This is a genomic window from Cellulosimicrobium sp. RS (assembly GCF_046159675.1).
Lineage (GTDB): Bacteria > Actinomycetota > Actinomycetes > Actinomycetales > Cellulomonadaceae > Cellulosimicrobium > Cellulosimicrobium funkei.
Window position 1 is genome coordinate 338,509 of the sequence record NZ_JBJXVU010000002.1, and the last position, 205,456, is coordinate 543,964.

Annotated in this window: 172 protein-coding genes, 4 tRNA genes and 1 riboswitch; of the genes, 102 read left to right on the plus strand and 74 right to left on the minus strand. The window is 74.9% G+C overall.

Going from position 1 to position 205,456, the window contains the following annotated elements:
- Positions 1-16 precede the first annotated feature (16 nt).
- The gene (locus tag ACI769_RS04710) at positions 17-1,885 is read left to right on the plus strand and encodes an FAD-binding protein (protein ID WP_198163116.1); all 1,869 of its coding nucleotides are present in this window, start codon (positions 17-19) and stop codon (positions 1,883-1,885) included.
- Complete coding sequence (locus ACI769_RS04715) at positions 1,882-2,760, plus strand: succinate dehydrogenase/fumarate reductase iron-sulfur subunit (protein WP_198163115.1); 879 nt, start codon at positions 1,882-1,884, stop codon at positions 2,758-2,760. The genes ACI769_RS04710 and ACI769_RS04715 overlap by 4 nt, the downstream gene beginning before the upstream one ends.
- Here ACI769_RS04715 and ACI769_RS04720 read toward each other — a convergent pair.
- The 3 genes from ACI769_RS04720 to ACI769_RS04730 all read right to left on the minus strand — a co-directional run bounded on the left by ACI769_RS04720 (position 2,757) and on the right by ACI769_RS04730 (position 7,290).
- Positions 2,757-4,445 carry an AIPR family protein gene (locus tag ACI769_RS04720; RefSeq protein ID WP_157446514.1) on the minus strand — a complete coding sequence of 563 codons (1,689 nt, stop codon included), beginning with the start codon at positions 4,443-4,445 and terminating at the stop codon, positions 2,757-2,759. The genes ACI769_RS04715 and ACI769_RS04720 overlap by 4 nt on opposite strands.
- Before the next feature lie 100 nt (positions 4,446-4,545).
- Positions 4,546-6,243 carry a phosphoglucomutase (alpha-D-glucose-1,6-bisphosphate-dependent) gene (pgm, locus tag ACI769_RS04725; RefSeq protein ID WP_085386710.1) on the minus strand — a complete coding sequence of 566 codons (1,698 nt, stop codon included), beginning with the start codon at positions 6,241-6,243 and terminating at the stop codon, positions 4,546-4,548.
- 78 nt (positions 6,244-6,321) lie between these two features.
- Entirely contained in the window at positions 6,322-7,290 is a 969-nt protein-coding gene (locus ACI769_RS04730; RefSeq protein WP_051027800.1) for a TetR/AcrR family transcriptional regulator, read from the minus strand.
- Between the two features lie 133 nt (positions 7,291-7,423).
- On the opposite strand from ACI769_RS04730, the gene ACI769_RS04735 reads away from it, so the two are divergent.
- The 3 genes from ACI769_RS04735 (at position 7,424) to ACI769_RS04745 (ending at position 9,716) form a co-directional block, all read left to right on the plus strand.
- Positions 7,424-8,434 (plus strand): ABC transporter ATP-binding protein, encoded by a 1,011-nt coding sequence (locus ACI769_RS04735; protein ID WP_085386708.1) that lies wholly within the window; start codon positions 7,424-7,426, stop codon positions 8,432-8,434.
- Positions 8,431-9,294, plus strand: coding sequence for an ABC transporter permease (locus ACI769_RS04740; protein WP_021483463.1), 864 nt, complete (start codon positions 8,431-8,433; stop codon positions 9,292-9,294). Before ACI769_RS04735 ends, ACI769_RS04740 begins: the two co-directional genes overlap by 4 nt.
- A 119-nt stretch (positions 9,295-9,413) precedes the next feature.
- Positions 9,414-9,716: a hypothetical protein gene (locus tag ACI769_RS04745; RefSeq protein ID WP_043652929.1), complete on the plus strand. Its 303-nt coding sequence runs from the start codon at positions 9,414-9,416 to the stop codon at positions 9,714-9,716.
- Between the two features lie 24 nt (positions 9,717-9,740).
- Here ACI769_RS04745 and nrdG read toward each other — a convergent pair whose 3' ends face one another.
- Both nrdG and nrdD read right to left on the minus strand, forming a co-directional pair.
- Positions 9,741-10,313, minus strand: a complete 573-nt coding sequence (gene nrdG, locus ACI769_RS04750; protein ID WP_085388555.1) for an anaerobic ribonucleoside-triphosphate reductase activating protein — start codon at positions 10,311-10,313, stop codon at positions 9,741-9,743.
- A gap of 2 nt (positions 10,314-10,315) precedes the next feature.
- Positions 10,316-12,514 carry an anaerobic ribonucleoside-triphosphate reductase gene (nrdD, locus tag ACI769_RS04755; protein WP_085386707.1) on the minus strand — a complete coding sequence of 733 codons (2,199 nt, stop codon included), beginning with the start codon at positions 12,512-12,514 and terminating at the stop codon, positions 10,316-10,318.
- 256 nt (positions 12,515-12,770) lie between these two features.
- On the opposite strand from nrdD, the gene ACI769_RS04760 reads away from it, so the two are divergent.
- The 9 genes from ACI769_RS04760 (at position 12,771) to ACI769_RS04800 (ending at position 19,585) form a co-directional block, all read left to right on the plus strand.
- Positions 12,771-13,544 (plus strand): YwiC-like family protein, encoded by a 774-nt coding sequence (locus tag ACI769_RS04760; protein ID WP_157446513.1) that lies wholly within the window; start codon positions 12,771-12,773, stop codon positions 13,542-13,544.
- Between the two features lie 101 nt (positions 13,545-13,645).
- Positions 13,646-13,990: a MazG nucleotide pyrophosphohydrolase domain-containing protein gene (locus tag ACI769_RS04765; protein ID WP_085386705.1), complete on the plus strand. Its 345-nt coding sequence runs from the start codon at positions 13,646-13,648 to the stop codon at positions 13,988-13,990.
- 34 nt (positions 13,991-14,024) lie between these two features.
- Complete coding sequence (locus ACI769_RS04770) at positions 14,025-14,555, plus strand: DinB family protein (protein ID WP_034655021.1); 531 nt, start codon at positions 14,025-14,027, stop codon at positions 14,553-14,555.
- Positions 14,556-14,603: 48 nt separating this feature from the next.
- The gene (locus tag ACI769_RS04775) at positions 14,604-14,753 is read left to right on the plus strand and encodes a hypothetical protein (protein ID WP_157446512.1); all 150 of its coding nucleotides are present in this window, start codon (positions 14,604-14,606) and stop codon (positions 14,751-14,753) included.
- Positions 14,754-14,783: 30 nt separating this feature from the next.
- On the plus strand, positions 14,784-14,981 hold the full coding sequence (locus ACI769_RS04780) for a hypothetical protein (protein ID WP_085386704.1): 198 nt from the start codon (positions 14,784-14,786) through the stop codon (positions 14,979-14,981).
- Between the two features lie 203 nt (positions 14,982-15,184).
- On the plus strand, positions 15,185-15,343 hold the full coding sequence (locus ACI769_RS04785; RefSeq protein ID WP_009861736.1) for a hypothetical protein: 159 nt from the start codon (positions 15,185-15,187) through the stop codon (positions 15,341-15,343).
- Complete coding sequence (locus ACI769_RS04790) at positions 15,340-16,494, plus strand: glycosyltransferase family 2 protein (protein WP_198163113.1); 1,155 nt, start codon at positions 15,340-15,342, stop codon at positions 16,492-16,494. The genes ACI769_RS04785 and ACI769_RS04790 overlap by 4 nt, the downstream gene beginning before the upstream one ends.
- 65 nt (positions 16,495-16,559) lie before the next feature.
- Positions 16,560-17,384, plus strand: a complete 825-nt coding sequence (locus ACI769_RS04795) for a MerR family transcriptional regulator (RefSeq protein WP_085388554.1) — start codon at positions 16,560-16,562, stop codon at positions 17,382-17,384.
- Between the two features lie 104 nt (positions 17,385-17,488).
- A complete protein-coding gene (locus ACI769_RS04800; protein ID WP_085386702.1) occupies positions 17,489-19,585 on the plus strand; it encodes an elongation factor G in 2,097 nt (698 codons plus the stop codon).
- Positions 19,586-19,701: 116 nt separating this feature from the next.
- On the opposite strand, the gene ACI769_RS04805 is transcribed toward ACI769_RS04800, so the two are convergent.
- From ACI769_RS04805 to ACI769_RS04825, 5 genes are all read right to left on the minus strand, one after another.
- Positions 19,702-20,574 (minus strand): heme ABC transporter ATP-binding protein, encoded by an 873-nt coding sequence (locus ACI769_RS04805; RefSeq protein WP_085386701.1) that lies wholly within the window; start codon positions 20,572-20,574, stop codon positions 19,702-19,704.
- Positions 20,571-21,581: an iron ABC transporter permease gene (locus ACI769_RS04810; protein WP_085388553.1), complete on the minus strand. Its 1,011-nt coding sequence runs from the start codon at positions 21,579-21,581 to the stop codon at positions 20,571-20,573. Before ACI769_RS04810 ends, ACI769_RS04805 begins: the two co-directional genes overlap by 4 nt.
- 152 nt (positions 21,582-21,733) lie before the next feature.
- A complete protein-coding gene (locus ACI769_RS04815) occupies positions 21,734-23,002 on the minus strand; it encodes an ABC transporter substrate-binding protein (RefSeq protein WP_409141237.1) in 1,269 nt (422 codons plus the stop codon).
- A 240-nt stretch (positions 23,003-23,242) separates the two neighbouring features.
- Positions 23,243-23,911: a biliverdin-producing heme oxygenase gene (locus tag ACI769_RS04820; protein WP_114553793.1), complete on the minus strand. Its 669-nt coding sequence runs from the start codon at positions 23,909-23,911 to the stop codon at positions 23,243-23,245.
- A gap of 141 nt (positions 23,912-24,052) precedes the next feature.
- Positions 24,053-24,667, minus strand: a complete 615-nt coding sequence (locus ACI769_RS04825) for a TetR/AcrR family transcriptional regulator (protein ID WP_076403748.1) — start codon at positions 24,665-24,667, stop codon at positions 24,053-24,055.
- Positions 24,668-24,757: 90 nt separating this feature from the next.
- Here ACI769_RS04825 and ACI769_RS04830 point away from each other — a divergent pair, with 90 nt between their 5' ends.
- From ACI769_RS04830 to ACI769_RS04850, 5 genes are all read left to right on the plus strand, one after another.
- Entirely contained in the window at positions 24,758-25,330 is a 573-nt protein-coding gene (locus ACI769_RS04830; protein ID WP_114553795.1) for a DinB family protein, read from the plus strand.
- A gap of 83 nt (positions 25,331-25,413) precedes the next feature.
- Positions 25,414-26,481, plus strand: a complete 1,068-nt coding sequence (locus ACI769_RS04835) for a hypothetical protein (RefSeq protein WP_409141238.1) — start codon at positions 25,414-25,416, stop codon at positions 26,479-26,481.
- A gap of 644 nt (positions 26,482-27,125) precedes the next feature.
- The gene (locus ACI769_RS04840; protein WP_409141239.1) at positions 27,126-28,217 is read left to right on the plus strand and encodes a pirin family protein; all 1,092 of its coding nucleotides are present in this window, start codon (positions 27,126-27,128) and stop codon (positions 28,215-28,217) included.
- Between the two features lie 23 nt (positions 28,218-28,240).
- Positions 28,241-29,065 carry a DUF5926 family protein gene (locus tag ACI769_RS04845; RefSeq protein ID WP_409141240.1) on the plus strand — a complete coding sequence of 275 codons (825 nt, stop codon included), beginning with the start codon at positions 28,241-28,243 and terminating at the stop codon, positions 29,063-29,065.
- Between the two features lie 345 nt (positions 29,066-29,410).
- Positions 29,411-30,169, plus strand: coding sequence for a glycosyltransferase family 2 protein (locus ACI769_RS04850; RefSeq protein ID WP_051028312.1), 759 nt, complete (start codon positions 29,411-29,413; stop codon positions 30,167-30,169).
- Between the two features lie 70 nt (positions 30,170-30,239).
- On the opposite strand, the gene ACI769_RS04855 is transcribed toward ACI769_RS04850, so the two are convergent.
- Genes ACI769_RS04855 through ACI769_RS04885 form a run of 7 tightly spaced genes read right to left on the minus strand, consistent with a single transcriptional unit; the run spans position 30,240 to position 35,399 of the window.
- A complete protein-coding gene (locus ACI769_RS04855; RefSeq protein ID WP_085386694.1) occupies positions 30,240-30,806 on the minus strand; it encodes an N-acetyltransferase in 567 nt (188 codons plus the stop codon).
- Positions 30,803-31,144, minus strand: a complete 342-nt coding sequence (locus ACI769_RS04860; protein WP_085388552.1) for a transcriptional regulator — start codon at positions 31,142-31,144, stop codon at positions 30,803-30,805. Before ACI769_RS04860 ends, ACI769_RS04855 begins: the two co-directional genes overlap by 4 nt.
- Positions 31,141-31,566: a hypothetical protein gene (locus ACI769_RS04865; protein WP_085386693.1), complete on the minus strand. Its 426-nt coding sequence runs from the start codon at positions 31,564-31,566 to the stop codon at positions 31,141-31,143. Before ACI769_RS04865 ends, ACI769_RS04860 begins: the two co-directional genes overlap by 4 nt.
- Positions 31,567-31,584: 18 nt before the next feature.
- Positions 31,585-33,027, minus strand: coding sequence for a sugar porter family MFS transporter (locus tag ACI769_RS04870; RefSeq protein WP_085386692.1), 1,443 nt, complete (start codon positions 33,025-33,027; stop codon positions 31,585-31,587).
- Positions 33,028-33,067: 40 nt separating this feature from the next.
- Positions 33,068-33,490, minus strand: a complete 423-nt coding sequence (locus ACI769_RS04875) for a sensory rhodopsin transducer (RefSeq protein WP_021482307.1) — start codon at positions 33,488-33,490, stop codon at positions 33,068-33,070.
- Positions 33,487-34,260 (minus strand): SDR family NAD(P)-dependent oxidoreductase, encoded by a 774-nt coding sequence (locus ACI769_RS04880; protein WP_085386691.1) that lies wholly within the window; start codon positions 34,258-34,260, stop codon positions 33,487-33,489. Before ACI769_RS04880 ends, ACI769_RS04875 begins: the two co-directional genes overlap by 4 nt.
- Positions 34,257-35,399, minus strand: a complete 1,143-nt coding sequence (locus tag ACI769_RS04885; protein WP_085386690.1) for a mandelate racemase/muconate lactonizing enzyme family protein — start codon at positions 35,397-35,399, stop codon at positions 34,257-34,259. Before ACI769_RS04885 ends, ACI769_RS04880 begins: the two co-directional genes overlap by 4 nt.
- 111 nt (positions 35,400-35,510) lie before the next feature.
- On the opposite strand from ACI769_RS04885, the gene ACI769_RS04890 reads away from it, so the two are divergent.
- Together ACI769_RS04890 and bsh are read left to right on the plus strand one after the other, a co-directional pair.
- Complete coding sequence (locus ACI769_RS04890; RefSeq protein ID WP_114553756.1) at positions 35,511-36,152, plus strand: GntR family transcriptional regulator; 642 nt, start codon at positions 35,511-35,513, stop codon at positions 36,150-36,152.
- A 122-nt stretch (positions 36,153-36,274) separates the two neighbouring features.
- Positions 36,275-37,222, plus strand: coding sequence for a choloylglycine hydrolase (bsh, locus tag ACI769_RS04895; RefSeq protein ID WP_409141241.1), 948 nt, complete (start codon positions 36,275-36,277; stop codon positions 37,220-37,222).
- A 4-nt stretch (positions 37,223-37,226) separates the two neighbouring features.
- Here bsh and ACI769_RS04900 read toward each other — a convergent pair whose 3' ends face one another.
- Positions 37,227-41,900, minus strand: coding sequence for a hypothetical protein (locus ACI769_RS04900; protein WP_409141242.1), 4,674 nt, complete (start codon positions 41,898-41,900; stop codon positions 37,227-37,229).
- Between the two features lie 171 nt (positions 41,901-42,071).
- Between ACI769_RS04900 and ACI769_RS04905 the strand changes: the two genes are divergently transcribed.
- Both ACI769_RS04905 and ACI769_RS04910 read left to right on the plus strand, forming a co-directional pair.
- A complete protein-coding gene (locus ACI769_RS04905; RefSeq protein ID WP_085386688.1) occupies positions 42,072-42,596 on the plus strand; it encodes an FBP domain-containing protein in 525 nt (174 codons plus the stop codon).
- Entirely contained in the window at positions 42,596-43,162 is a 567-nt protein-coding gene (locus ACI769_RS04910; RefSeq protein WP_198163111.1) for a TetR/AcrR family transcriptional regulator, read from the plus strand. Before ACI769_RS04905 ends, ACI769_RS04910 begins: the two co-directional genes overlap by 1 nt.
- A 74-nt stretch (positions 43,163-43,236) precedes the next feature.
- Here ACI769_RS04910 and ACI769_RS04915 read toward each other — a convergent pair whose 3' ends face one another.
- Entirely contained in the window at positions 43,237-44,370 is a 1,134-nt protein-coding gene (locus ACI769_RS04915; RefSeq protein ID WP_409141243.1) for a diacylglycerol/lipid kinase family protein, read from the minus strand.
- 137 nt (positions 44,371-44,507) lie between these two features.
- Between ACI769_RS04915 and serS the strand changes: the two genes are divergently transcribed.
- Both serS and ACI769_RS04925 read left to right on the plus strand, forming a co-directional pair.
- Positions 44,508-45,791, plus strand: a complete 1,284-nt coding sequence (gene serS / locus ACI769_RS04920) for a serine--tRNA ligase (protein WP_043655299.1) — start codon at positions 44,508-44,510, stop codon at positions 45,789-45,791.
- Positions 45,788-46,618 carry an HAD family hydrolase gene (locus ACI769_RS04925; protein ID WP_255437965.1) on the plus strand — a complete coding sequence of 277 codons (831 nt, stop codon included), beginning with the start codon at positions 45,788-45,790 and terminating at the stop codon, positions 46,616-46,618. Before serS ends, ACI769_RS04925 begins: the two co-directional genes overlap by 4 nt.
- Positions 46,619-46,662: 44 nt before the next feature.
- Here the strand turns inward: ACI769_RS04925 and ACI769_RS04930 are convergent, their stop codons facing one another.
- Together ACI769_RS04930 and map are read right to left on the minus strand one after the other, a co-directional pair.
- Positions 46,663-47,679, minus strand: a complete 1,017-nt coding sequence (locus ACI769_RS04930) for a hypothetical protein (protein WP_034652566.1) — start codon at positions 47,677-47,679, stop codon at positions 46,663-46,665.
- Between the two features lie 233 nt (positions 47,680-47,912).
- On the minus strand, positions 47,913-48,704 hold the full coding sequence (map, locus tag ACI769_RS04935; protein ID WP_021482979.1) for a type I methionyl aminopeptidase: 792 nt from the start codon (positions 48,702-48,704) through the stop codon (positions 47,913-47,915).
- Positions 48,705-48,893: 189 nt separating this feature from the next.
- Here map and ACI769_RS04940 point away from each other — a divergent pair, with 189 nt between their 5' ends.
- The 5 genes from ACI769_RS04940 (at position 48,894) to ACI769_RS04960 (ending at position 54,723) form a co-directional block, all read left to right on the plus strand.
- Positions 48,894-49,904, plus strand: coding sequence for a LacI family DNA-binding transcriptional regulator (locus ACI769_RS04940; RefSeq protein ID WP_034652570.1), 1,011 nt, complete (start codon positions 48,894-48,896; stop codon positions 49,902-49,904).
- Between the two features lie 272 nt (positions 49,905-50,176).
- Positions 50,177-51,583: an ABC transporter substrate-binding protein gene (locus ACI769_RS04945; protein ID WP_085386685.1), complete on the plus strand. Its 1,407-nt coding sequence runs from the start codon at positions 50,177-50,179 to the stop codon at positions 51,581-51,583.
- 178 nt (positions 51,584-51,761) lie between these two features.
- The gene (locus ACI769_RS04950; protein ID WP_074805176.1) at positions 51,762-52,745 is read left to right on the plus strand and encodes a carbohydrate ABC transporter permease; all 984 of its coding nucleotides are present in this window, start codon (positions 51,762-51,764) and stop codon (positions 52,743-52,745) included.
- Positions 52,742-53,692, plus strand: coding sequence for a carbohydrate ABC transporter permease (locus ACI769_RS04955; RefSeq protein ID WP_021483010.1), 951 nt, complete (start codon positions 52,742-52,744; stop codon positions 53,690-53,692). Before ACI769_RS04950 ends, ACI769_RS04955 begins: the two co-directional genes overlap by 4 nt.
- A gap of 110 nt (positions 53,693-53,802) precedes the next feature.
- Complete coding sequence (locus tag ACI769_RS04960; RefSeq protein ID WP_409141244.1) at positions 53,803-54,723, plus strand: EamA family transporter; 921 nt, start codon at positions 53,803-53,805, stop codon at positions 54,721-54,723.
- 13 nt (positions 54,724-54,736) lie between these two features.
- On the opposite strand, the gene ACI769_RS04965 is transcribed toward ACI769_RS04960, so the two are convergent.
- Together ACI769_RS04965 and ACI769_RS04970 are read right to left on the minus strand one after the other, a co-directional pair.
- Positions 54,737-55,369 carry a bacterial proteasome activator family protein gene (locus ACI769_RS04965; RefSeq protein ID WP_043655284.1) on the minus strand — a complete coding sequence of 211 codons (633 nt, stop codon included), beginning with the start codon at positions 55,367-55,369 and terminating at the stop codon, positions 54,737-54,739.
- A gap of 54 nt (positions 55,370-55,423) precedes the next feature.
- Positions 55,424-56,401, minus strand: coding sequence for an NAD(P)H-quinone oxidoreductase (locus tag ACI769_RS04970; protein WP_255180334.1), 978 nt, complete (start codon positions 56,399-56,401; stop codon positions 55,424-55,426).
- Positions 56,402-56,631: 230 nt separating this feature from the next.
- Between ACI769_RS04970 and ACI769_RS04975 the strand changes: the two genes are divergently transcribed.
- The 5 genes from ACI769_RS04975 (at position 56,632) to ACI769_RS04995 (ending at position 62,791) form a co-directional block, all read left to right on the plus strand.
- On the plus strand, positions 56,632-60,588 hold the full coding sequence (locus ACI769_RS04975) for an ATP-binding protein (RefSeq protein ID WP_396049486.1): 3,957 nt from the start codon (positions 56,632-56,634) through the stop codon (positions 60,586-60,588).
- Between the two features lie 36 nt (positions 60,589-60,624).
- Positions 60,625-61,074: a roadblock/LC7 domain-containing protein gene (locus ACI769_RS04980; protein WP_021483502.1), complete on the plus strand. Its 450-nt coding sequence runs from the start codon at positions 60,625-60,627 to the stop codon at positions 61,072-61,074.
- A 10-nt stretch (positions 61,075-61,084) separates the two neighbouring features.
- On the plus strand, positions 61,085-61,495 hold the full coding sequence (locus ACI769_RS04985; protein WP_021483501.1) for a DUF742 domain-containing protein: 411 nt from the start codon (positions 61,085-61,087) through the stop codon (positions 61,493-61,495).
- 499 nt (positions 61,496-61,994) lie between these two features.
- Positions 61,995-62,603, plus strand: coding sequence for an ATP/GTP-binding protein (locus ACI769_RS04990; protein WP_043657559.1), 609 nt, complete (start codon positions 61,995-61,997; stop codon positions 62,601-62,603).
- 100 nt (positions 62,604-62,703) lie between these two features.
- Positions 62,704-62,791 (plus strand) — tRNA-Ser (locus ACI769_RS04995).
- A 9-nt stretch (positions 62,792-62,800) separates the two neighbouring features.
- Here ACI769_RS04995 and ACI769_RS05000 read toward each other — a convergent pair.
- Entirely contained in the window at positions 62,801-64,615 is a 1,815-nt protein-coding gene (locus ACI769_RS05000) for a GMC oxidoreductase (RefSeq protein ID WP_409141245.1), read from the minus strand.
- 96 nt (positions 64,616-64,711) lie between these two features.
- Here ACI769_RS05000 and ACI769_RS05005 point away from each other — a divergent pair, with 96 nt between their 5' ends.
- The gene (locus ACI769_RS05005; protein ID WP_396049484.1) at positions 64,712-65,989 is read left to right on the plus strand and encodes a threonine/serine exporter ThrE family protein; all 1,278 of its coding nucleotides are present in this window, start codon (positions 64,712-64,714) and stop codon (positions 65,987-65,989) included.
- Positions 65,990-66,075: 86 nt separating this feature from the next.
- Positions 66,076-66,164 (plus strand) — tRNA-Ser (locus tag ACI769_RS05010).
- A gap of 178 nt (positions 66,165-66,342) precedes the next feature.
- Here the strand turns inward: ACI769_RS05010 and ACI769_RS05015 are convergent.
- The gene (locus tag ACI769_RS05015) at positions 66,343-67,716 is read right to left on the minus strand and encodes a hypothetical protein (protein ID WP_085386679.1); all 1,374 of its coding nucleotides are present in this window, start codon (positions 67,714-67,716) and stop codon (positions 66,343-66,345) included.
- Positions 67,713-68,480, minus strand: coding sequence for an ABC transporter ATP-binding protein (locus ACI769_RS05020; protein WP_194226565.1), 768 nt, complete (start codon positions 68,478-68,480; stop codon positions 67,713-67,715). Before ACI769_RS05020 ends, ACI769_RS05015 begins: the two co-directional genes overlap by 4 nt.
- A 230-nt stretch (positions 68,481-68,710) precedes the next feature.
- Here ACI769_RS05020 and ACI769_RS05025 point away from each other — a divergent pair.
- The 3 genes from ACI769_RS05025 (at position 68,711) to ACI769_RS05035 (ending at position 70,566) form a co-directional block, all read left to right on the plus strand.
- A tRNA-Arg gene (locus tag ACI769_RS05025) sits at positions 68,711-68,783 on the plus strand.
- A gap of 117 nt (positions 68,784-68,900) precedes the next feature.
- Positions 68,901-69,503, plus strand: a complete 603-nt coding sequence (locus ACI769_RS05030) for a TetR/AcrR family transcriptional regulator (protein WP_409141246.1) — start codon at positions 68,901-68,903, stop codon at positions 69,501-69,503.
- A gap of 43 nt (positions 69,504-69,546) precedes the next feature.
- Entirely contained in the window at positions 69,547-70,566 is a 1,020-nt protein-coding gene (locus ACI769_RS05035) for an alpha/beta fold hydrolase (RefSeq protein ID WP_409141247.1), read from the plus strand.
- Here ACI769_RS05035 and ACI769_RS05040 read toward each other — a convergent pair.
- Positions 70,541-70,789 carry a hypothetical protein gene (locus ACI769_RS05040; RefSeq protein ID WP_051028388.1) on the minus strand — a complete coding sequence of 83 codons (249 nt, stop codon included), beginning with the start codon at positions 70,787-70,789 and terminating at the stop codon, positions 70,541-70,543. The genes ACI769_RS05035 and ACI769_RS05040 overlap by 26 nt on opposite strands.
- A 324-nt stretch (positions 70,790-71,113) precedes the next feature.
- On the opposite strand from ACI769_RS05040, the gene ACI769_RS05045 reads away from it, so the two are divergent.
- A complete protein-coding gene (locus ACI769_RS05045) occupies positions 71,114-71,737 on the plus strand; it encodes a GyrI-like domain-containing protein (RefSeq protein WP_085386674.1) in 624 nt (207 codons plus the stop codon).
- Positions 71,738-71,815: 78 nt separating this feature from the next.
- Here the strand turns inward: ACI769_RS05045 and ACI769_RS05050 are convergent, their stop codons facing one another.
- From ACI769_RS05050 to ACI769_RS05070, 5 genes are all read right to left on the minus strand, one after another.
- Positions 71,816-72,529 carry an anaerobic ribonucleoside-triphosphate reductase activating protein gene (locus tag ACI769_RS05050; RefSeq protein WP_171467361.1) on the minus strand — a complete coding sequence of 238 codons (714 nt, stop codon included), beginning with the start codon at positions 72,527-72,529 and terminating at the stop codon, positions 71,816-71,818.
- A 237-nt stretch (positions 72,530-72,766) separates the two neighbouring features.
- The gene (locus ACI769_RS05055; protein WP_409141248.1) at positions 72,767-76,744 is read right to left on the minus strand and encodes a discoidin domain-containing protein; all 3,978 of its coding nucleotides are present in this window, start codon (positions 76,742-76,744) and stop codon (positions 72,767-72,769) included.
- A 267-nt stretch (positions 76,745-77,011) separates the two neighbouring features.
- A complete protein-coding gene (locus ACI769_RS05060) occupies positions 77,012-77,914 on the minus strand; it encodes a carbohydrate ABC transporter permease (protein WP_034652728.1) in 903 nt (300 codons plus the stop codon).
- Positions 77,911-78,813, minus strand: coding sequence for a carbohydrate ABC transporter permease (locus tag ACI769_RS05065; protein ID WP_061267180.1), 903 nt, complete (start codon positions 78,811-78,813; stop codon positions 77,911-77,913). The genes ACI769_RS05060 and ACI769_RS05065 overlap by 4 nt, the downstream gene beginning before the upstream one ends.
- Before the next feature lie 140 nt (positions 78,814-78,953).
- The gene (locus tag ACI769_RS05070; protein WP_194217141.1) at positions 78,954-80,255 is read right to left on the minus strand and encodes an ABC transporter substrate-binding protein; all 1,302 of its coding nucleotides are present in this window, start codon (positions 80,253-80,255) and stop codon (positions 78,954-78,956) included.
- Positions 80,256-80,626: 371 nt separating this feature from the next.
- Between ACI769_RS05070 and ACI769_RS05075 the strand changes: the two genes are divergently transcribed.
- The 8 genes from ACI769_RS05075 (at position 80,627) to ACI769_RS05110 (ending at position 93,406) form a co-directional block, all read left to right on the plus strand.
- The gene (locus tag ACI769_RS05075; RefSeq protein ID WP_085386671.1) at positions 80,627-81,745 is read left to right on the plus strand and encodes an ROK family transcriptional regulator; all 1,119 of its coding nucleotides are present in this window, start codon (positions 80,627-80,629) and stop codon (positions 81,743-81,745) included.
- Complete coding sequence (locus ACI769_RS05080; RefSeq protein ID WP_085386670.1) at positions 81,742-82,872, plus strand: substrate-binding domain-containing protein; 1,131 nt, start codon at positions 81,742-81,744, stop codon at positions 82,870-82,872. The genes ACI769_RS05075 and ACI769_RS05080 overlap by 4 nt, the downstream gene beginning before the upstream one ends.
- On the plus strand, positions 82,869-83,669 hold the full coding sequence (locus tag ACI769_RS05085; protein ID WP_409141249.1) for an ATP-binding cassette domain-containing protein: 801 nt from the start codon (positions 82,869-82,871) through the stop codon (positions 83,667-83,669). Before ACI769_RS05080 ends, ACI769_RS05085 begins: the two co-directional genes overlap by 4 nt.
- Positions 83,666-84,880: a sugar ABC transporter permease gene (locus ACI769_RS05090; protein WP_137279807.1), complete on the plus strand. Its 1,215-nt coding sequence runs from the start codon at positions 83,666-83,668 to the stop codon at positions 84,878-84,880. The genes ACI769_RS05085 and ACI769_RS05090 overlap by 4 nt, the downstream gene beginning before the upstream one ends.
- A 1-nt stretch (position 84,881) precedes the next feature.
- On the plus strand, positions 84,882-86,009 hold the full coding sequence (locus ACI769_RS05095; protein ID WP_409141250.1) for a LacI family DNA-binding transcriptional regulator: 1,128 nt from the start codon (positions 84,882-84,884) through the stop codon (positions 86,007-86,009).
- A gap of 285 nt (positions 86,010-86,294) precedes the next feature.
- Positions 86,295-91,730, plus strand: a complete 5,436-nt coding sequence (locus ACI769_RS05100) for a GH92 family glycosyl hydrolase (RefSeq protein ID WP_409141251.1) — start codon at positions 86,295-86,297, stop codon at positions 91,728-91,730.
- Between the two features lie 150 nt (positions 91,731-91,880).
- Positions 91,881-93,161, plus strand: a complete 1,281-nt coding sequence (locus ACI769_RS05105; RefSeq protein WP_409141252.1) for an AGE family epimerase/isomerase — start codon at positions 91,881-91,883, stop codon at positions 93,159-93,161.
- 53 nt (positions 93,162-93,214) lie between these two features.
- Positions 93,215-93,406: a hypothetical protein gene (locus ACI769_RS05110; RefSeq protein WP_114552790.1), complete on the plus strand. Its 192-nt coding sequence runs from the start codon at positions 93,215-93,217 to the stop codon at positions 93,404-93,406.
- Positions 93,407-93,479: 73 nt separating this feature from the next.
- Here ACI769_RS05110 and ACI769_RS05115 read toward each other — a convergent pair.
- A tRNA-Gly gene (locus ACI769_RS05115) sits at positions 93,480-93,550 on the minus strand.
- A 154-nt stretch (positions 93,551-93,704) separates the two neighbouring features.
- Here ACI769_RS05115 and ACI769_RS05120 point away from each other — a divergent pair.
- The 12 genes from ACI769_RS05120 to ACI769_RS05175 all read left to right on the plus strand — a co-directional run bounded on the left by ACI769_RS05120 (position 93,705) and on the right by ACI769_RS05175 (position 105,987).
- The gene (locus tag ACI769_RS05120; RefSeq protein ID WP_409141253.1) at positions 93,705-94,262 is read left to right on the plus strand and encodes an NINE protein; all 558 of its coding nucleotides are present in this window, start codon (positions 93,705-93,707) and stop codon (positions 94,260-94,262) included.
- A gap of 163 nt (positions 94,263-94,425) precedes the next feature.
- A complete protein-coding gene (gene dcd / locus ACI769_RS05125; RefSeq protein WP_034652708.1) occupies positions 94,426-95,001 on the plus strand; it encodes a dCTP deaminase in 576 nt (191 codons plus the stop codon).
- Between the two features lie 65 nt (positions 95,002-95,066).
- Positions 95,067-96,137, plus strand: a complete 1,071-nt coding sequence (locus tag ACI769_RS05130; protein WP_034652706.1) for a hypothetical protein — start codon at positions 95,067-95,069, stop codon at positions 96,135-96,137.
- Between the two features lie 195 nt (positions 96,138-96,332).
- The gene (locus ACI769_RS05135; protein ID WP_396049473.1) at positions 96,333-99,392 is read left to right on the plus strand and encodes a Na+/H+ antiporter subunit A; all 3,060 of its coding nucleotides are present in this window, start codon (positions 96,333-96,335) and stop codon (positions 99,390-99,392) included.
- Positions 99,389-100,009, plus strand: a complete 621-nt coding sequence (locus ACI769_RS05140) for a Na(+)/H(+) antiporter subunit C (RefSeq protein ID WP_409141254.1) — start codon at positions 99,389-99,391, stop codon at positions 100,007-100,009. Before ACI769_RS05135 ends, ACI769_RS05140 begins: the two co-directional genes overlap by 4 nt.
- A complete protein-coding gene (locus ACI769_RS05145) occupies positions 100,006-101,619 on the plus strand; it encodes a Na+/H+ antiporter subunit D (RefSeq protein WP_409141255.1) in 1,614 nt (537 codons plus the stop codon). Before ACI769_RS05140 ends, ACI769_RS05145 begins: the two co-directional genes overlap by 4 nt.
- Positions 101,616-102,215 carry a Na+/H+ antiporter subunit E gene (locus tag ACI769_RS05150; RefSeq protein WP_034652700.1) on the plus strand — a complete coding sequence of 200 codons (600 nt, stop codon included), beginning with the start codon at positions 101,616-101,618 and terminating at the stop codon, positions 102,213-102,215. Before ACI769_RS05145 ends, ACI769_RS05150 begins: the two co-directional genes overlap by 4 nt.
- Entirely contained in the window at positions 102,212-102,619 is a 408-nt protein-coding gene (locus ACI769_RS05155) for a monovalent cation/H+ antiporter complex subunit F (RefSeq protein ID WP_061267170.1), read from the plus strand. The genes ACI769_RS05150 and ACI769_RS05155 overlap by 4 nt, the downstream gene beginning before the upstream one ends.
- Positions 102,619-103,122 (plus strand): monovalent cation/H(+) antiporter subunit G, encoded by a 504-nt coding sequence (gene mnhG / locus ACI769_RS05160; RefSeq protein ID WP_409141256.1) that lies wholly within the window; start codon positions 102,619-102,621, stop codon positions 103,120-103,122. The genes ACI769_RS05155 and mnhG overlap by 1 nt, the downstream gene beginning before the upstream one ends.
- Before the next feature lie 109 nt (positions 103,123-103,231).
- Positions 103,232-104,224, plus strand: a complete 993-nt coding sequence (locus ACI769_RS05165) for a cation diffusion facilitator family transporter (protein WP_409141257.1) — start codon at positions 103,232-103,234, stop codon at positions 104,222-104,224.
- Between the two features lie 84 nt (positions 104,225-104,308).
- Complete coding sequence (locus tag ACI769_RS05170; RefSeq protein ID WP_409141258.1) at positions 104,309-105,325, plus strand: CAP domain-containing protein; 1,017 nt, start codon at positions 104,309-104,311, stop codon at positions 105,323-105,325.
- 134 nt (positions 105,326-105,459) lie between these two features.
- On the plus strand, positions 105,460-105,987 hold the full coding sequence (locus ACI769_RS05175; protein WP_409141259.1) for a DoxX family protein: 528 nt from the start codon (positions 105,460-105,462) through the stop codon (positions 105,985-105,987).
- A gap of 27 nt (positions 105,988-106,014) precedes the next feature.
- On the opposite strand, the gene ACI769_RS05180 is transcribed toward ACI769_RS05175, so the two are convergent.
- The 3 genes from ACI769_RS05180 to ACI769_RS05190 all read right to left on the minus strand — a co-directional run bounded on the left by ACI769_RS05180 (position 106,015) and on the right by ACI769_RS05190 (position 109,238).
- Positions 106,015-106,593: a methylated-DNA--[protein]-cysteine S-methyltransferase gene (locus ACI769_RS05180; protein WP_409141260.1), complete on the minus strand. Its 579-nt coding sequence runs from the start codon at positions 106,591-106,593 to the stop codon at positions 106,015-106,017.
- The gene (locus tag ACI769_RS05185; protein WP_409141261.1) at positions 106,590-108,194 is read right to left on the minus strand and encodes an AlkA N-terminal domain-containing protein; all 1,605 of its coding nucleotides are present in this window, start codon (positions 108,192-108,194) and stop codon (positions 106,590-106,592) included. Before ACI769_RS05185 ends, ACI769_RS05180 begins: the two co-directional genes overlap by 4 nt.
- Positions 108,195-108,260: 66 nt before the next feature.
- The gene (locus ACI769_RS05190; protein ID WP_409141262.1) at positions 108,261-109,238 is read right to left on the minus strand and encodes an alpha/beta hydrolase; all 978 of its coding nucleotides are present in this window, start codon (positions 109,236-109,238) and stop codon (positions 108,261-108,263) included.
- 106 nt (positions 109,239-109,344) lie between these two features.
- Here ACI769_RS05190 and ACI769_RS05195 point away from each other — a divergent pair, with 106 nt between their 5' ends.
- Positions 109,345-110,676 carry an enoyl-CoA hydratase/isomerase family protein gene (locus ACI769_RS05195; RefSeq protein ID WP_409141263.1) on the plus strand — a complete coding sequence of 444 codons (1,332 nt, stop codon included), beginning with the start codon at positions 109,345-109,347 and terminating at the stop codon, positions 110,674-110,676.
- Positions 110,677-110,749: 73 nt separating this feature from the next.
- On the opposite strand, the gene ACI769_RS05200 is transcribed toward ACI769_RS05195, so the two are convergent.
- Complete coding sequence (locus tag ACI769_RS05200) at positions 110,750-112,132, minus strand: LppM family (lipo)protein (RefSeq protein ID WP_409141264.1); 1,383 nt, start codon at positions 112,130-112,132, stop codon at positions 110,750-110,752.
- 294 nt (positions 112,133-112,426) lie between these two features.
- On the opposite strand from ACI769_RS05200, the gene clpB reads away from it, so the two are divergent.
- The 4 genes from clpB to ACI769_RS05220 all read left to right on the plus strand — a co-directional run bounded on the left by clpB (position 112,427) and on the right by ACI769_RS05220 (position 117,782).
- A complete protein-coding gene (gene clpB / locus ACI769_RS05205) occupies positions 112,427-115,048 on the plus strand; it encodes an ATP-dependent chaperone ClpB (protein ID WP_137279793.1) in 2,622 nt (873 codons plus the stop codon).
- 132 nt (positions 115,049-115,180) lie between these two features.
- Positions 115,181-116,164 carry a diacylglycerol/lipid kinase family protein gene (locus ACI769_RS05210; protein ID WP_409141265.1) on the plus strand — a complete coding sequence of 328 codons (984 nt, stop codon included), beginning with the start codon at positions 115,181-115,183 and terminating at the stop codon, positions 116,162-116,164.
- A 62-nt stretch (positions 116,165-116,226) separates the two neighbouring features.
- Entirely contained in the window at positions 116,227-116,982 is a 756-nt protein-coding gene (locus tag ACI769_RS05215; RefSeq protein WP_409141266.1) for a UdgX family uracil-DNA binding protein, read from the plus strand.
- 74 nt (positions 116,983-117,056) lie between these two features.
- A complete protein-coding gene (locus ACI769_RS05220) occupies positions 117,057-117,782 on the plus strand; it encodes a YqjF family protein (RefSeq protein ID WP_409141267.1) in 726 nt (241 codons plus the stop codon).
- 2 nt (positions 117,783-117,784) lie between these two features.
- On the opposite strand, the gene ACI769_RS05225 is transcribed toward ACI769_RS05220, so the two are convergent.
- From ACI769_RS05225 to ACI769_RS05240, 4 genes are all read right to left on the minus strand, one after another.
- On the minus strand, positions 117,785-118,444 hold the full coding sequence (locus ACI769_RS05225) for a response regulator (protein ID WP_409141268.1): 660 nt from the start codon (positions 118,442-118,444) through the stop codon (positions 117,785-117,787).
- Positions 118,441-119,748, minus strand: coding sequence for a sensor histidine kinase (locus ACI769_RS05230; protein WP_409141269.1), 1,308 nt, complete (start codon positions 119,746-119,748; stop codon positions 118,441-118,443). Before ACI769_RS05230 ends, ACI769_RS05225 begins: the two co-directional genes overlap by 4 nt.
- A 145-nt stretch (positions 119,749-119,893) precedes the next feature.
- The gene (locus tag ACI769_RS05235; RefSeq protein WP_409141270.1) at positions 119,894-120,787 is read right to left on the minus strand and encodes a hypothetical protein; all 894 of its coding nucleotides are present in this window, start codon (positions 120,785-120,787) and stop codon (positions 119,894-119,896) included.
- Positions 120,787-121,500 (minus strand): ABC transporter ATP-binding protein, encoded by a 714-nt coding sequence (locus ACI769_RS05240; protein ID WP_085386649.1) that lies wholly within the window; start codon positions 121,498-121,500, stop codon positions 120,787-120,789. The genes ACI769_RS05235 and ACI769_RS05240 overlap by 1 nt, the downstream gene beginning before the upstream one ends.
- 292 nt (positions 121,501-121,792) lie before the next feature.
- Here ACI769_RS05240 and ACI769_RS05245 point away from each other — a divergent pair, with 292 nt between their 5' ends.
- On the plus strand, positions 121,793-122,602 hold the full coding sequence (locus ACI769_RS05245; RefSeq protein WP_137279788.1) for a peptidoglycan-binding protein: 810 nt from the start codon (positions 121,793-121,795) through the stop codon (positions 122,600-122,602).
- Between the two features lie 88 nt (positions 122,603-122,690).
- Entirely contained in the window at positions 122,691-123,362 is a 672-nt protein-coding gene (locus ACI769_RS05250) for a TetR/AcrR family transcriptional regulator (RefSeq protein WP_083711273.1), read from the plus strand.
- Between the two features lie 21 nt (positions 123,363-123,383).
- On the opposite strand, the gene ACI769_RS05255 is transcribed toward ACI769_RS05250, so the two are convergent.
- From ACI769_RS05255 to ACI769_RS05275, 5 genes are all read right to left on the minus strand, one after another.
- Positions 123,384-124,217 (minus strand): DUF4190 domain-containing protein, encoded by an 834-nt coding sequence (locus tag ACI769_RS05255; protein ID WP_409141271.1) that lies wholly within the window; start codon positions 124,215-124,217, stop codon positions 123,384-123,386.
- Positions 124,214-124,864, minus strand: a complete 651-nt coding sequence (locus tag ACI769_RS05260; RefSeq protein ID WP_171467385.1) for a DUF4190 domain-containing protein — start codon at positions 124,862-124,864, stop codon at positions 124,214-124,216. The genes ACI769_RS05255 and ACI769_RS05260 overlap by 4 nt, the downstream gene beginning before the upstream one ends.
- A gap of 90 nt (positions 124,865-124,954) precedes the next feature.
- Complete coding sequence (locus tag ACI769_RS05265) at positions 124,955-125,740, minus strand: exodeoxyribonuclease III (RefSeq protein ID WP_409141272.1); 786 nt, start codon at positions 125,738-125,740, stop codon at positions 124,955-124,957.
- 59 nt (positions 125,741-125,799) lie between these two features.
- Complete coding sequence (locus ACI769_RS05270; RefSeq protein WP_253705756.1) at positions 125,800-126,540, minus strand: response regulator; 741 nt, start codon at positions 126,538-126,540, stop codon at positions 125,800-125,802.
- Positions 126,537-128,228 (minus strand): ATP-binding protein, encoded by a 1,692-nt coding sequence (locus ACI769_RS05275; protein ID WP_409141273.1) that lies wholly within the window; start codon positions 128,226-128,228, stop codon positions 126,537-126,539. Before ACI769_RS05275 ends, ACI769_RS05270 begins: the two co-directional genes overlap by 4 nt.
- Before the next feature lie 183 nt (positions 128,229-128,411).
- Here ACI769_RS05275 and ACI769_RS05280 point away from each other — a divergent pair, with 183 nt between their 5' ends.
- From ACI769_RS05280 to ACI769_RS05310, 7 genes are all read left to right on the plus strand, one after another.
- The gene (locus tag ACI769_RS05280) at positions 128,412-129,482 is read left to right on the plus strand and encodes a Bug family tripartite tricarboxylate transporter substrate binding protein (RefSeq protein WP_409141274.1); all 1,071 of its coding nucleotides are present in this window, start codon (positions 128,412-128,414) and stop codon (positions 129,480-129,482) included.
- Positions 129,479-130,192 (plus strand): tripartite tricarboxylate transporter TctB family protein, encoded by a 714-nt coding sequence (locus tag ACI769_RS05285; protein WP_409141275.1) that lies wholly within the window; start codon positions 129,479-129,481, stop codon positions 130,190-130,192. Before ACI769_RS05280 ends, ACI769_RS05285 begins: the two co-directional genes overlap by 4 nt.
- A complete protein-coding gene (locus ACI769_RS05290) occupies positions 130,185-131,744 on the plus strand; it encodes a tripartite tricarboxylate transporter permease (RefSeq protein ID WP_021482991.1) in 1,560 nt (519 codons plus the stop codon). The genes ACI769_RS05285 and ACI769_RS05290 overlap by 8 nt, the downstream gene beginning before the upstream one ends.
- On the plus strand, positions 131,744-132,142 hold the full coding sequence (locus tag ACI769_RS05295; protein WP_061267146.1) for a universal stress protein: 399 nt from the start codon (positions 131,744-131,746) through the stop codon (positions 132,140-132,142). Before ACI769_RS05290 ends, ACI769_RS05295 begins: the two co-directional genes overlap by 1 nt.
- A gap of 58 nt (positions 132,143-132,200) precedes the next feature.
- Positions 132,201-132,965, plus strand: coding sequence for an SDR family oxidoreductase (locus ACI769_RS05300; protein ID WP_061267145.1), 765 nt, complete (start codon positions 132,201-132,203; stop codon positions 132,963-132,965).
- Between the two features lie 30 nt (positions 132,966-132,995).
- Positions 132,996-133,583, plus strand: a complete 588-nt coding sequence (gene pyrE / locus ACI769_RS05305; protein ID WP_021483023.1) for an orotate phosphoribosyltransferase — start codon at positions 132,996-132,998, stop codon at positions 133,581-133,583.
- 272 nt (positions 133,584-133,855) lie between these two features.
- A complete protein-coding gene (locus ACI769_RS05310; RefSeq protein ID WP_409141276.1) occupies positions 133,856-137,911 on the plus strand; it encodes an HtaA domain-containing protein in 4,056 nt (1,351 codons plus the stop codon).
- A 108-nt stretch (positions 137,912-138,019) separates the two neighbouring features.
- Here ACI769_RS05310 and ACI769_RS05315 read toward each other — a convergent pair whose 3' ends face one another.
- Complete coding sequence (locus ACI769_RS05315; protein ID WP_021482670.1) at positions 138,020-138,793, minus strand: HAD-IIA family hydrolase; 774 nt, start codon at positions 138,791-138,793, stop codon at positions 138,020-138,022.
- Position 138,794: 1 nt separating this feature from the next.
- Positions 138,795-139,502 (minus strand): VTT domain-containing protein, encoded by a 708-nt coding sequence (locus ACI769_RS05320; protein WP_409141300.1) that lies wholly within the window; start codon positions 139,500-139,502, stop codon positions 138,795-138,797.
- 205 nt (positions 139,503-139,707) lie between these two features.
- On the opposite strand from ACI769_RS05320, the gene ACI769_RS05325 reads away from it, so the two are divergent.
- Complete coding sequence (locus ACI769_RS05325; protein WP_409141277.1) at positions 139,708-140,424, plus strand: TrmH family RNA methyltransferase; 717 nt, start codon at positions 139,708-139,710, stop codon at positions 140,422-140,424.
- 109 nt (positions 140,425-140,533) lie between these two features.
- Positions 140,534-141,556, plus strand: coding sequence for a class II fructose-bisphosphate aldolase (fbaA, locus tag ACI769_RS05330; RefSeq protein WP_074805350.1), 1,023 nt, complete (start codon positions 140,534-140,536; stop codon positions 141,554-141,556).
- Between the two features lie 126 nt (positions 141,557-141,682).
- Here fbaA and ACI769_RS05335 read toward each other — a convergent pair whose 3' ends face one another.
- On the minus strand, positions 141,683-142,108 hold the full coding sequence (locus ACI769_RS05335; protein ID WP_021482033.1) for an STAS domain-containing protein: 426 nt from the start codon (positions 142,106-142,108) through the stop codon (positions 141,683-141,685).
- A gap of 139 nt (positions 142,109-142,247) precedes the next feature.
- Here ACI769_RS05335 and ACI769_RS05340 point away from each other — a divergent pair, with 139 nt between their 5' ends.
- Positions 142,248-144,467, plus strand: a complete 2,220-nt coding sequence (locus tag ACI769_RS05340) for a SpoIIE family protein phosphatase (RefSeq protein WP_409141278.1) — start codon at positions 142,248-142,250, stop codon at positions 144,465-144,467.
- 15 nt (positions 144,468-144,482) lie between these two features.
- Here the strand turns inward: ACI769_RS05340 and ACI769_RS05345 are convergent, their stop codons facing one another.
- Together ACI769_RS05345 and ACI769_RS05350 are read right to left on the minus strand one after the other, a co-directional pair.
- The gene (locus ACI769_RS05345) at positions 144,483-144,845 is read right to left on the minus strand and encodes an STAS domain-containing protein (protein WP_043653881.1); all 363 of its coding nucleotides are present in this window, start codon (positions 144,843-144,845) and stop codon (positions 144,483-144,485) included.
- 72 nt (positions 144,846-144,917) lie between these two features.
- Positions 144,918-145,352 (minus strand): DUF3151 domain-containing protein, encoded by a 435-nt coding sequence (locus ACI769_RS05350; protein WP_409141279.1) that lies wholly within the window; start codon positions 145,350-145,352, stop codon positions 144,918-144,920.
- 235 nt (positions 145,353-145,587) lie between these two features.
- Here ACI769_RS05350 and ACI769_RS05355 point away from each other — a divergent pair, with 235 nt between their 5' ends.
- On the plus strand, positions 145,588-146,874 hold the full coding sequence (locus tag ACI769_RS05355; protein WP_021482868.1) for an adenylosuccinate synthase: 1,287 nt from the start codon (positions 145,588-145,590) through the stop codon (positions 146,872-146,874).
- A 73-nt stretch (positions 146,875-146,947) separates the two neighbouring features.
- The gene (purD, locus tag ACI769_RS05360; protein ID WP_409141280.1) at positions 146,948-148,270 is read left to right on the plus strand and encodes a phosphoribosylamine--glycine ligase; all 1,323 of its coding nucleotides are present in this window, start codon (positions 146,948-146,950) and stop codon (positions 148,268-148,270) included.
- Positions 148,271-148,356: 86 nt separating this feature from the next.
- Here purD and ACI769_RS05365 read toward each other — a convergent pair whose 3' ends face one another.
- Complete coding sequence (locus ACI769_RS05365) at positions 148,357-149,910, minus strand: ricin-type beta-trefoil lectin domain protein (protein ID WP_409141281.1); 1,554 nt, start codon at positions 149,908-149,910, stop codon at positions 148,357-148,359.
- 141 nt (positions 149,911-150,051) lie between these two features.
- Between ACI769_RS05365 and ACI769_RS05370 the strand changes: the two genes are divergently transcribed.
- Positions 150,052-151,038 (plus strand): IS481 family transposase, encoded by a 987-nt coding sequence (locus ACI769_RS05370; RefSeq protein ID WP_409141172.1) that lies wholly within the window; start codon positions 150,052-150,054, stop codon positions 151,036-151,038.
- A gap of 256 nt (positions 151,039-151,294) precedes the next feature.
- On the opposite strand, the gene ACI769_RS05375 is transcribed toward ACI769_RS05370, so the two are convergent.
- A complete protein-coding gene (locus tag ACI769_RS05375) occupies positions 151,295-152,803 on the minus strand; it encodes an AAA family ATPase (RefSeq protein ID WP_409141282.1) in 1,509 nt (502 codons plus the stop codon).
- 81 nt (positions 152,804-152,884) lie between these two features.
- On the opposite strand from ACI769_RS05375, the gene ACI769_RS05380 reads away from it, so the two are divergent.
- On the plus strand, positions 152,885-153,814 hold the full coding sequence (locus ACI769_RS05380) for a phosphoribosylaminoimidazolesuccinocarboxamide synthase (RefSeq protein ID WP_409141301.1): 930 nt from the start codon (positions 152,885-152,887) through the stop codon (positions 153,812-153,814).
- Between the two features lie 18 nt (positions 153,815-153,832).
- Here the strand turns inward: ACI769_RS05380 and ACI769_RS05385 are convergent, their stop codons facing one another.
- Positions 153,833-154,204 (minus strand): HNH endonuclease, encoded by a 372-nt coding sequence (locus ACI769_RS05385; protein ID WP_034655283.1) that lies wholly within the window; start codon positions 154,202-154,204, stop codon positions 153,833-153,835.
- A 175-nt stretch (positions 154,205-154,379) separates the two neighbouring features.
- Here ACI769_RS05385 and ACI769_RS05390 point away from each other — a divergent pair, with 175 nt between their 5' ends.
- The 6 genes from ACI769_RS05390 to ACI769_RS05415 all read left to right on the plus strand — a co-directional run bounded on the left by ACI769_RS05390 (position 154,380) and on the right by ACI769_RS05415 (position 158,080).
- A complete protein-coding gene (locus tag ACI769_RS05390) occupies positions 154,380-154,751 on the plus strand; it encodes a PadR family transcriptional regulator (protein ID WP_232322633.1) in 372 nt (123 codons plus the stop codon).
- Positions 154,748-155,368 (plus strand): hypothetical protein, encoded by a 621-nt coding sequence (locus ACI769_RS05395; RefSeq protein WP_085386635.1) that lies wholly within the window; start codon positions 154,748-154,750, stop codon positions 155,366-155,368. The genes ACI769_RS05390 and ACI769_RS05395 overlap by 4 nt, the downstream gene beginning before the upstream one ends.
- A gap of 178 nt (positions 155,369-155,546) precedes the next feature.
- On the plus strand, positions 155,547-155,834 hold the full coding sequence (purS, locus tag ACI769_RS05400; protein WP_021483374.1) for a phosphoribosylformylglycinamidine synthase subunit PurS: 288 nt from the start codon (positions 155,547-155,549) through the stop codon (positions 155,832-155,834).
- Complete coding sequence (gene purQ / locus ACI769_RS05405) at positions 155,834-156,553, plus strand: phosphoribosylformylglycinamidine synthase subunit PurQ (RefSeq protein WP_034654359.1); 720 nt, start codon at positions 155,834-155,836, stop codon at positions 156,551-156,553. Before purS ends, purQ begins: the two co-directional genes overlap by 1 nt.
- Positions 156,550-157,707, plus strand: coding sequence for a GNAT family N-acetyltransferase (locus ACI769_RS05410; RefSeq protein ID WP_051028523.1), 1,158 nt, complete (start codon positions 156,550-156,552; stop codon positions 157,705-157,707). The genes purQ and ACI769_RS05410 overlap by 4 nt, the downstream gene beginning before the upstream one ends.
- A gap of 58 nt (positions 157,708-157,765) precedes the next feature.
- The gene (locus ACI769_RS05415) at positions 157,766-158,080 is read left to right on the plus strand and encodes a hypothetical protein (protein ID WP_043658871.1); all 315 of its coding nucleotides are present in this window, start codon (positions 157,766-157,768) and stop codon (positions 158,078-158,080) included.
- On the opposite strand, the gene ACI769_RS05420 is transcribed toward ACI769_RS05415, so the two are convergent.
- From ACI769_RS05420 to ACI769_RS05430, 3 genes are read right to left on the minus strand one after another with little or no spacing between them, the layout of a single operon-like run.
- Positions 158,067-158,939: an LLM class flavin-dependent oxidoreductase gene (locus ACI769_RS05420; protein ID WP_034654364.1), complete on the minus strand. Its 873-nt coding sequence runs from the start codon at positions 158,937-158,939 to the stop codon at positions 158,067-158,069. The genes ACI769_RS05415 and ACI769_RS05420 overlap by 14 nt on opposite strands.
- A gap of 29 nt (positions 158,940-158,968) precedes the next feature.
- Positions 158,969-159,979, minus strand: coding sequence for an MBL fold metallo-hydrolase (locus ACI769_RS05425; RefSeq protein WP_409141283.1), 1,011 nt, complete (start codon positions 159,977-159,979; stop codon positions 158,969-158,971).
- Position 159,980: 1 nt separating this feature from the next.
- A complete protein-coding gene (locus ACI769_RS05430) occupies positions 159,981-160,469 on the minus strand; it encodes a hypothetical protein (protein ID WP_409141284.1) in 489 nt (162 codons plus the stop codon).
- Positions 160,470-161,089: 620 nt separating this feature from the next.
- Here ACI769_RS05430 and ACI769_RS05435 point away from each other — a divergent pair.
- From ACI769_RS05435 to ACI769_RS05445, 3 genes are all read left to right on the plus strand, one after another.
- The gene (locus ACI769_RS05435; RefSeq protein WP_409141285.1) at positions 161,090-164,641 is read left to right on the plus strand and encodes a GH92 family glycosyl hydrolase; all 3,552 of its coding nucleotides are present in this window, start codon (positions 161,090-161,092) and stop codon (positions 164,639-164,641) included.
- Positions 164,642-164,722: 81 nt separating this feature from the next.
- Positions 164,723-168,208, plus strand: a complete 3,486-nt coding sequence (locus tag ACI769_RS05440) for a GH92 family glycosyl hydrolase (RefSeq protein ID WP_409141286.1) — start codon at positions 164,723-164,725, stop codon at positions 168,206-168,208.
- A gap of 147 nt (positions 168,209-168,355) precedes the next feature.
- Entirely contained in the window at positions 168,356-170,491 is a 2,136-nt protein-coding gene (locus tag ACI769_RS05445) for an acid phosphatase (RefSeq protein WP_409141287.1), read from the plus strand.
- 199 nt (positions 170,492-170,690) lie between these two features.
- Here ACI769_RS05445 and ACI769_RS05450 read toward each other — a convergent pair whose 3' ends face one another.
- On the minus strand, positions 170,691-171,743 hold the full coding sequence (locus ACI769_RS05450) for an LLM class flavin-dependent oxidoreductase (protein ID WP_114553765.1): 1,053 nt from the start codon (positions 171,741-171,743) through the stop codon (positions 170,691-170,693).
- A 71-nt stretch (positions 171,744-171,814) separates the two neighbouring features.
- Here ACI769_RS05450 and ACI769_RS05455 point away from each other — a divergent pair, with 71 nt between their 5' ends.
- Positions 171,815-171,937 carry a hypothetical protein gene (locus ACI769_RS05455; RefSeq protein WP_021483523.1) on the plus strand — a complete coding sequence of 41 codons (123 nt, stop codon included), beginning with the start codon at positions 171,815-171,817 and terminating at the stop codon, positions 171,935-171,937.
- Here the strand turns inward: ACI769_RS05455 and recD are convergent.
- The 3 genes from recD to recC are packed head-to-tail and all read right to left on the minus strand — an operon-like array spanning position 171,913 to position 180,976.
- The gene (recD, locus tag ACI769_RS05460; RefSeq protein ID WP_171467394.1) at positions 171,913-173,976 is read right to left on the minus strand and encodes an exodeoxyribonuclease V subunit alpha; all 2,064 of its coding nucleotides are present in this window, start codon (positions 173,974-173,976) and stop codon (positions 171,913-171,915) included. The genes ACI769_RS05455 and recD overlap by 25 nt on opposite strands.
- Entirely contained in the window at positions 173,973-177,521 is a 3,549-nt protein-coding gene (locus ACI769_RS05465) for a UvrD-helicase domain-containing protein (protein ID WP_409141288.1), read from the minus strand. The genes recD and ACI769_RS05465 overlap by 4 nt, the downstream gene beginning before the upstream one ends.
- Complete coding sequence (recC, locus tag ACI769_RS05470) at positions 177,518-180,976, minus strand: exodeoxyribonuclease V subunit gamma (protein ID WP_409141302.1); 3,459 nt, start codon at positions 180,974-180,976, stop codon at positions 177,518-177,520. The genes ACI769_RS05465 and recC overlap by 4 nt, the downstream gene beginning before the upstream one ends.
- Before the next feature lie 190 nt (positions 180,977-181,166).
- Here recC and ACI769_RS05475 point away from each other — a divergent pair, with 190 nt between their 5' ends.
- Positions 181,167-181,652 (plus strand): hypothetical protein, encoded by a 486-nt coding sequence (locus tag ACI769_RS05475; protein ID WP_144721450.1) that lies wholly within the window; start codon positions 181,167-181,169, stop codon positions 181,650-181,652.
- A gap of 23 nt (positions 181,653-181,675) precedes the next feature.
- Here ACI769_RS05475 and ACI769_RS05480 read toward each other — a convergent pair whose 3' ends face one another.
- From ACI769_RS05480 to ACI769_RS05495, 4 genes are all read right to left on the minus strand, one after another.
- Positions 181,676-182,398, minus strand: coding sequence for a class I SAM-dependent methyltransferase (locus tag ACI769_RS05480; RefSeq protein ID WP_409141289.1), 723 nt, complete (start codon positions 182,396-182,398; stop codon positions 181,676-181,678).
- A 131-nt stretch (positions 182,399-182,529) separates the two neighbouring features.
- The gene (locus ACI769_RS05485) at positions 182,530-183,237 is read right to left on the minus strand and encodes a DUF6226 family protein (RefSeq protein ID WP_144721452.1); all 708 of its coding nucleotides are present in this window, start codon (positions 183,235-183,237) and stop codon (positions 182,530-182,532) included.
- A 122-nt stretch (positions 183,238-183,359) separates the two neighbouring features.
- Positions 183,360-184,610 carry an O-succinylhomoserine sulfhydrylase gene (locus ACI769_RS05490; protein WP_409141290.1) on the minus strand — a complete coding sequence of 417 codons (1,251 nt, stop codon included), beginning with the start codon at positions 184,608-184,610 and terminating at the stop codon, positions 183,360-183,362.
- Complete coding sequence (locus ACI769_RS05495; RefSeq protein ID WP_085386624.1) at positions 184,607-185,098, minus strand: rhodanese-like domain-containing protein; 492 nt, start codon at positions 185,096-185,098, stop codon at positions 184,607-184,609. The genes ACI769_RS05490 and ACI769_RS05495 overlap by 4 nt, the downstream gene beginning before the upstream one ends.
- A gap of 301 nt (positions 185,099-185,399) precedes the next feature.
- A riboswitch (SAM riboswitch) is annotated at positions 185,400-185,515 on the plus strand.
- 33 nt (positions 185,516-185,548) lie between these two features.
- Between ACI769_RS05495 and ACI769_RS05500 the strand changes: the two genes are divergently transcribed.
- The gene (locus ACI769_RS05500; protein WP_409141291.1) at positions 185,549-186,982 is read left to right on the plus strand and encodes an aminotransferase class V-fold PLP-dependent enzyme; all 1,434 of its coding nucleotides are present in this window, start codon (positions 185,549-185,551) and stop codon (positions 186,980-186,982) included.
- A gap of 112 nt (positions 186,983-187,094) precedes the next feature.
- The gene (locus tag ACI769_RS05505) at positions 187,095-187,742 is read left to right on the plus strand and encodes a GNAT family N-acetyltransferase (RefSeq protein ID WP_409141292.1); all 648 of its coding nucleotides are present in this window, start codon (positions 187,095-187,097) and stop codon (positions 187,740-187,742) included.
- A gap of 142 nt (positions 187,743-187,884) precedes the next feature.
- Here ACI769_RS05505 and ACI769_RS05510 read toward each other — a convergent pair whose 3' ends face one another.
- On the minus strand, positions 187,885-188,058 hold the full coding sequence (locus ACI769_RS05510; protein WP_034652831.1) for a CsbD family protein: 174 nt from the start codon (positions 188,056-188,058) through the stop codon (positions 187,885-187,887).
- 92 nt (positions 188,059-188,150) lie between these two features.
- Here ACI769_RS05510 and ACI769_RS05515 point away from each other — a divergent pair, with 92 nt between their 5' ends.
- Complete coding sequence (locus ACI769_RS05515) at positions 188,151-188,750, plus strand: GNAT family N-acetyltransferase (RefSeq protein WP_409141293.1); 600 nt, start codon at positions 188,151-188,153, stop codon at positions 188,748-188,750.
- A gap of 100 nt (positions 188,751-188,850) precedes the next feature.
- Here ACI769_RS05515 and ACI769_RS05520 read toward each other — a convergent pair whose 3' ends face one another.
- The 3 genes from ACI769_RS05520 to ACI769_RS05530 are packed head-to-tail and all read right to left on the minus strand — an operon-like array spanning position 188,851 to position 192,700.
- Entirely contained in the window at positions 188,851-189,918 is a 1,068-nt protein-coding gene (locus tag ACI769_RS05520; RefSeq protein WP_409141294.1) for a MaoC/PaaZ C-terminal domain-containing protein, read from the minus strand.
- Positions 189,915-191,291, minus strand: a complete 1,377-nt coding sequence (locus ACI769_RS05525) for a 3-oxoacyl-ACP reductase (RefSeq protein WP_409141295.1) — start codon at positions 191,289-191,291, stop codon at positions 189,915-189,917. The genes ACI769_RS05520 and ACI769_RS05525 overlap by 4 nt, the downstream gene beginning before the upstream one ends.
- A 26-nt stretch (positions 191,292-191,317) precedes the next feature.
- The gene (locus ACI769_RS05530) at positions 191,318-192,700 is read right to left on the minus strand and encodes an acetyl-CoA C-acetyltransferase (RefSeq protein ID WP_043654485.1); all 1,383 of its coding nucleotides are present in this window, start codon (positions 192,698-192,700) and stop codon (positions 191,318-191,320) included.
- A gap of 228 nt (positions 192,701-192,928) precedes the next feature.
- Here ACI769_RS05530 and ACI769_RS05535 point away from each other — a divergent pair, with 228 nt between their 5' ends.
- Together ACI769_RS05535 and ACI769_RS05540 are read left to right on the plus strand one after the other, a co-directional pair.
- On the plus strand, positions 192,929-193,729 hold the full coding sequence (locus tag ACI769_RS05535) for a TetR/AcrR family transcriptional regulator (RefSeq protein ID WP_232322631.1): 801 nt from the start codon (positions 192,929-192,931) through the stop codon (positions 193,727-193,729).
- On the plus strand, positions 193,726-195,858 hold the full coding sequence (locus ACI769_RS05540) for an acyl-CoA dehydrogenase (RefSeq protein ID WP_085386618.1): 2,133 nt from the start codon (positions 193,726-193,728) through the stop codon (positions 195,856-195,858). Before ACI769_RS05535 ends, ACI769_RS05540 begins: the two co-directional genes overlap by 4 nt.
- Positions 195,859-196,138: 280 nt before the next feature.
- Here the strand turns inward: ACI769_RS05540 and ACI769_RS05545 are convergent, their stop codons facing one another.
- The 4 genes from ACI769_RS05545 to ACI769_RS05560 all read right to left on the minus strand — a co-directional run bounded on the left by ACI769_RS05545 (position 196,139) and on the right by ACI769_RS05560 (position 200,341).
- Entirely contained in the window at positions 196,139-197,185 is a 1,047-nt protein-coding gene (locus tag ACI769_RS05545; protein ID WP_198163104.1) for a DUF2599 domain-containing protein, read from the minus strand.
- A complete protein-coding gene (locus ACI769_RS05550; RefSeq protein ID WP_409141296.1) occupies positions 197,182-197,619 on the minus strand; it encodes an NUDIX hydrolase in 438 nt (145 codons plus the stop codon). Before ACI769_RS05550 ends, ACI769_RS05545 begins: the two co-directional genes overlap by 4 nt.
- 23 nt (positions 197,620-197,642) lie before the next feature.
- Positions 197,643-199,118 (minus strand): APC family permease, encoded by a 1,476-nt coding sequence (locus ACI769_RS05555; RefSeq protein ID WP_085386617.1) that lies wholly within the window; start codon positions 199,116-199,118, stop codon positions 197,643-197,645.
- Positions 199,119-199,180: 62 nt separating this feature from the next.
- On the minus strand, positions 199,181-200,341 hold the full coding sequence (locus ACI769_RS05560; protein ID WP_409141297.1) for an EamA family transporter: 1,161 nt from the start codon (positions 200,339-200,341) through the stop codon (positions 199,181-199,183).
- 91 nt (positions 200,342-200,432) lie between these two features.
- Between ACI769_RS05560 and ACI769_RS05565 the strand changes: the two genes are divergently transcribed.
- The 3 genes from ACI769_RS05565 (at position 200,433) to ACI769_RS05575 (ending at position 202,388) form a co-directional block, all read left to right on the plus strand.
- On the plus strand, positions 200,433-201,383 hold the full coding sequence (locus tag ACI769_RS05565; protein ID WP_186325200.1) for a LysR family transcriptional regulator: 951 nt from the start codon (positions 200,433-200,435) through the stop codon (positions 201,381-201,383).
- Entirely contained in the window at positions 201,383-201,931 is a 549-nt protein-coding gene (locus ACI769_RS05570) for a hypothetical protein (RefSeq protein ID WP_085386615.1), read from the plus strand. The genes ACI769_RS05565 and ACI769_RS05570 overlap by 1 nt, the downstream gene beginning before the upstream one ends.
- A gap of 70 nt (positions 201,932-202,001) precedes the next feature.
- Positions 202,002-202,388: a DUF1304 domain-containing protein gene (locus tag ACI769_RS05575; protein ID WP_021482312.1), complete on the plus strand. Its 387-nt coding sequence runs from the start codon at positions 202,002-202,004 to the stop codon at positions 202,386-202,388.
- Positions 202,389-202,440: 52 nt separating this feature from the next.
- Here the strand turns inward: ACI769_RS05575 and ACI769_RS05580 are convergent, their stop codons facing one another.
- Complete coding sequence (locus tag ACI769_RS05580; protein ID WP_034651373.1) at positions 202,441-202,716, minus strand: hypothetical protein; 276 nt, start codon at positions 202,714-202,716, stop codon at positions 202,441-202,443.
- A gap of 163 nt (positions 202,717-202,879) precedes the next feature.
- On the opposite strand from ACI769_RS05580, the gene purL reads away from it, so the two are divergent.
- The gene (gene purL, locus ACI769_RS05585) at positions 202,880-205,252 is read left to right on the plus strand and encodes a phosphoribosylformylglycinamidine synthase subunit PurL (protein ID WP_085386614.1); all 2,373 of its coding nucleotides are present in this window, start codon (positions 202,880-202,882) and stop codon (positions 205,250-205,252) included.
- The last annotated feature ends 204 nt before the right edge of the window (positions 205,253-205,456 follow it).

The following is a 205,456-nucleotide window of genomic DNA, read 5'->3' on the forward strand; positions in this document are numbered from 1 at the left end:
CGCCCCGAGGACGCCGGTGACCGCGCTGCGCGTCGAGCGCGCCGACGTGGTCGTGGTCGGGGGCGGCGCCGCCGGGCTGAGCGCGGCGCTCGCCGTCGCCGAGGCGGCAGCCCGTGACGACGGTCGCGCCCCCGTGGTCGCGCTCGTGTCGAAGGTGTACCCGATGCGCTCGCACACGGTCGCCGCCGAGGGCGGCGCGGCGGGCGTCGTGGGGGACGACGACTCGCTCGAGCAGCACGTCGCCGACACCCTCGCGGGCGGCGCCGGGCTGTGCGAGGAGGACGCCGTCCGATTCGTCGTGGAGCGCGCGGCCGGCGAGCTCTACCGGCTCGAGCGGTGGGGGCTGCCGTGGTCGCGCACCGACGCCGGCGACGTGGCCGTCCGTCGGTTCGGTGGTATGAGCCGCGCGCGCACCTGGTTCGCCGCCGACAAGACCGGCTTCCACCTCCTGCACACCCTGTTCCAGACGTCGCTGCGGCACTCCGGCCCCGACGGTCCCGTCCGCCGGTACGACGAGCACCACGTGCTCGACCTCCTGGTCGACGACCCGGGCGGGCCGGACGCGCGGGTGCGCGGCGTCGTCGTGCACGACCAGCACCGCGGCGAGCCGCTGCTCCTGGAGGCGCCCGCCGTGGTCCTCGCGACGGGTGGCTCGGCGCGCGCGTGGGGGACCAGCACGAACGCGGGCATCTGCACGGGCGACGGCACCGCGATGGCGCTGCGGGCGGACGTGCCGCTGCGCGACCTGGAGTTCCTCCAGTTCCACCCGACCGGCCTCCCGGGCAGCGGCATCCTCCTCACCGAGGCCGCGCGCGGCGAGGGCGGGGTGCTGCTCGACGCCGACGGCCGCCGCTACCTCGCCGACTACGGCCTCGGCCCCGAGTCGCCCGTCGGGGCGCCCGTGCCGCGCACCATGGAGCTCGGGCCTCGCGACCGCCTGTCGCAGGCGTTCTGGCACGCCGACCGCGACGGCCGCACGATCCCGACTCCCGACGGCGGCGTCGTCCTGCTCGACCTGCGGCACCTCGGCAAGGAGCGGCTCGCCGAGCGGCTGCCGCTCGTGACCGGCCTGGCCAAGCAGTTCGCGGGCGTCGACCCGGCGGCCGAGCCCGTCCCCGTCCGCCCGACGGCGCACTACACGATGGGCGGCATCCGCACCGACGCGCGCGGCACGACCGGCGTCGCCGGGCTGTTCGCCGCGGGGGAGTGCGCCTCCACCGGCCTGCACGGCGCCAACCGGCTCGGGTCCAACTCGCTGGTGGAGACGCTCGTCGTCGGGCGCGCGGCGGGCGAGGCGGCGCTCGCGTGGTCGCGGGAGATGGGCCCGCCCGGGGCCGACGGCGGGCCCCCGGCCGTCCGGACGGGTCCCGCGGTCGTGGACCGGGCTGCCGAGATCGCCGACGGCTACCTCGCGATGCGCGGCCGGGGGACCGAGCCGCCCGCCGCGATCCGGGCCGAGCTCGGGCGCTTGCTCGACGCCGACGCCGGGATCTACCGCGACGCCGACGGCCTGCGGCGGGCGCTCGCGGCCGTCGAGGACCTGCGTGCCCGGTACGACGACGTGCGCGTCGCCGACACGAGCGCAGTGCTCAACACCGACTGGGCGACGACCGTCGAGCTCGGCGCGACGCTGCTCGTCGCGCACGCGACCGTCGCCGCCGCGCTCGCGCGGGAGGAGTCGCGCGGCGCCCACCAGCGGCTGGACTTCCCGGCGCCGGACGCGGTGGCGTGCCACTCCGAGGTCCGCCTCGGCGTGGGCGGCACCATCGAGGTGGCGCACGTCCCGGTGGGCGCCGGGACCCCCGCCGAGCACGGGGTTGCTGTCGGGAAGGGCCCGGAGACGACGACGACGTCGTTCTCGGCGAAGGAGGGAGAGGGCGCGTGAGCGAGCAGACGGTGCGGCTGGAGGTCGCGCGCACGTCGCCCGACGGCGCGGGCACCGGCAGGCGGGACGTGTTCGACGTGCCCTACGACGACCGCACGTCCGTGCTCGACGCGCTCCAGTGGGTCAAGGACCACGCCGACCCCACGCTGACGTTCCGGTGGTCGTGCAAGATGGCGGTCTGCGGGAGCTGCGGCGTCATGGTCAACGGCCGCCCGGTGCTCGGGTGCGAGACGTTCATGCGCGGCTACCGCACGTCCGGCCTCGTCGTCGAGCCGCTCGCGCACGCCGAGGTGCTGCGCGACCTCGTCGTGGACACGGACACGTTCCTCGGCAAGCTCGCCACCGTGCAGCCCTGGCTCGTGCCCGACGGCGCCACGCGCCTCCCGCTCGTCGACCCGCCCTCGGCCGGACTCGGGGCCGAAGCCGGAGCCGGGGCGGGGGCCGGCGCCGGGGTCGAGGTGGGCGAGGACGTCGACGGCTCGCGGACGCCGGCCGGCGACGACGTGCTGCGGGCGGTCGGGCCGGCGTCGGGCCACCGGCAGACGCCGGGCGAGCTCGCCGCGTTCAAGGGCTTCGCCGAGTGCATCGACTGCATGCTCTGCTACGCGGCGTGCCCGCAGCTCGACGTCGCGCCCGACTTCCTCGGCCCGGCCGTCGTCGCGACGGCGCGCCGCTGGGACGAGGACTCGCGCGACGCGGGCGAGCTCGACCGCGCCGACGTCCTCGACACCGAGTTCGGCGCCTGGCCGTGCATCCAGATCGGTGCGTGCACGCAGGTCTGCCCCAAGGGCGTCGACCCGGCCCGCGCGCTCCGCGACGCCCAGCGCGTCGCGACGGACACGTGGGAGCTACGACAAATTCAACCCAGGCCCTAGTGCCGAGGAGCTTGTCGGACAAATGCTCGCCCGCGCTCGACAAGTTTGTTGGTTACGCGGCTATCTTTCGCGATCTGGTCAAATAGTAGCTCGCCGGTCACGCGAGTATGCCGCGCATACTCGTCCCGAATTAGGGTCAAGAGTTCCTCTTGCAGCCCGATTGGCGGACCTTCGGGTGGGATGGCTGCTAGATCTGCAGCGCTCGGCCTCTCGCGACGCGTTAGTGCCATGGCTGTGAGCATCGTGAGGTGGTTCTCAAAGTCCTGCCGATGCGGACGAGTGGAGGGGTCTTCGACCAAGAAGGTTACATTTGCGCGATACAGGCTAATACAAGAAGAGTAGGCGAGAATGGGGTGCTCAGGTGAAAATAGCAAATCGTAGACGTCCGTCTCGAAGATCCGAGAAAGCTCCCCCCGAGCAATATGGGGAATCTGCCCCAATGCCGAAAGAAGCGCGCAGCCCATCTGATCGATCGTTACAATCTTGGCCTCTGGTATTCCATTGTTCGTGTGCTGCCTGCGCCTTCGCTCGTAGTAGAGGCCGAGAGTCGAAAGATGCTCCTCAATCTCGCGCTGGACGCGATCCGTCGCCCGCAGCGCACTCGGACCTAGAGAAGTCTGGCTGTTTGTTGCGCGAATAATCCTATCCCGAACCTCGGAATCTTGCGCCTGAATGACCTTAATTAGCACGCTGCGATCGTCCGAAGAGTCACGTCCTGAGCGCGATCTCTTGTAGATTTCGTTTGAAGTTTGAAGGCCGTTTACAATCTGTGGAGATTCAAGCTCAAGCAGCTTGTTCGCTGGTTGTACCCGAGTCGCGACTATCGTGACACCGTTGTTGAGCCACCAGAAGTCAACCCCTACATCCTCGGATTCAAGAGTCCCTTGGATGCTCCGGTTAACGGCCGTCTCGCCCTCGTAGTCGCGAACGTTGGCGTCAAAGAGACCCGCATCGAGTTCGCCACTCTCTCCGGTTATGAACCGTTCGTACTCGTCCAGTTTCACGACGGCGATGTAGCCGCCAGCTTTGTCGGTAGAAATCGGATTCTCGGCGAGAGCGAGCTTCCGGCTTGTCGCGGGCTTCTCGCGCACCAGGTCCGTGATGCGAGCGGCATCGAGAAACTCCATGGAGACGTCGGCGCCCGCAAAGCACCCCGCAATCGTGCTCCGTAGCACCTCGCCTTTTTCCCCGGTATTGGGGTGCAATTCGGTTGCGCGCAGTGAAGCGTATGCTATAAATATCCGCAGCGACGGCATCTCAAGATTGCGGTACGCGCGGAGGAACCGACGGGAAATTTCAATTACGCCAGCATTCACGGTCTTTGAGAGAGCTGCCTCATCCCGGTTGAAGTCGAACAGGCGCGGCAAATTTACGCAGAGCTTGTCGAGTGCGTCCTCGCGAAACCCCTTGGTGTTCTTTACCTGAACGATAAATAGGTCGAGTTGCGCGTTCTTTCCGATGCCTGCTAGTGGCGAGTCGTCGCGAATGCAATACCCGTTAACAAAGAGGTACATGCCATCGATGCCGGCATCGAGGGAGCCGTCGACGATTCCTGACGCGAGGTCATCGGGTGTGGGCTGGTAGTGCTTTAGATAGTGCTTCGCGAGAAACCGCGCTTCGTGCTCGGCATGGGTAAGTGAAGTTGGAGAAGTCGCTCGATCGCGGCTGATCATGTCTTCGAGCAATACCGCATCATTTGCACTCACAACGGCCCCAAGCGTCCGAGAATCGTGTTCCCCAGAGGATAGTTGAAGCACGAGCGTTGTGGAGGGTGAAGTTCGCGTCTTAGCGGCCAGACAGCGCGGCGGAGACGACGTCCTTCGCCTCGGCCTGGACCTGGGTCAGGTGCTCCGCGGAGACGAACGACTCGGCGTAGATCTTGTAGACGTTCTCCGTGCCCGACGGCCGGGCCGCGAACCACGCGTTCTCGGTCGTCACCTTGAGCCCGCCGATCGGGGCGTCGTTCCCGGGGGCGTTCGTGAGCTTCGCGGTGATCGGCTCGCCGGCGAGCTCGGTCGCGGTGACCTGCTCGGGCGAGAGCTTGCCGAGCGTCGCCTTCTCCTCGAGCGTCGCGGGCGCGTCGACGCGCGCGTACCAGGACTCGCCGTAACGCTCGACGAGGTCGCGGTGGTGCTCGGACGGCGTGCGGCCCGTCGTCGCGATGATCTCCGACGCGAGCAGCGCGAGGAGCAGGCCGTCCTTGTCCGTGGACCAGACGCGGCCGTCCTTGCGCAGGAACGACGCCCCGGCGGACTCCTCGCCGCCGAACCCGACCGAGCCGTCGAGCAGGCCGGGCACGAACCACTTGAACCCGACGGGGACCTCGACGAGCCGACGGCCGAGCCCGCCCGCGACGCGGTCGATGAGCGCGGACGACACGAGCGTCTTGCCGATCGCGGCGTCGTCGCGCCAGCCCTCGCGCGCGCCGCCGTAGAGGTACTGGATCGCGACGGCGAGGTAGTGGTTGGGGTTCATGAGCCCGGCGTCGGGCGTGACGATCCCGTGGCGGTCGGAGTCGGCGTCGTTCCCGGTGGCGACGTCGAACGGCGCGCCGCCCTCGACGTTCCCGGACTCCCCGGTCATGCCCGCGACGAGGGACGCCATCGCGTACGGCGAGGAGCAGTCCATGCGGATCTTGCCGTCCCAGTCGAGGGTCATGAACGCCCAGCGGGGGTCGACCTGCGGGTTGACGACCGTGAGGTCGAGCCCGTACCGCTCGCCGATCTCGCCCCAGTACTCGACCGACGCGCCACCCAGCGGGTCGGCGCCGATCCGCACGCCGGAGTCGCGGATCGCGTCGAGGTCGAGGACGTTCGCCAGGTCGTCGACGTACGTGGTGAGGAAGTCGTGCTTGTGCACGTGCTCGGACGTGAGCGCCTGGGTCAGCGGCACGCGCGGCACGCTGCCGACGCCGGTGCGCAGGATCTCGTTCGCGCGGTCCGCGATCCAGCCGGTCGCCTCGGACCCGGCGGGGCCACCGTGCGGCGGGTTGTACTTGAAGCCGCCGTCGCGCGGGGGGTTGTGCGACGGCGTGACGACGATCCCGTCCGCGAGGCCGGGGCCGGTGGTGCGGACGCCGTCGACCGTCGTCGCCTCGTTGTGCAGGAGGATCGACTGCGAGACGGCGGGGGTCGGGGTGAACGAGTCGCGCGCGTCGACGTACGTCTGGACGCCCGCCGCGACGAGGACCTCGAGCGCGGTCTGCCACGCCGGGAGCGACAGCGCGTGCGTGTCGCGCCCGATGAACAGCGGCCCGTCGGTGCCCTGCGAGCGCCGGTACTCGACGATCGCGGCCGTGATCGCGATGATGTGCGCCTCGTTGAACGCGTGGTCCAGGCTCGACCCCCGGTGGCCCGACGTGCCGAACACGACCTTCTGGGCCGGGTCGTCGACGTCGGGCGCGAGGTCGTAGTAGGCGCCGACCACGGCGTCGACGTCGATGAGGTCGCTGGGCTGGGCGGGCGTGCCGGCGCGGGGATCCATGGGTCGATCCTGCCAGGGGTGGCGCCCGCACGTCAGCCGGGACGGACGTCGTGCCGCGGGACCTTCGGCACGACCTCCCTAGCCCGCGGGGTCGGGGTCCTCCGGCGCGGCGGCGGGGTCGTCGGACCGGTCGGCGCTCGCGCTGTCGATGGCCAGCTCGACGGCGTCGAGCAGACGGTCGAGGCTCGCGTCGAAGGGCCCCTGCGGCGCGTCGAAGCCGCCCGCGACGTAGACGCGCGTCATGACGGGGTAGCGCTCGACGTCGAACCAGTCCTCCCAGAAGCTGCCGAGCGTCGTCCAGTACTCGTCGTTGCCCACGCCGGTCGCGTCGCGCTCGGTCCGTTCGGCGATCGTGGCGCGCGCGAGGCCCTGGACGTAGTTGTCGACGAGGCCGAGGGTGTCGACGACCTGCAGCTCGGAGAGGCCCGTGTCGACGATGGTCCGCAGCCCGGCCTCCTGGGCGTCGAGCACGTGCGGCGCGAGCGGGGCGCGCCACATGTTGGTCTGGAGGATCCACGGGTGGCGCAGGTAGAGGTTCCACAGCTCGTGCGCGTACTGCGCGAGCGCGGGACGCCACGGGGCTCCCGCAGCGGGCAGGTCGAGCTCGGCGTACGCGCGGTCGATCATGAGGTCGACGAGCTCGGTGCGGCCGGGCACGTAGGTGTAGAGCGACATCGCCCCGACGCCGAGCTCGGTCGCGACGCGGCGCATGGACAGCGCGTCGAGCCCGCCCTCCTGCGCGACGGCGATCCCCGCCCGCACGACGTCGTCGAGCGTGAGGCGCGGCTTGCGGCCGCGCGTCGCGGGGGCCGGCGGGTCCCACAGGAGCGCGAGGCGGCGCGTGATCTCGGGGGTGCGGACGATCTCGGTGAACTGCGCGCGCGCGTGCTCGGCCGCCTGCACCGCGGAGGCGACCCCGGCGTCCGCGGCGGCCGCGACGCCGCGCGGACGCTCGGAACCCTCGGGGTCCGGGGTCGCGGGCGGGGTCGGCGCGGTGGCCGACGGCGCACGGTCGGCCGCGCGGGCGTCGGTCGGGTCGGTCGTCACGTGCGTATCCTCCCCGACTTCCCGCGGGATCTCGCCTCCGGTGCGAGCGTGCGACGAAGGCTTGCCTTTTCCCGTACACCGTATGCTAGCGTGGTCGCTCCATTTCGGTACGGCGTACGAGAGGGTGGCTCCGGTGATCCGAGCCCGCGGCCTGACCAAGACCTTCCACCGCAAGAAAGAGACCGTCGAGGCCGTCAAGGGCATCGACGTCGACGTCCGGGAGGGCGAGCTCGTCGCCTTCCTCGGCCCGAACGGGGCCGGCAAGTCCACGACCTTGAGAATGCTGACGAGCCTCCTCGCACCGACCGCCGGGACCGCGGAGGTCGCCGGGTACGACGTCGCGCGCGACCCGGCGCGGGTCCGCTCGCGCATCGGCTTCATCGGCCAGGGCAACGGCGGCGGGTTCTCCTACCGCGTGCTCGACGAGCTCCACAACCAGGGCCGCTTCTACGGGCTGCCGCCCTCCGAGTACACGCGGCGCGCCGCCGAGCTCCTCGACGCCCTCGACCTCGGTGGGCTCGAGAAGCGGACCGTGCAGTCGCTGTCCGGCGGCCAGCGCCGTCGCCTCGACGTGGCGCTCGGGCTGATGAACCACCCGCCGCTGCTCTTCCTCGACGAGCCGACTACGGGCCTCGACCCCCACGCCCGCGCGAACCTCTGGGAGCACATCGCGGCGATGCGCGAGCGCTACGGCATGACGATCGTGCTCACGACCCACTACCTCGACGAGGCCGACAGCATGGCGGAGCGCGTCGTCGTCATCGACCACGGCGAGATCATCGCCGACGCCACGCCGGACTCCCTCAAGCACGACCACGCGGACGACGTCATCACGCTCGCCGTGGTCCCGGCGCCCGGCGGCGGTGCCCCGGGGGAGGCGTCACCGGGAGCGGTGCCCGACGTCGTCGGCCGCGTCCGCGCGTCCCTCGCCGAGGACGCGGGCCGGGTCGCGACCACGACCGGCGCGGACGGCGTCGTGACGGTCCGCATCTCGACGACGCACGGCGCCGACCGTCTCCCGGAGGCCATCGAGGCGCTGCGCGTCGCGGGGCTGGCCGTGCGCTCGGCGGAGCTCAAGCAGGCGAGCCTCGACGACGTCTTCCTCAACCTCACCGGCCGCAGCCTGCGAGAGGAGGCCGCATGAGCACGCGGACCGACCTGGCGGGCGCACGCGTCGGGGCACCGGCCGCCGGTGCCGACACGGCGATGCGGACCGGCGTCGCGAAGTTCCTCGGCGACACGTGGGCCGTGTTCACGCGCGAGATCCTGCTCGTGCTGCGCGACCCGTTCACGCTGATCTTCTCGCTGCTGCAGCCGCTGATCTTCCTCGGCCTGTTCGGCCCGCTCCTCACGGGCGCGGTCGGCGGGTTCGGTGGCGGCGCACCCGGGGGCGGCGGGTCGACGGCCGAGACGCTGCAGTGGTTCGTCCCGGGCGTGATCGTCATGATCTCGCTGTTCGGCACGTCCATGAGCGGGTCGAACCTGCTCTACGAGATGATGACCGGCTCCTACGAGCGCGTGCTCGCGACGCCGCTCGACCGTTCCGCGATCCTCGTCGGGCGCTCGCTCAAGGAGTTCGCGCCGCTCGTCGTGCAGGGGCTGCTCATCGCGCTCGTGTGCGTCCCGTTCGGCTTCACGCTCTACCCGCTGCACCTGCTCGTCGGGCTGCTGCTGCTCGGGCTGTTCGGCATCGGGGTGGGCGCGCTGTCGATCGCGCTCGCGCTCGCCGCGAAGAACCGCGAGTGGCTGTTCTGGGGAGTGCAGCAGTCGCTGCTGTTCCCGCTGCTCATCCTCTCCGGCATGATGCTGCCGCTCGAGGCCGGGCCGGCGTGGATGCGCACCGCGGCGCTCTTCAACCCGCTGACCTACATCGTCGACGCGGAGCGCGCGCTGCTCGCCGGGTCGTTCGCCGACCCCGACGTGCTGTGGGGCTTCGTCGCCGCGGCGGTGACGTGCGCCGTCGGGCTGTGGGTCGGCATCCGCCGCACCCGCAAGACCGTCTGACGGCTCACCAGGCGCGGCTGCGCGGGGTGAAGGTGCTTCCGGCGGGCGTGGTCGCCGTCCGTGGTGGGTCGGGGGCGTCCATGAGATCGTCGAGCGCAACCGACCACCAGGAGGACGACATGTCGTGGACCACGCCGGCGAAGAAGGCGGTCTCCGGGCTCGTGCTCGCGGTGATCGCCTGCGTGATCTTCTTCGGTGCCGCCGCCGTGGGTTCCTTCCTCACCGCCGTCGTCGTCGCCCCGGACGCTCCCGACGTCACCACACCTGTCCCGCGCGGTGCGCTCAACGCCCTCTACGTCTGCGGGTTCGTCCTCTTCCTCTGGGGAACCTTCCGGATGACGACGGCGACGTGGGAGATGATCGGGAGCATCCGCCGCCCCGCGGAACCCGACGCCGCTCCCAGGCGCCGCGCGTCCCGGTGATCCGGCGGCCCGGGGCTGCTGTCGTCAGGCGCTCGTCGTCGCGCGGTCCGACGCCCACGGGACGACGCGCCCCGTCGCGAGCGAGGCCCGCGCGTCGAGCACGCGCTGGTTGGTGCTGCCGCGGAACGCGAGCGTGAGGTCGCGGCGCGCGAGCTCGAACCGGCCGTCGACCAGCACGTCGACCTCGGCGAGCAGCGCGCGCTGGTCCGCGGTCCCCGCGCGCAGCTCCTCCAGGGTGTAGCCCGTCCAGCACCACACGTCCCGGCGGTCGTCGTGCTCGGCGCGCAGGCGGCGCACGAGCCGCAGGCACACGCCCGTGTTGAGGAACGGCTCCCCGCCGAGCAGGGACAGGCCCTGCACGGCGGGGTGCGCGAGGTCGGCGAGGACGCGGTCCTCCAGGGCGTCGTCGTACGGGCGGCCGTAGCGGAAGCTCCACGCGGCCTCGTTGAAGCAGCCCTCGCACGCGAACAGGCACCCGCTCACGTAGAGGGAGCAGCGCACTCCCTCGCCGTCGACCATGACGAACGGCTTGTAGTCCGCGACGTACCCCTGGCTGACGCGGTCCGAGCGCCAGCCGGGGCCGGGGGTGCGCGCCACGGTCACGCCGACGCCGAGTCCGGCAGGTGCTTCACGCGCGCGGAGATCTCCGCGTGGCGGCCGTGCACCATGGGGCGCTGCTGCGGGTTGCCGAGGTACCCGCACGTGCGCTTCACGACGTCGCACGTGCGCGGGTCGGCGTTGCCGCACGACGGGCACGCGAAGCCGCGCGCGGTCGGGTCGAAGTCACCCGTGAACCCGCACGCGTAGCAGCGGTCGATGGGCGTGTTGGTGCCGAGGTAGCCCACGCGGTCGTACGCGTAGTCCCAGACGGCCTCCAGCGCCCGCGGGTTCTGCTGGAGCACGGGGTACTCGCAGTAGTGGATGAACCCGCCCGACGTGTACCGCGCGTACTCGGCCTCGAAGTCGAGCTTCTCGAACGGCGTCGGGCTCTTGCGGACGTCGTAGTGGAAGCTGTTCGTGTAGTAGTCCTTGTCGGTGATGTCGGGCACCGCGCCGAACCGCTCCCGGTCGAGGCGGCAGAACCGGTCGGTCAGGCTCTCGCTCGGCGTCGCGTAGACGCTGATCCGGTAGCCGAGCCGCGCCGTCCACCCGGCGGCGTGCGCGTGCAGGGACCGCAGCACGTCGAGCGTGAGCTCCTTGGCCCGCGGGTCGTGCTCCCAGGCGCCGCCGAAGAACGCGGCGGCGACCTCGTACAGCCCGATGTACCCGAGCGACACCGTGGCGCGGCCGTCGCGGAAGAGCCGGTCGACGTCGTCGCCGGGAGCGAGGCGCTCCCCGAACGCCCCGTGCACGTAGAGGATCGGCGCGTTGCCCGGCGTCGCCTCCTTGCAGCGCTCGATGCGGAAGACGAGCGCGTCGTGCACGGTCTCCAGGCGCTCGTCGAGCAGGCGCCAGAACGCGTCGAGGTCGCCGTCCGCCTCGAGCGCGATGCGCGGCAGGTTGAGCGTCACGACGCCGAGGTTCATGCGCCCCTCCGAGACGTCCCGGCCGTGCTCGTCCTGCCAGCCCTGGAGGAACGACCGGCAGCCCATGGGCACCTTGAACGACCCGGTGAGCTCGACGATCTTGTCGTACGACAGCACGTCCGGGTACATGCGCTTCGTCGCGCACTCGACCGCGAGCTGCTTGAGGTCGTGGTTGGGGTCGCCGGGGTCGAGGTTCAGCCCGCGGCGCAGCGTGAAGATGAGCTTGGGGAAGATCGCGGTGCGGCCCTCGCTGCCGAGGCCGCGGATGCGGATCTGGAGGATCGCGCGCTGGATCTCGCGCTCCAGCCACCCCGTGCCGAGCCCGAACCCGACCGACGTGAACGGCGTCTGCCCGTTCGACGTGAACAGGGTGTTGATCTCGTACTCCAGCGACTGCATCGCGTCGTAGATGTCCTTGCGCGTCTTCTCGCGCGCGTACTCCTCGTGCGCAGAGGCGTCGGCGATCCAGCGGCGCGCGTCCGCGAGGTGCTTCTCCAGGTTGCGCTCGGCGTACGGGGCGAGGAGCTCGTCGATGCGGTTGACCGAGCACCCGCCGTACTGGCTGGAGGACACGTTCGCGATGATCTGGCTGATCTGCGCCGTCGCGGTCTGGATCGAACGGGGCGGCTCGACCTGCGCGTTCCCGATCCGGAAGCCGCTCGACAGCATCGACCGGAAGTCGATGAGGCAGCAGTTCGTCATGGGCGCGTAGGGGTGGTAGTCGAGGTCGTGGTAGTGCAGGTCGCCCTTCTGGTGCGCGTTCGCGACGTGCGGCGGCAGCATCCGCAGCCCGATCGCCTTGCCCACCGTCCCGGCCGTGAGGTCGCGCTGGGTGTTGAAGACCTCGCTGTCCTTGTTCGCGTTCTCGTTGACGACCGTCGAGTCCTTGTCGAGCAGCCGCACGATCGAGTGGTTGAGGTCCGTCGCCCGGCTGCGCGCGAAGTCGCGCTGCACGCGGTAGTCGATGTAGGCGCGCGCGACGTCGTACTCGTGCGACTCGAGGAGCACGTGCTCGACGACGCCCTGGATCTCGTAGATCTTCACGGTCGCGTCGAACCGCGCGGCGATCTCCGCGTCGACCTGGTCGACGACCTCCGCCACGCGGCGGCGGTGCGTCGCCGTGAGGTCGCCGTGCACCTCCGCGAACGCCTTCGTCACGGCGGCGCGGATGCGGGCGTCGTCGAACGGCCGTCGCCGGCCGTCGCGCTTGAGGACCTCCAGCGTGGCGGTCGTGCGGTGCGGTGCTGCCTGGTCGAGCTCGATGGCGGTCATCGCTCGTCCCCTCTGCCCACCGGGTTCTCGCCGGCACGCAGAGGTTGCGCGACGGACCGTACCCCAACATGTGGGGTGTGAATCACGGCTGCGCCACCATATCTAGTCCGACGACCGCGCGTGACGACGGACGACGGCGCGCCGCGGGACGCCGTCGAAGGTCAGGACGAAGGTCCCGCGCGGCCGGGACGTGCGGCCGCGCGCACGGGGGACTCCGCGCGGCCGGAGCCGGCCCCTGCGGCGCTAGCCTCGGGACGTGGCCCGACGTCCGCCCGGCTGGGTGCCGAACCAGCACGGCGCGTGGCCCATGCTCCTGCTGCCGTTCGTGGTCGGCACGGTGCGCGGCGTGCAGGACGCCGGGTTCCGTCCGGTGACCCTCGCGCTCGGCGCGCTCTGGCTCATCGGGTACCTCGCCTACTCCGCGGCCGGGCTGTGGCTGAAGTCCCGCCGCCGGCCCCGCTACCGGCGCCCGATGCTCACGTACGGCGCGGCTGCGACCGTTCTCGGGACGGTCGTGCTCCTGCTCGACCCGGCGCTCGCGGCCTGGGCGCCCGCGTTCGTGCCGTTCCTCGCGCTCGGGCTGTGGGCGTCGGCGCGGCGCACCGAGCGGTCGGTCGCCGCGGGCGGCGCCCTCACGGTCGCCGCGTCGCTCATGACGGTCGTCGCCTACGCGGCGTGCCGGCCCGCGGGTGCGTCCGCCCTCGCCGTCCCGGCCGTCGTCTGGCTGGTCGCCGCGCTGCTCCTCGCGTACCTGTTCGGCACGGTGCTCTACGTCAAGACGATGATCCGCGAGCGCGGCGTGCGGTCGTACGTCGTCGCCTCGGTCGCCTACCACGCGGCGGTCACCGTCGCGGCGGGCGTCGTCGCCGTCGTGCACGACCCCACATGGTGGTGGGCGACGGCGTTCCTCGCCGCCGCGACCGCCCGGGCGGCGGTGCTGCCGGGCCGACGGCTGAGCCCGCGGGCCGTCGGGACCGGGGAGATCGTCGCGACGGTGCTGCTGCTCGTCGTCGCGCTCGTCGTGCGTTAGGTCCGCTGTTCGGCAGGTCGTGCGGGGTTCGGCACCTCGTGCTGCTGAACGCGGACCGTGGGTGCCGAACGGTCGGAGGTGCCAGGTGGTTCACTGGCGCGATGGACGACGACGCGCCCCTCACCCTGCCCGCGCTCGGCGAGCGCGTCGAGGCGGTGTCGGCGCTGTACGCGCGCAAGTTCGGCGTCGACCGCGACCCGGACTGGTTCATGCTCAAGCTCACCGAGGAGGTCGGCGAGCTGACCCAGGCGTTCCTCGCCGCGACGGGGCGCACCCGCCCGCGCGGAGGCGCAGGGACGCCCGGGCCCGACGGCGCAGCCTCGCCGCTCGCGGACGAGGTCGCCGACGTCCTGGCGCACCTGCTGCTGCTCGCGCGCTCCCAGGGCGTCGACGTCGAGGCGGCGGTACGGCGGAAGTGGCTCGCGTGGGAGGCCGACCTGCCCTGAGCGGGCGCACCGGCGCGGTCGCTAGGGTGGCGCCGTGACCGACCACCGCACCGACCCGCCCGTCGCCGCCGACGAGGTGACCACGCTGCGCGGCTTCCTCGACTTCCACCGCGACACGCTCCGCTGGAAGACGTCCGGGCTCGACGCCGCGGAGCTCGCGCACCGGCTGCGGCCGTCGTCGATGACGCTGGGCGGGCTGCTCAAGCACCTCGCGTTCGTCGAGTCGCAGTGGTTCTCGCAGGTGTTCCGCGGCGAGGAGCTCATGCCCCCGTTCGACACGGCGGACTGGGCCGACGACCGCGACTGGGACTGGACCTCCGCGGCGGGCGACTCGCCGGAGGAGCTGCGCATGCTGTTCGACCGGGCGGTCGCGGCGTCGGACGCGGTGCTCGACGCGGCGCTCGCGGACGGCGGGCTCGACCGGCTGAGCGCCCGCGCCGACCGGCACACGGGCGAGCGCTGGACGCTGCGCTGGATCCTCGTGCACCTGGTCGAGGAGTACGCGCGGCACAACGGTCACGCCGACCTGCTGCGCGAGGCGATCGACGGGACCGTGGGGGAGTAGCGCCGCGGTCGGTTGCCGCGGGCGCCGTCGCCCGGGACGATGGCGGACGTGACCGCCCCCGAGCAGCCCGCGCCCCGTCCGGTCCGTCCGCGCGTCGCCGCCGTCGTCCTGGTGGCGCTCGTCGTGCTGGGGGTCGGCCTGCTGCTCGCCGCGCTCTTGGTCGCGAGCCGCCCGACGTCGTTCGGCTGGTTCGCGTAAGCGCCGGTCTCCGGGACGACGTTCGTCCCCGTGGGCGCGTACCCGCCGGGTGCCGCGGCGCTCCTCGCGGGAGCCGGAGCCCTGCTGGTGGGAGGTGCGGTCGGGTTCGTCCTCGGACGGCGCCGCGCCGCCCCGGCGCAGCAGAGCTCCGCGCCCTCACCGGCACCGTCCGACGGCCCCGGCCCCGGCTCCGCCCCGTCCGACGGCGGGGCGGCACCGACCGCCTGACGCGCCACCTCCGACGCCCGGTCCCCGCACGCCGCGGAGGCCGGGCGTCGTCGTGTACCCACCGCCCGACGGCAGGGCACTCCTCCGCGGCCCCCGCGTGCTCACCCGACGTCCCGGGCGGTGCTCCACCGCCGCCCGGGCCCGGATGGGTACCGGCCTCCGCGACGGACGGTGGAACCACCGACGACGACAGGAGGTGGATCGTGTACCAGCTCGGTACGACTCAGGCAGGGACCGTGCTCGCGACGACGGGAGCGATCGCGGGCTTCTACGTGGTGGGAGCCTGGACGCTCGTCGTGGCGGGGCTCGCGCTCGTCATGACGGCGCGCGTCCTGCGCAAGCGGCTCGCGGAGCACCGATGAGCGCGGCGACGCTCCCACGGGTGGTGGTCGTGGTCCCGGCGCACGACGAGGCCGCGGCCCTGCCGACGACGCTCGCGTCGGTCCGGGCGCAGACGCGCCCGGTCGACCGGGTCGTCGTCGTGTCCGACCGCAGCACCGACGCGACGGTCGAGACCGCGCGCCGCCTGGGCGCCGACGTCGTCGAGACGGTCGGCAACACCGGCCGCAAGGCCGGGGCGCTGAACCAGGCGCTGCGCGGGGTGGAGGCGGAGAACGTCCTCGTGCTCGACGCGGACACGACCATCGCCCCGACGTTCGTCGAGGACGGCCTCGCCCTGCTCGACGCGCGCCCGGAGCTCGGCGCGGTCGGTGGTGTCTTCCGCGGCACCCCGCCGCGCTCGGTGCTCGAGCAGCTCCAGTCCGACGAGTACGAGCGGTACGGCGTGCAGATCGACGTGACCGGGCGGACGTCCGTCCTCACGGGCACGGCCGCGCTCGTGCGGACCGAGGCGCTGCGGGCGGTCGCCGCCGCGCGCGGGGACCGGCTCCCGGGGCGGCGCGGCGACGTGTACGACGTCGGCGCCATCACCGAGGACTCCGAGCTCACCCTCGCGCTGCGCACGCTCGGCTACGAGCTCGCGTCGCCGGTGCGGATGTCCTGCACGACGGAGCTCATGCCGACGTGCCGCGACCTGCACCGCCAGCGCGTCCGCTGGTACAAGGGGATGCTCGACAACCTGCACGCGTACGGGTTCACGCGCGTCACTGCCCGGTACGTCGGGCAGCAGGCGATGCTCGTGCTGAGCACGCTCATGCTCGCGAGCCTCCTCGTCCTCACGGCGCTGACGGTCGTCGCGGGCACGTTCCGGGTGGTCCCGGCGTGGCTCGCCGTGGGCGGGGTCCTCGTGCTCGAACGGGTCGTGACGGTGTGGCGGAACGGGCCGAAGGGCCGGCTGCTCGCCGTCCTCGTGCTGCCTGAGCTGCTCTACGACCTGTTCCTCCAGGTGGCGTTCGTCCGGGCATGCTTCCTCGCCGCGACGTCGCGCGACGCCGGGTGGCACCACGTGGCGCACGCGACCGCGTCCGGGAGCGCGACCGAGGACGCGCCCGAGACCGCTCCCGCGAGCAGCATCGAGAACTCCGAGAGCTCGAAGCAGTTGACCTTGACGTGACGTCAACTTCTACCGTGGTCCCGGTGCCGCACGAGAGCACCACCGACGCACGGGAGGAGCGGGAGATGAGCACGACGGGCGCCCGCACGGCCGACTGGTCCATCCAGGAGGTCGCGCGCCTGGCCGGGACGACGAGCCGCACGCTGCGTCACTACGACGCGGTCGGGCTCCTCCCCCCGAGCCGGGTCGCGGCGAACGGCTACCGCCACTACGACGCCGACGCGCTCGTCCGGCTCCAGCGGATCCTGCTCCTGCGCGACCTCGGTCTCGGCCTCCCCGCGATCCGCGAGGCGCTCGACGGCCCGCCCGCCCGGCAGGGTGACGGGCCGCCGTCGGCCAGCGCCCGGCGGGAGGCCCAGGTGCGGGCGCTGCGCGGCCACCTCGGGTGGCTGCGGGCGGAGCGGCAGCGGCTGGCGCGGCAGATCGCGTCGGTCGAACGGACGATCACCACGATGGAAGGAGGTGGCGAGCTCATGGCGGACGACATGTTCGACGGGTTCGACCACACGCAGCACCGCGACGAGGTCGAGGCCCGCTGGGGGAAGGACGCGTACGCGCGGAGCGACACCTGGTGGCGGGGGATGTCCGACGACGACCGCGCCGTCTGGCAGGACCGCACGCGCGCGCTCGGAGAGGACTGGGCCGCGGCGGCCGCCCGGGGCGTCGACCCGGCGTCCGACGAGGCGCAACAGCTCGCGCGCCGCCACGTCGAGTGGCTCGGCGGCATCCCCGGAACCCCGGGTGCCGGCGCGGCACCGGTCAAGGAGTACGTCGTCGGCCTCGGCGAGATGTACGTCGCAGACGAGCGGTTCGCGAAGAGCTACGGCGGCGTCGAGGGTGCGACGCTCGTGCGCGACGCCCTGCGCGTGTACGCGGACGCCCACCTGTAGCCCCGGGCCCGGGCCGGGACCTCCGGCCCGGGCACGATCCGTTCGACGTCACTAGCCTGGAACCCCGGCGGGACACGGCGCCCCGCCGCCGCCAGGAGGCAGCCATGGCCACGACGTCGACGTCCACCGGCCCGGCCACGACCCGCAACGTCGCCCTCGTCGGGCACAGCGGCTCGGGCAAGACCACGCTCGCCGAGGCGTTCCTCCACCGTGCGGGCGCCGTCCCGCGCCCGGGTTCCGTCGCGGAGGGCACGACCGTGTGCGACCACGAGCCCGAGGAGGTCGCGCGCGGCATCTCCGTGAGCCTCGGCGTCGCGCACCTCGACTGGCGCGCGCCCGACGGCACGACCTACCAAGTCACGCTGCTCGACACCCCCGGCTCGCCCGACTTCGCGGGGTCCGTGGACGCGGCGCTCGCGGTGGCGGACCTCGCGGTCGTGGTGGTGAGCGCCGTCGACGGGGTGCAGTCGGGCACGGAGGAGGTCTGGCGACGGTGCGACGAGGCGGGGATCCCCCGCCTCGTCGTCGTCTCCCAGGAGGACCGCGCGCGGGCGAGCTTTCGCACCGTCCTCGCCGCGCTCCGGGCCGCGTTCGATGCGCCGTTCGCGCCGCTCGAGCTCCCGCTCGGGGAGGAGCAGACGCTGCACGGCGTGGCCGACGTCCTCACCGAGCGCGCCCGCGAGTACGGGGGCGGCGGTCAGGGGGTCTGGCAGGGCCACGACGAGGAGGTCCCCGCCGACGTCCGCGACGAGGAGCACGCGCTGCACGACGAGGTCGTCGAGGAGATCGTCACGCACGACGACGACCAGCTCGAGGCCTATCTCGGGGGCGACGAGCCGGGCCCGGCCGACCTGGAGCGCACGCTCGCGCACGAGGTGCTGACGGGCGAGGCCGTGCCGGTGCTGCTCGCGTCCGCCGTCACCGGCGTCGGGGTGGACCGCGTCCTCGACCTCGTGTGCGAGCTCGGGCCGTCGCCCGCGGACCGCCCGGCCGTCGTCGCGCTGCCCGACGCCGCCGGGTCGGGCGAGGCCGTGACGTCCGAGGTCGCGGCCGACCCCGCGGGCGACGCGCTCGTCCACGTCTTCCGGACCGTCGTCGACCCGTTCGTCGGGCAGGTGTCGGTGTTCAAGGTGCTGTCCGGGACCGTCGCGACGGGCGACCGGCTCGTGAGCACCGCGACCGGCGCAGACGACCGCGTCCACGGGCTCTTCCGGCTGCGCGGCCGCGAGCACCTGGCCGTCGACCGGGTCGTCGCGGGCGACGTCGCCGCCGTCGCGAAGCTCTCCGCCGCGTCGACCGGCACGCTCCTCGCGGGCCGCCGGATGCCCGTCGCGGCGCGAGACCTGCCACCCCGGCCACCGGTGTACACGCTCGCGTTGCGGCCCGTGTCGCAGTCCGACGACGACAAGCTGTCCGCCGCGCTCACCCGGCTGCGCGCCGAGGACGCGACGCTGCACGTCGACCTCACCGGCTCCCAGGCGGTCCTCGGCGGCCTCGGGGACACGCACCTCGCCGTCGCCGTCGAGCGGCTCGAACGGTCCTTCGGCGTCCGCGTCACGACCGAGCCCGTCGAGGTCGCCTACCGGGAGACGATCACGCGCGCCGTCGAGGTCGAGGGACGCGTGAAGAAGCAGTCCGGCGGGCACGGGCAGTTCGCCGTCGTGCAGCTGCGCGTCTCCCCGCTCCCGCGCGGCGAGGGGTTCGCGTTCGTCAGCTCCGTCGTCGGCGGGTCGGTGCCGCGCCAGTACCTGCCCGCGGTCGAGCGCGGCGCCCGCGAGGCCATGGAGAGCGGCGGACCGCACGGCTACCCCGTCGTGGACCTGCGCGTCGAGGTCCTCGACGGCAAGGCGCACTCCGTCGACTCATCCGACATGGCGTTCCGCACCGCGGGCGGCGTGGGGGTGCGGGAGGCGCTCGCCACGGCCGGGACGGTCGTGCTCGAGCCCGTCTCCGCGGTGACCGTGACCGTCCCGCCCGACGCGCAGGGCGACGTCATGGGCGACCTCTCCGCGCGGCGCGGCCACATCACCGCGACCGACTCCCTGCCCGACGGCCGCGTGCGCGTCGACGCGCTCGTGCCCGAGGCCGAGCTGACCCGCTACGTCCTCGACCTGCGCTCGATCACCGGCGGGCGAGGGTCGTTCACGGCCGCGCCCGACCGCAACGAGGTGCTCCCCGGCGGCGTCGGGGCGAGTCGCTAGGCCGGGCCCTCTCGACGGGCGGTGCTCCACGGTCTTCGACCCCGCGCAGAGAAGATCCCCCGGGTTGCGCATCGTGGAGAGGCGTGGGGGATGTCGTGCTCCCGAGCCTATCGTCCTCAGCGGCGCGGCACGACGATCGGCGCGCCGCCGCCGGGGTGGTCGACGACCTCGACGGGGTAGTCGTAGACGCCGCTCAGCAGCTCGGCGGTGAGGACGTCGCGCGGACCGCCGTCGGCGACGACGCGCCCGCCCGCGAGGACGGTGACCTGGTCGGCGTACGCGGCCGCGAGCGAGAGGTCGTGCACGACGACGACCACCGCACCGCCAGCGGCGGCGTGCGCCCGGGCGAGCTGGAGCACGAGCTCCTGGTGCTTGAGGTCGAGCGCGGCGGTCGGCTCGTCGAGCATGAGGAGCGCGGTGCGCTGGGCGAGCACGCGCGCGAGCGCGACGCGGGCCTTCTCCCCGCCGGACAGCGACGTGAAGTGCCGGTCGGTGAGGTGCTCCACGTCGGTCGCGGCGAGCGCCTCGGCGACCGCGGCGTCGTCGTCGTCCTCGAACGGGGTGCCGCGCCACGGCGAGCGGCCCATGCGCACGACGTCCACGGCGGTGAACGGGAAGCTCAGCGAGACCTGCTGGAGCATGACCGACCGGCGCAGGGCGAGCTCGGTCGGGGTCCACGCGGCGAGCGGGCGGCCGGCTACGGTGACGTCTCCGGCCTCGGGGCGCAGGTCGCCGGTGAGGACGCCCAGCAGCGACGACTTCCCGGCCCCGTTCGGGCCGAGCAGCGCGCGGACCTCGCCCGCGCGCACGTCGACCGACACGTCGCGCAGGATCGGCGCCTCGCCCAGGGTGAGGGACACGCCGTGCGCGGCGGTGACCACGTCGCCGGGCGCGGCCGGGCGGGGGAGGCGGGGCCGCCGTCGGGCACCGGTGACGGCGGTGCGCAGCGCGCCGAGGAACGACGACCCCTCGTGGCGCAGGTCGCTCATGCCCAGCCTCCCTGGCGCGAGCGCGTGCGGCGCAGCAGGTAGAAGAAGAACGGCCCGCCGACGAGCGACGTGATCATGCCGAGCGGCAGCTCGACGTTCGCGACGGCGCTGCGTGCGAGGAGGTCGGCGGCGAGCAGCACGACGGCGCCGCCCAGCACGGACGCGGGGACGAGCGTGCGGTGGCTCGGCCCGCACACCATGCGCACGAGGTGCGGCACGACGAGCCCGACGAACGCGATGATCCCCGTGAACGCGACCCCGGCGGAGACGAGGAGCGCGACGAGGACGATGACGAGCTGGCGCAGCCGCTCGACGTCGACCCCGAGGTGCTGCGCGGCGCGCTCGCCGAGCGCGAGCAGGTCCATCTTGCGGCGCACGAGCATCGCGCCGGTGACGCCGACGACGGCGATCGGCAGGACGACCGCGACGGACTGCCACGTCGCGCCGCCGAGCGAGCCGAGCTGCCAGAAGACGATCTGCTCGCGCGCGGCCGGGTCGGCGACGAACGTGAAGAACGCGAGCATCCCGCCCGCGAACGCGTTGACCGCGATGCCCGTGAGCACGAGCGTCACGACCTCGGTGCGACCGCCGGCGCGCGCGAGCGCGTAGACGACGAACGTCGTGACGAGCCCGCCGACGAACGCCGCCGCGGCGACCCACGTGCCGGGCACGAGCGCGCCCGCGGTGACGATGACCGCGCACGCGCCCACGGCCGCGCCCGAGGAGACCCCGATGACGCCGGGCTCGGCGAGCGGGTTGCCGAACACGCCCTGCATGAGCGCGCCCGAGCACGCGAGCGCCGCGCCGACGACGATCGCCAGGACGACGCGCGGGAACCGCACGACCCACAGCGCGTTCTCGCCCTGCGGGTGCGACGGCATGGGCCCCCAGTCGAGCCCGACGTGGTGCGCGAGCGAGCCGAGCACCTCCGCGGGCGACACCGGCACCTGACCCGTCATGCCGGACACGACGGTGAGCACCGCGAGCGCCACGCCCAGCCCGACCATCAGCCACCGGGCGGCGTGGCGGCGCTGCTGCCCGACGGCGGGCCCCACCCGGGCGGGCCGACCACCCGGGCGCGGGGCGCCGTCGGGCACGGCGACGCCCTCGGGACCGGGCGCGCCCTCCGGCGTGCCGAGGGGGCGGGTGGCGGGCGCGCTCACGACGCCGGGAGCTCCGGCGCGGGCACGCCGTAGAAGGCCTCGACGAGCGCCGCGATCGTGGAGCCGGTGCGGGGGCCGAACGTGAGGAGGCGGGAGCCGTCCATGTCGACGACGCGGCGCGCCTCGCCCGCGGGCGTCTGCGCGAGGCCGGGGATCGCCATCATGGCGTCGAGGCCGCCCATCGACTCGAGCCCGTCGGTCATGACGAGGTAGGCGTCGGGCGCGGCGCTGATGATCGCCTCGCTCGTGACCGGCGCGTACTGCTGCGTGAGGCCGATCGCCGTTCCGGCGTCCTCGCCGCCGATCTCGCGGATCAGGTCGTCGGCGCCGGAGCCGGGCCCGAACAGCATCTTGATGTTCGCCCCGCGCAGGTAGAGGAACGCGACGCGCGGCGTCCCGGTGTCCTGCGGCACCGCGGCGAGGGCCGCGCAGATCTGCCGGTCCGTGCGCTCGACGAGCGCCTCGCCCTGCTCGGGCACGCCCAGCGCTGTCGCGACGGCGCGGATCCGGTCGTCGACGCCGTCGAGCGTGCGGGCCTCGTCGAAGTACACGACGGGGATGCCCGAGCTCTCGAGCTGGCCGCGCACGTCGTCGGTGAGGATCGTCGCGTCGGTGAGGATCACGGAGGGGTTCAGCCCGAGGATCGCCTCGACGTCGAGCGCGTGGCCGGCACCCGTGACGACGGGGACGTCCGCGGCCTCGGGGAAGCCGGTCGGCAGGTCGCGGCCCACGACGTTCGCGCCCAGCCCCAGGCTGTAGACGATCTCGCCGAGCGTCCCGTACAGGTCGACGGGGATGATGCGGCTCACGTCGGTGATCTCGACCTGGCGCCCGTCGACCGACTCGACCGTCACCGGGAGCTGCGGGGCGGGCGCCTCGGCGACCGGGTGGATCGCGTCGTCGGCGAACGTCGCGCTCGTGGGCCCGGTGGGGAACGACGCGGGGTCGACGTCGGAGCCGCCGCCCGCGGCCCGGGACTCCTCGAGCGTCGTGCAGGCGGGCGCCGTGGTCGTCGGGGTGTCGGTCGGGGTCGCCTCGACGGGCTCCGCGTCCTGGCTCGCCGCGGCCGACGGCGTCGCGGGGGGCTCGTAGGGGAGCGGCGCGCACGCGGCGACCAGGCCCAGCAGGACGACGGCGCCCGCCCCGGCCAGCGCGGTCACGGTCCGGCGTGCGCGGCGGGGCGCGGCACCCGACGTGCCTGCGGGCGACGTCGGGCGGCGCGGCGACGAGCCGGGGTGCGGCGCAGGGCGGGCAGCGTGAGGCATGGGGAGTTCTCCAGGAAGCGGTCCGAGGGCGCGGCCGCCACGGCCGCCGCCACCAGGTAAGACGAGCCTAACCTGACCCGCGGACGTTTCTCGACCGTCGTGGAGGTAACTCACCTCACGAACGACCCCCCGGCGCGCGGCCGAGCATGGCGACGTGGCCCGTCGGCTGGGTGGGACGGACCGCGACCGCATGGTCGGCGGCGGGGAGCCGGATGGGGGCGTGGTGGGGGGTGGGGCAGGTCAGGGGTGGGCGGCGCCGAGGTCGGCGAAGAGGTCGCTGTTGAGGCGGAAGGCGTGCTTGGCCTCGGCGACGGTCTCGTCGAGCTGCCCGGGGGTGAGGACCAGGGCGTCGAGGCGCTCGCGGTAGACGTCCTTGAACGGCTTGGACTTGGGGATCTCGACGAACGTGTAGAAGGCGAGGCCGTCGCCCGAGAGCCCGTAGTGGCGCTCGAGCATGCGCTTGATGATCTGGCCGCCCGAGAGGTCTCCGAGGTAGCGCGTGTAGGCGTGCGCGGCGTACGCGGGCAGGGACCCGCCGACCGTGCGCAGGCGGGCGACGTAGCGCTCGGTCGCGGGGTGGATCGTCACGCGCTCGGCCCAGTCGGCGCCCACGAGGAACGTGAGGTCCTTCTCGATCTCGGGGGTGCGCGTCAGCTCGTCGAACACGAGGCTCGCGCCCTGGGCGTCGTCGCGCATCGCGGCGCTCGCGTCCTCGAGCGCGCCGTAGATGGCCCACTGCTGGGCGGCGAGGTCGGCGTACGCGGCGACGTCGAGGCGCCCGGTCATGAGCCGCTCGACGAACCCGGAGCCCTCGGCCTGCTCGTGCTCGGGGCGCGTGCCCTCGCGCAGCCGCTGCGACAGCGGGACGGACTCGTCGGCGCGGTGGAGGTCGTGGGTGAGGGCAGTCACGGGGTGGCTCCTGCGGGTGCGTCGGGGCGGGACAGCACGTCCTGACGCCGTGTCATGACGATGCGTCAGGAACTGTAACGCACGGAGGTGAGGCTTGCCTATCCTCTGTCCGTCATCCGGCCCCGCCGAGCGGGCAGGGCGTCAGCCCGCGAGCGCGGGCGAGGTCGCGTCGGCCCCCACGGCGCGCAGCACGAACGCCTCCGTCGCCTCGATCGCCTGCTCGCGCGCGGCCGGGTCGTCGGGCACGAGCCGCCCGGACAGGCACGCGTTGACGAGCTGGACGGTCGTGTCGATGTCCTGCGCGGGGAACTCGCCCGCCTCGATCCCCGACCGGACGATGCGGCGCAGGATCGCCTCGACGAGCTCGGCGTGCTCGCGCAGCCGCTGGCGCGTGGTGCGCGAGAGCACGGTGCGCAGGTCCGGCCCCGGCGCGAGGTGGAAGATGCGCTTGAGCTGGGCCTGCTGGCGGATGTACGTGCGCAGCTGCTCGACCGGGTCGTCCACGTGCTCCAGCGCGCGCTCCAGCGTCCCCACGTACTGCTCCGTCTCGTGGGTGATGAATCCGAGGAGCAGGGCCTCCTTGTCGGGGAAGTGGTTGTACACCGCGGTGCGGCCGACCCCGGCGGCGGCGGCGATGTCCGCGAGCGAGATGGCGTCGAAGCCCCGGTCCATCATGAGGGTCGAGAGCGCCGCGAAGAGCTTCTGCCGGGTCTGGGCGCGGTGCTCGTGGAGGGACCCTCCGATGATCTTGGGCATGCTGACATCATAGGCAGGTCGTGTCAGAACGCTAATCCCCGACGATCCGGGCCTCGGGGAGGGCGCTGCGCCGTCTGGCACACTGCCGCCATGGACACGACCGCGTCGCCCGAGGGCGTCCCCGCCGCCCCGGACCCGGAGTTCCCGCCCGTCCCCGCGGACACCAAGGACTGGACGTGGGTCATGGAGCGGCCGTGCCCCGAGTGCGGGTTCGTCGCCGCCGAGGTCACGCCCGACCGCGTGGGCGCCGCGGTCCGCGACGCCGTCCCGCGCTACGTCGCGGCCCTGGGCCGCGCGGACGCGCGGACCCGCCCCGACCCGACGACCTGGTCGGTGCTCGAGTACGCCGCGCACGTCCGCGACGTCTTCACGGTGTTCGACGTGCGCGTGCAGTCCATGGTCGAGGGCGACGACCCGCGGTTCGCCAACTGGGACCAGGACGCGACCGCGGTCGCGGAGGACTACGCGCACCAGGACCCGGCCGTGGTCGCGCGCGAGCTCCGGATCGCGGGCGACCGCGTCGCGGGCCGCTTCGACGCGCTCGTCCCCGACCAGTGGGAGCGTCCCGGTCGGCGCTCGAACGGGTCGGTCTTCACCGTCCGGACGCTGGGGCAGTACTTCGTGCACGACGTCGTCCACCACCTCCACGACGTCGGCGCCTGACGCCCGCGGGGTCCCGGTGAGCGGACCCACGCTCGTGACACCGCCGTAACACCGTCGCCTCCGGGGCGCTCTACGTTCCGGTCATGGACGCCCCCGTCGCCGGCCTGGTGCCGGACGCGCACGCCGGTGCGCACCTGCTCGCGACGCCCCGCTCGCGCGGCGCGGCCCGCACGCCCGTGGACGCGCTCGCGCGCGCCTGGTTCGTCGGCGCGGCCTGGACGACCCCGCCGGGCGGCGGGGGAGCGGCGCGCCCCATGGCCGGTGCGCGGTTCCGTGGCGTGGTGCCCGACGGCGTCGTCGCACCGGGCGAGCTGCGCCTCGCCGAGGGGGCGCGCGTCGTCGGGCCCTTCGCGCTCACGCCGCCGCAGACGCAGGCGCTCGGCCTCGCGGGCGGGGGCGCCGAGGCGTTCGCGCTGCACGTCGACCACCCCGACGCGCGGCTCGCGCCCGTCGCGCGGACCGGCGCCTGGGCCGACACGTCGACCGGCACGTCGACCGGCACGTCGACCGGCTCGGTGACCGACGACCGCGACGGGCTGGTGCGCGCGTTCCCGGCAGGGCTGCCGCAGGGGCTCGAGCTCCGCGTGCTGGGCTGGGCCGTCGCCGCGGCCCGGCGCGTCGGCGGCGCGGTCGTCGCGGACGGCCGGACCGTGCTCACGCCCGACCCGGCATCGGGCGTCGACCTCACGCTCTACAGCGCCCACGTGCTCGGGCCCGACGACGCGCTCGGCGTCCTGCGCACGACGGTCCCCGGCGCGGGGGTCGTCGTGGTGCGGCCGGGCGCGGACGGCCTCGCGGAGTACGTGCTGTCGGGCGAGACCCCGTACGACGGCGCGGTGCGGCTCGAGGCCCGACGCGTCGCGCGGGTCCCGCTCGCGCTCGACGGCCTCGACTGGCGCGAGCACGGGCCGCACGCCTACCGCCTCACGTGGGTGCCGACCGAGCCGGACGAGCTCGCGGTCGAGCGGCCCTCGGGGCTGCACGTCATCGCGCGCTCGCGCGCCCGGGTGCTGCTCGCCCGGCTCGCGGCGATGCTCCAGGGCCGGCTCGCGGGGACGCTCGTCGACGACGGCGGGTTTGTCGTGCGCGACCTCGACCTCGACGAGCGGCTCTCCCCGGCGGCGGCACCCACGGCGCGGTTCTGGGTCTGAGCCCGTGCGCACGGGCCGCGTCGCGGGGTCGGACGGGCCCGGTCCGCGCCGAGGTCTGTCCACAGAATTCATCCACAGGCCTGTGGGCGGCGTGGGAACGGCGCGGGACGTCCTGTGGACGAACCTGTGGTCATCCGGGCGACCCAAATGACAACGGTGGGAACTCTTGCAGACCCCCGGACCGAGGACTACAAACGTCCGTAACGGCCCGGACGGGCGCACACGGACGACGGGGTTCCGGCACGCAGCACGCAGGGGTCTGAGGGCCTCGCCAGGACCGCACGACGTCTCGCCGCGCGCGCGAGGGCACGGCCGACCGGAGAACGGTGGACGACCCGCCACCCCCTGCTGCGGGGCTGCGCGCGACGGCGCAGGTTCCTACCGGACCCGGAAGGCCGACCGCGATCGGCGTCACCGCACCTGCCCGGGCACCCGGGCGGACGCGAGGGCGCCGGGCCGCCACGTCGCGAGCGGCGCCCCGACGGGCCACCCGGCCCGACCGCCCCGGGGTCGCGCGGACACGGCGAGGCCCCTCGGAATCCTGCTCCGAGGGGCCTCGTCCCCATTCTCCCGCGGGCACGGCCCGACGCGAAGACCGCCCCCAGACGCAGGACGGCGCCGCCCCGCGCGCCTACGCTCGAGCCATGAGCAACCTCGAGACCCGGCCCGAGGAGCGCGTCTGCTCGGCGGGCGCGCCCCACGACGACGGCGGAGGCGCCGCGGTCGAGATCCTCGAGCATCGGGACGTCCCGCTCGGGGGCACCCGGGCGATGCGCGTGCGGCGCACGATCCCGCAGCGCGCGCGGTCGCTCGTCGGCGCGTGGTGCTTCCTCGACCACTACGGGCCCGACCCGCTGCCCGCGATCGGCGACGGCACCGACGGCATGCAGGTGCCGCCGCACCCCCACACCGGGCTCCAGACCGTCACGTGGCTGTTCGCCGGCGAGATCCTGCACCGCGACGCCGTCGGGTCGCTCCAGACGGTGCGGCCCGGCGAGCTCAACCTCATGACCGCGGGCCGCGGCATCTCCCACTCGGAGGAGTCGCCGCGCGGCGAGCGGCCCCCGGTCCTGCACGGCGTCCAGCTCTGGGTCGCGCTCCCGGGCGACCGCCTCACGGACCCGCCCGCGTTCGAGCACCACGCCGACCTCCCCGTCGCCACGGTCGACGGCGCGCGCGTGCAGGTCTTCCTCGGCGCGCTCCGCGTGGGCGGCGCCGCCCTGCGCTCGCCCGCCACGACGTACACGCCAATCGTCGGGGCGCAGCTCGACCTCGCGCCCGGCGCGCGCGTCACGCTCGACGTGGACCCGACGTTCGAGCACGGCCTGCTCGTCGACGAGGGCGTCGTGCGGCTGGAGGGCTCGCCCGTGCCGCCGTCGTCGCTGGGGTACGTCGAGCCCGGCCGCACGACGCTCGTCGTCGAGGCGGGGCCGGACGCCCCGGCGCGGGCGGTGCTCGTGGGGGGCGAGCCGTTCGGCGAGGACATCGTCATGTGGTGGAACTTCGTGGGCCGCTCGCACGACGACGTCGCGCGCGCCCGCGCGGACTGGCAGGCCCAGCTCGTCGTCACGGGGGACCAGGGCCCGAACCGCGGCGGCACCCGGTACGCCGACGGCGCGCGCGAGCGCCGCTACGGCGAGGTCGTCGGGTACGACGGCGGACCCCTGCCCGCGCCCGCGCTGCCCGACGTCCGCCTGCGCCCGCGCACCCGGCCCGCCGCGCCGCCCCGCCCGTAGGCCGCGCCAGTAGACTGCCGCGCATGGCCAAGAACACCACGCCCGACTTCGTGCTGCGCCCGTTCGAGGGGCTCCCCGGCGAGACCGACTGGGTCGCGATGCGCGAGGTCGTCCCCTCGGCCACCGCGACCGCGCGCACGACCGCCGAGCACGGGGCGCGCGACGTCCTCGTCGTGACGGTCCTGCCCGCCGGCTGGGCCGCGCTGCACCGCCAGGACGGCGCGATCCTCCTCGCCGTCCAGACCCTCGCCGGCTCGGGCGACACGAGCCGCGACCTCGCCGCCGCGCTCCTCGAGGCGATCGACGCCGAGCCCGGCACGTCCATCGAGACGGGCGCCCTGCCCGACGCCGGCCCGCGCCTGCAGGACGTGCTCGACCTCTCCGTCCCGTTCGACGTCACCGTGCACGAGGACTTCGCGTTCTGGCTCGACCCGTCGGCGGAGATCACGCCCGACCTGCGCGCCTCGCTCGATCAGGCGGCCGAGTCGATGGTGCCCACCGTCAAGCTCGACGCCGTCGAGTCGGCGTACTGGTGCCGCATGTCGCGCGAGTTCCTGCGCTGGGCCCGCCCCGAGCCGGAGGACGCGCTCATCGACGCGATCTCGCGCCTGCACGCGAAGCGCGAGTCCGGTCTCGCGGGCGGCAAGTTCGTCGGTGCCTTCCGGTCGAGCGGCCTGCTCGTCCCCGTGTGGGAGCTGCCCCGCGGCACGGAGGCGGACGAGCTCGAGGGCCCGGTCGCGGAGCTCGACGCGCGGCTCACCGAGGCGCTCGCGGTCACGGAGCCGCTCGACGCGAGCGAGCGCCGTGCGCGCGCGGGCATCGTGTCCCGGCAGGTCACGCTCCGCTGACCCGGAGCAGGCTGATCCGGAGCCCCCGCGCGAGAGCGCACGACGCGGGAGCGCGACCACGCCGAGAGCCCGCCGACGCCCCTGTCGGCGGGCTCTCGCGTCGAGTAGGATCCGGGAGACCTGGGAACGCAGCCCGGTCGTCCTGCGGAGATCCCGAGCGGATCCGCTGGTGGAACGACGACACATCTGCGGCCAACTCTTTGCACTACTAGGCTGGACGGCGTGAACGCGGACCATCGGTCGACCGATACGGGGAAGAACACGGGGAGTACCCCCACGAGCACGGCGAGCACGCCGCCGACGTACCTGTCGGCGTCCGGCACGCGGGCGCGCACGCCGCGCCCCGTGACCGGCGACGGACGCACGGGTCGCGCCGTCCGCCAGCGCGTCGCGGTGATCATCCCCGCGAAGGACGAGTCCCGCCGCATCGCCGCCACCGTGCGCGCCGCGAAGGCCATCCCGCACGTCGACCTCGTGCTCGTCGTCGACGACGGCAGCGAGGACGACACCCAGCACGTCGCGCGCGAGGCGGGCGCCGTCGTCGTGCGGCACTCCCACAACCGCGGGAAGGCCGCGGCCATGGAGACGGGCGCCGCCGTCGTCGCGATGCGCGACGCGGCCGACCGCCCGCCGCGCCTCCTGCTCTTCATCGACGGCGACCTCGGCGAGACCGCGGTGAACACCGCGCCGCTCGTCGCGCCCGTGCTCGACGGGTACGCCGACGTCGCCATCGCGCTGCTCCCGCCGCAGCCGGGCGCGGGTGGCCGGGGGATCGTCGTGGGGGCCGCGCGCCGCGCGATCCAGTCCCTCACGGGGTGGACCCCGACGCAGCCCCTCTCCGGGATGCGGTGCCTCACGCGCGAGGCGTTCGAGGCCGCGACGCCGCTCGCGCGCGGCTGGGGCGTGGAGACCGGCATGACGATCGACCTGCTCCGCAAGGGGTACGTGGCGGTCGAGGTGCCGTGCGACCTGCGCCACCGCGCGTCGTCGAACGACCTGAAGGGCCAGCTCCACCGCGCGGCCCAGTACCGGGACGTGCTGCTCGCGGTGAACGCGCGCAAGATGCGCTCCGCCGTCGACCGGGTGCGCGCGGGCGACCACTAGCCACGCGGGACCGCCGCACCGGGCGACCCGGCACGGCAGGTCGCTCGGCGCGGCGGCTCGGCGTCGGGGCTCAGGGCCTCGGCGTGCGGACCATGCCGTGCACGACGGGGCCGTCGTGCACCTGCGTGGTCGCGGTGCGCACGAAGCCCAGCCGCTCGTAGAAGGTGACGTTGCGCGCGTCGGAGGTCTCGAGCGCGACGGGCGCGTCCCCGAGGGCGGGGTCGCGCAGGGCGGCCCGGCACACCGCGCTGCCGCGCCCGGTGCCCTGGAGCGACGGCAGGACCCCCACCGTCGCGAGCGTCCAGGCGCCCGGCGGGGGCGGCGGCAGCTCGGCGGCGGCCACGGCCTGCAGGCGCGGGCCGTGCAGCGCGGCGACGCGCTCCTGGACGTCCCCGGGGGGAGCGGGGGCGTCGGGCGGCATGAGCGCGACGACGGCGTCCGCCGGGTCGTGGACGACCACGATCCCGTGCGCGAGGGCGTGCTCGAGGTAGATCTCCTGGAGCGCGGCGAGGCGCTCGGGGTAGTCGTCCTCCGGGACGGCCCAGCGGGTCCAGGGGTAGTCGTGGAACGCGGCGGCGAGGGTGCGGGCCGCGGCGGGGACGTCGGCGGCGGTGGCTCGACGGAACGTCGGCGTCATGGTGCGGTGCCTCTCGGGGTCGGGTCGGGCTGGGGCTCGATCGCGCCGGTGCGGGCGATCTGCTCGAGCGTGCGCACGTGCTGCCGGAACGCGTCGAGCCCTCGGTCGCTGATGCGGACCCAGGTGCGCGTCCGACGTCCGGCGGCCTCCTTGCGGATCTCGACGAGGCCCGCGTCGGAGAGCGCGGTGAGGGCCTGGGAGAGGGACGAGTCGCTCAGCTCGACCAGGTCGGCCAGGAAGCGGAAGTCCGCGCTCTCGACGTTCGCCAGGGCGGCGAGGATCGAGAAGCGCACGGGCGAGTGGATGAGCGCGTCCAGGGCCTTGCGCGGGTGGCTCACCGGCGTGCGCTCGCGAACGCGCACGCCGCGAACGGGGACGCGGCGACGACGCCGGCGACGACCCACCAGGCGGGCGACGTCGCGCCGACGAGCTGGAGCGCCGGGTCGAGCATGACGAAGTACAGCACCGCCCAGGTGATCAGGGCGATGCCCATGTCGCGCACCCAGTGCCGGGGCGCCGTCCGGTGGTGCCGCGCGACGGCGGACCACAGCAGGGCGAGGACGACCACGAGCACCGTGGTGGCGGGCCACCACGGTGCGTCGAGGACGTCGATCGCGATCGTGTACGCGAGGGCGGCGACGGCGTGCCCGACGCTGAGCCAGGGGTACCAGCGGGTCGCGCGGTGGGCCTGGGCGGCGACCTCCTCCGCCTGGCCGAGCTGACGACGGGCCTGCTCCGGGGTGATGGAGTTCTGGATCATGCAATCACTTTAACACTCCTAAAGTGATTGGGGTCCACCCGACGCGGTGTCCTCCCGCATCTCCTCGAGCGGGCGGTTCGCCGTCTCGGGCAGCGCCCTCAGCACGAGCACGAACGACGCCGCCGCGAACACCGCGTAGAGGGCGTAGCTGCCGGGGAGCGACAGGTCCCGGAGCGAGGGGAACGTGAGATTGACGGCGATGCCCGCCGCCCAGTTGGCGGCGGCGGCGAGCGACGCGGCGCGGGCGCGCAGCAGGTTGGGGAACATCTCCCCGACGAGGATCCACACCACCGGGCCCCACGAGACGGCGAAGGCCACGACGAAGACGTTCGCCGCGACCAGGGTCACGACGCCCCAGGCGTCGACGAACACGACGCCGTCCGCGGTCTGCCGCGCCTGGGCGAACCCGGTCGCCATGACGGCCAGGGCGACCGTCATGCCCACCGACCCCACGAGCAGCAGGCGACGCCGACCCACGCGGTCGACGAGGAAGATCGCGACGACGGTCGCCGCGACGTTGACGAGCGACGTGAGGGCCGAGAGCCAGAAGGCCTGCTGCTCGCCGAAGCCCACCTGCGCCCAGAGCGACGTCGAGTAGTAGAAGATGACGTCGATGCCGACCAGCGCCTGGAGCGCGGCGAGCGCGATCCCCAGCCAGACGATGGGCTTGAGGCGGCCCGGGCCGGAGAACAGGTGGGACCACGCGGGCCGCGCCTCGTGGAGCGTTCCCTCGATGGTCGCGACGCCCAGCAGCGCGTCGCCCTCCGGGACGCGGTGGAGGCGCCGCAGCGTGCGGGCGGCGCCGTCCCGGTCGCCGCGCATCACCAGGTACCGCGGCGACTCGGGCAGCAGGACCGCCGCGACCACGTACGCCACCGACGGCACGACCGCGACGAGGAACATCCACCGCCAGGCGGGCAGGCCGAGGGCCAGCTCCGCCTCGGCCCCGCCCGCGGCGCGGACGAGGAACGCGTTCGAGACGAGCGCGGCGAAGATGCCCAGGACGATCGACATCTGCTGCGCCGTCGCGAGCCGCCCGCGCAGCCGGGCGGGGGCGATCTCGGCGATGTAGAGCGGGGCGACGACGGACGCCATCCCCACCCCCACGCCACCCAGGAAGCGCCACAGCGCGAGGGTCGGGCCGTCGTGCGCGACGGCGCACAGCACCGACGTGGTGACGAACAGGGTCCCGGCGACCATCATGAGGCGCCGTCGCCCGAAGCGGTCCGCGATCGTGCCCGCGGAGAAGGCGCCCACGGCCGCGCCGAGCAGCGCGCTCGCGACGATCACCCCGACGAGCGCGCTCCCGACGCCGAGCTCGGCCTTGAGAGCGTCGACGGCGCCGTTGACCACGGCCGTGTCGAAGCCGAACATGAACCCGCCCAGCGCCGCCCCGACGGTCGACGCGACGACGAGCGGGGTGAGGGCACCGTGGCCGAGCCGGCCCGTCGCGGCGTTCACGGCGTGCCCCGGCGGGGGGTCGTCGGGGTGGAGGTCTGCGTCATCGGAGGTCCTCTCGGAAGGTGTCGACGGGATGGGCGATCGTGCTGAACAGGGCGTTGGCGGCCTGCCGCGAGTCGAGCCGCGTGTGCTGGACGACGACGGGCGCCGACGCGACGACGACGGCCGAGTAGTCGGTGCCGCGGGGCACGGGCTCGGGGTCGTCGAGGTCGTTGAGCGTCACGTGGCGCACCCGCTCGGCGGGCACCACCACGACGTAGGGGCCGGCCGGCGGGCGGTCGGCGAAGTAGAGACGGATCTCGACGCGCGCGTCGTCGGGACCGGCGTTGAGCAGGCACAGGCTCTCGTGGCTTGCGAGGGTCGGGTCGTCGCCCGTGCCGTACGGCGGGATCCAGCCGTCGCCGATCGCCCAGCACGTCGCCCCGACCCGGGGGCGACGTGCCGGGGCGTCCGGCGCACTCATACGCTGATCGACGACTTGGCGAGGACGCCGCCGTCGCACCCGACGAGCGACCCGGTCGTGTACGACGAGCGGTCCGACAGCAGCCAGAGCACGGGCTCGGCGATCTCTTCGGGCCGCGCGAGCCGACCCAGCGGGACCTCGTGCTCGATCTGCGCGCGCGTGGCGGCCACCTCGTCGGCGGGCACGTTGGCCCACATGAGGGGGGTCTCCGTCGGGCCGGGGACGATCGCGTTCACCCGGACGCCGTGGCGCGCGTAGTCGACCGCGAGGGTGCGGACCATGGACGACACCGCCCCCTTCGAGGCGCCGTACGCCGTCGCGCCCCCGGCCGCGAAGCCGACCGTCGCGGCGGGCGAGCCGCACAGCACGACGCTCCCGCCGTCGCCGTCGATCATCGCGCGCAGCACCTCGCGCACGACGAGGAACGTGCCCGTCACGTTGACGTCGAGCACGCGGCGCCACGTGGCCAGGTCGAGCTCGTGCGCCGCCCCGCCCACGTCGATCCCGGCGCCCGCGAAGAGGCCGCGCAGCGGCGGTCCGGATTTCGCGACCGTCCCGACCGCCGCCGCGACGGCGGCGGCGTCGGTCACGTCGAGCACGTGCGCGCGCCCGTCCCCGCCCGCCTGCCGGGCGAGGTCCACGGTGGCCGCGGCGCCGTCGGGGTCGAGGTCCAGCACGTGCACGAACCAGCCGTCGCGCGCCGCGCCCACGGCGACCGCGCGGCCGATCCCCGACGCCGCGCCCGTCACGACGAGCGACCGCGGGCTCACGACGCGCTCCTGAGCAGCGCGTCGACGTCGCAGTAGCGCGCGAGGCGGTCGCGGTCGAGCGTGATGCCGAGCCCGGGACCGTCGGGGATCGGGAGCATCCCGTCCGCGTCGAGCGTCCAGCGGTCGGTCGTCAGGTCGTCGATGTAGGGCGAGCCGGTGACGTACTCGACGAGGTCCGTATCTGGCAGGGCGGAGGCGAGCTGGAGGTCCGTGGCGAGCCCGACGGCGGTGTTCCACCCGTGCGGCACGAGCTTGACGCCGTGGTCGTGCGCGGACCACGCGATGCGCCGCAGCTCGCTCGTCCCGCCGACCTTCGTGACGTCGGGCTGCACGATGTCGAGGGCGCCGCCCTCGATCCACGGCTGGAACGCCTGCCGGCGCGTGAGCACCTCGCCGCCCGAGATCGGCACGGGCGAGCGCCTGCGCAGGTGCGTGTAGTCCTCGATCGCGTCCGGCGGGAGCGGCTCCTCGAACCACGCGACGCCGTACGCGTCGAGCATGCGCGCGGTGCGCAGGGCCCACTTGTAGCCCTGGCTCCACGCGCTGTCGCTGCCACCGGCGTCGACCATGAGCATCGCGTCGGGGCCGACGGCGTCGCGCGCCGCGGCGACGATGCGCTCGTCGAGCCGCTCGTCGACCCGGCCGAAGGGACCCCAGCCGATCTTGAACGCGGTCCACCCCTCGGCGCGCAGCGCGGTGAGGTGGTCGCGCAGCGCGTCGGGCTGGTCCATGAGCAGCGAGGCGTACGGGCGCACCCGGTCGCGGTACCGCCCACCGAGGAGGCGCCCGACGGGCTGGCCCGTCGCCTGGCCGAGGAGGTCCCACAGCGCGGTGTCGACGCCGCTGATCGCGTGCGTGATCGACCCGCCGCGGCCCATCCAGAACGTCGTGCGGTGCAGCCGCTCGCTCGTGCGCTCGGGCTCGAGCGCGTTCGCCCCCAGGAGCAAGGACCGCAGGACGTCGAGCGCGCCGCGCACGAGGTCCTCCGTGGTGAACACGCTGCCGACGCCGACGAGACCCTCGTCGGTGTGGACGGCGACGAGGGTGTGCACGACGTCGTCCTGCCGCAGTTCCTCCTGCCAGCCGCCCTCGGGGGTGGCGCCGCGCAGCCCGGCGGCGGTGATGGCGGTGATCCTCATGGGTGTCCTCTCGTCGGTGCCGTGGACCGCGACTCTAGGTCGCTCGATGGTAGATGGTCAACCATCGGCCACCCACTAGGGTGGAGCCCTCCCGAGTGAGAGGTCGCCGTCGTGCCCGTCCTGCCCGCATCGCCGCCCGAGTCCCGGCGCGACTGGGTCCTGCGCCACCTGCGTGAACGCATCGCCTCCGGCGACCTGGCCGCCGGGGACCGTCTCGTCGAGCGCGACCTCTCGACCGCCTACGGCATCAGCCGCGGCCCGGTCCGCGAGGCGATCATGGTGCTCGAGCAGGAAGGGCTCGTCGTCTCCCACCCGTACCGCGGCGCCGTCGTGGTGGACATCTCCCAGGAGGAGATCGCCGAGATCCTCGTCCCGGTGCGGACCGTCATCGAGAAGGTCGCGTTCCGCTCGGCGGCGCGTGCGCAGGACCCCGCGCTCCTGGACGCGCTCGACCGCACGGTGGCGGCGATGGAGCGCGCGGCGGACCCGCTCGACGCCCGTCGCCTCGCCGACCTCGACCTCGAGTTCCACGAGGCGGTGATCGCCGCCGCGAGCCACACGCAGTCGCTGCAGATCTGGCGGCTCATCCAGCCGCGCGTCCGGGCGTACTTCGTCCGCGACGCGCCGCACCACGAGGACCCGCACGCCGTCGTCGAGCAGCACCGGGAGCTGCTCGCGGCGCTGCGGTCGGCCGACCCGGACCGCGCGGAGCGCGCGGTCGAGGAGCACATCGCGGTCTATCTGCAGCCCTGAGCCGCGCCCCGGCCGGTGGCCCCTTCCCGAGCCCGGACGCACCATGGGAGGACGGGGCACGACGTCGTGACCCGGCGGCGCGCGGTCCCGCGTGCCGCGCCGACGACGACGGGGGCAGCGCGATGTGCACAGGGATCAGGTTCTCGGACGACCAGGGCAGCGTGTACCTGGCACGCAACCTCGACTGGACGAGCGGCTACGGGCAGCAGGTCGTGGTGACGCCCACGGGCTACGCGCCACGCTCGCCGTTCGGTGCCGTGCGCGCGATCGAGCACGCGGTCATCGGCATGGGCATCGTGGAGGAGGACACCCCGCTCTACTTCGACTGCGGCAACGACGCGGGCCTGGCCGTCGCGGGGCTCAACTTCCCGGGCTACGCGGCCTACGCGCCCGGGCCGGTCGACGGCGCGGTCAACGTCGCCGCGTTCGAGCTCCCGCTGTGGGTGTGCGCGCAGTTCGCGAGCGTGGACGAGGTGGAGGCGGCCCTGGCGGACGTGGTGGTCGTCGACCGGCCCATCAACGAGAAGTACCCCAGCTCGATGCTGCACTGGATCGTCGCCGACGCGCAGCGCGCGATCGTGCTCGAGCACACGGCGGACGGCCTGCACGTGTTCCAGGACGACGTCGACGTGCTCACGAACCAGCCCGGGTTCGACTGGCACCACGAGAACCTGCGCAACTACCTCAACGTCTCGCCGGACTTCCCCGAGGACACGGTCGTGGGCCGGGCCCACCTCGCCCCGTTCGGCTCGGGCTCGCACATGCGCGGCGTCCCCGGCGACTACTACTCGCCGTCCCGGTTCGTCCGGGCCGCGTACGTCAACTCCCACTACCCGACGAAGGGCAAAGAGGAGGAGAACGTCAGCCGCGCGTTCCACACGCTGCAGCAGGTCGCGATGGTCGACGGCTGCGCCGCGATGGGGTCGGGCGAGTTCGAGATCACGGTGTACACCGGTCTCTTCTCGTCCCGCACCTCGACGTACTACTGGAACACCTACGAGGACCCGGCGATCCGGAGCGTCGCCCTCGGTGACCACGCCACGGGCGGCACGGAGCTCGTCCTCGTGTAGCGCGTCACGACGTGGCGCTCTCGACTCGCGACGCGGAGCCCGCCCCGGTGCGCTCGTCCGGGTCCTCGCCCTCGCCCTCGGCCGTGCCGTCGGCGTCGTCCGCCGCATGGAGCGCGGCGACGGTGAGCAGCGGCACCGCCGGGATGAGCGCGATGAGCGCGATCCGCACGCCGAAGTCGTTGACGAGGGAGCCCGCGACGGCCACGATCCACAGGGCCAGCAGGGTCGGGCGCACGAGCGGCCAGGCGGCCTCCGTCCGCGCGAACCAGCGCGGCGTGAAGCGTCGGGGCCAGAACAGCAGCAGCGCGGCCGCGACGAGCACGGCGATCGTCAGCCACACCGGCACCCCGCCGAGCACGGACCGTGCCGCGTAGCCCGCCTTGCGCAGCAGCGTCTCCCACGCCGACCCGTCGACGACCTGCCCGACGAACCGGCCCAGGTGCGAGCGCTCGTCGGCCGGGCGCAGCCAGTCGAGCACGCCGACAGCGGCGACGAGCGCGACGCCCGCCGTGGCGACGAGCAGGAAGCGGCGCCACGTGACGCGCGCGCCCGAGGCGGCGAGTCCCAGCACCGCGAACGCGGGCACGACGACGAGGCCGCCGCCGAGGTCGGCGCCGAGCGTCGGCCACACGTCCACGACCATCGTCACGAGGCCGATGACCCCCACCGTCGCGGCGGCGGCGTACCGGTGGCCGCGTGCGACGAGCCACTGCGCGAGCGCCGCGGCGACGACGAGCGCCGCGACCGCGTACACGGAGAACGTCGGGTTCCCGAACCCGTAGAAGCGGGCGCCGAAGGTGGGTGCCGAGCCGAGCGGGCTGGCCCGGTTGAGCGGGGTGCCGACGAGCGCGTCGAGCGTGAGCACGGCGAACGTGATGCCCGCGACGATCCCGGGCCCGAGCCACACCGGCCGACGCGGCGCGAGCGCGCCCAGGCCGGCGACGGCCGCCGTCGCGAGGACCGTGGAGACGACGATCGCGAGCGTCTGGTTCCCGAACCGCCACCAGCCCGTGAGCGACACGAGGAAGGCGGCGGTGGGCACCGCGGCGACGACGAGCGCGGACCCGCGGGCCCAGTGCGCCGCCCGGGCCCAGCGGGCGCGCGCACGGTCACCCGTCGCGCGCGCGGCGCGCGGCGCGAGCAGGAGGCAGAGCCCGGCGATCACGAGCCCCGCGTAGAGCGGCACGTCGACGAACGCGGTGTAGACGGCGCGGCGCACGTGGTCGCGGGTCGTGAGGTCGGCGAGGGCGTCGGCGGTCGACGTCGCGTCGGCCGGGCGCGGCGAGCCCCAGGCCAGCGGCGTGTCCTGGATCCGCGCCGGCGTGGCGGCGCCCGCGGCGTCGAGCACCGTCGCGGGGACGTCGAGCACGCGCGCGACGCCGTCGGTCCGGGTGGCGGCGCTCGTCAGGTAGCGCGACTGGTCGGGGCCGTCGGACGACGGGCGCACGAGCGTCGTGCCGAGCGCGGGCCGCGTACCGGGTGTCCCGGCCACGTCCACGACGAGCACGGTCGTGCCGCTCGGAGCGGCGTCGAGCACGGCACCGACGGTCGCGTCGACCGCGGTGAGGCGGTCGGCGCGCAGGGTGCTGCGCAGCGTGGCGCGCTCGTCCGCCGGGAGGTCGGGGTCGACGACCGGCGGGGTCGCGTCGCCGGCATCGACGACGGTCACGGGGCACGCGAACGCGTCGGAGCCGGGTGCGGTCGCGTCCGCGAGGTCCCGGTAGCGCGCGACCTGGCCCGTGGAGTCCGCGAGGGCGACCGCCGCGCCGGGGCCCACCGCCGTCGCGCACACCGCGCCGTCGGCGCCGGCCGCGGCGAGCGCGTCGCCGAGGACGCCGAGGCGCGCCTGGTAGCCCGAGCCGCGCTGAAGCGCGACCAGGTCGTCCCAGCCCTCGACCTGCGCACCGTCCGCGCCGTCGGGGGCGGGCTGCGCCGTCGGGCACGCCCACGCGCCGTCGGGTGCGCGCTCGGTCGTGACCTCGGCGAGCTGCCCGGCGGAGAGCGCGAGCCAGCCGCCGACGGTGCAGCGGCTCGCCGCGCCCGTGGGCTGGGAGACGCCGCCGGCTCCCGCGCCGTCGGTGAGCAGGGCGTGGAGGGTCGGGGTGGCGGACGACGTGACGTCGCTCCACGTGACGCCCGTGGTCCCGACGACGACGACCGGCCGGTCCGTCGCGATCGCGTCGGAGCGGGTCACCGACGCCTCGCCGCCCGCCGGGGCGGCGCTGGCCGCCGGTCGGAGCCCCGCCGAGGCGAGCACCGTGGCGGCGAGCAGGACGACGAGCAGGAGCCCGCCCCCCACCGTCGCGAGCATCGTCGGCATGCGCCGGATCCCCGGCTCGGGAACGGCTCCCGCGGTCTGCCGGGGCGCGGGGCGCGCGAGGAACCCCGGCACGATCATCGCGGTCGCGACCACCACGACCATGACGGCGATGATGACGCCCGAGTCGTTGAGGACGGAGCCGACGCCCGCGACGACGACGAGCGCGACGACGAGCGGGCGCAGCACCGGCCAGTTCTCGTAGGCCCGCGCGACCTCCGGGAGGCGGAAGCGCTCGGGGCGCAGCACGGCGACGGCCACGAGGACCACGAGCACCGCGGCGACCGCGCCGAGCGGGTTCGCGAGGGTCGCCCAGGCGCCGAGCGCCTTGCGGCCGATCACGTCGAGCGCGGCGCCGTCCACGACGGTCTGGACGAACCCGCCGAGGTGGGACCGCCCGCCCGGCAGCAGCCAGTCGACGACCGCGACGACCACGACCACGAGCACCGTCGCGAGCGCGACGACGAGCGCGCGCAGCCACGTGATGCGGATGCGGCCCACGAGGAGCGCGAGGACGGCGAACGCGGGGACGAGGGCGAGGATGCCGCCGAAGTCGGCGCCGAACGCGGGCCAGCCGTCGATGACGACCGTGACGACCCCGACGGCGACGACGGACCAGGCCGCGAGCCGGCGTCGTCCGCGGGCGGTCGCGGCCGACGCGAGGCCGCCCGCCAGCACGAGGCCGGCGACGGCGTACACGGCGAAGGTCACGTTGTTGAAGCCGTAGAAGCGCGTGAAGCCCACGACGGCGGACGTCCCGAGCAGGGAGGCCTGCTGGAGCGTCGTGCCGGTCGCGCCGTCCACGGTGAGCACGAGCCACGTCACCCCGGCGAGGGCCGACGGCAGCGCCCAGGGGCGCCGCGGGAGGAGGCGCGAGACGACCCACGCGACGAGGGCGACGACCACCGCGCTCACCGCGAGCGCGAGCGTGAGCGCCGGGGCGGGCGCGCTCCACACCCACCAGCGGGACAGGCTCGCGAGCGACGCCGCGACGGGAGCCGCCGCGGCCACCATGAGCACGGCGGAGAGCACGCGCAGGCCGCGCGGTCCCGGGCCGGGCTCGCGCCCGCGGCGGACGGCGGCGCGGCGCGCCCACAGGACGCCGCCGAGCGCCATGACCAGGGTGGCGACGAGGAGGCCCACGAGCACGGGGTAGAGCGTGGGGATGGTGCTGGTGAGGACGTTGAGGTACTGCCGGTTCTCGACCGTGCGGGCCACGTCCATGCGCCGGACCTCGCCCTGCTCGAGCGCGGCGCCCTCGAGCCCCTCGGTGCTGCCGCCCGCCGACTCCACGACGGTCGCCGTCAGGTCCGCGAGCTGGACGATGCCGTCCTGCTGCGTGCTCGGCGAGTGGAGCCAGCGGCTCGTCGGCTGTCCCTTGCGCCAGTCGACGACGACCTGGAGCCCTGCCTCGCTGACCGGTCCGGCCGACACGCCGGCCACGACGACGCGCGTGCCCCGGTCGACCTCGTCCATGACCCGGGCGAGCGCCTCGTCGAGCTCGTCGAGGCTCTCGCCGCGGCCGGTGGCCGAGTCGACGATCTCGCCCTGGTCGACGACCGTCACGTCGCACGCGTCGAGGCCGCCGTCGGGGAGGGCGGCGAGCGAGGGCGCGTACCGCTCGACGTGCCCGACGGCGTCCGCGAGCATCACCGCGGCACCCGGCCCGACGGCGGTCGTGCAGACGCCCGTCTCGACGAGCCGGGCCGCGGCGGTCCCGGGGTCGTGCCGCGCCGCCTGGGCGGGCGTCTCCTCCGTGGCGGGCGTCGTGAGGACGGCCCAGCCGGGGACGTCGGCGGGGCGTGCGTCGGGCGTGGTCGTGCCGGTCGTCGCGACGGCGGGCACGGGCAGAGGGAGGCAGCCGCTCGCGGGCTCCTCGGCGTCGGCGGGGAGGGGCTCCGCGGGCTGCTCCGCCGTCTGGGCCGAGACCATGCGCCCCGCCGACAGCGTGAGCCACGCGTCGGTCGTGCACGCCGTGCGCCCGAGGTTGAGCGACGCGACGGACCCCGTCCGGATCATCGACCACAGCGTGGGCGTCGCGGTGGGGGAGACGTCGCTCCAGTACAGGCCGGCCACCGCGACCAGCACGACGGGCCGCGGGTCGTGCGTCGGTGCGGCGGCGAGCGGGCTCGTGGTCTCGGCGACGCCGGCCGCGGTGCCCGAGCCTCCCGCCGCGACCGCCGGGGGCGCCCCGGTCGCCGCTGCCGCCGTGGCGGTCGCCGCCGCCGGGCCCGCCGTCGCGAGGAGCGTCAGCAGCAGCGCGACGGCGGTGGCGAGCGCCGCCGTCCGCCGCCCGAGGCCCCGGTCCCGGCGGACGGGCTGGGTGCGGGCAGGGGGGAGCGCGGCGGCCGGGAACGTCACCGGACCAGCCTACGGGGGCGCGACGCGCCGCCCCCGACCGGCCCGGCCACGTCTGCGCAGGTCCGCGCGCGACGCTCACGCGGCCTCCACGGGGGCTGCGCGCAATCTTCTGGACGGGCAGACTTGGGAGCGTGTACAAATTGTATCTATGTACAAATTGAAGGAGCGACGGTGCGTGCGCTGACCCGCGCCGAGGCGCGGTCCGCGATCGTCAACGTCGACCCGGCGGAGGGGAAGGTCCGCCTGCCCGGCCACTTCGACGCGCTGCGCTGGGAGGAGCTCGACTACCTCGGGTGGCGCGACCCGCGCGCGCCCTCCCGCGCGTTCCTCGTCGCGGACGTCGACGGGCGCGCGGTCGGGGCGCTCCTGCGCCAGAGCCCGAGCCACGCCGAGGCCGGGTCGCGCGCCGTGATGTGCGCCCTGTGCCGCTTCTCGCGGCGCTTCAACGAGGTCGCGCTGTTCGCGGCGCACCGGCCGTCGCGCGACCCGCGGAAGCGGCTCAGCAGCGTGGGCCTCCTGCTGTGCACCGACCTCGACTGCCACCGCAACGTCCGGACCGTCCGGTCCGGCGGTCCGCTCGACCCCCCGCCCGACGAGGTCGTGCGGACTCGTCGGGAGGGCCTGCGGGCGCGTACCGTCGCGTTCCTGCACACCCTGACCGACGGCGCCCCGACGGCGCGGACGAGGAGTCGTTGATGGCCTACCTGCCGCGCGCGGAGCGTCGGGACTCCATCGTCGCGGCAGCGGCGGCCGTCGTGCGCCGCGACGGGCTCGGCGCCGTCACCGCGCGCGTCGTCGCCGACGAGCTGGGCGGGTCGCCGGGGCAGATCCACCACCACTTCGCGTCGACGGACGAGCTCGTCGCCGAGGCGTGGCGGCGGTACGCCGACGTCGAGATCGGCGCCTTCGAGGATGCGGCCCGCGGCCGCTCCGCCCGCGCCGCGCTCGAGCTCTTCTTCGAGGACCTGCTCGGGCCCGGCGGCGACGGCCGGGCGCTCGCCCGGTGGGCGGAGGCCGGGGCGCACGCGCAGCTGCGGCCCGCCGTCGCGCGGGCGTACGTGGAGACGCTCGGGCTCCTGACCGACGTCCTGGCGGACGTCCTCGGCGACCGCGGCGACGCGCGGCGTCGGGAGGCTGCGGGACGCCTGCTCATGGTCGGCGTCGGCCTCGCGGGCCTCACCCGCGTCGGCGGGGAGCGGGTCGTCCCGCCGGCGGCCGTCATGCGGTCGGCGATCGACGCGGAGACGGCCCGCGCGGACTGATCTCGTGGACCGACCGCGCGGCACCGTCCGCGCGGCACCGTCCGCGGACCGGGCCCGTCGCCCGCCGCCGCGCGTCAGGCCGTGCGCACCACGAGGGCACCGGGGTCGACGCGCGTCTCGATCTCGACCGCGAGCCCCAGCACTTCGCCGTCGACCTGCGCCTGCTCGCCCTCCTCGACGCGCACCCGGACCCGTCGGGCCCGCGCGTGGTCGATGCGCCCGATCTTGGCGGGCAGGTCGTTCCGGACGCCGAGGCCCTGCATGACGACCTCGCCGAAGAGCTGCGCCCACCCCACGACGCCGCCGCGCGTGTCGACCGCGGCGACGTCGAGCACGCCGTCGTCGATCACGGCGTCGGGCAGGAGCGTGATGCCGCCGGGGAGCCGGCCGCAGTTGCCGATCATGAGCGAGCGCAGCCGTGCGTCGACGGGCGGCGAGTCGTCGAGCTGGATGCGGGCCCGCATGCGGCGGCCGTGCAGGTGGCGGATCCCGGCGACGAAGTACGCGACCCACCCGACCTTGGCCTTGAGCTCGTCGTCGGCGTCGGCGACCATCGCGGCGTCGAACCCGAGGCCCGCGATGACGAGGAAGATGTGCTCCTTGCCGGGCTCCCGGACGGGGTCGAGGGTCGTGCCCTCCACGTCCCCGGGGCCCGCGGGGTCCGCGTACCGCAGGACCGTGACCCAGCCGACGTCGATCGGGCGGTCCGACCCCGCGATCACGACGGCGAGCGCCGCGCGGGCGTCGCCCACGGGCAGGTCGAGGTTGCGCGCGAGGAGGTTGCCGGTGCCGACGGGCACGAGGCCCATCGTGCGGCCGCTGCCGACCATGCCCTCCGCGACCGCGCGCACGGTGCCGTCCCCGCCCACGGCGACGACGACGTCCGCCCCCTGGGCGAGCGCGGCGCGGGTCTGCCCGACGCCCGGGTCGGCGATCGTCGTCTCGAACCACAGCGGGTCCGGGAGGGCGGCGTCGGCGAAGGCGCGGCGCACCACGGCCTCCAGCCCGACGACGTCGGGCTTCGACGGGTTGGCGACGAACGCGACGAGCTCGCGCGGGTCGTCGTCGGGGGGCGTCTCCTCGACGGGGAGGTCCGCGCCGTGCGCGCGCCGCAGGCGCGACTGCTGGGCGCGCAGCCCCAGCGCGACGACGAGGGCCACGACGGCGACGGCGAGCGCCGCGATCGCGACCCAGAGGGTCCAGGCCATGGCGACACCGTAGCGGGGTCGTGGCTGTGGAGGACCACGACCGCCGCACCGCCGGGTTCGTGAGGCTGCTGGGGAGATCGACCTCCGCCTGTGGAGGACCACGACCGCCGCGCCGCGGGGTTCGTTAGGCTGCTGGCGTGATCGACCTCCGCCTCCTGCGCGACAACCCCGACATCGTCCGTGCCAGCCAGGTCACCCGTGGTGACGACCCCGCGCTGGTGGACGCCGCCCTCGACGCCGACGCGCGCCACCGCGCCGCGCTGAGCGAGTTCGAGAGCCTGCGCGCCGAGCAGAAGTCCCTCGGCAAGCAGGTCGCGCAGGCGCAGGGGGAGGAGAAGCAGGAGCTGCTCGCGCGCACCAAGCAGCTCGCCGCCGACGTCAAGGCGCGGCAGGCCGACGCGGACGCCGCCTCGGAGGAGCTGCGCGGGCTGCTGTTCCGCATCTCGAACGTCGTCGAGGGGGCGCCTCCCGGAGGCGAGGACGACTACGTCGTGCTGCGCGAGGAGGGCACAATCCGTGACTTCGCGGCTGAGGGGTTCACGCCGCGCGACCACCTGGAGCTGGGCGAGGGCCTGCGCGCGATCGACACCGAGCGCGGCGCGAAGGTCTCGGGCGCCCGGTTCTACTACCTCACGGGCGTGGGCGCGCGCCTCGAGCTCGCGCTGCTCAACGCGGCGATGGACACGGCGGTCGCGGCGGGCTTCACGCCCGTCATCACGCCGACCCTCGTGCGGCCCGAGGTCATGCAGGGCACCGGGTTCCTCGGCGCGCACGCGGACGAGATCTACCGCCTGGAGAAGGACGACCTCTACCTCGTCGGGACGAGCGAGGTCGCGCTCGCGGGCTACCACGCGAACGAGATCGTCGACCTGTCGGGCGGCCCGCTGCGGTACGCCGGGTGGAGCGCGTGCTACCGCCGCGAGGCCGGCTCGCACGGCAAGGACGTGCGCGGCATCATCCGCGTGCACCAGTTCCACAAGGTCGAGATGTTCTCCTACTGCGACCCGTCCGACGCCGCCGCGGAGCACCAGCGCCTGCTCGGCTGGGAGGAGCAGATGCTGCGCCTCGTCGACCTGCCGTACCGCGTCATCGACACCGCGGCGGGCGACCTCGGGTCGAGCGCCGCGCGCAAGTTCGACTGCGAGGCGTGGCTGCCCACCCAGCAGCGCTACCTGGAGCTCACGTCGACGTCGAACTGCACGACGTTCCAGGCGCGCCGCCTCAACGTCCGCGAGCGGGTCGAGGCGGACGGAAAGACGGAGACGCGGACCGTCGCCACGCTGAACGGCACCCTCGGCACGACGCGCTGGATCGTCGCGATCCTCGAGAACCACCAGCAGCCCGACGGGTCGGTCCGCGTGCCCGAGGGGCTGCGGCCGTACCTCGGCGGCCTCGAGGTCCTCGAGCCGGTGGTGGCGTGACGGACGCCCGGGAGACCACCGATGCGGCCGAGCCGCTGCTCGTCGCGCTCGACATCGACGGCACGCTCATGTCCTACGACCAGGAGCTGTCGGAGGACGTGCGCGACGCCGTCGCGGACCTGCGCGCCGCGGGGCACCACGTGGTGCTCGCGTCGGGCCGGTCGCTCATCGCGATGACGCCCGTCGCGGAGATCCTCGGGATCGACCGCGGCTGGGTCGTCGCGTCCAACGGCGCCGTGACCGCGCGGCTGGACCCCGACGAGCCCGACGGGTACGTCCTCGAGGACGTCGTGACGTTCGACCCGGGCCCGGCCCTGCGGCTCCTGCGCGAGCACCTGCCCGACGCGCGGTACGCCGTCGAGGACGTCGGCGTCGGGTTCCGCATGAACGAGCTCTTCCCCGACGGCGAGCTCGACGGCGTGCATCGCGTCGTCGAGTTCGACGAGCTGTGGTCCGGCGAGGTGACGCGCGTCGTCGTGCGGGCGCCGGGGTCGACGAGCGAGCAGTTCCACGAGCTCGTGGAGCGGCTCGGCCTCGACGACGTCACGTACGCCGTCGGCTGGACGGCATGGATGGATCTCGCGCCCCTCGGCGTCACGAAGGCGACCGGCCTGGAGCTCGTGCGTCGCACCCTGCACGTCCAGCCGCACCGGACCGTGGCCGTCGGCGACGGGCGCAACGACGTCGAGATGCTCCGCTGGGCGGCCCGCGGCGTCGCGATGGGCCACGCGGACGACGTCGTGCAGGCGGCGGCCGACGAGGTGACCGGCACCATCGAGGACGACGGCGCGGCGCGCGTCCTCCAGAGCCTCCTGCCCGCGCGGTAGCGCCCGGGCGCCGGGGGAGAGGCGCCCGACCGGGGCCGCACGCCTCAGGGTCGTGTGAAGGTGATCTTCCCCGCTGCGTCGCGTGCGACGGTCCCGGTGTACGAGGCGCGCACCTCGACGGGCAGGTCGCCGTCGTCCCAGAGCAGGACGGTGTACTCCGCCGTCGCCTCGTACGCCCCGTCGACGTACCGGATCTCTGGCCCGGGTTCGGCGAACCACTCCGTTCGGGAGGTCTCGCGCGCGTTCTCGACGAGCTCCGACGGGCAGGACGGACCGGCGAGGCCTTCGTCCTCGCAGGCGGCCCGCAGTCCCTCGACCGCTTCCTCCACCCCCGGCTCGACGTCGGGCCGCAGGGTCGGGGTGAACGCGAAGCCCTCGGCCACGACCCCGTCCTCCCGGACGACGTCGGGCACGTAGGCCGTGAACGACGAGCCCCGGCGCAACCCTTCGAGGAGACCGGTCGGGTCGGTGTACTCGACGGCATAGGCACCCGGGAGCAACGTGACGGGAGTGAGCTCCGCCGCCGGGTACTCGACCTGGCCGTTGACCGTCAGCGTGCCGGACACCGGCTGACCCGCACCGATCGTGTCGGCGGTGCCCAGGTCGCTGATCGTGGTGCGGTCGCCGTCGCGGGTCGTCCGGACCTCCAGGCGCACGGCGCCGTCGACGCCGTCGAGGGTGAACTCGACCGTCACGCTCGCGCCGGCCGACGAGCCGGAGGACGCCACCACGCGCGCGTCGGTGGGCCGAGCCACGGAGGCGCGGTAGAAGTCGTCGTCGACGAGATCCTCGTCGAGGTCGATCGTGGTGAGCGCCGCGGCGTCGCTCGCCCTCCCGGCCTCCAGGCTCGCGAAGAAGTCCTCGACCACCGTGACGCTCTCGGTGGTGTCGGTGTCGACCGCGCCCGGTGCGCACCCGGCGAGCACGACGGAGACGGCGAGACCGCCGGTGAGGCGGGCAGCGGCTCGCCGCCGCCGAGCGTCGCGGGGGCGGCCGGCCACCGTGGTCCGCGCCTCCCCGGAGCCTCGGTCGAGGTCGCGTCCGTGAGCGTCGTGCGTCATCCCTGCATCCTCTTCGATCGACGACGGGAACGTGGCGCCACGGCGTCAGGCGCGTCCCGGCGTCAGGCGCGTCCCGGACGGTGCGGCGGAAGGGGGCGGGTGGCGACGTCTGGCGGTGCTCGGACGTCGCTCGGCGCCCGCAGTGACGATGCCCGCCGACCCGCGGTACCGCGGCTCTACCTCGGCGGACCGGGGCTCTACCTCGGCGGACCGCGGCTCTACCTCGGGGACGGTCAGTCGCGGGGCTCGCGCGCGGTGAGCACGACGGGACCGTCCTCGGTGATCGCGACGGTGTGCTCGCTGTGCGCGCCGCGCGACCCGTCGGCGGAGCGGAGGGTCCAGCCGTCGGGGTCGGTGTAGATCTCGTCGGTGGTCTCGAGGAACCAGGGCTCGATCGCGATGACGAGGCCCGGCTTGAGCGGGAACCCGCGCTTGCGGCGGCCGTCGTTGGGGATGTGGGGCTCGCCGTGCATGGTGCGGCCGACGCCGTGCCCGCCGAAGTCGGTGTTCACCGAGTAGCCCGCGGCGTGCGCGACGTCGGCGATGGCGGCGGAGATGTCGCCGACCTTCTTGCCCGGCTGCGCGGCGGCGATGCCCGCCTCGAGCGCGCGCTCGGTCGTCTGGATGAGCCGGGCGTCCGCCTCGCCGAGCGCGCCCGCGCGCGGCGTGCCGACGACGAACGACAGCGCCGAGTCCGCGACCCACCCGTCGACGGAGGCGGCGAAGTCGATGCTCAGCAGGTCGCCGTCGCGCAGCGCGTAGTCGTGGGGCAGGCCGTGCAGCACGGCGTCGTTCACGGACGTGCAGATCACCTTGCCGAAGGGGCTCGCACCGAACGACGGGTGGTAGTCGATGTAGCAGGACTCGGCCCCGCGGTCGCGGATCATCCGGTGCGCGACCTCGTCGAGCTCGAGCAGGTTCGTCCCGACCTTCGTGGCGGCGCGCACCGTGGTGAGGACGTCGGCGACGAACCGTCCGGCGGGCCGCATCTGCTCGATCTCCCGCGGGGTCCTCAGCTCGATCATCGTGGTCCTTCCGGTTCGCAGGTGGTGGTGCCCGACGACGGCACGGCGGGCTCGGGCGTGCCGAGCGGTGCCGGGGGCGGGCCCGACCACGATATCGGTCCCGGCGAGGGCAAGCGCTTGCATCGATCTGCTCACGATGCGGCACGGCGCCTCGCCAGGGTCCGTCCCGGCGTGGCAGCATCACCCGTCGTGGCAGGTATCGACGACGTCGCCCAGGCCGCCGGGGTGTCCACGGCGACCGTCTCGCGCGCCCTGCGCGGCCTGCCGAACGTCTCCGAGGCGACGCGCCTGCGGGTGCTCGCGGAGGCGGCGCGGCTCGGGTACGTGCCCACGCCGTCGGCGTCGTCCCTGGCCACGGGGCGGACCCGCACGATCGGCGTGCTGACCCCGTGGGTGAACCGATGGTTCTTCGCCAACGTCATCGAGGGCGCCGAGCGCGCTCTGCGCGACCTCGGCTACGACGTGCTGCTCTACACGTTCGACGTCCGCCGCACGTCGTCGCGCCGCCGGGTCGACCCGAGCGTGCTGCGCCACCGCGTGGACGGGACGCTCGTCGTCGGGCTGCCGCTGGACGACGACGAGGTGCGCTCGCTCGTCGGGCTCGCGCGGCCGTTGGCGTTCGTGGGGTCGGGGCCGGCCGAGCAGGTGACGGTCCGGCTCGACGACGTCGCGACGGGGCGGGCGGCGACACGCCACCTGCTCGACCTCGGGCACCGGGTGATCGGGCACGTGACCGGGGTCCCGGACCTGGTGTCGTCGTGGTCCCCGCCCGTGGAGCGCGCGCGAGGGTACGTGCGGGCGCTCGAGGAGGCGGGCGTCGTCGTGCAGCCGGACCTCGAGGTGAACGGCGACTTCGACGTCGCGGGCGGCCGCGAGTCGACCGCGGAGCTGCTGCGCCGCCGTCCGGACGTGACCGCGGTGTTCGCGGCGTCGGACGAGATGGCGATGGGGGCGATCCTCGCGGCGCGCGACCTGGGCCTGCGCGTGCCGGAGGACCTGTCCGTCGTGGGCGTGGACGGGCACGACCTCGGCGAGCTGGTCGGTCTGACCACGATCGCGCAGGACGCCTACCAGCAGGGCTTCGACGCGGCGCTCCTGCTCCTCGACATGATCAACGGTGCCCCCGTCCCCGAGAGCCTGACGTACCCGACGGAGCTCGTCCGGCGCGGTTCGACGGCGCCGCTCGCCCCGAGCGCGTAGGCCCGCCCGCGTCCCGGGCCCGCGCCGGGACGCCTCGGCACGAGCACGGTGTGGGAGCGCGACCAGCCGCACGCGGCCCGAGAGAGCGCGTACCCGGCCCGCGTGACGGAATCGTTACGCAAACTCACCTCTGCTGTGCTTGCACCCGCGGCATGCAACCGCTTGCATGGTGGGAGGGCGAGAGCGCACCCGCGCTCGCGACGTCGCGATGCGCCCGGTCCTCACCGGACCGGGGTGACGACGTCCGGACCCACGACGAGGTGGAGGCTGAGATGACCAGGACCACGAGGACCAGCGCGGCGCGTCGCCGCACGCTGGCGGTCGCCGCCGGCGGCGCGAGCCTCGCGCTCGTGCTCGGGGCGTGCAGCAGCGGGGGCGGCGGCGGGGGCGACGAGGAGTCGCCCAGCGCGGAGGTGGACTGCGCCGACTTCGAGCAGTACGGCGACCTGTCCGGCAAGACCGTCTCGGTCTACTCGACGATCGTCGACACCGAGGCCGAGCAGCAGCAGGCGTCGTACGAGCCGTTCGAGGAGTGCACGGGCGCCACGATCGACTACGAGGGCTCCAAGGAGTTCGAGGCCCAGCTCCCCGTCCGCATCCAGTCCGGCAGCGCGCCGGACATCGCGTACCTGCCGCAGCCCGGCCTCCTGCGCCGCATCGTCGCGGACTTCCCCGACGCGATCCAGCCGGTCGGCGACCAGGCCGCGGCCAACGTCGACCAGTACTACACCGAGTCCTGGAAGGAGTACGGCACCGTCGACGGCACGCTGTACGCGACGCCGCTCGGCGCGAACGTCAAGTCGTTCGTCTGGTACTCGCCGTCCATGTTCGAGGAGGCGGGCTACGAGGTCCCGACGACGTGGGACGAGCTCATGGAGCTCTCCGACCAGATCGTCGCCGACAACCCCGAGGGTGACGTCAAGCCCTGGTGCGCCGGCATCGCGTCCGGCGAGGCGACCGGCTGGCCGGCCACCGACTGGATGGAGGACGTCGTCCTGCGCACGGCGGGCCCCGAGGTCTACGACCAGTGGGTCAACCACGAGATCCCGTTCAACGACCCGCAGATCGCGACGGCCCTCGCCGCGGTCGGCGACGTGCTGAAGAACGAGGACTACGTCAACGGCGGCCTGGGCGACGTGAGCAGCATCGCGACGACCGAGTTCACCGAGGGCGGGTACCCGATCATCGACGGCCTGTGCTACATGCACCGCCAGGCCACGTTCTACCAGGCGAACTGGACGACCCTCGACCCCGACCTCGAGGTCGCCGAGGACGGCGACGTGTGGGCGTTCTACCTGCCGGGCGAGTCGGCCGACGACAAGCCGCTGCTCGGTGGCGGCGAGTTCGTCGCGGCGTTCAACGACCGTCCCGAGGTCCAGGCCTTCCACGCGTACCTGTCGAGCCCCGAGTGGTCCAACGCCAAGGCGAGCGTGACCCCGCAGGGCTGGATCAGCGCGAACAACGGTCTCGACCCCGAGCTGCTGCAGTCGCCGATGGACCAGCAGGCGTACGAGCTGCTCACGGACGAGAGCTACACGTTCCGCTTCGACGGCTCGGACATGATGCCCGCCGCCGTCGGCGCCGGCTCGTTCTGGTCCGAGATGACCGAGTGGATCGCGAGCGACAAGTCCGACCAGGCCGTGCTCGACGCCATCGAGGCGTCCTGGCCGACGTCCTGACCTGCGGGCGGCCCGGGGGCTGACGGCGCGGCGCGAGCCCCGTCGTCGGGCCCCGGGCCCGCGCGTCGACCCGGGGGCGGGTCGCCCGGGCCGGACCCGGGCGGCCCGCCCTCGGGCGACCGCCCCTCGTCGTCCACCTCGTCGTCCCGGCCGCCGCCGGCCACCTCAGGAGCCTCACATGGACTGGTTGCTCGAACCCTCCGGGACGGGGGGCAAGCTCGCGGTGATGGTCGTCGCGATCCTGCTCTTCGTCGTCGTCATGGGTCTGATCCTCTTCCTCGTCGACCGGCCGAAGCGCGTGCCCGGCTGGGTCGTCGCGATCGCGTTCGCCGGGCCCGCGGTCGTCATGCTCGCGTTCGGCCTGCTGTACCCGGGGCTGCGCACCATCCGCGACTCGTTCTACAACCGCACGGGCTCCGCGTTCGTCGGGTTCGACAACTACGTCACCGCGTTCACGCGGGACGAGTTCCAGATCGTCCTGCGAAACACCGCGATCTGGGTCATCGTCGTCCCGCTCGTCTCGACGTTCCTCGGGCTGGTGTACGCGGTCGTCGTCGACCGGTCCCGCTTCGAGAAGCTCGCGAAGACCCTGATCTTCCTGCCCATGGCGATCTCCATGGTCGGCGCGGGCATCATCTGGAAGTTCATGTACGAGTACAAGCCGGCCAGCCAGCCGCAGATCGGCCTGTTCAACCAGGTCCTCGTGTGGCTCGGGCTGGAGCCGCAGCAGTTCCTGCTCAGCGCGCCGGCGAACACGTTCTTCCTCATCCTCGTGATGATCTGGATCCAGGCCGGGTTCGCCATGACGATCCTCGCCGCCGCGATCCGCGCCATCCCGGACGACATCGTCGAGGCGGCCCGGCTCGACGGCGTCGGCGGCATGCGGATGTTCCGCTACATCACGGTGCCGAGCATCCGCCCGGCCCTCGTCGTCGTCCTCACGACGATCGCCATCGGCACGCTCAAGGTCTTCGACATCGTCCGCACGATGACGGGCGGCCGGTTCGAGACGTCGGTCGTGGCGAACGAGTTCTACACGCAGGCGCTGCGCCAGGGCGAGCAGGGTCTGGGCGCCGCGCTCGCCGTCATCCTCTTCGTGCTCGTCATCCCGATCATCGTGTACAACGTGCGGCAGCTGAAGCAGGCGGAGGAGATCCGATGAGCACCCCACTGTCCGCCTCCGTGCCCGACGCCCCGCTCGTCGACGAGACGGTCGAGGAGGGCAGCGGCAAGGGCGTCGTCGCCGGCCTCGACGCGCGTGCCGACAAGGTGCGCCGCAAGGTCTCCTCGCGGCCGGCGTCGATCATCGCGATCGTGCTCGCCGTCCTGTGGACGATCCCGACGTTCGGGCTCCTCGTCACGTCGTTCCGGCCGCCGCGCGAGATCCGCCGGTCGGGGTGGTGGGAGGCGTTCGCGAACCCCGAGTTCACGGTCGACAACTACACGGACGCGCTGTTCGGCGGCTCGACGAGCTTCGCGACGTACTTCGTCAACTCCCTCGTCATCACGCTGCCCGCGGTGATCATCCCGATCACGCTCGCGTCGCTCGCCGCGTACGCGTTCGCGTGGGTGAACTTCAAGGGCCGCAACCTGCTGTTCGTCGCGGTCTTCGCGCTCCAGATCGTGCCCATCCAGGTCACGCTCGTCCCGCTGCTCACCCAGTACGTGGACTGGGGGATCGACGGCTCGTTCTGGCCCGTGTGGCTGTCGCACTCGATCTTCGCGCTGCCGCTCGCGATCTTCCTGCTGCACAACTTCATGAAGGACATCCCGCGCGAGCTCGTCGAGGCCGCCCGCGTCGACGGCGCGGGGCACGTGAAGATCTTCTTCCAGGTCCTCATGCCGCTCCTCGTCCCCGCCATCGCGGCGTTCGGCATCTTCCAGTTCCTCTGGGTGTGGAACGACCTGCTCGTCGCGCTGACGTTCGCGTCCGGCCAGGACACCGCACCCATCACGGTGCGGCTCGCCGAGCTGTCCGGCTCGCGCGGCGCGAGCTGGCACCTGCTCCCGGCGGGCGCGTTCATCTCCATGGTCGTGCCCGTGGTCGTGTTCCTCGCGCTCCAGCGGTACTTCGTGCGCGGCCTGCTCGCCGGCTCGGTCAAGGGCTGACGCCGGCCGCAGCGAGCCGGTGGCGGCGGCCCGTCCCGCACGGCGGACGGGCCGCCGTCGCACGACCGGCGTGCGACGTGCCTTGGCGGGCGCGGTCGTAGAGTCGGTCGGTGCCCACCCGAACAGCCGCCCTCGACCGCGTCCCGGCACCGGCGCTGTTCGTCGTCTCGGGCCTCACGCAGTACCTGGGCGCGGCGATCGCCGTCGGGCTGTTCGCCGTCGCCGGGGCGGTCGCGGTGGGGTGGCTGCGCATCGCGGCCTCCGCGCTGCTCCTGCTGGCCTGGCGCCGCCCGTGGCGGCGCCGCTGGACGCGGCACGACCTCGCGTGGGCCGCGGTCTTCGGGGTCGCGCTCGCGGCGATGAACCTCGCGTTCTACGTCGCGATCAACCACCTCCCGCTCGGCACCGCCGTCGCGATCGAGTTCCTCGGCCCGGTCACGGTCGCGGCGGTCACGGGCAGCGGCTGGCGCGAGCGCGGCGCCATCGCGGTCGCGGCGGCCGGGGTCGTGCTGCTCGCCGGCGTGACGGTCGGGTCCGACCTCCCGCACGACGACGCCGTCCTCGGTCTCGCGGCGATCGCCGTCGCCGCCGCGTGCTGGGCCGCGTACATCGTGCTCGGTCGTCGGGTCGCCGTCGGGGGCTCGGGCGTCACGTCGCTCGCGGTCGGGATGACCGTGGGCGCGCTCGCGTTCGCGCCGTTCCTCGCGCCGGACGCCGTCCCGGTGCTCGGCGACTGGCGGCACGCCCTGGCCGTCGTGGGGATCGCGCTGTTCTCGTCCGTCGTGCCCTACGCGCTCGAGCAGGTGATCCTGCGCCGCGTCAGCGCGGCGACGTTCTCGGTGCTCCTCGCGCTGCTCCCGGCGACGGCGGCCGTCGTGGGCGCCGTCGTGCTCCGGCAGGTCCCGAGCCCCCTGGAGCTGGTCGGCCTCGTGCTCGTCTCCGGGGCGATCGCCATGACCGCCGCGCGCCCGGGCGCGGGCGGGCGCGGGGAGCCGGACGACGTGCTGCCGACCGACCCCCCGCCCGCCTGAGCGGACCGGGTCCTCAGAGGTACTGGCCGGGCGAGGGGCGGCCGTCGTGCTCGTCCGGTCGCGGCTGCTGCCCCGGCATGCCGCCGGGCGCACCGGGGCCCATGGGCGGCAGCGAGCCGGGCGGGAGGGCCCGGCGCATCTGCGAGAGCTGCGCCTGCGCGGCCATCTGCTGCGCGACGAGCGCCGTCTGGATGCCGTGGAACAGCCCCTCGAGCCAGCCCACGAGCTGCGCCTGCGCGACGCGGAGCTCCGCGTCCGTCGGGACGCTGTCGTCCGAGAACGGCAGCGTGATGCGGTGCAGCTCCTCGACGAGGTCCGGCGAGAGGCCCTCCTCGAGCTCCGTGAGGGACCGCTCGTGGATCTCCGCGAGCCGCGAGCGCGCCGCCTCGTCGAGCGGGGCGTCGCGCACCTCGTCGAGGAGCTTCTTGATCATGCCGCCGATGCGCATGACCTTGGCCGGCTCCTCGATGACGGTCGCCGGGTTGCGGTCGGGGTCGGTCGAGTCGTCGCTCTCGACGACGCTCACCCCCGTGCCGTCGGGCATGACCACGGTGGAACGGCCGGGCTCGTCGTCGCCCTGCGCGGTCGCCGCGGGGTCGGGAGCGGTGGGCTCGTCGGGACGGGGGTCGCGCGGTTCGTCAGCCATGGGTCCAGTCTTGCGCGTGCCACCCCCGCGCGCACCGACGGGCGCCCCCCGCCGTCACGGGACGAGCAGCACCTTGCCGAACACCTCGCCCGAGTCGAGCAGCTCGTGCGCGCGCGCCGCCTCGTCGAGCGGCAGCCGTGCGTGCACGACCGGCCGCACCCGGCCGTCCTCCACCAGCGGCCAGACGTGCGTCAGCACCTCGTGCACGATGCGCGCCTTCTCCTGCGGCGGGCGGGCCCGCAGCGTCGTGCCGGCCACCGTGGCGCGGCGGGCGAGGAGGAGGCCGAGGTCGAGCTCCGCGCGTCGTCCCTTCTGCATGCCGATGACGACGAGGCGCCCGCCCGTGGCGAGGACCTCGAGGTTGCGCGGCAGGTAGGCCGCGCCGACGACGTCGAGCACCACATCCGCGCCGTGGCCGCCCGACGCGTCCCGCACCGTGGCGACGAAGTCCTCCGTGCGGTGGTCGACGGCGAGGCTCGCCCCGAGCGCGAGGCACCGGTCGGCGCGGTCGCGACCGCCCGCAGTCACCGCGACGTGCGCCCCGAGCGCCGCGCCGAGCTGGACGCCCACCGTCCCGACGCCGCCCGAGCCGCCGTGCACGAGCAGCCACTCTCCGGGCGCCAGACGGCCGACGTCGACCACGTTGCTCCAGACGGTGCACACCGCCTCGGGGAGGGCGGCCGCGTCCACGAGGTCGACGCCGTCGGGGACGGGGAGCACCTGCGTCGCGCGCACCCGCACCTGCTCCGCGTAGCCGCCGCCGTCGAGCAGCGCGACCACCCGGTCGCCGACCGACCAGCCCGACACCGCGTCCCCGACGCGGGCCACCGTGCCCGAGACCTCGAGGCCCGGCCAGTCGGGTGCGCCGGGCGGCGGAGGGTAAGATCCAGCGCGTTGTAGCAGGTCAGCACGGTTCACGCCAGCGGAAGCGACGTCCACCACGAGCTCGTCCGGCCCAGGGGTCTGGTCAGGGAGCGTGGAAACCGTTAGTTTCTCAGGGCCACCGGGGCCCGATATCGTGACGCCTCGCATCTCGCCGAGACTACGTGGACGGCCCGGGAGGCGCCGGATCACCGACGGGGGCACCGCGTGACGAGGGCGATTGTTCGTCCTCCTCGCGGATTAGGTGTCCGGGAGAAGTGCACCGATAGTTAGTACGCACGACCGGGGAGCGAGCCCGGGAGGCGCCGCTGCCACGCGCGTCGACCATGCCGCCGAACGGGTGGACCAGGTGATGGAGGCAGGTTCGTATGCTCCGCAGGTTGAGCGTCCGCGGGAAGATCCTTGCGGCACTCGCGGTGCCCGTCCTCGTCCTCTTCGCCGCCGCGGCGATCATCTCGGCCCAGGCCATCGGGACCGCGCGCGACGCGAGCCAGACGAGCGCGCTCGTCGCGGCGCTCGCGGCGCAGGACGCGGCCGGGACGGAGATCGCGGCCGAGCGCACGTACTCGTTCCTCGACGCCAACAGCACGCGCGACACGGCCGAGGAGGCCGAGGCGCAGATGATGGCGCAGCGCGAGAAGACCGACCGCGCGCTGGACGCGCGCGACCGCGCGTACGAGCGGCTCGACACGTCGGCGCTCGACCCTCGCGTGCGCAAGGCCGTGGCCGACACGATCGGTGACCGGTCCGAGCTCGTCGGTGTCCGCCAGGCGATCGACCGGTCCGGCCTCGGCCAGCTGCAGCGCAACTCGTTGTACGGCGACCTCATCGACGCGGCGCTGGACGTGCCGCGCACGCTCGCGGACACCACTCCCGACCGCAGCCTCGCGCAGTACCTCGACACCTACGTGCTCCTCGACGAGCTGCTCGCCCAGCAGGCGCTCGAGCAGCCGCTGGCCGGAGCGGTGCTCCAGGCCGCGCAGGCGGGGCAGCAGAGCGACACCACCAACCAGCAGGCCGCCGTCCTCATCACCACCGGTAACTCACTCGCTGGTCGGACACGCGCCGCGGTCCGCCAGCTGCCGGGGGAGTTCCGCCTCGAGACGCCGACGGCGACCTACAACCAGATCCGGGAGAACCTCATCGGGTCGCGCCCGGCAGCCACCCCGCCCAGCCAGGCAGCGCAGTGGCCGACCCTCTCGCAGGAGGACCGCGACCAGACCGCCCCCGTGCGCGACGCCGTGCGCACCGAGACCGCGGAGAAGGCCTCGGACCTCGCGGCGGCCGCCACGACCCGCGCCGTGATCACCATCCTCGTGACGCTCGCCGCGGTCGTCGCCTCGATCCTCGTGGCGGGCTTCATCGCGCGCGCGATCGTCAACCCGCTCCGGCGCCTCACCGACGCCGCCGAGGACGTCCGTGACCAGCTCCCCAAGCTCGTCGAGCAGGTCGCCGTGCCGGGCCAGGGCCCGGGCATCGACCTCGCGCCGATCACCGTCGAGTCCAGCGACGAGGTCGGCCAGCTCGCGACCGCGTTCAACGACGTGAACCAGACGACGATCAAGGTCGCCCGCGAGCAGGCGGCGCTCCGTGGCTCGATCGCCGAGATGTTCGTCAACGTGGCCCGCCGCGACCAGGTGCTCCTCAACCGCCAGCTCGCGTTCCTCGACGACCTCGAGCGCTCCGAGGAGGACGCGGGCACGCTGTCCAACCTCTTCCGCCTCGACCACCTCGCGACCCGGATGCGCCGCAACGCCGAGTCGCTGCTCGTGCTCGCCGGCATCGACTCGGGCCGTCGGGTGCGCCAGCCGATGCCGGCCTCCGACGTCATCCGCACCGCGTCCTCCGAGATCGAGCTGTACGACCGGGTGCGCCTCAACCTCGTCGTCGACCCGCTCATGCTGGGGCACAACGCGCTCAACGCGGCGCACCTGCTCGCCGAGCTCCTCGAGAACGCGACGATGTTCTCCGAGCCGCACACGCCCGTCGAGGTCACCACCGGCCGCGACGCGGACTTCGTGCACATCACCGTCCGGGACCACGGTCTGGGCATGACGGCCGAGGAGATCGCGGAGGCGAACCGCAAGGTCGCGACGCACGCGGCCTCGGACGTCGTCGGCGCCCAGCGCCTGGGCCTGTTCGTGGTCGGCCGCCTCTCGGAGCGGCTCGGCGCCAAGGTCCGCTTCAGCGCCGGGGGCGACGAGCAGGGCACCGAGGTCGTCGTGTCCTTCCCGGCGGTCCTCTTCGTCCCCGACTCGAACGTCCCGCTCCCGCAGCCGACGGACCCGCTGGAGACGAGCACCCAGGCCGCCGCACAGCAGCTCACGAGCACGGGCGTGATGCCGGCGCTCCCCGCCGAGCCCGCCGCTCCCGCACCCGCACCCGTCCCGGCGGCGTCCGCCGCGGCCGTGGAGCCCGAGGCGCCCGCCGCCGTGCCGGTCGACCTCGACGCGCTCACCGACGGGACCACGCAGACGGGCATGCCGCGCCGTCGCTCCCGCACGGTCGACCCGGCGGCGGCCGCACCCAGCGCGTCGTTCGCGTCGGGCCCGCAGACGGGCGCCATCGTGCTCCCGCCGCTCGCGACCCCGGCACTCCCGGACGAGCTGCCCGCCGCGGACGAGGCCTGGATCCCGCCCGCGGAGGTGGCTCCCGCCGCGTCGGCGCTCCCGAGCCGGTCCCGTGCCGCCACGACCCCGGTCGAGCCCGTCTCGGCCGAGATCCCGGTGCTCGACGTCAGCACCCGCAGCGCGCTCTTCTCGAGCTTCCGCCCCGTGGGCGAGCGGCCGGTCACCGAGAACCCGGTCGAGCTGCCGGTCGCGCCGGACGTCACGGCGACCGACATCCCGCTGGTGAGCGACGTGCCGACGGCCGAGGCCGCCGTCCACCACGAGGTCGTCTGGACCCCGCCGGAGGTCGCGGAGCAGCCGGCCGCTCCGAGCGCGGCCACGGGCACGGAGCAGGCCTGGGCGCCCGAGCAGGCCTGGACCCCGGAGCAGCCCGCCGAGCAGACGTGGACCCCGGAGCAGCCCGCCGAGCAGGCGTGGACCCCGGAGCAGCCCGCCGAGCAGGCGTGGACCCCGGAGCAGCCCGCCGAGCAGGCGTGGGAGCCCGAGCCTGCCCAGGAGACCGCGTCTGCGGGCTGGGCGCCGTCGTCGTTCGCCGACGAGCCGCTCGACGCGACCCGCGTCGTCCCGCCCGTGGCGGTGCAGCCCGAGCAGCCCGCGGCCGAGCGCGCGCCGCTCGCCGACCGGAGCCAGGCCGCGACCGAGGTCCGGCCCGTGGCGCCCTCCGCCCCGGAGCAGACGACGGACGTCCCTGTCGTGGCCGAGGGTCGTGCCGGGGACGGCGCAGAGGAGATCCCCGCCGAGCTCTCGTTCGAGGCGCTGCCGCGCTTCGAGGAGCTCATGGCCGACCTCCCGACGCGCCGATCGCTGCGCGAGAGCCAGGCGCGCAAGCGCGGTCTCTTCGGGCGTCGTCCGCGGACGACCGCCACGCCGCAGGCGACGCGACCCGCCGGCCCCTCGGCGGAGGCGCTCGCCTCGCGCCCGGCGGTCTCGACGCCGGCGCCGGCACCGGCGGCGGCCGCACCCGCGGCGTCGAACCCGGTGGCACCTGCGCCCGCGGCGCCCGCCCCGGTCCAGGGGGCCCCGGCCGCGCGGCAGGAGCCGGGCGCGCCGGCACGCACGTCCGCGTTCGCGCCGCGCACCGACCTCCCTGCTGCGCCCACGCCGTCCTTCGCCCCCGAGGCGCCGGCGGCTCCGGTGCAGGAGACGCGGAGCCTCCCCCCGGTCCAGGACGACCCGTACCCCGCGGTCCGACCGTCCGCGCCCGAGCCGGCCCCCGCCGCCGCGTGGGACGCCGCTCCCGCCAGGGACGCGGCGTCGGGCTACGGTCCGCCGAGCCCGCTCGCCCGGCGCCCGGTCGCGGAGTCCCTCGAGCCGCTGGACGCGGGCTACGTGTCCGACTCCGTCGAGGCGCGGTCGGACTGGATGGCGTCGGCGGTGCTGTACGAGGAGATGTCCACCCTGCTGCAGGGCAGCACCGATTTCCAGGAAGCGACCTTGGCGGACCCGAACGACGGCATCTACCAGCCGCTCAAGGTCGACGCCGCGGCGTCGGGCCTCGCGCGACGCTCGCGCGGCGAGGAGCGCGACGGGTACGTCGACCGCTTCACGGCGCGGATCGACCGCGACCCGGAGCAGTTGCGGGCGCGCCTGTCGGCGTTCCAGTCGGCGACCGCCCGCGGGCGTGTCGAGGGGCAGGACGAGACGAGTTCGACGTGGAACCCCGAGGCCATGGATTATGTCCCTGATTCAGCGCCGCAGGCGCGGTGACGACATGCCGTCTGCGGCAACTGACGAGGAGGAACAGTGAACGCGCTCAGCACCGAGGCCACGAACTTCGGGTGGCTGCTCGACAACTTCGTGCGGACCGTACCGGGCAGCCGGCACACGCTCGTGGTGTCGGCGGACGGCCTGCTCATGGCGATGTCCGACCAGCTCGACCGGACGAGCGGTGACCAGCTCGCCGCGATCGTCTCGGGCATGTCGAGCCTGACCCGCGGTGCGGCCCGCCAGCTCAACGGCGGGAACGTCCGGCAGGCCATCATCGAGATGGACAACGGGTTCCTGTTCCTCATGAACGTGTCGAACGGCTCCGTCCTGGGCGTGGTGGCCGAGGCGAACTGCGACATCGGCCTCATCGGCTACGAGATGGCGCTCCTCGTCTCGCGCACGGAGGCGACCCTGACGCCGCAGCTCATCTCGGAGATGCGGGGTAGCCTTCCGGTCGACGGTGCGACCCGAACCCCGGTGGGATGAGGACTGATCGATGACGAACGTACCTTTCGGCAGCATGGGAGCCCACGACGGGTACGAGGCGGCGACCGTCCGCCCGTACGCGGTGACGGGTGGTCGCGTGCGGTCCGCCACGTCCGACCTCCCGCTCGAGGCGCTCGTCGAGGTCATGCCGGGTGCCGTGAACAGCTTCGGGCTGCCGCCCGAGAAGCGCTCGATCCTCCAGCACGCCGCGCACACGTACGTCTCGATCGCCGAGCTCTCCGCGCTCCTGCGCCTGCCGCTCGGCGTGACGAAGGTGCTCGTCGCGGACCTGCAGGAGGACAACTACATCACCGTCCACACGTCGACCCCGCTCAACGTCCACACGGGTCACGGCAGCAACCACTCGGGTCTGTCCCTGAGCGTCTTGGAGAGTGTTCTCAATGGCATTTCCACCCTCTGACGGCTCGGGGAGCGGGCCGCAGGCAGGGCAGCCGTCCGGGGCGAGCGGGGGTGCGCCCGGCGGTCAGCCGGCGCTGCGCCAGACGGCGTGGGCTCCGGTGAGCGCCCCCGTCGGCGTGCCGACCCAGACGGCTCCGGCGACGCCCGGGCAGCCCGCGGCACCGCAGCAGCCGGCCGCGGCCCAGCCCGTCGCTCCGGCGGCACCGCAGCCGGCGGCACCGCAGCCTGTCGCGCCGGTGGCGACGCAGCCCGCGGCGGCTCCGGCCGCACCGCAGCCGGTCGCTCCTGCTCCGGCCGCCGCGCAGCCGTCCCCGGCCGCCGCGCAGCCTGCGTCGGCTCCCGTCGCGCAGGCCGCGGCCCAGCCGCGCACCGCGCCGCAGCCCCTGGCTGCCGCGCAGCCCGTGGCTCCCGCTCAGCAGGCGCCTGCTCAGCAGGCGCCCGCTCAGCCGGTCGCCCCGGTGCAGCAGGCGGCCCCCGCGCGCCCGGTCGCGGCAGCGCCCGTGGCTCCGCCCGCCGCGGCGGCGCAGCCCGGGGGCGCGGCGGCGTCCCGGACCGCGCCGACGGTCGTGAAGATCGTCGTCGCGGGCGGCTTCGCCGTCGGCAAGACGACGTTCATCGGCTCGATCTCGGACGTCGAGCCGCTCAACACCGAGGCCGCGATGACGGAGCACTCGGTGGGCGTCGACGACGCGGGCGGCGTGTCCGACCGCAAGACGACGACGACCGTCGCGATGGACTTCGGCCGCGTCTCGCTGCCGGGCAACCTGTGGCTCTACCTGTTCGGCACGCCGGGCCAGGACCGCTTCCTCTTCATGTGGGACGACCTGGTCCGCGGCGCGATCGGCGCCGTCGTGCTCGTCGACACCGACCGCCTGGAGCAGTGCTTCCCGGCGATCGACTACTTCGAGTCGCGCAACATCCCGTTCGTCGTGGGCGTCAACTGCTTCGACGGCGTGGCCAAGCACAAGCTCGAGGACGTCCGCGAGGCGCTGCAGATCCCGCCGCACGTGCCGATGCTCTACACGGACGCGCGCTCGCGCGCGGCGACGAAGCAGACGCTCATCGCGCTCGTCCAGCTCGCGATGCGCCAGCTCCGCGGCGCGGCCTGACCGCTCCCGCACCCCGCGCCACCGCACGACGGCGGGCCGCCCTCCGCGGGGCGGCCCGCCGTCGTCGTGCACGGGCGGGGCGTGCCACAATGGCTCGCCGGGAGGGCTGACAGAGCGGCCTAATGTGACGGTCTTGAAAACCGTTGTGCGGCGACGCACCGGGGGTTCGAATCCCTCGCCCTCCGCCAGTCGTGCCGTCAGGCCGGGTCGGGAGCCGTGCTCCGTCCCGGCCTGACGCGCGCCGGGCGCAGTGCTGCCGGGGCGTGCGCCGGGACCAGCGGGTGCCGCGGTGCCACCGGGTCCAGCACGGCGTACGCACCGCCGAGCGGCGGGCGCACGTCCTCGTCCCCCGCGTTGGGCCAGAGCGCACAGGCCCGTTCCGCGAGCGCCGTGATCGTGAGCGACGGGTTCACCCCGAGGTTCGCGCTCACCGCGGACCCGTCCATGACGTGCAGGCCGGGCTGACCGTGGACACGGTGGTACGGATCGATCACACCCGTCCGCGGCGAGGCGCCGATCGCGCACCCGCCGAGGATGTGGGCCGTCATCGGGACGTCGAAGGGCTCGCCGACGGTCCCTCCCGGCATGCCGCCCATGCGCCGGGCCATGCGGCGCGCGGCGTCGTTCCCGGCCGGGATCCAGGTCGGGTTGGGCGCGCCGTGCCCCTGGCGGGACGTGAGGACCTTGCGGCCGAGGAACCCGCGCCGCAGTGAGGTGGTGAGCGAGTTGTCGTGGCTCTGCATGACGAGCGCGATGATCGTCCGCGACGACCAGCCGCGCAGGTCGGCCATCGCCGGCAGGTCCCGACGCCGGCGCCACAGCTCCCGCATCCAGGTGCGCCACCTGCCCGGGCCACCGTCCGTGAGGACGGTCTGGAGCAGCCCCATGGCCCCCGACCCCTTCCCGTACCGCACGGGCTCGACGTGGGTCCGGGCGTCCGGGTAGAACGACGACGTGATCGCGACGCCGCGCGAGTAGTCGGGTGCGTCGGACCGTCGCTGGTGGTCGCGACGCCGGACCGTGGCGCCGAGCAGGGCCTCGGAGTTGGTGCGCGTGAGGTGTCCCAGTCGCTCGGAGACCCCCGGCAGGCGTCCCGAGTCCCGCATGGCGTGGAGGAGTCTCTGCGTGCCCAGCGCCCCCGCGGAGAGCACGACGTGTCGTGCCGTGTAGCGCCGCCGTCCTGCCCAGGGGCGCCCCGAGCGATGGGCGAGGACCTCGTGCACGACGCCGCCCGCGCCGTCGGGCACGGGCCGCACCTCGGTGACGGTCGTGAGCGGCAGGACCTGGGCGCCGCCGCGCTCGGCGAGGTAGAGGTAGTTCTTTACGAGCGTGTTCTTCGCCCCGACCCGGCACCCCGTCATGCACGCGCCGCACTCGGTGCAGCCGCGCCGCTCGGGCCCGGCCCCGCCGAAGTAGGGGTCGGGGGCGGTGACCCCCGGCTCCCGTGTCCCGCCTCGGCCGAAGAACACACCGACCGGCGCCTTCACGAAGGTGTCGCCCACCCCGGTCTCGCGGGCCACGTCCTCCAGGACGTCGTCCGCGGGGGTGCGTCCGGCGTAGGTGGTCACGCCGAGCATCCGGCGCGCCTGGTCGTACCAGGGCGCCAGCTCGGACCGCCAGTCGGCGACGTCGGCCCAGGCGGGGTCCGTGAAGAAGTCGTCGAGCGGCTCGTACAGCGTGTTCGCGTACACGAGGCTGCCGCCGCCGACACCGGCGCCGGCGAGGACGAGCACCTCGCGGAGGCGGTGGATGCGCTGGATCCCGAAGCACCCGAGGGCGGGTGCCCACAGGAACGACCGGAGACGCCACGACGTGCGGGGGAGCTCCTCGTCGGTGAAGCGGCGGCCCGCCTCGAGGACGCCGACGCGATAGCCCTTCTCGGTGAGGCGCAGGGCGGCGACGCTGCCGCCGAACCCCGAGCCGACCACCAGCACGTCGAAGTCGGTCGGGACGCGCGGGCCACCGCGCCCGGGTACGTCGGCGGGGGCGGTGCGGGGGACGTCGGCGGCCATGGGCAGACGGTACGCCACGACGGCGCGGGGCTCTGGCCGGGAGGTCCGGGACCTTCGGCGAGTGCCGGTCGCGGGGCGGTACGGGATCATGGCGTCGTGACGCCTGAGCCCTCCCCGGCCGACGAAGCCGGTCTCGAGCCCGTCGACCTCATCCGCCGGTCGGGCACCGTGCTGCGGATCGGTCGGCTCGCGCTGTCCGCGGGCACCGGCAGCTACCGCGTGAAGTCGCACATGACGCGCGCGGCCCGGGCGTTGGGCCTGGACCGCATCGCGGCGCACGTGACGCTGACGGAGATCACCGCGACGTCCTACCGCGGGCCGATCTTCCGCACGGAGCTCACCGAGGTGCGCTCCATCGGGATCAACGCGGACCGGCTCGCGCAGCTCGAGCGCTTCTCGGCCACGCTGCCGGCGGGGGCCGACCTCGACGAGGTCGACGCGGAGCTCGACCGGATCGCGCGCCGACCGCCGCTCTACGGGGCGTTCCTCAACGCCCTGTGGGCGGGGGTCGCGTGCGCCGCGTTCGCGTTCCTCAACCACGGGGGCCTCGTCGAGTGCGGCGCGGTGCTCGTCGCGGCGGCGCTGGGGCAGGGCGTCCGGCGCGCGATGCTGCACCGCGGCATCAACCAGTTCGGCGTGACGATGCTCGCGGCCGCGGTCGCGAGCGTCGCGTACCTGGGGCTCGTGCTGGGGCTCTCGGCGCTGGCCGGGGTCGAGGGCGGCCACGAGGCGGGGTACGTCTCGGCGGTGCTGTTCCTCGTGCCCGGGTTCGCGCTCGTGACGGGAGCGCTCGACCTCGCGAAGCTCGACTTCTCGGCGGGCGTCGCGCGCGTGACGTACGCGCTGATGATCCTCGCGTCGGCGGCGCTGGCGGTGTGGGGCGTCTCGGCCGCCGCAGGCCTCGCCCCGGACCCGGTGCCCGCACCGGTCCTCGCGGAGCCGCTGCTGTTCGGTCTGCGCGCGGTCGCGAGCTTCCTCGGGGTGCTGGGGTTCGCGCTGATGTTCAACAGCCCCTGGGCGATGGCGCTCGGGGCGGCCTCGATCGGCATGGTGGCGAACGTGGGGCGCCTGCTCCTCGTCGACGGCGACGTCGTCCCGCAGGCGGCCGCCGCGGCGGCGGCGCTGCTCGTGGGCCTGCTCGCGGCGACAGTCGCGCCCGCGCTGCGCGTCCCTCGTATCACGGTGTCCGTCCCGGCCGTGGTCATCATGGTCCCCGGCGTCACGGCGTACCGGGCGGTGTACGAGTTCAACACCGGCGCGACGGCGCAGGCCCTCGCCTACGCGGTCGAGGCGGGCCTGGTCATCGTCGCGCTCGCGATCGGGCTCGCCGTCGCGCGGATGCTCACCGACCGGGAGTGGACGTTCGAGCGGTAGGAGGGGACGCCGTCGGGCCGGCGGTTTGGTCTGGTGGCGACGCCCTTGTACCCTGGGCGACGCAGGCTCTCCGCGGAGTCCTGCGAGGAGACGTCGCATAGTCAGGTCTAGTGCGCCACCCTGCTAAGGTGGTAACGGGGCAACCCGTTCGAGGGTTCAAATCCCTCCGTCTCCGCTCAGGAAGGTCTCGGTGTGCACGCACCCGGGGCCTTTTCTGTTGCCCGGGATCGTGCGGCCTCCACCGCCCGACGCGCGGGCGGGGCGGCCGGGCTCGTGGCGAGCCCCAGCCGCCCCGGTGCCGTCACCGGCCCTGCGTGACGCCCCGACGTCGTCCCTGCGCCGTGGGCCGTGCCCTACGCCGTGCCGGTCGTCGCGAGCGCCGACCGCACGACGAACCGCGACGCGCCCGCCCCGGCGAGCACGAGCGCGGACGCCCCCAGGACGCACAGCAGGAACTGCAGGGCGACGCTCGCGTTCGTGAAGGCGTTGATGCCGAGGACGGGCACCATGAACAGCAGCACGGCCGCGGTCGCGACGCCCACGCTGACGACGAGCGGCACGAGCGTCTCGCGGAAGCGCGCCCGGTCGAGCGTCCGCAGGTCGGTGCCCGCGAGGACGAGCGTGCGGTACTCGCCGCGCTGGTCGATGACCCGGCCCGCCTGCATGACACCCGTCGAGACGGCGGCCAGGACGCCCGCGATGGCGAGGGTGAGGAAGCCGCCCGTCTTGATGTCGACGAGGAACTGGGCCTCCGCGGGGTCGGACGCGGTGCCCGGGTCGAAGAGCGCGAAGATGCTCGCGAGGCCCGCGATGAACGTCGCGAGCGCGACCCCGCCCACGGACCGCCACGCGGTCTTCGGGTTGTCCACGATCCGCCGTCCGGCGAGCAGCGTGGGCACGCGGCGCGCGGAGCCGGCGGTGATCCTGCCGACGACCCAGATGACGAACGGCCCGACGAGGTTGAGCGTCGCGAAGCCGATCAGCAGGATGACGACGACGACGGTGATCCCCACCGCGGCCGAGCCGAACGACAGGTTGGTCGCGACGATCATCGCGACGGCCGCGAGCCCGGTCGCGAGCAGGCGCACCGCCTTGAGGCCCGGGGGAGTGACGCGCGCGGCGACGCCGAGCGGCGTGATCGCGACGCGCCGGAGGCTGACGAGCGCCGACACCAGCGCGACCGCGACTACGAGGACGACGGCGCCCAGCAGGGCGGGCACGCCGACCCACAGCTCGGCGACGTCGAACGTGCGGCCCTGGAAGCGCAGCTGCGCGACGAGCGGCAGGAGGGCGCCGTAGCCGACCAGGCCGACGAGCGCGCCCGTGACGGCCTGGGCGGCGGCGTCGAGCACCGTGAGGGACGTGACCTGGCCAGTCGTCGCCCCTGCGAGCCGGAGCGCCGCGAGGCGCGCGTCGCGGCGCGCGACGGCGAGCCGCGCGGCCGCCCCGCCGAGCGTCACGAGCGGGATGAGCAGCAGGAGCGAGGCGATGCCGGCAAAGATCGGGTACTGCGTGTCGTAGGACGTCACGGCCGCGTCCACGCCCTCCTGCATGCCCTCGATCCCGCCCGCGCGGCCGAGGAACGCCCCGAACCCGCCCACGACGACGAGCAGGATCGCGGTGGTCGTGGCGAACGCGATGACGGCGAGCACGTTGGTCAGGCCCTGCGGGTCGCGCTCGTCGGCGCTGCGGCGGCGCAGGAGCCACCAGAGGTCGACGGTCCTCATCGGGCGCTCTCCTGACCGGGGACGGCCGGGGCGGCGACGTCGTGGCCGGGCGCGAAGAACTCGCCGGAGATGAGCCCGTCGCGCATCGTCACCGTGCGCGAGCAGTGCCGCGCGACCCCGGCGTCGTGCGTCACGACGACGAGCGCGGCACCCGAGTCGCGGGTCGCGCGGGTCAGGACGTCGAGCACCTCCGCGCCGGTCGACTGGTCGAGGGCGCCCGTCGGCTCGTCGGCGAACACGACGCCCGGCGACCCGACGAGGGCGCGCGCGATCGCGACGCGCTGCGCCTGCCCGCCGGAGAGCTCGCCCGGCCGGCGCTGCTCCATCCCGGCGAGGCCGAGGTGGGCGAGCCAGCGGGCGGCGACCGCGGTGGCCTCCGCGCGGGCCGTGCCGGCGAGCATGAGCGGCAGCGCCGCGTTCTCGACGGCGGGCAGCTCGGGCAGGAGCTGGCCCGACTGGAAGACGAAGCCGAAGTCCTGGCGGCGCAGGATCGTGCGCCGCGCCTCCGAGAGCGTCGCGACGTCCTCGCCGCGCCACGACACCGAGCCGGACGTCGGCGTGATGATGCCCGCGAGGCAGTGCAGGAGCGTCGTCTTGCCGGACCCGGACGGGCCCATGATCGCGAGCGACTCCCCGGGACGGACCGTGAGGCTCACGCCCGCGAGGGCGTGCGTCGCGGTCTGCGCGGAGCCGTAGACCTTGGTGAGCGCGCTCGCGACGAGTGGCGAGCCGCCGGGGACGGGAGTGGGGCCGGTGAACGTCATGCGTCGATCGTCCGCCGGGGAGCGGTGCCGCCGCGTCGGGCTGGGGACGGGACGTCGCCCGGCCCGGGTCCGACCGTGGGGGGACCGTGGGGCGTCGTCGGTGCGGCGAGGGTCGGACGGCGTGGCGTCCGTCACGCCGCGGCCTCCGGGCCCGGACCCGGTTTGGGATCAGGGCGAGGACGCGGTAGTGTTCTCGACGGCCGGTGAGCGATCAACGGCCAGCACGACCAGCGCCCGTAGCTCAACGGATAGAGCATCTGACTACGGATCAGAAGGTTGGGGGTTCGAATCCCTCCGGGCGCACAGCGGAACGGCCTCACCCGACGGGTGGGGCCGTTCGTCGTTTCCCGCGCGTCGCGTGACGCCGCGGCCGGGCGGCCGACTCTCTCGGTTTCCGCACGGTCGTGCTACGTTCGCCGGGTGACCAAGGGCGACGACACGCGGCAGACGATCCTGCACCGCGGCGTGGAGGCGGCGTACCGCGTCGGCCTCTCGGGCCTGACGATCGGTGAGCTCGCGCGCGCCACGGGCATGTCGAAGAGCGGGCTCTACGCGCACTTCCGCTCCAAGGAGTCGCTCCAGCTCGCGGTGCTCGACCAGGCGCGCGCGGAGTTCGTCGACACGGTCGTGGCGCCCGCGCTGCGCACGCCCCGGGGCGAGCGCCGCCTGCGCGAGCTGTTCGAGCGCTGGCTCGTGTGCGACCTGCGGCAGCAGCCCGGCGGCTGCCTGTTCGTCAAGGCGGCGACCGAGCTCGCCGCCCAGGAGGGGCCGGTCCGCGACCAGCTCGTGCGCGACCACCAGGACCTGTACGACACCGTCGCGCAGGTCTACCGGACGTGCGTCGCGGAGAGCGGCTTCCGCGACGACGTAAACCCCCAGCAGTTCGCGTCGGAGCTGTACGGGGTGATGCTCGCGCTGCACCACGCGCACGTCTTCATGGCCGACCCGCTGGCCGAGGACCGGGCGCGTCGCGCGTTCGAGGCGCTCCTCGACGGGTCGCGCGCACCCGTGCCCGTCGCCTGAGCACCTGCCCCGCACCCGACCCATCCTGACGGAGAGGATCCTCGTGACCACCTCGCGAGCCGAGAAAAGCACGACCGTTCGCCTGGACCGACGGCGCGCCGCGCGTCGTCGGAAGGCCGCGGCTCGACTCGCGCTCGTGCGCGCCCGGTTCGCGGTGCTCCAGACGGTGTCGCCCGGGCGTGCCGCCCGGCTCGCCCTCGACCTGTGGTGCACCCCGCCCGACGGCGCAGGTCGTCGCCGCGACGACCGCGCCGTCGCCGGTGCGCTGAGCACCGTGACGACGTCGTCCGGCGCGCGGGTCGTCGTCGAGTCGTGGGACCCGCACGCCTCCGCGGACGACGCGGCCGACGGGACCGCAGGGCACGGGGCGGGGGCCGGCGTCGTCTACCTCGCGCACGGGTGGGGCGGGCGGCGCGGCCAGCTCGGAGCGTTCGTCGAGCCCTTGCGTGCCGCGGGCCACCGCGTCGTCGCGTTCGACGCGCCGAGCCACGGGGACTCCGGGCCCGGCCGCCTCGGTCCGCGGCGCAGCACGATGCCCGAGCTCGCGGACGCCCTCGCCGCGGTGGTGCGCGAGCACGGGGAGGCGACGGCCGTCGTCGGGCACTCGCTCGGCACGGCGACGACCGTGCTCGCGGTGCGCGACGGCCTGCCCGCGGGGCGTCTCGTGCTCGTCGCGGCGATCGCCGACGTCCTCGGCCAGCTCGACGGGTTCGCCGACCTGCTGGGCTTGTCGCGCCCGACGCGCGAGCTCCTCCAGAGCCGGCTCTCCGACCTGGCCGGGCGCCCGCTGCCCGAGCTCGACGTGCGCGAGACGCTGCGCACCCACCCGGTGCCGCCGGCGCTCGTCGTGCACGACCGCGCCGACAAGGAGGTCCCGTACCCCGTGGGTGCCGCGCTCGCGGCGGCCTGGCCCGAGGGCGAGCTGCTCACGACCGACGGGCTCGGGCACCACCGGCTGCTGCGCGACCCCGACGTCGTGCGGGCGGTCGTCGACTACGTGACGCCACCCGCCGCGCGGCCCGACCCGGAGCCCGTCGTCAGGCCGGCGGCCGGTAGCCGGTGACCTGCGTGAGCGCCCGTGCGCGGTTCGAGCGCGCGAGCATCACGCAGCCTGGCACGAACGCCCCGAGCAGGAGCGGCCCGACGACGAGCATCGCCGCCCACATCATCAGCGCGAGGTAGCCGGCGGCCGAGTTGTTCGACGGGTCGCTGTCCGCGTAGGCGAGCAGGCCGATGCTCAGCGCGCCCGCGACGACCATGAGGACGACCGGCACCCAGATGAGCACCCAGGCGGTGCGTCGGTACCTCGGTGTGAAGGCGGCCGCCGGCGGCGGGGGCGGCGGTGCATACCCCGGTGCCGGATACCCGAGCCCCGGGTGCCCCGCGTGCCCGGGCTGCGGCGGATACCCGGGACCCGGGTGCCCGGGGTGCGGCGGGTAGGCGGGGTGCGGCCCCGGTGGGGGGCCGCCGTACGCGGACCCGTGCCGCGGGTCGTGCGGGGGGTGGGGCGGCGGTGAGGTCACCCGTCCTGGATATCAGGCGTGCGGGCATCGTGCGCGGACCGTCCGGCGGCGCGCTCGCGTGTCGGAGGGGCCCGGTAGCGTCGGGCCATGCCGTCGGACAAGGTCGACCTCAAGGCGTCCCACCGCGAGCTCTACGCGCCGCCCCGCGGCCGGTTCGTCGAGGTGGACGTGCCGACCCTGGCCTATCTCGCCGTCGACGGCGAGGGCGACCCCAACACGGCGTCGGCCTACGCGCAGGCGGTCGAGGCGCTGTTCTCGCTGTCCTACGCCGTGAAGTTCGCGAGCAAGCGCGCGGGGCGGGACTACGTCGTCGGGCCGCTCGAGGGGCTGTGGACGGCCGACGACCCGGGCACGTTCGTGCGCCGCGAGAAGGGCGCGTGGCGGTGGACCCTCCTCGTCCTCCAGCCCGACTGGGTGGACGAGGACACGGTGGTCGCCGCCACGGAGACGCTCCGGGCGAAGAAGGAGCCGCCGGTCGCGCTCGACCTCGTGCGCCGCACGAGCCTCACGGAGGGGCGGTCGGTGCAGACGCTGCACGTCGGCCCGTACGACGACGAGGGCCCGGTGCTCGCCGAGCTGCACGACGTCTACCTGCCCGAGCACGGGCTCACGTTCGCCGGGCCGCACCACGAGATCTACCTGAGCGACGTCCGGCGCACCGACCCCGCGAAGTTGCGCACCGTGCTCCGCCAGCCGGTCCGCCCGGTCTGACGGGCGGGCCCGCGCGGCGCCGGCACGCCCGATCGGGCCGTCGCGTGCGGCCCGACCCCGCGCACCCGCGGCGCGACGTCAGGCGGCGACCCGCCGCCGCGCCCAGGCGAGGTCGGTCGCGTCGAGCACGTCGGTGAGGCGGCGGCCCGCGAGGCCGCGCGCCCAGGCGGGGGACGCGCCGTCGGGCACGGCCTCCTGGAGCACCCACTCGCGCACGCCGAGGCGGCGCAGGTGCGTGCCGAGCGCGAGGAGCTCGGTGCGCGAGTGGACGCTCGGGTCGACGGTCGTGCGCACCTCGTGGTCGACGCCCGAGCGCAGGATCACGGCCAGCGCCTCGAACGCGCGCCGACCCGACGGGATCGTGCCCGTCACGACGGGGTAGCGGGACGGCAGGTGCTTGATGTCGAGGCCGACCCAGTCGACGAACGGCAGCAGCCGAGCGAGCCGCGCCGGCCACGGGCCGGCCGTGTGGAGGCCGACGTCGAGGCCGAGGCCCCGCACGTCGTCGATCGCGCCGAGCAGCCCGGGGTGCAGGGTGGGCTCGCCGCCCGAGAACACGACGCCGTCGAGCAGGCGACGGCGCGGCGCGAGGAACGCGACGACCTCGGACCAGGGGACCGTGTCCCGCGGCGGCGGGCCGCCGAGCGCGGCGACCGCGCACAGCCCCGGGTGGTGGCAGTAGCCGCAGCGCCACGGGCAGCCCTGGGTGAGGACGGTGGCGACCCGTCGGCCGGGCCAGTCCGTGACGGACAGCCGGTCCAGTCCGGCGACCACGAGGCCGGGGCGGGTCATCGGCGGCTCCTTCGGACCACGACGGCCCGGCGGTCCGGACCTCCTGACGGCGGTGCCGTCAGGACCTCGAACGTATCCTCGCGGGCCCCCGCGCCGGACCGGCCGAAGGTCCCGACCTGGCAGGCCCGATCCGCGCCCGACGCAGGCGCCACGCGGGACGCGCGTGCCGGACGCGGCGGACCCGGGGCCGCGCGCCCTGGGCGGGCGCACGACCCCGGGTCCGGGGGACCGGGACGGTCAGCCGCAGGTCGGCTGGCCGTGCTCCGGGGTCGCGACGGTCTCGCGCTCGTCGGCGTCGTCGGACGGCGCGGCCGTCGCGGTCACGGGGCCGGTGGTGGCCCCGCGGACGGCGAACGACTGGTACGCGTTCTTCCCCGGGCTGACCGCGGGGAAGCTCTTCGTGCCCCACGGGGTGGCGACGTCGACGTCGAGCGGGACGTCGTCGTCGTTCACGACGCGCACCGCCACGTACGCCTTGCCCGCGAGGCACCGCACCTCGGCCGTCGCGGTCACGGCGACGGCGGCCGGCGACGCCGGGTCCGCCGCGCCGGGCGCGAGCACCCGGAGGGCCGTGAGGCCCGGGTCGCCGTCCTGCCACGACGTGCTCAGCGCGACGTACCGCGCCGTGCGGTCGACGGCGAGCGTGCCGCGCACGCCACCGGCGCTGATCGTGCCGACGTCGGTGAAGGTGAGGCCGTCGTCGCTCACGGAGACGACGGACCCCGGCGCGCCGCCGCGCTCCCACGCGGCGACGACCGTGCCGATCTCGCGCGGCGACCCCAGGTCGGTGACCATGCGGCCGTCCGGTCCGGGGACCCACGACGTCGCGGCGTCACCGTCGACGGCGAGCGAGGGCGACGTCATGCCCGTGGGCAGCACGGACGCGGGGAACGTGAGCGTGCTGAGCGCGTGGTCCGCGACCGGGAACGGCGTCGCGTCCCGGAGGGTGACCCGCGTGCCCGACGGCGTCGCCCCGACCGTGCGCGTCGCGCCCGTCTCGGCGTGGCGCAGCTCGACCGGCGACCCGTCGCCGCTGACGCGGAACGAGCGGGCGTCGTCGACCGCGACCGTGACCCCGGCCGGTGTCTGCCCGGCGGGCGTCGCGACCGTCGCGCGCGGTGCGAGGACGACGGCGTCGCCCGCGGGGACGGTGACCGCGAGCATCGAGGCGTCCGCCCCGACGGTCTGGGCGCCGGCGTAGACCGGGACGGCCCCGCCGTCGTGCGGGACGGTGAGGGTCGTCGTGACGTCGGCGCCCGTGAGGTTGAACACGACGACGTACCCGTCGACGGCGCTCACGAGCACGCCCGCCGCGTCGGCCGTGGGCACGCGGACCCCCGCCTGCGCGGCCGTCGCCGCGGCGTCGCCGGGGACCATCTCGACGAGCCGGGGCCCGGTCGCGCCGTCGGTGAGCCGCACGACGTGCCGCGTGTCGGTCGCGCGCGAGACGGTCACGGGGGCGTCCGAGCCGCGCACGACGAACCCGGCCTCGCCCTCGACGTTGAGCCAGTCGCCCTCGCTGCGCAGCACCTGGTCGCCCGTGTACCGGAACGACGCGGCGTCGTGCCACGTCTGCCCGTCGAGCGACGTCTGGACGCGGTACTCCTGGCCCGCGGCGACCTCCCAGCCGAGCTGGACCTGGCTCACCGCGGTGGGCGCGCCGAGGTCGACCTGGACCCACGAGTCGGGCCGCGTGCGGTCCGCGACCGCGACCGCCCAGCGCGTCGTGGCGGAGCCGTCGGTGACGGCGCTCGCGGGGTTGGACCCGTTGGCGCTCGACGCGGTGGCCGGCTTGCCCGCGGCGACGTCCGTCCCCGTGGACGAGAACGCACGCAGGTGGTAGAGCGAGTAGCCGTAGGCCGCGTCGCCGCGCACGCCCTGCATGCGGACGTAGCGCGCGGTGACCGGCGCGGGCTCGTCCGCGCCCTCCGGGGTGAGGTCGACGGTGTCGAGGCGCGCGACGTTCACGTCCGCCGGGGCCTTGCCGTACGCGGTCGCGGTGGTCCACGTCTGGCCGTCGGTCGACGTCTGGACGAGGTACCGCGCGCCCGCGCTCGCCTCCCACGCGAACCGCACGGCGCCCACGGTCGTCTCCTCGCCGAGGTCGACCTGGATCCACGAGTCCGGTCGCGTGCGCTCGCCGACCGCGACGGCCCAGCGGGTCGACGGGTTGCCGTCGGTCACGCGCGCCGCGGTGCGGCCGCCCGCCGTGTCCTGGCTGGACGCGGTCGCGACCTTCCCGGCGGCGAGGTCGGTCGTCGACCCCTCGTCGCCGTAGGCGTGGAACGCGAACATCGAGTAGCCGTACTGCGGGTGGCCCTGCTGCCCGAGGAGCCGGACGTACCGCGCCGTGACGGGCGCGAACGACAGGTCGTCGACGCGTGCGGCCTTCGCGTCCGCGGGGTCGGCCGGACGCGTCACGGGGAGCGTCGCGGTGGTCTCGCCCTCGGCGGTCGTGTAGGTGCGCGACCCGTCGAGGCCCGAGTAGCCGTTCATGGCGAGGTTGCGGACCGACAGGCTCGCGTCCTCCGTGCCCGCCCCGGTCGACGCGTAGACGGCGGCGCCGGTCGGGAGCGTGACCTGGCCCGCGTAGCCGCTGCCGACCCGGAACACCGACGACGTGCCCTCGAAGCCGTCGCGCGGGCCGGTGTACGTCCGCACGTGCCGGTCGTCGACCGTGGCACCGGTCGTGGGGTAGAGGAACGGGGTCGAGCCCGAGACGTGGAACAGCCACGAGTCGTGCGACGGGACCCAGGGGAACTTCACGAAGCCCTTGCGGCTCGACGCCGCGGCCCACGCGTCCGCCGTCTGCTGGACGGTCAGGCCGGGCCCGGCGCCGAAGTCGCGCACCCCGGCGAGGCGCTCGAAGAACTCGTCCTGCGGCGTCGGCTCGACGGGGCCCTCGGGCGACTCGGCCGCCTCGACGTGCAGGAGGTAGGAGATCGCGATCTCCGCGCGCGCCTCGGGCTCGTACTTGGGCTCGCCCGAGAACTTCGCCAGCCGGTGGACCGGCGCGTACGACTGGTAGTCCTCGAGCGCGGCGGCGAGGTTCGCCTCGGCGCGCGCGGCGTCGGGGTCGCGCAGGACCTGGCCGAGGAACGCCATGGGGATGGCGTCGCGGCCGTAGAGGAACTCGCGGTCGGCGACCATGGGCATGAACGGCTCGCCCGCGTCCGACATGACGAGCTTGATCGACTCCCACAGCTCCGCCGAGTTGGGCTGGTGCGTGAGGATCTCCGGCAGCGGCTCGTCGCGGAGCAGGAAGTGGATCGCGTTGCGCCCGCCGGACCGCCAGATGTCGGACTGGTAGTGCGGGCCGAACGACCCGTGGTTCTCCACGAGGTACGTGTCGTGGATGGTCTGCATGGTGTTCGTCGACACGGGCCTGCCCGCCACGACGGCCGGGTTGTTCCGGTCGGCCGTCGGCTGTCCCGCCGCGTTGCGGCCCCAGTCGCCGAGCTGCTCGGCCCAGCGCGCGGCGTCGGGGTCGTCGGGCGCCCACGCGAGGCCGGGCGCGAGGGCCTGCGTGTAGACGCCGACCTCCTCCTGCGCGGTGTCGCCCTCGTGCTTGCCCGTCGGCCAGTCCGCGGTCCACGACCCGGAGAGCGGGTCCTTGCCGAAGTCCAGGTCGGCGGTGTACTTCGACTGGCCGGTCGCGATGGTCGTGAGGTTGGCCTGCGTCGTCGCGTCGAGCTCGTCCCACAGCAGCGTCCCGGCCGCGAGGAAGTACGACTGGAACGTCGAGTCCCAGAACAGCTTCTTGCCCCACGTGCCTGCCGGGTCCACGAACCGGTTGGTGGCCGCGTAGTGCCGGATCGTCGCGAGCGTGCGGGCGCGCAGCGTCTCCTCCGAGACGCCCGCGAGCTCGGCGTCGTACTCGCCGTGGGTCAGGAGCACGGCGTTGCCCAGCACGACGGCGAAGTTGAAGTCCTTGAGCTGGTACACCCCGGCGGACTCGTCCCAGACGGTCTCGACCCAGCGGGTGTGCCGCAGGAGGGCGCCGTAGTAGTCGGCGGCGGTCTCGTCGGGGGCGCCGTACGCGGGCGTGGCATCGGCCGTGGTCGACGCCGGGGCCGCGGGCGGAGCGGTCGGCGCGCCCTGGGCGGTCGCGGGGGCCAGGAGGAGGGAGCCGGCCGTCGCGAGGGCGAGGACGGCGGTCGTGGTGCGGCGCCGCGCGCGGCGCGCGGCCGGGGGCCGGGCGGGTGATCGGGTCATGGTGGGGGTCTCTCGTCGTCGTCGTCGGGAGCGGGTCCGCCGTGGACGGCGGTGCGGCGCGGGGTGCGGGTGCGGGGTGCGGGTGCGGGGGTGCGGAGCTCCGGTGCCCGCCATCCTGACAGCGCTGTCTGGCAGAGTCCAGAGGTTCGGCGAAACTGCCGCGGGTGAAGCCGCGGGCGGCGGGGAACGCGCCGAGGCCCGTCGGGGAGCGTGGTGGTGACCATGCTCCCCGACGGGCCTCGGGACCGCGGTGGGCGGTCGGTCGGGTCAGCCCTTGACCGAGCCGGACATCAGACCCCCGACGAAGTACTTGCCGAGGACGATGTACACGAGCAGCGTCGGGAGCGACGCGAAGAGCGCGCCGGCCATCGAGACGCCGTAGTTCTGCAGCAGCGCGCCGTTCGCGAGGTTGTTCAGCGCGAGCGTCACGGGGCCGTTCTGGCTGGAGGAGAAGAACACGGCGAAGAGGAAGTCGTTCCACGCGGACGTGAACTGCCAGATGAGCACGACCACGAAGCTCGGGATCGAGATCGGCAGGATGATCGACCAGTAGGTGCGCAGCATCCCCGCGCCGTCGACGCGCGCGGCCTCGACGAGCTCGTGCGGCACGGTCATGTAGTAGTTGCGGAAGATGAGCGTCGTGATGGGGATGCCGTAGACGACGTGCAGCAGGATCAGCGACGGCACGCCGCTCGGGATGCCCAGGCCCAGCACGAGCTGGTTGAGCGGGATCATCACGGCCTGGTACGGGATGAACATCCCGAAGAGGATCAGCGTGAAGACGATGTTCGCGCCCTTGAACGACCAGCGGGAGAGCACGAACCCGTTGAGCGACCCGAGGAAGGCCGCGATGATCGCCGACGGCACGACCATCTGCACCGTGCGCCAGATGGCGGGGGACAGCGCGGTCCACGCCGTCTGCCAGTTCTCCGTCGTCCACGTCTGCGGGAGCGACCACGCGCGCGCGGGCGACGCGTCGCCCGCGCCCTTGAAGCTCGTCACGAAGAGCACGTAGACGGGGATGAGGACGATGACGAGGAACAGGACCAGCGCCGCGTACTTGAGCGTGCGGCCGACGGAGAAGCGCTCGCGCGGCGTGCGGCGCGCCGGCTGGCGCGGCGTGCCGACGACGTCGGGGGCGGGGACGGCCGGCGTCGAGGTGGTCGTCATCGCTTCTCCTGACGGTTGGTGCGGATCAGGTAGGGCACGATGACGACGGCCACGATGATCAGCAGGATCGAGCCGACGGCCGCCGCGTTGGCGTAGTCGAAGCTCGACTTGAAGACGTACATGTCGACGGCCGGAACCTTGGTCTGGTAGTTCGCGGGCTTCGAGATCGACATGATGAGGTCGAACGCCTTGAGCGACATGTGGCCGATGATGATGAGCGCCGAGAGCGCGATCGGCGAGAGCTGCGGGAACAGCACGTGGCGGTACAGCTTCCACTCGCTCGCGCCGTCCATGCGGGCGGCCTCGCGCAGCTCGTCGGGGATGCCGCGGAACCCGGCGAGGAACAGCGCCATGACGTACCCGGAGAGCTGCCAGATCGCGGGGATCGCGATCGCCGTGATGCCCCACGTGACGTTGTTCCACCAGTTGTTCTGCAGGAAGTCGAGCCCGACGATCTGGAACAACCGGTTGAGGCCGCTCGCCTGCTCGCCCTGGTTCGAGTTGAGGAGCCAGCGCCACACGACACCGGACGCGACGAACGACACGGCCATGGGGAACAGGTAGACCGAGCGGAAGATCCCCTCGCCCTTGACGGGCTTGTCCAGCATCCACGCCCACAGGAAGCCCATGAGCATCGTGCCGGCGAGGAAGACCACCGTGTAGAGCACGAGGTTCTTCAGCGAGTGCTGGAACGCCTCGCTGCCGAGGAGGGCCGTGTAGTTCTCGAACCACACGACGACCGACGGCTTCTGGCCCGTGGCCTGTGCCGCGGTGTGGTTGTCCGTGATCGACGTCTGGAAGTTCGCGCCGATCAGGCCGTAGACGAACACGCCGACGAGGATTAGCGAGGGCGCGAGCAGCAGCAGCGCTGGGCCGGCGCGTCGCAGTGACTTGAGCATGGTGGGACTTCCCGGTCGTGGGGGCGTGGGCCGCGGCGCGGGGGAGCGCCGGCGTCCCGGGGACGTGTTCCGGCCGCGCGGGTCCGCCGCGCGCCGTCGGGACGTGCCCGACGACGCGCGGCGGCTCCGGCGGAGCGGTGTCAGCCCTGCGCGGTGGCGGCGGCGAGCTCGGACTGGTAGGTCGCGAGGTCGGACCCGCCCGACGTGAACTTGCTCGTCGCGTCGGAGATCGCGTTGAGCGTCGCGACCGGGGCGGCGGCGCCGTGCGCGAGCGAGGAGACGATCGTGTCGTTGCCGAACGACTCGATCGCCGTCTGCTGGTACTCCGAGAACTCCGCGGGGTCGGCGTCGGTGCGGGCCGGGATGGAGCCCTTGGCCTTGTTGAACGCGACCTGGCCCTCGAGCGAGCCCACGGTCTCGAGCCACGCCTTGGCGCCGTCGGGGTGCGGGGCGCCCACCGGGAGGGTGAACGAGTCGGCGAGGAAGTCGAACACGCCGTCGGTGCCCGGGACGGGGAACGCGGTGAAGTCGGTGCCGAGCGTCTTGCCCTGCTCCTCGAACGCCGCGACGGCCCAGTCGCCCATGACGTTGAACGCGGCGTTGCCCTCGATCACCATCTGGGTCGCCTCGGGCCAGTCGAGCCCGTCACGGTCGGTGTTGGTGTAGCTCATGAGCTTCTCGAAGTCCTCGAGGGCGGCCGTGACCTCGGCACCCTCCCAGTCGGTCGAGCCGTCCCACAGGCCGTTGTAGCCCTCGGCCCCGAGGTCCGCGAGGAGCACGGTCTCGAGCAGGTTGACCTGGGTCCAGGTCGTCGCGACCGACAGCGGCGTGACGCCCGCGGCCTTGAGCTTGTCGAGGTCCGCCATCCAGGCGTCGAGGTCCGCGTAGGTCGCGGCCGGGTCGACGCCGTTGGCCTCGAGGACCGTCGGGTTCGCCCAGACCACGTTCGCGCGGTGGATGTTCGACGGGATCGAGTAGATCGCGCCGTCGTCGGACTTGAGGCGGTCCACGAGGTCGGCGGGGAAGACGTCGGTGAGGCCGAACTCGTCGTAGAGCGAGGAGACGTCCTCGATCTGCGCGGCGTCGATGTAGTCCTGGAGCTCGGCACCGGCGTGCGCCTGGAACGTGTCCGGCGGGTCCTGCGCCTGGAGACGGGACTGGAGGAGGTCCTTGGCGGCCGAGCCGGCACCGCCGGCGACCGCGCCGTTGATGAACTCCACGTCGGGGTGCTGCTCCTCGAACACGCCGACCAGCGCGTCGAGACCCGCCTTCTCGGAGCCGGCAGCCCACCAGGTGAACACCTCGACCTCGTCGCCGCCCCCCGAAGCGCCCCCGTCACCGGTGCCCCCGTCACCGGAACCACCGCCGCTGCACGCGGCGAGTGCGAGACCCACGAGGGCGGCCGTCGCCACCGTCGCGCTCGTCCTGCGATCGATTCGCATCGTGATATCCCTACGCCTTCTTCGGTCGTGGGGGACCGGCGGACGACCACGTCGCACCGGCCGGGCGCACCGGCGCGCCCTCGAACCCGAGGCCCATACAACGGCGACCGGCGCTTGATGTCAAGAAATGAACTCAAGCGACGCTGAATCGTGATGTACGCGTCAGAACATGGATCCAAGCCCCATGGTCGCGTGGGCGGGATCATTCTGACAGCGCTGTCCGATCCCTGTCGAGCCGCCCGCCCCCACCTGGGCGGCGAGGCGCCTCACCTGGAGGGGTACGTCCCGGCGGTATCCTGGCCGACGTGCGCGCTGACCGGGTGACACCGGGCTCGCAGACTTCACTGCGTGAGGCCAACCGAGCCCGGATCGTGAGCGCCGTCCAGCAGCGTGGCTCCCTCACGCAGATCGAGCTGGCCGGCGTCACCGGGCTGTCCCCGGCCACCGTCTCCAACATCGTCAAGGAGCTCACCGGCGCGGGCGTCCTGCACACCTCGCCCTCCACCCGCAGCGGGCGCCGCGCGCTCCAGGTGACCCTCGCGCGCAACCTCGGGCTCGTCGCGGGGGTGCACTTCGGCACGCGCTCGATGCGCGTCGCGCTCGCGGACGCGTCCATGCGCGTGCTGGCCGACCAGCGCATGCCGCTCGCCCCGGACCACCGCGCCGACACCGGCCTCCAGCGCGCCGCGCTGCTCGTGGGGGAGATGGTCGCGTCGGTCGACGCGTCCCCCGAGGAGCTGCTCGCCGTCGGTGTCGGGGTGCCCGCCCCCGTGGACGTGCGCGCCGGGCGCATCGCGACCGTCGGCATGATGCGCGGCTGGGATGGCGTCGTCGTCCCCGAGCTGCTCGAGGCCGAGCTCGGCGCGCCCGTGACGGTGGACAACGACGCCAACCTCGGCGCCCTCGCCGAGACCCGGTTCGGGGCGGCCGTCGGGCACGACGCCGTCGCCTACCTGCGCGTGTCCCACGGCGTGGGCGGCGGGCTCGTCCTCGGCGGGCGCGTCGTGCACGGCCGCGCAGGCGTCGCGGGCGAGATCGGGCACGTGACGATCGACGAGAACGGCCCCGTGTGCCGGTGCGGCAACCGCGGGTGCCTCGAGATGTACGTCGGCGCGGGCGTGCTGCTGTCCATGCTCTCCGAGAGCCGCGGCCACCTCACGCTGCGCGACGTCATCGCGCGCGCCCAGGAGGGCGACCCCGGCTGCCGTCGCGTCCTGTTCGACGCCGGGCAGCACCTCGGCGTCGCGGCCGCGAACCTGTGCAACCTCGTCGACCCGGAGATCGTCGTCGTCGGTGGGCAGCTCGCCGAGGCGGGCGAGGCCCTGCTTGGCCCGCTCCGCACCGCGCTCGAGCAGCGCACGGTCCCCAGCACGGCGGGCCCGGTCGAGGTCGTCGCGTCCGAGCTGGGGTCGGCCGCCGAGGTGCGCGGCGCGCTCGCCGTCGCGCTCGACCTCGCGCGCGTGAGCGGCTCCCTGGGGGTGACCGCATGACGGGGGCCTTCGTCCCGGCCGGGGGCGCCCGCCGTCGCGCGCGGGGTGCGGTGACGACGGCCGTCACGGCGGTCGTGGTCGCCCTCCTGGCGCTCGCGGGCTGCGCGCCGCCGGAGGAGCCCGCCGGGCCGTCGGAGGGGACCATCGGGCTCCTGCTGCCCGAGGCCAAGACCGCCCGCTACGAGACGACCGACCGCCCGACCTTCGTCGGGGTGGTCGAGCGGCGCTGCCCGTCGTGCGAGGTGCTGTACGCGAACGCCGCCCAGGACGCCGCGAACCAGCAGCAGCAGGCCGAGTCGATGCTCGCGCGCGGCGCGGACGTCCTGGTGCTCGACGCGGTCGACGCCGTCGCGGCGGTGAGCGTCGTCGCCGAGGCCCAGCGCCTCGGCGTGCCCGTCATCGCCTACGATCGCTTCGTCGACGGCGCGAACTACTACGTCTCGTTCGACAACGAGCTCATCGGGTACCTCATGGGGGAGGCGCTCGTCGGCGCGGTCCTCGACCGTGCGGAGCAGGACCCGCCGGCGCAGGGCCGGCGGCCGGGCGTCCTGCTCGTCCAGGGCTCGCCGACCGACCCGAACGCCGCGGAGCTCGCCGCCGGCGCACACCGCGCGCTCGAGGGAGAGGACATCGACGTGCTCGCCGAGTACGACACGCCCGACTGGAGCCCCGACAAGGCGACCGAGTGGGTCGAGGGGCAGCTCACGCAGTACCCGGGTCGCGTCGACGGCGTCTTCGCGGCGAGCGACGGCATCGCGGGCGGCGCCATCGCCGCGATGAAGGCCGCCGGCCTCGACCCGGTGCCGCCCACCACGGGCCAGGACGGCGAGCTCGCGGCCGTCCAGCGCGTCGTCTCGGGCGACCAGTACATGACCGTCTACAAGGCCACGACGGAGCAGGCGCGCACGGCCGCCGAGCTCGCCGTGCGGGTGCTGCGCGGCGAGGACCCGCGCGCGACCGCGGTGATCGACGGCGTCCCGAGCCTCCTGCTCGCGCCGCGCGCGGTCGGCGTCGACGACGTCCGGCGCGTCCTCGTCGACGGCGGCGTCTACACGGTCGACGAGATCTGCACCCCGTCCTACGTCGACGCGTGCGTCGACGCGGGTCTCCTGGAGGCGGCACCGTGAGCGCCCCCGTCCTGACCCTGCGCGGGGTCTCCAAGAGCTTCGGCGGCGTCCGGGCGCTCGTCGACGTCGACGTCGAGGTGCGGGAGCACGAGGTCCTCGCCGTCGTGGGCGACAACGGTGCCGGCAAGTCGACGCTCGCGGGCGTCGTCGCGGGCGCGTTCCGCCCCGACGCGGGCGAGGTGCTGCTCGACGGCGCGCCCGTCGTGCTCGACTCGCCGGCGGCCGCGCGCCAGCACGGGATCGCGGCGGTGTTCCAGCAGCTCGCGCTCGTCGACGACCTCGACGTCGTCGAGAACGTGTTCCTCGGGCAGGAGGTCCTCCACGGGCCGTTCCTCGACGAGATCGCGATGGAGCGCGAGGCGTGGGGCCTGCTCGACCAGCTCGCCGCGACCGTCCCGTCCGTGCGGCAGCCGGTGCGCACGCTCTCGGGCGGCCAGCGGCAGGTCGTGGCGGTCGCGCGCGCCCTCCTCGGGTCGCCGCGCGTCCTCGTCCTCGACGAGCCGACGGCGGCGCTCGGCGTCCGGCAGACGGCCGAGGTCCTCAACCTCATCGAGAAGCTGCGCGAGCGCGGGCACGCCGTCGTCCTCATCAGCCACCAGGCGGGCGACCTCCAGGCCGTCGCCGACCGCATCCTCGTGCTGCGGCTCGGCCGCGTGCACGGCGAGTTCCCGGGCGACACGTCCTACGAGGACCTGCTCGCCGCGATGACGGGCGCCGTGCGCCCGGCGCGCGCGAGCGGCTCGGGCGGGGCCGAGCGCGAGCGGTGCGCGGGCGGCACCGGGGCGGTGCACCGATGAGCGTCCCCGGCCGCACCTCGGGCGCGGCGCTCGACCGGCCCCTGACGGGCGCGCTGTCCGGGTCCGTCGTGCAGCAGCTGCGCGGCGCGCACCTCGGCATGCTGCCGATCGTCGCCGCGCTCGTGCTCATCTGGGTCGTGCTCGGCGCGATCAACCCGGCGTTCCTCTCCGCGGAGAACCTCGTCAACCTCACGCTCCAGAGCGCCCCCACGGGGATCATCGCGCTCGGCGTCGTGCTCGTGCTGCTCGTCGGCCAGATCGACCTGTCGGTCGGCTCGGTGAGCGGGCTCGCCGCGGCGGTGCTCGCCGTCGGGACGGTCGGGCTGGGCTGGCCGGTCGGGATCGCGATCGTCGCGGCGCTGTCCGTCGGGGTCGTCGTCGGGCTCGGGTACGGGCTGCTGTCCACACGCCTCGGGCTCGCGTCGTTCGTCTTCACGCTCGCGGGGCTCCTGATCCTCGCGGGCGTGCAGCTGCGCGTCCTCGGTCCCAAGGGATCGATCAACCTGCCGTTCGAGTCGTGGCTCGTGCGCACGGTCCAGCAGGGCTTCCTCGCCCCCGCGGTCGCGTGGGGCCTCGTGGTCGTGGTCGTGGCGGGGTACGCCGCGCTGCGGGTGACCGACCACGTGCGCCGCGTCCGGGCGGAGCTCCCGAGCCCGGGCCTGGCCCGCGTCGCGGTCCGGACGACGGTCCTCGCGGCGGTGCTCGTCGCGACGGTCGCGTACCTCGGGACGGCGCGCGGGATCGGCTACACCGTGGTGCTCTTCGTGGCGCTCGTGGTCGTGGTCGACGTGCTGCTGCGCCGCACGCGGTGGGGACGCTCCGTGCGCGCCGTCGGGGGCAACCGGCGCTCCGCGCTCCTCGCGGGCGTCGCGGTGCGCCGCACGGTCGTCTCGTGCTTCGTCGCGTGCTCGACGTTCGCCGCGCTCGGCGGCGTCCTCGCCGCGGGACGGCTCGCGGCGGCGAACCAGGGGACCGGCGCGGCGGACACCTACCTGACGGCGATCGCGGCCGCGGTCATCGGCGGCACGAGCCTGTTCGGCGGGCGCGGGAGCGCGTGGTCGGCGCTGCTCGGCGTGCTCGTGCTCCAGTCCATCGCGAACGGGCTCACGCTGCTCAACCTCGACACGGCCACGCGGTACATCGTGACCGGAGCGGTCCTGCTGCTCGCTATCGTCGTCGACATGCTGATTCGTGGTCGACGGGAGGTCTGAGATGGTGATGCAGGGGGAGAGCGCGGGGACGGTCCCGCCGGGCGAGGTCGGGGTCGTGGTGCCCGACACCCCGACGGAGGTGGCCGTGGCGCGTCCGCACGGCGGACGCGGAGGCCGGCGCCCGACGCTCGCCTCCGTCGCGGAGGTCGCCGGTGTGAGCCTCAAGACGGCGTCGCGCGTCCTCAACGACGAGCCGAACGTCGCGCCGCAGACGCGCGCCAAGGTCCAGGAGGCCGCGCAGCGTCTCGGCTTCCGGCGCAACGCCGTGGCCGCAGACCTCGCGCGCGGCGGCTCGTCGCGGCTCGTCGGCTTCGTCACCGGCGACCTCGCGAACCCGTTCTACTCCGCGCTGGCCAGCGGTATCGAGCGCGAGCTCCGCCACCACGGCCTCCAGCTCATCACCACGAGCTCGGACGAGGAGCCGGAGCGCGAGCGGTCGCTCACCGAGGCGCTCGTCGAGCGCCGCGTCGGCGCGCTCGTCGTCACCCCGACGTCGACGGACCACTCGGGCCTGCGCCGCGAGCTCGAGGACGGCCTGCCAGTCGTGTTCATCGACCGCCCCGCGCGCGGCGTCGAGGCGGACACGGTCGTCATCGACAACCGCGGGGGAGTGCGCGACGCCGTGACGCACCTCCTCGCGCACGGGCACCGCCGGATCGCGCTCGTGGGCGACGTGTCGCGCCTGTGGACGTTCCAGGAGCGTCGCGACGAGTTCGTCGCGACGCTGCGGGCCGCGGGCGTCGAGGACCCGGGCCGCTACGTGCGGGACGGCGCGCACGACGCCGACCTCGCACGCGTGTTCGTCGCGGAGCTCCTCGCGCTGCCCGAGCCGCCGACGGCGTTCGTCACGGCGAACAACAAGATCACGGTCGGCGCGCTCCACGCGCTGCGTGACCGCGAGTCGACGGGCGGAGCGGCGGACGTCGCGCTCGTCGGCTTCGACGACTTCGAGCTCGCGGACCTGCTGCACGTGACGGTCGTGGGCTACGACGTCGTGGAGATGGGCCGGCAGGCGGCGGCGCTCGCGGTGTCCCGCGCCGAGAACCCGGAGCTCGCCCCACGGCTCGTCGTGGTGCCGACGCGACTCGTCGTCCGCGGCACGGGGGAGGTCCCCGGCCCCGCGGCCTAAACGTGGCCGCGGTACTCGTGCGCGTGTCGGTGCGAGCGCGGTCGTGCTGACGGCGCGCGACGCCCTCGGCGGTCGAGCGGGTAGCGCGAAAGTCACACCGAGCGTGACTTTCGCGCCAGGGGGTCCTCTCGTCCGCGCCCTCCCGGCAGAGCCCTGACCGCGTTGACAAAGCCTGGAACCGACGCATAGGTTCAGGTCGCCCCTGACAACGCTTCCCCCCTGCGCGTTGTCAGGGGCACCCCTGCAGCCTGACAGCGCTGTCAGACGATCGAAGGAGATCGCGGCATGACCAGACCACTCCCGTCCGGACGCGCGGTCGCGCGGTCCGGCAGCGGCCGCGCCCGGCCTCTCGGCCTCGTGCTCGCCGCCGCTCTCGCCGTCCCGCTCGGAGTGCCTCTCGCGGCCCCCGCGGGAGCGCTCGCCGCCGCCCCCGCCGCGGCCGCGGAGCCTGGCGACTTCTCGTCGTCGTTCGAGTCCGGCGACCCGGCGGCGCTGCCCACCACGGTGGCCGAGCGCGACGGCGCGCCCTGGCAGGCGAACGTCGGCTCGTTCACGGCCGGCCTGCCCGGGAGCGTCCTCGGGCAGCTGAAGGGCGTCACGGCGAGCGCGCAGAACCTGCCCAACGAGGGCGCGGCGAACCTCGCCGACGGCAGCTCGGGCACCAAGTGGCTCGCGTTCGCGTCGACCGGCTGGGTCCGGTACGAGTTCGCCGAGCCCGTCTCGTTCGTCGCGTACACGATGACCTCCGGCGACGACGCCGCCGGTCGCGACCCGAAGACCTGGACGGTCGAGGGGTCGAACGACGGGTCCACGTGGACCGCGCTCGACCGCCGGACGGACGAGGACTTCCCGAACCGCCAGCAGACGCGCACGTTCGAGCTCGAGGCGCCCACCGCGGCGTACACGTACCTGCGCCTCAACGTCACGGCGAACTCGGGCGACTCCATCGTCCAGCTCGCCGGGTGGGACCTCTCGGCCGACCTGAGCGCCGGCCCGTCCGCGGCCCCCATGACGACGAAGGTCGGCACCGGGCCGCGCGTCAGCTTCACCAACAAGGCGGGCGTCGGGTTCTCCGGCCTGCACTCGCTCCGGTACGACGGCTCGCACCTCGCCGACGGCGAGACCTACGCGACGAACGTGCTCTACGACGACGTGGACGTCGTCGTCGGAGAGGACACGCGCCTGAGCTACACGATCTTCCCCGAGCTGCTCGACGACCTGCAGTACCCGTCGACGTACGCGGCGGTGGACGTCCTGTTCACCGACGGGACCTACCTGTCCGACCTCGGCGCGCGCGACGCGCACGAGACGGTCGCGACCGCGCAGGCGCAGGGCGAGGGCAAGATCCTCTACGCCGACCAGTGGAACTCGGTGCGGGTCGACCTCGGCGACGTCGCCGCGGGCAAGACCGTGGACCAGGTGCTGCTCGGGTACGACAACCCGGGCGGTCACGCCGGGACGAAGTTCGCGGGCTGGCTCGACGACGTCGCGATCACGGCGGAGCCGGCCACGATCGACGGGTCGAGCCTCGCCAACTACGTGGACACGCGCCGCGGCACGCTCGCGTCGGGCAGCTTCTCGCGCGGGAACAACATCCCCGCGACGGCGACGCCCAACGGGTTCAACTTCTGGACGCCGTACACGAACGCCTCCTCGCAGAGCTGGCTGTACGAGTACCACAAGGCCAACAACGCCAACAACAAGCCCGTCCTCCAGGGCTTCGGGATCTCGCACGAGCCGAGCCCGTGGATGGGCGACCGCAACCAGCTGACGTTCCTCCCGTCGACGGCGTCGGGGACGCCCGACGCCACGCTCTCGACGCGCGGCCTCGAGTTCGACCACGCGGACGAGACGGCGCGGCCGGACTACTACGGGGTCACGTTCACCAACGGGTCCGCGATCGAGGCGACGCCCACCGACCACGGCGCGGTGCTCCGCTTCAGCTACCCCGGAGCCAAGGGCCACGTGCTCGTGGACAAGGTGGACGGTTCCTCCAAGCTCACGTACGACCAGGCCACGGGCACGATCTCCGGCTGGGTCGAGAACGGCTCGGGCCTGTCCGTGGGCCGCACGCGCATGTTCGTCGCCGGCACCTTCGACCGTAGTCCGACGGCGGTCGGGACGGCGGCGGGCAACCGCGCGGACGCGCGCTTCGCGACGTTCGACACGTCGTCCGACAAGACGGTCGAGCTGCGCGTCGCGACGTCGTTCATCAGCCTCGACCAGGCGCGCAAGAACCTCGACCTGGAGGTGACCGGCAAGACCTTCACGGAGGTCAAGGCCGCCGCCGCGCAGGCGTGGAACGACCGCCTGGGGGTCATCGAGGTCGAGGGCGCGAGCGAGGACCAGCTCGTCACGCTGTACTCGAACCTCTACCGCCTCAACCTGTACCCGAACTCGCAGTTCGAGAACACGGGCACGGCGCAGGAGCCGGTGTACAAGTACGCGAGCCCGGTCTCCGCGACCACCGGCTCGGCGACGGACACGCAGACCAACGCGAAGATCGTCGACGGCAAGATCTACGTGAACAACGGGTTCTGGGACACGTACCGCACGGCCTGGCCGGCGTACTCGCTCCTCTACCCGGAGATCGCGGCCGAGCTGGTCGACGGGTTCGTCCAGCAGTACCGCGACGGCGGCTGGATCGCGCGCTGGTCCTCGCCGGGCTACGCCGACCTCATGACGGGCACGAGCTCCGACGTGGCGTTCGCGGACGCGTACCTCAAGGGATCGCTCCCCACGGGCACCGCGCTCGAGGCGTACGACGCCGCGCTGCGCAACGCGACCGTCGCGCCGCCGAGCAACGCCGTGGGCCGCAAGGGCCTGCAGACCTCGCCGTTCCTCGGGTTCACGCCGGAGTCCACGCACGAGTCCGTGTCGTGGGGCCTGGAGGGACTGGTCAACGACTTCGGCATCGGCAACATGGCCGCCGCCCTCGCGGAGGACCCGGCCACGCCGGACGAGCGCCGCGAGACGCTGCGCGAGGAGTCCGCGTACTTCCTCGAGCGGGCCACGCACTACGTCGAGCTGTTCGACCCCGAGGTCGACTTCTTCGTGCCGCGGCACGAGGACGGCACGTGGGCCGTCGACCCCGAGACGTACGACCCGGAGGCCTGGGGCGGCGGGTACACCGAGACGAACGGCTGGAACTTCGCGTTCCACGCCCCGCAGGACGGCCAGGGCCTCGCCAACCTCTACGGCGGCAAGCAGGGCCTCGAGGACAAGCTCGACGAGTTCTTCTCCACGCCGGAGAAGGGCGCCGGCAACGGCGGCATCCACGAGCAGCGCGAGGCGCGCGACGTGCGCATGGGCCAGTGGGGCATGAGCAACCAGGTGTCGCACCACATCCCGTGGCTCTACGACGCCGCGGGCGCACCGTCGAAGGCCCAGGAGAAGGTCCGCGAGGTCACCCGCCGCCTGTTCGTGGGCAGCGAGATCGGCCAGGGCTACCCGGGCGACGAGGACAACGGCGAGATGTCGTCGTGGTGGATCTTCGCCTCGCTCGGCTTCTACCCGCTCCAGGTCGGCTCGGACCAGTACGCGGTCGGCTCGCCGCTGTTCGACAAGGCGACCGTGCACCTGCCGGACGGCGACCTCGTCGTCAACGCCGAGAACAACTCGGTCGACAACGTCTACGTGCAGTCCCTCGCGGTGGACGGCGAGGCCCGCACCTCGACGTCGCTCTCGCAGGCCGACCTCTCGGGCGGCGCGACGCTGGACTTCGTCATGGGTCCGGAGCCGTCGGACTGGGGCACGGGCGAGGACGACGCGCCGCCGTCGCTCACCGAGGGCGACGAGCCCCCGACGCCGGTGCAGGACGCGACGACCGCGGGCCTCGGCACGACGACCGTCGCCGACGGCGACGCGACCACGAGCGCCGCGGCGCTCACGGACAACACGTCCGGCACGCGCACGACGTTCGCCACCACGACGCCGTCGATCACGTGGGCGGGCAACGGCATCCGCCCGACCGTCGGGTCGTACACGCTGACCTCCGGGGCGAGCGGGACGGCGTCGCCGTCCGCGTGGACCCTCGAGGGCTCCGACGACGGCGAGACGTGGACGACGCTCGACGAGCGGTCCGGCGAGCAGTTCCGCTGGGCCCTGCAGACGCGGCCGTTCACGGTCGCCGAGCCGACGGCGTTCGCGCGGTACCGGTTGACGGTGGCCGCGACGTCGGGCTCCGGCGCGCTGTCGCTCGCCGAGGTCGAGCTCCTCGCCGACCCGAAGGAGTCGGGGGCCGAGGAGCTCACCCTCTCGGCCGCGCCGGACCGTGACGGCGTCACGGGCCGCGAGGTCTCGGGCTCGTTCGCGACCCTCACCGGGGTCGAGGGCGACGTCGCGGCGCTCGACGTGCAGGTCGCGTTCGGCGACGGCTCCGAGCCGGTCGCCGGGACGCTGCGGGCGGGCGCGTTCGGCGGGTACGCGGTGGACGCCGCGCACACGTGGACCGCACCCGGCGTCTACCCCGTGACCGTCACGGTCTCGGGCGAGGGGATCGAGACCGTCTCGACCTCCTCGTACGTCAACGTCTCCCTCCTGCGCGAGGGCTCGCTGCTCGCCGCGTACGACAACGTCTGCATCGGCGACGCCGGGACGACGGTCGGCTCGTGCGACGGCCAGGGCGTGTTCTTCGACCGGGCGCAGCTCGCGGCCAAGGGCTTCGTCCAGGGCGAGCGCGCGACGGTGCCGGGCACGGACCTCGCGTTCGACGTCCCGGCGGTCCCCGCCGGTCAGCCGGACAACGCGACGGGCGACGGGCAGACCATCGAGCTCGACGTCCCCGCGGACGCGGAGCAGCTCTCGGTGATCGGCACGGGCACGGAGAAGAACCAGCAGGCCACCGGCACGCTGACCTTCGACGACGGCTCGACCCAGCCGATCGACCTGAGCTTCGGCGACTGGTCGGGCGCGGCCCGCAACCCCGTGTTCGGCAACATCCCCGTCGCGGTGACGGACAGCCGCCTCCGCGGCGGCAGCCCGCAGACCGGCACCCCCGCCGCGTTCTTCGCGACGGCGCCGATCACGCTGCCCGAGGGCAAGCGGCCCGTGAGCATCACGCTCCCGGACCAGCCGGGCGAGCTCTCGCGCGACGGCCGCATCCACGTGGTCGCGGTCGCGCACGACGGCACGTTCGCCGAGCACCCCGCGCTCGAGGTCACGGCCGCGGAGGGCGTGACGCTCGCCGTCGGGCAGACCACGGACGTGGCGCTCGCCCAGGTGGCCGGCGGCCGCGAGGGCGCCGACCTCCGGGCGGCGGTCACGTGGGGCGACGGCTCCGACGTCGCGGCCGGCACGGTGGCCGACGGGTCGGTCTCCGGCTCGCACGCCTACACGGCGGCCGGGACGTACACGGCGTACGTCGTGGTCGACGACGGCTGGACCAGCCACGTGGTCGAGGTCCCCGTGACCGTGACCGAGGCGGAGCCGGCGCTCGCCGTCGACGTCACGGTGAGCACCCGCTGCCTCGCCGGCAAGGCGTACGTCGCGGTCCGCGCCGAGAACGGCGAGGACGTGCCGCTCGCGATCCGGCTCGTCACGCCGTTCGGCACCAAGGAGGTCGCGGCCGTCGCACCGGGCGCCAACGCCTACCAGTCGTTCGCGACGCGGGCCGCGGCGGTCGAGGCCGGCACCGTCACCGTCGAGGCGACGCGCGGCACCGGCGACGAGGAGGTGACGGCGTCGATCCAGGCCGACTACGCCGCCGTGACCTGCGGCTGAACTCCTGAGTCCGCCCCGCCCCGCGTCCGACCGGGGTGAGGCAGGCATGCACCACCGGCGGTGCCCCGGGATGATCGTCCCGGGGCACCGCGCCGTACGGGCACCGCGCCCGGTGCGGCGCCACGCACCCAGCACGAGAAGGACCGAGAGATGACCGAGCACCCGACCGAGCAGCCCACGCCAGCGACCGACCTGCGGGGCTGGCGTCGCGAGCAGCTCGCCGACCTGCTGCGCTTCGGCGAGGCGTCGCTGCGCGCGGACGGCGCCGCGCAGTGGCTCGACGACGACGGGCGCCCCGACCTGTCGCAGCCGGTGCACACGTGGATCACGTCGCGCATGGCGCACGTCTACGCGTTCGCGTCGCTCCTCGGCGCGCCGGGTGCGGGGGAGCGGGCCGACGCCGCGCTGCACGGGCTGCGGGCGGTGCTCGTCGACGCCGAGAACGGCGGCTGGGTCTCCTCGCGCGGCCCCGCGCGGCGCCCGGGCGACGGCCACGACCCGGCGGAGGGCGAGGCCGTCCCGGTGGACGGGACGAAGAGCGCCTACGCGCACGCGTTCGTGGTGCTCGCCGCGGCGTCGGGCACGATCGCGGGCCGCGAGGGCGCGCGCGAGCTGCTCGACGCGGCGCTCGCCGTGCTCGACGAGCGGTTCTGGGAGCCCGGGCCGCGGATGCACGCCGACGAGTGGTCGCGCGACTGGACCGTGCTCGACGAGTACCGCGGCGTCAACGCGAACATGCACTCCGTCGAGGCGCTCCTCGCCGCGCACGACGCGACGGGCGACCCCGAGTGGCTCGCGCGCGCGGCGTCGGTCGCGGACCGCGTCGTGGGGTGGGCGCGCGAGAACGACTGGCGCATCCCCGAGCACTTCGACGCCGGCTGGAACCCCCTGCCGGACTACAACGCGGACCGCCCCCGCGACCCCTTCAAGCCCTACGGGTCGACGCCGGGCCACGGCCTGGAGTGGGCACGCCTGCTGCTCCAGGTCGACGTCGCGGCCGGGACGCCCGGCGCCCGCACCGACGCCGCGGTCGCACTCTTCGACCGGGCCGTCGCGGACGGCTGGGACGGCGAGCACGGCGGCGGCTTCGTGTACACGGTCGACTGGTCGGGCACGCCGGTCGAGCCCCGGCGCTACCACTGGGTCGCCGCGGAGGCCGTCGCGGCCGCCGACGTGCTGGGCCGCGTCACGGGCGACCCCCGGTTCGCCGAGGCCGCCGCGGGCTGGTGGGCGTGGATCGACGCGCACCTCGTCGACCACGAGCGCGGGTCGTGGCACCACGAGCTCGACACCGCCAACCGGCCCGACGGCGTCACGTGGGTCGGCAAGCCCGACGTCTACCACGCGGCCCAGGCCGTGATCCTGCCCGACCTGCCGCTCACCGGCTCCCTCGCCGCCTCGGCCAAGGCCGCGGGCAGCATCCTGGGCTGACGCCCGGGCCTCGGACCGCCGAGGCCGGGGTCGCGCGCCACGTCACCGTCGCCGTGGCGCGCGACCTCGGGCTCGGCGACGACACCCCCATCAAGAGTTGTCTTCTTGCTGGGGGTTCGGTGTTCGTCGGGAGCGTCCCGTGGCACGCCCGCACGCCCTTCGCCGCGCGTGACGTCGCCGCCGAGGGCGATCCGCGCCTGTCCCGGGTGTGGACGGCAGACGATCTGCTGGCGGCATGGCCGTGACGAAGCGCGTCGGGCCTGTGGCCCACGACGACGAGAGCCCCGCACCGGACCGGTGCGGGGCTCTCGCAGGCTGAGCGGGTGACGGGAATCGAACCCGCGCTATCAGCTTGGGAAGCTGAAGTTCTACCATTGAACTACACCCGCGCGGCGCCGGTGGCGTCCGCCCCGGGCCCTCTGGGAGGATCCTCGGCGAACCAGCGCGCGACCCGATCATAGCGGACGACGCCGGTGATGCCAGAACCGCCCGCACCACGACCAGTCCCGCGCCGACGAGCGGCGCGCCGCCCGAGGAGCCGCCTTGTCCGAGAACCCGTACCAGCAGCAGCCCGAGCCGTCGCAGGGGAGCACCGCCCCCGGTGACCCGGTCTACGGTGGCTCCGCCACGCCGTCGGGCCCGACGCCGGGCTACGGCCAGCAGCCCGGGGCCGGTGACGCGTACGGCCAGCAGGCGTACGGGACGCCGAGCGCCCCCGGCTACGGCCAGCAGGCGCCCGGCCAGGGCTACGGCTCCGCCCCGCAGCAGAGCTACGCCCAGCAGCCGGGCTACGCGCAGCCCGGCGCCTACGGTCAGCCCGGCGAGTACGGCCAGCCCGGCTACGACCCGGCGTACGACCCCCAGGCGAAGTCGCGCCTCGCCGCGGGCCTGCTGGGCATCCTCGTCGGCAGCCTCGGCATCCACCGCTTCTACCTCGGGTACACCGGCATCGGCCTGACGATGCTGCTCGTGTCGGTGCTGTCCTTCGGGTTCGCGGCGCCGGTCATCGCGATCTGGGGCCTGGTCGAGGGCATCCTCTACCTGACCTCGAAGACGGGCTACTACTCCGTGGACTCGACGGGCCGTCCGCTGCGCGCCTGACCTCCCGTCCGCGGGCGGGGGCCGCGCCGCCTCGACGACGAGCCGGCGCGGCCCCGCGCCCGACGGCGCCCGGCACCCGCTGATCCAGGGCGCCGGTCCAGGGCACCGATCCACGGTGCGGAGCCCGGTCCGGGCACGCTCCGGCGTCGGCTAGCGTGGGCCCGTGCTGCTCTCCGACCGCGACATCCGGGCCGAGCTCGACGCCGGCCGCGTCCAGCTCGAGCCGTACGACCCAGCGATGCTCCAGCCGTCGAGCATCGACGTGCGCCTCGACCGGTTCTTCCGGCTGTTCGACAACCACAAGTACCCGTTCATCGACCCGTCGCAGGACCAGCCCGACCTCACGCGGCTCGTCGAGGTCGACCCGGCCGAGCCGTTCGTGCTCCACCCCGGGGAGTTCGTGCTCGGGTCCACGTTCGAGACGGTCACGCTGCCCGACGACGTGGCGGCGCGCCTCGAGGGCAAGTCGAGCCTGGGCCGTCTGGGCCTCCTCACGCACTCCACGGCGGGGTTCATCGACCCGGGCTTCTCCGGGCACGTGACGCTCGAGCTGAGCAACGTGGCGACGCTGCCGATCACGCTGTGGCCGGGCATGAAGATCGGCCAGCTGTGCTTCTTCCGGCTGTCCTCGCCCGCCGACAACCCGTACGGCTCCAGCGTCTACGGCTCCCGCTACCAGGGCCAGCGCGGCCCGACGGCCTCCCGCTCGTGGCAGAACTTCCACCGCACCGACGTCTGAGCGCGGCTCGCCGCGTCGGACGCCGCTCGACCCCGCAGGACCCGAGGACCGGAGGACCGCACCGCATGAGCCCGCTCCCGCCCCTGCCGCACCCCGCCGGGCCCGGCGCTGCGCAGTCCTACCAGGCGCGGCACGTGCTGGGGCTGCCCGCCGACGTCCTCGTGGACGAGGTCGAGACGCTCGCGCTCTCGCGGTTCGCGGGCGCGCGCTGGGACGTCGCGCCGGAGGGCACCGAGCCCCTCGTGCCGCCTGCGCGCACCGCGCGGCCGGGCGAGCCGGGCGTCCTGCGCACGTCGCGCCACACGACGCTCACCGGTCCGTACGCGGGCCCCGGCTCGGGCGTGCCGGGCACCGCGCTCGTGTTCGACGTCGTCTGCCCCCGCGAGCGCGGGGACGTCCCCTACCCGGGCGGCGGGGACCGGGACGGCGTCGGGCGCGCGTTCCCCGGCGGCCTGCCGGTCCGGGAGGAGGAGCGCGTGGTCGCGTTCCTCGTCGCGGCGGCGCGCCGCCTCGGCGGGTCGGTCCGGACCGACGTCGGCAACCCGGCGGGGGCGGGCGTCGTCCTCACGCCGGACCCGGGCGTCGCGGTCGACATGACGCTGTACTCGGACGTGTGGCTCGACCCGCACGCCGCGCTCGCGCTCGTCGGACGGCTCCACCCCCGCACGCGGCTCGCGACGGAGGGCAAGCCGTACGAGGGGCCGCCGAAGGGCATCGCGGAGCTGCCGCTCTACCCGGGCGAGAAGATGGACCCCGAGCTGCGGCGAGCGCTGCACGCCGCGGCGGACGACGTCGACATCAAGGCGCTGACCACCGGTGCGGTGCTCGACGGGTACGGCCTCCTCGTCGACCTGGGCATGGACGGGCTCGTCGCGGTCGAGGTCGGCGGCGAGGAGGCGCTGCCCCTCCTGCTGCGCGGGCTGCCGTGGACGGTGGGGGGCGCGGTGAGCTACCGCGTGCGCTGGGAGCCGCAGGACCTCGCGGAGTCCCAGCGGGAGCAGCCCTCGCTCGACCACCAGATCGCGCGCAAGCGCGCCGCGGAGGTGGTCACGCAGGTCACGCGCACGCTGCACCAGGCGGTCGGCGGGGAGATCGCGGACGAGGCGGAGTTCCTCGTGGACCCCGAGGATCTGTGACGGCCGACTGAGGAATCGGTCACGGACGGGGCTACGGGCGCCCCGCACGGCTGAGGAGTCGGTAAAATGGTTCTCGGCCCGGCCTCGTCGGCGCCGTGAACTGTCGTGCCCTGCGGCTTCCCCCCGCCCGGGCGCGGCGATGACAAGTCCAGCAAGAACTTCGCCCACCCGCCCCCGACCCGGACGGAGCGGCCCGTGCTCTACGTGCTCCTTGCCCATCTCGTGATGGCACTGGGCGCGCCTGCACTCGTCTCGTTCCTCGGCCGCCGGGCGTTCCTCGTCATGGCGCTCGCGCCGGCGTCCGCGGCGGCCTACGCGCTCGCCTGGACCGACCGCGTGATGTCGGGGGAGCACCCGACGCAGGTCATCGAGTGGGTGCCCGGGCTGGGGCTCGAGCTCGCCTTCCGCATGGACACGCTGTCGTGGCTCATGCTGCTGCTCGTCGGCGGCGTGGGCGCCCTCGTCCTCGTCTACTGCTCGGCCTACTTCTCGCCCACCGCGCAGGGCCTGCGGCGGTTCGGCGGCGTCCTCACCGCGTTCGCGGGGGCGATGGTCGGGCTCGTCACCGCGGACGACATGCTGCTCCTGTTCGTGTTCTGGGAGCTCACGACCGTCTTCTCGTACCTGCTGATCGGCCACTACGCCGACCGCAAGGCGAGCCGTCGTGCCGCCATGCAGGCGATCATCCTCACCACCGCGGGCGGCCTCGCCATGCTCGTGGGGGTCGTGATCCTCGGCGTCCAGGGCGGGACGTTCCGCATGTCCGAGATCATCGCGGACCCCCCGACGGGCGGCGCCGTGACCGCCGCGATCGTCTGCCTCCTCGTGGGCGCGGCGAGCAAGTCCGCGCTCATCCCGCTGCACTTCTGGCTGCCTGCCGCGATGGCGGCGCCCACGCCGGTGAGCGCCTACCTGCACGCGGCCGCGATGGTCAAGGCCGGTGTCTACCTCGTCGCGCGCTTCGCGCCCGCCTACTCGGACACGACGGTCTGGCGCACGCTCGTCGTCGTGCTCGGCGCGGGCACGCTGCTCGTGGGCGGCTACCGCGCGCTGCGGCAGTACGACCTCAAGCTCGTCCTCGCGTTCGGCACCGTGAGCCAGCTCGGCCTCATCATCTTGCTCGTGGGCCTCGGGACGCGTGGGGCCGCGCTCGCCGGGCTCGCAATGATCGGCGCGCACGCGATGTTCAAGGCCTCGCTGTTCCTCGTCGTCGGCGTGGTCGACGCCGCGGCCGGCACGCGCGACCTGCGCCGCCTCACGGGCGTGGGCAAGGCGCTGCCGTGGACCGCGGTCGCGGGCGGGCTGGCCACCGCGTCGATGATCGGCCTGCCGCCGTTCGCCGGGTACGTCGCGAAGGAGGCGGCGCTCGAGTCGCTCCTGCACGGCGAGGGGCCGGTGTGGGTCGACACGGTCGTGCTGTGGTCGGTCGTCGTCGGCTCGATGTTCACGGTCGCGTACGGCCTGCGCTTCTGGTGGGGCGCGTTCGCGTCCAAGCCGCACCTCGGCCGGTCGCCCGCGCGCGCCAACGCGCACGAGAAGGCGTGGGGCGTCGGCGCCGCGCGCCGCCCCGCCGTCGAGGCCGAGGAGCCGCCGATCGACCCGGCGCGCATCCACCGCCAGCCGTTCCTGCTCGTGGGCCCGGCCGTCGTGCTCGCGGTCCTCGGCCTCGCGACGGCGCTCGTGCCGCACTTCGGCGAGGACCTCCTCGCCCCGTACGCGGACACGTACCCCGTCGGCGAGCCCGGGCACCTCGTCCTGTGGGCCGGCCTCACGCCCGCGCTCGCGCTGACGGTCCTCGTGCTCGCGGTCGGCGTCGCGCTGTTCTGGCAGCGGTCGCGCGTCGAGCGGTTCCAGGCGTCGCTGTGGACGGGGCCCGAGGCCGACGTCACGTACCGCAAGGTCATGCGCAAGCTCGACGACCTGGCCGCCGACGTCACGGCCGTCACCCAGCGTGGTTCGCTCCCGTTCTACCTCGGCGCGATCCTCGTGGTCCTCGTGCTCGGCCCGGGCGTCGTCATGGTCGCGCAGACCGCGTGGCCCGAGCAGCTCCGGGCCTGGGACCGTCCCGCGCAGCTCGTCGCCGTCGCCGCGATCTGCATCGCCTCGGTGCTCGCCGCGCGCTCGCGCCGCCGGCTCAAGGCCGTGATCCTCGTCGGGATCGCGGGGTACGGCAACGCCGTCCTCTTCCTCCTGCACGGCGCGCCCGACCTCGCGCTCACGCAGGTCCTCGTCGAGACGATCACGCTCGTCGTCATGGTGCTCGTGCTGCGGCGCCTGCCCGCGTACTTCTCGAACCGGCCGCTCGCGGCGAGCCGGTGGGTCCGCCTGGGGATCGGCCTCGCGGTGGCCGTCGTCATGATGGGCTTCGCGCTCGTCGCGCCGCTCGCGCGCGTCGCGACGCCCATCTCGGTGGACTTCCCGGCCGAGGCCTACGAGTTCGGGCACGGCAAGAACATCGTCAACGTGACCCTCGTGGACATCCGCGCGTGGGACACGATGGGCGAGATCTCCGTCCTCCTGGCCGCCGCGACGGGCGTCGCGTCGCTCGTGTTCCTGCGCTCGCGCAGCGGCGAGATCCTGCGCGCGTCGGGGGCCCGGCCCGCGACCACGGCCACCGGCTCCGGCGTCTGGAGCGACACCGACGACCCGGGTGCCGCGCTGCGCCGCCGCGGGGTCACGGAGAAGGACCAGCCGCGCATGCTCGTGTGGCTGAGCGCCGGCCGTACCCTCGCGCCGCAACGGCGCTCGGTGATCTTCGAGGTCGTCACGCGCGTGCTGTTCCACGCCATGATCGTCTTCGCGCTCTTCCTGCTGTTCTCCGGCCACAACGCGCCGGGCGGCGGGTTCGCGGCGGGGCTCGTCGTGGGCATCGCGCTCATCGTGCGCTACCTCGCGGGCGGGCGGTACGAGCTCGGCGAGGCCGCGCCCGTCCACCCCGGTCTGCTCCTCGGGACGGGCCTGTTCCTGTCCGCGGGCGTGGGGCTCGTCGCGTTCCTGCTCACCGGCAACGTGCTCGGCAGCGAGGCCTACGACCTCGCGCTCCCGCTCGTCGGGGAGATCCACCTCGTGACGTCGCTGTTCTTCGACGTCGGCGTGTTCCTCGTCGTCGTGGGCCTCGTCCTCGACATCCTGCGCACGCTCGGCGCCGAGATCGACCGGCACGCAGAACGCGCCGCGGCGGGCCGCGAGCCCGGCGAGGACACGGGGCCGTTCGAGGCCATGGAGCCCGACTCGATCGGAGGTGGCCGCCGGTGAACGTCATCGACATGACGCCCAGCGTCGTCCTCGTCCTCGCGATCGGCGTGCTGTTCGCCGCGGGCGTCTACCTGCTCCTCGAGCGGAGCCTCACGCGCGTCCTGCTCGGGTTCATCCTCATGGGGAACGGCGCCAACCTGCTCTTCCTCGTCGCCGGCGGGCGCGCCGGGGGCGCGCCGCTCATCGGCACGACGCCCGAGGAGGACATGAGCGACCCGCTCGTCCAGGCGATGGTCCTCACGGCCATCGTCATCACGCTCGGCATCACGGCGTTCGTGCTCGCGATGGCCTACCGCTCGTGGCAGCTCCACGGCCACGACGAGGTGCAGGACGACCTCGAGGACCGCCGCGTCGCGCGGCACGCCGCGCGCAACGCGCCCGCGTTCGAGGACGCGGACACGGAGGAGAGCGGCGCCACCCTGGACGACGAGGCCGCCCAGGTCCGCGACGAGACCGACGGCGACGGCGACGGCGTCACGGACGGCGAGGAACCGCCGTCGGGCCCGGCCGGGCAGGACGCCGGGGACGCCACGGACGGCCGCACCGGCGGCTCCGACGCCCGGGACGACGACGCACGATCTGACGACCGACGGACCGACGGGAAGGAGCCGCGATGAGCCTCACCGCCGCGGCCCTCGTCCCGCTCCCCGTCGTCCTGCCGCTCGTCGCGGCCGGCCTCGCGCTCGCGCTCTGGCGGCACCCGCGCGCCCAGCGGATCATCACCGTGGCCGCGCTCGCGCTCGTCCTCGCGGCGTCCGTCGGTCTCCTGGTCGCGGCCGACTCGGGGCCGATCGTCGTCGACGTCGGCGGCTGGGCGGCACCGGTCGGGATCGACCTCGTCGCGGACCGGCTCTCGTCGCTCATGCTCGTGGTGTCGAGCTTCGTCATGCTGTGCGTCCTGCTGTACTCGCTCGCGCAGGGCGTGGCGGACGGCGACGAGGAGGCGCCGGTCGCCATCTACCACCCGACGTTCATGGTGCTCGCGGCGGGCGTGTTCAACGCGTTCCTCTCGGGCGACCTGTTCAACCTCTACGTCGGGTTCGAGATCTTCCTCGCCGCGAGCTACGTGCTCCTCACGCTCGGCGGCACGGGCGAGCGCATCCGCGCAGGGTCGATCTACGTGGTCGTGGCGCTGCTCTCCTCGATCGTCTTCCTCGTCGCGATCGCGCTGACCTACGCCGCGACCGGCACGGTCAACCTCGCCCAGCTCTCGGAGCGGTACGCGGAGATCGACCCCGGGACGGCGCTCGCCATCCAGCTCCTGCTGCTGCTCGCGTTCGGCATCAAGGCGGCGATCTTCCCGCTGTCCGCGTGGCTGCCCGACTCCTACCCGACGGCGCCCGCGCCCGTCACCGCGGTCTTCGCGGGCCTGCTCACCAAGGTGGGCGTCTACGCGATCATCCGCACGCAGACGCTGCTCTTCCCCGAGGACAGCGTCGTCGACGACGTCCTCATGTGGCTCGCGCTGCTGACCATGGTCGTCGGCATCCTCGGCGCCGTCGCGCAGAATGACATCAAGCGACTGCTGTCGTTCACGCTCGTGAGCCACATCGGCTACATGATCTTCGGCATCGCGCTCGCGTCCGAGCCGGGCATGGCGGCCGCGATCTTCTACGTGGTGCACCACATCACGGTGCAGACGACGCTGTTCCTCGTCGTCGGCCTCGTGGAACGCCGCGGCGGGTCGACGTCGCTCGACCGCCTCGGCGGGCTCGCCAAGCTCGCGCCCGGGCTGGCCATCCTGTTCTTCATCCCGGCGATGAACCTCGCGGGCATCCCGCCGCTGTCGGGCTTCCTCGGCAAGGTCGGCCTCCTCGAGGAGGGCGTCGCGCAGGGCACGCCGCTCACGTGGGCGCTCGTCGTGGGGTCCGTCGTGACGTCGCTGCTCACCCTGTACGCGATCGTCAAGGCGTGGAACAAGGCCTTCTGGCAGACGGCGCCCGTCGAGATCCCCGCGGACGCGCGCCTGCCGCGCGGCATGGTGGGCCCGGCGACGGCGCTCGTCGCGTTCGGCCTCGCGCTCACCGTGGTCGCGGGCCCGCTCTACTCGTACACCGAGCGCGCCGCCGCGACGCTGCTCGACGGCCACACGTACGTCGACGCCGTGTTCCCCGGCGACTCCGACCGGGGCCGGGGCGAGTCGAACGAGGTCGCGACGGGCGAGAGCGACGGCACGGAACCCGCCGGCACTGAACCCGCCGGCACGGGCGGAGGTGCGGACGGATGAGCCTGCACCGCCGCCGCCGCGCGCTCGCCTCCGGCTGGTTCGCCCGCGTCACCACGCAGTGGCGCACCATCCTGTGGCTGACGATCGTCTGGGTCATGCTCTGGGGCGACCTGTCCGTGGGCAACGTGCTCGCGGGCGTCATCATCGGGTTCGCCGTCATCACGTTCTTCCCGCTGCCGTCGATCGCGGCGCGCGGGAAGTTCCGGCCGTGGCCGTTCCTCGTGCTCGTCGGGCGCTTCGTCTCCGACCTCGTCGTCGCGTCGTTCCAGGTGAGCCTCCTCGCGCTGAACCCGCGGCACACGCCGCGCGGTGCCGTCGTGGGCGTGCGGCTGCGGAACCCGTCCGACATCTACCTGACCATCACGGCCGAGCTGTCGTCGCTCGTGCCCGGCTCGATCGTCGTCGAGGCGCACCGCCTCACCGGGATGCTCTACCTGCACGTGCTCGACGTCGAGACCGCGGGCGGCGTGGAGAAGGTCCGCGAGGACACGCTCGCGCTCGAGGCGCGCGTGCTGCACGCGTTCGCGTCGAACGACGAGCTGCGGGCCGCCGGCCTGTACGACGTCCCGTCCGCGCGAGAGGTGGCCGAGGCATGAGCGACACCGTCTACCTCGTGATCGTCGTGGTGAGCGCCGTGCTGCTCGCCGCGGGGGCGAGCCTCGCCGTCGCGCGTGCCGAGCGCGGTCCGTCGATGCTCGACCGCACGATCGCGCTCGACGTCTTTACCACGACGCTGGTCGGGGCGATCGCGCTCGAGGCCGCGTTCTCCCGGCGCACGGACACGATCCCGATCCTCGTCGTGCTCTCGCTCGTCGGGTTCGTGGGCTCGGTGACGATCGCGCGGTTCGCGTCGGTCGAGCCCGAGGACGAGGGTCGCATCCGCACGGCCGAGGAGATCGCCGCCGAGGACGCCGCCCGCCGCGAGGCGGAGGAGTCCGACCGGGACTCGGCGGTCGACGCCGAGCACCACGGCGGCGCGCCCGACGGGGAGGTGCGCTGATGGACCCGACCACCGGCCTGTGGGACACGATCGCCGACGTTGTGTCCGCGGTCTTCCTCCTGTGCGGCGCGTTCCTCGCGTTCGCCGCGGGCGTGGGCGTCGTGCGGTTCCCCGACCTGCTGGCGCGCATGCACGCGGCGACCAAGCCCCAGGTGCTCGGGCTGATCCTCGTGCTCGCGGGCCTGAGCCTGCGGCTGCGCTCGTGGGGCGCCGTCGCGACGCTGTTCCTCGTCGTCGTGTTCCAGCTCCTCACGTCGCCCGTCGCGGCGCACATGGTCGGCCGTGCGGGCTACCGCACGGGCAAGGTCCGCACGGACCTGCTCGTCGTCGACGAGCTCACGCGCGACCAGGAGGCGGCGGAGCGCGAGGACACGGGCGAGCACGACGACGCGGACCGGCACGGCGAGCCGGGCACCACCGGCGGCGTCGAGCTCGCCGACACGGGCGACCCCGGGCCCGACGACGCGGGTCGCCCCGCCGACGCGGAGGGCCCGGCGCGCTGACGCCGCCGCGCGCACGCACGGTGCCGGACCGGGCCGGCCCGTGCGCGCTCGGCCTGTGCGCCACCGGCCTCCGCGCGCGGGTCGTGCACGCGGCTGGTAGACCGGCAGCATGCCCGACGCCCCCATGCCCGCCCCGCCGCAGCCGGAGTCGCGCAACCCGCGCGTCGCGCGCCCGGAGGGCGGCGGCGACAGCACGGTCACGGTGATCGTCGCGTTCCTCGCGAACGCGCTCATCGCGGGCGCGAAGACGGTCGCCGCGACGGTGACCGGCTCGGCGTCGATGCTCGCGGAGGCCGTCCACTCGTGGGCGGACACGGGCAACGAGATCTTCCTCCTCGTCGCCGACCGGCGCTCGCGCCGCCCGGCGGACACCGAGCACCCCCTCGGGTTCGGCCGCGAGGCGTACGTGTGGTCGATGTTCGCGGCGATCGGGCTGTTCGCGGTCGGCGCGGGGGTGTCGATCACGCACGGCATCCAGGAGCTGGTGCACCCGCAGCCGGCGGACGACTTCGTGGTCGCCTACACGGTCCTCGCCCTGGCGTTCGTGCTCGAGGGGGTGTCGTTCCTGCGCGCCCGGCGGCAGGCGCGGGCCGAGGCGCGGGCGGCGGACCGCGACACCCTGCACCACGTGCTCGTCACGTCGGACCCGACGCTGCGCGCGGTGTTCGCGGAGGACGCCGCCGCGCTGATCGGCCTCGTGGTCGCGTTCGGGGGCGTCCTGGCCCATCAGCTCACCGGGTCGCCCGTGCCCGACGCCGTCGGGTCGATCGTCGTCGGCCTCGTCCTCGCGGTGGTGTCCGTCGTGCTCATCGACCGCAACCGGCGGTTCCTCGTGGGGGAGGCGGCGATGCCGGCGACGCGCGCCGCGGTGCTCGCGGGCATCCGCGACCTGCCGGAGGTCGAGCGCGTCACGTACCTGCGGCTCGAGTACGTCGGGCCGCGCGCGCTGTACCTCGTGGCGAGCGTGGACCTGCGCGGCGACGAGTCCGAGACGTCCGTCGCCCGCCGGCTCGACGAGCTCGAGCGCCGGGTGACGTCCGTGCCGCTCATCGCAGGCGCGGTGTTCACGGTCTCCGCGCCGGAGGAGCCGTCGATCGTCTGACCCGGCGGCCGACCCCCGCCGTCGAACGGGCGCAGAACGGACGAAGCGGTACACATCCGTGGTCCTGATGGGTAGGGTCGAGCGATGGCCTCGCAGCGCACGCCCCGGCACCGTTCGGCGGGGGCGGCGCCCGCGCCGTCTCCCGAGCCCGCGTCCTCCGCCGCGCCCGCACGACCGCGCGGCGGTCCGTTCGCCCGGCACCTGCGGAGCGGTCCGCGCGTCGCGGTGACGGCGGGCGTCGCCGCCGCCCTGCTGCTCGGCCCTCCGCTGGGCCTCACGGCCGCGACGGTGACGGGCGAGATCCGGCCCGAGAACGTGGGCCCGCTCGGCCCCGTCGTCGCGGCGCTCCCGTGGCAGGGGAGCGCGCCGCAGGAGTGGCTCGCGGGGCGCGACCCGCGCGACGACCGCGCGTCGCGCACCCTGGCCGACGCGCGCGACGACCTCCCCGCGGACGCCCCGACGGCGCCCGGTGCGCCCGGGGCCGACGACGCGCCGCCCGCGGAGACCGCGCCCGCGCCCGCGGCGACCGAGGAGCCTCCCGCCGACCCGGTGCCGACGCCCACCCCGGAGGACGTGCCGCCCGCCGAGGGCCCGGCGGACCCGGCCGGCCCGGACGGCGCGACCGCGTCGGGCCCGACGCCCGGCACCGGAACGGCCGACGGCGTCGCGCCGGCTGCCGGGACCGCCTCGGCCGCCGGGGTGGCGGCGCCCGGCGGAGCCGGTCCGGGGACGATCACGGCGGAGGGCGCGGCGGTCGTCGAGCTGACGAACGCGGAGCGGGCCGCCGCCGGGTGCGAGCCGCTCGCCGTCGACGACCGGCTCACCGCCGCGGCGCAGCTCCACAGCGAGGACATGGACGCGCAGGGGTACATGGACCACACGAGCCTCGACGGCCGCTCGCCGTGGGACCGGGCGCACGCGCAGGGCTACCCGAACCCGGGCGCCGAGAACGTGGCGAAGGGCTACCGGACCGCCCAGGACGTGGTGCGCGGGTGGATGGACTCGCCGGGCCACCGCGCGAACATCCTCGACTGCGACCTGCGGGAGATCGGCGTCGGGCACGCGAACGGGGCCTGGACGCAGGTCTTCGGCTGGGGCTGAACCCCGGCCCCCCTGGTCGGCGGCGCACCGCCCGTCCCGCGTCTCGCGGGAGCGGGGCCACGCGCGGTGAATATCGCAGGTCCGCTATCTTATCGCCGGAAAATGGAACGCTACTGCTCGACGAGGAGTTCAGAATGGCCCCCACCGGACCCGCCGCACCGACCCCGCCCACCCCCGCCCCCGCCGCGGCCCGGCGGCTCCGCGAGGGGCTGTGCGAGCGCCTCGCCGCCTGGTCCGTGCCGGCCCTGCGGGTCGCCCTCGGCCTCGTCTTCCTCGTCTTCGGGGTGCTCAAGTTCTTCCCGGGCGCGAGCCCGGCGGAGCAGATCGTGCGCCGCACGGTCGAGGCGCTGACCTTCGGCCTCGTCGACGGCACCGCCGCCGTGGTCCTCACGGCGGTCGTCGAGACGGCGGTCGGGCTCGCGCTCCTCACCGGTCGCGCGCTGCGGGCCGGGCTCGTCGTGCTCGCCGTCACGCTGGCCGGCGTCCTCTCCCCGGTCGCGCTCTTCCCGGGCGACCTGTTCGGCGACGGCATGACCCTCATGGGTCAGTACGTGCTCAAGGACGTCGTGCTCGTCGCCGCCGCCGGGGTGGTGGCGGCGGCGACGCTCGGGGCCCGGTTCACGCTCGCTGCCGCGGAGCCGGCGCGCGCTCCGGCGGCGTGATGCCGGGGCGGGCCGTCCGCGGCGGGCTCAGCGCGCCGGTGCCGTGACGGTCGCCCGGGCCTCGCGGTCGAGGAGGCTGCGCTTGACGTCCAGTCCGTAGCGGAAGCCGCCGAGGCTGCCGTCCGTGCGCAGCACGCGGTGGCAGGGCACGAACAGGGCCGCCGCGTTCATCGCGCAGGCGCCCGCGGCGGCGCGCACGGCGGCGGGCCGCCCCGACAGCTCGGCGTACCGGGTGTAGGTCACCGGGTCGCCGGGCTCGACCGTGCGCAGCACGTCCCACGCGTGCGCGCGGTAGGGGCCCGAGGCCTGCCGCACCGGCACGGCGTCGATCGCGCGCACGTCGCCCGCGTAGTAGGCCCGGACGGCGGCGACGGCGGTCGCGACGGCGGGGTCGTCGTCGGGCACGGGGGAGACCGTCGCGGGGCGCAGGCCGGGGTGCACGAGCGCGACGAGGTCCGCGGGCTCGTCCGTCCAGCCGGACGCGAGGACCGCGCCGGCGGCATCGACGACGACCGTGAACGGGCCGTCGGGCGTGGTGAGCGTCGTGGTGACGGCCGGGCTCGTGCCTGCCGTCGTAGTGGTGGTGGGGGCGGGTGCGGTGGTCACGGGGTCTCCTTCGCAGGGGTCGGGGTGGGCGCGGAGGCGCGCCAGAGGTGCATCGCGGCGTACGAGCGCCACGGCGCCCAGCGCTCGGCGCGGGCGGCGAGCGCGCGGCGGTCGTCGGGCAGGCCGAGCGCGGCGGCACCGGCGCGGAGCGCGAGGTCGCCGTCGAGCAGGACGTCGGGGTCGTGCAGCACGCGCATCGCCACGTACCCGGAGGTCCACGGCCCGACGCCGGGCATCGCCTCGAGCGCCGCGCGCTGGGCCGCGGGGTCGTCGGCCGGGGAGAGGGCGAGCGACCCGTCGGCGAGGGCGTGCGCGACGCCGAGCACCGCGGCCGTGCGCCGGGCGGGGCCGCGCAGGTGGTCCGCGCCCCCGGCGGCGAGCTGCGCGGGGGTCGGGAACAGGCGTGTCGGGCCGAACCGCGACGCGAAGGGCGTCCCGAGCGCGACGGTGAGCCGCGACAGGTGCGTCCGCGCGGCCGCGACCGAGATCTGCTGCCCGACGAGCGCGCGCACGAGGATCTCGGCAGGGTCCACCGCTCCCGGGACGCGGATGCCCGGCAGCGCGCGCACCGAGGCGGCGAGCGCGAGGTCCGCCGCGAGTGCCGCGTCCACGGCCGCCGGGTCGGCGTCGAGGTCGAACAGCCGCCGGACGCGTGCGATCGCGGCCGGCAGGTCGGCCACGGACGTCAGCTCGAGCTCCACGTGGAAGCGCGGTGCGCGCCGTCGGCTCCCGGGCGGCGGCCCGTAGGTGGCCCGGAACGCGCCCGGCCCGTGCGGCAGCGCGAGCGTCCGCGCGTAGGAGAGCAGCGGGCCGCCGAGGTCGACGACCTCGACGCCGTCGACGGCGCGCGCCGCGAGGAACGCGAACACGCCGCGCGCGTCGAACGGCTCGCGCAGGGGGAGGGTGAGGTCGAGCGCGGCGGTGGCGCCGCCGTCGTCCGCGGTGGACCCGGCGGGAGCGGCGGCGGGCGGGCGGCGCGGGTCACCGGTCGACGGCGCCCGGTCGGGCCGGGCCCGACGCCGCAGCTCGCCCGGCGTCGTGTCGAAGACCTCGGTGATCGTGTCGTTGAACTGGCGCACGCTCCCGAAACCGGCGGCGAACGCGACGTCGGCGAGCCGCAGGTCCGTCCCCGTGAGCAGCGCCCGCGCCGTCTGGGCGCGCAGCGCGCGGGCGAGCGCGACCGGGCCGGCGCCGAGCTCCGCGACGAGCACGCGGTGCACGTGCCGGGCCGAGTACCCGAGGCGGGCGGCGAGGCCGTCGACGCCCTCGCGGTCCACGACGCCGTCTGCGACGAGCCGCATGGCCCGGGCCGAGAGGTCGTGCCCGAGGTCCCAGCTCGGCGTGCCCGGCACCGCCTCCGGGAGGCAGCGCTTGCACGCGCGGTACCCAGCCTCGTGGGCGGCGGCCGAGGTGAGGTAGAAGGTGACGTTCTCGGGCTTCGGGGTGCGCGCCGGGCACGACGGCCGGCAGTAGATGCCGGTGCTGCTCACGGCGGTGATGAACTGCCCGTCGAAGCGGCGGTCGCGCGACGCGATGGCGCGGTAGCGCTCGGCGAACACGGGGTCCGTGGTCGCCGGGGGCGTCGCGGGGGTCGTCGTCATGTCTCGATCCTCACCCGCCGGACCACGCCCTGGCTAGCGGGATTCGGACACGACGGTGGGGCGGCGTCAGACCCGCGCCTCGAGCCAGTCGAGGACCTCGCGCAGGTACGTCGACCGGGCGGGCTCGGGGGAGAGCGCGAGGTCGTGCGCGCCGCCCTCGACCCCGACGACCGTGACGTCGTCGCCCAGCCGCTCGGCGCGCGACGTGATGTGCCCGACGTCGAGCACGCTGTCCGTCGTGAGCAGGGCGTCGTGCCAGCCCGACGCCGGGCCGCTGCGCGCGGACGCGAGCACGAGCACCGGGCAGTCGACGTGCAGCCCGCGCGCGACGCGGGCGTGGCCCCGGCGCACCGCCCGCAGGAACCCGGCGCGCACCGGGAACCCCTCGATCGGCTTCCACGCGAGGTCGAAGTCCCACTCGCCGCCCGTGCTCGCGTGCAGCGCCTCCGCCCAGTGCGGGTCGAGCGCGCCCACGACGAGCCGCGGCGCGACCCGCCCGACGACGTCGACCACCCACGTCACCGGGCCGCGGAACAGCCACGGCTTGTTGAGGTCGAACCACGGGCTGTTGAGCACGAGCGCCGCGAGCCGGCCGGGCCGCGCGTCGGCCCACAGGCTCGCGAGGAGACCGCCGGTCGAGTGGCCGAGCACCACGAGCCGGTCGTGCCCCTCGGCGCGCACCGCGCGCGCCGCCGCGTCGAGGTCCTGCGCGTAGACGGCGAGGTCGGTGACGAAGTTCGGGTCGTCGTCGGGCCGCGACGGCGCGCCCGAGCCGCGGCCGATCGAGCGCCCGTAGCCGCGCAGGTCGACGGCGTAGAACCGGTACCCGCGCGCCTCGACCGCCTCCGCGACGTGCGTCTGGAAGAAGTAGTCGATGAACCCGTGCACGTACAGCACCGCGGGCCGGTCGCCCGCGGGCGCCGCGGCGTCGCGCCGCACCAGGGTCGCCACCGCGCCGTCCGGGAGGTCGAGGTCGCGCGCGACCCAGTCCCCGCCCAGCACGTCGGGCCGCCAGGTCCCGTCCGTCCGCGTCGCCTCGTCCACCGCCGCCTCCTCGCTGCCGCCGGCACCGCCGGCCCGACCCCTCTGCCGTGCCAGGGTCCCACGTCGTGCGTGCCCGCGGCCGCCGACGGGCGGTAGCGTGACGCGGATGACGAGCGAGATCCTCGCCCGCGTCGACGACGGCGTCGGGCACCTCACCCTGGACCGGCCCCGCGCGCTCAACGCGCTCGGGTACTCGATGCTCGGCGAGATCGCCGACGTGCTGGACGAGTGGCGCGTCGACCCGACCGTGCGGCTCGTGCTGCTCGACGGCGCGGGCGACCGTGGCCTGTGCGCGGGCGGCGACATCCGCGAGCTCCACGCGTCGGTCGTCGCCGGGCGGCAGGCCGACGGCCGCCGGTACTTCCGGCGCGAGTACGCGGTCGACGCGGCGCTCGCGGAGCTGCCCGTGCCCGTCGTGACGATCATGGACGGCATCACCATGGGCGGCGGTGTCGGCCTCGCGGCCCACGCGCCGGTCCGCGTCGTCACCGAGCGCTCGCGCGTCGCGATGCCCGAGACGCGGATCGGCTTCACGCCCGACGTCGGCGGGTCGTGGCTCCTCGCCCGCGCGCCCGGGCGGCTGGGGGAGATGCTCGCCCTCGGCGCGGTGACGATGGACGCCGCCGACGCGATCCACGCCGGGTTCGCCGACCACTACGTGCCGAGCGAGCGGCTGCCCGTGCTCGGCGCGGACCTCGCCGCGCTCGCGAGCGCGGGCGTCGACCCGCTCGACGTCGAGGCCGTGCGCGACGTCGTGCGGCGGCACGCCCTCCCGGCGCCGGTGTCCGGGCTCGTCGCGCGCCGCGCCGCGATCGACGCCGCGTACGCGGCGGACACGGTGCCGGAGATCGTGGCCCGCCTGCGCGCGGCCGCCGCGGACGGCGACGAGCGTGCGGGCGCCGAGGCGGACGAGCTCGAACGGCTGTCGCCCACGGCGGTCACCGTCGCGCTCGCGGCCGTCCGCAGCGCGCGCGGCCTACCCGACCTCCGCGCGGCGCTCGCCCAGGAGTACGGGCTCGTCTGCTGGTTCGTCGACACGCAGCCCGACCTCGTCGAGGGGATCCGCGCGCAGGTGGTCGACAAGGACCGCGACCCGTCGTGGCGCCCCGCGACGCTCGCGGAGGTCGACCCCGCGCTCGGCGCCGAGGCGCTCGCCTACGTGCCCGCGGAGGCGCTGTGGGACGACGCCCTCGGCCCGCGGCTCGCGCGCCGCGCGGTCGAGGCCGTGGTGCGCCGCTTCAGCGAGGGGGAGCCGACGCCCGACGAGCTCGCCGCGGCGCACGACGACCTCGTCGTCGAGCTCGTGGAGCGGCACGAGGACGGGAGCGTCGTCGTGCACCTCGCCGACACGTGCGGCGAGCACTTCCTCGACGGCTACTGGCCTGCCGTGCGGTTCGACGCCGTCGGTGACGTCCTCGAGGTCACCGTCGAGTCCTGAGCGGTCCCGGACGCACGACGGCCCGCCCCGGTCTCCCGGGGCGGGCCGTCATGTCGTGCGGGGTGCGGACCGCTCAGTCGGTCGGCGGGCGCAGGCGCGTCGCGTCGTCGATCTCGTCGTCGGGACCGGCCTGCGCGCCCGGGCCGTCCTGGCCCGCGGGGCCCGGCTGCGGCGGGAGCGGCTGGGTCGGTGCTGGCGGCTGGTGCGGCGGGAGCGGCTGGGTCGCGCCCGGCGGGACGGGCGGCTGGGCGGGCAGCGGCGTCGTCGGGGACGACTGCGGGTGCGGCGCGCCGGGGGGCGCGAACGGCGCGGCGCCCGGGTAGCCGCCCTGCTGCGGCGGTGCCGGCGGCTGGCCGCCGTACGGGCCACCCTGCTGGCCCGGGCCGGACGGCGTCCCGTAGCCCTGCGGCTGGCCGGGCTGACCCGGGTACTGGCCCTGCTGGCCGGGGTACTGGCCGGGCTGACCCGGGTACTGACCCGGCTGGCCCGGGGCTCCGGGGTACTGGCCCTGCTGGCCGGGGTGCGCGCCGGGCTGGCCGTACTGACCCGGGTACTGGCCCTGCTGGCCCTGACCGGGGTACTGGCCCTGCTGGCCGGGCTGGCCCGGGTACGGCTGCTGGCCGGGGTACTGGCCCTGCTGACCGGGCTGACCCGGGTACTGCCCCGGGGCGCCGTAGACGCCCTGCTGGCCGGGCTGGCCGGGCTGGCCGGGGTACCCGCCCTGCGGGAAGCCGGTGCCCTGGCCGTCCTGCGTGCCGGGCTTGGAGCGGAGCACGAGCCACAGCACGAGGCCGATGATGCCGAGCAGCACGAGGCCGCCGACCAGGAACCAGATCCACGCCGACGAGCCGGACTCGTCGGAGCTCCCGGCGTCGGGCGCGGTCGCGCCGTCGTCGGTCCCCTCGTCCGTGCCCTCGTCGGAGCCGGCGCCGGAGCCCGCGGAGCCGCCGGGCAGGGCCGAGCCGCGCGCCGTCATCTCGTTGACCTCGCCGACCACCGGCGTCCACGTCACGGTGTTGCCGTCGACCTCGCCGTTGGACTCCGCCACCTCGCCGGGGAACGTGATGGCGATCTTGATGTCGAGACCCTCCATCATCTGCCGCGACATCTCGTCGGTCGCCGCGTCACCCGTGTCCGGGTTGAACTCCTCGCCCGTCATGTCCATCGAGCCGCTCACGACGTAGTCGTCGCCCTCGCGGGTGACGGAGATCGAGTCGGCGGCGCCGGTGTCGAGCTGCGCGATCGGCTGGTCGGCGTAGGTGATCTTGGTGCCGGTGTAGCCGTCCTGCGCGTACGGCTCCTGCGTCGCGCCCTCCGGCATCTCGGACTCCATCTCGGAGCCCAACTGGTCCCAGAGCTCCTGGGGGTCCGACCCCATCGACTTGGCGACCTCGTCGGAGAACGCCATGACGACGCTGCCGTCGAACGTGTCGTCCTCGTTGAGGGTGATGGCCATGTCCATCCTCATGCACCCCGTGAGGAACAGTGCGAGGGTGGCGAGGAGGGCACCGAGGCCGAGTCGTCTGCGCAAGGGTGAGGAGTTCACCCGCCCAGCATGTCGCGGATCGTCGCCCGGGGCGAGGGTCGATGCCGTTTTGAGACGGAATGCGGCCGGACTTCATCCGCTCCGGGACGCGGGCGGGCGGGGAGAGGGCGTCCGGGGGTGCCGATCGAAGTTGAGCGGAATACACTCAACTTAGGAGTCGTTCCACTGGTCAGACGATCTTTTCGAGCAGCACACGGAGCACCTATGGAAACGAAGTTCACCACGATGTCGCAGCAGGCGATCGGCGAGGCGATCCAGACCGCGTCGGCCGCCGGCAACCCCCAGCTCGAGCCGACCCACCTCCTGGCCGCGCTGCTCACTCAGGAGGGCGGCGTCGCCGTCGGGCTCCTCGACGCCGTCGGCGCGGACAAGCAGGCCGTGGGGCAGAAGGTTCGCGCCGCGCTCGTCGCGCTGCCCACCGCGAGCGGCTCGGCCGTCGCGCAGCCGACGCCGTCGCGCGCCACGTCCGCGGCGCTCGACGCCGCCGCGAAGGAGGCCCAGGCGCTCGGCGACGAGTACGTCTCGACGGAGCACCTGCTCCTCGGTATCGCGGCCGGGTCGTCGCAGGCCGCGACGATCCTCCAGCAGGCCGGCGCGACCGCCGAGGCCCTGCGCTCCGCGCTGCCCGCCGTCCGCGGGAGCGCGCGCGTCACGAGCCCCAACCCCGAGGGCACGTACAAGGCGCTCGAGCAGTACGGGACCGACCTCACGGCGCGGGCCGCCGAGGGCAGGCTCGACCCCGTCATCGGTCGCGACTCCGAGATCCGGCGCGTCGTGCAGGTGCTCAGCCGCCGCACCAAGAACAACCCGGTGCTCATCGGCGAGCCGGGCGTCGGCAAGACGGCCGTCGTCGAGGGTCTCGCCCAGCGCATCGTCGCGGGCGACGTCCCGACCTCGCTCCAGGGCAAGCGCCTCGTGTCGCTCGACCTCGCGAGCATGGTCGCGGGCGCGAAGTACCGCGGCGAGTTCGAGGAGCGCCTCAAGGCCGTCCTGGAGGAGATCAAGTCCTCGGACGGCGAGGTCGTCACGTTCATCGACGAGCTGCACACGGTCGTCGGGGCGGGCGCGGGCGGCGAGGGCGCCATGGACGCGGGCAACATGCTCAAGCCGATGCTCGCGCGCGGCGAGCTGCGCCTCGTCGGCGCGACCACGCTCGACGAGTACCGCGAGTACATCGAGAAGGACCCCGCGCTCGAGCGCCGGTTCCAGCAGGTGTTCGTCGGGGAGCCGTCCGTCGAGGACACGGTCGCGATCCTGCGCGGCCTCAAGGAGCGGTACGAGGCGCACCACAAGGTGACGATCGCCGACTCGGCGCTCGTCGCGGCGGCGTCGCTCTCCGACCGGTACATCACGGGCCGCCAGCTCCCGGACAAGGCGATCGACCTCGTCGACGAGGCGGCGTCGCGCCTGCGCATGGAGCTCGACTCCTCGCCGATCGAGATCGACGAGCTGCAGCGCGCCGTCACGCGCCTCGAGATGGAGGAGGTCGTGCTGTCCGAGTCGACCGACCCCGCGTCGCTCGAACGGCTCGAGAAGCTGCGCGCCGACCTCGCGGACCGTCGTGAGGAGCTCGCGGCACTCACCGCGCGGTGGGAGGCCGAGAAGGCGGGCCACAACCGCGTCGGCGACCTGCGCGCCAAGCTCGACGAGCTGCGCGTCCAGGTCGAGCGCGCGATCCGCGAGGGCGACCTCGAGACCGCGGGCCGGCTGCAGTACGGCGAGATCCCGCAGGTGCAGCGCGAGCTCGACGAGGCCGAGGCGGCCGAGCAGGCCGACGACGCGTTCGCCGCGTCCGGCCCCGAGGCCGCGCCGATGATCGCGGACAAGGTCGGCGCCGACGAGATCGCGGAGGTCGTGTCCGCGTGGACGGGCATCCCCGCCGGCCGCATGCTCCAGGGCGAGAGCGAGAAGCTCCTGCACATGGAGGAGGTCATCGGGGAGCGCCTCATCGGCCAGCAGGCCGCCGTCCGCTCGGTGTCCGACGCCGTCCGCCGCTCGCGCGCGGGCGTCGCCGACCCGGACCGCCCCACGGGCTCGTTCCTCTTCCTCGGCCCCACGGGCGTCGGCAAGACGGAGCTCGCGAAGTCGCTCGCCGACTTCCTCTTCGACGACGAGCGCGCCATGGTGCGCATCGACATGTCCGAGTACTCCGAGAAGCACTCGGTCGCCCGGCTCGTCGGCGCGCCCCCGGGGTACGTCGGCTACGAGGAGGGCGGCCAGCTCACCGAGGCCGTCCGGCGTCGGCCGTACTCGGTCGTGCTGCTCGACGAGGTCGAGAAGGCGCACCCCGAGGTCTTCGACATCCTGCTGCAGGTGCTCGACGACGGCCGTCTCACCGACGGCCAGGGTCGCACGGTCGACTTCCGCAACGTCATCCTCGTGCTGACGTCGAACCTCGGCTCGCAGTTCCTCGTCGACCCGATGCTCGACGACGCGGAGAAGCGCGAGGCCGTGATGAGCACGGTGCGCGCGTCCTTCAAGCCGGAGTTCCTCAACCGGCTCGACGACGTCATCGTGTTCGAGCCGCTGACGATCGAGGAGCTGGGCCGGATCGTCGACATCCAGGTCGCCGCGCTCGGCCGGCGCCTCGCGGACCGGCGCATCACGCTCGACGTGACGACCGCCGCCCGCGAGTGGCTCGCGCTCGAGGGGTTCGACCCGGCGTACGGGGCGCGCCCGCTGCGCCGCCTCGTGCAGCGCGAGATCGGCGACCGCCTCGCGCGGATGCTGCTCTCGGGCGACGTCGCCGACGGCGACGTCGTGCGGGTCGACCGCGACCCCGAGGGCGACGGCCTCGCCCTCGGCACGGAGATCCTCACGGCCTGACCGACCAGCGGCCCGTGCCGCGCCCTGCCCCCGCGGGCGGGCCGCGGCACGGGCCGCGGCGTCTTCGCGCCTCGGCGGTCCTCGGCGGTCCTCGGCCGCGCGTCCTCGCGGCGACCGGGACATACTCGGTCCGTGCCGACCGACGAGACGACCTCTTCCGCGACCACCTCCGCGCAGCGGCGGCCCGACGACGTCCCGCGCCGCTCCGCGGTCATCGTCAACCCGAACCGCGTCGAGGGGCTCGACGCGCTGCGCGAGCTCATCGTCGCGCGCCTCACGGACGCCGGGTGGCCCGAGCCCGCGTGGCTCGAGACCACGGCCGAGGACCCGGGGACGGGGCAGGCGCGCCAGGCCGTCGAGGACGGCGCCGAGGTGGTCTTCGTGAGCGGCGGCGACGGCACGGTCCGCGCCGTCGTCGAGGGGCTCGCGGGCACCGACGCCGCGCTGGCGATCCTGCCGGGCGGCACGGGGAACCTGCTCGCCGCCAACCTCGGGGTCCCGTCGGACGCCGAGGAGGGCATCCGGCTCGTGCTGCGCGGCGGTCGGCGCACGATCGACGTCGGGGTGGCCGACGGGCAGACGTTCGCGATCATGGCGGGCATGGGCCTCGACGCCGCGATGATGCAGGACGCGCCGACGGCGCTCAAGGCCCGCGCGGGCTCGATCGCGTACGTCTTCTCCGCGCTCAAGCACCTGGCCGACGACGAGATGCACGTCGAGGTCACCGTCGACGGGCGGACGCGCCGCCGTCGGGCGCGCACCGTCGTGGTCGGGAACGTCGGGCGGCTCCAGGCCGGGACGAACCTCCTCCCGGACGCGGAACCCGACAACGGCCAGCTCGAGGTCGCGATCATCGCGCCCCGGAACCTCCAGCACTGGGTCCAGCTCCTGTGGGGCGTGGTGCGCGGCAAGAGCCGGGTGCCGAGCCGCGAGGTCGTGCGAGGGCGCGAGGTGTCCGTCGTGTCCGACCGGCCGCAGCCCCGCCAGCTCGACGGCGACGTCATCGATCCGGACGAGCGGCTCGACGTCAGCGTCCGGCCCGACGCCCTGCACGTGTGCGTCTACCACCCCGAGGAGTCCGAGGACCTCACGCGCGGCGCTCCCGGCAACCGCTGAGCCTGTTCTGACCGGTGCGCCGACCTCGTGCGAGGGCGGGCGCGGGGGAGCACCGTAGGGCCATGAGCCCACGACCGCCCGAGCGTCCCGGCGCGCAGGAGTGGCTGCCCCGCGGCCGCGCCGTGCACGACGTCGAGGCGCTCGACCGGGCGGCGCACGACTGCCACGGGTGCGAGCTCTGGGCGGACGCGACGCAGGTCGTGTTCTCGCGCGGGTCGCACGACGCGCGGCTCGCGCTCGTCGGCGAGCAGCCCGGCGACCACGAGGACCGCGAGGGCGAGCCGTTCGTGGGCCCGGCCGGGCGCCTCCTCGACGACGCCCTCGACGCGGCCGGGCTCGCGGCCGACGACGTGTACCTGACGAACGCCGTCAAGCACTTCCGGTTCGAGCAGCGCGGCGGGCGACGCCTGCACAAGAGCCCGGACGTCGCGCACGTCCGCGCGTGCCTGCCGTGGCTCACCGCCGAGGTCGCCGCCGTGGGGCCGCGCGTCGTCGTCGCGATGGGCGCGACCGCGGGGCGCGCCGTCCTGGGGCGGCCCGTGCGCGTGACCGCCGAGCGGGGACGGGTCCTCGACCTCGGCGACGCGGAGCCGGCGTCGCCGTTCTCCCCGGGCGCGCCCAGCGGCGGTGGGCCCACCGAGCCGTCCGACGGCGCCCACCTGCCCCGGCCGACGGACGCGCCGCGCGTCGTCCTCACCACCCACCCGTCCGCGCTGCTGCGCGTACGTGACCGCGCCGAGCGCGAGGCGGCGTTCGCCGCGCTCGTCGACGACCTCCGCCTCGCGGCCGACGCGGCCGACGCGGCGGGCACGCGGTGAGCGACCACCCGAGCGCGCCCGGTGCGGGGCGGGGCACGCCGCCCGGCGCGTCGCCGCACCCGACACCGCGGGTGGTGGTGAACGCCCAGCGCTGGGAGGCCCTGACGTTCCTGCACTGGCCTGTCGACCCGGCCGTCGTGCAGGGCTGGCTCCCGCCCGACCTCACCGTGCAGCAGGCGGGTGGGACGACGTGGCTCGGGGTGGACCCGTTCCGCATGGCGGGCGTCCGGGTCCCGCCGCTGCCGCCGCTGGGCGCGTGGTCGGCGTTCCCCGAGCTCAACGTCCGCGTGTACGTGCGCGACCGTGCGGGCGCCGAGGGCGTGTGGTTCCTCGGCCTGTGGGCGACGTCGCGCGCGTTCGTCGCCGCGACGCGCGCGGCCGGCGTCCCGTACCACCCGGCCCGCGCGGCGGTGCACGCGCGCGGCGACCGGGCCGGGGCGCCGTCCGCGGTGCGCTACCGGTTCCGGTCCGACGGCCGCGGGCCCCTGCACGTGCCGCACGAGCACCCGGGGCTGCGCGACCTCTCCCTGCACGCCGAGGTGCGCGCGCACGAGGAGGTGGATGCGTCGTCGGGCCTCGTGCGGTGGCTCACGGCACGGTGGTCCGCGTACGGCGCGCGGGCCGGGCGGCTGTGGCGGTTCCCCGTCGTGCACGAGCCGTGGACCCTGCGACGCGGAACCCTCGACGTCCTCGACACCGACCTGCTCGACCGCCTCGGGCTGCCGCCTGCCGACCCGCCGCTCGTGCACGTCGCCGCGCCGGTGCACGCTCGGTTCGCGGTCCCGCGGCCCGTGCGCTGAGGTCAGGCGGCCGGGTCGACGATCCCGTGCCGGAACGCCCACACGACGAGCTGCACGCGGTCGCGCGCGCGCGTCTTCGTCATGGCCCGGCTCAGGTGCGACTTCACGGTGCTCGGCTCGAGGAACAGCGCCGTCGCGATCTCCGCGTTCGACGACCCCCGGCACAGCAGCGCCACGATGTCGAGCTCGCGCGGCGTGAGGAGCGCGGCCGCGTCGTCGTCCCGCGACACCGGGGCACGACGCCGCGCGAACTCGCCGAGCACGCGGCGCGTGAGCGACTGGTCCACGAGGCCGTCGCCCGACGCGACGCGGCGGACGGCGTCCACGAGCACCTCCGGCTCCGCGTCCTTGAGCAGGAACCCGCTCGCCCCGGCCTCCAGCGCCCCGAACACGTAGTCGTCGAGGTCGAACGTGCTCACCACGAGGACGGGCACCGGGTCCGCGACGTCGGGCCCGGCGAGCGCGCGCGTCGCCGTGATGCCGTCGCCGCCGGGCATGCGCACGTCCATGCACACGACGTCGGGGCGCTCGCGGCGCGCGACCCGCACGGCGTCCGCGCCGTTCGACGCCTCGCCGACGACCTCCAGGCCCTCGCTCTCGAGGATGACGGTGAAGCCGGCGCGGACGACGGCCTGGTCGTCCACCAGCACGACACGGGTCACGAGGCCTCCTGGGCGGGGGTGCGGGGGTCGCGCGCGGGGGCGCGGGGGACGGTCAGCCGGACGAGCCACGCGCCGTCGGGCGTGCGCCGCGCGTCGAGCGTGCCGCCGAGCACGGCGGCGCGCTCGCGCATCCCCACGAGGCCGTGGCCCGGGCGGGAGTCCTGCGGGGGAGCGGTGCGACCGGCGGGGTTGCGCGCGGTGACGACGACGGCCGTCGGGCTCCACGCGAGCCGCACCGCGACCGGCCGTCCGGGCGCGTGCCGCCGCGCGTTGGCCAGCGCCTCCTGCAGCACGCGGTACACGGCGATCTGGGCGGTCGGTGCGGGGTCCCAGGGCTCGCCCTCGGTCTCGACGGTGACCGTCGTGCCCGCGGCGCGGGCGGTCTCGAGGAGCGCGGGGAGGTCGGCGAGCGTGGGCTGCGGAGCCTCGCGCGCGTCGCCCTCGTCCTCGCGCCCGCGCAGGATGCCGACCACGAGGCGCAGGTCGTCGAGCGTCTCGCGACCCTGCGACCGGATCCAGCGGACCGACTCCTTGGCGCGCTCCGGGTCGGCGTCGACGAGCCGTTCCGCCGCGGACGCCTGCACGACGATGCCCGAGAGGTGGTGCGCCGCGACGTCGTGCAGCTCGCGGGCCATGCGGGCGCGCTCCTCGAGCACGGCCTGCGCGGCGAGCGCCTCGCGCTCGCGCTCGGCGCGCACCACGCGGTCGCGCAGCTCGGTGACGAGCTCGCGCCGCGTCGCGACGTACGAGCCGACGAGCGCCGCGCCCACGAACGTGAGCACCGCCGAGAGGAGGGCGCCCCCCACCTGGAGGGCGTGCTGCGCGGGCCCGGCCCCGGCAGGGACGCCGAACCCGCCGAGCGCGAAGACGAGCAGGACCTGCGCGAGCGCCGCGAGCGCCGGCGCCCCGAGGCGCGCGCGGCGGGGCGCGTAGGCCCCGGCGGAGTAGGCGGCGACGAGCGTCGCCGGGGCCTGGAACCCGACGTACGGCGGCAGGAGGGCGGTGATCGCCACCTGCGCGACGACGGTCAGCGCGAGGCAGACCAGCGGCGCCCGACGGCGGAGCACGAGCGCCGCGGCCTGGCCGACGACGAGCGCGAGCACGGCTGCGCGCACGCCCGGGCTGATCACGCTCTCGCCCGGTCCCGCACCGAACGTGGCCCCGACCTCCGTCGCGAGGACGCGCTCGATGCCGAGGAACAGCGCGACGGTCGCGAGGGCGACGACACCGGCCAGCACGGCGTCGCGGCCGGTGTCGGTGCGGACGCCCGCCCGGTCGAGCGCGCGGCGCAGGGTCTCGGTCACGGTCCTCCTCCAACGGGCGACGGGTGCGGGGACGGGGTGCGCCGTCGGGCCCGCCCACCCTACGGGGCGGGCGGGCCGACGGCGCCGCGCGGCTCCTGGCCTGTGGACGACCGGGTCGTCGCGTCGGGAGCCGGACGGGCTGTGGTCAGACGAGGTCGCGTCGCCGCAGGCTGACGGCGCCCCCGCCGAGCAGGATCGCGGCCCACGCCGCGAGACCGGCCAGAGCGGCGAGCGCGCCGAGCGGGGCCGCGCCGCCGAGGAGCGTCGCGGCGGACCCGCCGGTCGACGCGAGCGCGCCCAGCCCGAGCGGGAGCCACTCGGCCGCGGCCGAGTCGCCGCCGGACAGGAGCGTCACCGCGCCGCGGACGATCGGCTCGGCGAGCGCGAGCGCGGCGACCGTGACGACGCCCGCGACCTGGCCGCGCACGAGGGTGCCGATGCCGAGCCCGAGCCACGCGAGCAGGACGAGCACCGCGAGCCCGCGGGCCCAGACGCCGAGGACGTCGCCGGGGCCGAGCGCGAGGCCCGCGCCCGGCGTCGTGACGATCGCGACGAGCAGGCCCAGGGCGCCCAGGAGGGCGAGGACGACGCCCACGCCGAGCGCGACGGTCGCCGTCGCGCCCGCCTTCGCGCCGAGGATGCGCAGCCGCGACGGCTGGACGAGCGCCGTGGGCACGATGCCTCCCGTGCGGAAGTCGGTCGTCACGGCGAGCACCCCGAGCAGGAGCATGCACACGGTCGCGACGCCGACGGAGCCGGAGCCGCCGAGGCCGGTGCCGAGGAGGTCGAGCATCGAGCGCTGGAACGCGGGCTGCGAGACGTCGGCGAGCGCACCGAGGTCCGGCGCGAGCTCGGCCACCATCTCAGGCGGGGCCTGGAGCCCGACGGTCGTGCCGCTGCCGGCCGCGTCGGCGCTGCGCAGGATCGTGGGGAGCAGCAGGGTGAAGGCCTGGACGACGAGCATCCCGGCGACGGCGACGGCCGCGACGACCCACGTCGCGCGGGTCGTGCGGAGCTTGAGCATCTCGGCGCGGTACATCAGCGCACCCCTTCGGTCGTGGCGGTCAGGTCGAGGTAGAAGTCCTCGAGGGACTCCCCGTGCAGCAGCTCGTCGAGCGGCCCCTCCGCGACGACGCGCCCCTGCCCGACGACGACGAGGTCGTCCGCGACCTGCCGCACCTCGGACAGCACGTGGCTCGCGAGGAGCACGGTGCCGCCGTCGTCGGCGAACGCGCGGACGAGGTCGCGCAGCCAGCGCATCCCGGCGGGGTCGAGACCGTTGGCGGGCTCGTCGAGGACGAGGACCTCCGGGTCGCCGAGCAGCGCGGCCGCGATCCCGACGCGCTGCCGCATCCCCAGCGAGTAGGTGCGCACGCGGCGGTCCGCGGCGGGCGTCATGCCGACGAGCGCGAGCACCTCGTCGACGCGCCGCGCCGGGATCCGCCCGGCGGAGGCGAGCACGCGCAGGTGGTCGCGCCCCGTGCGTCCCGGGTGCAGGCCGCCCGCGTCGAGCAGCGCGCCGACGGTGCGGGCCGGGTGCGCCAGGTCCGCGAACGCGCGGCCGTCGAACGTCGCGGTGCCCGCGGTCGGGGCCGCGAGCCCGAGCAGGACGTGGAGCGTGGTCGTCTTTCCGGCGCCGTTCGGGCCGAGCAGCCCGACGACGCGGCCCGGCGCGGCGGTGAACGTCACGTCGTGCACGGCGTCGAACGCCCCGTACGCCTTGCGCAGCCCGGAGACGTGGATGGTGGTCATGCCGGTCCCTCCCTCGTGCGTCCCGCACGGGCCTCCCGTGCGGTGCCCTACCAGGCTGTCGCGCGGGCCCCCACCGGGTCTTGCGGCGCAGGGCGGAACCTGCGTTGCGACCTCCGTGGGAGGCGCGGCGCCGCCCCGCTGGACCGGGGGAGCCGTGGCGGGTATCGCCGCAGGTGAGGGCGTCGGGCGTGACACACGAGCCGGGATGGGGCAGGGTGGACGTCCACCCGACCGCCCCGGCGGGCAGCGTGTCGCGCCGTCCGCCCCCTCGACAGCCCCGGAAGGAGGCGACGTGCGCCGACGCCACGACCGGTCCGGACCCGCCGAGCGGGACCGCACCGCCCCCCTCCAGCGGCCCGCGCGCCGCACCGCCACGCCGTGGGTCACGGTCGCCGCCGGTGCCGGGGCGGTGACGCTCGTCGTCGCCGTCGCGGGCATGGTCGGTGCCGCGACGGGCGGTGGCGAGGCGGTCGTCGTCGGCGGGGTCTCTGCCGAGGGCGGCGCGAACGGCGAGGACACGGTCCCCGCGGTCACGCCGCGCCCCGACACCCCCCGCCCCGAGGTGACCCGCATCCCTCCGCCCGACGCGGCGGACGGCACGTCCGACGACGCGCGCCCGGCCCCGTCCCCGCGCCCGTCCGCGAGCGGCCAGGGAGAGCAGGCCGCGCCCGGCGCGCCCGCGCCCACCACCGAGCCCGCGCCCGCTCCCACCGCGTCCGAGCCGACCCCGGCACCGACCGAGCCCGCCCCGACGTCCTCCCCGACGACCGACCCCGGCACCGGGTCCGTCTCGTGGGTCCAGGAGCGGCTCCGGGTGCACGGTGCCGACGTCGCCGTCACGGGGACGATGGACGACGCCACGCGCACCGCGCTGCGGTCGTTCCAGAAGGCGCACGGCCTCACACCCGACGGCACCGTCACCGCGGCGACCGCCGAGGCCCTGCGCGCCGCGCCGCCCGACGTCGAGGACCCCACCGGACCTGGCCCGACGCCCCCGGCCGAGCCCGCGCCGACGCCCTCCACCGACCGGCCGTCGGTGGCGGTGCCCGGGCCGTCGTCGAGCGCCGACGAGCCCGCCCCGACGCTCGCCCCCGCACCCTGAACCTTCTCCGCCCGGGCGCGGGCACCCCGCCGGGCCGCACCGCGGTCGGTAGGGTGTGCCCTCGTCGGACGACGGACGGAGCAGTGCCATGACGAGCGCGGCCATCGGCGCCGGGCAGGACCCCACGGGCTCCCGCCGCGCCGCGGCGCCCGACCCCGCCCGCGGGTACGCGAAGGGGCGCGCCAAGCGCGAGGAGATCCTCCAGGCGGCCGTCGTGCTCTTCGGCGAGGTCGGCTTCCACGCCGCGTCGCTGCGCGAGCTCGCGTCCCGCGTGGGCATGTCCCACCCCGGGCTGCTCCACCACTTCCCGACGAAGGCGGCGCTCCTCGAGGCGGTGCTCGACCACCGGGAGACCGTCGACCGCGCCGACCTCGAGGAGGACCTCGCGCGCGGGACCGACTTCTTCGACGCGCTGGTGCGGCTCGTCGAGCGCAACGCCCTGCGCCGGCCGATCGTCGAGCTGTTCACGGCGCTCGCGGCCGAGGCGACGTCGCCCGACCACCCGGCGCACGCGTACTTCGTCGAGCGCTACGAGTCGACGGTCGCGCGCATCGGCGAGCAGCTCTCCCGCCGCGCCCGGGCGGGCGGCCTGCGCGACGGCGTCGAGCCGGAGGTCGCGGCCCGCCAGCTCGTCGCGCTCATGGACGGTCTTCAGGTCCAGTGGCTGCTGTCCCTCGACCGCCCGCGGCCCGAGCGCGTGGACATGGCCGCGGACCTGCGCGCGTACCTGCGCCTCGTGCTGTCCGACGCCGAACGCTGACGGCGCGGTCCGCCCGGGACGTCAGCCGATCAGGTCCGCCGGGAGCGGGGCCTCGCTGCTCGCCAGGCACAGCCCGGTGCGGTCGCCGCCGCGCCAGGACGCCTCGGTCGGTGCCCACACCACGAGCCGCACGTCCTCCGGGGCATCCGGACCGAGGGTGTCGGGCGTGCACACGCGCGCCACCCGGCGGTCCACGGCGTCCTGGCCGGGCCAGACCTCGTCCGCGCCCAGGTCGGTGCGGCCGACGACCTGCGCCCGATGCTCGTCGGCGCACGGGACGGCGCGCACGCGCGACACCTCGCCGTCGGGCGGGAGCTCGTCGAGGCACGTCCCCAGCACGAGCTGCACCGCGCTCACCGTACGGGGCGCGTCCACGTCGCCCGCGAGCGGCGTGCGCGCCTGCTCGCCCTGCCACCAGGCGATCCCGCCCACCACCCATCCGAGCGTCGCGACGGCGCCGAGCACCATCCCGGTCACGGCCAGGCCGCGTCCGCGGGTGCCGCGGGAGCGGACGCGCGACAGGGCCGCGGCGCCGAGGCCGACCCCGACCGGCCCGAGCACCACGCCCGCCGGCACGCTCGCGACGGCGAGCGGCTCGACGCCGGGCGCCGCGGGCTGCCACCCGGGTGCGTAGTACGTCTCCGGGGCGAAGCCGGGCCGGTCGCCGGGCCCGGGCGGCGGCACGGGTGCCGCCGCACCCGAGGGGTCGTACGGCGTCGGGCCGGCCTGGGGCGCGCCGTCCGCGGCGCGGGGCTCCGGGGCCCCGGGCGCTGCCGCGGGGGGCGGGACGGGCGGGCCTCCCGAGGGCCCGGACGTGCGGCCGCCGGGCGGGGCGAAGAGGTCGTCGTCGCTCACGGTGCCGAGTCCCCCAGCGTCCCGGCGAGGACCACGAGCATCGCGAACGCCGTGCCGACCGCGCCGACGACGATCCCCGTCACCGCGAAACCGCGCCCGCGCGTGCCGTCGCGCATGACCTGGTTGAGCGCCACGATGCCCAGCACGAGGCCGACGAGGCCGGGGAAGCCCGCGCAGAGCACGAGGCTCGCGATCGACACGATCATGGACGCGAGCGCGAGCCCGTTGGTCCGCGGCGGGGGCGCGTAGGGCGCGCCGTACGGCGGCGGGTAGCCCCCGTAGCCCGGCGCCGGGTACGCCGCGGGTCCGGGCGGCGCCGCGTACCCGGGCGTCCCGCCGTACGACGGCGCCGCCCCGGGGGCGTAGGGGGAGCCGGGGCCGTAGGGCGACCCGGCGGGCGCGGCCGGCGCGCCGTACGGGGCGCCGGCGCCCGGCGTGCTCCCGTACCCGCTCCCGCCGCCCGGCGTGCTCCCGTACCCGCCCCCGGCGCCCGACGGCGCGACGAACCCGCCGTCGTCCGGCGCGGCGGGGGCGTCCTCGGTGGGCGGGTGGTACGGCGTGAGCGGCGGCTGGTGCGGACGCCGCGGGGCGTACGGGTCGGCGGGCTCGTCGGGGGACCCGTACGGAGGGACGGGTGGCGTCGTCATGGACACACCGTAGCGAGGGGACGCGCCCCGTCCGGCCCGGACCCGCGGCGCGGACCCGCGGCCCGAGCCCGACGGCGGACGCCCCGGAGGTCAGTCCGCCAGGTCGACGACGACCGGCACGTGGTCCGACGCGCCCTTGCCCTTGCGCTCGTCGCGGTCGATCGTCACGCCCGTGACGCGCGCGCGGGCGGCGGGCGACAGGTACGCGAAGTCGATGCGCATGCCCTCGTTCCGCGGGAACCGCAGCCGCTGGTAGTCCCAGTAGGTGTAGGTGCGCTCGGCGGGGATCGCCTCGCGCGTGACCTCGGTGTACCCGGCGGCGCCGAACGCGGCGAAGGCGTCCCGCTCGGCGGGGGTGACGTGCGTCTTCCCGGCGAAGTACGCGACGTCCCACAAGTCGGTGTCGAGCGGCGCGACGTTCCAGTCCCCGACGAGCGCGACCTGCGCCGCCGGGTCGGCGGCGAGCCAGCCCGCGGCCTGCGCGCGCAGCTCGTCGAGCCAGCGCAGCTTGTAGGCGTAGTGCGGGTCGCCGACCTCGCGCCCGTGCGGCACGTACAGGCTCCACACGCGCACGCCCCCGCACGTGGCACCGAGCGCGCGCGCCTCCACCGTGTCGCCGAACGCGGGCTGGCCGGGGAACGACGTCTCGACGTCGTCCAGGCCCACGCGCGAGACGACGGCGACGCCGTTCCACTGGTTCACGCCGACGTGCGCGACCTCGTACCCGGCCGCCTCGAACGGCGCGACGGGGAACTGCGCGTCCGTGCACTTGGTCTCCTGGAGCGCGAGGACGTCGGTCCCCGTCCGCTCGAGGAACGCGACCGCGCGGTCGACGCGGGCACGGACGGAGTTGATGTTCCAGGTCGCGAGGCGCACGGGCCCCACCGTACGGCGTCGCGGGCGCGACCCGCAGCGACCCGCAGCGGTCCCGACGGTCAGGCGGGCCGGTAGCCGTTCTCCGGCCGCCCGGCCGCGCCGTACCGGGGCGCGACGTCGGCGCGCCCCGTGGCGACGAGGTGCTCGAGGTAGCGGCGAGCGCTCACGCGCGACATGCCGGTCCGTGCGGCGACCTCGCCCGCCGACGCGTCGCCCGCGTCGGCGCACGCCGCCGCGAGCGCCTCGACGACGAGCCGCAGGCTGCGCTCGGACAGCCCCTTCGGCAGCGCCGCGGCCTCCGGCAAACCGCGCCGCACGAGGCGGTCGACGGCGTCCTGGTCGAGCTCGTCGCCCGCGGTGCGCAGCGAGTCGCGCAGACGGGCGACCTCGTCGAGCCGACCGCGCAGCGCCGCGGCCGTGAACGGCTTGACGAGGTAGTGCTGCACGCCGCCCGCCATGGCCTGGCGGACGCTCTCCAGCTCGCGCGCGGCGGTCGTCGCGACGACGTCCACGGGCGGGGACGGCCGGCGCCGGATCTGGCGCAGCACGTGCAGCCCGGTCGCGTCGGGCAGGTAGATGTCGAGCAGCACGACGTCCGGGTCGAGCACGGCGAACGCGCGCAGCGCCTCGGCCGCGGTGCGCGCCTCACCCACGACGACGAAGCGCGGGTGCGACTCGACGAAGCCGCGGTGCAGGCGCGCGATCGTCGGGTCGTCCTCGACGACGAGGACGCGCAGCCGGTCGCCCGGCGGCGCCGTGGGCGCGCCGGTGGGGGCGGGGGAGCGGCCGGCGGGGGTCACGACGCCGTCTCCGGCGTCCGGGCCCGGGCGCCCGCGGCGGCGTCGACGGGCTCCGCGGGGAGGGCGACGGCGACGCGCGCCCCGCCGAGCACGGAGGTCGTCACCTCGACCGTCCCGCCGCGCCGCGCGGCGACGCGCCGCACGAGCGCGAGACCGATCCCGCGCCCGGGCGGGCCCGCCTTCGTGGTGTACCCGGCGGCGAAGACGTCGGCGCGGGAGCCCGCGGGGATGCCGGGCCCGTCGTCCTCGACGACGACGACCACGCGGTTGCCCGGCGTCGGACCGGTGCCGTCGGGCGCGCGGTCGGTCACGAGCACGCGGACGCGCCCCCCGGGCCCGACGGCGTCGACCGCGTTGTCGACGAGGTTGCCGAGCACGGTGAGGGCGTCGCCGTGCAGGGCGGCGTCGTCGGGCCCCGTGGGCGCGGCGAGGTGCGCGGACGGCGACACCTCGAGGCGTGAGCCGCGCTCGCGCGTCGTCGTGGCCTTGACCAGGAGCAGCGCCGCGACCTCGGGGGAGTGGACGCCGGGCGCGACGCCCGATGCGGTGAGCAGCCCGCCGTGCCCGGCACGCTCGATGAACGCGACGGCCTCGTCGGCCTGCCCGAGCTCCAGCAGGCCCGAGACGACGTGCAGCTTGTTGGCGAACTCGTGGGACTGCGCGCGCAGCGCGTCGGTGAGGCCGCGCGCGCCGTCCAGGTCGCGCAGGAGCGCGTGCAGCTCGGTGTGGTCGCGCAGGAGCAGTACCGTCCCCACGGCGCGCCCGGCGACCCGGGCCCGGTCGGCGCGCGCGAGCAGCACGCGCTCGCCCGCGAGGACGAGCGCGCCGCCCTCCTCGGGCCCGGCGGCGGGCGCGTCGGCGTCGGCGGGCCCCGCGGCGTCGGGCACGAGCGCGAGAAGCTGCGGGTCGAGGACGTCGTGCGCGGGCCGCCCGACGGCGTCGGCCGCCGCGATCCCGAGGAGGCGCTGCGCCTCGTCGTTGACGAGCACGACCGCGCCGTCGCGGTCGAGCGCGACGACGCCCTCGGAGATGCCGTGGAGCATCGCGTCGCGCGTCTCGAGCAGCCGGCCGATCTCCTCGGGCTCGAGCCGGAAGATGCGGCGGCGCACGGCGCGCGTCACGAACGCCGCGCACACCACGCCGAGGGCCGCCGCGACGCTGAGGGCCGCGAGCAGCCACCCGAGGTCGTCGGCGAGGTCGTCGGCCAGGTCGGACTCGAGGATGCCGACGCTCGCCGTCCCGACGACGTCCCCCTCGGGCCCGAACACCGGGACCTTGACGCGCCACGACTCGCCCAGCGTGCCGGTCTGCGTGCCCGTCCAGACCTCGCCGGAGAGCGGGACCGACGGGTCGGTCGAGACCGTCTCGCCGATGCGCGTCGGGTCGGGGTGGGAGTACCGCACGCCCTCGTCGTCCGTGACGACGACGTACGTGACGTCGGAGGCCTCGCGGATGACCTCCGCGATCGGCTGGATCGTCGCGGCGGGGTCGTCGTCGTCGAACGCGTCGATGATCGCGGGCAGGCGCGCGACGGAGAACGCGACCGCGGTCATGCGGTCGAGGTAGGCGTCGCGGAGCTGGCGGTGCTGCAGGGTCGAGGCGACCGCCCCCGCCGACGCCACGACCAGGAGCACGATGGCGACCTGCAGCACGAGAAGCTGCACCCGGAGCGACACTGCTCGACCCACCGCACCAGTGTGCCCCAGGTCCGCCGCACCCGGGCCTCGGCCGTGACCACAACGACCGCAACCACCGGATCGACCACAACGTCCAGTACGACCGCAGCCCTCGCCGTGCCGCCCCGCGCTCCTAGGCTCCCCGGATCAGGTCGTGAGGCCCGCGCCGTTGCGGGCCCCGCTCAAGGAGGAGACATGCGATCCGTCGTCCGCCCGCGCTCCGGGCACACCGTCAGCCCGCGGCACGCACTCACCGCGACGCTCGCCGCAGGACTCGTCCTCGGTCTCGCCGCGTGCTCGGGCCTCGAGCCCAGCGCCCCCACGACGGGCGGCTCCGGCGACGCGTCCGGCGAGGCCGCCGCGTCCGTCGACGAGCTCGCGATCGTCGTCCCGGCAGACCCCGGCGGGGGCTGGGACCAGACCGGCCGCGCGATGCAGCAGGACCTCCAGGGTTCCGGGCTCGTGCGCACCGCGACCGTCACGAACGTCGGCGGCGCCGGCGGCACGGTCGGCCTCGCGTCGCTCGCCAACACCACCGACCCCCACACGCTGCTCGTCATGGGCCTCGTCATGGTCGGCGCGGTCGAGACCAACGAGTCGCAGGCCCGCATCGAGGACACCACCCCGATCGCGCGCCTCACCGAGGAGCCCCTCGTCGTCGTCGTGCCCGCGTCGTCGCCGTACCAGACGCTCGAGGACCTCGTCGACGACGTCGTGGCGAACGGCAAGTCCGTCTCCATCACCGGTGGCTCCGCCGGCGGGGCCGACCACATCCTCGCGGGGATGCTCCTCCAGGCGGCCGACGTGCCGTCGGCCGAGGTGGGCGGGCTCCTCAACTACGTCGCCTACTCGGGCGGCGGCGAGTCGCTCGCCGCGCTGCTCGGCAACAAGGTCAGCGCCGGGATCTCCGGCGTCGGCGAGTACGCGGAGCAGGTCAAGGCCGGGACCGTCCGGGCGCTCGCGGTCTCGGGCGCCGAGCGCACGGACCTGCTGCCCGACGTGCCGACCATGACCGAGGCCGGGTACGACGTCGAGCTCACGAACTGGCGCGGCGTCGTCGCGCCGGGCGACCTCTCCGACGAGGACCGCGCCGCCCTCGAGCTGCTCGTCAGCGAGATGGTCGCGTCCGACGAGTGGCAGGCGACGCTCGAGGAGAAGGGCTGGGACGACGCGTTCCTCGTGGGCGAGGAGTTCGACGGCTTCCTCACGGAGAACATCGCCGACATCCAGATGACGCTCACCGACGTCGGCCTGGTCACGCCGTGACGAGGCGTCGCGCCTCGCGCGACGCGCCACCCGACGCGTCGCGCGAGCCGGGGTCGTCGCAGGCTCCGTCCGCGGGGTCGTCCGCCGCGGCTCCCGAGCCTGGACCGTCCGACGCCGAGCCCCGCCCCGGGCCGGCGCCGGCGACGGCCGTCGGCGACCCCGCCGACGGCCCGGCCGCCGGGGACCCCGCAGGCGCCACCCCCGCCGCGGGTCCCCGGCGGCGACCCGGCGAGCTCGTCGTCGCCGGCGTCACCGCCGCCCTCGGGGTGTTCGTGCTCCTCGACGCCGGGACGATCGTCGTGCCCGGCTCGGCGAACACGCTCGGTCCCCGGGCGTTCCCCTACCTCGTGGGCGCGATGCTGCTCGCCACCGGCCTCGTGCTGCTCGTCGCCGTCTGGCGGGGGCACGGCGGCCAGGAGGAGGACAGCGAGGACGTCGACCCCGACGCCCGCACCGACTGGCTGACCGTCGGTCTCCTCGGTGCGGTGCTGTTCGTGCACGTCTACGCGATCAACCTCGTCGGGTGGCCGCTCGCCGCGACGCTCCTGTTCGCCGGGGCCGCGATCGTCCTCGGCGCTCGCCCGTGGTGGCGCGCCGCCGTGCTCGGCCTCGTCCTGGCCCTGGTGATCCAGGTCCTGTTCGGGGGCGTGCTCGGGCTGTCGCTCCCGCCCGGCCCGCTCCTGGAGGGGGTGACCTGGTTCCGTGGATAACCTCACCGCGCTGCTCGACGGGTTCGCGACCGTCGTCCAGCCCGTCTACCTGCTCTACGCGCTGTTCGGCGTGTTCGTCGGGACCGCGGTCGGGGTGCTCCCCGGCATCGGCCCCGCGATGACGATCGCGCTGCTCCTGCCGCTCACGTACTCGCTCGACGCGACGGCCGCCATCATCGTGTTCGCCGGCATCTACTACGGCGGCATGTACGGCGGGTCGACGACGTCGATCCTGCTCAACACGCCCGGCGAGTCGTCGTCGATCGTCACGGCGCTCGAGGGCAACAGGATGGCCCGCATGGGCCGAGGGGCGGCCGCGCTCGCGACCGCCGCGATCGGCTCGTTCGTCGCGGGCACCATCGCGACCGTCGCCCTGACGTTCGTCGCGCCGTACGTCGCGCGCTGGGCCGTGCAGCTCGGCGAGCCCGACTACTTCGCGCTCATGGTCGTCGCGTTCGTGACCGTCGGCGCCCTGCTCGGGTCGTCGGTGCCGCGCGGCATGGCGTCCCTGTCGCTCGGCCTGTTCCTCGGGCTCATGGGCACCGACACGCTCACCGGCCAGCAGCGGTTCACGTTCGGCGTCCCGACGCTCGCCGACGGGATCGACGTCGTCATCGTCGCCGTCGGCCTCTTCGCGGTGGGCGAGGCGCTGTACGTCGGGTCGCGCCTGCGGCACGGTCCCGTGCACGTCATCCCCGTCGAGAAGGGCTGGCGCTCCTGGATGAAGCGCGAGGACTGGCGGCGGTCCTGGAAGCCGTGGCTGCGCGGGACGGCGATCGGGTTCCCGGTCGGCACCATCCCGGCGGGCGGCGCCGACGTCGCGACCTTCCTGTCCTACGCCGCCGAGCGCAAGTCCGCCGGGAAGCACAAGGACGAGTTCGGCAAGGGCGCGATCGAGGGCGTCGCGGGCCCGGAGGCGGCGAACAACGCCGCGGCGTCCGGCGTCCTCGTGCCGCTCCTCACGCTCGGCCTCCCGACGACGGCGACCGCCGCGATCATCATCGTCGCGTTCCAGTCGTACGGCATCCAGCCGGGCCCGCTGCTCTTCGAGAGCCAGTCCGCGCTCGTGTGGGCGCTCGTCGCGAGCCTCTACGTGGGCAACCTCATGCTCATCGTGCTCAACCTGCCCCTCGTGGGCATGTGGGTGAAGGTGCTCCAGATCCCGCGGCACTACCTCTACGCGGGCATCCTGCTGTTCGGCGCGCTCGGCTCGTACGCGCTGAACTTCTCCCCGGTCGACGTGCTCATCCTGCTCGTGATCGGCGCGATCGGGTTCTTCATGCGGCGCTACGGCTACCCCGTCGCGCCCATGGTCGTCGGCATGATCCTCGGGCCCATGGCCGAGGACCGCCTGCGCCGCTCGCTCGCGATCAGCCAGGGCGACCTGACGACGCTCGTCACCAGCCCGTTCGCCGCGACGGCCTACGCCCTCGTCGCCGTCGTGGTCCTCGCGGGCCTCTGGCTGCGCCGGCGCGAGCGCCGCACCGGCGCCGAGCTCGCGGCGCTCGCGGAGGACGTCCGCGTCGAGGCCCAGGACCAGGAGGTGCGCTGATGACCGTCGTCCTCGCCTACGCGCCCGGCGAGCTCGGGACCGCCGCGACGCGGGCCGCGGCCCGGGCGGCCGTCCTGCTCGGCGCCGGCGTCGTCGTGGTCAACACGACGCGCGGCGACCGGCTCGTCGACCCGCGCTGGGCCGACCACGACCAGCTCGTCGAGGTCGGCACGATCCTCGAGGAGGCGGGCGTCGAGCACGAGGTGCGGCACCTGCAGTCCTCCGCGCTGCCCGCGGAGGTCGTGCTCGGTGTCGCGGCCGAGGTCGACGCCGACCTCGTCGTCGTCGGGGTGCGGCACCGCACCCCCGTGGGCAAGCTCGTGCTCGGCTCCACCGCCCAGCAGATCCTGCTGGGCGCCGCGTGCCCCGTGCTCGCCGTGAAGCCGCCGGCCCGGTGACACGACTCCACCCCGCCTGCGGGCGCCCGGGTCACCCGGGCGCCCGTAGGCTGTGACCATGGCGACAGCACTCATCACCGGCGCGAGCGCCGGCCTGGGTTTGGAGTTCGCGTGGCAGCTCGCCACGGCGCGGCACGACCTCGTCCTCGTGGCGCGCGACGAGGCGCGCCTCGAGGAGACCGCACGGCAGATCCGCGCCGCGGCCGGGGTGCGCGTCCAGGTGCTGCGCGCCGACCTCTCCGTGCCCGACGACGTCGCGCGCGTCGCGGAGCGCCTCGCCACGACCGGCGGGCCGGACGAGCGCCCGGTCGGGCTGCTCGTCAACAACGCGGGCTTCGCGACGCACCAGCACTTCGTCGGGGGCGACCTCGACGTCGAGCTCGAGGCGCTCGACGTCATGGTCCGCGCCGTCATGGTGCTGTCCCACGCGGCCGCGGGCCAGATGACCGAGCGCGGGCGCGGTGCGATCCTCAACGTCGCGTCGGTCGCGGCCCTCACCGCGGGCGGCACGTACGCGGCGGCGAAGGCGTGGGTGCGGTCCTTCACGGAAGGCCTCGCCGTCGAGCTGCACGGCACGGGCGTCACCGCGACCGTGCTGTGCCCCGGCTTCACGCACACCGAGTTCCACGACCGCGCGGGCATCGACAAGTCCGTGCTCCCCGACCTCGCGTGGCTCGACGCGGACCGGGTCGTCGCGGAGGCGCTCGCGGACGTGCGGCGGGGTGTCGTCATCTCCACGCCGTCGGTGCGGTACCGGGTCGCCTCGGCGGCCCTGCGCGCGATGCCGCGCTCGGCCGTCCGCGCGATCGGCAAGTACCGCTAGGCACGGGGCGGGCCCGATACCCTGGCGGTCGTGACTACCGACCCCGCCTCGACGCTCGCCTCGACCCCCCGCGAGCAGCTGCTCGGCCTCATCCGCGAGCTCGCCGTCGTGCACGGCCGCGTGACGCTCTCCTCGGGCAAGGAGGCGGACTACTACGTGGACCTGCGCCGCGTCACGCTGCACCACCGCGCGGCGCCGCTCATCGGCCACCAGCTCCTCGACCTCCTCGAGGAGCAGGGGCTCGGCACGGCGGAGATCGACGCGGTGGGCGGGCTGACGCTCGGCGCCGACCCCATCGCGACCGCCCTCCTGCACGCCGCCGCGTCCCGTGGCCAGGACCTCGACGCGTTCGTGGTGCGCAAGGCGGCCAAGGCGCACGGGATGCAGCGCCAGATCGAGGGCCCCGACGTCGCGGGCCGGCGGGTCGTCGTGGTCGAGGACACGACGACGACGGGCGGCTCGCCGATCACGGCGATCGAGGCCGTGCGCGCGGCCGGGGGCGAGGTCGCGGGCGTCGCGACGATCGTCGACCGGGCCACGGGCGCGGGCGCGAAGATCGAGGCGCTCGGCGTCCCGTACCACTACCTGTTCAGCCTGGAGGACCTGGGTCTCGCCTGAGCTCCTCCGCTCCGTCTCCCTCCGCTCGACGCGGCGCACCGCCCCGCGGCCTCCTGGGCCGCGGGGCGTCGTCGTGCGACGAGGCGCGCGTCACATCACGATAGGTCAGGCTTACCTTGCTTTGGTGAGGCGACCCTTATATGGTCCGTCACGACGGAGCGTGAGCACGCTCCCTTCTCGGTCCCGCTCCCCGCCGGGACCTCGCCCGGACCAGCACGGGAGACCTTGTGCGCACTTCATCGTCGAGACGCGTCCGACGCGCCCTCGCCTCGTTGCTCGCCGCGGCGCTCGCCGCCGGCCTCACCGTCGCCGGCACCGGCGCCCCGGCCCAGGCGGCCGCGGCCGACGTGACCGGCGGGTCGGCCACCTGGAACTTCGTCGACTCGTGGACGTCGTACGTCACGGGCGGCATCGCCCAGGGCACGATCACCCCGCCGCTCCAGGGCGGCCAGGCGTCCTACGGCCCCGCGTCCGGCAGCTACGACGACGCGTCCGGGACGGGCTCCGTCCGTCTCGGCGGCTCGACCCGGTACGAGGGCCACCACGGCGCGCTCGACGTGACGATCTCCGACGTGCGGCTCGACCTCACCGGCCCCACGACGGGCGCGGTCTACGCGGACTTCGCGGGCACCGTCAACCCTGGCGCGGGGGACGACGTGAAGGTCGCCGACGTCACCGTGTCCGCGACGCGTGCCGGTGACGAGGTCACGTTCGTGGCGGACGGGAGCGTCGTCGGGACGCTCGGGAACGTCTCGCCGTACTTCTCGTCGTACGCGGGCGAGCCCCTGTCGACCCTGACCGCCCGCGTCGTGTCGCCCGAGCCCGTGGCGCCCGCGCAGGCGACGACGACCACGCTCGCCGCGGCGCCCGCGGGCACGTCCGCGGCCGGGGCGAGCGTGACGCTCACCGCGACCGTCGCGCCCGCCGCCGCGGGCACGGTCGAGTTCCGCGACGGCGGCACCGCCCTCGGCACCGCTCCCGTGGCCGACGGCGTCGCGCGCCTCGAGACCGCGGCCCTCGCCGCGGGCACCCACCAGCTGAGCGCCGCCTTCGCGCCCGCCGACCCGGCCGCGTTCGTCGCCTCGGCCTCCGCGGCCGTCGCGCACACGGTGACCGCCCCGGAGCCGGAGCCCGAGCCGGAGCCGGAGCCCGCCGTCGACCCCGCGGTCACGGTGTCGCCGTCGGCGCCCGTCGACCCTGCGGTGGAGAACACGTTCACGATCCAGGGCACCGGGTTCGTCGGCGCGGGCGCCGCGAACGGCGCGTACGTGCTCCTCGGCGACGCCTCGATCTGGGACGGCAGCGGCCCTCTCGTCGCGAGCGGCTGGCTCGCCCAGGGCTGGGTCATGCCGCAGCAGGTGCGCGACGGCGCGTTCACGACGACGCTGACCGTCCCGGCCGGAAAGCTCGACCCGGCGAAGCAGTACGTGGTGGCGACGTCCGCCGCGCACGGCCTCTCGGCGACCGACCGCAGCCTCGACACGTTCACGCCCGTCGCGGTCCAGGGCGGCACGGCGCCCGAGCCGGTCTGGGAGCCCCAGATCACCCTCTACGCCGCCGACGGCACGACGCCGCTCGGGGACGCGCCCGTCCGCCCGGACGACAGGATCGTCGTCAAGGGCTCGGGCTTCGACCCGGCCGCGAACGTCGCGCCGGCGGGCAACCGCCCGCCGATCTCCGGCGGCATCCCCGCCGGCACCTACGTGGTCTTCGGCAGCTTCGCGACCGACTGGCGCCCGTCGGAGGGTGCCCCGTCGAGCGCGCGCACGGCCGGCTCGCAGCAGTGGGCCCTCTCGTCCGCGGTGCTCGACCAGGTGGACCCGCGCTACCAGTCCGCGATCCGGGGGCAGTGGGCCGAGCTCGCGCCGGACGGCACGTTCACCGCCGAGCTCGTCGCGAGCGAGCTCGAGCGCGAGGGCGGCCGGTACGGCGTCTACACGTACGCCGCGGGCGGCACGGTCAACGCCGCGCAGGAGCTGTACGCGCCCGTCGCGTTCACGACGGAGCCCGAGGCGCCCGTGTGGGAGCCCGAGATCTCGGTGCTCGCCGCGGACGGCACGACGCCCCTCGGCGACACCCCGGTCGCGGTGGGCGACACGATCGTCGTCCGGGGCACCGGCTTCGACCCGGCGGCGAACGTCGGCGGCCGCGGCGTCCCGATCCCGGCGACGCTCCCGCAGGGCACCTACGTCGTGTTCGGGAGCTTCGCCGAGCAGTGGCGGCCGTCCGAGGGCGCCGCGGCGTCGACCCGCAAGGTCGGCTCGCAGGTGTGGGCCCTCGCCGAGCCCGTGCTCGACCAGGTCCCCGCGCAGTACCAGTCGGTGGTCCGGGCGCAGTGGACGGACATCACGCCGGACGGCACGTTCGAGGCACGCCTCGTCGTGAAGAACCCCGCCGCGCTCGAGGGCGGGCGCTACGGCGTCTACACGTACGGCGCCGGCGGCGTGAACAACGCCGCGCAGGAGCTCTTCGTCCCCGTCGCGTATGACGCGCCGGGCACGCTCACCGTCACGCCCGCGTCCACCACGGTGGAGGCCGGCTCGACGGTACGCCTCGCCGTGCGCGGCCTCGCTGCGGACGACGCGGTCAAGGCCGTGACGCTCGGCGGCGCCCCGGCGTCGTACTCCCGCGACGGCGCGACGCTCGTGCTCACGGTCCCCGCCGACACCGCCGCCGGGCCCGTCTCCGTGGTCGTCACGTCGGAGCTCGGCCGGACCGGCAGCACCACGCTGACCGTGACCACCAAGCCCGTCGTCGTCCCTCCCGTGGACCCGCAGCCCGCGGTCCCGACGACCGTCGGGAGCCTGACCTGGGGCGTGCGCGGCTCGTTCGTGGGCTACATCGAGGGCCCGGTCGCGAAGGGCGACGTGGCGGTGAGCGCGGGGGCCACGCGCGACGGGTCGGCGTTCGTGTTCGGCCAGTCGACGCCGTGGGCGGCGCCCGCAGCGGGCACGACGACCGGCTACCACGGGACGGTGCGGTTCTCGGGCCACGGCGGTCTCCTGCACCTCACCGTCTCCGAGCCGCGCGTGCGGATCGACGGGCCGCGGTCCGCGACGCTCGTCCTCGACGTCTCGTCGAGGAACCTCGACGGGACGACCTTCGCGAAGAAGGGTGTCGCCTTCGCGACGCTGTCCCTCCCGGCTCCGTCGACGGCGAAGGACGGGGCGGTCACCTACCGGGCCGCCGAGGCGACCCTCACGGCCGCGGGTTCCGCCGCCTTCTCGGGGTTCTACGCAGCGGGCGATCCTCTGGCGCCCGTGACGTTCACCGTGGGCGCGGCCTCTGCCGCACCGGGCGGCGGTGGCGGCGGGACAGAGGTGCCGCTCCCGGGTGGCACGACCGACCTGACGAAGGCGACGCTCTCGGTGGCGCAGGCGCGCCCGGGCGACGAGGTGACGATCAGCGGCGTCGGGTTCGGTGCGCGCGAGTCCGGGATCCGCACGGAGCTCCGCTCGACGCCGCGCACGCTCGCGACGGGCACGACCGCGAACGCCGGCGGCGCCTCGACCTCGACCGTGACGATCCCGAAGGACGTCGCCCCGGGCGAGCACACGCTCCTCCTCGTCGGTGCGGACCACACCGCGTCCGCGCCGATCACGATCGTGGGCGCCGGCACGACCGGCACCGGCACCGGGTCGGGCGGCGCGGCGGAGCAGTGCTTCGCGCAGGGCGTCAACGGCGCGACTCTCTCGTGGGGCGTGAGCGACCGGTTCCGGTCGTACGTCACCGGCCCGATCGCGAAGGGCTCGGTCTCGACGGACGGCGTGCGGGACGGCGGCTCGGCGTTCACGTGGAGCGGCGGGAAGGGCTCGTTCAACACGGATCTCGGCAAGGGCCGCGCGAGCTTCGGCGGGTCGGTGTCGTTCTCCGGGCACGAGGGCATCCTCGACCTGCGGATCAGCAACCCGCGGGTGGTCGTGGACGGGTCGTCGGGCACGCTCGTGGTCGACGTGCAGAGCAGCGACATGGAGGGCAACAAGTCCTCGTCGACCGGCGTCGCGTTCGCGAGCCTGGACCTGTCGGGGAAGAAGGCGACGTCGGGCTCCACGATCACGTGGAGCGGCGTCCCCACGACCCTCACGGCCGCCGGCGCGAAGGCGTTCGCCGGGTTCTACGAGGCCGGGACCGCGCTCTCGCCGGTGACGGTGAGCTTCCCGGTCGGCGGCGACGTCGAGTGCGACGCCTACTCGGGGGCGCTCGCCACCACCGGCTCCGACGCCGGGAGCCTCGCGCTCCTGGCCGGGACGCTGCTGCTCACCGGTGCGGCCCTCCTGGCGGTGCGCCGCCGTCGCGCGGGTCGCGTGGAGGTGGCCGCGGCCGGCTGACCCCGGTCCCCGGCACGACGACGCCCGGTCACCTCGCGGTGACCGGGCGTCGTCGTGCGTGCGGGGTTCCCCGGGGAGCTGGAACGGCCGGACCGGCCCGGCGTGCCCTCAGACGAGGTCGACGAGGTCCGCGACGGAGTCGACGACCTTGCTCGGCCGGAACGGGTAGCGGTCGACGTCGGACATCGTCGTGGAGCCCGTCATGACGAGGTAGGTGTACAGGCCCGCCTCGATGCCCGCGACGACGTCGGTGTCCATCCGGTCGCCGATCATCGCGGTCGTCTCAGAGTGGGCGTCGATGCGGTTGAGCGCGGAGCGGAACATCATCGGGTTGGGCTTGCCGACGAAGTACGGCTTGCGGCCCGTCGCCGACGTGATCATCGCCGCGACGGCGCCCGTGGCGGGCAGCGGGCCCTCCTGCGACGGCCCGGTCGTGTCGGGGTTGGTACAGATGAACCGCGACCCGCCCAGCACGAGGCGGATCGCCTTGGTGATCGCCTCGAACGAGTACGTGCGCGTCTCGCCGAGCACCACGTAGTCCGGGTCGGACTCGGTGAGCGTGTAGCCGGCCTCGTAGAGCGCGGTCGTCAGCCCGGCCTCGCCCACGGCGTACGCGCTGCCCTGGGGGATCTGGTCGGTGAGGAACTGCGCCGTCGCGAGCGCCGACGTCCAGATCGACTCCTCCGGCACGTCGATGCCCGACGTCGCGAGCCGCGCCCGCAGGTCGCGTGCCGTGAAGATCGAGTTGTTCGTGAGGATGAGGAACGGCCGGCCCTTGTCGCGCAGCGCGCGCACGAACTCCGGGGCGCCGGGGATCGCGTGGCCCTCGTGGACGAGCACGCCGTCCATGTCGGTGAGCCAGCTCGTGATCTCTCGGGTCATGTCAGGCGTCCTTCCCGTCCGTGTCGGCCTGGCCGACGGCGGTCGCGTCCTCCGCGACCCCGGTCCTCTGCTGGGCGTCGGCCGCGATCTGCGCCTCGAGCGCCGCCGCCCGCTTCTCCGCCCGCCGCCCGCGCCAGACCTCGACGACCATGGGCAGCACGGACAGGAAGACGATGAGGAGGACGAGCGCCTCGATGTTCTCCTTGACGAACGTGATGTTCCCCAGGAGGTAGCCGAGCCACGTGAGGCCGACGGCCCAGAGCAGCGCGCCGAGCGCGTTGAAACCGACGAAGTGCCGGTAGTGCATCTTGCCGACGCCCGCTGCGACGGGGGCGTACGTGCGCACGATGGGCACGAACCGCGCGATGACGATCGTCCGGCCGCCGTACTTCTCGAAGTAGGCGTTCGTCTGGTCGATGTACTTGCGCTTGAAGAACCGGGAGTCGGGCCGGTCGAACACCTTGGGCCCGACGGTGCGTCCGATGAGGTACGCCGTCTGGTCGCCGAGGAACGCCGCGGCGAACAGCAGGACGAGCAGCACGGGCAGGCTGATCTGCAGCGACTCCTGCGCGACGAGCGCGCCCGCGGTGAACAGCAGCGAGTCGCCCGGCAGGATCGGGAAGAGCAGGCCCGTCTCGACGAAGATGACGACGACGATCCCGACGAGCGCGGCGTCGCCGAAGCGCTCGATGAGCGTCATCGGGTCCATCCAGTCCGGGCCCAGGGCGGCGACCGGTCCGGCGGCGCCGAGGCTCGCGGCGTGCGCGGCTCCCGGGAGGGCGGCGGCGAGCTCGGCGAGGGTGGTCACGGGTCACCAGCGTAGCCGGGCGCGGCCGCGCGGCCCGGAGGTGGGTGTGCACCCGCCGTGGAGGTCCGGCGACGGCGGACCTGCGGGGCCCGGCAGAATGTGCGCCATGGCGAGCAGCGCGGGCGAGTCGGGCGAGCGGGAGGCGGACGAGCGCGAGGTCGGCGTCGGCCCGTGGCCCGGCGGCCCGGAGTCGTGGCCCCGCGTCCCGGACCCCGCCGGACCGGGCGGGGCGACGCGCCTCGACCCCCGGTACGACCCCGAGCTGCTCGCGCACGGCGACCGCCGCAACGTCGTCGACGCCTACCGGTACTGGACGGTCGAGGCCGTCGTCGCCGACCTCGACGCGCGCCGCGACCCGGCCCGCCGGCTCCACGTCGCGATCGAGAACTGGGCGCACGACCTCAACATCGGCTCCGTCGTCCGCACCGCCAACGCGTTCAACGCGGCCGGGGTGCACGTCGTGGGGCGACGGCGGTGGAACCGCCGCGGCGCCATGGTCACCGACCGCTACCTGCACGTGCACCACCACGCGTCGGTGGCGGACCTCGCGGACTGGGCGGCGGGGGAGGCGCTGCCGCTCCTCGGGGTCGACAACGTCCCGGGGTCGGTGCCGATCGAGGGCTACGCGCTGCCCGCGTCGTGCGTGCTGCTCCTCGGCCAGGAGTCGGCCGGGCTGACGCCCGAGGCGGTCGAGGCGTGCCGCGCGGTGCTCCACATCACGCAGCACGGGTCGACCCGGTCGATCAACGCCGGCGCAGCCGGCGCGATCGCCCTGCACGCCTGGGCGGCGCAGCACCTGGGGCCCACAGGGCCGCCGAGGTAGAGGCGTGGTCATCCGGGGACCACAGGTCGAACGGCCCTGACCTCGCGCTGTCATCCATGCCAGACTTTGACCTGACAGTCCACCCCGCACGACTCCACAGGAGCTCCGCATGCCCATCGCAACCCCCGAGGTCTACGCCGAGATGATCGACCGGGCGAAGGCAGGCTCGTTCGCCTACCCGGCCGTCAACATCACCTCGTCGCAGACCATCACCGCCGCGCTCCAGGGCTTTGCCGAGGCCGAGTCCGACGGCATCATCCAGGTCTCCGTGGGCGGCGCCGAGTACGGCTCGGGTTCGACGGTCAAGGACCGCATCGCCGGTTCGCTCGCGCTCGCGGCGTACGCGCGCGAGGTCGCGAAGAACTACCCGGTGCAGATCGCGATCCACACCGACCACTGCGTCAAGAAGAACCTCGACTCCTGGGTCCGCCCGCTCCTGGCCATCGAGGCCGAGCAGGTGAAGAACGGCGGCCTGCCGACGTTCCAGTCGCACATGTACGACGGCTCGGACGTCCCCCTGGACGAGAACCTCACCATCGCGGCCGAGCTGCTCGAGCTCTCGCAGGCGGCGCGCACGATCCTCGAGATCGAGGTCGGCGTCGTCGGCGGCGAGGAGGACGGCCACGAGGCCGAGATCAACGAGAAGCTCTACACGACGGTCGAGGACGGTCTCGCGACGATCGAGGCGCTGGGCACGGGCGAGAAGGGCCGCTACCTGACGGCCCTCACGTTCGGCAACGTGCACGGCGTGTACAAGCCGGGTGCGGTCAAGCTCCGCCCGGAGATCCTCAAGGAGATCCAGGAGGCCGTCGGCGCGAAGGTCGGCAAGGAGAACCCGTTCGACCTGGTCTTCCACGGCGGCTCCGGCTCCACGGCCGAGGAGATCTCAGCGGCGGTGGACTTCGGCGTCATCAAGATGAACATCGACACCGACACGCAGTACGCGTTCACGCGCCCCGTCGTCGGCCACATGTTCTCGAACTACGACGGCGTCCTGAAGGTCGACGGCGAGGTCGGCAACAAGAAGGCCTACGACCCGCGCGCCTGGGGCAAGCTGGCCGAGGCCGGCATGGCCGCGCGCATCATCGAGGCGTCGCAGCAGCTGCGCTCCGCGGGCAACAAGATCCGCTGACGCCGCACGGCCCGGAGTCCGCTCCGGGCCCGCGTCGCACGAAGGCCCCCGGTCCGTGAGGACCGGGGGCCTTCGTCGTGCTGCGGCCGCGCGCGCCCGACGACGGGCGTCAGGCGGCCACGAGCGTCAGTCGGTGGTGCCCGCGCCGTTGCCGGGAGGCTCGTCGAGGTCGAAGCCGGGGTCCACGTCGACGATGTCGAGCAGCTCGCCGATGCGGGTCACCTCGAGGAGGAACCGCACCGTGGGCGGGGCGCGGAGGACGCGCACGCGGTGCGGGCCGCGCGACGCGAGACGTGCGAGGAACGCCACACCCGACGAGTCCATGAAGGTCACGTGGTGGGCGTCGATCTCGACGGGCAGGCCGGAGTCCTCCGCCGCGGCGGTCGCCTCCTGGAGGTCGGCGCCGAGGTCGGCGTCGATCTCGCCCGAGAGCACGATGCGGGCTCGCGTCGTGCCCACGATGACGTGCACGCTCGCGGGGTCGCCCGCTCCTGCGGGGTCGCCGGCGACGCCGACCGGGCGGTCTGCGGCCGGGGGTGTACCTTCGCGCACCGGCGCTCCTCTCTGGCGTGGTCCGGACCGGTTCCGGTCTCGGGAAGCACCAATCTACGGTTGAATGTCCAGTCGGGACAGTAACGCGACCGTGGCGTCCGTTTCCAGACGATCGACGCTCGGACCGTCGGAGGTGACGATGGGCAGCTCGCCGGAGCTCGGCACCGACCTGCCCGCGCACGTCCAGGAGCTGTGCACGCGCGCGATGGACGCCACCGGGGTCGCGATGTTCGTCACGGGCCCGCGGTCGTCCGAGATGCCGATCGTCTGGGTCAACCGCGCGTTCGAGCGGCAGACCGGTTTCACCGCCGCCGAGGTGCTCGGTCGCAGCCCGCAGGTCCTCGAGTCGCTCCTCGCGAACCCCGTCGACGCGCAGCAGCTCCGCGCCGCCGTGGCCGACGAGCGCGAGCTCACCTACACGGTGCGCACGTTCCGGCGCGACGGGGTGGCGGTGTGGACGCAGCTCTCGCTCGCGCCCCTGACCGGCCCAGACGGTGCGGTGACCCACTGGGTCGGTGCGCAGGTCGACGTCTCCGAGCACCTCGACCGGTACGCCGCCCAGGTCGCGTCGCTCGCGCTCGAGCGGCGCGAGCGCGCGGTGCTCGACGTCGTCGCCCGCAGCTCCGACCTCCTCGCCGACCTCGACCAGCCGTACGCGCTGCGCGACATCACGGCGCTGCTCGCGGGGTACGTCGTCGACTGGGCGGGCTTCTACCTCAACGACGACGGACTGCGGTACGCGGAGGGCGTCGACACGGCGGCGCCCCCGAGCGGGCGCGGCCAGCGGCACGGCCGCTACACGCCCGGCGTCCTGCCCCTCGCCCCGGGCGTGCACACGACCGACGCGCTCGGCGACTCGGCCTCCGTCACCGGCTCGGTGCCGCGCGTCCGCGTGGACGTGCCCGACCGCGTCCAGGACGTGCTCGACGGGCGCATCGAGGGGCCGGTGACGCTCGACCTCTCCGCCACGTACCCGCAGTGGTCCGCCTCGGGCTGGCTCCAGCGCGACCTCCACCACCGCCTCTCCGGGCTGCCACGGCGGCCGGGCTCCGTGACGGTGTCCGCCGTCCCGGGGCGCCGGCGCATCCTCGGCCTGCTCGTCACGGGCGACCTGCCCGACACGCCGCCGCAGGGGTTCGGCACCGACGCGGAGGCCCGCGAGGGCGTGCGCACGCTGCTGCAGGTCATCGCCCGCCGCGCCGGCACCGCGATCGACAACGTGCGCCTCTACGCGCGCGAGCACCGCCTCGCCGAGACGCTCCAGCGCGCGATGCTCCCCGAGCAGGCCGACGTCACGGGCCTCGACGTGTGGACGTACTACGCGCCGAACTCCGAGCACGCCCAGGTGGGCGGCGACTGGTACGACGTCCTGCAGATCGCGCCGGACGTCGTCGGCCTCGTCATCGGCGACGTCGTGGGGCACGACGTCGAGGCCGCGGCCGCCATGGGCCAGCTCCGCTCGGTGGTGCGCTCGTACGCGTACGAGCTCACGACGCCCGGCCCCGTGCTCGAGCGCGTCGACCAGCTCGTCCAGGGCATGCGCATCCCGCGCTCCGCGAGCCTCGTGTACGCGGCGCTCACGCAGCCGGACGCCGCGCAGCCCGAGGACGCGTGGCGGATCGAGTACTCGCGCGCCGGCCACCTGCCGCCGCTCCTGCTGCGCGACGGCACCGTGACGCAGCTCGACGACGCCGGGGGAGCGCTCGTCGGCTTCGGCGGCCGCAGCCGCTCGACGGGCGTCGCGACCCTCCTGCCGGGTGACACGCTCGTCTTCTACACCGACGGCCTCATCGAGCGCCGCGACCGCGCCCTGCGGGTCGGGCTGGAGGCGCTCGTCGCGGCGTCCGAGGCGGTCACCGCCGTCGACGCCGCGGGCGTGGGGGAGGAGCTGCTGTCGCGCCTGGCCGACGCCCCCGAGGACGACGTCGCGCTCGTCGTCGTGCGCATCCCCGACCCGCAGCGGGACGCGTCCGCCGTCGTGCTCAGCCCGCGCAGCCGCCGCTGGCTCCTGCCGAGCGAGCCGGCGTCGATCGGGCGGGCGCGGCACGCCGTCGTGCGCACGTGCCAGGCGTGGGGCGTGCGGGAGAGCGCCAACGCGGAGCTCGTCGTCTCGGAGCTCGTCGCGAACGGCGTGCTGCACGGGTGGGGCCACCTCGCGCTGCGCCTGTTCGACACGGGCGACGGCATCCGCGTCGAGGTCGAGGACTCCAACCCCGCGCCGCCCGTCCCGACGGACGGGCACCCGAACCGCATGGGCGGCTTCGGCATGCAGATCGTCGAGCGGCTCGCCGACTGGGGGTGGCGCCCGACGGCGTCGGGCAAGCTCGTGTGGGCGACCCTGCGGCCCTCGGGGCGCTAGGACGGCCCGCGGGCGTCAGGCCGGGGGCTCGACCTTGGCGAAGCCGGACGGCGGCGTCGCGGGCTCGCAGCGGTGGTCGTTGTCGATGCGGAACAGCTCGAGCGCGCCGCACACCTCGAGCACGAACAGGTCCCTGTCGTCGCAGCCGCGCAGCACCGTCGCACCGCCGCGCTTGCGACCGGCGTCGGCGAGCGAGATGAGGAACGCCGCGCCGGTGGAGTCCATGAACGTCACGCGGCACATGTCGATGACGAGGAGCTGACGGCGCAGCCCGACGACGCGTGCCGCGATCTCCGGGAACTGGTCGCGCTCGGCGAGATCGAGGTCTCCGGCGATGACGAGGGTCGTCGTCGCGGGGGACGTGGCGATCTCGATCATGCCCACGACTCTAGACGCCGCCCGGGTGCGTCGCGCGCCCACCCGGTGGTCGCCGGGCGGGCGCGCGGCCGGTCAGCGCAGCGCGCGCACCTCGTCGGCCGAGGTCCCGGCTTCGCGCAGGAACTGCTCGCACCGCTCCGCCTCCTCGACCTCGCCGAGGTACGCGGCGCACTCGGCGAGGGCCAGGAGCGCGCGCAGGAAGCCCTGGTTCGGCACGTGGTCGGCCGGGATCGGTCCCTGGCCGCGCCAGCCGGCGCGCCGCAGGGAGTCCAGCCCGCGGTGGTAGCCGGTGCGCGCGAACGCGTAGGCCGTCACCGCGCCGCGCGAGCCGTTCTCGTGGAGGAAGTCCTCGGCGAGGTAGGCCCACGCGAGCGAGCTCGCGGGCGAGCGGCCCGCGATCTCGTACGGGTCGCCGTCGGCCGCGATGGCGTCGCGGACGTGCGCGTAGTCGTCGGGGAGGCGGACGGGTGCGGGGCCGTCGAGGAGGTTCGGGTGGGTGTCGCTCATGAGGCCATTCTGCCCATCCCGGGCGTGACGCGGTCGATAGCCGCCTCGAAGGTCAATTTCCGTCATCCGACCGGTAAACTCGGCGCCGGTCCCCGGGTCTCTGCCGCCCGGGTGACGCCTCGGGCCCGCGGGCCCGGCGCCGTCGGGCACGCCGTGCCCGCTCCGCTCCGGACGCCGGTGCGCGCCCACGACCATGACCGGCCCGAGGAACAGGCAGCGCGAAAGTGGGGATTCCATGCCAGGCGTGGTGCTCGTCGGTGCCCAGTGGGGCGATGAGGGCAAGGGCAAGGCGACCGACCTCCTCGGGTCCCGGGTCGACTACGTGGTCAAGTTCAACGGCGGCAACAACGCCGGCCACACGGTCGTCATCGGGGACGAGAAGTACGCGCTCCACCTGCTGCCGTCGGGCATCCTGTCCCCGGGGGTCACGCCGGTCATCGCGAACGGTGTCGTCGTCGACATCGAGGTGCTGTTCCAGGAGCTCGACGACCTGATCTCGCGCGGCGTCGACGTCTCGCGCCTGCTCGTCTCGGGCTCCGCGCACGTCATCGCGGGCTACCACCGCACGATCGACAAGGTGAGCGAGCGGTTCCTCGGCAAGCGCCGCATCGGCACGACGGGCCGCGGCATCGGGCCGGCGTACGCGGACAAGATCAACCGCGTCGGCATCCGCATCTGGGACCTGTTCGACGAGAAGATCCTCGCGGAGAAGATCGAGGGCTCGCTCGACCAGAAGAACCACCTGCTGGTGAAGGTCTACAACCGCCGCGCCATCACCGTGGACGAGACCGTGGCCGAGCTGCTGCAGTACGCCGACCGGCTCAAGCCGATGGTCGCGGACACGGCGCTCGAGCTGAACAAGGCGCTCGACGCGGGCAAGAACGTCCTCTTCGAGGGCGGGCAGGCCACGATGCTCGACGTCGACCACGGGACGTACCCGTTCGTCACGTCGTCCAACGCGACCGCGGGCGGCGCGCTCACGGGCTCGGGCGTCGGGCCGACGCGCATCAGCTCCGTGATCGGCGTCATCAAGGCGTACACGACGCGCGTGGGCGAGGGCCCGTTCCCGACCGAGCTGTTCGACGCGAACGGCGAGTACCTGCTCAAGCAGGGCGGCGAGTACGGCGTCACGACGGGCCGCGCGCGCCGCTGCGGCTGGTACGACTCGGTGATCGCGCGCTACGCGACCCGCGTCAACGGCATCACCGACATGGTGCTCACCAAGCTCGACATCCTCACCGGCTTCGAGAAGGTCCCGGTCTGCGTCGCGTACGACGTCGACGGCGTCCGGTACGACGAGATGCCGCTCGACCAGACCGCGTTCCACCACGCGAAGCCGATCTACGAGGAGCTCGACGGCTGGTGGGAGGACATCTCCGGCGCCCGCACGTTCGACGACCTGCCGGTCAACGCGCAGCGCTACGTGCACGCGCTGGAGGAGATGTCGGGCACGCGGATCTCCGCGATCGGCGTCGGCCCGAGCCGCGACGCGATCATCCCGCGCCACGACCTCATCCACTGAGCCGACGACGCCAGCCGACCACGGCCCGGACGCCCCGCGGGGCGTCCGGGCCGTCTCGGTAGACTCGGCGCCCGTGAAGATCCTCGTCGTCGGGACCGGTGCCCGCGAGCACGCCATCGTCCACGCCCTCGCGCACGAGGCCGACCGCCCGGGCGCGGAGCGGCACGAGCTGCACGCCGCCCCGGGGAACCCGGGCATCGGCGACCTCGCGACGCTGCACGCGGTGGACCAGAACGACGGCGCCGCGGTGGCCGCCCTCGCGACGGGCCTGGGTGTCGACCTCGTCGTCGTCGGTCCGGAGGCGCCGCTCGTCGCCGGCGTCGGGGACGCGGTGCGCGAGGCCGGCGTCCCCGTGTTCGGGCCGAGCGCCGAGGCGGCGCGGCTCGAGGGCTCCAAGGCGTTCGCGAAGGACGTCATGGCCGCCGCGTCGGTCCCCACGGCGCTCGCGCACGTGTGCACCGACGTCGACGAGGTCGCGGCCGCCGTCGACGCGTTCGGCGCGCCCTACGTCATCAAGGACGACGGCCTGGCCGCGGGCAAGGGCGTCGTCGTCACGGAGGACCGTCAGGCCGCGCTCGAGCACGCCGCCGCGTGCTTCGCGACGCCCCGCCGGGCGGCGGACGGCGCGCCCGAGGACCCGTGCGTCGTCGTCGAGGAGTACCTCGACGGTCCCGAGGTCTCCCTCTTCTGCGTGAGCGACGGCGCGACGGTCGTGCCGCTCGCGCCCGCCCAGGACTTCAAGCGCGCGTTCGACGCCGACGCGGGCCCGAACACGGGCGGCATGGGCGCCTACAGCCCGCTGCCGTGGGCGCCCGAGGGCCTGGTCGAGGAGGTCGTCACGCGCGTCGCGCAGCCGACGATCGACGAGATGGCGCGCCGCGGCACCCCGTTCGTCGGTGTGCTCTACGTGGGCCTCGCGCTGACGAGCCGCGGCACGCGCGTCGTCGAGTTCAACGCGCGCTTCGGCGACCCGGAGACGCAGTCCGTGCTCACGCGCCTCGCGACGCCGCTGTCCGCGGTCATGCTCGCGGCGGCCCAGGGGCGGCTCGCCGAGGTCGGCCCGCTGCGCTGGCACGACGACGCGTCCGTCACCGTCGTCGTCGCGGCGCACGGCTACCCGGGCGCCGTCCGTGGCGGCGACCCGATCACGGGGATCGACGCGGCGGAGGGCGTCGAGGGCGTGCACGTGCTGCACGCCGGCACGTCGCGCGCGGACGACGGCGGCCTGGTCGCCTCGGGCGGCCGCGTGCTGTCGGTCGTGGCGCGCGGCGCGGACCTGGCCGAGGCGCGCCGCCGGGCGTACGCCGCGGTCGACCGCATCGTGCTCCCGGGCTCGCACCACCGCACCGACATCGCGGCGCGGGCCGCCGCGGGCGAGGTCACGCTCGCGGGCTGACAACCCCGCCGTCGAGCACGGCACGGCGCTCGTTCTCCGCGGGGGAGCGACCGCCGTGCCGTGCTCAGCACCTCAGGGGTGAGGCGTCAGGCGCGGCGCCACTTCTGGGCCGCAGTGCCGTTGCACGTCCAGATCTGGAGCTTGGTGCCGTCGGCGCTGTTGCTGCTCGGCACGTCGACGCACTTGTTCGCCAGCACCGACACGAGGTCGCCCGCGCCGCTGAGCACGAACTTCTGGGCCGCGTTGCCGCTGCAGTTCGCGAGCTGGAGCGCCGTGCCGTCGGCCGTGGCCGCCCACGCGACGTCCATGCACTTGCCGCCCGCGCGGACGGTGCCGTCGGCCTCGAACGTCCAGCGCTGCGCGCTCGACCCGTTGCACGTCCACAGCTGGAGGCGCTTGCCGTCGCTGAAGTCGGACCCGGGGACGTCGATGCACTTGCCAGCGAGCCCGACGAGCGCGCTGCCCGACCCGCCGCCCGTGGTCACGAGCGACAGGCCGTAGGCCGACAGGATCGGGTTGACGGGCTGGTAGATGAACTTGCCGCCGTTCGAGCAGTCGTTGATGCGGCCCGACGTGACGCCCTGCGCCTGGTTGCCGGAGATCACCGACCCGCCCGAGTCGCCGCCCTCCGCGCACGCGCTGCCGCGCACGAGGCCGGGAACGTCGCCGTTGCCGTAGTTGACGGTGATGTTCTTCTGCTCGATGACGCCGCAGCGCCAGCCGGTCGTGGCGCCCGAGCGGCACACCGACGCACCCACGGGCGCCTCGGCCGAGCCGGCGACGTCGACGGTGCCGCCGGCGTAGTTGTTCACCCGCGGGACGGGGGAGAACCCGGCGTCGACGCGCACCCACGCGTAGTCGTGGCCGGGGAACGACGCCGCCTGGACCGTCCCCATGCGCGCCCAGCTCGCGGTGAGCACCTCCTTGCCCGCCGCGCCGCAGTGCCCCGCCGTGACGAAGCCGCCCTGGACGGCGAACCCGATCGAGCAGGCCGAGCCCGACGACGCGCCCGGGTCCCGGGTGATGTAGCGGTCGCCGCCGCGCACGTCGGCCGTGAGCTCGTACGGCGCCGCGAGGACCTCGGTGCGCACCGCGGCGGCGTCGACCCCGGACGCGGCGACGAACGCCTGCGCTGCCGCGGGGTCGAGCGACTCGACGACCACCTCGTTCGTGGTGACGTCGACGTACCAGGCCTGGACGGCGTCGGGGGTGGTGGTCGCGTCGAGCCGGGCCGCGACGTCGTCGAGCTCAGCCAGGCCGTGCTCCACGACGACGGCCGTAGCGCCGGCCGCCTCGACGTCGGCGACGGCCGCCGGGTCGGTCACGGCGACGACGGGGGCGCCCGCCGCGGCGTCGACCCACGTGCCGGCGTACGCCGTCCCGAGCCCGTCGCTGAGCGCGCGCTCGACGGTGGCCGTCGCGGCGTCGAGCGCGAGCCGGTCGGCGACGCCCGCGGCATCGAGCCCCAGGTCACGCTCGAAGGCGCGGAGCTGCCCCTCCGACAGGTCGTCGGGGCCGGGGACGGCGGCGTCGGCGCCCGTCGGTGACGGGGTCGGGCTCGGTGCGGACAGGGGCGCGCCCGCGGGACCGAGAGCGCCCGCGTGCGCGGTCGTCGCGAGGCCCACGCTCGCGACGACCACCCCCACTCCGGCCGCTAGCTGTACTGACCGGGCACGTTGGTCGAGGGAGTGTGACGCGCTGATCTGAGTTGGTAGCGCGAGAGGGCCTCCCGCGGTGGAGTGGAACTGCCTAGGTATCCGCTTCGCTCACAGGAGGCCCTCGTGTCCCACGCTAACGCTGCTCTGACTCCACGGGCTCGGCTCACGGTCGCCCGGCTCGTTGTCGATCAGAAGGTCCCGATCGCGGAGGTCGCGGCCCGATTCCAGTGCTCGTGGCCGACGGTCAAGCGGTGGGCGGACCGGTATGCCGCCGGTGAGCCGATGGCAGACCGCTCCAGTCGGCCGCGACGGATGCCGGCCAAGACCAGCCCGGCCACGGCGCGGCGGATCGTGTCGCTGCGGCTGCGCAAGCGCCTGGGCCCGGTCCAGCTGGCAGCCCTTGCCGGGGTCGCGCCCTCGACCGCGCACCGGATCCTGGTCCGTTGCCGGCTCAACCGCCTGTCTTACGTGGACCGGGCCACGGGCGAGCCGGTGCGCCGCTATGAACACGACCACCCCGGCGCGATGCTGCACGTGGACGTCAAGAAGTTCGGCAACATCCCCGACGGAGGAGGGTGGCGATTCGTCGGCCGGTCCCAGGGCGATCGCAACCGGGCCGCCACCCCCGACAAGCCGAAGAACAAGCACCACAACCCGAAGATGGGTCACGCGTTCGTGCACACCGTGATCGACGACCACTCCCGGGTGGCCTACGCCGAAGTCCACGACGACGAGACCGCCGTCACCGCGACCGGCGTCCTGCGCCGGGCAGCGGCGTGGTTCGCCGCCCGCGGCATCACCACCGAGCGGGTCTTGTCGGACAACGGCGCGCCCTACATCTCCCACCTGTGGCGCGACACCTGCCTCGAGCTCGCGATCACACACTCACGCACCCGGCCCCGCCGGCCGCAGACCAACGGCAAGATCGAGCGGTTCCATCGCACCATGGCCGATGGGTGGGGCTACGCCCGCTGCTACACCTCGGAACACGAACGGCGAGGCGCCCTGCAAGCATGGCTCCACGAGTACAACCACCACCGTCCCCACACCGCCTGCGGGAACAAGCCACCCATCACGCGCTTGACCAACCTGTCCGGTCAGTACAGCTAGCGCTGTCAGGCGATGGTGCATCGTGCGGTGGTGCATCGTTGCCTCCTCCGTGCGGATGGGGCCCGCCGCCGTCGGCAGGCCCGGACAGCAGCGCACGCGCCCCCGCAGGAGTCGCTCCGGTGCGGCCCCCTGACGGCGGGAGAGCGCTCCCACGGCCGTCCTGACGAGCAGGCTATCGGCACGCCGGTCGATCGGCACGCGCGACGGGTGTGGTGCGGAGGACGTCCGGCGCGGGGAGCGCCGCGCTGGTGCCCGATCAGGGCTCGAACGTCTCCTCGGCGAGGAGGTCCGGCGACGAGCCGAGCAGCGAGCGCGTGATGCGCTCGGCGTCGGCGGTCATCTCGTGCACGGCGGACCCGAGGTCCTCGTCTCCCACGTCGTGCCCGGCCTCGACCGCGCGCAGCACGGCGCGCCGGACCACCTCCTTGACGAACGAGGCGGTCACGCCGTCCGTGCGGTCGGCGGCGTCGGCGAGCGCACCGGAGGTGAACGGCAGCTCGCCGCGGTAGAGCTCGAACAGCCGGAGCCGCGCCGACGCGTCGGGCAGGGGGATCTCGACCGCGAGGTCGACCCGGCCGGGGCGCTGCGCGAGCGCGCGCTCGAGGAGGTCGGCGCGGTTCGTCGTCAGGACGAACGCGACGTCGGAGTCGCTGCCGAGTCCGTCCATGGCGTCCAGCACCTCGAACAGCAGGGGCTGCGGGCCGTCGTGGAACGAGCGGTCCTCGGCGATGAGGTCGCAGTCCTCGAGCACGACGATCGCGGGCTGGAGCGCACGGGCCGTCTCCGCGGCGAGCCGGACGAGCCGGAGCGCACCCCCTGCGAGGACGATCACGGTCGTGCCCGGGCTCTCGCCGACGAGGTGGCGGACGGTGTGGGTCTTGCCCGTCCCCGGCGGACCGTAGAGCAGGACGCCGCGCTTGAGGTGCTGACCCGCCGCGAGGAGCTCCGAGCGGTGCCGCGCGACGCCGAGCACCTGACGCTCGATCCTGCTCAGCGTGCCGTCCGGGAGCACCACGTCGGTCGCCGGGACCCGGTCCCGCGGTAGGAACGTCATGCCGCCGGCCTGCGCGCCGTAGTCCGACGCCGTGAACGTCACGACCTGGCCGCGCAGCACGCTGTGCTCGACCATGGCCGCCCGGAGCTCTGCGAGGAGCGACAGGGCGGCGTCCTCCTGGGGACACATGACCTCGACGCTGCCCTCGTCGCCGTGCCGCGGGTTCGCCGCGCGCTGCAGGAGCGCGACGGGCGTGCCCGCGTACGCGAAGAGGTGCAGACCGAAGGAGACGGTGCGGCGCTCGCTCTCGGGGCCCGTCGCCGCGCGCGCGTAGTCCACCGCGCCGACGGGAAACTGGCGCCACAGGGCGGAGTGCTCGACGATCTCGGAGAAGGACGTGTGCATCCGCTGCTCGCCGCCACCGACGCCGACGACGCGGCCACCGCCGTGGCGGGCGACGACGGCCTCGATCGCGACGTCCGCGTCGACGCCGCGCAGAGCGGACACCGTCTCGGTGACGACCGCGATCGAGCGCGGGTCGGTGCCGAGGTGCTCGCGCAGCACGTCCGCGACGGACGGCCCGGCGTCGGTCCGCTGCCGCTGGGCCTGCTCGTTGGCGGTCTCCATGAAGGCCGAGAAGGTGGCGAGGAAGTCGCGCACCCCCGGGTCGTGCGTCGCGCGCTCGGCGTCCTCGCCCTGGTCGAGCGTGCCGTCGAGCGCGCCGCCGGGGGCGGCTCCCGAGATGGACGAGGGGCCGGGTTCGCGTCGCATGGTGCGACACTAGGGGCCGTGACCCACACCCCGCAGGACCCCGGCTCGGCCCTCTCGCTCGGCGAGGCCGACGCCCTCGACATGGCCGCGCTCGACCTGCCCGGCTGGACGCACGCGTACTCCGGCAAGGTGCGCGACCTGTACACGCCGGACCTGCCGGCCGTCGGGGGCGTGCACCCCCTGGGCGACGTCGTGCTCGTCGTCGCGAGCGACCGGGTGAGCGCCTACGACCACGTGCTGTCGCCCGGTATCCCGGACAAGGGCGTCGTGCTCACGCAGCTCAGCCTGTGGTGGTTCGAGCAGCTCGCCGACCTCGTGCCGAACCACGTCGTCTCGACCGCCGTCTCGGCGGTGCCGGGCGACGGCCTCGTGCCCGACGTCGTCGCCGGCCGCGCGATGATCTGCCGCCGCCTCGACATGTTCCCGGTCGAGTGCGTGGCGCGCGGGTACCTGACGGGCTCCGGCCTCGTGGAGTACCGCGCGGGCGGCGAGGTCTGCGGCGTGCAGCTGCCCGACGGCCTCGTCGACGGGTCGCGCCTGCCCGAGCCGATCTTCACGCCGGCGACGAAGGCTGCCGTGGGCGAGCACGACGAGAACGTCTCGTTCGACGTCGTGGCCGAGCAGATCGGCCTCGACGACGCCACGCGCCTGCGCGACCTCACGCTCGCCGTGTACGCGCGCGCCGAGGAGATCGCGCGCGAGCGCGGCGTGATCCTCGCGGACACCAAGCTCGAGTTCGGCGTGGACCCGGCGACGGGGGAGACCGTGCTCGGCGACGAGGTGCTCACGCCCGACTCGTCGCGCTTCTGGCCCGCGGACCAGTGGGAGCCGGGTCGCGCGCAGCCGAGCTTCGACAAGCAGTTCGTGCGCGACTGGCTCACGTCGCCCGCGTCGGGCTGGGACCGCGCCGCGGACACCCCGCCGCCGTCGATCCCGGCCGACGTCGTCGCGCGCACCCGCGCGCGCTACCTCGAGGCGTACGAGCGGCTCACCGGGTCGACGCTCGCCTGACGCCTGACGCCTGACGCCTCACGCCGTCCGGAGGGTGCCGGGCCGGAGGTAGGTGTGCCCGCTCGGCGCGGTCCACCGTACCGACCCGTCGGCGAGCAGCGCCGGGCGCCAGCCGTCGCGTGCGCGGACGACCCGGTGGTGGCGGCACAGGGCGACGAGGTTGTCGGCCCCGTGCGCGGACTCCGCGTCGTCGTCCATCCCGGTGCCGGTGCCCGTGCCTGTGACCGGCCGCGGGGCGACCACGTGGTCGAGGTCGCAGCGGAACGCCGGTACGCGGCAGCCCGGGAAGACGCACGTCCCGTCGCGCGCGAGGACGCGGGCCACGGTGGCCGGCGCGGGCCGTGAACGGCCGCGGTCGATCGTCGGGACGGGTGCTGCCGGTGCGTCCATGGGGAGCCTCCGTGCGTCGTCGGGCGAGGTGTCGTGCGAGGGCGGGGAAGGGGCAGGACCCCGCCCTCGCACCGTGCTCGAGCGTGCGTCTCGAACACGTGTTCGAGACTAGCCCCACCCTCCGACACGCGCCGGGCGCTTGCGCGCATAGGTCGCCGAGCGATATATATCGACCATGGTCTCCTCGGCCCCGTTCCGCATGACGGAGCAGGCGTACCTCGTGCTCCTCGCCCTCAGCGGGGAGCCGCTCCACGGATACGCCGTCATCCGGTCGGTGCGCGACCTCTCCGACGGCCGTACCCGCCTCGGCGCGGGCACCCTCTACGGGAACCTCGACCGTCTCGTCGCGGCCGGTCTCGTGGAGCCGACGGGCGAGGAGGTCGTCGACGGCCGACTGCGTCGCTACTACCGCGCGACCGACGACGGGCGCCGCGCCGCCCGCGCCGAGACCCTCCGCCTCGCCGAGCTCGCGGAGCGCGCGCGTCGGTCGCTCTCCCGCGGTGCCGGTCGGGGTGCCGCCGACGGTCTCGCCGGGAGCGGCGCGTGACCGGGCGGCGGGCCGCCGCCGACGGCGCGCAGCCCGGCCGCCCTGCCCGCGGGGCGCGCGGCGCCGACCGGTACGAGCGGTCCGCACGGATCTGGCTGCGCGCCTACCCCCGGCGCTGGCGCGACCTGCACGGGGACGAGGCGCTCGCCGTCCTGCTCGACCTGGCGCCCGAGCCGGACGACGGCGCCGCTCCCCGCGGCATCGGCGCCCGCGAGGCGTGGGGCCTCGTCCGCGCGGGGTGGGCGCTGCGGTGGCGCGAGCACCCGCCGCTCGGGCGCTGGCTGCTCTACCGGTCGCTCGACCTGCGGCTCCCCGCGCGGTACTGGTGGTGGGTCGCCGACGACATCCACGGGGCGCTCTACCCGTGGCGCGTCACCCTGGGCAGCCTGGGGAGCGCGCTGGCGATCCTCTACGGGTGGCCCGTCCTGAGCCACGTCCTCTTCTCGAACGACGTCAACCGGCCCGAGCTCTGGTTTGCGGTTCTCCTCATGGCGGTCTCGCTCCTGAGCGGGTTCCTGTTCCGGCGGTCCCACGTCGACCGGGCCTGGCGCAAGCACGTGCTCGACGGCAACATCCCGGTCGACACTCCGGACCGGCGCCGCGCCGCGGGCGGGTGAGCACGCCCGCTCACCGTGCGGACGCCCGACCGGGCGGGTGCGCGCGCCCGCTAGACTGAGCGCGGAATCCCGCCGTCGGCTCCCGCTCGTCCCGTCCCCCCCGGGCGTCCTCGACGCCCGTGACGTGGCCGGGATCCCGGAGCCCCGGCCCTCCCAACACTCTCGCCAAGGAGCCCCCGTGGGACGCGTCGTCGTCGAGGTCATGCCCAAGCCCGAGATCCTGGACCCGCAGGGCAAGGCCGTCGTCGGGGCGCTGCCGCGCCTCGGCTTCACCCAGTTCACGTCCGTCCGCCAGGGCAAGCGGTTCGAGCTCGAGGTCGAGGGCCCGGTGACGCCGGAGGTCCTGGCCGCCGCCGAGGAGGCCGCGGTGAAGCTCCTGTCGAACCCCGTCATCGAGGACGTCGTGCGCGTCGCCGACATCGAGACGGACGCCGCCGCGACGATCACGTCGCAGGGTCTCGCCTGATGACCGCCTCGGCTCTCGCGACGGCCACGGTCGGTGTCGTCACCTTCCCCGGCACGCTCGACGACCGCGACGCCGCGCGCGCGGTGCGCCTCGCGGGCGGCGAGGCCGTGTCGCTCTGGCACGCCGACGCCGACCTCCACGGCGTGGACGCGGTCGTCCTGCCCGGCGGCTTCTCCTACGGCGACTACCTGCGCGCGGGCGCGATCAGCCGCTTCGCGCCGGTCATGGAGTCGATCGTGGACGCCGCGAAGGGCGGCATGCCCGTGCTCGGCATCTGCAACGGCTTCCAGATCCTCACCGAGGCGCACCTGCTCCCGGGATCGATGGTCAAGAACGACCACCTGCACTTCGTGTGCCGCGAGCAGGTCCTCGTGGTCGAGAACGCCGACACCGCCTGGACGCGCGACTACACGGCCGGCCAGCGCATCACGATCCCGCTGAAGAACCAGGACGGGCAGTTCGTCGCCGACGAGCGGACGCTCGACGAGCTCGAGGCCGAGGGCCGCGTCGTCTTCCGCTACGACGGCTGGAACCCGAACGGGTCGCGCCGCGGCATCGCGGGCATCTCGAACGCGGCGGGCAACGTCGTCGGCCTCATGCCCCACCCGGAGCACGCCGTCGAGCCCGGCTTCGGCCCGGCCGCCGAGGCCGGCCCGCGCGCCGGCACCGACGGCCTCGGGTTCTTCACGTCCGTCCTGGGCGCGCTCGTCCGCGCGTGACGCTCCCGCGCGTCCTGCCCGACGCCGTCGGGCGCCCCGGGACCGGGGTCGTCACCGTGGCGACGGTCCCGGCGGACGACGCCGCGGCCGAGCGGCTGCGGTCGCGGCAGCAGGCGGAGCTCGCGGTGCGCTACGGCGAGCCCGACGCCGGCACGTTCGCCCCCGAGGCGGCGCTCGCGAACGTCGTGGTCCGGGAGGACGGCGAACCGGTCGCGTTCGTCGCGCTGCGCGACGTCTCCGGCACGCCGGACGGACGGGGCGGCACGCACCCCGCGCGGACCGGCGAGGTGAAGCGCCTGTACGTCGAGCCCGCCCACCGGGGTCGCGGGCACGCACGCACCGCGATGCGCGCGCTGCACGAGCGCGCGGTCGCCGCGGGCCTCGACCGGCTCGTGCTCGAGACGGGCACGCTCCAGCCGGAGTCCATCGACCTCTACCTCGCGCTCGGGTACGTGCCGATCGAGTCGTACGGCCACTACGCCGGGCAGCCGCTGTCGCGCTGCTTCGCGCTCGACCTGCGCGTGTCGCCCGCCGCTGCGTCGGATGCCGCCGGAGCGCGGACCGCCGCGCCGGATGCCACCGGACCGCGGGGCGCTGCGCCGGACGGCGCGGGGTCAGGGTCCGGCACCGCGGCGGGCGGCCCGGTCGTCGGGGGAGCCGCGGTCGAGCTCCGTGCCGTCCCGTGGGACGACCCCGACGCGGCCGCGCTGCGCCGCGAGATGCACGAGACGTCGTCGGCCGTCTTGTACCCGGAGCTCTTCGGCCGCCTCGACTCCGCCGGGGGGTTCGAAACCGTGGACGCGCACCTGGGAGTCGACGTCGTGGTGACCCTCGTGGCGTACCGGGACGGCGAGGCGCTCGGGTGCGCGTCGCTGCGACGGCCCGAGCCCGGCGCGCCGCAGGACGCGCTCGAGGTGAAGAAGGTGTTCGTGCGCGAGAGCGCGCGCCGCACGGGGACCGCGCGTCGGCTCCTCGACGGGCTGGAGACGGCGGCGCGTGAGCGCGGGACCTCCACGCTCTTGCTCGAGACGGGCATCCGCCAGCCCGGCGCCATCGCGCTCTACCGCTCGCTCGGCTTCCGTGCCGTCGCGCACTTCCCGCCCTACGACGGCGACAACCACGTCGCGCTGTGCTTCGCCAAGCCGCTGACCTGAGGCGATACCCCGCCGTGCCGCATATGACCGCGCTGTCCGGTTCCGCTAGGGTGGACCGGTGATCCCCCTCGCGTCCGGCGCCCACTCCGTGGCCTCCGTCGTCCTCGAGCTGCTCGGGTGGGTCTCCGCAGCCGTGACGCGGGTGCCCGGACGGATCGGTGCGCTCGCGGCGGAAGTGCGGGAGACCGCGGCGGGCTGGGGCCTCCCGGTCGGCGAGGTCACCGACCTCTACGCCGACTTCCCCGTCCGCCTCGCGCTCGCCGTCGGCGCCGTCGCTCTGGTGTGCGCGGTGGTCGCCCTCGTCCACGGCCTGCGGCAGCGGCCCGGCGCCGCGGGCACCGAGGGCGACACCGGGCGCGTCACCGAGAGCTGAGCAGCGGCGCGACCTCGTGGCCGAGGAAGCGCACGAACGTCTCGACGTCGGGCTCGTCCGCGGTCGGCTGGACCGCCACGGCCGTCGCGCCCGCCTCCGCGAGAGCCAGGACTCCCGCCGCCACCGCGTGGGCGTCGCCCGCGGCGCCGATGCCCCGACCGGGCTCCGCGCCCCACACCGGCAGCTCGCGGTCGACCCGTGCCTGCGCGTCCGGTCCCGTCGCCGCGATGAGCGTCGCGTGGACGTCGAACCCGGGGCCCGCGCCGCCCTCGCGCGCGACGGCCGCCGCACCCCGCACGTCTTCGGGGGTCAGCGCGTTCGTGAGGATGAGACCGTCGCCGAGCTCGCCGGCCAGCGCGAGCGTCCGCGGCCCGGACCCGCCCAGCCACAGCGGGACGGGCTCCGTGGGCGGCCAGTCGAGCCGGACGGCGTCGAGCGTGACGTACCGGCCGTCCGTCGTGACCTCCTCGCCCGCGAGCAGGCTCCGCAGCGCCGTCGCGTGCTCGCGCAGGAGCGTCAGCGGCGACGCGACGCGCACCCCCGCCTGCCCCATCCACTCCTGGACGCCGTGCCCGACCCCCGCGACGAGGCGACCGGGGAACATCCGCGCGAGCGTCGCGACCTCCATCGCCGTGATCGCCGTGCTGCGCAGCGGGGCGGGCATGAGCCCGATGCCGACGCGCACGCGGTCGGTCCACGCCAGGGCAGCGGCCGCCGAGGCGAGGCCGGACTGCTTGAAGCAGTCCTCCCACACCCAGAGGTCGTCGAGGCCGGCGTCCTCCGCCGTCGTCGCGAGCCGCCGCAGGCTCTCGGGTGCGTAGGTGGGCACGAACGCGATACCGAGCCGTGGTGTCGTCATCCCGTCATCGTGCACCGTGGCACCGACAGTCAGCCGTCGCGGCTCGGGGCGCCGGGGGTGTCGTCGGCCGCGTCCGCTCCGATGTCGGCGATCGTGCTGGTGCTGGTGCCGGTGCCGGTGCCCGCGTCGGTGTCTGGGCCGGCGAGGAACGCGAGCTGCGCGGCGACGGACTGCCGGGCGGCTCCTCGCACCGCAGGGTCGACGTCGGCGTAGACCCGCGCGACCACCTCGTCGACCGCGCCCGGCGCGTCTGGGGCCAGGCCGAGCGCGGTCAGCGCGGCCCGCACCTGGGCGAGACGCTCGTGACGGTGCTCCCGGTACGCGCGCACGCGCGCCGCGAGGTCGTCGACGACCGGACCGTGGCCGGGGAGGCCGGTCACCAGGCCTGGACCGCCCGCCACGGCCTCGATCGCGTCGAGGCTCGCGAGGTAGGCGCCGAGCGACCCGTCGGGCGCCGCGATCACCGTCGTCCCCGCCCCGAGCACCGTGTCGCCCGTGAGGATCGTCGTGCCCGACGGCGTCCGCGCGCCTTCGTCCGCCGCGGTCCCGGAGCCCGCGGTGCCGGTGCCGGAGCCCGCTGGGCCCGGGTCCGCCGTGCGGCGGGCGCGGTCGTCGGTCGAGGCGACCGGGCCGTCGTCGGGCAGGACGAGGCAGACCGAGTCTGCGGTGTGGCCGGGCGTGGCGAGGACCACGACCCGCAGGCCCGCGGCCTCGATCACCTCGCCGTCGCGCAGCGGCGCGCCGCCGTGGCAGTGGTCCGGGTCGGCGGCCCGCACGGGGGCGCCGGTGCGCGCGCGCAGGCCGGGGGACCCGGCCGTGTGGTCGGCGTGGCGGTGGGTCACGAGCACGAGCTCGACCGGCCCGGCGGCGGCGAGCGCGTCGAGGTGGGTCGCGTCGTCGGGCCCCGGGTCCACGACGACGCACGACGCCGAGCCCGGCGCGCGCAGCACGTACGAGCGCGTGCCGTCGAGCGTCATGGGGCCGGGGTTGTCCGCACGCAGGACGGCGGCGAGGCGCGTGACGGGCGTCGGGGCGCTCATGTCACGCGCGGTGCCGCAGGACCGCCGGGCGGCCCTCGTCGTCCCACTGGGCGAACCGCGCGTCGATCAGCGGCGCGACGAGCTCGTACGTCTCCCACGTGTCCGGGACGCGGTACACGTCCTCGGGCTCCCCGTCGCCGGGGCTCACGGCGTCCACGTAGTCCTCGAGGTACAGGCCGCCGTCGTCCTCGTCCTCGTCGTCGCCCGCGTAGTAGGCGCTCGCGAACGCGGCGCCGACGTCGTCGAGGTCGACGTCGACGAGCTTGCCGTCGCACGACTCGTGCACGAACGCGCCCGGCGTGGTGGTGCGCTCGCGCAGCGCAGCGAGCTCGTCCTCGGAGTCCTCCTCGAGCTCCGGGGACACGTGCCCCGCGAGCGCCGCCCACGCGAGGAACATGCCGATGTGCGTCGCGCCCGCCTCGGGACCGGCCTCGGGCGGGTAACCCTCGCCGTCGAAGTGCCAGGACGCGTCGTCGTACTTCGTGGTCATGCGCGCGACGCTACCGCGTCCTGCCGACGCCGCCGACGCCCACCACGACTGTCGAGATGCGGGCTACCTTGACCGATCCTGCGTCTGGTCAACCCGCAAGGGGCCGGCGGTCCGGCGTCCGCTCGGGGAAGATCTGGCATCAGTCAATCCTCGGCCTCGAGCAGCGCAGCGACGTGACGCTCTGCCCTGGTGAGGAGGACGCAGAAAGTGCGAAGGCGACGGCACCGCTCACGACCAGCGCGGCCACGCAGGCGGCACCGACTGCGCGGGTGCACGTCGGTGCGGACGGGGCCAGCGCCGTTGCACGGACGGTGGTCGGCCGTGGGCTGTCGAATGGCGGCGACCGACGGTGGGTCGTCGCGATGGCCTTGATAGCGCTGTCAACCTGTGCGAGGGTATGCCGCGGGGACCGGCGTCGTGGCCAGGCTCCGGCCTCCGAGTCATAGATGACCACCGACCCCACGCCGCCGTGGGACCAAGGGGAGCACCGCATGCGGAGAGACAGCGCTGTCAACGCTGATCGCGATCTATTCTCGAGCACCGGACCGTCACGCTCTCGCCCGTCGCGTCCCGGCGGGCGTCGGCGTCGCGCGGGCGCCGTCGTCGCGCTGACCACCGCGGTGAGCCTGGCGCTCCCGCTGACCGCGTACGCGGCGCCCGGGCTCGCGACGTCGCCCACGGCCACCGCCGGGACGGAGTCAGCGACGGGGTCCGACGCCGCCGCTGCGGTCGTCGACGGCCCGCTGGTCGACTACGTCAACCCGTTCATCGGGACCAAGGACGACGGCAACACCTACCCGGGGGCAGCCGTCCCGTTCGGCATGGTGCAGCTCTCGCCGGACAACGGCCACAACGTCGGGTACGACTACGACCGCACGTCGGTCCGCGGCTTCTCCCTCGTGCACCTGTCGGGCGTCGGCTGCGGGCTCGGCGGCCCGCTCCCCACGCTCCCGACGACGGGCGCGATCACCTCGACCGACTACGGCCAGTACGCCCTCGGCTTCACGCACGACGACGAGGAGGCCTCGCCCGGCTACTACCGCGTGGGTCTCCAGGCGCCGGAGGGCACGATCGAGGCCGAGCTCACCGCGACCGCGCGCACGGGCGTCCAGCGCTACACGTTCCCCGCGACGGCACAGGCCAACGTCCTGCTCAACGCGGGCCAGGCGCTCAACAGGGTCACGGAGTCCGACGTGCGCGTCGTCGACGACCGTACGGTCGAGACTCGCATCACCGTGCGCGGCTTCTGCCAGGACACCGAGCCGCAGACGATCTGGACCCGCACGACCTTCGACCGGCCCTTCGTCGCGCACGGCACGTGGGACGGCCAGGTCGTCACCGCGGGCGCGGACGCCGCGTCCGGCGGCGAGGGCCGTCGCGGCGCGTACGTCACGTTCGACACGACCGGCGGCGACCTCGACGTCGAGGCCGTCACCGCGATGAGCTACGTGGGCGCCGACGGCGCCGCGGCGAACCTCGCCGCGGAGGCCGGCACGTTCGACGCCGTGCACGACGCCGCGCGCTCGGCCTGGGAGGAGCGGCTCGGCCTCGTGCGGGTCGCGCAGGGCGACCCGGACGACCTGCGCACCTTCTACTCCTCGCTCTACCGCAGCTTCCTCGCGCCGAACGTCGGCTCCGACGTCGACGGGCGCTACCGCGGCTGGGACCAGGAGGTCCACGCCGCGGAACCGGACTTCACCTACTACCAGAACTACTCGCTCTGGGACACGTACCGCACCCAGCAGCAGCTCCTGTACCTGCTCGCGCCCGACGAGTCGGCCGACATGGCGCTCTCGCTCGTGCGCCAGGCCGAGCAGGGCGGCTGGCTGCCGCGTTGGGGCTACGGCATGGTCGAGACGAACATCATGACCGGCGACCCGGCGACGCCGTTCCTCGTCAGCGCGTGGCAGCAGGGCCTGCTCGACGGGCACGAGGACGAGGCGTACGCCGTCCTGCGGCAGAACGCGGACGGCGTGCCGCCCGGAGACTCGCCCTTCAACGGGCGCGCCGCGAACGTCGAGTACCTGCGTGACGGCTTCGTGCCCCACGAGCCGGCCCGGTCCGGCAAGCCCGGTGACTACGACCTGCAGCACGGCGGATCCGCGACCATGGAGTACGCGCTCGCGGACGCCATGCTCTCGACGATGGCGCGCGGCCTCGGCCACGACGAGGACGCCGACCGCTACGCGGCCCGCGGCCAGAGCTACCGCAACGTGTTCGACCCGCGCACGGAGAGCTTCCGGGCGCGCAACGCTGACGGCTTCTTCGTGGGCGATCCCGACCCTGCGCACTCGGACGGCTTTCACGAGGGCACCGCGGTGCAGTACCAGTGGCTCGTACCGCAGGACGTGCCGGGCCTGTTCGACCTCATGGGCGGGACCGACGCCGCGATCGAGCGCCTCGACGCGTTCTTCGCGTACGACGAGCTCGTCACCGACCCCGCGCGCGTCGCGAGCGAGGTCTGGGTCAACGGCACGTACGACTACTACGGCTGGGAGACCTACAACCCGAACAACGAGCCGAACCTTCACGCGCCGTACGTGTACCTGTGGACCGGTCAGCCGTGGAAGACGACGGACGTCGTGCGGGCCGCGGCGACGCTCTTCACCGACGGTCCCGACGGCGTGACGGGCAACGACGACCTCGGCACGATGTCGGCCTGGCACGTGCTGTCCTCGATCGGTGTGTACCCGATCGTGCCCGGTACCGACCTGTGGGGCCTGACGACGCCGCTCTTCGACGACGTCACGGTCACGCTCGACCCGGACGTGTTCGACCGGGACGCGCTGCACCTCACGGCGGACGGCGTCGCCCCCGACGCCCACTACACGCAGTCCGTCTCGCTCGGTGGCGAGCCGCTCGACCGCGCGTGGGTGACTGGCGACGAGCTGACCTCGGCGGGGTCGGTCGACGTCACCGTCGGTTCCGAGCCGTCGGCCTGGGCGACCGCGCCCGAGGCGTCGCCGGGCGCCGTCGTGCCCGCGGACGGCACGGTGGAGCGGCTGTTCGTCGGCGCGACGCCGCGTCAGCCGGTGCTCGCCCCGGGTGGGCAGACCGAGGTCGCCGTCCAGGTCGTCGCGCAGGGAGCGGGGACGTCCAGCGGGACGCTCGAGGTGGCGTCAGACGGCGCGGTCACCGCGACGACCGACCTCGCCGACTGGACCGCGGAGTCCGACGGCCTGCCGGCCACGGTCGAGGGCACGGTCACGCTCGCCGCGCCCGCGGACGCCGAGCCGGGTCTCCACACCGTGCGGCTCGTCGTGCGCGACGCCGCGGGAACCGAGGCGGTGCGCGAGGTGCAGGTCGTCGTCTCGGACGAGTCGTGGATCGAGGGCGCGTTCGACAACGTCGGCATCGGCGACGCCGGGGCGGCCAACGCGAACCTCGACGGCTCGGGCGCCTACCTCCTGCGCGACCTGCTCGCGGACCTCGGGGCCGTGCAGGGCCTCGAGCTCACCGTGCCGGGCACGGACCTGACCTACACGCTCGGGGCACCGTCGGCGGGGGCGCCCGACAACGTCGCCGCGAGCGGCGAGGTCATCGAGGTGCCCGAGCACCTGCGCTCGGCCCGCCACCTCTCGGTGGTCGGGACGAGCACGCACGGCACGCACGGGGGAGGCCTCGTGCTCGGGTTCGCGGACGGCACGTCGCAGACCGTCGACGTGCGGCTCAGCGACTGGTGCACGGGCTCGCCCGAGCCCGGCAACATCACGGTCGCGAAGGCCGGGGCGCGCGGCGACCGCGAGAACGTGCAGAAGATCGGATGCGGGCTCTACGCGACCGCGCCCGTCGCGATCCCGGAGGGCAAGGTCCTGACGTCGGTCACGCTGCCGAACGACGAGCGGTTCCACGTGTTCGCGATCGCGACCGACGCGACCGGGGTCGTCCCCGCGCCGCAGGTCGAGGTCACGGCGCAGGCCCGCTGCCTCGGCGGCAAGGCGTTCGTCGCGGTGCGCGCGCTCAACACCGGCGAGCGGCCCGCCGCGATCGAGCTCGCGACCCCGTACGGCTCGAAGCTCTACGGTGACGTGGCGCCTGGGGCGAACGCGTACCAGTCGTTCGCCACCCGCGCCGCCGCCGTCGAGGCGGGCGAGGTCACGGTGACCGTGACGACGCCCAACGGTGAGCCTCAGCAGGTCACGGCCGCGTACGACGCCGCCGCCTGCTCCTGATCGACGGTGGCGCGGGGCCGTACGGTCCCGCGCCACCGTCCTCCACGCTCCTTCCCGCTCCTTCGTCCTGTGAGGACCCGCATGTCTCGAACACGTCCTGCGCGCACCACGGTGCGGCGCACCGTCGCGGCGCTCTCCGCCACGGCGGTCCTGGCCGCCGGCCTCTCGCTCGCCCCCGCCGTCGGCCTCGCGGTGCCGGCGGTCGCGGCCGCACCCGACCTCGTCGAGGACCCCGTCTCCTTCGTCGACCCGTTCGTCGGCACCGGTCAGGCGACGGGTGTCGTCGGGGAGATCAACAACTTCCCCGGGCCGTCGATGCCGTTCGGCATGATGCAGCTCTCGCCCGACACGCAGGTCTCCGTGGGCAACGGCGACAAGGCGTACGCGGGCTACCGCTACTCGCACCAGGCGATCCGCGGCTTCTCCATGACTCACGCGGCCGCCGGGTGCTGGATCTTCGGCGACGTCCCGATCCTCCCGGTGACGGGCGACGTCGGGCAGTACCCGTGGGACCGCAAGGAGTCGTTCAGCCACGACGCGGAGAGTGCCGAGGTCGGCCGGTACGCGGTCGCGCTCCAGTCGTCGGGGATCGAGGCGGAGCTGTCGGCCGCGACCCGCTCGGGCGGGCTGACGTTCGACTACCCCGAGGGCGGTGCCGCGTCGCAGGTGATCGTCAACGCCGCGGGCTCGCTCGCGAGCGTGCGCAACGCGACGGTCGAGGTCGAGGACGCGCGCACGGTCACCGGCTCGGTGACGAGCGGCGGGTTCTGCGGCAAGAACAACACCCACACGACGTACTTCGCGATCGAGCTCGACCAGGACGCGCAGGCGTTCGGCACGTGGCAGGGCTCGACCGTCTCGCCCGGCGACCCGTCGGCCGACGGCAACGGCGCGGGCGCGTGGCTCACCTTCGCGCCCGGCGCGACGGTGCACGCGAAGGTCGGCATGTCCTACGTGAGCGTCGAGGGCGCGCGCGCCAACCTCGCGGCCGAGATCCCGGGCTTCGACTTCGACGCCGTCCGGGACGCGAACCGCGCCGCGTGGTCCGACCTGCTCGGGAAGGTCCGCGTCGCGGGGGAGGACGCCGACGACCTCACGATGTTCTACACGTCGCTCTACCACTCGCTGCTGCACCCGAACACGTTCACCGACGTGGACGGCCGGTACGTCGGGTTCGACGGCGAGATCCACCAGGCACCCGAGGGGCACGAGCGGTACGCGAACTTCTCGGACTGGGACACGTACCGGTCGCTCGGGGCGCTCCAGGCGCTGCTGGCGCCCGACCGGGCGTCGGACATGGCGCAGTCGCTCGTCGAGGTCGCCGACCAGTCCGGCTGGCTGCCGCGCTGGCCGGTCGCGAACCAGCACACGGGCCAGATGACCGGTGACTCCTCGGTGCCGCTCATCGCGAGCATGTACGCGTTCGGGGCGCGCGACTTCGACGCGGAGTCGGCGCTCGCGCACATGGTCAAGGGCGCGACGAGCGCCGCCCCGACCGCGAACGGCTACGTGCAGCGGCGTGGGATCGAGACGTATCTCGAGCGCGGGTACGCGCCGCAGACCGAGGAGTTCCGGGGCGACCACCGCGTCGTGGGCGCGTCCATCACGCTCGAGTGGTCGATCGCCGACTTCGCGATCGGGCAGCTCGCGGCCGCGCTCGGCCAGGACGACGTCGCCGCCGAGTACGCCGCGCGCGGCCAGTGGTGGCAGAACGTCCACGACCCCGTGACCCGCACGGCGGGCGCCCGGAACGACGACGGCACGTTCGTGCGGTCGCAGGGCGGCGGCGGGTTCGGGCAGGAGGGCTTCGACGAGGGCAACGCCGAGCAGTACACGTGGCTCGTGCCGCAGAACGTCGCGGGGCTCACCGACGCGCTCGGGGGGCGCGAGGCCGTCGCGGAGCGGCTCGACGCCTTCACGGCGCAGCACAACGCCGGCCCGAACGAGCCGTACCTGTGGATCGGCAACGAGCCGAACTTCGGCGTCCCGTGGCTGTACGACTACGTGGGCCAGCCGTGGCGCACGAGCGAGCTCGTCGACGAGCTCACGTCCACGCTGTTCCGCCCCGAGCCGAACGGCAAGCCCGGCAACGACGACCTCGGCGCCCAGGCCGGCTGGTACGTGTGGGCCGCGATGGGCCTGTACCCGACCACGCCGGGCACGGACGTGCTCGCGCTCAACGCGCCGCGCTTCGACCGCGTCGTGGTCGACCTCGGCGAGGGCGAGACCCTCGACCTGCGCGCCACCGGCGCCTCGACCGGCGTCCGCTACATCAGCGGCGTCACCATCGACGGCGCGGCCTGGGACGGGACCTCGCTGCCGCGCCACATCGCGCACGAGGGCGGCGTCGTCGAGCTCGCGATGTCGACCGAGCGCGACACCACGTGGGGGACCGCGGTCGCGGACGCCCCGCCGTCGTGGCGCGACGGCGAGTCCGCCGTCGTCGCCGCGGCGGACCCGGGCCTCGTGACGGTCGCGCCCGGCGGGTCGGCCGACGCGTCGGTGGCCGTGCAGCTCTTCGGCGCCGACGCCGCGGACGTGCGCGTCGCGGTCGACGCCCCCGACGGCATCGGGGTCGGCGAGCCCGCGCTCGTCGACGACGGCTCGGGCCACCTCACCGGCACGGTCCCCGTCCAGGTAGGTGCCGGCGTCGCGTCCGGCTACCACGACGCGCGGCTCGTGGTCGCGGCCGGGGACGACGACGTCGAGGTGCCGCTCACCGTCCTCGTCGCCGCGCCCGGGTCGCTCGTCGCGGCGTACGACACGGTCGGCACCGCGCCCGAGGCGAACCGCGGCGTCGGGAACTTCGACGCGGCCGGCAACTCGTTCTCGCGCGAGGCGCTCGCCGACGCCGGGCTCACGCCCGGGTCGGTGCACGAGGTCGACGGCCTGGCGTTCACGTGGCCGTCCTCGCCCGTGGGGCGCCCGGACTCGGTCACGCTCACCGGTGAGACCGTGCGGCTCGACGTGCCGACGAGCCGGCTCGCGTTCGTCGGCGCGGCGACCGACGGGACCCACCGCGGGACCGCGGTCGTCACGCTCGACGACGGCAGCACCGCGTCCACGAGGATCGGCTTCGGTGACTGGGTGCTGCCCAGCGCGGACGGGTCGCCCGTGGAGGGCAACTCCGTCGTCGCGCAGATGAACCGGCGCAACGGCGACAAGGACAGCGCGTTCGTGTTCGCCACCGCCCCGTACACCGCGCCCGAGGGCCGGCGGGTGGTCGCGGTGACGTTCCCCGACGTCGACGACCTGCACGTCTTCGCGATCGCGGCTGAGCCGGCCGCGGACGTGCACCTCGTGGACGTGACGGTCTCCCCGCGCTGCCTCGCCGGGACCCCGTACCTGGCGGTGCGCGCGGCGAACGTCTCCGCCGGGGCCGTCGACGTCGACCTCACCACGGGCGTGGGCTCGCGGTCCTTCACGGCCGTCGCCCCCGGCGCGAACGCCTACCAGTCGTTCGCCGCCCGCGGCGCGACCGGGGACGTCGACGTCACCGTGACGGCCACGGGGGAGGAGGGGACGCAGACGGTCACGCAGACCGTCGTCGTCCCGCGCTGCGCCTGACCGGCGGCGGGCACGCACCGAGCGCTCGGTGCGTGCCCGCCGTCGCGCTCGACCGCTGTACCCGCAGCACCGCACGACCGCAGTACCGCAGGACCGGTCTCACCGACCGCACCGACGCACGACCGACAACGACGAGAGGGACGACCCATGACCGGTACGACGACGTACCCGGCCCCGCGACCCCGCGACCGCCGGACCACAGCGCCGCTCGCCCTGCTGGCGGCGCTCACGACGCTCGCGCTCCTGCTCGCCGCGGCGCTCCAGGCGCCGGCGGCGCGCGCCGCGGAGGCGTCGACACCGACCGAGGTGGTCGGCGCCGGCACGACCTGGCGCTACCTGGACGACAACACCGACCCCGCTGCGGGGAACGCGGACCGGACCGTGTGGGCCGACCCGGCGTTCGACGACGCCGCGTGGAAGACCGGCCGGCCGGGCTTCGGCGCGGTCAACGGGACCGCGAGCGGCATCGGCGGCGGCCACACCATCACGACCCTGCTCGACTACTGGATCACGCAGACGCCCAAGGTCGTCGTGCCCGCCTACTTCTTCCGCACGACCGTGACCCTCGACGAGGCGACGCTCGACGAGATCACCGGCCTGCGCGGGACGCTCGTCTACGACGACTCCGCCACCGTGTACGTCAACGGCGAGCGCGTCGCGGGGTGGGGCGACTCGATGATCACCCGGAACCTCCAGTACCAGGACAAGGCCGGCGCGACCGCGCCGCTGCGCGAGACGCTCGTCATCCCCGCCGACGTGCTCGTCCCGGGCGAGAACACGATCGCGGTCGAGATCCACCAGTGCAACGAGACGAGCTCGGACGTCTACTTCTCCCTCGCGCTCTCCACCACCGACGACCCGTCGATGCCGTTCCCGCAGGACGTCCTCGACCGGACCTACGCGTCCGACGCGGCGCCGTCGGCCCCGACCGGGCAGGACTGGTTCACCTGGATGCTGCGCGGGTTCGCCGACCTGCGCGCGAACCACCCCGAGATCCTCTCGCCCAACGAGCCCGGCCAGCCCACGAGCGCCAACGACCTCGGCTCGCTCGCCCGCAACAACGCCTACGTCGCCGGGGACCTGCAGGTGCAGCGCGCCCTGACCGACGGGCGCGGCTCCGCGTACGAGACCATGGCGGACGCGCTCGGCAGCGAGCTCGGGCCGATCTACCGCGACGCGCTCGCCGACGGCCGCCTCCCCAAGACAAAGGCCCTGCTGTCCGGGCGCGTCGAGAGGTCGGTCGGCAACCACGAGCCCGCCAAGGCCGCGTACGACTACAAGCGCCCGTTCGTCCGCCTCGGCTTCACGTCCGCGGGCGGTCACGTCAACGCGTTCGAGACCTCCGGGAGCTACGAGGGGCTGCGCAACAACGGGTCGTTCCCCAGCGGCCACACCAACCACGGCTACGCGCAGGGCACCGTGCTCGCCACCCTCCTGCCGGAGCTCGCGCCGCAGATCCTCGCGCGCGCGTCCGAGTACGGCGACAACCGCCTCGTGCTCGGCTTCCACTACCCGCTCGACGTCATGGGCGGCCGCATGGCCGGGCAGAACATCGCGCAGCTCCGGTGGTCCGACCCCGCGTTCCGCGTGCTCCTCGAACAGGCGCGCACCGAGCTCGTCACCCTGCTGGAGCGGGCGTGCGGCGACGAGATCGCCGTGTGCGCCGAGGACCAGGTGCCGTACCTGGCGACGGACCAGGCGCTCGCGGTCTATGACCAGCGCCTCACGTACGGGTTCCCGCGGGTCGGGGAGGTGGGCCGGGAGATCCAGGTGCCCGCGGGCGCCGAGGACCTGCTGCGCACGGCGTTCCCCGACCTCACCGGCGACCAGCGGCGGCTCGTCCTCGCGGCGACCGCGCTCGACTCGGGCTACGCGCTCGATGTCGCGGGCGCGGCCGAGTGGCAGCGCCTCGACCTTGCGGCCGCCATGGCGGCGGACGTCGTCGTGAACGCCGACGGCACGCTCACCGTGGACGGCGAGGTCGTCGGCGAGCCGACAGCGCCGCTCGTCGAGGTCGAGACGTCCGCGCGGTGCCTCGCCGGGGCGCCGTACGTCGCGGTCCGCGCCCGCAACGTGTCCGACGGCGTGGTCGCCGTCGCGCTCGTCACCGGCGCGGGGGAGAAGACCTTCGCCGCGGTGGCGGCCGGTGCGCACGCGTACCAGTCGTTCGCCGTGCGCGGTGTGGAGACGGGGGCGGACGTGCCCGTGACCGTCACAGCGACCGGCCCGGGGAGAGCGACCCAGGAGGTCGCGCGGGACGTCGTCGTGCCGGTGTGCACCTGAGACGGTGGGGAGAGCGAGCATCGCGGTCCGGTGCTGCCAAACATCACCGGACCGCGATGGTTGGTCTTGAAGGTGTCAGCAGTCGTGTCCGTCGTAGGCGGCGTCCGCCGTCGTGTTTGCGTAGGGCAGGACGACTGAGTCGCCCGGCGTGGCAAGTACCCGCTGGCGGGAGAATCTCGTCGTGCTCGGCGGTTCCGGGTCAGGCGGCGAGCTCTTCCGCGAGGAGCTCGAGCGTGCGCGCGCGGCCCGGCGTCGCGTCGAGCGCCTCGTCCGCACGGGACGCGGCGACGGGCACGACCATGACCTCGTCCACGCCGTGCCGCTCGGCGAGCCGACGGACCTCGGCCGCCGCGGCGTCGGGCGTCCCGACGGCCCAGCGGCGCAGGCTGTCCTCGACCATCTCCCCGGCCGCACCGTCGAGCGGCGCGGCCTGCGCCTCCTCGACGGTCTCGAGCGCGGTGAGCGCCTGCCCGGTGCGCAGGCGCGCCATCATGCGGGCCTGGGGGAGTGCCCGGGCGCGCGCCTCGTCGTCGGTCTCCGCGACGACGGCGTTGAGGGTGAGGAACGTGCGGGGCTCGGGGAACGCCTCGCTGGGGCGGTAGCCCTCGCGGTACAGGGCGAGGATCTCGTCGACGCCCTGGCCCGAGAAGTGGTTCGCGAACACGTACGGCAGGCCCAGCTCGGCGGCGAGGCGCGCGGAGTAGTCGCTCGACCCGAGCAGCCAGACCGTCGGGGTGCCGTCCGCGGCGGGCGTCGCGTGCACGTCGTAGACCTGCCCGCTCGTGAGGCGCAGCGTCGCGCCCTGCGGGCTCATGAGCGCGAGGATGTCCGTGACGTGCTGGGGGAAGCGGTCGACGTCGGCCGTGGGGCCGGTGATGCGCAGGAGCTGCGTGACGACCGGGTCCGAGCCGGGGGCGCGGCCGAGGCCCAGGTCGACCCGCCCCGGCGCGATCGCCTCGAGCGCCGCGAACTGCTCGGCCACGACGAGCGGCGCGTGGTTGGGCAGCATGACGCCGCCCGAGCCGACGCGGATCCGGTCCGTCACCGACGCCGCCGCGGCGATCATCACGGGCGGGGTCGAGGCCGCGACCGCGGGCATGTTGTGGTGCTCGGCGAACCAGTAGCGCTCGAAGCCGAGCCGGTCGGCGAGGCGGACCAGGTCGAGCGACGCTCGCACCGCCTGGGTGCTGGACTGGCCCGAGCGGACGGGCACGAGGTCGAGGACGGACAGGCGGGGGGTCTGGGTGCTCACCCTGGTGCCAACCGGCCACCCTCGTGCCTCATTCCCCGGGGCGACCGCGCACGCCTGCCAGGATGGTCGCCATGGACGTCCCCTCGATGATCATGGGCGCCGCCGTCGCGTCCGTCGCCTGGATCGTGCTCGTGCCCTGGGGCCGCCTCAAGGAGCTGCGCGAGCGGGATCAGGCGGAGCGTACCGAGGACTGACCGCCGGGCAGCGGAGTCCGCAGCCCGCTCGCCCGGTGGACCGGGCTCGTCACCGCGGTGCGCACGGCGTCCTCGGAGCCGACGACGCGCACGAACGACTGCGCGCGCGTCACCGCCGTGTACAGCAGCTCGCGCGTGAGCAGCGGCGAGGTCGCGGGCGGCAGGACGAGCGTGACCCGGTCGAACTGGCTGCCCTGCGCGCGGTGGACCGTCATGGCGTGCACGGTCTCCACGGGCGGCAGCCGGTGCGTGCGCACGCGCAGCGGCGCGCGCGGGTCCCCGAACACGGCGACGACCCCGCCCGAGGGCTCCGCGACGAGCACGCCGGTGTCGCCGTTGTAGAGGCCGACCTCGGCGTCGTTCGTCGTGACGAGCAGGGGGCGCCCGGCGACCCACGGGGAGTCGGTCGCGTGGTGGCCGGTCGCCTCCTCGACCCACGCCTCGACCTGCGCCGCCCACCGGCCGCGCCCCGCGGGCCCGCGCCGGTGCGCCACCATGACGCGGTGCCGCGCGAGCGCGTCGAGCGCGGCGGCCGCGTCCCCGGCGCGCGCGGCCTCGACGAGCAGGGTCCCCGCCGCGACGGCGTCCGCGCGGACCGCGGCCAGCGCCGCGTCGTCGGGCTCGTCGTCGGGCGTCTCGAGGAACTCCACGGACCCGTGCCCCGCGCGCAGCAGGGCGAGCGTCGCCTCCGCGTCCTCGGCCCGGATCGCGGCGGCGAGCGGCAGGATCTCCGAGTCGCGGTCCTGCCGGTGGACGGTGCGCAGGCGGACGACGCCGTTGCCGAGCACCGCCCGGTCGTCGACCTCGCCGTCCGCGGGCGGCGGCGCGTCGGTCAGCGCGGTCTCGGCCGCCGCGAGCACGACCGGTGCGGTGGCCGGCGGCGTGACGGGCTCGCGGTGCACGAGGTCGCCGAGCACGGCACCGGCCTCCACCGAGGCGAGCTGGTCCGGGTCCCCGACGAGCACGAGCCGCGCGTCCGGCCGCAGCGCCTCGAGCAGCCGCGCCATGAGCGGCAGCGCGACCATCGACGTCTCGTCGACGACGACGACGTCGTGCGGCAGGTGGTGGTGCGCGTCGTGACGGAACCGGGTGCTGCTGCCCGGCCGGTACCCGAGGAGGCGGTGCAGCGTCGTCGCGACGGGCGTCCCGACGCGCGCGCGGTCGGCCGCGTCCCCGAACCCGGCGACGACCTCGCGCACCGCCTCCTGGAGCCGTGCGGCCGCCTTCCCGGTCGGGGCGGCGAGCGCGACACGCAGGGCCGTGCCCTGGTCGGCCGGGGCGTTCGCCCCCGCGCGCGACGGAGCGGGCGCCGCCGCGGCCGCGGGGCGGGCAGCGTCGTGCGGGACGGCGTCGTGCAGGACGGCGAGCAGCCGCGCGACCGTCGTCGTCTTGCCGGTGCCGGGGCCACCCGTGAGGACGGTGAGCCGGCGCGTGGCGGCGTGCGCGGCGGCGAGCCGCTGGCGCGTGTCCTCCGCCGCGGGAAAGAGGCGGGCCAGCGCGGCGTCGAGGCGGTCGGCGTCGACCGGCAGGTCGGGCGCCGCGAGCCGGCCGTCGACGTCGTGCCGGACCGCGAGCTCGTCTCGCCAGTAGCGGTCGAGGTACAGCGCGCCCCCGACCCAGCGCGCGGGCCGGTCGGGTGCGCCCTCGACCCCGACGGCGACGAGCGGGCTGCGCGCGACGGCGTCGACCCACGCGGTGCGGTCCGGCCACGGCAGGTCGGCGGCATCGGTCCGGGCGGCCTCCTCGTCCTCGGGCAGCGCCAGGGAGCCGAGGTCGTCGAGGCGCACGCACACGGAGCCGCTGCGCACGGCACGGACGGCGAGCGCGACGGCGAGCAGCACCCGGTCGTCGTGCTCGCCCGTGAGCCGGCCGAGCCTCAGCGCGACGCGCACGTCGGCGGCCGAGACCACGCGCGCGACGTTGAACGGCGCCAGGCCCGCCGGCACGCCGACGGCGAGCCGCGGGTCGCCCTCGTCGACCGCGTCGCCCGCAGGAGGAGCGGTGGGCCGGAGCGCCGACCCGGGAGTGGTCGTGGTCATGCGCGACCTCCGTCGAGCAGGGCGGACAGGGCGACGACGAGCCCGGGCGGCGGGCTCCAGGCGACGACGCCGTACGGGGTGCCGTCCGGGCCGCGGGGCGTGTCCGGCCCGGCCATGCCGCGCACGAAGAGGTACGCCCCGCCGGCGAGGTCGCGGTCCGGGTCGTAGTCGCGCACGCGCCACCGCAGGTAGCGGTGGAGCGCGGCGAGGTAGAGCACGAGCTGCAGCGGGTAGTGCGAGGCGAGCATCGCGTCGCGCATGGCGTCGGGGTGGTAGTCGCCCACGGCGAGCGGGACCCCGGGCGGCCCGACGCGGTTCGTCTTGTAGTCGACGACGAGGTACCGGCGGCGGCCGCCCGGATCCCCGCCCGGAGCGCCGTCGGGACCCGGGGTTGGCACGCGCAGCACGGCGTCGATCGAGCCCGTGAGGTAGCCGCGCAGCGGGACGCCACCGGTGCCCGTGCCGGTCTCGGACTCGTCGGCCAGCGCCGCGAGCAGGTCGGGGTAGCGCGCGAACGCGTCGTCGGCGGGCAGGTGCGCCCGCAGGACGTCCGCGAGGTCGCGCAGCGTCGCGGGGCGCACGCCCTCCGTCTCGTCACCCCCGGCGAGCGGGAGCTCGAACTCGAGCTCGGGCAGCCGGTCGCGCGGGTCGACGTCGGCGAGCGTGAGCCCGCCCGCGATCGGGCCGAGCGGCGTGCGCAGCGACAGGCCGAGCGCCGTCGCGAGCGCGACGGGCTCGACGCCCGGCACACGCACCGTCGCCGCCTGGGCGCAGCGGGCGCGCACCTCGGCGTCCAGGTCGTCGGCCGCGGTGTCGACGTACTCGAGGATCTCGTGCACGAGCGTGCCGAACGCGGTGCCGCCCGGCTGGCCCTCGTACGGGGACGGCACGTCCGCGCCGGGGCGCGGGGCCGAGGTCGAGGACGCGGGCGCGGCGGTGTCGTCGTCGGTGGTCTCCTCCGGCTCGTCCTGCACGCCCGGGTCCTCGGGCTCGCTCTCGATCCCGCCGACCGGGCCGTGGTGCGCGGCCGCGGTCAGGGCCGAGTACGAGGCCCGCCGCCAGTCGCGGTCCGGGAGGTGGGCGGCGGTCGCCAGCGCGAGGTCCGTGCTCGACCGGGTGCCGGGCGACCAGCGCTCGCCCTTCGGACGCGCGTCGACCTGCTCGACGACGACCGTCCCGCCCGACCGCGCCGCGACGACCTCGAACGCGGACCGGACGGCGTCGTCGCGCATCGCGTCGGGCCGCGCGTGGCGCCCGGGCTCGCCGCCGAGCATCCGGTCGGCGAGCAGGAGGCGGGTGAGCGGCCCCGATCCCGTGCTGCGCTTCGTGGGGGTCCAGTGCACGACGACCTGGTGCCGAGCCCGGGTGAGCGCCACGTACAGCAGGCGCAGGTCCTCGCCCAGCTCCTCGTCGCGCCAGCGCGCCTTGGCGTCCACGAACCCGGGGGAGCCGACCCCGCCGAGGTGCAGCACGCGCTGCCCGTGGTCGTCGTGGAACGCGAACAGCTCCTGGTCGTCGGGCTCGAACCGCTCCCACCCGAACGGGACGTAGACGACGCCGAACTCCAGACCCTTCGCGGCGTGCACGGTGACGACCTGCACGGCGGCGGCGTCGGTCTCGAGACGGCGGGTGCGCTCGTCGGTGAAGACCGTCCCGACCTCGGCGATCCGGGTCCGGAGCCAGGCCGTGAGCGCGGCCGTGCCGAGCCCCTCGGTCGTCGCGGCCTCGTGCAGCGCCTGCGTGACGTGGCGCAGGTCGGTGAGGTAGCGCTCGCCGTCGGCCCGCGCCATGACGCGCGCGGTGGCGCCGCGCCGTGCGGCGACCTCCGCGACCGCGGCCACGCCCCGGTCGGCGAGCAGGCGCGCCCAGGCCCGGACCGTGTCGCCGAGCTCGTCGTGGTCCGCGTCGCCTGCGGTCGCGAGGCGCTGTGCGTCCCAGCCGACGAACGGCGTGAGGGCGAGCGCCGTCGCGCGCCGGTGGAGGCCCGGCTGCTCCAGCGCCGCGAGGAGCGTGAGCCAGTCCTGCGCCGCGGCCGACCCGAACACGCTCGACGGTCCCGACACGACCGCCGGCACGCCCAGCGCGACGAGTGCCGAGCGCACCGCCTCGGCCTGGGCGTTCGTGCGCGTCAGCACGGCGACGTCGCGCGGTTCGAGCGGGCGCCAGCGCGCCGCGTCGCCCGCCGCCCCGCCGCCGTCGTCGCGCACGCGGTCGCCGCCGCCGGACGCGGTGCCGAGGCGGCTCGCGACGTCGGCCGCGACGTCCTTCGCGAGCAGGCCGCGCGCGTCCGGGGCCGACGGCGCCGACGAGGCGCCCAGCCGGTAGGCGCGGCGCGTCACCTGCCGCAGCCGCACCGGCGCGCCGCCGGAGAAGCGCGACTCGGGGTGCGCCGCGTCGATCGGACGCACGACGATGCGCGGGTCGCCGAGCGCCGTCTCGCCGAGCAGCGCGTGCAGGCCGGCAAGGAGCGGGCCGTCGCTGCGCCAGCTCGTGCTGAGCGTCGCGGTGTCCGTCGCGTCCTCGACGGCCTGCAGGTACGTCACGACGTCCGCGCCGCGGAACGCGTAGATCGCCTGCTTGGGGTCCCCGATGAGGACGAGCGCGCTGCTCTCGTCGGGCCGCCCGTGGAACGCGGTGCGCAGGATCGCCCACTGCTCGGGGTCCGTGTCCTGGAACTCGTCCACCATGACCACGCGGAACCTCGACCGGACGCGCTGCGTCGCCGTCGCACCGTGCTCCGGGTCGGTGAGGGCGCGGCGCAGCAGGACGAGGAGGTCGTCGTAGTCGAGCAGGTGCATCGCGCGCTTGCGCGCCTCCACCTCGCGGCGGGCGGCGACGGCGACCTCGTACCGCGCCGCGGCCACCGAGCCCTCGGCCGCGTCCGACGGCGCGACCACCGCCCCGTGGTCGCTCACCGCCGCGCGGGCGACCGCGCGCACGTCGCGCGGCGAGAGGATCGGCTCGCTCTGGTCGGCGAAACGCCTCACGTACAGGTCGTCCGTGACCTCCTCGACGAGGTCGGCCACGTCGGGCAGGAAGCTCGTCGCGAGGTCGACGTCGGCCGCCGTCCCGAGCGCGGTGAGCATCTGCTGGCAGAACCCGTGCGTCGTCGTGATCGTCGCGGCGTCGAGCTGGGACAGCGCGACGCGCAGGCGCTCGCGACGGCGGGCGAGCTCGTCGGCGTCGACCGCGGCGAGGAACGCGACGAGCTCGTCGGTGCTGTGCGCCGGGTCGGGCCCGCGCAGCGCGCGCTCGGTCGCGACGAGGCGCTCGCGCACGCGGTCCCGCAGCTCCGACGTCGCGGCCCGGCCGAACGTCACGAGCATGATCTCGGGCAGCGCCGCCACGCCCTCGGCGACGTAGCGCGTCGTGAGGGTCGCGATGGTGTGCGTCTTGCCCGTGCCGGCGCTCGCCTCGAGCACGACCGTCCCGCGCGGCAGGTCGCCGAACGGGTCGAAGCGCCGCGGGCTCCCCGCGACGGGTCCGGGCACCGCGGGTCCGGACGCCGGGGCGGGCGTGGCGGGTGCGGACGTCGGGCCGCTCATCGCGCACCTCGCAGCTCGTGCTCCAGCAGGGGGTCCCACACGCGGCGCGCGAGCGCGCCGAGGCGGGTCGGGTCGTCGGGGAAGCGGCCCAGGTCGGCGGTCGTCGCGTGGCCCGCGAGGTCGGGGAGCGCCGGGTCCTGACCCCAGGCGAGCACGACGTACGGATCCTTGCGCTCGAAGCCCTTGTTCCACGCCCACCCGGCGCGCATCAGGGCGTCGCGCGCGTCGGTGGTGCGCCGCTCCTCGGCGTAGCGGAGCGCGACCTCGGGCAGCAGCGGCAGGGGCTCGCGGGCGGCCTCGTCGCGCAGGGCCACGAGATCGGCCAGCACGGCGACCGCCGTGTCGCGGTCGGGCGGCGTGAGCGTCGACCACGCGACGCCCGGGCCGCGGGGAGACCGGCCGATCGCGACGGCGTCCCACGGGCGGTCCGGGTCGCTCACGCGCAGCGCGAGCGCCTGCACCCAGGCGCGCAGCCGGTGCTTCGGTCCGAGCCGCGAGTACTCCGTGCGCACCACGCGCGCGCCGTGCACGCCCGGCACGCTGCCGACGACCGTGCCGCCGTCCGGGAGGGTGGCCCGCACGTCGACCGTCTCGGCGGAGCTCAGCACGTCCTGGCTCACGGGACGACCGGCCGCGACGTCGGCCTCGCGCGCGGCCTCGACGGCCGCGACCCGGAGCGGCCCCACGGCCCGGACGACCTCCTGGAGCGCCGACCGGCCGAGCTCGCGCGGCGGGACCTGACCGCGGCGCCACTCGGCCTGCATCGCGCGGTTCGGGTCGACGCCCGCGAGCGCGGCCCGCAGCACGCGGTCGCCCACGCCCCAGCCCGCGAGGCCCGTGAGGGAGAGGGGCAGCCGGTCCTCGACGTCCTCCTCCTCCAGCACGAGACCCACGTCGAGCGTGTGCTGCGCGAACCAGCGGGGTGCGTTCTCGAGCAGGCGGACCAGGTCGTCGAGCTCGACGTCCGCGCGGCCCCCGGTCGCCGTGGGCGACCCCGGTCCTTCTACGGAGCCGACGGCGGCACCGGTCGGCAGCGAGAGCGGTGCGCCGACGAGGGCCCCGACCGGCTCACGCTTCTGGCGCGCCTGGCGGGCCCCGGCGAACGCGGCGTCGTCGTGGCTGAACGGTCCGGGGACGCCGAGCGCGCCCGGCGTGAAGTTCCGCTCGTCGACCGTCTGGAGCGGGTGCTGCACGACGACGTGCTCGCGCGCGGCGCGCCCGTCGGCCGTGGTCGCCACCCGGTCCAGCGCGTCGAGCAGCTCCGCCACGGGGACCGCGGGCGGGCGCGGCGCCCCGGTGCGCTCGTCGGCACCCGTGTGCACGACGACGAGGTGGTCGCCCGCCGCGGCGACGGCGTCGAGGAAGATCTGCCGGTCCTCGCTGCGCGCGTCGCGCTCGCCGATCTCGGGGTGCCGGGCGAGCAGGTCGTCGCCCGCGGGCGCGGCGGTGCGGGGGAACACGCCGTCGTCGAGCCCGAGGAGGCACACGACCCGGTGCGGCACCGAGCGCATCGGCTCGAGCGAGCACACGGTGAGCGCGCCCGTGCGGAACCCGGCGCGCGTCGGGCGCCCGGCCAGGCGGTCGTCGAGCAGCGCCCGCACGTCCGCGAGCCGCAGCGCGACGCCGCCGTGCGCGGCACCCGCCGCCCGGACGTCGCCCAGCACGCGGCGCGCGGAGCCGATCTGCCACGCCTCCGTCGGCGGCGCCTCCGCCAGGAGCGTGAGCGCGCGGTCGAGGGTGTCGAGCCAGTGCGCGAGCGGGTGCACGCCGTCGAGGCCGCGCAGGATCTCCGTGAGCCGCGCGACGAGCTCCGCGAGCCGGCCCGCGAGGTCCACGTCCGTCGAGCCGACGTCGTCCAGCGGGAGCGCGGGCCCGACGAACCGGGCGTCCTCGTCGGCCATCGCGGCCCCGAGCAGGATGCGGTCGAGCGCCGCGTCCCACGTGCCCTGCCGCACGTGCCCGTCGATCCCGAAGCGGGCACGCCGCTCGCCGTCCTCGCCCCAGTGCACCCCCGCCTCGACGGCCCACTGCCGCAGGCGGTCGACGTCGTCGTCGGAGAAGCGGAACCGGCGGCGGACCGGGCCGCTCGCCGCGAGGTCGAGCACCTCGGACGCCGTGACGCGGCCGTCGGCGAGGCGCAGCAGCGTGGCGAGCAGCGCGAGCACGGGGTTGGTCGTCCCGGCGCCGCGGTCCGCGAGGCTGACCCGCAGCCGCTGGCCCGGGTGCGCGTCGTCGCCGAGCTCGGGGACGGCGCCGAAGGTCGCGGTGACGAGCGGCGCGAACGTCTCGACGTCGGGGCACAGGACGATGACGTCGCGCGCCTGGAGCGTCGGGTCGGCGGAGAACAGGCCGACGAGCGTCTCGCGCAGCACCTCGACCTGACGGGCCCGGCCGTGGCACGCGAGCACCTGCACGGAGCGGTCCGTCGGGTCCAGCACGTGGGCGCCGTCCGGTGCGTCGGCCCGCAGCGCGGACTGCAGCGCGCCGAGCAGGGTGGGCGGCGGGGGCGCGGCCTCGTGGTGGGTCTCGCGCGCCTCGCCCGCGGCCAGCCGGAGCTGCAGCTCGACCGTGTCCCGGCCGGTGGACGCGAGGAACGGGTGGCGCGCGAACGTCGGCAGGTCCGCGCGACGCCGGACGGGCGCGCCCGCGTGGTCCGAGCCCGGCTCCGCGCCGCCCGTGGAGGGGTCGCCGGCGGACGCGGCGACCGTCGCCCACAGCGCCGGCGAGGGGTGCACGAGCCACAGGTGGACGTCGCGGTGCTCGGCGAGCGCGCGCAGGACCCGGAGCTCGTCCTCGGGGAGCCGCGTGGGCCCGAACACGGACAGCCGCGGCGGCAGGTCGACGGCCGCCGGGTCCGCACGCAGCGCCGCGACCGCCTCCGTCACGCGCCGCGCCGGGTCCGTCGCCGGGACGCGCTCCACCAGGCGACGCCACAGCTCGGGCTGCCACGCGAGGTCGTCCGGCGCGACGGCGGTCCCCGTGACCGGGGCCGACCACGCGAGCACGACCTCGGGCCGCTGGCGGGCGTAGTCGACCAGGAGGTCCGCGAGCCGTCGCGCGAGCGTGAGCCGCCGACCCCGCCGCACCTCGTCGCCCGGGTCGCCGACGTAGCGCGCGAGCGGCGCCGCCCAGGGCTCGGCGAGGTGCGCGTCGAGCACCTCGAGCACCGACCACGCGAGCCGCTCGGGCCGCCACGGGTCGTCGTCGGGGTCGAGGTCCGTGAGGTCGGCCACGACCTGCTCGACGAGCCGCCGCGGGCCCCGGAAGTCCACGTTCGCGCAGATCCCCGCCGTCTCGCCCGCGCCCAGGTGGTGCGAGAGCCGCTGCGCGAGCCACCGCTCCACCCCGCGCGTCGGGACCGCCACGACGTCCGGCGTGAACGGGTCCGCCGGGACCTCCGCGAGCACGGCGGCGAGCGGCGCCACGAGCGCCTCGGCACGCTCGGAGCGGTGCACGTGCAGCAAGAGGACCCCTGTCGGTGGTGGTGGCGTGATCGTGTGCCCGGCCCGTGGCCGTGCGCTACGAGGAATCTACGAGGTGCGACCCACACCGTCGAACCGCCGTCCACAGGCGGCCCGGGGACTACGGTGTCCGCACCGCACGCGCGCGGAGGCCGCGGCGGAACCGGCACCCGGGGGAGGCCCGATGCGGCAGCGGAGGACGACGGCCGTGCTGTGCACGATCGCCGACGGCGCCGCGCCGGGCACCGTCGCGGCCGCGTGCCGCGGCGCGCTCCAGGCGCTGCGCGACCGGGTGGCACGGCTCCAGGTCGACGTGTACTCCGACGAGCCGTGGCCACCGGACGCGACGGACGCGGTGCACGCCTTGGACGAGCTGCGCCGCGCACGACGCGGACACCTGGCCCGGCGTTTCGGCTGGGAGCCCCCGATCTCGCTCGAGCTCGACCCGCGCGACGACCGCGAGCTCGACCTCGCCCTCGCCGTCGCCCCCTTCACGATCTGCGGCTCGGGCTTCGACGAGGACGGGACGCTGCTCTGGGATGTGAACGACACCGGGACGTCGGTGACCTTCCTCCTGCTCCCGGAGGAGTTGGACGCGGTCCGGTCGCACGTCGCACGGTCGGGCGGACGCCCGGAGGACGTCGTCGTGCTGGGCGACCGTCGCGGCTGACGCGCGCGGGAGCGCTGCGCGGTTCAGCCGCGCCGCGCCACGAAGACCCACTCGCGACCCGGGCGGTCGGGCGCGTCCCGGACGTCCACGACCTCGAACCCGCACGCCACGAGCGACGTCTCGACCTCCTCGCGCTCCCGGAAGCGCAGCGTCGAGTCGGAGTGGAGCGTGGTGCCGTCGGGCAGCACGGTCGTGTCGTGGAAGGACACGAAGGGGAGCGACACGTCGGTGAGGTCGGTCCAGGACTCGACCGGGCCGACGTCGGGCACCTCCACGCGCGTGACCGTCGCCTCGCGGACCCACCCCTCCCAGGCCCGACGGGCGGGGACACGGGTCTCGAGCACCAGCCACCCGCCCGGCACGAGCGCGTCGTGGACGCCCCGCAGCGTCGCGGCCCACGCGTCGTCGGTGAGGAACACCTGGGCGACGTTCGCCGTCATCGTCGCGAGGTCGACCTGGAGCGGGGGGAGGGTCGTCGCGTCGCCGTGCAGCCAGCGCACGCGCTCGGCGCCCGGCTTCGTGCGGGCGACGTCGAGCGACGCACCCGCCGGGTCGAGGCCCACCACCTCGACGCCGCGCTGCGCGAGCAGGCACGCGAACGTCCCGGTGCCGCACCCGACGTCGAGCACTCGGCGCGCGCCCAGCTCGTCGACGATCGCGACGTAGGCGTCGAGGTCGGACCGGTCCGGGGCGAGCGGGTCGTAGAGAGTGGCGAGGCGGGGGTCGTCGAAGACGGCGTCGGGCACCCGACGACCGTAGGCCGCACCCCGGGCGACGAGCCACGTCTTTCGATCAGGCGCGCCCGGCCGCCGAGCGCGCGGTGGCGGCCCGTTCCGGTCCCCGGACGACGCGAGTCCGCCTTCGCGGCGCGAGGGTTTCAGTCCGCGGCGGGCCAGGGCTGCCAGAGCCCGCCCGGGAGGGTGGCGAGGCGCCGTCTTGCCTGCTGCCCGACGCCGCGCGCCAGCCGGGTGCGGCCCTCGCCCGCGGAGTACCCGCCGTCGGGCTCGTCGAGGCGGTGCGCCACCCACCACTCGTGACGACCGGGGAGCGCCCGCCGCACAGCCTCCGAGAACCGGCCCGCCGCCACCCCCAGCACGAGGTCCTCGAGCGCCTCTGCTGCGCCCGCCGCCGTGTCGTCGCACGCGTCGCACCCGCACGACGGGAACGTGTCCTCGTGCAGCACCCCGGCGCGCACCACGACTCCCGGGTAGTCCGTCACGACGAGGGCCAGCGCCGCGGCGTCGTCGGACGCGGGCGTGACGCGCACCGCCCGCACGGCGTCCGGACCGACGTTCCGGACCCCCGCGAGCACGGGGTGCGCGGGCCCGACCGCGGTGTGCGACGCCAGGTCGACGCCACGCAGGTCGACGTCCTCGACCGTGACGGCGTACGTCGCCGCGAGGTGCCGCACGAGCGCGTCAGCGACGTCGGCGAGCGGCGCGAACCGCTCCGGGTGGGAGTCCACGGAGTACGTGTCCTCGGGCGGCCCGTCGAGATGGTCCCAGCGCCCGCCGTACTCGAACGGCACCCCGTCGGCGTCGTGGAACACCTGGCGCAGGATCGGCGGGCGGACGTAGGCGGTCACCCGGTCAGGCTAAAGGGACCCGCCGCTGTCGGGCCCACGCCCCACCTGCCCGCCGAGCAGGCGGTCGTGGTTCGTCCCGGCGCCGGGACGAACCGATACCGCCTGCTCGGCGGGAGGCGGGGTCAGGAGTTCAGGGCTTGGGCGACGTCCTCGATGATGTCTTGCGGGTCTTCCAGGCCCACCGACAGGCGCACGGTCGTCTCCGCGATGCCGACCGCGGCGCGGCCCTCGGGGCCGAGCTTGCGGTGCGTCGTGGTGGCCGGGTGCGTGACGAGGGACTTCGCGTCGCCGAGGTTGTTCGAGATGTCGACGACCTGGAGCGCGTCGAGGAACGTGAACGCGCGCTTCTTCGCCGTCTCGGGGTCGGTGCCCTCGGGCACGGCGAGGTCGAACGTCACGACGGTCCCGCCACCGCTCTGCTGCGACCGCGCGAGCTCGCGCTGCGGGTGCGAGGCGAGGAACGGGTAGCGCACGCGGCCGATCCCGGGGAGCTGCTCCAGCGCCTCCGCGACCTGCTCCGCGGCGGCGTTCTGCGCGGCGACGCGCACGGGCAGCGTCTCGAGGCCCTTGAGCAGCACCCACGCGTTGAACGCCGACAGCGACGGCCCGGTGTTGCGGATGAACGTCTGCACGGGACCGGTGACGTACTCCTCGGTGCCGAGGATCGCGCCGCCGAGCACGCGGCCCTGCCCGTCGATGTGCTTGGTCGCCGAGTAGACGACGACGTCGGCACCGAGCTCGAGCGGACGCTGCAGCAGCGGCGTCGCGAAGACGTTGTCGAGCACGACGACCGCGCCGGCGGCGTGCGCGAGCTCGCTCACGCGCCGCGCGTCGACGATGTCCTGCATGGGGTTGGACGGCGTCTCGAAGAACACGACGTCCGCGGGGGTGGACAGCGCCTCCTCCCACTGCGACAGCACGTGGCCGTCGACGTAGTCCGTCCGCACGCCCCACTTCGCGAAGATCTCGTCGAAGATGACGAGGCTCGACCCGAAGAGCGCGCGCGCCGCGACGATGCGCGACCCGGACCGCACCAGCGCGGCGAGCGCCGTGAACACGGCGGACATGCCGGACGCCGTCGCGTAGCACGCCTCCGCGCCCTCCAGGAGGCGCAGGCGCTCCTCGAACGTGTGCACGGTCGGGTTGCCGTAGCGCGAGTAGACGAACCGGTCGAGCTCCCCCTTGAACGCGGCCTCGGCGTCGGCCGCGCGGTCGTACGTGTAGCCCTGCGTGAGGAACAGCGCCTCGGACGTCTCCTGGAACTCGGTGCGCGCGTGGCCGCCGCGCACGGCGAGCGTCGCGGGGCGGGCGCTCGCGGGCAGGGGCTTGCGGCCGGAGCCGCCGGGCACGCTCCCGGGCACGACCGCGCTCACCGGGCGGCCTCGTCGAACGTCGTGGTGGGCAGCCCGCGGACCTTCCAGCCCTCGACGTCCCGCAGGCCCGAGAACCCCTGGGCGCCCTCGAAGCCCTCGAGCACGTTGTACGACGGCCCGAGCCCGGCGGCCGTGGCCGCGCGCGCCGCGCCGATCGACCGCTGGCCCGAGCGGCACAGGAACACGACGGGACGCTCGTCGCCGGGCGTCAGACCTGCCTCGACGAGCCGGTCGAGGAACCGCGGGTTCGGGCCCGCCGGGGTCACCCACTCGTCGAACAGGACGTCGCGGCCGAGCTCCGTGGCGTCGGGCACGCCGATGGTGCGCCACTCGCCCTCGGTGCGGACGTCCACGAGCACGGCGCGCTCGTCGTGCGCGAGCAGGTCCCACGCCTGCTGCGGGGTGAGGTCGCCGGCGTAGCCGACGGCGGGACGCGCCTCGGGGGGTGCCGGCCGGGGTGCCGACGCCTGCTGGGACTGGTCGCTCATGAGAGTCCTCCTCCATCGATCGTGGCAGTAGCACCCTGCGCCCGGCCGCCGAGGCGGTCCGGGGGGTTGCTGCGGCGTCGACGTGCCACGTCACTCGGCCGCTCCGGATGGTTGGCTCGGATCGTACGCCACGCGTCCGACGTGCGGAACGCCCGTCTCGGGGAGCGGCCCGGGGTGGAGGTGCCCGACGTCGCGTGGCTCCGACGCGCGGGCTTATGACGCGGAGCGCCGCGTCCCGCCATCCGAGACGCCGTGACCACCGGTTGACACGCCGCCGTCCGCGCGGACATCCTGGTCCGCAGGTCATGAGTGCCAGCGCGAAACCCCGGTTTGCTGGCCGGCAACCCTCCTCTCGCGGCGGGGTGCCCCGGGTGACGACCAGGCCGCACGCCGACCGGCGGGCGGCAAGCGCGGGGAGGTTCTCCCCGGACGACCCTGGAGGACTGTGCCATGACTGCTCTCGCGGACGTCTCGTGTCCCACCGACGCCCCGGCCCCTGACCTCGCGGCGCTCGTCGACGCGCCCGCGCTCCTGCCCGTCGTCGGCGGGGACACGCTCGTCCCGCTCGTCGACGGCCGCAGCGTGCCGTACGCGAACCTCGACGTCGCGGCGTCGGCCCCGGCGCTGCGCTCGGTCGCGGACCGCGTGACCGAGGTGCTGCCGCTCTACGCGAGCGTGCACCGCGGCGCGGGCTACCTGTCGCAGGTCTCCACGGCGCTCTACGAGGCGTCGCGCCGCACGATCGGCGCGTTCGTCGGCGCGCGCGAGGACGACGTCACGGTCGTCACGCGCAACACGACCGACTCGCTCAACCTGCTCGCGGGCTGCGTCCCGGCGAACCCGGACGGCACGCCCGGGCGCGTGCTCGTCCTCGACGTCGAGCACCACGCGAACCTGCTGCCGTGGCAGCGCGCCGGCGGCGCGACGGTCCTCGCGGGCGGCGCGTCCGTCGCGGAGACGCTCTCGGGCCTGCGCACCGAGCTCGCGCGCTTCCCGTACGCGCTCGTCGCCGTGACCGGCGCCTCCAACGTCACGGGCGAGTCCCTGCCCGTCGCCGAGGTCGTCCGCGCCGCGCACGACGCCGGGGCGCGCGTCGTGCTCGACGGCGCGCAGCTCGTCCCGCACCGCGGGTTCTCGCTCGCCGCGTCGGGTGTCGACTACGTCGCGTTCTCGGGGCACAAGACCTACGCGCCGTTCGGCGCGGGGGCGCTCGTCGGGCGGCGCGACTGGCTCGACGCGGGCACCCCCTACCTCGCGGGCGGCGGCGCCGTGCGCCAGGTCGCGGTGACCGGGACGCAGTGGCAGACGGCGCCCGCACGCCACGAGGCCGGCTCGCCGAACGTGGTGGGCGCCGCGGCGCTCGCGGCGGCGTGCGACGCGCTCGCCGCGCTCGACCCGGCCGACCTGCACGCGCACGAGGCGGCGCTCCGCGCGGCCCTCGTCGCGGGCCTGGAGGCCGTCCCGGGTGTCCGGGTCGTGCGCGTGTGGGACGACGCCGTCGACCCGGTCGGCGTCGTGACGTTCGCCGTCGAGGGCCACGACCCGGGCCTCGTCGCCGCCTACCTCTCGGCCGAGCACGGCATCGGCGTGCGCGACGGCCGGTTCTGCGCGCACCCGCTGCTCGCGCGCCTCGGCTACGACGCGGGCGCGATCCGCGCCTCGGTGGGCGTCGGGACGACCGGTGCGGACGTCGTGCGCCTCGTCGAGGCCGTGCGCGCGTACGTCGAGCAGGGACCGACCACCCGGTACGAGGTCGTCGACGGCTGCTGGGCCGTCGTGGACGACCCGCGCCCGGTCCCCGCGGGGTCCGGCCTGGAGGGGCTCTTCGCGACCGCGGCGGCGGGTTTCCTCGCCGACGCGGCGGGCTGCGGACCGGCCGTCTGACCGTCACCGGCGGCCGACGCGGCAGCCTGTTCACCGGGTCGTCGCCGAGCGTTGTCCACCGCGTCGCCGGACCCTCTTGGCGCGGTGTTCCGCGTGTGCTCTGATATGCGCTGTGCTGCACGACGTCGTCCTCTCGGGGCACGGTTTCCGGCTGGAACCGCTGGCCCTGGAGCACGCTGAGACGCTGGCCGGCCTCGTCGACGAGGCGATGTGGTCAGGGATGAGCATCCCCCTGCCCTACGGGGTCGCGGGGATGGCCGATCTCGTGGCCGCGACCCGCGCGGCCCCGGACCTCACGGGCTTCGTCGTGCGCGCCGTCGACCCCGACGGCGCGCCCGGCGCCGTGCTTGGCAGCACCGCGTTCCGCGACCTGTCGCTCGTCGACCGCCGCGTCGAGGTGGGCCGCACGTTCTACGCGCGCACCACGTGGGGGAGCCTCGTCAACCCCGTGACGAAGTGGCTCCTGCTGCGCCACGCGTTCGAGACGTGGGACGTGCACCGGGTCGGCTTCCGCGTCGACACGCGCAACGAGCGCTCGCTCGGGGCCATGCGCCGTCTCGGCGCCTACGAGGAGGGCGTCATGCGCGGCCACCGCACCGCGCCCGACGGGACGCGCGCCGACTCCGTGCTGTTCTCGATCCTCGCGCCCGAGTGGCCCGGGGTCGAGGTGGGCCTCCTCGCGCGGATCACCGCCCCGCGCGTCGTGCCGGTGCTCGCCCCGGCGCCGTCGGCCGACGTCCGGCCGCTCGCCGCGTCCTGACCGTCGCCGCTCCCGGTCGTCGCGCCCCGGTCGTCGCGTCCTGGTCGTCGCATCCCGGTCGTGGCGTCCCGGGCGAACGGTCCCGAGACGCCACGAGGGCCCCGCCGGAGCGGAGCCCTCGTGGGCAGAACGGTGGAGCACGTCAGCGGTCGAACGCGTCCTTGACGTCGTCGCCCGCCTGCTTGACGTTGGCCTTGGCCTGGTCGCCCTGGCCCTCGGCCTCGAGCCGCTCGTTGTCCGTGAGCTTGCCCGCGCCTTCCTTGAGCTTGCCACCCGCCTCTTCAGCGGCGTGCTTGGCCTTGTCTCCGAGTCCCATGGGTGCTCCTCTCGTCGGTACCTCTCGACCGTAACCACGGTCGGCCGGGTTCGCACGCGGTCGGGGCACCGGCGGTGTGGTGGGATGTGCGGGTGCACCACGACACCGTCCTCGAGGGCTTCGGCGTCCGCCTCGAACCGCTCGCCGCGACCCACGCGCCGGCGCTCGGCGCCCTCGTCGACGACGGCATCTGGGCGGGCATGTCCAGCGCCGTCCCGCGCGGCACGGACGCGATGGAGGGCTACGTGCGCGACGCGGTCGCCGCGCCGGGCCGGCTCGCGTTCGCGGTCCTGGGCGCCTCCAGCGCTCCCGGTGCGGACGGCGCGACCGCCGACGCCGCGGTCCGCGGCTCGACGTCGCTCTACGAGTGGGTGCCCTCCCAGGGCCGGGTCGAGCTCGGGTCCACGTTCTACGCGCGCGAGTGGTGGGGCGGGACGACGAACCCGGCGTGCAAGTACCTCCTGCTGCGGCACGCGTTCGAGGACCTCGGGGTCGCGCGCGTCGCGCTCCGCGCCGACGCCCGCAACAGCCGGTCCATCGGGGCGATCCGACGCCTGGGCGCGGTGGCGGAGGGCGTCCTGCGCAGCCACCGCGTGGCGCCCGACGGCTCCCGCCAGGACACCGCCTACTTCTCGGTCCTCCGCGACGAGTGGCCGACCGTCCGCGCCGGCCTGCTCGCCCGCCTGGCCTGACCTTTCGGCGCTCCGAGCACGAGCCTGCGCGGCGTCGAGCACGGGGTAGGTGTCGTCATGCGCTCGAGAACGACACCGACCCCGTGCTCGGCGGCAAGGGTCAGGGGCGCGGGGTGACGCGGCCCGCGAGGTGGAGGCGGCTCTTGCCGTCCCACGCCTGGTAGGCGACGCCCGTGCCCGGGTCGCCCGCGCCGTCGGGCACGGCCGCCGCGACCTGCCCGACGGCGTCCCGCACCTCGGCGGGCACGTCGCCCGCCGGGCGCAGCGCGACGTCGACCGTGCCGGGCAGCAGCACCGGCTTGGCGAACGTGACGGTCCAGTCGTAGGCGTCGCCGCGACCGGGGCCCGCCTCGGCGAGCGCCCGCGCCGCGGTGTACATGCCGTGCGCGATGGCCCGCGGGAACCCGAACGCCTTGGCGCCCAGCGCCGAGGTGTGGATCGGGTTGCGGTCGCCCGACACCGCCGCGTACGCGCGGCCCGTCCCCGCCCCGAGCGTCCACCGCGCGGTGGGCAGGGGCGGGACGAACGCGGCCGGGCCGTCGGCGTCGGCCGGGGCGGGGCCGCCCGGGAGGGAGGCGCCCTTCGCGAGGTACGTCGAGACGCCCCGGTAGGCGAGCGTCGTCGCGGCCAGCCCGCTGCCGGCGGCGCGCTCGTCGTCCGTGCGCAGCACCGAGACCTCCGTGACGAGGTCCACCTGGACCCCGCGACGGTGCGGGCGCAGGTCCTGCGCCCACGCCCGGACCTCGAGCGCGTCCCCGAGCCGCACCGGGCGCAGCACGGACACCGAGTTCGCGAGGTGCACCATGCCGAGCAGCGGGAGCGGGAAGTCGGCCCGCACCATGACGGCCGTCGCGAGCGGGAACCCCAGCACGTGCAGGTACCCGGCGGGCAGGACGTCCGACGGCGCCTCGCCCACGAGCCGCGCGTACCGCGCGAGGTGCGCGGCGCTGCCGACGTGGCCCGGCGCCGCGTCGTCGCCCGTCGGGACGGCCGCGACCCGGTAGGTGACGTCCGGGAGCGTCAGCTCCGTCCGGCCGCCCCGGACGGGCAGCCGGTGCGCCGCCGCGATCCGGCCCGACGCCGCGAGCCCGCGCACGTACAGGCCGCCCAGACCCGGGACGGCGGGCAGCGTCTCGACGCGCGCCGGGGCGCCCGCGGGCGCCGTCACCGGCCCACCACGTTCTGCCCGCACACGCGCAGCACCTGCCCGTTGACGCCCCCGGCCGCGGGCGACGCGAGGAACGCGATCGCCTCGGCGACGTCCACGGGCTGGCCGCCCTGCTGGAGCGACGCGACGCGGCGCGCGACCTCGCGCTGCACGAACGGGATCGACGCCGTCATGTCCGTCTCGATGAAGCCCGGCGCGACGGCGTTCGCCGTCCCGCCCGGACCGCCCGGCGCCGCGAGCAGGCGGGCGAACGCGCGCGTGTGCCCGATGACGCCCGCCTTGGAGAACGCGTAGTTCGCCTGGCCCCGGTTGCCCGCGATCCCGCTCGTCGAAGCGAGGGACACGACGCGCGGCGCGGAGGAGAACCCGTTCGCGCCGAGCAGGTACTCCGTGATCTGCAGCTGTGCGGCGAGGTTCACCGCGACCACCGCGTCCCACTTGTCGGGCGACATGTTGGCGAGCAGCTTGTCGCGCAGGATGCCGGCGTTGTGCACGAGGACGTCGAGCCCGCCGTGCCGTGCGCGGGCGTGCTCGAGGATCCGGGCGCCCGCGTCGTCGGCGGTCACGTCGAGCTGCAGCGCCGTGCCCTTGATCTCGTTCGCGACCCGGGCGAGCGCCTCGCCCGCCGCGGGCACGTCGACGACGACGACCTTCGCGCCGTCGCGCGCGAGCGTCCGGGCGACCTGCGCCCCGATGCCGCGGGCCGCGCCCGTGACGACGGCGACCTTGCCGGCGAGCGGCTGGTCGAGGTCGGCGGAGGTGCTCCCGGAGGCGACGTCGGTCGCGCTCGGACCCACCCGGAGGAGCTGGCCGTCGACGAACGCCGACTTGGCGGACAGGAAGAAGCGGAGGGTCGCGAGGACGCTCGGGCTGTCGACGGGGGCGTCGTCGGTCACCTGGATGCCGTTGGCGGTCGCGCCGTAGCGCAGCTCCTTGGCGACGGACCGCAGGAACCCGTCGACGCCCTCGCGGGCGGCGGCGAGCTCGGGCGAGTCGGTGTCGGCGGGGGCGCGGGAGATCGTCACGACGCGACCGTTGGGCGCGAGGCGGCGGAGCGTCGCCGAGAGCGCCATGACGGGCGCGGACGCGTCCTGCGGCCGCTCGATCCCGCTGAGCACGACGACGACCGCGCCCCAGCGGGTCGTGTCGTCCGGGGTCTGGCGGACGTCGAGGTCCCAGCCGAGCAGGGCCTCGGCGACGAGGTCGGCGTCGTCGCGCACGCCCGGCGTGCCGCCGAGCACGAGCACGGGCCCGACGGTGAGCGGGTCGCCCGCGCGGAAGCGGCGCAGGACCGCGGGGCGGGGGAGGCCGAGCTTCTTGGCGAGCGTCTTCGTGAAGCCGGAGTTGACGGCCTGGACGTAGGAGTCGGTCACGGGGGTTCCTCTCGGTCGTCGGGGCGTCAGGCGGCGTCGGTCGCGGGGACGGACTCGAGGATCGCGGCGACGCCGAGGCCGCCCGCGGCACACACGGAGATCAGCGCACGCGCGGGCGCCCCGGTCTCGGCGGTGCGCTGCGCGAGGAGCTTGGCCGCCGTCGCGACGATGCGCCCGCCGGTCGCGGCGAACGGGTGGCCCGCGGCGAGCGAGGAGCCGTTGACGTTGAGCCGCGAGCGGTCGATCGAGCCGAGCGCGCCGTCGAGCCCGAGCTCGGTGCGGCAGTACTCGTCGTCCTCCCAGGCCTTGAGCGTCGTGAGCACGGTCGACGCGAACGCCTCGTGGATCTCGTAGAGGTCGAAGTCGCCGAGCGCGAGCCCGTTGCGGGCGAGCAGGCGGGGGACCGCGTGCGCGGGGGCCATGAGCAGGCCCTCGTGACCGTGCACGAAGTCGACGGCGGCGGTCTCCGCGTCGACGACGCGCGCGAGCAGCGGCAGGTCGCGCTCGCGCGCCCACTCGGCCGAGGCGAGGAGGACGGTCGACGCGCCGTCGGTGAGCGGGGTCGAGTTGCCCGCCGTCATGGTCGGGGTGACGCCCTCCAGACGCTTGCCGTACACCGGCTTGAGCGCGGCGAGCTTCTCGAGCGACGAGTCGGCGCGCAGGTTGTCGTCGCGCACGAGCCCGCGGAACGGGGTGACCAGGTCGTCGAAGAACCCGGCGTCCCACGCGGCCGCGAGGTGCTCGTGGCTCGCGAGCGCGAGCTCGTCCTGCGCCTCGCGCGAGATGTCCCAGCGGGCCGTCGTGATCGCCTGGTGCTCGCCCATCGACAGGCCGGTGCGCGGCTCGTCGGTCGCGGGCGTGAGGGGCGCGAGGTCGGCGGGGCGGACCTTCGCGAACGCCTTGACGCGCTGGCCGAACGTCTTGGCGTGGCTCGCCTCGAGCAGCGCCCGACGCAGGCCCTCGCTCACGGCGATGGGGGCGTCGGACACGGTGTCGGAGCCACCCGCGACGCCCGACTCGACCTGGCCGAGACGGATCTTGTTCGCGACGGCGATGGTCGCCTCCAGGCCGGTCGCGCACGCCTGCTGGAGGTCGTAGGCCGGGGTCTGCGGGGAGAGCGACGACCCGAGCACGGACTCGCGCACGAGGTTGAAGTCGCGGGAGTGCTTGAGCACGGCGCCGCCGACGACCTCCCCGAGCCGCTCGCCCTGGAGGCCGAAGCGCGCGACGAGCCCCTCGAGCGCGGCGGTGAACATCTCCTGGTTGCTCGCGGACGCGTACTTCTTGCCGGCGCGGGCGAACGGGATGCGGTTCCCGCCCACGACCCACGCGTCGCGGGGAGCGCCCGCGGGGGCGTCTTCCCGGGGGGACTGCTCGGGGGTCGGGCGGGGGCTGGTGCTGGTGGCCACTGTGCCTCACTTCCTGTCCGTGCTCGCTGCGCTGCGTTCGGTGCCGGCCCGGGAGAGCGCCTCGGCACGGCGTGCGCGAGGCGGGGGAGAGGGCCGGTTGGTGTCCAATACCAAGAGTACCTGATACTCTCGGTTTCGTGAGTCGGGTCATAGGGCTGTGCCCTGCCCCGGCACGGCACCCGTGACGAGGTGCCGACGACATCGAGGTCGGGCGCAACGGAGGACGACGTGAACGCAGGTGCCGACGCGCGACCGGTCACCCGAGGGCGGGTGCAGCCGGCCGCCGCGGTCGACGGTCGGTCGACCCGCTGGGACGAGCACCGGGCGGCGCGCCGCGCGGAGCTCATCCGGGCGGCCAGCAAGGCGGTGCACCGGGGAGGCCCCGGGGTCTCCATGGACGAGATCGCGGCGGCTTCGGGCACGTCGAAGTCGATCATCTACCGCTACTTCGACGACAAGACCGGGCTCCAGGTCGCCCTGGGCTCCGCCGTCGTGGGGCAGATGCACGACGCCCTGACCCAGGCGGCCGAGGCCGCCGAGACGCCCAAGCGCGCGCTGCGCGCGATGGTCGGCGTGTACCTCGAGATGATCGAGAGCTCGCCCAACGTGTACTACTTCGTCACCCGGACGAGCGCCGTCGCGGGGACGGAGGAGCCCGCCGCCCAGCTCGCGGCGAGCGGCCTCACCCAGGGCGCGGGCGGCGCCGACCGCGCCCCGCTCGCCGCCTTCCTCGACTCGGTGATCGAGCTCGTCGCCGAGCCCTTCGCCCGGGTCACCGACGTCTCCCCGGCCGACGCCGCGGCGTGGGCCGCGGGCGCCGTCGGGTTCGTCCGGGGCGCCGGCGAGTGGTGGCTCGCCCACCGCGACCGCGCCGACGTCCCCGACCGCGAGCAGCTCACCGAGCGCGTCGCCGCGTGGCTGTGGGCCGGCCCCGTCGGCGTCCTCTCCCACAACCCGGGCGCGACCCGCCCGGACGCCGTCCGCCCTCCGCACCCGGCGACCGCCTCAGACCCCAAGGAGAAGCCATGACCGCCACGTCCGACCGTCCCGCGCTCGCACCGCGCACGACGAGCGCCGGCGACGCGGGCCCGACGTCGCAGGGCCCCGCCCGCGTCGACGTCGCCGCCCTCGAGAAGATCCTGCTCGGCCGCTGGGCCGACCTGCGCGCGGCGGCGCGCGCGACCGCGGGCGAGGAGGCGTTCCAGCGCATCGAGGGTCAGAGCCTGCGCGAGCACCGCGAGCGCGTGCTGGAGCAGATGCACCTGCTCGTGGGCAAGGGCCAGGTGTGGCGCGGGTACCCGGAGCGCCTCGGCGGCGCGGACGACGCGGGCGGCAACCTCGCCGGGTTCGAGGAGCTCGTCGCGGCCGACCCGTCGCTGCAGATCAAGGCGGGCGTGCAGTGGGGGCTGTTCGGCTCGGCGATCCTGCACCTGGGCACGCCCGAGCAGCAGGACCGCCTCCTGCCGGGCGCCATGGACCTCTCGGTGCCGGGCGCGTTCGCGATGACGGAGATCGGCCACGGGTCCGACGTCGCGAGCATCGCCACCACGGCGACGTACGACCCGGAGACCGAGGAGTTCGTCATCCACACCCCGTTCCGCGGGGCGTGGAAGGACTACCTCGGGAACGCGGGCGTGCACGGCGTCGCCGCGGTCGTGTTCGCGCAGCTGATCACGAAGAACGTCAACCACGGCGTGCACGCGTTCTACGTGCCCATCCGCGACACCGCGGGTGAGCGCGACGAGCTCGGCCGGCTGCCCTTCCTGCCCGGCGTGGGCGGCGAGGACGACGGCCAGAAGGGCGGCCTCAACGGCATCGACAACGGGCGCCTGCACTTCGACCACGTGCGGGTCCCGCGCACCGACCTGCTCGCCCGCTACGGCTCGGTGGACGCCGACGGCACGTACTCCAGCCCCATCGACAGCCCCGGACGCCGCTTCTTCACGATGCTCGGCTCGCTCGTCCAGGGCCGCGTGTCGCTCGACGGCGCCGCGGTGACCGCGGCGAAGCTCGGCCTCGCGATCGCGGTGCGGTACGCGAACGAGCGCCGCCAGTTCACGGGGGCGACGCCGACGGAGGAGGTCGTGCTCCTCGACTACGGCACGCACAAGCGTCGCCTGATCGTCCCCATCGCGGAGACCTACGCGGCGCACTTCGCGCACGACCGCCTGCTCGACCTGTTCCACTCGGTGTTCTCCGGCGAGGAGGACACCCCGGAGCAGCGCGAGGACCTCGAGACGACGGCGGCCGCGCTCAAGGCGACGAGCACGCGGTTCGCGCTCGACGTGCTCCAGGAGACGCGCGAGGCGTGCGGCGGGGCCGGATTCCTCACGACCAACCGCATCACGAGCCTGCGCGCGGACCTCGACGTGTACGCGACGTTCGAGGGCGACAACACCGTGCTGCTCCAGCTCGTCGCGAAGCGCCTGCTTGCCGACTACGGCAAGCAGTTCAAGGGCATCACCCCGGGCCAGATGGCGCGCGTCGTCGTCGAGCGCGCGGGCGACATGGCGCTGCACCGCACGCCGCTCAAGCGGGCCGCGCAGGCGCTCGCGGACGTCGGCGACCCGCGCCGCGCGGCCGGCCACCTGCGCGACCCCGAGACGCAGCGCGCGCTGCTCACCGACCGGGTCGAGACGATGGTCGCGGACGTCGCGCAGGCGCTGCGCCCGGCGCAGAAGGCCGACCCGGAGACGGCGACGAACCTGTTCAACGCCCACCAGGTCGAGCTCGTCGAGGCGGCCCGTGCCCACGCGGAGCTGCTGCGCTGGGAGGCGTTCACGCAGGCGCTCGGCACGATCGAGGACGCGGGCACGCGCGAGGTCCTCACCACGGTGCGCGACCTGTTCGGCCTGAGCCTCGTCGAGCGGCACCTCGCCTGGTACCTGCTCAACGGGCGCCTCTCGACGCAGCGCGCGCGCACGGTCACGAGCTACCTCGACCGCCTCATCGACCGGCTGCGTCCGCACGCGCAGGACCTCGTGGACGCCTGGGGCTACGGCCCCGAGCACCTGCGCGCGACGATCGCGACGGGCATCGAGAAGGAGCGCCAGGACGAGGCGCGCGACTACTACCGGCGCCTGCGCGCGAGCGGCGACGAGCCGCGGAGCGAGAAGTCGCTGCGCAGGGCCGCGAAGGGCGGCCCGCAGGCCCGCTGACCACCCCGGCGCCGTCCTCGGCGCCACCCCGGAACGTCCTCGGCGTCGCAGGCGGAGCGGTACCGCTGCCGAGGGTCAGGCCCGGGCGGCACGACGTCCACCAGCCGTCGCGCCGCCCGGGCCGTTGCCGTCTCGGTCTCGGTCTCCGTCTCGGCCGCCGAGCACGAGGTTCCTGTCGTTTCGAGGCGCATGCCGACAGGAACCTCGTGCTCGACGGGGAGGGACGTCGTGCTCGGCGGCCGAGCCGGTGCGCGGGCCGCAGTCGGGTCGACGGCGGTGGTCAGGCGGGGTTGCAGCGCGCGGACATCGTGGCGAGCAGCCCGACGTCGGGCCGCCAGGGCTCGAGGTTCCACGTCGCCTTGTCCGGGGCGCCGACGGCGTGGCACACGAGCTGGTCGTGCATCGTCGGGGTGTCGGCCTCCGGCTCGGTGGCGACGACCTGCGCCCACACGAGCTCACGGCCCGCCTGCCCGGCGGCGCGGGCCCACGCCGTCGGGTCGACGGCGAGCGACCGGCCGCCCTCGCGCTCGCCCCAGCCGGTGCTCCGCACCGCGCGCGTACCGAGCGGGACGACGACGTCCCACGCCGCGGCGGCGTCCGTCGTCACGGTCTCGTCCGCGTCCCCGGCGGGAGCGCCCGCCGCGTCGTCCGCGCCCGACGTCGTCCCCGCGGTCCCCACGAGCGTCACCTCCGCGCGGTGGGCGTCGACGAGCGCGACCCGGACGCGCGGGGTCCCGGGCGCGGGGGTGCTCGCCGCGGGGCCGGCGTCCGCGCCGTCGGCCGTCCCGCTCGCCGCCCCGCTTGCGCCGTCCGCGCCGTCCGCTCCGTGCCGGCCCGCGACGCGCGGGGCGCCGAGCCCGCCGACGGGTGTGCCGCCGTCGTCCAGGACGGTGAGCGTGCCGTCCGGGTGGCGCACGAGCGAGCCGCCCTCCACCGAGACCACGGCAGGGGCGCCCGCGAGGGTGAGCGTGACGTCGGACGCGCCCTCGGCGTCGGCCGTGACGCGGGGAGGCGCCGCCCCGCCCGACGTCGGCGGGGGCACGGCGATCTCGACCGTCGCCGTCCCGACGGGGACGCGCACGGCCGTCGGCTCGGCGCCGCCGCTCCGGTCGCCGTTCGGGTCGTCCGCGGCGCCGCCGTCCTCCGTGGTGGCGCCGGGATCGGGGGACGGGGCCTGCGCCGGTGCGGACGTCACCGCGTCCGGGTCCGGCGGCGGGGTGCCGGGCGTGCACGCGGCGAGCGCGACCGGGACGAGGACGGCGACGGCGAGCGCGCCCAGCACCGTCGTCCCGGGCCGCCCGCCGGCCACCCGGCGCGGGCGGGTCACGACGGCACGGGGAGCAGGCCGGCCCACCGGCGGGCCACGTCGACGAGGCCGACACGATCCAGCGCGTCGACCTCGTCGGGCGTGAACCAGCCGACGTCGTCGGTCGACTCGTCCTCCTCGACGCGCAGCTCGCCGCCCACCACGTGGGCCCGGTAGACGATGCGGATCGCGTGCAGCGACCGGTCGCGGTCCTCGGGCCGGATCCGGTCGGCGGCGTCGATCACGAGGCTGTCGACGCCGAGCAGGCCGTCGAGCTCGACGTCGTAGCCGGTCTCCTCGCGCTCGCGGACGGCCGCGGCGGCGGGGTCCTCGCCCGGGTCGATGCCGCCGCCGGGCAGCGTCCAGCCTCCGCGGTCCCCCTCGCTCCAGTGGGGGAGGAGCATCCGGCCGTCCTCGCGGACGACCACGGCGTAGGCGGCGACGCGGATCTGCATGGACCCATCATGCGCGACGGCGGTCACCGCCCCGGGCCGTCGTCCTCGACGTCGTCCTCCAGGCGCGACACGTCGGAGAACGCGATCCGGCGGTGGCGCACCGAGCGGTTGTAGAGCCACGTGACGAACGAGAGCACGACCCCGAGGGCCACGAGCGCGCCCGCGATGACGTACTGCTCCTGCTGCTCGGCGCTGCGGGCCCACGGCCCGGCGAGGTACGCGCACGTGAGGGCGCCGAGCACCGCGAGCCAGGTGCGGGTGCGGAAGTGCTCGTGGTCGACGCGGTCGCGACGCAGCACGAGGAGGGCGACGTTGACGATCGTGAAGACGACGAGCAGGAGCAGCGACGTCGTCCCGCCCAGGAGGGCGATCGCGTTGGTTCCCGCCGCGGTCCCGGACTGCCGCACGACGTACACGATGAGCGCGAACGCGATGGCCGTCGTCACGAGGATCGCGACCCACGGCGTGCGGCGGAACGGGTGCACCTGGCCGAACGCGCGCGGCAGCACGCCCTGGTTCGCCATGCCGTAGAGCAGGCGGGACGCCATGAGCATGTTGATGAGCGCGGAGTTCGCGACGGCGAACATCCCGATGAACGGGAAGATCGTGTCGAACGGCAGGTTCGGCGCGCCCGCCGCGACGACCTGCGTGAGCGCCGACCCCTTGGCGTCGTCCGTGAGGTCGCCCACGGGGACGAGCGCGACGGCGGTGATCGCGACGAGCACGTAGATCGCGCCCGTGATCGAGAGCCCGGTGAGCATCATGCGCGGGAAGTCCCGCACGGGGTTCTTGCACTCCTCGGCCATGTTCACGGAGTCCTCGAACCCGACCATCGCGAAGAACGCGAGCGTCGTCGCGGCGGTGACGGCGAGGAACACGCTCTTGTCGTCGGCGCTCTCGAACACGACGACGCGCGAGAAGTCGGCGCGGCCCTGCGTCGTCGCCCACAGCCCCACGAAGATGACGAGCAGGAGGCCGGACAGCTCGACGAGCGACAGCACGACGTTCGCCTTGACGCTCTCCCCGACCCCGCGCAGGTTGACGAGCGCGACGAGGGCCATGAAGGCGAGGGCGATGAGCAGGCGCCCGTCGCCGCCCGTCGGCAGCTCGAGCCCGAACCCGTCGGAGACGAACCCCGCGAACGCGTTGGACGCCGTGGAGGCCGACGTGATCCCGGAGCTCATGACCATGAACGCGACGACGAACGTCAGCAGGTGGATGCCGAACGCCTTGTGCGTGTAGAGCGCGGCGCCCGCGGCGCTCGGGTACTTCGTGACGAGCTCGAGGTAGGAGAACGCGGTGATCGTCGCGACGACGAACGCGAGCAGGAACGGCAGCCACGCCGCCCCGCCGACCTCGCCCGCGACCTGGCCGGTGAGCGCGTACACGCCCGTGCCCAGGATGTCCCCGACGATGAACAGCAGGAGCAGCCTGGGCCCCATGACGCGCTTGAGCTCCGGTTGCTGCCGTTCCTGCGTGCGGCCCGCGGTCTCGCTCATGAGAGGCTCCCTCGCGTCTCGGACGTCCCGGACTCCCATGGAACCCCCGCGCGGGCGTCCTGTCAGCGCGAACGCGCGCGTGTCGCGGTCGGACCGTCGGTCGCGGTCGCGTCGGGGCGCCCGGGGGAGGGCGGGTCGGTCGCGACGGAGGACGCCGCCGCGTCGGGCGCGACCGCCGTGCCGGGGACGGCCGTCGCGCCGGGCACGACCGCCGTGCCGGGCGAGCGCCGTCGCCCGAGGACGCCCGTCGTCGTCGCGACGCCCAGCAGGAGCACGACGCCGCCCACCACCTCGGCCGCGTTCGGCACCTCGTCGAGCACGAGCCACGCGGCGAGCATCCCGACAGGCGGCACGAGCATCGTGAACGGCACGACCGCCGACGCCGGGTACCGCGCGAGGAGCGTGTTCCAGATCCCGTAGCCCACGAGGCTCGCGAGCCAGGCGGTGTAGAGGGTCGACAGGACCGGCGCGAGCGTGAGGTGGGTGAGCGCGTGCCCGACGGCGTCCGGCCCGTCGAGCGCGAGCGACAGCCCGAGCATGGGGACCGGCACCACGAGCGCCGACCACACCGTCATCGACAGCCCCTCCAGCCCGGGCCGCGAGGGAGATCCCTGGTCGCCCGAGGTAGAGCCCTGGTCGCGCGGGGTAGAGCCCTGGTCGCGCGGGGTAGAGCCCTGGTCGCGCGGGGTAGAGCCCTGGTCGCGCGAGGGAGAGGCCAGGTCGCGGCGGCTCCCGGCGCGTCGGGCGACGACGTTCCCCACCGCCCACGACGCCGCGGCCGCGAGCGTCACGACGAACGCGAGGGCCGGCGTCGAGGCGCTGCGGCCCACGCCGACGACGACCAGCCCGGCCGCCCCGACCAGCACGCCCACGAGCTGCGCGCGCGTCGGGACCTCGCGCAGCGCCGCGGCGGCGAACAGCACGGTGAGCCCGACCTGGGCCTGGAGCACGAGCGACGCGAGCCCGGCGGGCATGCCGAGCGCGAGCGCGGTGTACAGCAGGCCGAACTGGCCGAGGCTCATGAACGTGCCGACGAGCAGCACGTCCCGCCACCGCGCGCGGGGCCGCGGCACGAGGAACACCGCGGGGACCAGGACGACGAGGAAGCGCAGGGCGACGAACAGCGTCGGCGGCACGTCGCCGAGCCCGAGGTCGATGACGACGAAGTTCACGCCCCAGACGACGGCGACGAGGACGGCGAGGAGGGACGGGCGCATCGGCATGGCATCGAGGGTGCGCCCGCGGCATCGTGCACGTCCAGCGCACAGTCGTGCACGGTTCCCGGTAGCACCGCTTCCGGATAGCATCGGTCGCATGATCGACCTCGCCGCCGTGGACGCCCTGCTCGCCGTCGAGCGCACCGGCACCGTGCACGCCGCGGCGCGCGACCTCGGGTACACGCCGTCCGCCGTCTCGCAGCAGGTGAAGCGCCTGGAGCGCGACCTCGGCGCGCGCCTGCTCGACCGCGAGGGGCGGGGCGTCGTCCTCACGGCCGCGGGGCGGCGCGTCGTCGAGGAGGGCCGCGCGCTGCGCGAGCAGGTCGAGTCGCTCCGGGCTCGCCTGCACGACGCCGGGGCGCGCCCCACGGGGACGGTGCGCCTCGGCTCGTTCTCGACGGCGGTGCGCGGCGTCGTCGCCCCGCTCCTCGCGCGGGTGCGCGACGACGTGCCGGACCTGCGCCTCGTCGTCGAGGAGGCCGAGCCGTGGGACGCCGTCGCGGCCGTCGCGGCGGGCACGCTCGACCTCGCGCTCGTGCATCACTGGGAGGGCGTCGGCCTCGCGCTCCCGCCGAGCCTGCGCGCCGAGGAGCTGTTCCGCGACGAGGCCGACGTGCTCGTGCACGCGTCGAGCCCGCTCGCGGGGCGGGCCGCGCTCACGCCGTCCGACCTGCTCGACGAGACCTGGGTCTGCACGCCCGACGGCACCATCTGCTACGAGTGGTTCTGCCACATGTTCGCGCGCGAGCCGCGCGTCCCGCGCATCGACTTCCGGTGCCTCGAGTTCGCGTCGCAGGTCGAGGTCGTGGCCCAGGACCTCGCCGTCGCGCTCGTCCCGCGCCTCGGGCGCGGCCCGCTGCCGGCCGACGTCGTCGCGGTGCCCGTGCGCGAGCCCGTCCCGACCCGCCCGGTCACGGTCGTGTGGCGCGCGACCATGACCGACGCCCCCGCGGTGCGCTACCTGCGCGAACGCCTGCGCGCCGCAGGAACCCGGCACGGCCGCGAGCCGTTAGGCCCCGTGAGCACACCTGCCGACGAAGGGACATGATGACCGAGCACGCGCCGACCCGACGGGCCGCCGACCCGCGCACCGTGGCGATCGCGGGGCTGTCCACCGTGGCGTGGTACGCCGTGCCCGACGTCGTCCGCCCGCGCTGGGCGCGCGCGCTCGCCAAGACCGCCGTCGCGACGGCCGCCGTCGCGCTGACGTTCACCTCGACGACCGAGGGGACCGAGGCGCGCGAGGGCCTGCGCTCCCTGCGCGACGCCGCCCGCGAGGCGGACGCGGGCGGGACTGACGCGACGTCCGGGACCACGACCGCCGACGGCGCCCCGCGGGAGGACAACACCTGGGCGACGACCGACGACGACACCACGCCGGTGCCCGCGGGCGTCGCCGTCGCGGGCGCGGCGGCCGGGCTCGCGGTCGCGACGAGCCTCGTCGTCGCGGGCGAGAAGTGGGTCTACCGGCGCGGGGAGCGGCTGCGCGACCGCGGCGTGCGGCTGCCGCACACGCGCGTCGGGCTCGTGGTCGGCGCGCTGGCCGTGGCGCTCGCGGCGGCCGAGCCGCTCCTGTGGAACGCTGAGGAGCGCTGAGGCAGCGACACCCGGTCGGTATGCCGGGGTCCGCGCACCGTGCGGCCTCGCGGACCGGGAGGGACCGACGATGATCGGGTTCGGGCTGGCGCTCGCGGGGGTCGCCGCGGCGATCCACGTGTACATCTTCGTCATGGAGTCGCTCACGTGGACGAGCGACCGCACGCGCGCCACGTTCGGCACGTCGCCGCAGGAGGCGGCGGCCACGCGCGAGATGGCCTTCAACCAGGGGTTCTACAACCTGTTCCTCGCGGTGCTCGTCGTGCTCGGCATCGTCCTGTACGCGGCGGACCGGCAGGACGTCGGCCTGACGCTCGTGGTCGCAGGGGCCGGGTCGATGGTCGCGGCGGGGCTCGTGCTGATCCTGTCGTCGCCGTCGAAGGCGCGGGCGGCGCTCGTCCAGCTCGTGCCGCCCGCGCTCGGCGTGCTGGGGGTCGTCCTGGGGCTGACGCTCTGAGCCGTCCTGCGCCCCACGGTGGCCGCGCTCGGAGTCGCGGTCGGGGTCGTGGTCAGCAGGACGCGGCGACGCGCATGGCGCTGAGCATCTCGAGGCGCGACAGGATGCGCTCGCGCTCGGCCTCGAGCTCGTCCCGGTAGCGGCCCTCCGCCGGCTCGACGGTCTCGACGGCCCCGCGGCCCACGTAGGAGCCCGTGCGCCGGGAGTAGCCGTTGAGCTGGCGCTCGACGAGCGTGAGCTCGTGGCCGAGCCGCTCCAGGTGCGGGTCGAGGAGGTCGCTGGTCCTGCTGCGGGCGGTGCCGGACGTCGGTTCGAGAAGGGTGGTCACCCCTCCATCGGAACCCGGAAACCCGGTTTCCGCACGGCGAGACGCTCGTCTCACTTCTCGGTCGCCCGCGACGCGAGACGCCCGGACGGCCTCTCCCCGGGCGCCGGTAGACTGGCCGCGCGCCGTCGTGCGCTCCCCGCTCAGCGCCCACCCGAGGGAAACGATGACCGCCCCCGCACCCCAGGCTTCCGCACGCTCCGAGGCTCGTCCCGCCGCGCCGACGCTCGACACCGTCGAGCACGCCGCCGCCACGCCCGACGAGGTCCAGCCGTTCGCCGAGCTCGGCCTCAAGCCGGACGAGTACCAGCGCATCCGCGACATCCTGGGGCGCCGCCCCACGGCCGCGGAGCTCGCGATGTACTCCGTCATGTGGTCCGAGCACTGCTCGTACAAGTCGTCCAAGGTCCACCTGTCGAAGTTCGGAGCGGCGACCACGGACGAGATGAAGAAGCACCTGCTCGTCGGCATCGGCGAGAACGCGGGCGTCGTCGACATCGGTGACGGCTGGGCCGTGACGTTCAAGGTCGAGTCGCACAACCACCCGTCGTTCGTCGAGCCCTACCAGGGCGCCGCGACGGGTGTCGGCGGCATCGTGCGCGACATCATCTCCATGGGCGCGCGCCCCGTCGCCGTCATGGACCAGCTCCGCTTCGGCGCCGTCGACCACCCGGACACGGCGCGCGTCGTGCACGGCGTCGTGAGCGGCGTCGGCGGGTACGGCAACAGCCTCGGCCTGCCGAACATCGGCGGCGAGCTCGTCTTCGACGCCTCGTACCAGGGCAACCCCCTCGTCAACGCGCTGTGCCTCGGCGTGCTGCGCCACGAGGACATCCACCTCGCCAACGCCTCGGGCGTCGGCAACAAGGTCGTGCTGTTCGGCGCCCGCACGGGCGGCGACGGCATCGGCGGCGCCTCGATCCTCGCCTCGGAGACGTTCGAGGACGGCGTGCCCGCCAAGCGCCCGAGCGTCCAGGTGGGCGACCCCTTCATGGAGAAGGTCCTCATCGAGTGCTGCCTCGAGCTCTACGCGGCGCAGGTCGTGGAGGGCATCCAGGACCTCGGCGCCGCCGGCATCTCGTGCGCGACGTCGGAGCTCGCCTCGAACGGCGACGGCGGCATGCACGTGTGGCTCGACGACGTCCTGCTGCGCGACCCGACGCTCAACGCGGGCGAGATCCTCATGTCCGAGTCGCAGGAGCGCATGATGGCGGTCGTCGCGCCGGAGAAGCTCGACGAGTTCCTCGCCATCACCGCCAAGTGGGACGTCGAGACCGCCGTGATCGGCGAGGTCAACGACTCCGGGCGCCTGACGATCGACCACCACGGCGAGCGCATCGTCGACGTCGACCCGCGGACCGTCGCGCACGAGGGCCCGGTGTACCACCGCCCGTACGCGCGCCCGTCGTGGCAGGACGGGCTCAACGCCCGCACCGTGGACGCCGACGCGCTCGCCCGCCCCGAGAGCGGCGACGAGCTCCGCGCGACGGCCCTGCGCCTCCTCGCGTCGCCGAACCTCGCGTCCAAGGAGTGGGTGACGAACCAGTACGACCGGTTCGTCCAGGGCAACACCGCGCTCGCGCAGCCTGACGACTCGGGCGTGGTCCGCGTCGACGAGAGCACGGGCCTCGGCGTCGCGCTCGCGACGGACGCGAACGGCCGCTACGGCAAGCTCGACCCGCGCACGGGCGCCCGTCTCGCGCTCGCCGAGGCGTACCGCAACGTCGCGACGACGGGCGCCCGCCCGCTCGCCGTGACCGACTGCCTCAACTTCGGCTCGCCCGAGGACCCCGACTCGATGTGGCAGCTCGTCGAGGCGATCGAGGGCCTCGCGGACGCGTGCCGCGAGCTCGGCGTCCCCGTGACGGGCGGCAACGTGTCGCTCTACAACGGGACCGGCGAGCCGGGGCAGATCGACTCGTCGATCCACCCGACCCCGGTCGTGGGCGTGCTCGGCGTGCTCGACGACGTCGCGCACGCCACGCCGTCGGGCTGGCGCGAGACGGGGGAGAGCATCTACCTCCTCGGCACCACGCGTGCGGAGCTCGACGGCTCGGCGTGGGCCGACGTCGAGCACGGCCACCTGGGCGGCGTGCCCCCGCGGGTGGACCTCGCGGCCGAGAAGGCGCTCGCCGGCGTCCTCGTCAACGCGAGCCGCGACGACCTCGTGTCGGCCGCGCACGACCTCTCCGAGGGCGGGCTCGCGCAGGCGCTCCTCGAGGCGTCGCTGCGCTTCGGCGTCGGGGCCACCGTGTCGCTCGACGCGCTGACCGAGCGCGACGGCGTCACGCCGTTCGAGGCGCTGTTCTCCGAGTCGACGGCCCGCGCGCTCGTCGCGGTGCCCCGCGGCGAGGAGTCCAAGCTCGTCGACGCGTGCGTCGCGCGCGGCGTCCCCGTCCTGAAGATCGGCGAGACGGGCACCGAGCCCGGCGCCGTCGCCGAGTCGGGCGAGGCGCTCGAGGTCGCGGGCCTGTTCACCGTCCCGCTCAGCGAGGCGGACGCGGCCTTCCGCGGCACGCTGCCGGCCATCTTCGGCTGACACCCGCTCCACCGACGCCCCGGTCACCACGTGGTGACCGGGGCGTCGTCGTCCGGTCCCGGTCCAGCCCTCGGTCGAGCACGAGGTTGGCGTCGGGACGGACCCCGGAACGACGGCAACCTCGTGCTCGGCGGACGGAGGGGACGGGCGGGTGGGCGGGTTCGGTGGAGATCACTGGGCGGGCCGGTGGGGCGGGTCGCGGCG

Excerpts from the sequence above, each read along its gene's own strand:
- pgm (WP_085386710.1), bottom strand. The coding sequence starts at position 6,243 with ATGGATCCCCGCGCCGGCACGCCCGCCCAGCCCAGCGACCTCATCGAC.
- ACI769_RS04740 (WP_021483463.1), top strand. The coding sequence starts at position 8,431 with ATGAGCACGCGGACCGACCTGGCGGGCGCACGCGTCGGGGCACCGGCC.
- ACI769_RS04745 (WP_043652929.1), top strand. The coding sequence starts at position 9,414 with ATGTCGTGGACCACGCCGGCGAAGAAGGCGGTCTCCGGGCTCGTGCTC.
- nrdD (WP_085386707.1), bottom strand. The coding sequence starts at position 12,514 with ATGACCGCCATCGAGCTCGACCAGGCAGCACCGCACCGCACGACCGCC.
- ACI769_RS04765 (WP_085386705.1), top strand. The coding sequence starts at position 13,646 with ATGGACGACGACGCGCCCCTCACCCTGCCCGCGCTCGGCGAGCGCGTC.
- ACI769_RS04790 (WP_198163113.1), top strand. The coding sequence starts at position 15,340 with ATGAGCGCGGCGACGCTCCCACGGGTGGTGGTCGTGGTCCCGGCGCAC.
- ACI769_RS04795 (WP_085388554.1), top strand. The coding sequence starts at position 16,560 with ATGAGCACGACGGGCGCCCGCACGGCCGACTGGTCCATCCAGGAGGTC.
- ACI769_RS04800 (WP_085386702.1), top strand. The coding sequence starts at position 17,489 with ATGGCCACGACGTCGACGTCCACCGGCCCGGCCACGACCCGCAACGTC.
- ACI769_RS04805 (WP_085386701.1), bottom strand. The coding sequence starts at position 20,574 with ATGAGCGACCTGCGCCACGAGGGGTCGTCGTTCCTCGGCGCGCTGCGC.
- ACI769_RS04810 (WP_085388553.1), bottom strand. The coding sequence starts at position 21,581 with ATGGTCGGGCTGGGCGTGGCGCTCGCGGTGCTCACCGTCGTGTCCGGC.
- ACI769_RS04815 (WP_409141237.1), bottom strand. The coding sequence starts at position 23,002 with ATGCCTCACGCTGCCCGCCCTGCGCCGCACCCCGGCTCGTCGCCGCGC.
- ACI769_RS04825 (WP_076403748.1), bottom strand. The coding sequence starts at position 24,667 with ATGCCCAAGATCATCGGAGGGTCCCTCCACGAGCACCGCGCCCAGACC.
- ACI769_RS04830 (WP_114553795.1), top strand. The coding sequence starts at position 24,758 with ATGGACACGACCGCGTCGCCCGAGGGCGTCCCCGCCGCCCCGGACCCG.
- ACI769_RS04835 (WP_409141238.1), top strand. The coding sequence starts at position 25,414 with ATGGACGCCCCCGTCGCCGGCCTGGTGCCGGACGCGCACGCCGGTGCG.
- ACI769_RS04840 (WP_409141239.1), top strand. The coding sequence starts at position 27,126 with ATGAGCAACCTCGAGACCCGGCCCGAGGAGCGCGTCTGCTCGGCGGGC.
- ACI769_RS04845 (WP_409141240.1), top strand. The coding sequence starts at position 28,241 with ATGGCCAAGAACACCACGCCCGACTTCGTGCTGCGCCCGTTCGAGGGG.
- ACI769_RS04855 (WP_085386694.1), bottom strand. The coding sequence starts at position 30,806 with ATGACGCCGACGTTCCGTCGAGCCACCGCCGCCGACGTCCCCGCCGCG.
- ACI769_RS04865 (WP_085386693.1), bottom strand. The coding sequence starts at position 31,566 with ATGATCCAGAACTCCATCACCCCGGAGCAGGCCCGTCGTCAGCTCGGC.
- ACI769_RS04875 (WP_021482307.1), bottom strand. The coding sequence starts at position 33,490 with ATGAGTGCGCCGGACGCCCCGGCACGTCGCCCCCGGGTCGGGGCGACG.
- ACI769_RS04885 (WP_085386690.1), bottom strand. The coding sequence starts at position 35,399 with ATGAGGATCACCGCCATCACCGCCGCCGGGCTGCGCGGCGCCACCCCC.
- bsh (WP_409141241.1), top strand. The coding sequence starts at position 36,275 with ATGTGCACAGGGATCAGGTTCTCGGACGACCAGGGCAGCGTGTACCTG.
- ACI769_RS04910 (WP_198163111.1), top strand. The coding sequence starts at position 42,596 with ATGGCCTACCTGCCGCGCGCGGAGCGTCGGGACTCCATCGTCGCGGCA.
- ACI769_RS04915 (WP_409141243.1), bottom strand. The coding sequence starts at position 44,370 with ATGGCCTGGACCCTCTGGGTCGCGATCGCGGCGCTCGCCGTCGCCGTC.
- ACI769_RS04930 (WP_034652566.1), bottom strand. The coding sequence starts at position 47,679 with ATGACGCACGACGCTCACGGACGCGACCTCGACCGAGGCTCCGGGGAG.
- map (WP_021482979.1), bottom strand. The coding sequence starts at position 48,704 with ATGATCGAGCTGAGGACCCCGCGGGAGATCGAGCAGATGCGGCCCGCC.
- ACI769_RS04945 (WP_085386685.1), top strand. The coding sequence starts at position 50,177 with ATGACCAGGACCACGAGGACCAGCGCGGCGCGTCGCCGCACGCTGGCG.
- ACI769_RS04950 (WP_074805176.1), top strand. The coding sequence starts at position 51,762 with ATGGACTGGTTGCTCGAACCCTCCGGGACGGGGGGCAAGCTCGCGGTG.
- ACI769_RS04955 (WP_021483010.1), top strand. The coding sequence starts at position 52,742 with ATGAGCACCCCACTGTCCGCCTCCGTGCCCGACGCCCCGCTCGTCGAC.
- ACI769_RS04965 (WP_043655284.1), bottom strand. The coding sequence starts at position 55,369 with ATGGCTGACGAACCGCGCGACCCCCGTCCCGACGAGCCCACCGCTCCC.
- ACI769_RS04970 (WP_255180334.1), bottom strand. The coding sequence starts at position 56,401 with ATGCGAGGCGTCACGATATCGGGCCCCGGTGGCCCTGAGAAACTAACG.
- ACI769_RS04985 (WP_021483501.1), top strand. The coding sequence starts at position 61,085 with ATGACGAACGTACCTTTCGGCAGCATGGGAGCCCACGACGGGTACGAG.
- ACI769_RS05000 (WP_409141245.1), bottom strand. The coding sequence starts at position 64,615 with ATGGCCGCCGACGTCCCCCGCACCGCCCCCGCCGACGTACCCGGGCGC.
- ACI769_RS05015 (WP_085386679.1), bottom strand. The coding sequence starts at position 67,716 with ATGAGGACCGTCGACCTCTGGTGGCTCCTGCGCCGCCGCAGCGCCGAC.
- ACI769_RS05020 (WP_194226565.1), bottom strand. The coding sequence starts at position 68,480 with ATGACGTTCACCGGCCCCACTCCCGTCCCCGGCGGCTCGCCACTCGTC.
- ACI769_RS05045 (WP_085386674.1), top strand. The coding sequence starts at position 71,114 with ATGCCGTCGGACAAGGTCGACCTCAAGGCGTCCCACCGCGAGCTCTAC.
- ACI769_RS05050 (WP_171467361.1), bottom strand. The coding sequence starts at position 72,529 with ATGACCCGCCCCGGCCTCGTGGTCGCCGGACTGGACCGGCTGTCCGTC.
- ACI769_RS05055 (WP_409141248.1), bottom strand. The coding sequence starts at position 76,744 with ATGACCCGATCACCCGCCCGGCCCCCGGCCGCGCGCCGCGCGCGGCGC.
- ACI769_RS05060 (WP_034652728.1), bottom strand. The coding sequence starts at position 77,914 with ATGACGACCACCTCGACGCCGGCCGTCCCCGCCCCCGACGTCGTCGGC.
- ACI769_RS05065 (WP_061267180.1), bottom strand. The coding sequence starts at position 78,813 with ATGCTCAAGTCACTGCGACGCGCCGGCCCAGCGCTGCTGCTGCTCGCG.
- ACI769_RS05070 (WP_194217141.1), bottom strand. The coding sequence starts at position 80,255 with ATGCGAATCGATCGCAGGACGAGCGCGACGGTGGCGACGGCCGCCCTC.
- ACI769_RS05080 (WP_085386670.1), top strand. The coding sequence starts at position 81,742 with ATGACGGGGGCCTTCGTCCCGGCCGGGGGCGCCCGCCGTCGCGCGCGG.
- ACI769_RS05090 (WP_137279807.1), top strand. The coding sequence starts at position 83,666 with ATGAGCGTCCCCGGCCGCACCTCGGGCGCGGCGCTCGACCGGCCCCTG.
- ACI769_RS05095 (WP_409141250.1), top strand. The coding sequence starts at position 84,882 with ATGGTGATGCAGGGGGAGAGCGCGGGGACGGTCCCGCCGGGCGAGGTC.
- ACI769_RS05100 (WP_409141251.1), top strand. The coding sequence starts at position 86,295 with ATGACCAGACCACTCCCGTCCGGACGCGCGGTCGCGCGGTCCGGCAGC.
- ACI769_RS05105 (WP_409141252.1), top strand. The coding sequence starts at position 91,881 with ATGACCGAGCACCCGACCGAGCAGCCCACGCCAGCGACCGACCTGCGG.
- ACI769_RS05130 (WP_034652706.1), top strand. The coding sequence starts at position 95,067 with ATGAGCCCGCTCCCGCCCCTGCCGCACCCCGCCGGGCCCGGCGCTGCG.
- ACI769_RS05145 (WP_409141255.1), top strand. The coding sequence starts at position 100,006 with ATGAGCCTCACCGCCGCGGCCCTCGTCCCGCTCCCCGTCGTCCTGCCG.
- ACI769_RS05150 (WP_034652700.1), top strand. The coding sequence starts at position 101,616 with ATGAGCCTGCACCGCCGCCGCCGCGCGCTCGCCTCCGGCTGGTTCGCC.
- ACI769_RS05155 (WP_061267170.1), top strand. The coding sequence starts at position 102,212 with ATGAGCGACACCGTCTACCTCGTGATCGTCGTGGTGAGCGCCGTGCTG.
- mnhG (WP_409141256.1), top strand. The coding sequence starts at position 102,619 with ATGGACCCGACCACCGGCCTGTGGGACACGATCGCCGACGTTGTGTCC.
- ACI769_RS05165 (WP_409141257.1), top strand. The coding sequence starts at position 103,232 with ATGCCCGACGCCCCCATGCCCGCCCCGCCGCAGCCGGAGTCGCGCAAC.
- ACI769_RS05170 (WP_409141258.1), top strand. The coding sequence starts at position 104,309 with ATGGCCTCGCAGCGCACGCCCCGGCACCGTTCGGCGGGGGCGGCGCCC.
- ACI769_RS05175 (WP_409141259.1), top strand. The coding sequence starts at position 105,460 with ATGGCCCCCACCGGACCCGCCGCACCGACCCCGCCCACCCCCGCCCCC.
- ACI769_RS05185 (WP_409141261.1), bottom strand. The coding sequence starts at position 108,194 with ATGACGACGACCCCCGCGACGCCCCCGGCGACCACGGACCCCGTGTTC.
- ACI769_RS05195 (WP_409141263.1), top strand. The coding sequence starts at position 109,345 with ATGACGAGCGAGATCCTCGCCCGCGTCGACGACGGCGTCGGGCACCTC.
- ACI769_RS05200 (WP_409141264.1), bottom strand. The coding sequence starts at position 112,132 with ATGGCCATCACCCTCAACGAGGACGACACGTTCGACGGCAGCGTCGTC.
- clpB (WP_137279793.1), top strand. The coding sequence starts at position 112,427 with ATGGAAACGAAGTTCACCACGATGTCGCAGCAGGCGATCGGCGAGGCG.
- ACI769_RS05215 (WP_409141266.1), top strand. The coding sequence starts at position 116,227 with ATGAGCCCACGACCGCCCGAGCGTCCCGGCGCGCAGGAGTGGCTGCCC.
- ACI769_RS05235 (WP_409141270.1), bottom strand. The coding sequence starts at position 120,787 with ATGTACCGCGCCGAGATGCTCAAGCTCCGCACGACCCGCGCGACGTGG.
- ACI769_RS05240 (WP_085386649.1), bottom strand. The coding sequence starts at position 121,500 with ATGACCACCATCCACGTCTCCGGGCTGCGCAAGGCGTACGGGGCGTTC.
- ACI769_RS05250 (WP_083711273.1), top strand. The coding sequence starts at position 122,691 with ATGACGAGCGCGGCCATCGGCGCCGGGCAGGACCCCACGGGCTCCCGC.
- ACI769_RS05260 (WP_171467385.1), bottom strand. The coding sequence starts at position 124,864 with ATGACGACGCCACCCGTCCCTCCGTACGGGTCCCCCGACGAGCCCGCC.
- ACI769_RS05280 (WP_409141274.1), top strand. The coding sequence starts at position 128,412 with ATGCGATCCGTCGTCCGCCCGCGCTCCGGGCACACCGTCAGCCCGCGG.
- ACI769_RS05295 (WP_061267146.1), top strand. The coding sequence starts at position 131,744 with ATGACCGTCGTCCTCGCCTACGCGCCCGGCGAGCTCGGGACCGCCGCG.
- ACI769_RS05300 (WP_061267145.1), top strand. The coding sequence starts at position 132,201 with ATGGCGACAGCACTCATCACCGGCGCGAGCGCCGGCCTGGGTTTGGAG.
- ACI769_RS05315 (WP_021482670.1), bottom strand. The coding sequence starts at position 138,793 with ATGACCCGAGAGATCACGAGCTGGCTCACCGACATGGACGGCGTGCTC.
- ACI769_RS05320 (WP_409141300.1), bottom strand. The coding sequence starts at position 139,502 with ATGGACCCGATGACGCTCATCGAGCGCTTCGGCGACGCCGCGCTCGTC.
- ACI769_RS05325 (WP_409141277.1), top strand. The coding sequence starts at position 139,708 with ATGGCGAGCAGCGCGGGCGAGTCGGGCGAGCGGGAGGCGGACGAGCGC.
- fbaA (WP_074805350.1), top strand. The coding sequence starts at position 140,534 with ATGCCCATCGCAACCCCCGAGGTCTACGCCGAGATGATCGACCGGGCG.
- ACI769_RS05340 (WP_409141278.1), top strand. The coding sequence starts at position 142,248 with ATGGGCAGCTCGCCGGAGCTCGGCACCGACCTGCCCGCGCACGTCCAG.
- ACI769_RS05345 (WP_043653881.1), bottom strand. The coding sequence starts at position 144,845 with ATGATCGAGATCGCCACGTCCCCCGCGACGACGACCCTCGTCATCGCC.
- ACI769_RS05350 (WP_409141279.1), bottom strand. The coding sequence starts at position 145,352 with ATGAGCGACACCCACCCGAACCTCCTCGACGGCCCCGCACCCGTCCGC.
- ACI769_RS05355 (WP_021482868.1), top strand. The coding sequence starts at position 145,588 with ATGCCAGGCGTGGTGCTCGTCGGTGCCCAGTGGGGCGATGAGGGCAAG.
- ACI769_RS05375 (WP_409141282.1), bottom strand. The coding sequence starts at position 152,803 with ATGCGACGCGAACCCGGCCCCTCGTCCATCTCGGGAGCCGCCCCCGGC.
- ACI769_RS05380 (WP_409141301.1), top strand. The coding sequence starts at position 152,885 with ATGGCCGCGCTCGACCTGCCCGGCTGGACGCACGCGTACTCCGGCAAG.
- ACI769_RS05385 (WP_034655283.1), bottom strand. The coding sequence starts at position 154,204 with ATGGACGCACCGGCAGCACCCGTCCCGACGATCGACCGCGGCCGTTCA.
- ACI769_RS05390 (WP_232322633.1), top strand. The coding sequence starts at position 154,380 with ATGGTCTCCTCGGCCCCGTTCCGCATGACGGAGCAGGCGTACCTCGTG.
- purQ (WP_034654359.1), top strand. The coding sequence starts at position 155,834 with ATGACCGCCTCGGCTCTCGCGACGGCCACGGTCGGTGTCGTCACCTTC.
- ACI769_RS05420 (WP_034654364.1), bottom strand. The coding sequence starts at position 158,939 with ATGACGACACCACGGCTCGGTATCGCGTTCGTGCCCACCTACGCACCC.
- ACI769_RS05425 (WP_409141283.1), bottom strand. The coding sequence starts at position 159,979 with ATGAGCGCCCCGACGCCCGTCACGCGCCTCGCCGCCGTCCTGCGTGCG.
- ACI769_RS05430 (WP_409141284.1), bottom strand. The coding sequence starts at position 160,469 with ATGACCACGAAGTACGACGACGCGTCCTGGCACTTCGACGGCGAGGGT.
- ACI769_RS05440 (WP_409141286.1), top strand. The coding sequence starts at position 164,723 with ATGTCTCGAACACGTCCTGCGCGCACCACGGTGCGGCGCACCGTCGCG.
- ACI769_RS05445 (WP_409141287.1), top strand. The coding sequence starts at position 168,356 with ATGACCGGTACGACGACGTACCCGGCCCCGCGACCCCGCGACCGCCGG.
- ACI769_RS05455 (WP_021483523.1), top strand. The coding sequence starts at position 171,815 with ATGGACGTCCCCTCGATGATCATGGGCGCCGCCGTCGCGTCCGTCGCC.
- recD (WP_171467394.1), bottom strand. The coding sequence starts at position 173,976 with ATGACCACGACCACTCCCGGGTCGGCGCTCCGGCCCACCGCTCCTCCT.
- ACI769_RS05465 (WP_409141288.1), bottom strand. The coding sequence starts at position 177,521 with ATGAGCGGCCCGACGTCCGCACCCGCCACGCCCGCCCCGGCGTCCGGA.
- ACI769_RS05475 (WP_144721450.1), top strand. The coding sequence starts at position 181,167 with ATGCGGCAGCGGAGGACGACGGCCGTGCTGTGCACGATCGCCGACGGC.
- ACI769_RS05495 (WP_085386624.1), bottom strand. The coding sequence starts at position 185,098 with ATGAGCGACCAGTCCCAGCAGGCGTCGGCACCCCGGCCGGCACCCCCC.
- ACI769_RS05500 (WP_409141291.1), top strand. The coding sequence starts at position 185,549 with ATGACTGCTCTCGCGGACGTCTCGTGTCCCACCGACGCCCCGGCCCCT.
- ACI769_RS05510 (WP_034652831.1), bottom strand. The coding sequence starts at position 188,058 with ATGGGACTCGGAGACAAGGCCAAGCACGCCGCTGAAGAGGCGGGTGGC.
- ACI769_RS05540 (WP_085386618.1), top strand. The coding sequence starts at position 193,726 with ATGACCGCCACGTCCGACCGTCCCGCGCTCGCACCGCGCACGACGAGC.
- ACI769_RS05550 (WP_409141296.1), bottom strand. The coding sequence starts at position 197,619 with ATGCAGATCCGCGTCGCCGCCTACGCCGTGGTCGTCCGCGAGGACGGC.
- ACI769_RS05555 (WP_085386617.1), bottom strand. The coding sequence starts at position 199,118 with ATGAGCGAGACCGCGGGCCGCACGCAGGAACGGCAGCAACCGGAGCTC.
- ACI769_RS05560 (WP_409141297.1), bottom strand. The coding sequence starts at position 200,341 with ATGCCGATGCGCCCGTCCCTCCTCGCCGTCCTCGTCGCCGTCGTCTGG.
- ACI769_RS05565 (WP_186325200.1), top strand. The coding sequence starts at position 200,433 with ATGATCGACCTCGCCGCCGTGGACGCCCTGCTCGCCGTCGAGCGCACC.
- ACI769_RS05570 (WP_085386615.1), top strand. The coding sequence starts at position 201,383 with ATGACCGAGCACGCGCCGACCCGACGGGCCGCCGACCCGCGCACCGTG.
- ACI769_RS05575 (WP_021482312.1), top strand. The coding sequence starts at position 202,002 with ATGATCGGGTTCGGGCTGGCGCTCGCGGGGGTCGCCGCGGCGATCCAC.
- purL (WP_085386614.1), top strand. The coding sequence starts at position 202,880 with ATGACCGCCCCCGCACCCCAGGCTTCCGCACGCTCCGAGGCTCGTCCC.